Annotated in this window: 205 protein-coding genes and 1 tRNA gene (2 of these 206 cut by a window edge); 104 read left to right on the plus strand and 102 right to left on the minus strand. The window is 63.4% G+C overall.

The window, feature by feature from the left end:
• The 3 genes from NKI21_RS00805 to NKI21_RS00815 all read right to left on the minus strand — a co-directional run.
• Window positions 1–684 carry the 5' portion of an ABC transporter permease subunit gene (locus tag NKI21_RS00805; protein ID WP_224618710.1) on the minus strand. The gene continues 171 nt to the left of window position 1, outside the view, so only the first 684 of its 855 coding nucleotides appear in the window; it begins with the start codon at window positions 682–684; its stop codon lies off the left edge, out of view.
• Between the two features lie 70 nt (window positions 685–754).
• Entirely contained in the window at window positions 755–1,762 is a 1,008-nt protein-coding gene (locus NKI21_RS00810; RefSeq protein ID WP_023811485.1) for an ABC transporter permease subunit, read from the minus strand.
• A gap of 50 nt (window positions 1,763–1,812) precedes the next feature.
• On the minus strand, window positions 1,813–3,405 hold the full coding sequence (locus NKI21_RS00815) for an ABC transporter substrate-binding protein (RefSeq protein WP_023811486.1): 1,593 nt from the start codon (window positions 3,403–3,405) through the stop codon (window positions 1,813–1,815).
• 454 nt (window positions 3,406–3,859) lie between these two features.
• On the opposite strand from NKI21_RS00815, the gene NKI21_RS00820 reads away from it, so the two are divergent.
• Entirely contained in the window at window positions 3,860–5,866 is a 2,007-nt protein-coding gene (locus tag NKI21_RS00820; protein WP_352439698.1) for a long-chain fatty acid--CoA ligase, read from the plus strand.
• Entirely contained in the window at window positions 5,863–6,591 is a 729-nt protein-coding gene (locus NKI21_RS00825; protein ID WP_352439699.1) for a class I SAM-dependent methyltransferase, read from the plus strand. The genes NKI21_RS00820 and NKI21_RS00825 overlap by 4 nt, the downstream gene beginning before the upstream one ends.
• A 26-nt stretch (window positions 6,592–6,617) precedes the next feature.
• On the opposite strand, the gene NKI21_RS00830 is transcribed toward NKI21_RS00825, so the two are convergent.
• Both NKI21_RS00830 and pgi read right to left on the minus strand, forming a co-directional pair.
• Window positions 6,618–7,340: an HAD family hydrolase gene (locus NKI21_RS00830; protein ID WP_128304850.1), complete on the minus strand. Its 723-nt coding sequence runs from the start codon at window positions 7,338–7,340 to the stop codon at window positions 6,618–6,620.
• Between the two features lie 5 nt (window positions 7,341–7,345).
• Window positions 7,346–8,995: a glucose-6-phosphate isomerase gene (gene pgi / locus NKI21_RS00835; RefSeq protein ID WP_502895826.1), complete on the minus strand. Its 1,650-nt coding sequence runs from the start codon at window positions 8,993–8,995 to the stop codon at window positions 7,346–7,348.
• A 270-nt stretch (window positions 8,996–9,265) separates the two neighbouring features.
• Here pgi and pdxR point away from each other — a divergent pair, with 270 nt between their 5' ends.
• The 3 genes from pdxR (at window position 9,266) to NKI21_RS00850 (ending at window position 13,832) form a co-directional block, all read left to right on the plus strand.
• Window positions 9,266–10,759 (plus strand): MocR-like pyridoxine biosynthesis transcription factor PdxR, encoded by a 1,494-nt coding sequence (gene pdxR, locus NKI21_RS00840; RefSeq protein ID WP_352439701.1) that lies wholly within the window; start codon window positions 9,266–9,268, stop codon window positions 10,757–10,759.
• 189 nt (window positions 10,760–10,948) lie between these two features.
• Window positions 10,949–12,538, plus strand: coding sequence for a trimethylamine methyltransferase family protein (locus NKI21_RS00845; RefSeq protein ID WP_352439702.1), 1,590 nt, complete (start codon window positions 10,949–10,951; stop codon window positions 12,536–12,538).
• 64 nt (window positions 12,539–12,602) lie between these two features.
• The gene (locus NKI21_RS00850; RefSeq protein WP_023811492.1) at window positions 12,603–13,832 is read left to right on the plus strand and encodes an aromatic ring-hydroxylating oxygenase subunit alpha; all 1,230 of its coding nucleotides are present in this window, start codon (window positions 12,603–12,605) and stop codon (window positions 13,830–13,832) included.
• Between the two features lie 46 nt (window positions 13,833–13,878).
• Here the strand turns inward: NKI21_RS00850 and NKI21_RS00855 are convergent, their stop codons facing one another.
• The 4 genes from NKI21_RS00855 to NKI21_RS00870 all read right to left on the minus strand — a co-directional run bounded on the left by NKI21_RS00855 (window position 13,879) and on the right by NKI21_RS00870 (window position 18,600).
• The gene (locus tag NKI21_RS00855; protein WP_023811493.1) at window positions 13,879–14,277 is read right to left on the minus strand and encodes a hypothetical protein; all 399 of its coding nucleotides are present in this window, start codon (window positions 14,275–14,277) and stop codon (window positions 13,879–13,881) included.
• Window positions 14,278–14,340: 63 nt separating this feature from the next.
• Window positions 14,341–15,729 carry a chromate efflux transporter gene (gene chrA / locus NKI21_RS00860; RefSeq protein ID WP_352439703.1) on the minus strand — a complete coding sequence of 463 codons (1,389 nt, stop codon included), beginning with the start codon at window positions 15,727–15,729 and terminating at the stop codon, window positions 14,341–14,343.
• Entirely contained in the window at window positions 15,726–16,544 is an 819-nt protein-coding gene (locus NKI21_RS00865; RefSeq protein ID WP_127290063.1) for a chromate resistance protein ChrB domain-containing protein, read from the minus strand. Before NKI21_RS00865 ends, chrA begins: the two co-directional genes overlap by 4 nt.
• A 250-nt stretch (window positions 16,545–16,794) precedes the next feature.
• Entirely contained in the window at window positions 16,795–18,600 is a 1,806-nt protein-coding gene (locus NKI21_RS00870) for an IlvD/Edd family dehydratase (protein ID WP_023811496.1), read from the minus strand.
• A gap of 146 nt (window positions 18,601–18,746) precedes the next feature.
• Between NKI21_RS00870 and NKI21_RS00875 the strand changes: the two genes are divergently transcribed.
• Window positions 18,747–19,196, plus strand: a complete 450-nt coding sequence (locus tag NKI21_RS00875; protein WP_023811497.1) for an SRPBCC family protein — start codon at window positions 18,747–18,749, stop codon at window positions 19,194–19,196.
• 15 nt (window positions 19,197–19,211) lie between these two features.
• Here NKI21_RS00875 and NKI21_RS00880 read toward each other — a convergent pair whose 3' ends face one another.
• The gene (locus NKI21_RS00880; protein ID WP_352439705.1) at window positions 19,212–20,393 is read right to left on the minus strand and encodes an Mrp/NBP35 family ATP-binding protein; all 1,182 of its coding nucleotides are present in this window, start codon (window positions 20,391–20,393) and stop codon (window positions 19,212–19,214) included.
• Window positions 20,394–20,662: 269 nt separating this feature from the next.
• Here NKI21_RS00880 and NKI21_RS00885 point away from each other — a divergent pair, with 269 nt between their 5' ends.
• Window positions 20,663–21,040 (plus strand): VOC family protein, encoded by a 378-nt coding sequence (locus NKI21_RS00885; protein WP_352439706.1) that lies wholly within the window; start codon window positions 20,663–20,665, stop codon window positions 21,038–21,040.
• 3 nt (window positions 21,041–21,043) lie between these two features.
• Here the strand turns inward: NKI21_RS00885 and NKI21_RS00890 are convergent, their stop codons facing one another.
• Together NKI21_RS00890 and NKI21_RS00895 are read right to left on the minus strand one after the other, a co-directional pair.
• On the minus strand, window positions 21,044–22,048 hold the full coding sequence (locus NKI21_RS00890; protein WP_352439799.1) for an inorganic phosphate transporter: 1,005 nt from the start codon (window positions 22,046–22,048) through the stop codon (window positions 21,044–21,046).
• 3 nt (window positions 22,049–22,051) lie between these two features.
• A complete protein-coding gene (locus NKI21_RS00895) occupies window positions 22,052–22,693 on the minus strand; it encodes a DUF47 family protein (protein ID WP_352439707.1) in 642 nt (213 codons plus the stop codon).
• A gap of 151 nt (window positions 22,694–22,844) precedes the next feature.
• Between NKI21_RS00895 and NKI21_RS00900 the strand changes: the two genes are divergently transcribed.
• From NKI21_RS00900 to NKI21_RS00945, 10 genes are all read left to right on the plus strand, one after another.
• Complete coding sequence (locus NKI21_RS00900; RefSeq protein ID WP_352439708.1) at window positions 22,845–23,759, plus strand: LysR family transcriptional regulator; 915 nt, start codon at window positions 22,845–22,847, stop codon at window positions 23,757–23,759.
• Between the two features lie 176 nt (window positions 23,760–23,935).
• Window positions 23,936–24,415 (plus strand): formate dehydrogenase subunit gamma, encoded by a 480-nt coding sequence (locus tag NKI21_RS00905; protein WP_352439709.1) that lies wholly within the window; start codon window positions 23,936–23,938, stop codon window positions 24,413–24,415.
• Window positions 24,412–25,968, plus strand: coding sequence for a formate dehydrogenase beta subunit (locus NKI21_RS00910; protein ID WP_352751783.1), 1,557 nt, complete (start codon window positions 24,412–24,414; stop codon window positions 25,966–25,968). The genes NKI21_RS00905 and NKI21_RS00910 overlap by 4 nt, the downstream gene beginning before the upstream one ends.
• 10 nt (window positions 25,969–25,978) lie before the next feature.
• Entirely contained in the window at window positions 25,979–28,891 is a 2,913-nt protein-coding gene (fdhF, locus tag NKI21_RS00915; protein ID WP_352439711.1) for a formate dehydrogenase subunit alpha, read from the plus strand.
• Window positions 28,892–28,893: 2 nt separating this feature from the next.
• A complete protein-coding gene (gene fdhD, locus NKI21_RS00920; protein WP_352439712.1) occupies window positions 28,894–29,724 on the plus strand; it encodes a formate dehydrogenase accessory sulfurtransferase FdhD in 831 nt (276 codons plus the stop codon).
• Window positions 29,714–30,025 (plus strand): formate dehydrogenase subunit delta, encoded by a 312-nt coding sequence (locus NKI21_RS00925; RefSeq protein ID WP_023811684.1) that lies wholly within the window; start codon window positions 29,714–29,716, stop codon window positions 30,023–30,025. The genes fdhD and NKI21_RS00925 overlap by 11 nt, the downstream gene beginning before the upstream one ends.
• Window positions 30,026–30,136: 111 nt before the next feature.
• Window positions 30,137–31,690 (plus strand): alpha/beta fold hydrolase, encoded by a 1,554-nt coding sequence (locus tag NKI21_RS00930; protein WP_352439713.1) that lies wholly within the window; start codon window positions 30,137–30,139, stop codon window positions 31,688–31,690.
• Window positions 31,691–31,800: 110 nt separating this feature from the next.
• Window positions 31,801–32,280 (plus strand): carboxymuconolactone decarboxylase family protein, encoded by a 480-nt coding sequence (locus tag NKI21_RS00935; RefSeq protein ID WP_352439714.1) that lies wholly within the window; start codon window positions 31,801–31,803, stop codon window positions 32,278–32,280.
• A 77-nt stretch (window positions 32,281–32,357) separates the two neighbouring features.
• Window positions 32,358–32,720, plus strand: coding sequence for a nuclear transport factor 2 family protein (locus NKI21_RS00940; RefSeq protein WP_127290047.1), 363 nt, complete (start codon window positions 32,358–32,360; stop codon window positions 32,718–32,720).
• Window positions 32,721–32,774: 54 nt separating this feature from the next.
• The gene (locus NKI21_RS00945; RefSeq protein ID WP_352439715.1) at window positions 32,775–33,089 is read left to right on the plus strand and encodes a hypothetical protein; all 315 of its coding nucleotides are present in this window, start codon (window positions 32,775–32,777) and stop codon (window positions 33,087–33,089) included.
• Window positions 33,090–33,212: 123 nt separating this feature from the next.
• Here NKI21_RS00945 and NKI21_RS00950 read toward each other — a convergent pair whose 3' ends face one another.
• The 6 genes from NKI21_RS00950 to NKI21_RS00975 form a co-directional block, all read right to left on the minus strand.
• Entirely contained in the window at window positions 33,213–34,640 is a 1,428-nt protein-coding gene (locus NKI21_RS00950) for a gamma-aminobutyraldehyde dehydrogenase (RefSeq protein WP_352439716.1), read from the minus strand.
• Window positions 34,641–34,743: 103 nt separating this feature from the next.
• Window positions 34,744–35,559, minus strand: a complete 816-nt coding sequence (locus NKI21_RS00955; protein WP_023811678.1) for an ABC transporter permease — start codon at window positions 35,557–35,559, stop codon at window positions 34,744–34,746.
• Entirely contained in the window at window positions 35,549–36,514 is a 966-nt protein-coding gene (locus NKI21_RS00960; protein ID WP_023811677.1) for an ABC transporter permease, read from the minus strand. The genes NKI21_RS00955 and NKI21_RS00960 overlap by 11 nt, the downstream gene beginning before the upstream one ends.
• 223 nt (window positions 36,515–36,737) lie before the next feature.
• Window positions 36,738–37,748, minus strand: a complete 1,011-nt coding sequence (locus NKI21_RS00965) for an ABC transporter ATP-binding protein (protein WP_352439717.1) — start codon at window positions 37,746–37,748, stop codon at window positions 36,738–36,740.
• Window positions 37,749–37,920: 172 nt separating this feature from the next.
• Window positions 37,921–39,075, minus strand: coding sequence for an ABC transporter substrate-binding protein (locus tag NKI21_RS00970; protein WP_023811674.1), 1,155 nt, complete (start codon window positions 39,073–39,075; stop codon window positions 37,921–37,923).
• Window positions 39,076–39,293: 218 nt separating this feature from the next.
• On the minus strand, window positions 39,294–40,205 hold the full coding sequence (locus NKI21_RS00975) for a LysR family transcriptional regulator (RefSeq protein ID WP_023811673.1): 912 nt from the start codon (window positions 40,203–40,205) through the stop codon (window positions 39,294–39,296).
• Window positions 40,206–40,292: 87 nt separating this feature from the next.
• Here NKI21_RS00975 and NKI21_RS00980 point away from each other — a divergent pair, with 87 nt between their 5' ends.
• Both NKI21_RS00980 and NKI21_RS00985 read left to right on the plus strand, forming a co-directional pair.
• Window positions 40,293–40,742: an RrF2 family transcriptional regulator gene (locus NKI21_RS00980; RefSeq protein ID WP_023811672.1), complete on the plus strand. Its 450-nt coding sequence runs from the start codon at window positions 40,293–40,295 to the stop codon at window positions 40,740–40,742.
• Complete coding sequence (locus NKI21_RS00985; RefSeq protein ID WP_352864169.1) at window positions 40,732–41,631, plus strand: NAD(P)/FAD-dependent oxidoreductase; 900 nt, start codon at window positions 40,732–40,734, stop codon at window positions 41,629–41,631. The genes NKI21_RS00980 and NKI21_RS00985 overlap by 11 nt, the downstream gene beginning before the upstream one ends.
• Here the strand turns inward: NKI21_RS00985 and NKI21_RS00990 are convergent.
• Entirely contained in the window at window positions 41,628–42,404 is a 777-nt protein-coding gene (locus NKI21_RS00990; RefSeq protein WP_023811670.1) for a DeoR/GlpR family DNA-binding transcription regulator, read from the minus strand. The two genes, NKI21_RS00985 and NKI21_RS00990, sit on opposite strands and share 4 nt — an antisense overlap.
• Window positions 42,405–42,802: 398 nt before the next feature.
• On the opposite strand from NKI21_RS00990, the gene NKI21_RS00995 reads away from it, so the two are divergent.
• Window positions 42,803–43,690: a phosphotransferase family protein gene (locus NKI21_RS00995; protein WP_023811669.1), complete on the plus strand. Its 888-nt coding sequence runs from the start codon at window positions 42,803–42,805 to the stop codon at window positions 43,688–43,690.
• On the plus strand, window positions 43,687–46,140 hold the full coding sequence (locus tag NKI21_RS01000) for a GcvT family protein (RefSeq protein ID WP_128304830.1): 2,454 nt from the start codon (window positions 43,687–43,689) through the stop codon (window positions 46,138–46,140). Before NKI21_RS00995 ends, NKI21_RS01000 begins: the two co-directional genes overlap by 4 nt.
• Window position 46,141: 1 nt before the next feature.
• Here the strand turns inward: NKI21_RS01000 and NKI21_RS01005 are convergent, their stop codons facing one another.
• On the minus strand, window positions 46,142–46,774 hold the full coding sequence (locus NKI21_RS01005; RefSeq protein WP_164893001.1) for a class I SAM-dependent DNA methyltransferase: 633 nt from the start codon (window positions 46,772–46,774) through the stop codon (window positions 46,142–46,144).
• A gap of 101 nt (window positions 46,775–46,875) precedes the next feature.
• Between NKI21_RS01005 and NKI21_RS01010 the strand changes: the two genes are divergently transcribed.
• Window positions 46,876–47,778 carry a phosphotransferase family protein gene (locus NKI21_RS01010; protein WP_023811666.1) on the plus strand — a complete coding sequence of 301 codons (903 nt, stop codon included), beginning with the start codon at window positions 46,876–46,878 and terminating at the stop codon, window positions 47,776–47,778.
• A 5-nt stretch (window positions 47,779–47,783) separates the two neighbouring features.
• Here the strand turns inward: NKI21_RS01010 and NKI21_RS01015 are convergent, their stop codons facing one another.
• Together NKI21_RS01015 and NKI21_RS01020 are read right to left on the minus strand one after the other, a co-directional pair.
• A complete protein-coding gene (locus NKI21_RS01015) occupies window positions 47,784–48,707 on the minus strand; it encodes a DMT family transporter (RefSeq protein WP_023811665.1) in 924 nt (307 codons plus the stop codon).
• A gap of 106 nt (window positions 48,708–48,813) precedes the next feature.
• Window positions 48,814–50,094, minus strand: coding sequence for an amidohydrolase family protein (locus tag NKI21_RS01020; protein WP_352439719.1), 1,281 nt, complete (start codon window positions 50,092–50,094; stop codon window positions 48,814–48,816).
• A 169-nt stretch (window positions 50,095–50,263) separates the two neighbouring features.
• Between NKI21_RS01020 and NKI21_RS01025 the strand changes: the two genes are divergently transcribed.
• The gene (locus NKI21_RS01025; RefSeq protein ID WP_352439720.1) at window positions 50,264–52,018 is read left to right on the plus strand and encodes an ABC transporter ATP-binding protein; all 1,755 of its coding nucleotides are present in this window, start codon (window positions 50,264–50,266) and stop codon (window positions 52,016–52,018) included.
• A gap of 159 nt (window positions 52,019–52,177) precedes the next feature.
• On the opposite strand, the gene ilvD is transcribed toward NKI21_RS01025, so the two are convergent.
• The gene (ilvD, locus tag NKI21_RS01030; protein ID WP_023811662.1) at window positions 52,178–54,022 is read right to left on the minus strand and encodes a dihydroxy-acid dehydratase; all 1,845 of its coding nucleotides are present in this window, start codon (window positions 54,020–54,022) and stop codon (window positions 52,178–52,180) included.
• A gap of 197 nt (window positions 54,023–54,219) precedes the next feature.
• Here ilvD and NKI21_RS01035 point away from each other — a divergent pair, with 197 nt between their 5' ends.
• The 3 genes from NKI21_RS01035 to NKI21_RS01045 all read left to right on the plus strand — a co-directional run bounded on the left by NKI21_RS01035 (window position 54,220) and on the right by NKI21_RS01045 (window position 55,668).
• Window positions 54,220–54,564, plus strand: a complete 345-nt coding sequence (locus tag NKI21_RS01035) for an ArsR/SmtB family transcription factor (protein ID WP_023811661.1) — start codon at window positions 54,220–54,222, stop codon at window positions 54,562–54,564.
• 72 nt (window positions 54,565–54,636) lie between these two features.
• The gene (locus tag NKI21_RS01040) at window positions 54,637–55,164 is read left to right on the plus strand and encodes an SRPBCC family protein (protein WP_245273228.1); all 528 of its coding nucleotides are present in this window, start codon (window positions 54,637–54,639) and stop codon (window positions 55,162–55,164) included.
• Between the two features lie 33 nt (window positions 55,165–55,197).
• Entirely contained in the window at window positions 55,198–55,668 is a 471-nt protein-coding gene (locus NKI21_RS01045) for a VOC family protein (protein ID WP_023811659.1), read from the plus strand.
• A gap of 83 nt (window positions 55,669–55,751) precedes the next feature.
• Here NKI21_RS01045 and NKI21_RS01050 read toward each other — a convergent pair whose 3' ends face one another.
• Complete coding sequence (locus NKI21_RS01050; RefSeq protein ID WP_023811658.1) at window positions 55,752–57,344, minus strand: peptide chain release factor 3; 1,593 nt, start codon at window positions 57,342–57,344, stop codon at window positions 55,752–55,754.
• 236 nt (window positions 57,345–57,580) lie between these two features.
• On the opposite strand from NKI21_RS01050, the gene NKI21_RS01055 reads away from it, so the two are divergent.
• Window positions 57,581–58,654 (plus strand): NAD(P)/FAD-dependent oxidoreductase, encoded by a 1,074-nt coding sequence (locus tag NKI21_RS01055; protein ID WP_128304827.1) that lies wholly within the window; start codon window positions 57,581–57,583, stop codon window positions 58,652–58,654.
• Here NKI21_RS01055 and NKI21_RS01060 read toward each other — a convergent pair.
• The 3 genes from NKI21_RS01060 to NKI21_RS01070 form a co-directional block, all read right to left on the minus strand.
• Window positions 58,648–60,021, minus strand: coding sequence for an amidase (locus NKI21_RS01060; RefSeq protein WP_023811656.1), 1,374 nt, complete (start codon window positions 60,019–60,021; stop codon window positions 58,648–58,650). The two genes, NKI21_RS01055 and NKI21_RS01060, sit on opposite strands and share 7 nt — an antisense overlap.
• A gap of 327 nt (window positions 60,022–60,348) precedes the next feature.
• The gene (locus NKI21_RS01065) at window positions 60,349–61,149 is read right to left on the minus strand and encodes a class II glutamine amidotransferase (protein WP_023811655.1); all 801 of its coding nucleotides are present in this window, start codon (window positions 61,147–61,149) and stop codon (window positions 60,349–60,351) included.
• A 15-nt stretch (window positions 61,150–61,164) separates the two neighbouring features.
• A complete protein-coding gene (locus NKI21_RS01070) occupies window positions 61,165–61,413 on the minus strand; it encodes a DUF6356 family protein (RefSeq protein ID WP_023811654.1) in 249 nt (82 codons plus the stop codon).
• Window positions 61,414–61,527: 114 nt separating this feature from the next.
• Here NKI21_RS01070 and NKI21_RS01075 point away from each other — a divergent pair, with 114 nt between their 5' ends.
• From NKI21_RS01075 to NKI21_RS01100, 6 genes are all read left to right on the plus strand, one after another.
• A complete protein-coding gene (locus tag NKI21_RS01075) occupies window positions 61,528–61,998 on the plus strand; it encodes an Lrp/AsnC family transcriptional regulator (protein ID WP_023811653.1) in 471 nt (156 codons plus the stop codon).
• A gap of 301 nt (window positions 61,999–62,299) precedes the next feature.
• A complete protein-coding gene (dut, locus tag NKI21_RS01080; RefSeq protein ID WP_128304825.1) occupies window positions 62,300–62,785 on the plus strand; it encodes a dUTP diphosphatase in 486 nt (161 codons plus the stop codon).
• Window positions 62,785–63,447: an HAD family hydrolase gene (locus tag NKI21_RS01085; RefSeq protein ID WP_128304824.1), complete on the plus strand. Its 663-nt coding sequence runs from the start codon at window positions 62,785–62,787 to the stop codon at window positions 63,445–63,447. Before dut ends, NKI21_RS01085 begins: the two co-directional genes overlap by 1 nt.
• A 72-nt stretch (window positions 63,448–63,519) precedes the next feature.
• Window positions 63,520–64,374 carry a hypothetical protein gene (locus NKI21_RS01090; RefSeq protein ID WP_352439725.1) on the plus strand — a complete coding sequence of 285 codons (855 nt, stop codon included), beginning with the start codon at window positions 63,520–63,522 and terminating at the stop codon, window positions 64,372–64,374.
• A 77-nt stretch (window positions 64,375–64,451) separates the two neighbouring features.
• Window positions 64,452–65,255: an isocitrate lyase/PEP mutase family protein gene (locus NKI21_RS01095; protein WP_352439726.1), complete on the plus strand. Its 804-nt coding sequence runs from the start codon at window positions 64,452–64,454 to the stop codon at window positions 65,253–65,255.
• A gap of 14 nt (window positions 65,256–65,269) precedes the next feature.
• The gene (locus NKI21_RS01100; protein WP_352439727.1) at window positions 65,270–66,268 is read left to right on the plus strand and encodes a proline racemase family protein; all 999 of its coding nucleotides are present in this window, start codon (window positions 65,270–65,272) and stop codon (window positions 66,266–66,268) included.
• A 9-nt stretch (window positions 66,269–66,277) separates the two neighbouring features.
• Here the strand turns inward: NKI21_RS01100 and NKI21_RS01105 are convergent, their stop codons facing one another.
• Complete coding sequence (locus NKI21_RS01105; RefSeq protein WP_352439728.1) at window positions 66,278–66,988, minus strand: sulfate transporter family protein; 711 nt, start codon at window positions 66,986–66,988, stop codon at window positions 66,278–66,280.
• An 89-nt stretch (window positions 66,989–67,077) separates the two neighbouring features.
• Window positions 67,078–68,010 carry a DMT family transporter gene (locus NKI21_RS01110; protein WP_352439729.1) on the minus strand — a complete coding sequence of 311 codons (933 nt, stop codon included), beginning with the start codon at window positions 68,008–68,010 and terminating at the stop codon, window positions 67,078–67,080.
• 228 nt (window positions 68,011–68,238) lie between these two features.
• On the opposite strand from NKI21_RS01110, the gene NKI21_RS01115 reads away from it, so the two are divergent.
• Window positions 68,239–69,231 carry an adenosine kinase gene (locus NKI21_RS01115; RefSeq protein ID WP_027039710.1) on the plus strand — a complete coding sequence of 331 codons (993 nt, stop codon included), beginning with the start codon at window positions 68,239–68,241 and terminating at the stop codon, window positions 69,229–69,231.
• Window positions 69,232–69,721: 490 nt separating this feature from the next.
• On the plus strand, window positions 69,722–70,423 hold the full coding sequence (locus NKI21_RS01120; RefSeq protein WP_352439730.1) for an antitoxin Xre/MbcA/ParS-like domain-containing protein: 702 nt from the start codon (window positions 69,722–69,724) through the stop codon (window positions 70,421–70,423).
• A gap of 33 nt (window positions 70,424–70,456) precedes the next feature.
• Here the strand turns inward: NKI21_RS01120 and NKI21_RS01125 are convergent, their stop codons facing one another.
• Window positions 70,457–72,736, minus strand: a complete 2,280-nt coding sequence (locus NKI21_RS01125) for an NADP-dependent malic enzyme (protein ID WP_352439731.1) — start codon at window positions 72,734–72,736, stop codon at window positions 70,457–70,459.
• 213 nt (window positions 72,737–72,949) lie between these two features.
• On the opposite strand from NKI21_RS01125, the gene mutS reads away from it, so the two are divergent.
• The gene (gene mutS / locus NKI21_RS01130; protein WP_352439732.1) at window positions 72,950–75,679 is read left to right on the plus strand and encodes a DNA mismatch repair protein MutS; all 2,730 of its coding nucleotides are present in this window, start codon (window positions 72,950–72,952) and stop codon (window positions 75,677–75,679) included.
• Here mutS and NKI21_RS01135 read toward each other — a convergent pair whose 3' ends face one another.
• The 3 genes from NKI21_RS01135 to NKI21_RS01145 all read right to left on the minus strand — a co-directional run bounded on the left by NKI21_RS01135 (window position 75,680) and on the right by NKI21_RS01145 (window position 79,549).
• Window positions 75,680–76,525 carry an aldo/keto reductase gene (locus tag NKI21_RS01135; protein ID WP_352864181.1) on the minus strand — a complete coding sequence of 282 codons (846 nt, stop codon included), beginning with the start codon at window positions 76,523–76,525 and terminating at the stop codon, window positions 75,680–75,682. It lies immediately after the preceding gene.
• 84 nt (window positions 76,526–76,609) lie between these two features.
• Window positions 76,610–77,002, minus strand: coding sequence for a CopM family metallochaperone (gene copM / locus NKI21_RS01140; protein ID WP_352439733.1), 393 nt, complete (start codon window positions 77,000–77,002; stop codon window positions 76,610–76,612).
• 42 nt (window positions 77,003–77,044) lie between these two features.
• Window positions 77,045–79,549: a heavy metal translocating P-type ATPase gene (locus tag NKI21_RS01145; protein ID WP_352439734.1), complete on the minus strand. Its 2,505-nt coding sequence runs from the start codon at window positions 79,547–79,549 to the stop codon at window positions 77,045–77,047.
• A gap of 187 nt (window positions 79,550–79,736) precedes the next feature.
• On the opposite strand from NKI21_RS01145, the gene NKI21_RS01150 reads away from it, so the two are divergent.
• The 3 genes from NKI21_RS01150 to murJ all read left to right on the plus strand — a co-directional run bounded on the left by NKI21_RS01150 (window position 79,737) and on the right by murJ (window position 85,080).
• Complete coding sequence (locus tag NKI21_RS01150; protein WP_352439800.1) at window positions 79,737–80,555, plus strand: glycosyltransferase family 25 protein; 819 nt, start codon at window positions 79,737–79,739, stop codon at window positions 80,553–80,555.
• A gap of 78 nt (window positions 80,556–80,633) precedes the next feature.
• On the plus strand, window positions 80,634–83,435 hold the full coding sequence (locus NKI21_RS01155; protein WP_127289968.1) for a [protein-PII] uridylyltransferase: 2,802 nt from the start codon (window positions 80,634–80,636) through the stop codon (window positions 83,433–83,435).
• Window positions 83,436–83,481: 46 nt separating this feature from the next.
• Window positions 83,482–85,080, plus strand: a complete 1,599-nt coding sequence (gene murJ / locus NKI21_RS01160; RefSeq protein ID WP_023811635.1) for a murein biosynthesis integral membrane protein MurJ — start codon at window positions 83,482–83,484, stop codon at window positions 85,078–85,080.
• Between the two features lie 61 nt (window positions 85,081–85,141).
• On the opposite strand, the gene NKI21_RS01165 is transcribed toward murJ, so the two are convergent.
• Window positions 85,142–85,339 (minus strand): hypothetical protein, encoded by a 198-nt coding sequence (locus tag NKI21_RS01165; protein WP_050592693.1) that lies wholly within the window; start codon window positions 85,337–85,339, stop codon window positions 85,142–85,144.
• Window positions 85,340–85,885: 546 nt separating this feature from the next.
• Between NKI21_RS01165 and trpS the strand changes: the two genes are divergently transcribed.
• The 3 genes from trpS (at window position 85,886) to NKI21_RS01180 (ending at window position 88,264) form a co-directional block, all read left to right on the plus strand.
• Window positions 85,886–86,953, plus strand: a complete 1,068-nt coding sequence (trpS, locus tag NKI21_RS01170; RefSeq protein ID WP_352439735.1) for a tryptophan--tRNA ligase — start codon at window positions 85,886–85,888, stop codon at window positions 86,951–86,953.
• Window positions 86,954–87,046: 93 nt separating this feature from the next.
• On the plus strand, window positions 87,047–87,538 hold the full coding sequence (locus NKI21_RS01175) for a universal stress protein (RefSeq protein WP_013528063.1): 492 nt from the start codon (window positions 87,047–87,049) through the stop codon (window positions 87,536–87,538).
• A gap of 156 nt (window positions 87,539–87,694) precedes the next feature.
• Window positions 87,695–88,264, plus strand: coding sequence for a NifU family protein (locus tag NKI21_RS01180; protein WP_023811631.1), 570 nt, complete (start codon window positions 87,695–87,697; stop codon window positions 88,262–88,264).
• Window positions 88,265–88,377: 113 nt separating this feature from the next.
• Here NKI21_RS01180 and NKI21_RS01185 read toward each other — a convergent pair whose 3' ends face one another.
• Window positions 88,378–88,995, minus strand: a complete 618-nt coding sequence (locus NKI21_RS01185; RefSeq protein ID WP_352439736.1) for a L,D-transpeptidase — start codon at window positions 88,993–88,995, stop codon at window positions 88,378–88,380.
• Between the two features lie 227 nt (window positions 88,996–89,222).
• Between NKI21_RS01185 and cueR the strand changes: the two genes are divergently transcribed.
• Both cueR and NKI21_RS01195 read left to right on the plus strand, forming a co-directional pair.
• Entirely contained in the window at window positions 89,223–89,645 is a 423-nt protein-coding gene (gene cueR / locus NKI21_RS01190) for a Cu(I)-responsive transcriptional regulator (protein WP_352439737.1), read from the plus strand.
• A 58-nt stretch (window positions 89,646–89,703) separates the two neighbouring features.
• Window positions 89,704–90,135: an OsmC family protein gene (locus NKI21_RS01195; protein WP_352439738.1), complete on the plus strand. Its 432-nt coding sequence runs from the start codon at window positions 89,704–89,706 to the stop codon at window positions 90,133–90,135.
• A gap of 146 nt (window positions 90,136–90,281) precedes the next feature.
• Here the strand turns inward: NKI21_RS01195 and NKI21_RS01200 are convergent, their stop codons facing one another.
• Window positions 90,282–90,500: a hypothetical protein gene (locus NKI21_RS01200; protein WP_352439739.1), complete on the minus strand. Its 219-nt coding sequence runs from the start codon at window positions 90,498–90,500 to the stop codon at window positions 90,282–90,284.
• A gap of 586 nt (window positions 90,501–91,086) precedes the next feature.
• Here NKI21_RS01200 and NKI21_RS01205 point away from each other — a divergent pair.
• From NKI21_RS01205 to NKI21_RS01215, 3 genes are all read left to right on the plus strand, one after another.
• The gene (locus tag NKI21_RS01205) at window positions 91,087–91,419 is read left to right on the plus strand and encodes an SMR family transporter (protein ID WP_352864190.1); all 333 of its coding nucleotides are present in this window, start codon (window positions 91,087–91,089) and stop codon (window positions 91,417–91,419) included.
• Between the two features lie 326 nt (window positions 91,420–91,745).
• Entirely contained in the window at window positions 91,746–91,934 is a 189-nt protein-coding gene (locus NKI21_RS01210) for a hypothetical protein (protein ID WP_127289952.1), read from the plus strand.
• A 93-nt stretch (window positions 91,935–92,027) separates the two neighbouring features.
• A complete protein-coding gene (locus tag NKI21_RS01215) occupies window positions 92,028–92,528 on the plus strand; it encodes an MmcB family DNA repair protein (RefSeq protein ID WP_023811626.1) in 501 nt (166 codons plus the stop codon).
• A gap of 16 nt (window positions 92,529–92,544) precedes the next feature.
• Here NKI21_RS01215 and nhaA read toward each other — a convergent pair whose 3' ends face one another.
• The 5 genes from nhaA to NKI21_RS01240 form a co-directional block, all read right to left on the minus strand.
• Window positions 92,545–93,753 (minus strand): Na+/H+ antiporter NhaA, encoded by a 1,209-nt coding sequence (nhaA, locus tag NKI21_RS01220; protein ID WP_023811625.1) that lies wholly within the window; start codon window positions 93,751–93,753, stop codon window positions 92,545–92,547.
• A 63-nt stretch (window positions 93,754–93,816) separates the two neighbouring features.
• The gene (locus NKI21_RS01225; RefSeq protein ID WP_013528072.1) at window positions 93,817–94,380 is read right to left on the minus strand and encodes an ActR/PrrA/RegA family redox response regulator transcription factor; all 564 of its coding nucleotides are present in this window, start codon (window positions 94,378–94,380) and stop codon (window positions 93,817–93,819) included.
• 85 nt (window positions 94,381–94,465) lie between these two features.
• Window positions 94,466–95,797 (minus strand): ActS/PrrB/RegB family redox-sensitive histidine kinase, encoded by a 1,332-nt coding sequence (locus NKI21_RS01230; protein WP_352439741.1) that lies wholly within the window; start codon window positions 95,795–95,797, stop codon window positions 94,466–94,468.
• A 26-nt stretch (window positions 95,798–95,823) separates the two neighbouring features.
• The gene (hrpB, locus tag NKI21_RS01235; RefSeq protein ID WP_352439742.1) at window positions 95,824–98,409 is read right to left on the minus strand and encodes an ATP-dependent helicase HrpB; all 2,586 of its coding nucleotides are present in this window, start codon (window positions 98,407–98,409) and stop codon (window positions 95,824–95,826) included.
• Window positions 98,410–98,456: 47 nt separating this feature from the next.
• A complete protein-coding gene (locus NKI21_RS01240) occupies window positions 98,457–99,347 on the minus strand; it encodes a DMT family transporter (RefSeq protein WP_023811623.1) in 891 nt (296 codons plus the stop codon).
• Between the two features lie 28 nt (window positions 99,348–99,375).
• On the opposite strand from NKI21_RS01240, the gene NKI21_RS01245 reads away from it, so the two are divergent.
• From NKI21_RS01245 to NKI21_RS01315, 15 genes are all read left to right on the plus strand, one after another.
• Entirely contained in the window at window positions 99,376–100,065 is a 690-nt protein-coding gene (locus NKI21_RS01245; protein ID WP_023811622.1) for a PIG-L deacetylase family protein, read from the plus strand.
• A gap of 277 nt (window positions 100,066–100,342) precedes the next feature.
• Window positions 100,343–101,674 carry an ABC transporter substrate-binding protein gene (locus NKI21_RS01250; protein ID WP_023811621.1) on the plus strand — a complete coding sequence of 444 codons (1,332 nt, stop codon included), beginning with the start codon at window positions 100,343–100,345 and terminating at the stop codon, window positions 101,672–101,674.
• A gap of 112 nt (window positions 101,675–101,786) precedes the next feature.
• Window positions 101,787–102,734: a carbohydrate ABC transporter permease gene (locus tag NKI21_RS01255; RefSeq protein ID WP_023811620.1), complete on the plus strand. Its 948-nt coding sequence runs from the start codon at window positions 101,787–101,789 to the stop codon at window positions 102,732–102,734.
• Window positions 102,731–103,681: a carbohydrate ABC transporter permease gene (locus NKI21_RS01260; RefSeq protein WP_352439743.1), complete on the plus strand. Its 951-nt coding sequence runs from the start codon at window positions 102,731–102,733 to the stop codon at window positions 103,679–103,681. Before NKI21_RS01255 ends, NKI21_RS01260 begins: the two co-directional genes overlap by 4 nt.
• Window positions 103,678–103,884 (plus strand): hypothetical protein, encoded by a 207-nt coding sequence (locus NKI21_RS01265; protein ID WP_352439744.1) that lies wholly within the window; start codon window positions 103,678–103,680, stop codon window positions 103,882–103,884. Before NKI21_RS01260 ends, NKI21_RS01265 begins: the two co-directional genes overlap by 4 nt.
• A gap of 2 nt (window positions 103,885–103,886) precedes the next feature.
• On the plus strand, window positions 103,887–104,999 hold the full coding sequence (locus tag NKI21_RS01270; RefSeq protein ID WP_023811617.1) for an ABC transporter ATP-binding protein: 1,113 nt from the start codon (window positions 103,887–103,889) through the stop codon (window positions 104,997–104,999).
• A complete protein-coding gene (locus NKI21_RS01275) occupies window positions 104,992–106,005 on the plus strand; it encodes an ABC transporter ATP-binding protein (RefSeq protein WP_023811616.1) in 1,014 nt (337 codons plus the stop codon). Before NKI21_RS01270 ends, NKI21_RS01275 begins: the two co-directional genes overlap by 8 nt.
• A gap of 55 nt (window positions 106,006–106,060) precedes the next feature.
• Window positions 106,061–107,704, plus strand: coding sequence for a dihydroxyacetone kinase subunit DhaK (locus NKI21_RS01280; RefSeq protein WP_023811615.1), 1,644 nt, complete (start codon window positions 106,061–106,063; stop codon window positions 107,702–107,704).
• Between the two features lie 48 nt (window positions 107,705–107,752).
• Window positions 107,753–108,355, plus strand: coding sequence for a dihydroxyacetone kinase subunit DhaL (dhaL, locus tag NKI21_RS01285; RefSeq protein WP_023811614.1), 603 nt, complete (start codon window positions 107,753–107,755; stop codon window positions 108,353–108,355).
• On the plus strand, window positions 108,352–108,741 hold the full coding sequence (gene dhaM / locus NKI21_RS01290) for a dihydroxyacetone kinase phosphoryl donor subunit DhaM (protein WP_013528085.1): 390 nt from the start codon (window positions 108,352–108,354) through the stop codon (window positions 108,739–108,741). The genes dhaL and dhaM overlap by 4 nt, the downstream gene beginning before the upstream one ends.
• Window positions 108,742–108,762: 21 nt before the next feature.
• The gene (locus tag NKI21_RS01295) at window positions 108,763–109,065 is read left to right on the plus strand and encodes an HPr family phosphocarrier protein (protein WP_023811613.1); all 303 of its coding nucleotides are present in this window, start codon (window positions 108,763–108,765) and stop codon (window positions 109,063–109,065) included.
• A complete protein-coding gene (gene ptsP, locus NKI21_RS01300; protein WP_128302875.1) occupies window positions 109,049–110,635 on the plus strand; it encodes a phosphoenolpyruvate--protein phosphotransferase in 1,587 nt (528 codons plus the stop codon). Before NKI21_RS01295 ends, ptsP begins: the two co-directional genes overlap by 17 nt.
• Window positions 110,636–110,646: 11 nt before the next feature.
• Window positions 110,647–111,069, plus strand: a complete 423-nt coding sequence (locus tag NKI21_RS01305; RefSeq protein ID WP_128302874.1) for a hypothetical protein — start codon at window positions 110,647–110,649, stop codon at window positions 111,067–111,069.
• 89 nt (window positions 111,070–111,158) lie between these two features.
• Window positions 111,159–112,145, plus strand: a complete 987-nt coding sequence (gene dhaK / locus NKI21_RS01310) for a dihydroxyacetone kinase subunit DhaK (protein ID WP_128302873.1) — start codon at window positions 111,159–111,161, stop codon at window positions 112,143–112,145.
• 63 nt (window positions 112,146–112,208) lie between these two features.
• Window positions 112,209–113,228, plus strand: coding sequence for a nucleotidyltransferase family protein (locus tag NKI21_RS01315; RefSeq protein WP_023811609.1), 1,020 nt, complete (start codon window positions 112,209–112,211; stop codon window positions 113,226–113,228).
• Between the two features lie 7 nt (window positions 113,229–113,235).
• Here the strand turns inward: NKI21_RS01315 and NKI21_RS01320 are convergent, their stop codons facing one another.
• The 4 genes from NKI21_RS01320 to NKI21_RS01335 all read right to left on the minus strand — a co-directional run bounded on the left by NKI21_RS01320 (window position 113,236) and on the right by NKI21_RS01335 (window position 116,156).
• Window positions 113,236–114,213: a phosphoenolpyruvate carboxykinase (ATP) gene (locus NKI21_RS01320; RefSeq protein ID WP_023811608.1), complete on the minus strand. Its 978-nt coding sequence runs from the start codon at window positions 114,211–114,213 to the stop codon at window positions 113,236–113,238.
• The gene (locus NKI21_RS01325; RefSeq protein WP_023811607.1) at window positions 114,210–114,644 is read right to left on the minus strand and encodes a lasso peptide biosynthesis B2 protein; all 435 of its coding nucleotides are present in this window, start codon (window positions 114,642–114,644) and stop codon (window positions 114,210–114,212) included. Before NKI21_RS01325 ends, NKI21_RS01320 begins: the two co-directional genes overlap by 4 nt.
• The gene (locus tag NKI21_RS01330) at window positions 114,644–114,928 is read right to left on the minus strand and encodes a PqqD family protein (protein WP_013528093.1); all 285 of its coding nucleotides are present in this window, start codon (window positions 114,926–114,928) and stop codon (window positions 114,644–114,646) included. The genes NKI21_RS01325 and NKI21_RS01330 overlap by 1 nt, the downstream gene beginning before the upstream one ends.
• A 445-nt stretch (window positions 114,929–115,373) precedes the next feature.
• Window positions 115,374–116,156 carry a DUF2259 domain-containing protein gene (locus tag NKI21_RS01335; RefSeq protein WP_031213397.1) on the minus strand — a complete coding sequence of 261 codons (783 nt, stop codon included), beginning with the start codon at window positions 116,154–116,156 and terminating at the stop codon, window positions 115,374–115,376.
• Between the two features lie 209 nt (window positions 116,157–116,365).
• On the opposite strand from NKI21_RS01335, the gene NKI21_RS01340 reads away from it, so the two are divergent.
• From NKI21_RS01340 to NKI21_RS01350, 3 genes are all read left to right on the plus strand, one after another.
• A complete protein-coding gene (locus NKI21_RS01340; protein ID WP_352439747.1) occupies window positions 116,366–118,273 on the plus strand; it encodes a propionyl-CoA synthetase in 1,908 nt (635 codons plus the stop codon).
• Window positions 118,274–118,388: 115 nt separating this feature from the next.
• Window positions 118,389–119,471, plus strand: a complete 1,083-nt coding sequence (locus NKI21_RS01345; protein WP_023811604.1) for an acyltransferase family protein — start codon at window positions 118,389–118,391, stop codon at window positions 119,469–119,471.
• Window positions 119,472–119,707: 236 nt separating this feature from the next.
• Window positions 119,708–120,466, plus strand: a complete 759-nt coding sequence (locus NKI21_RS01350) for a metallophosphoesterase family protein (protein WP_023811603.1) — start codon at window positions 119,708–119,710, stop codon at window positions 120,464–120,466.
• Window positions 120,467–120,540: 74 nt separating this feature from the next.
• Here the strand turns inward: NKI21_RS01350 and NKI21_RS01355 are convergent, their stop codons facing one another.
• The 6 genes from NKI21_RS01355 to NKI21_RS01380 form a co-directional block, all read right to left on the minus strand.
• Window positions 120,541–122,928, minus strand: a complete 2,388-nt coding sequence (locus NKI21_RS01355; protein ID WP_352439750.1) for a polysaccharide biosynthesis tyrosine autokinase — start codon at window positions 122,926–122,928, stop codon at window positions 120,541–120,543.
• Window positions 122,929–123,153: 225 nt separating this feature from the next.
• Window positions 123,154–124,050 (minus strand): UTP--glucose-1-phosphate uridylyltransferase, encoded by an 897-nt coding sequence (locus NKI21_RS01360; RefSeq protein WP_013528099.1) that lies wholly within the window; start codon window positions 124,048–124,050, stop codon window positions 123,154–123,156.
• Between the two features lie 74 nt (window positions 124,051–124,124).
• Window positions 124,125–125,093 carry a glycosyltransferase family 2 protein gene (locus NKI21_RS01365; protein ID WP_352439751.1) on the minus strand — a complete coding sequence of 323 codons (969 nt, stop codon included), beginning with the start codon at window positions 125,091–125,093 and terminating at the stop codon, window positions 124,125–124,127.
• Window positions 125,083–126,033: a glycosyltransferase family 2 protein gene (locus NKI21_RS01370; RefSeq protein WP_023811600.1), complete on the minus strand. Its 951-nt coding sequence runs from the start codon at window positions 126,031–126,033 to the stop codon at window positions 125,083–125,085. Before NKI21_RS01370 ends, NKI21_RS01365 begins: the two co-directional genes overlap by 11 nt.
• Window positions 126,033–127,028: a glycosyltransferase family 2 protein gene (locus NKI21_RS01375; RefSeq protein ID WP_352439752.1), complete on the minus strand. Its 996-nt coding sequence runs from the start codon at window positions 127,026–127,028 to the stop codon at window positions 126,033–126,035. Before NKI21_RS01375 ends, NKI21_RS01370 begins: the two co-directional genes overlap by 1 nt.
• A gap of 55 nt (window positions 127,029–127,083) precedes the next feature.
• Window positions 127,084–128,256: a glycosyltransferase gene (locus tag NKI21_RS01380; protein WP_352439753.1), complete on the minus strand. Its 1,173-nt coding sequence runs from the start codon at window positions 128,254–128,256 to the stop codon at window positions 127,084–127,086.
• Between the two features lie 184 nt (window positions 128,257–128,440).
• Here NKI21_RS01380 and NKI21_RS01385 point away from each other — a divergent pair, with 184 nt between their 5' ends.
• Both NKI21_RS01385 and NKI21_RS01390 read left to right on the plus strand, forming a co-directional pair.
• Window positions 128,441–129,937, plus strand: a complete 1,497-nt coding sequence (locus NKI21_RS01385; protein WP_023811597.1) for a lipopolysaccharide biosynthesis protein — start codon at window positions 128,441–128,443, stop codon at window positions 129,935–129,937.
• A 52-nt stretch (window positions 129,938–129,989) separates the two neighbouring features.
• Window positions 129,990–131,012 carry a phosphoribosyltransferase gene (locus NKI21_RS01390; RefSeq protein ID WP_352439754.1) on the plus strand — a complete coding sequence of 341 codons (1,023 nt, stop codon included), beginning with the start codon at window positions 129,990–129,992 and terminating at the stop codon, window positions 131,010–131,012.
• Between the two features lie 142 nt (window positions 131,013–131,154).
• On the opposite strand, the gene NKI21_RS01395 is transcribed toward NKI21_RS01390, so the two are convergent.
• The 8 genes from NKI21_RS01395 to NKI21_RS01430 all read right to left on the minus strand — a co-directional run bounded on the left by NKI21_RS01395 (window position 131,155) and on the right by NKI21_RS01430 (window position 139,638).
• Entirely contained in the window at window positions 131,155–132,234 is a 1,080-nt protein-coding gene (locus NKI21_RS01395; RefSeq protein WP_023811595.1) for a glycosyltransferase, read from the minus strand.
• A 75-nt stretch (window positions 132,235–132,309) separates the two neighbouring features.
• Window positions 132,310–132,759, minus strand: a complete 450-nt coding sequence (locus NKI21_RS01400; RefSeq protein WP_023811594.1) for a hypothetical protein — start codon at window positions 132,757–132,759, stop codon at window positions 132,310–132,312.
• Between the two features lie 13 nt (window positions 132,760–132,772).
• The gene (locus tag NKI21_RS01405) at window positions 132,773–134,215 is read right to left on the minus strand and encodes a GMC oxidoreductase (RefSeq protein WP_352439755.1); all 1,443 of its coding nucleotides are present in this window, start codon (window positions 134,213–134,215) and stop codon (window positions 132,773–132,775) included.
• A 92-nt stretch (window positions 134,216–134,307) separates the two neighbouring features.
• A complete protein-coding gene (locus NKI21_RS01410; protein ID WP_352439756.1) occupies window positions 134,308–135,639 on the minus strand; it encodes a UDP-glucose dehydrogenase family protein in 1,332 nt (443 codons plus the stop codon).
• A gap of 67 nt (window positions 135,640–135,706) precedes the next feature.
• Entirely contained in the window at window positions 135,707–136,564 is an 858-nt protein-coding gene (exoK, locus tag NKI21_RS01415) for an endo-1,3-1,4-beta-glycanase ExoK (RefSeq protein WP_352439757.1), read from the minus strand.
• A 148-nt stretch (window positions 136,565–136,712) separates the two neighbouring features.
• The gene (locus tag NKI21_RS01420) at window positions 136,713–137,108 is read right to left on the minus strand and encodes a single stranded DNA-binding domain-containing protein (RefSeq protein ID WP_023811590.1); all 396 of its coding nucleotides are present in this window, start codon (window positions 137,106–137,108) and stop codon (window positions 136,713–136,715) included.
• A 281-nt stretch (window positions 137,109–137,389) separates the two neighbouring features.
• Window positions 137,390–138,412 carry a glycosyltransferase family 2 protein gene (locus tag NKI21_RS01425; protein ID WP_023811589.1) on the minus strand — a complete coding sequence of 341 codons (1,023 nt, stop codon included), beginning with the start codon at window positions 138,410–138,412 and terminating at the stop codon, window positions 137,390–137,392.
• A 95-nt stretch (window positions 138,413–138,507) separates the two neighbouring features.
• On the minus strand, window positions 138,508–139,638 hold the full coding sequence (locus NKI21_RS01430) for a nucleotidyltransferase family protein (protein WP_352439758.1): 1,131 nt from the start codon (window positions 139,636–139,638) through the stop codon (window positions 138,508–138,510).
• A 512-nt stretch (window positions 139,639–140,150) separates the two neighbouring features.
• On the opposite strand from NKI21_RS01430, the gene NKI21_RS01435 reads away from it, so the two are divergent.
• The 6 genes from NKI21_RS01435 to NKI21_RS01460 all read left to right on the plus strand — a co-directional run bounded on the left by NKI21_RS01435 (window position 140,151) and on the right by NKI21_RS01460 (window position 146,054).
• The gene (locus NKI21_RS01435) at window positions 140,151–140,303 is read left to right on the plus strand and encodes a lasso peptide (protein ID WP_013891488.1); all 153 of its coding nucleotides are present in this window, start codon (window positions 140,151–140,153) and stop codon (window positions 140,301–140,303) included.
• 137 nt (window positions 140,304–140,440) lie between these two features.
• On the plus strand, window positions 140,441–140,740 hold the full coding sequence (locus NKI21_RS01440; protein ID WP_352439759.1) for a PqqD family protein: 300 nt from the start codon (window positions 140,441–140,443) through the stop codon (window positions 140,738–140,740).
• A complete protein-coding gene (locus NKI21_RS01445; protein ID WP_352864204.1) occupies window positions 140,724–141,302 on the plus strand; it encodes a lasso peptide biosynthesis B2 protein in 579 nt (192 codons plus the stop codon). Before NKI21_RS01440 ends, NKI21_RS01445 begins: the two co-directional genes overlap by 17 nt.
• Window positions 141,299–143,221, plus strand: coding sequence for a lasso peptide isopeptide bond-forming cyclase (locus tag NKI21_RS01450; protein ID WP_352439761.1), 1,923 nt, complete (start codon window positions 141,299–141,301; stop codon window positions 143,219–143,221). The genes NKI21_RS01445 and NKI21_RS01450 overlap by 4 nt, the downstream gene beginning before the upstream one ends.
• Complete coding sequence (locus NKI21_RS01455; protein WP_352439762.1) at window positions 143,218–144,204, plus strand: phosphoenolpyruvate carboxykinase (ATP); 987 nt, start codon at window positions 143,218–143,220, stop codon at window positions 144,202–144,204. Before NKI21_RS01450 ends, NKI21_RS01455 begins: the two co-directional genes overlap by 4 nt.
• Window positions 144,205–144,212: 8 nt before the next feature.
• Window positions 144,213–146,054 (plus strand): ABC transporter ATP-binding protein, encoded by a 1,842-nt coding sequence (locus tag NKI21_RS01460; RefSeq protein WP_352439763.1) that lies wholly within the window; start codon window positions 144,213–144,215, stop codon window positions 146,052–146,054.
• Between the two features lie 97 nt (window positions 146,055–146,151).
• Here the strand turns inward: NKI21_RS01460 and NKI21_RS01465 are convergent, their stop codons facing one another.
• Window positions 146,152–146,427, minus strand: a complete 276-nt coding sequence (locus NKI21_RS01465; RefSeq protein WP_023811582.1) for an exopolysaccharide production repressor protein — start codon at window positions 146,425–146,427, stop codon at window positions 146,152–146,154.
• Window positions 146,428–147,028: 601 nt separating this feature from the next.
• On the opposite strand from NKI21_RS01465, the gene NKI21_RS01470 reads away from it, so the two are divergent.
• Together NKI21_RS01470 and NKI21_RS01475 are read left to right on the plus strand one after the other, a co-directional pair.
• Window positions 147,029–147,706 (plus strand): sugar transferase, encoded by a 678-nt coding sequence (locus NKI21_RS01470; protein WP_023811581.1) that lies wholly within the window; start codon window positions 147,029–147,031, stop codon window positions 147,704–147,706.
• A 100-nt stretch (window positions 147,707–147,806) separates the two neighbouring features.
• Window positions 147,807–149,072 carry a polysaccharide biosynthesis/export family protein gene (locus NKI21_RS01475; protein ID WP_164892842.1) on the plus strand — a complete coding sequence of 422 codons (1,266 nt, stop codon included), beginning with the start codon at window positions 147,807–147,809 and terminating at the stop codon, window positions 149,070–149,072.
• 355 nt (window positions 149,073–149,427) lie between these two features.
• Here the strand turns inward: NKI21_RS01475 and NKI21_RS01480 are convergent, their stop codons facing one another.
• The 5 genes from NKI21_RS01480 to NKI21_RS01500 form a co-directional block, all read right to left on the minus strand.
• Window positions 149,428–150,741, minus strand: a complete 1,314-nt coding sequence (locus NKI21_RS01480; RefSeq protein ID WP_127289871.1) for an O-antigen ligase family protein — start codon at window positions 150,739–150,741, stop codon at window positions 149,428–149,430.
• Between the two features lie 201 nt (window positions 150,742–150,942).
• A complete protein-coding gene (locus NKI21_RS01485; protein ID WP_352439764.1) occupies window positions 150,943–151,770 on the minus strand; it encodes an SDR family NAD(P)-dependent oxidoreductase in 828 nt (275 codons plus the stop codon).
• Window positions 151,771–151,858: 88 nt separating this feature from the next.
• On the minus strand, window positions 151,859–152,353 hold the full coding sequence (locus NKI21_RS01490) for an acetone carboxylase subunit gamma (RefSeq protein WP_352439765.1): 495 nt from the start codon (window positions 152,351–152,353) through the stop codon (window positions 151,859–151,861).
• Entirely contained in the window at window positions 152,350–154,554 is a 2,205-nt protein-coding gene (locus tag NKI21_RS01495) for a hydantoinase B/oxoprolinase family protein (protein WP_352439766.1), read from the minus strand. Before NKI21_RS01495 ends, NKI21_RS01490 begins: the two co-directional genes overlap by 4 nt.
• Window positions 154,555–154,567: 13 nt before the next feature.
• Entirely contained in the window at window positions 154,568–156,727 is a 2,160-nt protein-coding gene (locus tag NKI21_RS01500) for a hydantoinase/oxoprolinase family protein (RefSeq protein WP_128302851.1), read from the minus strand.
• Window positions 156,728–156,839: 112 nt separating this feature from the next.
• Between NKI21_RS01500 and NKI21_RS01505 the strand changes: the two genes are divergently transcribed.
• Window positions 156,840–157,616 (plus strand): helix-turn-helix transcriptional regulator, encoded by a 777-nt coding sequence (locus NKI21_RS01505; protein ID WP_352864209.1) that lies wholly within the window; start codon window positions 156,840–156,842, stop codon window positions 157,614–157,616.
• 49 nt (window positions 157,617–157,665) lie between these two features.
• On the opposite strand, the gene NKI21_RS01510 is transcribed toward NKI21_RS01505, so the two are convergent.
• Entirely contained in the window at window positions 157,666–157,941 is a 276-nt protein-coding gene (locus NKI21_RS01510) for a type II toxin-antitoxin system RelE/ParE family toxin (protein WP_352439767.1), read from the minus strand.
• Window positions 157,942–157,961: 20 nt separating this feature from the next.
• Window positions 157,962–158,243: a type II toxin-antitoxin system ParD family antitoxin gene (locus NKI21_RS01515; RefSeq protein WP_023811572.1), complete on the minus strand. Its 282-nt coding sequence runs from the start codon at window positions 158,241–158,243 to the stop codon at window positions 157,962–157,964.
• A gap of 279 nt (window positions 158,244–158,522) precedes the next feature.
• On the opposite strand from NKI21_RS01515, the gene NKI21_RS01520 reads away from it, so the two are divergent.
• From NKI21_RS01520 to NKI21_RS01530, 3 genes are all read left to right on the plus strand, one after another.
• Window positions 158,523–160,697 (plus strand): alpha-ketoacid dehydrogenase subunit alpha/beta, encoded by a 2,175-nt coding sequence (locus NKI21_RS01520; RefSeq protein WP_352439768.1) that lies wholly within the window; start codon window positions 158,523–158,525, stop codon window positions 160,695–160,697.
• A gap of 48 nt (window positions 160,698–160,745) precedes the next feature.
• The gene (locus tag NKI21_RS01525) at window positions 160,746–162,344 is read left to right on the plus strand and encodes an ABC transporter substrate-binding protein (protein ID WP_352864214.1); all 1,599 of its coding nucleotides are present in this window, start codon (window positions 160,746–160,748) and stop codon (window positions 162,342–162,344) included.
• A gap of 118 nt (window positions 162,345–162,462) precedes the next feature.
• Window positions 162,463–163,692, plus strand: coding sequence for an aminotransferase class III-fold pyridoxal phosphate-dependent enzyme (locus NKI21_RS01530; RefSeq protein ID WP_352439769.1), 1,230 nt, complete (start codon window positions 162,463–162,465; stop codon window positions 163,690–163,692).
• A gap of 33 nt (window positions 163,693–163,725) precedes the next feature.
• Here the strand turns inward: NKI21_RS01530 and NKI21_RS01535 are convergent, their stop codons facing one another.
• Window positions 163,726–164,463: a GntR family transcriptional regulator gene (locus tag NKI21_RS01535; protein ID WP_023811567.1), complete on the minus strand. Its 738-nt coding sequence runs from the start codon at window positions 164,461–164,463 to the stop codon at window positions 163,726–163,728.
• 146 nt (window positions 164,464–164,609) lie between these two features.
• Between NKI21_RS01535 and otnK the strand changes: the two genes are divergently transcribed.
• Window positions 164,610–165,983 (plus strand): 3-oxo-tetronate kinase, encoded by a 1,374-nt coding sequence (otnK, locus tag NKI21_RS01540; protein WP_352864219.1) that lies wholly within the window; start codon window positions 164,610–164,612, stop codon window positions 165,981–165,983.
• Window positions 165,983–166,621: a class II aldolase/adducin family protein gene (locus tag NKI21_RS01545; RefSeq protein WP_023811565.1), complete on the plus strand. Its 639-nt coding sequence runs from the start codon at window positions 165,983–165,985 to the stop codon at window positions 166,619–166,621. The genes otnK and NKI21_RS01545 overlap by 1 nt, the downstream gene beginning before the upstream one ends.
• 143 nt (window positions 166,622–166,764) lie before the next feature.
• Here the strand turns inward: NKI21_RS01545 and NKI21_RS01550 are convergent, their stop codons facing one another.
• Genes NKI21_RS01550 through NKI21_RS01570 form a run of 5 tightly spaced genes read right to left on the minus strand, consistent with a single transcriptional unit; the run spans window position 166,765 to window position 172,037 of the window.
• On the minus strand, window positions 166,765–168,036 hold the full coding sequence (locus NKI21_RS01550; RefSeq protein WP_023811564.1) for a CaiB/BaiF CoA transferase family protein: 1,272 nt from the start codon (window positions 168,034–168,036) through the stop codon (window positions 166,765–166,767).
• Window positions 168,037–168,073: 37 nt separating this feature from the next.
• Complete coding sequence (locus NKI21_RS01555; RefSeq protein ID WP_352439770.1) at window positions 168,074–169,105, minus strand: ABC transporter ATP-binding protein; 1,032 nt, start codon at window positions 169,103–169,105, stop codon at window positions 168,074–168,076.
• The gene (locus NKI21_RS01560) at window positions 169,102–170,178 is read right to left on the minus strand and encodes an ABC transporter ATP-binding protein (protein WP_023811562.1); all 1,077 of its coding nucleotides are present in this window, start codon (window positions 170,176–170,178) and stop codon (window positions 169,102–169,104) included. The genes NKI21_RS01555 and NKI21_RS01560 overlap by 4 nt, the downstream gene beginning before the upstream one ends.
• A 3-nt stretch (window positions 170,179–170,181) precedes the next feature.
• Entirely contained in the window at window positions 170,182–171,024 is an 843-nt protein-coding gene (locus NKI21_RS01565) for an ABC transporter permease (RefSeq protein ID WP_081734862.1), read from the minus strand.
• Complete coding sequence (locus NKI21_RS01570) at window positions 171,024–172,037, minus strand: ABC transporter permease (protein WP_023811560.1); 1,014 nt, start codon at window positions 172,035–172,037, stop codon at window positions 171,024–171,026. The genes NKI21_RS01565 and NKI21_RS01570 overlap by 1 nt, the downstream gene beginning before the upstream one ends.
• Before the next feature lie 184 nt (window positions 172,038–172,221).
• Between NKI21_RS01570 and NKI21_RS01575 the strand changes: the two genes are divergently transcribed.
• From NKI21_RS01575 to NKI21_RS01595, 5 genes are all read left to right on the plus strand, one after another.
• Window positions 172,222–173,031: an IclR family transcriptional regulator gene (locus NKI21_RS01575; RefSeq protein ID WP_023811559.1), complete on the plus strand. Its 810-nt coding sequence runs from the start codon at window positions 172,222–172,224 to the stop codon at window positions 173,029–173,031.
• 134 nt (window positions 173,032–173,165) lie between these two features.
• Window positions 173,166–173,918, plus strand: coding sequence for an SDR family NAD(P)-dependent oxidoreductase (locus tag NKI21_RS01580; RefSeq protein ID WP_352551182.1), 753 nt, complete (start codon window positions 173,166–173,168; stop codon window positions 173,916–173,918).
• Window positions 173,919–174,130: 212 nt separating this feature from the next.
• Window positions 174,131–175,480 carry a glucoamylase family protein gene (locus tag NKI21_RS01585; protein ID WP_023811557.1) on the plus strand — a complete coding sequence of 450 codons (1,350 nt, stop codon included), beginning with the start codon at window positions 174,131–174,133 and terminating at the stop codon, window positions 175,478–175,480.
• On the plus strand, window positions 175,470–177,002 hold the full coding sequence (locus tag NKI21_RS01590) for a mercuric reductase (RefSeq protein ID WP_023811556.1): 1,533 nt from the start codon (window positions 175,470–175,472) through the stop codon (window positions 177,000–177,002). Before NKI21_RS01585 ends, NKI21_RS01590 begins: the two co-directional genes overlap by 11 nt.
• A gap of 165 nt (window positions 177,003–177,167) precedes the next feature.
• Entirely contained in the window at window positions 177,168–178,397 is a 1,230-nt protein-coding gene (locus NKI21_RS01595) for a glycosyltransferase family 4 protein (protein WP_023811555.1), read from the plus strand.
• A gap of 100 nt (window positions 178,398–178,497) precedes the next feature.
• Here the strand turns inward: NKI21_RS01595 and NKI21_RS01600 are convergent, their stop codons facing one another.
• The 3 genes from NKI21_RS01600 to NKI21_RS01610 all read right to left on the minus strand — a co-directional run bounded on the left by NKI21_RS01600 (window position 178,498) and on the right by NKI21_RS01610 (window position 181,814).
• A complete protein-coding gene (locus tag NKI21_RS01600; RefSeq protein WP_352439775.1) occupies window positions 178,498–179,472 on the minus strand; it encodes a hypothetical protein in 975 nt (324 codons plus the stop codon).
• A gap of 235 nt (window positions 179,473–179,707) precedes the next feature.
• Window positions 179,708–180,283: a DUF1349 domain-containing protein gene (locus NKI21_RS01605; protein WP_352719537.1), complete on the minus strand. Its 576-nt coding sequence runs from the start codon at window positions 180,281–180,283 to the stop codon at window positions 179,708–179,710.
• Between the two features lie 91 nt (window positions 180,284–180,374).
• Window positions 180,375–181,814, minus strand: a complete 1,440-nt coding sequence (locus NKI21_RS01610) for an aldehyde dehydrogenase family protein (RefSeq protein WP_023811552.1) — start codon at window positions 181,812–181,814, stop codon at window positions 180,375–180,377.
• Window positions 181,815–182,079: 265 nt separating this feature from the next.
• On the opposite strand from NKI21_RS01610, the gene NKI21_RS01615 reads away from it, so the two are divergent.
• From NKI21_RS01615 to NKI21_RS01640, 6 genes are all read left to right on the plus strand, one after another.
• Window positions 182,080–182,739, plus strand: coding sequence for a TetR/AcrR family transcriptional regulator (locus NKI21_RS01615; protein WP_164779967.1), 660 nt, complete (start codon window positions 182,080–182,082; stop codon window positions 182,737–182,739).
• Window positions 182,740–182,953: 214 nt separating this feature from the next.
• Window positions 182,954–185,365 (plus strand): GcvT family protein, encoded by a 2,412-nt coding sequence (locus NKI21_RS01620; RefSeq protein ID WP_352439776.1) that lies wholly within the window; start codon window positions 182,954–182,956, stop codon window positions 185,363–185,365.
• Window positions 185,366–185,447: 82 nt separating this feature from the next.
• A complete protein-coding gene (locus tag NKI21_RS01625; RefSeq protein WP_352439777.1) occupies window positions 185,448–186,701 on the plus strand; it encodes a sarcosine oxidase subunit beta in 1,254 nt (417 codons plus the stop codon).
• An 8-nt stretch (window positions 186,702–186,709) separates the two neighbouring features.
• Window positions 186,710–186,976: a sarcosine oxidase subunit delta gene (locus NKI21_RS01630; protein WP_023811548.1), complete on the plus strand. Its 267-nt coding sequence runs from the start codon at window positions 186,710–186,712 to the stop codon at window positions 186,974–186,976.
• A complete protein-coding gene (locus NKI21_RS01635; RefSeq protein ID WP_352439778.1) occupies window positions 186,973–189,858 on the plus strand; it encodes a sarcosine oxidase subunit alpha family protein in 2,886 nt (961 codons plus the stop codon). Before NKI21_RS01630 ends, NKI21_RS01635 begins: the two co-directional genes overlap by 4 nt.
• On the plus strand, window positions 189,851–190,390 hold the full coding sequence (locus NKI21_RS01640; RefSeq protein ID WP_352612460.1) for a hypothetical protein: 540 nt from the start codon (window positions 189,851–189,853) through the stop codon (window positions 190,388–190,390). Before NKI21_RS01635 ends, NKI21_RS01640 begins: the two co-directional genes overlap by 8 nt.
• A gap of 20 nt (window positions 190,391–190,410) precedes the next feature.
• Here NKI21_RS01640 and NKI21_RS01645 read toward each other — a convergent pair whose 3' ends face one another.
• From NKI21_RS01645 to NKI21_RS01715, 15 genes are all read right to left on the minus strand, one after another.
• Window positions 190,411–190,896, minus strand: coding sequence for a hypothetical protein (locus NKI21_RS01645; RefSeq protein ID WP_352611571.1), 486 nt, complete (start codon window positions 190,894–190,896; stop codon window positions 190,411–190,413).
• A gap of 116 nt (window positions 190,897–191,012) precedes the next feature.
• Complete coding sequence (gene msuE, locus NKI21_RS01650; protein ID WP_352611572.1) at window positions 191,013–191,573, minus strand: FMN reductase; 561 nt, start codon at window positions 191,571–191,573, stop codon at window positions 191,013–191,015.
• Between the two features lie 72 nt (window positions 191,574–191,645).
• Entirely contained in the window at window positions 191,646–192,893 is a 1,248-nt protein-coding gene (locus NKI21_RS01655; protein ID WP_023811543.1) for an SfnB family sulfur acquisition oxidoreductase, read from the minus strand.
• Between the two features lie 24 nt (window positions 192,894–192,917).
• Window positions 192,918–193,724, minus strand: a complete 807-nt coding sequence (locus NKI21_RS01660; protein ID WP_352611573.1) for an ABC transporter ATP-binding protein — start codon at window positions 193,722–193,724, stop codon at window positions 192,918–192,920.
• 81 nt (window positions 193,725–193,805) lie between these two features.
• Window positions 193,806–195,143 (minus strand): ABC transporter substrate-binding protein, encoded by a 1,338-nt coding sequence (locus NKI21_RS01665; protein ID WP_352629842.1) that lies wholly within the window; start codon window positions 195,141–195,143, stop codon window positions 193,806–193,808.
• Window positions 195,144–195,209: 66 nt separating this feature from the next.
• The gene (locus NKI21_RS01670; RefSeq protein WP_352439782.1) at window positions 195,210–196,250 is read right to left on the minus strand and encodes a branched-chain amino acid ABC transporter permease; all 1,041 of its coding nucleotides are present in this window, start codon (window positions 196,248–196,250) and stop codon (window positions 195,210–195,212) included.
• A gap of 3 nt (window positions 196,251–196,253) precedes the next feature.
• On the minus strand, window positions 196,254–197,153 hold the full coding sequence (locus NKI21_RS01675; RefSeq protein WP_352439783.1) for a branched-chain amino acid ABC transporter permease: 900 nt from the start codon (window positions 197,151–197,153) through the stop codon (window positions 196,254–196,256).
• Window positions 197,150–198,082, minus strand: a complete 933-nt coding sequence (locus NKI21_RS01680) for an ABC transporter ATP-binding protein (RefSeq protein WP_352611575.1) — start codon at window positions 198,080–198,082, stop codon at window positions 197,150–197,152. The genes NKI21_RS01675 and NKI21_RS01680 overlap by 4 nt, the downstream gene beginning before the upstream one ends.
• Before the next feature lie 114 nt (window positions 198,083–198,196).
• Complete coding sequence (gene sfnG / locus NKI21_RS01685; protein ID WP_352629847.1) at window positions 198,197–199,300, minus strand: dimethylsulfone monooxygenase SfnG; 1,104 nt, start codon at window positions 199,298–199,300, stop codon at window positions 198,197–198,199.
• Between the two features lie 165 nt (window positions 199,301–199,465).
• Window positions 199,466–200,926: an FAD/NAD(P)-binding protein gene (locus NKI21_RS01690; protein WP_352611577.1), complete on the minus strand. Its 1,461-nt coding sequence runs from the start codon at window positions 200,924–200,926 to the stop codon at window positions 199,466–199,468.
• On the minus strand, window positions 200,923–202,095 hold the full coding sequence (gene ssuD / locus NKI21_RS01695) for an FMNH2-dependent alkanesulfonate monooxygenase (protein WP_352864240.1): 1,173 nt from the start codon (window positions 202,093–202,095) through the stop codon (window positions 200,923–200,925). Before ssuD ends, NKI21_RS01690 begins: the two co-directional genes overlap by 4 nt.
• A gap of 235 nt (window positions 202,096–202,330) precedes the next feature.
• A complete protein-coding gene (locus NKI21_RS01700) occupies window positions 202,331–203,269 on the minus strand; it encodes a sugar ABC transporter substrate-binding protein (protein WP_352673274.1) in 939 nt (312 codons plus the stop codon).
• Between the two features lie 14 nt (window positions 203,270–203,283).
• The gene (locus NKI21_RS01705) at window positions 203,284–204,279 is read right to left on the minus strand and encodes an ABC transporter permease (RefSeq protein ID WP_127322263.1); all 996 of its coding nucleotides are present in this window, start codon (window positions 204,277–204,279) and stop codon (window positions 203,284–203,286) included.
• The gene (locus NKI21_RS01710; protein ID WP_245486056.1) at window positions 204,279–205,277 is read right to left on the minus strand and encodes an ABC transporter permease; all 999 of its coding nucleotides are present in this window, start codon (window positions 205,275–205,277) and stop codon (window positions 204,279–204,281) included. The genes NKI21_RS01705 and NKI21_RS01710 overlap by 1 nt, the downstream gene beginning before the upstream one ends.
• The gene (locus NKI21_RS01715; protein WP_128302818.1) at window positions 205,274–206,776 is read right to left on the minus strand and encodes a sugar ABC transporter ATP-binding protein; all 1,503 of its coding nucleotides are present in this window, start codon (window positions 206,774–206,776) and stop codon (window positions 205,274–205,276) included. Before NKI21_RS01715 ends, NKI21_RS01710 begins: the two co-directional genes overlap by 4 nt.
• A 338-nt stretch (window positions 206,777–207,114) precedes the next feature.
• Here NKI21_RS01715 and NKI21_RS01720 point away from each other — a divergent pair, with 338 nt between their 5' ends.
• From NKI21_RS01720 to NKI21_RS01735, 4 genes are all read left to right on the plus strand, one after another.
• Window positions 207,115–207,789 carry a GntR family transcriptional regulator gene (locus tag NKI21_RS01720; protein WP_128302817.1) on the plus strand — a complete coding sequence of 225 codons (675 nt, stop codon included), beginning with the start codon at window positions 207,115–207,117 and terminating at the stop codon, window positions 207,787–207,789.
• Window positions 207,790–207,808: 19 nt separating this feature from the next.
• A complete protein-coding gene (locus NKI21_RS01725; RefSeq protein ID WP_128302816.1) occupies window positions 207,809–208,138 on the plus strand; it encodes an L-rhamnose mutarotase in 330 nt (109 codons plus the stop codon).
• Window positions 208,139–208,369: 231 nt separating this feature from the next.
• A complete protein-coding gene (locus NKI21_RS01730) occupies window positions 208,370–209,881 on the plus strand; it encodes a UxaA family hydrolase (protein WP_128302815.1) in 1,512 nt (503 codons plus the stop codon).
• 68 nt (window positions 209,882–209,949) lie between these two features.
• The gene (locus tag NKI21_RS01735; RefSeq protein ID WP_128302814.1) at window positions 209,950–210,696 is read left to right on the plus strand and encodes an SDR family NAD(P)-dependent oxidoreductase; all 747 of its coding nucleotides are present in this window, start codon (window positions 209,950–209,952) and stop codon (window positions 210,694–210,696) included.
• A 14-nt stretch (window positions 210,697–210,710) separates the two neighbouring features.
• Here the strand turns inward: NKI21_RS01735 and NKI21_RS01740 are convergent, their stop codons facing one another.
• The 6 genes from NKI21_RS01740 to NKI21_RS01765 form a co-directional block, all read right to left on the minus strand.
• A complete protein-coding gene (locus NKI21_RS01740) occupies window positions 210,711–211,616 on the minus strand; it encodes a dihydrodipicolinate synthase family protein (RefSeq protein WP_128302813.1) in 906 nt (301 codons plus the stop codon).
• A gap of 7 nt (window positions 211,617–211,623) precedes the next feature.
• Window positions 211,624–213,336: an L-arabinonate dehydratase gene (gene araD, locus NKI21_RS01745; RefSeq protein WP_128302812.1), complete on the minus strand. Its 1,713-nt coding sequence runs from the start codon at window positions 213,334–213,336 to the stop codon at window positions 211,624–211,626.
• Window positions 213,337–213,350: 14 nt separating this feature from the next.
• Entirely contained in the window at window positions 213,351–214,130 is a 780-nt protein-coding gene (locus NKI21_RS01750; protein WP_352864247.1) for an SDR family oxidoreductase, read from the minus strand.
• 15 nt (window positions 214,131–214,145) lie between these two features.
• Window positions 214,146–215,096, minus strand: a complete 951-nt coding sequence (araH, locus tag NKI21_RS01755) for an L-arabinose ABC transporter permease AraH (RefSeq protein WP_023811524.1) — start codon at window positions 215,094–215,096, stop codon at window positions 214,146–214,148.
• A gap of 10 nt (window positions 215,097–215,106) precedes the next feature.
• A complete protein-coding gene (gene araG, locus NKI21_RS01760) occupies window positions 215,107–216,618 on the minus strand; it encodes an L-arabinose ABC transporter ATP-binding protein AraG (protein ID WP_352864250.1) in 1,512 nt (503 codons plus the stop codon).
• A gap of 70 nt (window positions 216,619–216,688) precedes the next feature.
• Complete coding sequence (locus NKI21_RS01765; protein WP_352864253.1) at window positions 216,689–217,678, minus strand: arabinose ABC transporter substrate-binding protein; 990 nt, start codon at window positions 217,676–217,678, stop codon at window positions 216,689–216,691.
• A 257-nt stretch (window positions 217,679–217,935) separates the two neighbouring features.
• Between NKI21_RS01765 and NKI21_RS01770 the strand changes: the two genes are divergently transcribed.
• Both NKI21_RS01770 and dgoD read left to right on the plus strand, forming a co-directional pair.
• The gene (locus NKI21_RS01770) at window positions 217,936–218,625 is read left to right on the plus strand and encodes a FadR/GntR family transcriptional regulator (protein WP_352864277.1); all 690 of its coding nucleotides are present in this window, start codon (window positions 217,936–217,938) and stop codon (window positions 218,623–218,625) included.
• A gap of 8 nt (window positions 218,626–218,633) precedes the next feature.
• Window positions 218,634–219,782 carry a galactonate dehydratase gene (dgoD, locus tag NKI21_RS01775; protein WP_127413362.1) on the plus strand — a complete coding sequence of 383 codons (1,149 nt, stop codon included), beginning with the start codon at window positions 218,634–218,636 and terminating at the stop codon, window positions 219,780–219,782.
• A 192-nt stretch (window positions 219,783–219,974) separates the two neighbouring features.
• Here dgoD and NKI21_RS01780 read toward each other — a convergent pair.
• Together NKI21_RS01780 and NKI21_RS01785 are read right to left on the minus strand one after the other, a co-directional pair.
• A tRNA-Ala gene (locus tag NKI21_RS01780) sits at window positions 219,975–220,050 on the minus strand.
• 172 nt (window positions 220,051–220,222) lie between these two features.
• Complete coding sequence (locus tag NKI21_RS01785; protein ID WP_023811519.1) at window positions 220,223–220,612, minus strand: TIGR02300 family protein; 390 nt, start codon at window positions 220,610–220,612, stop codon at window positions 220,223–220,225.
• Window positions 220,613–220,818: 206 nt separating this feature from the next.
• Between NKI21_RS01785 and aroA the strand changes: the two genes are divergently transcribed.
• The 3 genes from aroA (at window position 220,819) to rpsA (ending at window position 224,989) form a co-directional block, all read left to right on the plus strand.
• Window positions 220,819–222,177 carry a 3-phosphoshikimate 1-carboxyvinyltransferase gene (aroA, locus tag NKI21_RS01790; RefSeq protein WP_352439794.1) on the plus strand — a complete coding sequence of 453 codons (1,359 nt, stop codon included), beginning with the start codon at window positions 220,819–220,821 and terminating at the stop codon, window positions 222,175–222,177.
• 254 nt (window positions 222,178–222,431) lie between these two features.
• Window positions 222,432–223,082: a (d)CMP kinase gene (cmk, locus tag NKI21_RS01795; protein ID WP_352864258.1), complete on the plus strand. Its 651-nt coding sequence runs from the start codon at window positions 222,432–222,434 to the stop codon at window positions 223,080–223,082.
• Window positions 223,083–223,291: 209 nt separating this feature from the next.
• Window positions 223,292–224,989 carry a 30S ribosomal protein S1 gene (rpsA, locus tag NKI21_RS01800; protein WP_023811516.1) on the plus strand — a complete coding sequence of 566 codons (1,698 nt, stop codon included), beginning with the start codon at window positions 223,292–223,294 and terminating at the stop codon, window positions 224,987–224,989.
• 113 nt (window positions 224,990–225,102) lie between these two features.
• Here rpsA and NKI21_RS01805 read toward each other — a convergent pair whose 3' ends face one another.
• The 3 genes from NKI21_RS01805 to NKI21_RS01815 form a co-directional block, all read right to left on the minus strand.
• Window positions 225,103–225,810 carry an SDR family NAD(P)-dependent oxidoreductase gene (locus NKI21_RS01805; protein ID WP_352797480.1) on the minus strand — a complete coding sequence of 236 codons (708 nt, stop codon included), beginning with the start codon at window positions 225,808–225,810 and terminating at the stop codon, window positions 225,103–225,105.
• A 186-nt stretch (window positions 225,811–225,996) separates the two neighbouring features.
• On the minus strand, window positions 225,997–227,598 hold the full coding sequence (locus NKI21_RS01810; RefSeq protein WP_352751704.1) for a 5-guanidino-2-oxopentanoate decarboxylase: 1,602 nt from the start codon (window positions 227,596–227,598) through the stop codon (window positions 225,997–225,999).
• Window positions 227,595–228,443 carry a dimethylarginine dimethylaminohydrolase family protein gene (locus NKI21_RS01815; RefSeq protein WP_352864261.1) on the minus strand — a complete coding sequence of 283 codons (849 nt, stop codon included), beginning with the start codon at window positions 228,441–228,443 and terminating at the stop codon, window positions 227,595–227,597. Before NKI21_RS01815 ends, NKI21_RS01810 begins: the two co-directional genes overlap by 4 nt.
• A 244-nt stretch (window positions 228,444–228,687) precedes the next feature.
• Between NKI21_RS01815 and NKI21_RS01820 the strand changes: the two genes are divergently transcribed.
• The 3 genes from NKI21_RS01820 to NKI21_RS01830 form a co-directional block, all read left to right on the plus strand.
• On the plus strand, window positions 228,688–229,503 hold the full coding sequence (locus tag NKI21_RS01820) for an ABC transporter ATP-binding protein (protein ID WP_023811512.1): 816 nt from the start codon (window positions 228,688–228,690) through the stop codon (window positions 229,501–229,503).
• Window positions 229,504–229,557: 54 nt separating this feature from the next.
• Window positions 229,558–230,358, plus strand: coding sequence for a transporter substrate-binding domain-containing protein (locus NKI21_RS01825; RefSeq protein ID WP_023811511.1), 801 nt, complete (start codon window positions 229,558–229,560; stop codon window positions 230,356–230,358).
• 202 nt (window positions 230,359–230,560) lie between these two features.
• Window positions 230,561–230,686 carry the 5' portion of an ABC transporter permease subunit gene (locus NKI21_RS01830; protein ID WP_032909264.1) on the plus strand. 540 nt of this gene lie beyond the right edge of the window, so 126 of the gene's 666 nt are visible here — the first part of the coding sequence; its start codon is at window positions 230,561–230,563; its stop codon lies off the right edge, out of view.

A 230,686-nucleotide genomic window follows, 5' to 3' on the forward strand; every position in this document is an offset into this window, starting at 1 on the left:
CTGCGCGCCCATGCCGAGGAAGCCAAGGGCCGCCGCCTCGAGGATGGCGTTGGAGAAGGACAGCGTCGCCTGCACGATCAACGGCGCGATGCAGTTGGGCAGGATGGTGACCAGCATCAGCCTGAGATGACTGGCGCCGGCGACCTTGGCGGAGACGACATATTCGCGGGTCTTCTCGGCCATCACGGCGGCGCGGGTGAGCCGGGCGAAATGCGGCTGCAGCACGAAGGCGATGGCGATCATGGCGTTGACGAGGCCGGGGCCAAGCACCGCGACCAGCACCAGGGCCAATAGCAGCGACGGGAAGGCCAGGATGATGTCCATGATGCGCATGATCAGCGTGTCGACCCAGCCGCGGCAGTAGCCGGCGAGTAGGCCGAGAATGACGCCTGAAATCAGCGCTGACGTGACGACGACGAAGCCGATGGCGAGCGAGAACCGCGAGCCGTAGATCAGGCGCGACAGCATATCGCGGCCGACAGCGTCGGTGCCGAGCAGGAACTGCGCGTTGCCGCCCTCCTGCCAGGCCGGCGGCGTCAGGAAGAAGTCGCGGAACTGATCGTCCGGCGAATGCGGCGCCAGCAGCGGCGCGAAGATGGCGATCAGGATCAGCAGCGCAAAGACGAAGAGCCCGATCACCGCGCCCTTGTTGACGGAGAAGTAGTGCCAGAACTCGCCGAACATCTGCAGCCTGGCATCCTGCGGCTTGACGACGGTCGCGGCTTCGATGGTGGCTGGGCCTTCATTGCTCATGTCAGTTGGCCCGGATGCGTGGGTTGATGACGGCGTAGAGCACGTCGACGATGAGGTTGACCGACATGACGATCAGCGCGATCAAAAGCAAGCCGCCCTGCACGGTGAAATAGTCGCGCTTGGAGATGGCGTCGATCATCCATTTGCCGATGCCGGGCCAGGAGAAGATGCTCTCGGTCAGGATGGCGCCGGTCAAAAGCGTGCCGACCTGCAGACCGATGGTGGTGACGACCGGGATCAGCGCGTTGCGGAAGGCATGCAGGCCGATGACGCGGCGCGGCGCCAGGCCCTTGGCGCGCGCGGTGCGGACATAGTCCTCACCCAGCACTTCGAGCATCGCCGAGCGTGTCTGCCTGGCGATGACTGCGAGCGGGATAGTGCCGAGCACGATGGTCGGCAAGATCAGGTGCGACAGCGCCGAGCGGAATGCGCCCTTCTGCCCCGAGATCAGCGAATCGATGGTCATGAAGCCGGTCACCGGCTTGAAGAAATAGAGAAGGTCGATGCGGCCGGAAACCGGCGTCCAGTGCAGCGTGCCGGAGAAGACGATGATCAGCAGCAGGCCCCACCAGAAGATCGGCATGGAATAGCCCGCCAGCGCCGTGCCCATCGTCAGCTGATCGAACCAGGAGCCGCGGCGGATGGCGGCGAAGATGCCGGCGGCGACACCCAGGACAACGGCAAAGATCATGGCGAAGATGGCGAGTTCGACCGTTGCCGGGAAGCGCACCAGGAAATCCTTGAGCACCGGCGTCTTGGTTGAAAACGAGGTGCCGAAATCGCCGCTCAGGACATTCGTCAGATAGGTCAGGTATTGTTGCCAAATCGGCAGATCGAAACCGAACTGGTGCATCAGCGCCGTGTGGCGTTCGGGCGACAGGCCGCGTTCGCCCGCAAGCACCAGCACCGGATCACCGGGCAGGATGCGCACGAAGCCAAAGGCGAGGATGGTTATCCCGATGAAGGTCGGGATGATGAGGGCGAGCTTGCCGAGGATATAACGCAGCATGGCGGGCGAGTGGGGGCGTCACCACATGGTGGCGCCCCCGTTTCGCAACCTTATTCGGCGATATCGACGCCGTCGAAGCGGTGGATACCGAGCGGATCCATCGCAAAGCCGGTGACGGTCTTCTGCATCGGCATGAACACCTTGGAGTGAGCGAGCGTCGCCCAGGGTGCCTGTTCCTTGAAGATGACCTGTGCCTGTTCATAGAGCTTGGTGCGCTCGGCCTGGTCCGAAACGGTCTTAGCCTTGTTGATGAGCGCATCGAAGTCCTTGTTGCACCATTCCGCGCGGTTGTTCGAACCGACGGAAGCGCAGCTCAGGAGCACGCCGAGGAAGTTGTCCGGATCGCCATTGTCGCCGGTCCAGCCGACGATGACGGCGCCGTCGTGATCGACCGCGGAAGCGCGCTTAAGGTATTCACCCCAATCGTAGCTGACGATCTCGACGGTGACGCCGACCTTGGCGAAGTCCGCCTGGATCAGCTCGGCGGTGCGACGCGCATTCGGCATGTAGGGGCGCGACACCGGCATGGCCCAGACGTTCATCTTGAGGTCCTTGACGCCGGCTTCTTCAAGCAGCTTCTTGGCTGCATCCGGATCGTAAGGATCGTCCTTCACTTCCTTGTTGTAGGACCACATGGTCGGCGGGATCGGATTGATCGCCACCTGGCCGGCGCCCTGGAAGACGGCATCGATGATGGCCTTCTTGTTGATGGCCATGTTGAGCGCCTTGCGAACGCGCACGTCGTCGAACGGCTTCTGCTGGGTGTTGTACATCAGCGCGCCGACATTGAGGCCTTCCTGCTCCTCGACCTTCAGGTTCGCATCGGCCTGCAGGCCGGCGATGTCGGCCGGTGCCGGGTACGACATGATGTTGCATTCGCCGGCCTTGAGCTTCTGCGCGCGCACCGCCGGATCGGTGGTGATGGCGAAGACCAGATCGTCGATCTTCTGCTTGCCGCCCCAATAGTCCGGGTTGGCCTTGTAGCGGATGGCGGCGTCGGTCTGATAGTCGACGAAGATGAACGGGCCGGTGCCGATCGGCTTCTGGTTGAACAGCTCAGGCGTCTTGTCGGCCTGCAGCTTGTCGGCATATTCCTTGGAGACGACCGAGGCGAAATCCATGCCCAGCGTCGGAATGAAGGTGATCGCCGGCTCCTTGAGGGTGAACTTCACCGTCAGGTCATCGACCTTCTCGACCTTGGTAATGTTGTCGCCGAACTGGTCATTGTAATACTGGTAGGCAATGCCCGGAATGTACTGGAACCAGGGGCCGTTCTTGTCGACCTGGCGTTCGAACGAGAACACCACGTCGTCGGCGTTGAAGTCGCGCGTCGGGGTGAAATAGTCGGTTGCGGCGAACTTGACGCCCTTGCGCAGCTTGAAGACATATTCCTTGCCATCGTCGGAGATCGTCCAGCTCTCGGCCAGGCCCGGCGAGGTCGTCGTCTTGCCGTGATCGAATTCGACAAGGCGGTTGAAGACGGTGCGCGATGACGCGTCGAACGTCTGGCCTGCGGTATACGGCGCCGGATCGAAACCTTCCGGCGAAGCTTCCGCGCAGTAGACCAGAGTTTTCGCATTGGCCATGCCGCTCAGGACGCTTGCAGCCAGCAACGCGGCTGCAAAAGTCAGCTTCTTATTCATTGAGCACTCCCTGATGTTCTTCCAAGCCCCTCTATCAGGCTCGCGAAGCGCGCATATAAGCACCGTTTTTCCGGCTTTGGAACACCCCGTTTGCTTACCCCGCGGGAAGCAGGAAAAAAATCCGCTATTTTGCCAAATTGCAGAAAAAATTAGCAGTTTTTTCCATTCACGAGATTATTAACAACCGAATTTTTTTATTGATCGCCAAGCTGACGATATAAATGTTCCCGGCGCTTCCGAGCGGCCGAGGGATACGCCAGGACACCGCCTGGGAGCGCTGGCGGCGGCAAAGACTTTCGACGGCAAATCTTTCGCCATGTTGCCGCAAGGGCAAGACTTGCACGGTCACCAACGGAGGCAATACATAGGGTGTAGCGGCCGCAGCGGAGGGCGTCCTTGTCAATTCAGGGGCGAGCGCGGCGCGGATGAACAAGACTTGTCCAGGGAGGAACGGTTGGCAAAAGCATCAAGGACGACGGCGCCGGTGAAAGCGGGAGCCAAGGCGCCGTCGAAAGCAGCCGGTACTGCCAAGCCGAAAGCACCCGTTTCCAAAGCCGCCACGCCGAAGGCGGCCGCGGCGCCCGTAAGGGCAAGCACAAGGCCAGTGGTGAAAGCCCCGGCCAAGGCTGCGGCCGGAAAGACGGCGTCGGGAAATAAAGCGGGGGCGGCAAAGCCCGCTGCCAGGCCGGCATCGAAAGCCGCCGCGGCGATGAAGACCCCACCGGCGGCAAGGCCGGCCGACGCCACCGCCAACCGATTGCCGAAAACGCTGACGGCGCTGGCCGCCGGCTTGCCGGAAAAGCCGTGGCTCAAGAGCTATCCGAAAAACGTGCAGGCCGAGATCGGCGCCCTGCCCTACAGCTCGATCGGCGATTTCCTCGTCGCCGCCTGCAAGCAGTTTTCCGCGCAGCCGGCCTTCACCTGCATGGACAAGTCCATCAGCTACACCGATGTCGAGCGGCTGTCGGCGGCCTTCGGCGCCTACCTGCAATCGAAAGGCCTGCGGAAAGGCGCGCGCGTCGCGCTGATGATGCCGAACGTGCTGCAATATCCGGTGGCGATGATGGCGATCTTGCGAGCGGGTTATGTGGTGGTGAACATCAATCCGCTCTACACGCCGCGCGAGCTCGAACACCAGTTGAAGGATTCCGGTGCGCAAGCCATCGTCATCCTGGAGAACTTCGCCAACACCTTGCAGGCGGTGATCGCCAGGACCACGGTCAAGCATGTGGTGGTCGCCGCGATGGGCGACATGCTTGGCGGCCTGAAGGGCACGATCGTCAATTTCGTCGTGCGCCGCGTGAAGAAGATGGTGCCGGCATGGTCCTTGCCCGGCCATGTCAAGTTCAATGCCGCCATGAAGGCCGGCGCCGGCATGGGCTTCAAGCCGGCCAAGGTGGAAGCCGACGATGTCGCCTTCCTGCAATATACGGGCGGCACCACGGGCGTGTCGAAGGGCGCCACACTGCTGCACAGAAACGTGCTCGCCAACGTTGCGCAGAACGCGCAGTGGATGGAGGATGCCTACACGATCAAGCCGAAACCGGCGCACCCCAACTTCATCTGCGCGCTGCCGCTCTATCATATTTTCGCGCTGACCGTGAACGCGCTGATGGGCATGCAGCAAGGCGCCCGCAATGTGCTCATTCCCAACCCGCGCGACATTCCCGGCTTCGTCAAGGAATTGCAGAAATATCCGGTGCACATCTTTCCCGGCCTCAACACGCTTTTCAACGCGCTGCTCAACAATGAGGATTTCCGCAAGCTCGACTTCAAGCCGCTGGTGCTGACGCTGGGCGGCGGCATGGCGGTGCAGAAGGGCGTCGCCGAACGCTGGAAGACGCTGACCGGTTGTTCGGTCACCGAAGGCTACGGCCTCTCGGAAACCTCGCCGGTGGCCACCGCCAACAAGTTCACCGCCGGCGACTTCACCGGCACCATCGGCTTGCCGCTGCCCTCGACCGAGATCGCCATCCGCGACGACGACGGCAACAATTTGCCGCTCGGCGAGGTCGGCGAGGTCTGCATCCGAGGACCGCAAGTGATGGCGGGCTACTGGAACCGGCCCGATGAGACCGCCAAGGTGATGACCAAGGATGGCTACTTCAAATCCGGCGACATGGGCTTCATGGACGAGCGCGGCTACACCAAGATCGTCGACCGCAAGAAGGACATGATCCTGGTTTCGGGCTTCAATGTCTATCCGAACGAGCTCGAGGAAGTCGTGGCGATGCATCCGGGCGTGCTCGAAGTGGCGGCGGTCGGCGTGCCGGACGAGCATTCGGGCGAGGTGCCGAAACTGTTCGTGGTCAAGAAGGATCCGGCGCTGACCGCGGAGACGCTCACCGCCTTCTGCCGCGAGAACCTGACCGGCTACAAGCGGCCCAAATACATAGAATTCAGGACCGAGTTGCCGAAGACGCCGGTCGGCAAGATCCTGCGGCGAGCACTGCGCGAATGATTGCAGCCGGCGGCGCGGATGCCGTAAATGCACCTTGCCGTCCTGACCCGGCAGAATTCATCAGAACGAACATGCGCCTCGCCCCGGTGCCGTCGGTGCCTGAGATCCAGCTTTATACACCGCATCCGGCCAGTGGCCTGAGACGGCTCATAGATCCGCACCAAAGCGCTGGCGACGATGACGACACGATCGAGGCGGACAACGATGGACCCGAGCCGCAGCCGCCTTACTGGGCTTATGTGTGGGCCGGCGGCGCGGTGATTGCGCGCCACATACTGGATCATCCGCAAACGGTAGCCGGCCGCCGCGTGCTCGACCTCGGCGCCGGTTCGGGTCTTGTCGGCATTGCCGCCGCCAAGGCTGGGGCACGCGAAGTCATCGCCGCAGAGATCGACCGCAACGGCGTTGCCGCGCTCGCTCTAAACGCGGCGGCCAACGGTGTCGCCATCACCGTGATCGGAGACGACATCACCAGGGGTCCGCCGCCGGCCGTCGACCTCGTGCTTGCAGGCGATGTCTTCTACAGCCAAGGCGTCGCCGACCGCGTCATGCCTTTTTTCGAACGCTGCCTGAATGCCGGCATCGAGGTCCTGGTCGGCGATCCTAACCGCGCCTATCTGCCACGATCACGGCTGCGCCTGCTCGCCGAACATAAGGTGCCGGATTTCGGCCAGGCGAAAGACAGCGCGCTGCAGCCAAGCGGCGTCTTTCGCTTCGAAGGCTGACGAGGCGGCCGCGTCTACCGACGGGATCAGATCGTCTCCTTGACCCGCGCCGAGAGAAAATCCGGCAGATCGGCAACGGAATCCAGGATGGCGTCGGCAATGCCGGCCAGCGATTCGCGGGTTCCGGTGCCGGAGAGCACGCCGACCGCCAGCCCGCAGCCGCCGGCACGCGCCATTTCGAGGTCGTGGCGGTTGTCGCCGACCATGGCGATTTCCGCCGGCCTGAGGCCGGTGAGATCGCTGAAGGCCAGGATCGTGTCGGGCGCCGGCTTCGGATTGGCCACCGCGTCGTAGCCATAGGCCGCGTCGAACAATTGGGCGACGCCGAGCGTGACAAGCGTCTTTTCCGCGCCGCTGGTCGAATCGTTGGTGGCGACGCCAAGCCGGTAGGACTTCCTGTGCAGTGCCGTCAGCGTGTCGACGATGCCCGGCAGCGCCACGGCCATCGCCGAGCCTTGCACCGAGGTGATCTCGTTGAAGCGGGCGACCGCCAGCATCTGATCCTCGTTGGAGAGGCGCGGAAACCACAATTCGACGACGTCGAGATTGGTGCCGGAGGCAAATATCGAGTCAGGCTTAAAGCGCTTGTTGGCGAAATCGAAGCCGGCGGCGGCCAGCAGCCTGTCGGCTTTCCAGCGATCGCCTTCGGACGCATCCATGGCCATGAAGTCGGCAACGCCGAGCCAGGTGGCGTTGAAGTCGACAAGCGTGCCGTCCTTGTCGAACAATATTCCCTTGATGTCTGCCAAGCTTTTCACTCCGAGCCACGCAAATGGTGGATGAATCCCACAAGGCCTGCGGTCGATGCGTCCCGCTTGGCGGCACTTTCCTTGCCCTCTACGACAGGCAGAAGGCCGGTGGCCAGTTCCTTGCCGAGTTCGACGCCCCACTGGTCGAAGGAGTTGATGTTGAACAGCGTGCCCTCGACGAAGACGCGGTGCTCGTAGAGCGCGATCAGCCGGCCGAAGGTGCGCGGGTCGAGTTTGCGGTAAAGGATGGTCACCGAGGGGCGATTGCCGGAGAAGACGCGGTGCGGGGCTATCTTGTCGACCTCGGCCGGCTTCATGCCCTTGGCCAGCATCTGGGCGCGGGCTTCGTCCAGCGTGCGGCCCTTCATCAGCGCTTCCGACTGCGCCAGGCAGTTGGCGAGCAGCAGATCGTGCTGGTGCTTGAGATCGGGCTCGTGGCCGACGGCCGCGGCGAGGAACTCGACCGGGATGAAATCGGTGCCCTGGTGCAGCAGCTGGAAGAAGGCATGCTGGCCGTTGGTGCCGGGTTCGCCCCAGACAAGCGGTCCGGTCGGCGTCGTTGCCGCCGTGCCTTCGAGGGTGACGCTCTTGCCGTTCGATTCCATGTCGAGCTGCTGCAGATAGGCGGGCAATCTGGACAGGCGCTGGTCGTAAGGGATGACGGCGCGCGCCGGGTAACCGCAGATGACGCGATGCCACCAGCCGACCAGCCCCAGCAGCGCCGGCAGGTTCTCCTGCACCGGTGCGGTACGGAAATGCTCGTCCATCTCATGCGCGCCATCGAGGAAGGCGCGAAAATTCCGCGGGCCGACAGCGATCATCACCGGCAGGCCGATGGCGCCCCAGAGCGAATAGCGGCCGCCGACCCAATCCCAGAAGCCGAAGACGCGATCGGGCGCGATGCCGAACTTGGCGACCAGATCGAGCGCAGTGGACACGGCGGCGAAGTGCTTGCCGACCGCTTCCTTGCCGAGCGCCTTCTGCACCCAGTCGCGCGCCGTCTGCGCATTGGTCATCGTCTCGACGGTGGTGAAGGTCTTGGAAGCGATGATGAAAAGCGTGGTCTCGGCGGACAGCCCCTTCAGCGTGTCGTGGATATGGGCGCCGTCGATGTTGGAAACGTAATGCGCGCGCGGCCCGTCATGATAGGGCGCCAGCGCCAGCGTCGCCATGGCCGGGCCGAGATCGGAACCGCCGATGCCGATGTTGACGATGTCGGTGATCTTCTTGCCGGTGGCGCCGGCCGCCTTGCCGGAGCGCACGGCATCGGCAAAGGCGCCCATGGCGTCGAGCACGGCGATGACGTCAGCCTTGACATCCTGGCCATCGACGGTGACGCCCTTGCCGGTCAGGTTGCGCAGCGCCGTGTGCAGCACGGCACGGTCCTCGGTGACGTTGATCTTCTTGCCGGCGAACATGGCGGCGCGACGAGCTTCGAGATCGGCGGCCAGGGCGAGCTTTTCCAGCAGTTCCATGGCGGTCGCATCGACCGCGCATTTCGACCAGTCGAGCAGCAGATCGCCATCGGTGGCGGAGAATTCCACGAACCGCTTGGGATCGGCGGCGAAGGCCTGGCGCATGCTGGCGGGCGCTGCAGCGCGGTGATCGCGCAAGGCGGCGAGCTGTTTTTGAAAGGACGATTGATCCACTGCCAAACTCCGAGACCTCGAGCCATCATTACGGACCGGATGTTTCCGGCGCGTGTCGTCGCGACAATCTATCGGGCCGAACTCCACCCGTTTCAATGCGCAGCGATGACGCACAGAGTCACGCAACTATGCCGCGGCGCAGCATCAAAATGGCGTGAAGGATCACTGGCATAAATCCCAACGATCAGAAAAATTGATTGGCGCAACCCCTTGTGCCACGGTTACGTTCGGCTGGTCCAGCCAAGCGAAAAAGGCTGGCCATCGAGGAAATCTCCCATGCCACAGCGAAACGACACGGCGATATGGTCCGGCCTGTTCCGGATTTCGGCTGAATCCGGCCAAACCCTGCAAGCGCAGATCCGCCAAGCCATCGTGGCCGCCATTCTGGACCGCCAGATCGCCGCTTCGATGCCGCTTCCTTCCTGCCGGATCCTGGCCGAAAAACTTGGCGTGGCGCGCGGAACCGTGGTGCTGGCGTTCCAGCAGCTCGTCGACCAGGGTTTCCTGGTGGCGCGCGAGCGGCGTGGACATTTCGTCAATCCCGATGTGCTGGCGACACCGGCCAAGCCGCACCAGAAGGCGCCCGACCAGGCCAACGAGATCGACTGGAAGGCACGCCGCAAGATCTTCGCCAGCGACATGCCGCCGCCGGCCAAGCACGAGAACTGGATCAAGTCGTCCTACCCCTTCGTCTACGGCCAGTTCGATCCGGCGCTGTTCCCTACCGCCGAATGGCGCGAGTGCAACCGCATGGCGCTGGCGGTGTTGGAAATCCGCAACTGGGCGTCCGACATGGTCGACCGTGACGATCCGCTGCTGATCGAGCAGATCCAGGCGCGGCTCCTGCCCCGGCGCGGCATCTTCGCCAATCCCGACGAGATCATCGTCACGTTGGGCGCCCAGAACGCGCTCTACATGCTGGCGACGCTGCTGATGTCCAAAGGCTCCAAGGTGGCGATGGAGGACCCCGGCTACCCCGACGCCCGCTCGATCTTCCGCCTTGCGGGCGCGGAGATACAGCCGGTGCCGGTCGACCAGTCCGGCATCGTAACCGCTTCTATTCCCAATGATTCCGGCTTCGTCTTCGTCACGCCCAGCCATCATTGCCCGACCATGGTGCCGTTGTCGGCTGAGCGGCGGCAGGATCTTCTGGCGCGAGCCAACCGCTACAACCAGATCATCATCGAGGATGGCTATGACAGCCAGCTTCTCGACGAGGCACCGCAGCAAGCGCTGAAGAGCCTCGATCGCTCCGGCCGCGTGGTCTATGTCGGCTCGATGTCCAAGACGCTGGCTCCCGGCCTGCGGCTCGGCTACATCGTGGCGTCCGCGGGACTGGTCGCGGAACTCAGGGCGCTGCGCCGCTTCATGCTGCGTCATCCGCCGGCGAACAACCAGCGCGCCGTCGCGCTGTTCCTGTCGCTCGGCCACCACGAGGCGCTGGTGCGGCGGCTGTCGTCGGCCTTCGACGAACGGCGCAAGCGGCTGGTCCATGCGATTTCCGCCTTCCTGCCGGAATGGCGCTCGACCGATTCGGCCGGCGGCACGTCGCTGTGGCTCGAAGGGCCGCGCGGCACCGATTCGCGCGGGCTGGCCGAGGCAGCGGCCTCGCGCAGCGTCATCATCGAGCCAGGCGACCGTTTCTTCGATCGCACTGAAAAGCCTTCGCGTTTCATGCGGCTGGGCATCTCGTCGATCGCACTGCAGCACATCGAGCCAGGCATTCGCGAACTGGCCACGGCCGCCGGACGCAGACCCGCAGCCGCCTGATCCATCGTTGATCTCTCGTGACCGGAGCCGCTCGCAGCGGCTCCGGTATTTTAGTTCTGGCACATGGAACTGGGCCAGCTGGCCCATAGGATGGGCCAGTGCCGGCGGCATAGTCGGCGTCAGGGGAAGAAGCAGGCCGATGGTGGACCAACCGCCACGAGTTCCTGCCGACGAAGGTGGAGTGCTTCCATGCCAGTGGCTGTCGAACAGCAGGACACGCCGGCGAACCGTCGTCCACAACGCTCCGGTCTTCGCGAAACAGGACATGCCATGCGATCATCTCCCCTAGTGGAGGATACCAGACCACAGCACAAGGCCATCGAGGGCGGCGGCTACGGGCCGCTGCGCGGGGATGACCGCGAGCGTATCCACGAAGGCGTGCTGACGCTTCTGGAGACAGTGGGTTTCGCCAACGCCATTCCTTCCTGCATAAAGGTACTGACCAAGGTGGGGGCGGTCCATGGCGACGATGGCCGGGTCCGCTTTCCGCGCGCGCTCGTGCTCGACACCATCAAGCGGGCGGCACGACATTTCACACTTCATGGCCAGGCCCCCAGGCACGACATGGTGGTCCAGGGCAAGCGCGTGCACTACGGCACGGCAGGCATCGCCGTGCACCTGGTGGATATCGAAAAGCGCGAGTACCGCGAGTCCAAGCTGCAGGATATTTATGATGCCGCCCGCATCGTCGATGGGCTGGACAACATCCATTTCTTCCAGCGGCCGATGGTGGCGCGCGACATCGCCGATCCGCTCGAGATGGATTTCAACACGCTTTATGCCTGTGTGATGGGAACATCGAAGCACGTCGGAACATCCTTCACCGTGCGTGAGAACGTGAAGCCTGCGCTTGAAATGCTGTACGCCATCGCCGGCGGCGAGGAGAATTTCCGCGCCCGGCCATTCGTTTCCAACTCCAACTCATTCGTCGTGCCGCCGATGAAATTCGCCGAGGATGCCTGCGGCGTGCTTGAGGCCTGCGTTGAAGGCGGCATCCCGATCCTGCTGCTGTCGACCGGCCAGTCCGGCACCACGGCACCCGCGGCGATGGCCGGCGCCGTCGTGCAGGCGGTGGCCGAAGTGCTGGCCGGCCTGGTCTATGTCAACGCGCTCAAGCCCGGCCATCCGGCGATCTTCGGCGCCTGGCCGTTCATGTCGGACCTGCGCACCGGCGCCATGGCGGGCGGGTCGGCCGAGCAGTCGGTGGCAACGGCGGCCTGTGCCCAGATGGCGCAATTCTACGACCTGCCCGGCGGCTCCGCCGCCGGCATGACTGATTCGAAATTGCCCGATATTCAGTCCGGCTACGAAAAAGGCATCACCAATGTGATGGCCGGCCTCTCCGGCCTCAACCTCGTCTACGAGGCGGCCGGCATGCATGCCTCGCTGCTCGGCTTCTGCCTGGAGAGCCTGGTCATCGACAACGACATGCTCGGTCATTGCCTGGGCTGCGCGCGTGGCATCGACGTGACCGACGAGGCCCTGTCGATCGACAGCATCGCCGAGGTCTGCCTCAAGGGTCCGGGCCACTATCTCGACAACGAACAAACGCTCAAGCTGATGCAGACCGAGCACTTCTATCCCGCCCTCGGCGATCGTTCCTCGCCGAAGGAATGGAACGAAAAGGGCCGGCCTGATATATTGCTGCGTGCGATCACCGAGAAGAAACGCATTCTTGCCGAACGATTTCCGCGCCATGTGCCAAAACAGGTCGACGACAGATTGCGTGCCCGTTTCGGCAACCTGATCCACCTGCCGCGCACGCAAATGGGCGGCTGACCGGAGACGAGTTCGTGCAGCCATGCAGCCACCACCCAGGATCAACCATCGGGCAGAACGACAAATGAGTGTGCATCCTATCCAGCAAGCCCACACAGACGGCGACGCGATCGATCGGCTGGTGGCATCTCATCGGCCAGGTCACGGCCTGGTGCGTGCCTTCTATCATGACCAGGCAATCTTCGAGCGCGACATGGAACGTGTCTTTCGCCGCCACTGGCACTGCCTGGCCCATGCCAGCGTCATCGCGAACCCGGGCGATTTCGAGTTGTTCAAACTGGGCGACGAGGCGGTCATCCTGACACGCGGCATGGATGGCACCGTGCATGCCATGCTCAATGTCTGCCGCCACCGCGGCGCCGAGGTCTGCACCAAGGAAAAGGGCAACGCGAAGATGTTCGTGTGCCCCTACCACGCCTGGAGCTATTCCAATGACGGCTCATTGCGCGCTGCCCGCCTGATGCCGAAGGATTTCGACCGCTCGGCGCACGGGCTGAAGAAGCTTCATGTCCGCGTCGCCTCCGGGCTGGTCTTCATTTCCTTCGCCGAGACGCCGCTCGATTTCGATCCGATCGAACAGTCGCTGCGCACGAGTTGCGGCCAATATGGCTGGGGCGACGCCAAGGTGGCGTATCGTCAGTCCTATCCGCTCGACGCCAACTGGAAGCTCGCCGTCGAGAACTATGTCGAATGCTACCATTGCGGACCGGCGCATCCGGAATATTCGCAGACGCATGCGCTGGAAAAACCGGCCGAGATGATCGAGCAGCTCAATGCGGCGATGGAGCAGCGCACCTGCGCGCTCGGCATCGAGATCGGCAGCGCCAACCGCTGGCAGAACTCGGCGGCCGGTCAGGAAGCAATCGACACCTTCCGCTACGCGCTCTATGACGGCGTTTCGAGCGGCAGCCAGGACGGCTCTCCGGTGGCCCCGCTGATGGGCCGCTTCACCGACTATGACGGTGGCGTCACTTCCATCCATCTCGGCGGCACGACCTTTCTCGTCTGCTATCCCGATCACGGCATGATCTACCGATTCATCCCGAAAACGGCTGGTACATGCGAGATGGAACTGATCTGGCTGGTGCGCGGCGACGCGGTCGAGGGTCAGGATTACGATCTGGAGAAGCTGACCTGGCTATGGAAGGTCACCACCGACGAAGACAAGAAGATCATCGAGCACACCGCGCGCGGCGTGCGCTCGCACTATTTCGTGCCCGGACCTATCGCGCCGATGGAATACAACGAACTGCGCTACATCGGCTGGTATCTCGAGGAGATCAGCCGGGCCTGAACGGTTCGGCTGCCTTAGGAGGATCAGGCAGATCTTGCCTTTCGCGTCATTCCGCGCTGAGCCCGTATCGGTCGACGACTTCGGGGTTGATGAGCTTGGCATGCAGTGTCATCAGCACGATCTGCGCGTCGAGGCTGTCGCCGGTTTCAAGCGCCGCCTCGATGCGGCGCTCGGCTTCCAGCGTCCGCTGATGGCCATTGGCTTGCTCGAAGGTTTCGGGACCCGCGATGCAATAGCTGCATAATTGTGCCACCGACGCATAGGTACCCCGTGGCGGCTCGTCGGGCCAGCGATCCTTCATGAGATTGACCAGGGTAAGCTTCACGCCCTCCGGCACAAGGGCTGGATGCAGATCCGCGCCGCGCAATGCATCGTCGAGCTGCCTCAAGTCGCCCGAGCGGCCGAACATTCCGAGGAAGCCGAGGGAAGAGCGCCGTCCGGCCATGATGTTTCCTTCCGTTCCAGCCCACTTAGGTGGTGGGCAAGCGAATTACAAAGGCGGTGCTATCTAACCAGCCGCCGCCAGCAAGACCCCTGCAAGGGCGGATAGCGCGAGTGTCGGCAGCATGCCGATCTTCAGCTTCAGGATGGCGATCATGGCGGCACCCGAAAGCAAGGCCGCACGCCAGTCGATCGACGAAAGCACCGGCACATTCATGCCAAGACCCGTCGCATGCACCTCACGGAAGATGACGTGCAAGCCAAACCATAGGGCCAGATTCATAATCACCCCGACAATTGCGGCGGTGATCGCGCCCAGTGCGGCCGACAGTGCCTTGTTGCCGCGCAACGCCTCGATGTAGGGCGCCCCGAGGAATATCCAGAAAAAGCAGGGCGTGAACGTCACCCACAGGGTGAGCAACGCCCCCAGCGATCCGGCAAGCAACGGGTCCAGCGAGCCGGAGTGGCGGAACGCGGCGATGAAGCCGACGAACTGCAGCACCAGGATGAGCGGCCCCGGCGTCGTTTCGGCAAGCCCAAGGCCATCAACCATTTCACCAGGGGCCAGCCAGCCGAAGGACTGGACGGCTGCCTGCGCGACATAGGCAAGCACCGCATAGGCGCCACCGAAGGTGACGACAGCCATGAGACTGAAGAACCGGCCTATCTCGGTCCAGACGCTTGCAGAGCCGGTGAACCACCAGATCAAAAGAACAGGCCCGAGCCAGAGCGGCAGCCAGATGGCGACGGTGCGCGGCGCATGCCATTTGGTCGGTTTGACATGGGCGAGTTCGCCGCGTTCGAACATCAGGTCGACCGCTCCCTTGAAGTCGGCAACATCGTCCTTGCCATGGGCCGAGCCGGAAAACAGGCCGGGAGCAATGCGATCCCCCAGCCATCCCGTCAGGCCGGCGAACAAGACGATGAGCGGAAACGGCACATTCAACGCATAGATGGCGATGAACGCCGCGACCGCGATCGACACCATGACCCGGTTCTTGAGGGCGCGCCGTCCGATCCGGATCACCGCCTCGATGACGATGGCAAGCACCGCCGCCTTCACCCCGAAAAACAGCGCCGCGACGAGTGGCATGTCGCCGTAGAGCATGTAAAGGCTGCTCAAGACGAGCATGACCAGCGCGCCCGGCACGACGAACAGGATGCCGGCGACAAGGCCGCCGATCGTCCTGTGCAGCAGCCAGCCGACATAGATGGCGAGTTGCTGGGCTTCCGGGCCAGGCAGCAACATGCAGTAGTTCAACGCATGCAGGAAGCGCTGTTCACCGATCCAGCGCCGGTCCTCGACCAGCTCCTTGTGCATCAGCGCGATCTGCCCGGCAGGTCCGCCGAAGCTGAGCAATCCGATCCTCGCCCAGACCTTCGTGGCTTCCGCGAAGGTCGGCGCAGCCGGCGGCTCGACGGCCACCGCCTTGTTGTCGGGGACAAGAATGGTCATGACGGCTTACCCGCAGCGGGCCAGTTGTGCGTTTCTTCGGTGGCGTCGCGACACCAGCGGAAGAACGCGTCGTAGAGCAGCATGCCTGCTTCCAGTTGTTCCAGATCGTCGCGGTACATACGCGACAGACCCAGCGAGGCAGCCAGAAAACCGGCCGCCTGGGGCACCAAGTCGAGGCTTGCGGTGTCGGCCGCGCGCACGATTACGGCGAGGCGATCGAGCGCCTCGGATTCCAACCCGAACTCCTCGATCATCGTGTCGAAGGTGCAGCGTTCGCCACGATGGCTCCAGAACACATTGTCGATGTCGAACGGCACGGCCTGAAAGCGGTCGGCAACAGCCAATACTTCAGCGGGCTCGACAAACAGGAACACCGCGTCGGGGTCGAGGAAACGCCGGATCAGCCATGGGCAAGCGATGCGGTCGACCTTCGGGCGCGATCGCGTCACCCAGACGGTGGCGCCCTTTTCATTGCGCGGCGGCATTTTGGCGGTGCGGACCAGAAGTCCCCCGGCATCGCGCCAGGCCTCAAACCCGCTTTCAAGGGATTCGGCTGATATCCCCTCATGGCGCAGCCATGCAACGACGCCTTGCGAGAGCTTTTGCCCCTTCTGGCATACGACGGCCACCGGCTTGCCGGCGAATGCGGCCGCCCAGGTCGAAACGGTTTTGAAATCGCGCCGGCACGAAGCCGGCAACAGGCGCGGGTCGGCGTCGAAATCGTCATCGATGCGAACATCGATAATGACAGGCGCGCCCGGCAGACCGATGAGCCGGGACAGTTGCGATACAGTGATAGCGGTTGTTGACGGCATGGCGTCCACCTCCTGGAAGAGAAGCTTGGACGCGAACGTTGGGCTGACGCCTCACGGGGTCGTCGCGATGCACCCCTTGTCATGATGGTGGATTTGTTGGGCGCGCTTGTCAAGGACGGTGACCGTTCTCGACCTACCCGGCAACACGCTGACCGGAAAACCGACGGCGGCTTGATTTGATCAAGCCGCCATCCGTCGATCCAGAATCAATGATTGTCCCCGGAGCAATCAGTGATTGTCCCCGGAGCAATCAGTGATTGTCTCTGGGGACACCGCTGGTGTGCGCGACATCCTGGTATTTCACCGCCGGCTTCAGCACCATTCCCTCCGAGAACTGCGCGACCATGCCGCGCTGGATCTCCTGCCAGGGCGTCTGGTGCTTGGGATAGTGGAAGCCGCCATTGTTCTGCAACTCGGCGCGGCGCCGGGTGATCTCGTCGTCGGTGACGAGGATGTCGGCCGTGCCCTTGCGCAAGTCGATGCGGACCCGGTCGCCCGTCTTGAGCAGCGCCAGTCCGCCGCCGATCGCGGCTTCCGGCGAGGCGTTGAGGATCGACGGCGAACCCGACGTGCCCGACTGGCGGCCGTCACCGATGCAAGCGAGCGCGTGGATGCCCTTCTTGATGAGATAGGCCGGCGGCTGCATGTTGACGACCTCGGCACCGCCGGGATAGCCGACCGGGCCGGCGCCGCGCATGAACAGGATGGTGTGTTCGTCGATGCCTTGCGCCGGGTCGTCGATGCGGGCGTGGTAATCCTCCGGCCCATCGAAAACCATGGCGTTGCCTTCGAAAGCCTCGGGATCCTTGGGGTTGGAGAGATAGCGTTCGCGGAATTCCGGCGAGATGCCGCTGGTCTTCATGATCGCCGAATCGAACAGATTGCCCCGAAGATTGATGAAGCCGGCATTGGCCTTCAGCGGCTTGGCGACAGAGCGGATGACGTCGGGATTTTCGTTGGCGACGCCCTCGCTATTCTCACCGATCGACTTGCCGTTGACGGTGCGCGCGCCGGGATGCGGCAACAGCCCGCCCTTCATCAGTTCGGCGATGACCGCCGGCACGCCGCCGGCATGGTGGTAGTCCTCGCCAAGGTATTCGCCCGTCGGCTGCAAATTGACCAGTAGCGGCACATTGAGGCCGACCGTCTGCCAGTCGTCATTGTCGAGCTTGACTCCGAGGTGGCGCGCGATGGCGTTGAGATGGATCGGCGCGTTGGTCGAGCCGCCAATGGCCGAATTGACGACGATAGCGTTCTCGAAAGCTTCTCTCGTCATGATGTCGGACGGCTTCAGATCCTCATGCACCATCTCGACGATGCGCTTTCCGGTCTCATAGGAAATCTGGCCGCGCTCGCGGTAGGGCGCGGGAATCGCGGCCGAGCCCGGCAACTGCATGCCAAGCGCTTCGGCCAGCGAGTTCATCGTGGTGGCGGTGCCCATGGTGTTGCAATAACCGGTGGACGGCGCCGACGAGGCGACGATGTCCATGAACTCGTCATAATCGATCTCGCCGGCCGACAGGCGCTGGCGCGATTCCCAGACGATGGTGCCGGAGCCGGTGCGCTTGCCCTTGTGCCAGCCATTGAGCATCGGCCCGACCGACAGCGCGATCGCCGGGATGTTGACGGTGGCCGCCGCCATCAGCAGCGCCGGCGTCGTCTTGTCGCAACCGATGGTGAGCACGACGCCATCGAGCGGATAGCCGTAGAGCACTTCGACAAGGCTGAGATAGGCAAGGTTGCGGTCAAGTGCCGCGGTGGGGCGCTTGCCGGTCTCCTGGATCGGATGGCAGGGGAATTCGAAAGGAATGCCGCCCATCGAGACGATGCCTTCGCGCACACGCTTGGCGAGTTCGATATGGTGACGGTTGCAAGGCGACAGATCCGAGCCGGTCTGTGCGATGCCGATCAGCGGCTTGCCGGACATCAGTTCGGCGCGCGTCAGGCCGTAATTGAGATAGCGCTCGAGATAGAGCGCCGTCATGCCCGGATTGTCGGGATTGTCGAACCACTCCTGCGAGCGAAATTTTTTCTTGTGGGTGGGGGCGCCTGCCATCATGGTCTCCGTATTTGTAAGACAAATCGATATGGCAACGCGCGGGAGCAGGCAAGAGGGCGTGCGGTCGCAACCGGACTTTGGTGCGATAGACACGCACCAAGCCGTGCGTTACGGGTTCCGACAGTCTTGTCCGGGAGGTTTTCATGGCTTTGGTGATCGAAGGCGAGGAGCGCATTGCCGCACCGCTGCAAAAAGTGTGGGAAGCGCTGAACGATCCCGAGGTCTTGAAGGCGACCATTCCCGGCTGCCAGAGCCTGGAGATGAAGTCGCCGACCGAGATGGCGGCAACCGTGGTGGTGAAGATCGGACCGATCAAGGCGACATTCAACGGCGAAGTGACGCTGAAGAACCTGAAGCCGCCGCACTCCTACACCATCCAGGGCGAAGGCAAGGGCGGCATTGCCGGCTTCGCCAAGGGTGGCGCCGACGTGACGCTGACGGCAGATGGACCTGACGCCACGGTATTGAACTACGCGGCCAAGGCCGATGTCGGCGGCAAGATCGCCCAGCTCGGCAGCCGCCTGATCGAATCGACCTCGAAGAAACTGGCCGGACAGTTTTTTTCGTCGTTCGGCGAAAAGGTCGGCGGCTGAGCCCTCAAGCGGGCATCACTCGAACACAATACTCGGCACCGCCGCTGCCGCCGCGCCACGCTCTTCATTGACCCGGTCCCAGACCTTCGAAGCGATGTCGCGATAGATTTTCGCCTCGGCGCCGTCGGGCTTCGAGACGACAACCGGCGTGCCGGCATCCGAGCTTTCGCGAATGCCCATCTCGAGCGGCACTTCGCCAAGGAAGGTGACGCCGAGACGCTCGGCCTCGCGGCGCGCGCCGCCATGACCGAAGATATCGTAGCGCTTGCCGGTGTCCGGGGCGATGAAATAGCTCATGTTCTCGACGATGCCGAGCAACGGCACGTCGACCTTCTTGAACATGTTGAGGCCTTTTCGCGCGTCGATCAGGGCCAGATCCTGGGGCGTCGAGACGATGACAGCGCCGGCCAGCGGCACCTGCTGGGCCATGGTCAGTTGCGCGTCGCCGGTACCGGGCGGCATGTCGACGACGAGCACGTCGAGACGGCCCCATTCGACCTCGCGCAGCATCTGCGTCAGCGCCGACATCACCATCGGGCCGCGCCAGATCATCGGCGTTTCCTCGTCGACGAGGAAACCCATCGACATCACCTTCAGGCCGTAATTCTCCATCGGTTTCAAGATCTTGCCGTCGACGGTCTGCGGCCGTCCGTGGATGTTGAGCAGCCTGGGCATGGACGGTCCGTAGATGTCGGCATCCAGCACGCCGACGCGCAGGCCGTTGGCGGCGAGGCCGAGCGCGATATTGACGGCAGTGGTCGACTTGCCGACGCCGCCCTTGCCGGACGCAACCGCGATGATTGCCTCGATACCGGGCACGCCACGCTTGCCCGAACTGTGCGAGGCGGGCGCGTGCGGAGCCGCACGCGGCGCGGCGGCAGCGGGCGCAGCCGGCGGAACGGGCCTCGGTGCGGGGCGCGACGGAACCGGCGCCTCCATGCCGCCGCCCTTCTTTTCGGCCGTCAGCGCGACGACCGCGCCGGCGATCCCGGGGATTGCCTTGACGACACGCTCGGCGGCGGCGCGCAGCGGCTCCATTTCCTGGGCACGAGCGGCGGGAACGGTAATCGAGAAGAAGACCTTCCCGTCGGCGATGAAAATCTCCGAAACCATGCCGAGGTCGACGATGTTGCCGGTGAAATCCGGCCCGTTGACCGTCTTCAGACGCTCGGTGACAATTTCCTTGGTGACGGACATGGCAGTTTTTCCTTACGCAGCTTGCGCCTGAGATGCAGCTTGCACCTGAGATAATGCAGTTTCCGGACAGAACCAAGCCGTGGAGCAATGGCTGTCTTGGCGTGCCTGAAAAAGCGGCGGGTCCTGTCGGATTTCATCCGCTCCAAACGTCTTCCAGATAATCGAGCGCCGATGCGGCCAACAATCAGGTCAAGCGACAGTCGTCAAACGATCGCGGCGACCTATTTCGGTGACCAGCACGCGACCGACAATCAGAGAAGGAGGCGATCATGCTCGCAAACAGCAACGCAACGGCAAATCTGGCGGTAAGCGACCTGGCAAAGGCCAAGGCTTTCTACGAGGGAACGCTTGGCCTGCAACAGGTGCACGATGAGGGCGGCGAACTGATCGTCTACAAAAGTGGCGATACCACCCTCAACGTCTATCATTCCCAATTTGCCGGAACCAACAAGGCGACAGCGGTGACCTGGATGGTTGGCGACGAGATCGGCAACATCGTCAAGGAGCTGAAGTCGAAGGGCGTCGCCTTCGAGCACTATCAGATGCCGGGCTTGACGCTGGAGGGCGATATCCACGTCGGTTACGGAATGAAGGTCGCCTGGTTCAAGGATCCAGACGGCAACATCCTGAACCTTGTGGACAGGTAGATGTCACCTCGCCAGGCCAACCGCGAGGTAGGTGAGCGCCGAAATCAAAGCGGTGGCCGGCAAGGTGACGATCCAGGCAATGACGATGTTGCCGGCAATGCCCCAGCGCACGGCCGAGACGCGGCGGGCGGCGCCGACGCCGATGATGGCGCCGGTGATGGTGTGCGTGGTCGATACGGGAACGCCGAGCCAGGTCGCGGCAAACAGCGTGATCGCCCCACCGGTCTCGGCGCAAAAGCCCTGCATCGGGTTCAGCCGGGTGATCTTCGAGCCCATGGTGTGGACGATGCGCCAGCCGCCGAACAACGTACCGAGCGCCAGCGCCGTCTGACAGGTGAGCACGACCCACAGCGGCACGTAGAATTCTTCGCCGAGCATGCCTTGCGAATAGAGCAGCACGGCGATGATGCCCATGGTTTTCTGGGCGTCGTTGCCGCCGTGCCCGAGCGAATAGAGCGAGGCGGAAAAGAACTGCATGACGCGAAAGGTGCTGTCGACCGCAAACGGCGTCTGGCGCACGAAGAGCCAGGAAACGGCAAGGATCAGGACAAGAGCCAGGACAAAGCCGGTCGCCGGCGACACGACGATTGCCGCAACCGTCTTGCCAAGCCCTGTCCAGACGATGGCGCCCACGCCTGCCTTTGCCACACCGGCGCCGACCAGGCCGCCGATCAGCGCGTGCGAGCTGCTCGAAGGGATGCCGGCGATCCAGGTGACGATGTTCCAGACGATGGCGCCGACGAGGGCTGCAAAGATCACCGCCGGGGTGACGATGCTGACGTCGACGATACCCTTGCCCACTGTCTCGGCGACGTGGAGGCCGAAGAACATGAAGGCGATGAAGTTGAAGAAAGCCGCCCACAATACCGCGTATTGTGGCCGCAGCACGCGGGTGGAAACGATGGTGGCGATGGAATTGGCGGCATCGTGCAGGCCATTGAGAAAGTCGAAGAACAGCGCAACGCCGACGAGGCCGACCAGTACCGGAAAGGCGATGGTTGCTTCCATCACCTAGACATTCTCAATGACGATGCCGCTGATCTCGTTGGCGACGTCCTCGAAGCGGTCGACCACCTTTTCCAGTTGGCCATAAATCTCTGAGCCGATCATGTAGGCCATCGGATCGCTGCTGCCGTGCTTCCTGAAGAGATCCTTCAGCCCTTGCTCGTGCAGGTCGTCGGCCCGGCTTTCGACGCGCATGACCTCCTCGGCGATGGCGTTGAGGCGCACAGTATGCGTCGCGACCTTGTTGAGCAGCGGGATCGCCTCAGCCACAAGCTTGGCGGCGGCGACGATGACGCCACCCATTTCCTGCATCAGCGGATCGAACTCCTTGCGCTCGAACAGCTTCACCGTCTTGACCGTCTTGTGCATCATGTCGATGGCATCATCCATCGACTGGATCAGGTCCTTGATGTCGCCGCGATCGAAAGGCGTGATGAAGGAGCGCCGCACCGCCAGCAGGACTTCCGCGGTGATGTGGTCGGCCTCATCTTCGAGATCGATGATTTTCTGGCACCAGAGGTCGATATCCCTGCCCTGGAGAAGCTGCTCCAGCGCCTCGGCGCCGCCGACCACGGTGCGCGAATGTCGTTCGAACAGTTCGAAGAAGCGATCTTCGCGCGGCAAAAGCTTGCGGAACCAGCCCAGCATGGTCGATCTCCCAGTTTCATCCACATAGCGCCGCATTGCGCCGCGGGAAACAGGTAGCCGGCTTAAAGGTGTGGATGCCGGGCATTTGTGCGTGGTGCTTGCGGTAGAGCACAATTTCCCCGACCTTGCAGCGAACGGCCGGAAAGATCGCATGATCGACAAGCTGGAATTCTTCATCGCGCTCGCCAGGGAGGAGCATTTCGGCCGGGCGGCGGAGGTATGCGGCGTCACCCAACCGACGCTCTCGGCCGGCATCAAGCAGTTGGAAGGCCAGCTTGGCGTCATGCTGGTTCTGCGCGGCTCACGCTTCCAGGGGCTGACGCCGGAGGGAAAACAGGTGCTGGTGTGGGCACGCCGCATCGTCGGCGACACCAGAACCATGCGCGAGGAAATGCGCGCAGCGCGCCACGGACTTTCGGGCCGTATCCGCATCGCCGCCATCCCGACGGCGCTCGCCATGCTGCCGCGGCTGACGACGCCGTTTCGCGAAAAGCATCCCGGCGTCACCTTTTCGGTGCTGTCGCGGACCTCGATCGAGGTGCTGTCGCTGCTCGGCAATTTCGACATCGATGCCGGGATCACCTATCTCGACAACGAGCCGCTGGGGCGGGTGACCAGCGTGCCGCTCTATGACGAGCGCTACCAACTGATCACCGCGATGGGGAATCCCTATTCCGACCGCGACAAAGTGACATGGGCGGAGCTCTCGAGCCTGCCGCTGTGTCTGTTGACGCCGGACATGCAGAACCGCCGCATCATCGATCAGCATCTGGCCGAAGCCGGCGTGCAGGTGCGACCGACGCTGGAATCCAATTCGATGATCGTGCTGTTTTCGCACATCCGCACCGGCAAATGGTCGTCGATCATGCCGCTCAACCTTGCGGAAACATTCGGCTTTGCCGAGCCGATCCGGGCCATTCCGATCATCGAGCCAGATGCCAGCCACACGGTCGGCCTGGTGGCGACACCGCGCGAACCGCACACACCTTTGGTCTCGGCGCTGCTGGACGAGGCAATGGCGCTGGCGGACGATTTCCATGCCAACCGTTCCGCTAGACAGGGTTAGTCAAACGGAACGATAGAAAATTTCTATCGTACAACGAAACCGCTTTATTGATTTCAGAGGTTTTCTCTGATTTCTTAAGCACTTAGCGATAAAGCGGCACGCGCATGTCGTTGTTCCAAAACAGCTTGATGCTTTTGGCCGATATGCATGGGTCGCTACTATAGGGAGGGCGCTGCATGACAATGCAGCCTGCAAGTACCGAGATTACGTCGCGCACGGCCGCGATCATCCAGGAGATGAAGGGCCTCGAAGGCCCATTGCTGCCGATCCTTCACGGCATCCAGGAAGAGTTCGGCCATGTGCCCAAGGATGCGCTGCCGGTCATCGCCGAGGCGCTGAACATTTCCAGGGCCGAGGTGTACGGCGTCGTCAGCTTTTATCACGATTACCGCAGCCACCCGGCAGGCCGCCATGTGCTGAAGCTCTGCCAGGCGGAATCCTGCCAGTCGATGGGTTCGGACGCCATCGCCGCCAAGCTGAAGCAATTGCTGGGCATCGGCTTCCATGAGACGACCCGCGACGGTTCGGTGACGCTGGAGCCGGTCTATTGTCTGGGCCTGTGCGCCTGTTCGCCCGCCGCAATGCTGGATGGCGAGGTGATCGGGCGGCTCGATGACGAGAAGCTCGACGAGATCGTTGCAGAGGTGCGCTCATGATCCCGCGTATCTACATTCCAGGCGATTCCGGTGCGCTGGCGCTGGGCGCCGAAAAGGTCGCCAAGGCGATCGCCGGCGAACTCGCCGAGCGCGGCATCGAAGCCAAGATCGTGCGTAACGGTTCGCGCGGCGCCTATTTCCTCGAGCCTATGGTCGAAGTCGCGACAGCCAATGGCCGCGTCGCCTATGGGCCGGTCAAACCATCCGACGTCAAAGGCCTGTTCGACGGCGGCTTTCTCACCGGCGGCCACCACAAACGCTGGCTGGGCACGCCGGACAAGATCCCCTTCCTGGCCAAGCAGACGCGGCTGACCTTCGCGCGCTGCGGCGTCACGGATCCGCTTTCGCTCGAATCCTACAAGAAGCATGGCGGGTTGAACGGACTGACGAACGCGCTGGCGCTGACGCCTGCCGCCATCGTCGCCCAGGTTACCGAGTCGGGCCTGCGCGGGCGCGGCGGCGCCGGCTTCCCGACCGGCATCAAGTGGAAAACGGTGCTCGATGCCGCAGGCGACCGCAAATACATCGTCTGCAACGCCGACGAAGGCGATTCGGGCACCTTCGCCGATCGCATGATCATGGAGGGCGATCCCTTCGTGCTGATCGAAGGCATGACGATCGCCGGTATAGCCACGGGCGCGACGAAGGGCTTCGTCTATGTCCGCTCGGAATATCCGCATGCGGTGGCGATGATGAACAAGGCCGTCGAGATCGCCCGCAAGGCTGGCGTTCTTGGCGCCAGCGTGCTGGGCTCACCCTACGCTTTCGACATGGAGATCCGGGTCGGCGCCGGCGCCTATGTCTGCGGCGAGGAGACGGCGCTGCTCGATTCGCTCGAGGGCAAGCGCGGCATGGTTCGGGCAAAGCCACCGCTGCCGGCTCACAAAGGGCTGTTCGGCAAGCCGACGGTGATCAACAACGTCATCTCGCTGGCCTCGGTGCCTGTCATCATGGACAAGGGTGCGGCCTACTACAAGGATTTCGGCATGGGCCGCTCGCGCGGCACGATCCCGATCCAGATCGCCGGCAACGTCAAATATGCCGGTCTGTTCGAAGCCGCTTTCGGCATGACGCTGGGCGAGATCGTCGACGAGATCGGCGGCGGCACGGCCACGGGGCGCCCCGTCAAGGCCGTGCAGGTCGGCGGGCCGCTCGGCGCCTATTTCCCGCGCGCGCTGTTCGACACGCCATTCGATTATGAAGCCTTCGCCGCCAAGGACGGGCTGATCGGCCATGCCGGCATCGTGGTGTTCGACGACACCGCCGACATGCTGAAACAGGCGCGCTTCGCCATGGAGTTCTGCGCCATCGAAAGCTGTGGCAAATGCACGCCCTGCCGCATCGGCTCGACGCGCGGGGTTGAGACCATCGACAGAATAGTTGCGGGCATTGAGCCGGAGAAGAACCTCGCTCTGGTCACCGATCTCTGCAACACGATGAAGTTTGGTTCGCTCTGCGCGCTGGGCGGCTTCACGCCCTATCCCGTGATGAGCTCGATCACCCATTTCCCCGACGACTTCAAGCCAGCGCCCGTGCGCGTGGCTGCCGAATAGGAGCTGGCAGATGAACATCAAGGCCGACTTCCCCTCCCTCGTCGAAGAGATCGACTACGGAACCCCCCAATCGAAGGCGCAGAAGCAGGTCACGCTGAACGTCGACGGGCGCAGCATCACCGTGCCGGAAGGCACCTCGATCATGCGTGCGGCCATGGAGGGCGGGGTCGAGATCCCGAAGCTTTGCGCCACCGACATGCTGGACTCCTTCGGGTCGTGCCGTGTCTGCCTTGTCGAGATCGAAGGACGTGGCGGCACGCCGGCGTCCTGCACGACGCCCGTCGGCGAAGGCATGATCGTGCGCACGCAGACCGAGCGGCTCGACGCCATTCGCCGAGGCGTCATGGAACTCTACGTCTCCGACCATCCGACCGGCTGGAACGAACAGGCCGGAACCGGCGCCAGCGAGTTCGATGCAGTGGCGAAGTCGATCGGCCTGATCGAGAACCGCTACGGCATCGAAGGTCGCAACCACGTCAAGCCGGAAGGTGGCGTGGCGCCCGGCCATGGCTCGCTGGCGGTCGACTACATCGCCCGCGACGAGTCCAACCCCTATTTCACCTATGATGCCTCGCAATGCATCGTCTGCTCGCGCTGCGTGCGGGCCTGCGAAGAGGTGCAGGGCACCTTCGCGCTGACCATCGAGGGACGAGGCTTCGAATCCCGGGTTTCGGCGGGGATGCACGAGGCGTTCATCGATTCGGAATGCGTGTCCTGCGGCGCCTGCGTCCAGGCCTGTCCAACCGATGCGCTGCGTGAGAAGACGGTGCTTGCCAAGGGCCTGCCGGAGCGCTCCGCCGTCACCACCTGTGCCTATTGCGGCGTCGGCTGCTCATTCAAGGCCGAGGTGAAGGGTGACGAAGTCGTTCGCATGATGCCCTATAAGGAGGGCAAGGCGAACCACGGCCATTCCTGCGTCAAGGGCCGTTTCGCCTATGGCTATGCCACCCACAAGGACCGCGTCCTGTCGCCGATGATCCGGGAAAAGGTCACCGACCCGTGGCGCGAGGTGAGTTGGGAAGAGGCGATCGCCCATACGGCCAAGGAATTCCGCCGCATCCAGTACCAGTATGGACGCACCTCGATCGGCGGCATAACCTCCTCGCGCTGCACCAATGAGGAAACTTACCTAGTCCAGAAGATGGTGCGGCAAGGTTTCCGCAACAACAATGTCGACACCTGCGCACGAGTCTGCCATTCGCCGACGGGCTACGGGCTCGGCCAGACCTATGGCACCTCGGCCGGCACGCAGGATTTCGATTCCGTCGACTTCACCGACGTCGCCGTCATCATCGGCGCCAACCCGGCTTCCGCTCACCCGGTGTTCGCCTCGCGGCTGAAGAAGCGGCTGCGCCAGGGCGCCAAGCTGATCGTGCTCGATCCGCGCCGCACCGAGATGGTCAAGTCGGCCCATATCGAAGCGGATTACCACCTGCCGCTGAAGCCCGGCACCAATGTGGCCGTGCTGACGGCGCTGGCGCATGTGATCGTCACCGAGGGCCTGTTCGACGAAGCCTTCATCCGCGAACGCTGCGACTGGACGGAGTTCCAGGATTGGGCATCGTTCGTCGCCTTGCCGGAAAACAGCCCCGAAACCGTCGGCAAATTGTCCGGCGTCGATCCCGAACTGATCCGGGGGGCCGCCCGCCTCTACGCCACCGGCGGCAACGGTGCGATCTATTACGGCCTCGGCGTGACGGAACACAGCCAGGGTTCGACCACTGTGATGGCAATCGCCAATCTCGCCATGGCCACCGGCAATATCGGCCGGCCCGGCGTCGGCGTGAACCCGCTGCGCGGCCAGAACAACGTGCAGGGCTCCTGCGACATGGGCTCCTTCCCGCACGAACTGCCCGGCTACCGCCACATCTCCGGCGAAGCCGTGCGCGATATCTATGAGACCTTGTGGGGCGTGAAGCTGGACGACGAACCCGGCCTGCGCATCCCCAACATGCTGGACGCCGCCGTCGACGGCAGCTTCAAGGGCATCTACATCCAGGGCGAAGACATTCTGCAGTCCGATCCCGACACCAAGCATGTCGCCGCCGGCCTTGCCGCGATGGAATGCGTCGTCGTGCACGACCTGTTCCTCAACGAGACCGCAAACTATGCGCATGTCTTCCTGCCGGGCTCGACTTTCCTGGAGAAGGACGGCACCTTCACCAACGCCGAGCGCCGCATCAATATGGTGCGCAAGGTTCTTGAGCCGAAGGCGCGCTACGCCGATTGGGAGGCGACGCAGGAGCTTGCCCGCGCGATCGGGCTGGACTGGAACTATCAGCATCCCTCGGAGATCATGGACGAGATCGCGATGACGACGCCGAGCTTTGCCGGCGTCTCCTTCGAGTTGCTCGACCGCGTAGGATCCGTGCAATGGCCCTGCAACGAGAAGGCGCCGCTCGGCACCCCGATCATGCACATCGATGCGTTCGTGCGCGGCAAGGGCAAGTTCATCCGGACCGAATATGTGGCGACGGACGAAAGGACGGGGCCGCGCTTCCCGCTGCTGCTCACCACCGGCCGCATCCTGTCGCAGTACAATGTCGGCGCGCAGACCAGGCGCACCGACAACAGCATGTGGCACTCGGAGGACCGGCTAGAGATCCACCCGCACGATGCCGAGAACCGCGGCTTGCGCGACGGCGACTGGGTCCGGCTGACGAGCCGCTCGGGCGAAACGACGCTGCGCGCGCTGATCACCGACCGGGTGTCGCCCGGTGTGGTCTACACGACGTTCCATCATCCGGACACGCAGGCCAACGTCATCACCACCGACTTCTCCGACTGGGCGACGAACTGTCCGGAATACAAGGTGACGGCGGTGCAGGTCGGCGCCTCCAACGGACCGTCGGAATGGCAGCGCGACTATGACGAGCAGGCCAAGCAGAGCCGGCGCATCGCGTCTTTGCAGGCGGCGGAGTAGTCTTGAGCGCGCGCCGCAAAGCCACGACGCAGGTATCGCGGCTGGCGCACCGCGCGGTTGGGACGACGGCTGCCGACCGGATGGTGCCGGAAGAGACGCCGGTGGCGTTCTCCTTCGCCGGCACCACCCATGCGGTGATGATGGCAAGCCCGGCCGATTTCGAGGATTTCGCGCTTGGCTTCTCGCTGACCGAGGGCATTGTTGCTGCGCCGGAGGAGATCGAAGCCATCGAGGTCGAGGATCATGGCGCCGGCATCGATATCCAGATCCGGCTGAAGGATCGAGCCAATACACGTTTCGAGGCGCGACGTAGACGACTGGCTGGCCCGGTCGGCTGCGGGCTCTGCGGCATCGAGTCGATTGAGGAGGCGATGCGCTCGGTCGACGCGGTTGGTGCTTCAAAGCTTACGCTTGATGCCGACGACATTGTCCGTTCGGTCAAGCTTCTGTCGAAAGTGCAGCCGCTGCATACCGAGACCGGAGCCGTGCACGCCGCCGGCTTCTATGTACCTGGCAAGGGCATCGTCATGGCGCGCGAAGATGTCGGCCGTCACAATGCGCTCGACAAGCTGGCCGGCGCGCTGGCCAAAGCCGGCATCGATGGCGCATCCGGTGCTGTCGTGGTGACATCCAGGGTTTCGGTTGAAATGGTGCAGAAGACGGCTTCTATCGGCTCGGCCTTCATCATCGCCGTCTCGGCGCCGACCGCACTTGCCATCCGCACGGCGCAAGAGGCTGGCATGACGCTGGTGGCGCTGGTTCGCGGCGAGGATTTTGATATTTTCACCCACCCCGACCGGGTGGTTTGCGGAGTTGCCCAGCATGTCGCATGACGAAGAACACATTATGAGCACCGCCGAGAAGCTGGTGCGCATGGCAAACCAGATCGCCGATTTCTTCCATTCCAAGCCGCGCGAGGAAGGCATTGCCGGCGTCGCCGAGCACATCAACAAGTTCTGGGAGCCGAGGATGCGGCGGCAGTTCTTCGAAATGCTGGACGACGGCACCGGGAACTTCAACGAGTTGGTGGTGGCCGCCTCCGCCAGGATCAGGCGGCCGATCACGCCGGCTGCGGCCGACCTCAAACTCGGACTCGAGCCCTCCCCTGCCGACGTCGCCGCCTCGCAGGAATAGTCGCCAAGCCGCGCCTGCTTATATTCGCCATCGCTAAAGTTTAGCTGCCGCAATCTGCGCTGTTCTGCTATGGTTTGACGACCAGAATCGTCAGGCCGGGGTGGAAATCTCGTGAGGCCGATCGAGACGCGATACGCCCGTAGCGGCGATGTGCGGATCGCCTATCAGGTGGTCGGGCAGGGATCGTTCGATCTCGTCTTCGTGCCGGGCTTCATTTCGAACCTCGACCTGCACTGGGAAGACGAGGGCTATACCAGGCTCTTGAAGCGGCTTTCGGCATTCTCGCGGCTGATCCTGTTCGACAAACGCGGCACCGGCCTGTCCGACCGCGTCGACGCGCATAACCTGCCCAGTCTCGAAACGCGGATGGACGATGTGCGCGCGGTTATGGACGCCGCCGGCAGCGGCCGTGCAGCGCTGCTCGGCTCCTCCGAAGGCGCGCCGATGGCGATGCTGTTCGCCGCCACCTATCCGGAGCGGACGCGAGCCCTGGCGCTCTATGGCGGCTATGCGCATTTCCACAAATGGGTGATGTCGCGCGAACGCCTCGACGCTTTCATCGAGATGGCGGAGACAGCCTGGGGCACCGGCGCCACGCTGCCCCATTTCGCGCCGAGCCGGGTCGACGACGCGCATTTCGCCCAGTGGTGGGCACGTTTCGACCGATTATCGGCGAGCCCGACGGCGGCGGCGGCGCTGGCGCGCATGAACGCCGACGTCGACATCCGCCATATCCTGAGCGTGATCAGCGCGCCGACGCTTGTGATACATCGCCGCAACGATGCGCGGGTCGATCCCGATGCCAGCCGCTTCCTTGCACAGAAGATCCCCGGTGCCCGGCTCGTCGAGATTCCCGGACGCGACCATCCGATCTGGACCGGCGATGTCGAAGGGGTGGCCGACCTGATAGAGGAATTCCTGACCGGCGAGCGCGCCGTGGGCGAAGTGGACCGCGTGCTGGCGGCAGTTCTGGTGACACGTATCTACGACACGGCTCGGCTCGGCGACCGCATGTGGAGCGAACGCAGCCAGCGCTTCCAGGAAACCTGGCGGCTGCTGGTCGGGCGCCATGGCGGGCGTTCGGCGGGCCTGCATGGCGAGTTGATGATTTCGCGCTTCGACGGCCCGGCACGCGCCATACGCTGCGCGGCGGCGCTGCGCGAGGCGGCGCAGGAAATCGGCGTGGCAAGCGCGCAAGGGGCGCATGTCGGCGAGATCGAAGTGCGCGGTCCGCCCGTCGGGATGACGGCGCGGGTGGCGATGCAACTGGCCGCCCATGCCGGGCGCGGCGACATTATCGCGTCGCGTCTGATCGCCGACCTGGCGGCTGGGTCGGGCCTGCATTTCACCGACGCCGGGCGCGTCAGCGTCGACGAGTTGGAGGAGCCGCTGGCGCTGGTCCATGCGACGTCCGAACAACATCTGGAACCCGCCGGCCGGCCCAAACCCAAGGCTGCCGAGCCGGCCGCATTGACGGCGCGCGAAAGCCAGGTGGTGAGCCTCGTCGCCGATGGCAAGAGCAATGCCGCGATCGCCGCCGAATTGAGGCTGAGCGAACATACGGTCAAGCGCCATGTCGCCAACATACTGCTCAAGCTGGACCTGCCGTCGCGGGCGGCGGCGGCGGCGTTCTCAGTCAGGCACCCTGGCCCGCACGGGCCATGAGAGCCATGGCGCTTTCGGGGGAAGCGGCCAAAGGCGGGTAAGCGGTATCAGTGTTCTCCATGCAGGCCAGGCGGATGTCGCCGGAAAAGGTGCTGCGAACGGAGGAGGAAATGCTGAAGTCGAACCGGACACTCAAATTGCTTGTGATCGCTGCAAGCGTGGGCGCGCTGTTCGCCATCGCTCCGGCAAAGGCCGAGGACGCGTCCGCGGCGGCGACCTACAAGGACATTGAGGCGACGCTCGGCTCGGTGCCGGACATGTTCAAGACGTTGCCGGATGTGGCCGTCGCCGGCGCCTGGGCCGAGATCAAGGGCGTGCAGCTCAACCCGAAGACGGCGCTTGACGGCAAGACCAAGGAACTGCTGGGCCTCGCCGTCGCGGCGCAGATCCCGTGCCAGTATTGCATCTATTTCCACACCGAGGCGGCCAGGCTCAACGGCGCCAGCGACGAGGAGATCAAGGAGGCGGTGGCGATGTCCGCGATCGTGCGCCACTGGTCGACGATGCTCAACGGCAGCCAGGTCGATCTGACGACCTTCAAGAAGCAGGCCGACGACGTGTTCGCGGCCGTCAAGGCGAAGTCGCAGTAAAAACCACTGCCTGGCGACAAGCGCCGGGCAGCACTTCGACCATCAACCGCCCGGAAGACGGGCCAATGGAGGATGAAATGCTGACCAAGACCCAAACAGTGGATGGCGCGGCGATCAAGAAGGCCATCGAGACCCGTGACGGCAAGATGCTGTCGAGCTTCTATGCCGATGACGCGCTGGTGCGGGTGATCGACCGCAACAACCCGCCGAGCAAGCCGCGTGAAATCCGCGGGCGCGCCGCGATCACCACATTCTGGGACGACATCTGCAGCCGGGCGATGACCCACAAGGTCGACACCACCATCGCCGACGGCGACAGCCTCGCCTTCACCCAGGCCTGCGCCTATCCGGACGGAACCAAGGTGTTCTGCGCGGCGATGCTGGAGCTGAAGAACGGGCGGATCGCAAGGCAGACCGTCGTGCAGGCCTGGGACGAGTAGGCAACAGCCGGTGGATCAACCGCGGCCTGGGCCGCAAACCTGGAGGAGAAGACGATGTTCAGCGCCAGATGGCAGATCGACGCCAAGTTCGGACACAAGCAGACCGTGCTCGACCTGTTGAAGAAATGGGAACGCGAGATCGGCTCGCAGGTCGGCCTCGCCGAGCTGGAGTTCCAGATCATGACCGGTTCTATCGGCGCGCGGGAGACGACGGTCGAGTCCCATCACCAGGTCGAAAGCCTGGCCCAGTTGGAGGCGTTCTTCGCCAAGATCGGCAAGATCGACGCGCACGCGAAATGGGGCAAGGAGATCGAGCCCTATGTCGTGTCGGGCACCAGCCTATGGAATATTTATCGCGTTGTGGAGTAGCGACTCTTCTCCCCGTGAACGGGGAGAAGAGAAAATAGCCACGCCCGGCCCTTCGCAGGCGCAGGGCGTTCGAAGCTCGAAAAGCCAAGCAATTGGCTTTTCGTTTGCTACGCGGACCACTTCTCAACCATGCGCCACCATCACATGCCGCACGGCGGTGTAGTCCTCCAGCGCATAGAGCGACATGTCCTTGCCGTAGCCGGACTGCTTCAGCCCGCCATGCGGCATCTCGTTGGTCAGCATGAAGTGGGTGTTGATCCATGTGCAGCCATATTGCAGGCGGGCGGCCGTCGCCATGGCGCGCGAGACATCCTTGGTCCATACCGAGGACGCCAGGCCGTAGTCGCTGTCATTGGCCCAGTTCACCGCCTCGTCGACCTCCGAAAAACGAGTAACCGAGACGACCGGGCCGAACACTTCGCGGCGCACGATTTCGTCTTCCTGCAGCGCGCCGGCAACGACTGTCGGCTGGTAGTAGAAGCCGGAACCCTCGCCCGGCTTGCCGCCGGTGGTGATCTCGATGTGGTTCAGTTCCGAGGCGCGCTCGACGAAGCTGGAGACGCGGTCGCGCTGGCGGCGGGAGATGAGTGGGCCGATCTCGTTTTCGGTGTCGTCGGGACGATTGTACTTGATGGTCGAGACGGCCGAGGAGAGATCGGCGACGAGTTTGTCATAGATCTTCCTGCCGGCGTAGATACGGCAGGCGGCGGTGCAGTCCTGGCCGGCATTGTAATAGCCGAAGGCGCGCAGGCCGTTGACCACGGCGCCAAGATCGGCGTCGTCGAAGACGATGACCGGCGCCTTGCCGCCGAGCTCGAGATGCGTGCGCTTGACCGACTTGGCGGCCGCCTGCAGCACTTTCTTGCCGGTGGCGACATCGCCGGTGATCGAGATCATGTTGACCTTGGGATGGTTGATCAGCGTGTTGCCGACGCTGTCGCCGCGGCCGAGCACGACATTGACCACGCCTTCCGGCAGGATTTCCGCAAGGATTTTTGCCAGCTTCAGCGCCGTCAGCGGTGTCTGCTCGGAAGGCTTGAAGACGACGGTGTTGCCGCCGGCGATTGCCGGCGCCAACTTCCAGGCCATCATCATCAGCGGATAGTTCCACGGCGCGATGGAAGCGACGATGCCGATGGCGTCGCGGCGGACCATCGAAGTATGGCCGGGAATGTATTCGCCGGCGACGACGCCGGGCATCGAACGGACGGCACCGGCGAAGAAGCGGTAGCAGTCGACGATGGCCGGGATTTCATCATTGAGCACGGCGTTGATCGGCTTGCCGCAATTGAGCGCCTCGAGCGTGGCGAATTCCTTGGCATCGGCCTCGATGCGGTCGGCGATCTTCAGCAAATAGCCGGAGCGCTGCGCCGGCGTGGTGCGCGACCACAAGACGAACGCTTGTTCGGCGGCAGTGATCGCCGCCTCAATCTGTGCCTGGCTGGCCTCGGGCAGGCTGAGGATGGTCGCCCCGGTCTTTGGATTGAGGATCGGTTCCTCGGTCTCGGTGCCCTTCTCGAATCTCGAGCCGATCAGCATCTGGGTGTCCATAAGGTTTCTCCTTAACAGGAGCGAGTAGCGAGTAGCGAATAGCGAGTAGGGTTTGACTGTCGATCTTCCCTATTCGCTATTCGTCACTCCCTATTCGCTGATTTCATTTTCCACTGCCCGCAATCTGGTCGCCGTCGCGGGTGAGGTAATAGGCGGCAAGGATGGGCAGCAGCGTCACCAGCACCACGACCATGGCGACGACATTGGTCACCGGGCGCTGGCGCGGACGGATCAGCTCTTCCAGCATCCAGATCGGCAATGTCTGCTGCTGGCCGGCGGTGAAGGTGGTGACGATGACCTCGTCGAAGGACAGCGCGAAGGCCAGCATGCCGCCGGCAAGCAGCGCCGTGGCAATGTTGGGCAGCACGACATGTCGGAAGGTCTGAAAACCGTCGGCGCCGAGATCCATCGACGCCTCGATCATCGATCCGGAGGTGCGGCGAAAGCGGGCGACGGCATTGTTGTAGACGACGACGACGCAGAAGGTGGCGTGGCCGAGCACGATCGTCCAGAACGAGAACGGAATGTCGGCGAGCGAAAAGGCCGAGCGCAGCGCGATGCCGGTGATGATGCCGGGCAGCGCGATCGGCAGGATGACCAGCAGCGAGATGGTTTCGCGGCCGAAGAATTTTGTCCGCGAAACCGCCGCCGAACAGAGCGTGCCGAGGACGAGCGCGATCGCCGTCGAGATCGCGGCAACCCTGACCGACAGCGACAATGCCTGCCAGACATCCGGCCGGTTCCAGGTGACGGCGAACCATTGCGTCGTCAGGCCGGGGGGTGGCCAGACAAAGCTCTTCTCCTCGGTGGTGAAGGCATAGACGAAGATCAGCAGGATCGGCAGATGCAGGAACAGCAGGCCGCAGGCGGCGGCGATCTTCAGGCCGAGCGGCGCCGACTGGGAACCATCAGAGCGCATCGAAGGCCCCCATGCGCTTGGCGCCCCAGAGGTAGAAGCCCATGATGACGATCGGCACCACGGTGAAGGCGGCGGCGAGCGGGATGTTGCCGGCCGTGCCTTGCTGCGAATAGACCGCCTGGCCGATGAACAGCCGCGAGGTACCGATGATCTGCGGGATGATGTAGTCGCCCAGCGTAAGCGAGAAGGTGAAGATCGAACCGGCGACGATGCCCGGCAGCGCCAGCGGGAACAGCACGTTGCGGAAGGTCTGTCCCGGAGAGGCGCCGAGATCAGACGAGGCCTCGACGAGATTGCCGGGCACGCGCTCGAGCGCCGCCTGTACCGGCAGGATCATGAACGGTAACCAGACATAGACGAAGACGATGAAGGTGCCGGTGAACGATACCGACAGCGAATTGCCGCCGACGATCGGCAGCGACAGCCAGGCGTCGAGCACCCACAACAAATGCAGCTTGGCGAGGAGCCAGGTGAGGATGCCTTCCTTGGCCAGGATGAGCTTCCAGGCGTAGATCTTGACCAGATAGCTCGACCACAGCGGCAGCATGATGCCGAGATAGAACAAGGCCTTCCAGCGACCGCGCGCATAGCGCGCCGCGTAGTAGGCGATGGGGAAAGCGATGACGGCCGAGGCCAGCGTGACCAGAGCCGCCATCGTCACCGTGCGCAGGATGATATCGAGATTGGCGGCCTGGAACAGGTCACCATAGGTCTTGAGCGTGAACTCACGGTTGATGAGACCGGAAAACTCGTCGATGGAGAAAAAGCTCTGCGCCAGGAGCGCAAACAGCGAGCCGATATAGACGATGCCCAGCCAAAGCACCGGCGGCAGCAGCATGAGCAACAGCAGGACCTTCGGCTTGCGCCAGAAAAGGTCCGACAGCGCGCCACGCAGGCCGCCGCTGCCCGGCAGGATGGCGGGCGCGGGATTGGAGCTGAGCGCGGCGGTCGTCATGATGGAGCTCTGTACTCATGGAGGATGTATGAGAGGCCGAGATCCTTCACACCCCCCTCTGTCCTGCCGGACATCTCCCCCGCAAGGGGGGAGATCAGCAGCTTGTCCGCCTCACCGGCTCTGCAGCGTTGGAAGCTGGCGAAGCCAGTGGTAACAGCCAATCTCCCCCCTTGCGGGGGAGATGTCCGGCAGGACAGAGGGGGGTGCAATGCGCAAACCTTCATCATGCCGGCTCGTCCATCAGATGCAGGTGCTCGCGGTTAAAAGTCAGCACGACCGCCTCGCCTTCCCCAGGCAAGGCCGTGCCGGCCGGCACGATGGCGTGCAGTCGAAGGCCGTCGGCGTCGAGCGCCAGTTTTGTCGTGGCGCCGAGATAGTTGGTCGAGACGAGGCGGGCGGACACGCCTTCACCACTTGTGCCCCCGCTGGCCGCGCGGCCGACGCGAATGGATTCAGGGCGGAGACTCCCCCAGCGATGCTGGCCGGAATAACGCTGGACGAAATCCGGTGGCAGTACATTCGATGAGCCGACAAAATCGGCAACAAAACGCGTCTTCGGCCGCTGGTAGATATCCTCCGGCGTGCCGATCTGCATGATCTTGCCGTCGTTGAAAACGGCGACGCGGTCGGCCATCGACAGTGCTTCGCCCTGGTCGTGGGTGACGAAGACGAAGGTGATGCCGAGCGCCTTCTGCAGCGACTTCAGCTCCTCCTGCATGTTCTCGCGCAATTTGAGGTCGAGCGCGCCGAGCGGCTCGTCGAGCAGCAGCACCTTTGGCTGGTTGACCAGCGCACGGGCGAGCGCGACGCGCTGGCGCTGGCCGCCGGAAAGCTGGCCGGGGCGGCGGGCGCCATAGCCGGGCAGCCGCACCAGTGACAGCGCCTCTTCCGCCGCCTTGTGCCGCTGAGCCTTGCCGACGCCCTTGACCATCAGCCCGTAGGCGACGTTGTCGAGCACGTTCAGATGCGGGAACAGCGCATAGTCCTGAAACACGGTGTTGACGTTGCGGCGATAGGGCGGAACGCCCTCGGCGCGTTCGCCGAAGATCGAGATCGAGCCCGATGTCGGCTGCTCGAAGCCGGCGATGAGGCGCAGGCAAGTGGTCTTGCCGGAACCGGACGGCCCGAGCATGGCGAAGAATTCCCCCGGCGCGATATCGAGATCGACCGCGTCGACGGCGCGCACGCTGCCGAAATGGCGCGAGGCTTTCTGGAAGGAGACGGCGGAGGTCATGGGCTGTCAGTCCGTTGCCGGTTTGGTGTGCTGATGTCGCGCGACGTCCTACCTCCCCCCTTATGGAGAGGTCGCGGCGAAGCCGCGGGTGGGGGTGCCTCGAAAAACGCCGAGCCGACCCCACCCCGACGCTATGCGTCGACCCTCCCCACGAGAGGGAGGGTAAGAAAAATCACCGCCCGCCGATGACGCCGATATAGTCCGACACCCAGCGGTAGTAGGGCACGCACTGGTCGTTCTGGGTGGTGCATTTCGACACCGGCGTCTTCCAGAACTTGATCTTGTCGAAATTCTCGTAGCCGTTGGTCTTGCAGCCTTCGTCGGTCAAAAGCTCGTTGCCCTTGCAGGCGGCGGGCACGACGGGCAGCGAACCGAACCAGGCCGAGACATCGCCCTGCACCTTGGGCGACAGCGAATGTTCCATCCACATATAGGCGCAGTTTGGGTTGGCCGAATCGGCTTCCATCATCGTGGTGTCGGCCCAACCGGTGGCGCCCTCCTCCGGGATGGTGGACGCGACCGGCTTCTTGGCGGCGACCAGCGTGTTGACCTGATACGGCCACGAGCCGGAAGCGACGACGCCTTCGTTCTGGAAATCGTCGACCTGAATGGCGGCGTCGTGCCAATAGCGGCCGACCAGCGTGCGCTGGACGCGCAGCAATTCCAGCGCAGCCTTGTACTGATCCTCGTTCAGTTCGTAGGGGTCCTTGATGCCGAGTTCCGGCTTGTGGAACATCAGATAGTTGGCGGCATCCGCGATGTGGATCGGCCCGTCATAGGCTTGGACGCGGCCCTTGTTGGACTTGCCGTCAGGCAGCTTCATTTCCTCGAAGACGATGTTCCAGCTCTTGGGAGCCTCCTTGAACACGTCGGTGTTGTACATGAGGACGTTCGGGCCCCACTGGTAAGGAACGCCGTAATGGGCGCCGCCGACGGTGAACCACGGCGCGTCCTTGAGGCGCTCGTCGACCGTCTTCCAGCTCGGGATGAGATCGGTGTTGATCGGCTGCACGCGCTTGCCGGCAACGAGGCGCAGCGAGGCATCGCCTGAAGCGGTGACGAGGTCGAAGCCGCCCTCATTCATCAGCGAGACCATTTCATCGGAGGTGTTGGCGGTCTTGACGTTGACCTTGCAGCCGGTCTCCTTCTCGAAGGAGGTCACCCAGTCATAACCCTTGTCGGTTTCGCCGCGCTCGATATAGCCTGGCCAGGCAACGATGTTGACCTGACCTTCGCCCTTGCCAAGTTCCTTGACCTGGGCGACGGCCTGACCGGAAAAGGTCAGCGCAACCGTCAGAGCAGTGCATGACTTCAGGAATGAATTCATTGTCGATCTCCCATTTAGGCGCCTGACCCTGAAAGCCGGTTTCGGTCTTCGCTAGGGGTCACGCGCGGACTGAAAACTGTCAGTTCGTCCATTGGGCTTGATGCCGCTCTGATGGCGGCTTTGGTCCCTAACCGAAAGTGCTTCGAAAATTCCGGTTTCGCAAATTCATTTATCAGAAGGGCGATATCGGTTTTTCCGATAGGTGGGCAGCCGATCTCTCAGGGACGCTGGCGGACCGTCCGTTGCGACTGGGCAAGGCCGATGAAATCGCGCGCCGCCTGCGGCAGACCGGAGCCGCGCCGCCAGACCATGCCGACCTGGACCACCGGCAAGGAGCCGGAAATATCGCGCGATTCGATGCGGTCGCCTTCCAGCGACCAGGGCCGGTAGACGAGGTCGGGCAGCAGCGCCACACCGGCGCCGGTGGCGACCAGACTGCGCACGGCCTCCACGGAACGGGTGCGGAAGGCGACATGCGGCTTGGCGCCGATCGCCGTCAGCAGCTTGCCGGTATTCTCCTCGATCTCGTCGACGGTCAGCATGATCAGCGTTTCGGAGGCAATGTCGCCAATGCCGATGATGTCGGCGCCGACGAGCGGATGACCGAGCGGCAGCCACAGCCGATAGGCCGAGACTTCGAGGATTTCCGACTGCAACGCGGTGCGGTCGCGCAAATTGGAGGTGACCATGACGGCAATGTCGAGCTTGCCGCCGATCAGGAGGTGTTCGAGATAATCGCCATTGTCCTCGATGGCAGAGACCTCGACGCCGGGATAGGCGCGGCGGTAGCGGGCGAGCAGATCCGACAGCACATAGCCGGCGACCAGCGAGGTGACGCCGAGCTGCAGCCGGCCGGCCGCCACCGTCTGCTCGCCCGAGAAAGAGCGGCGCGCGTCGGAAACGTCCGCGAGAATCTTCGTCGCGTGGCGCAGGAACTGGTGGCCCTTGTGGGTGATGTTGAGGCCACGCGGATGGCGTTCGAACAGTTCGACGCCGAGATCGCTTTCGAGCTCCTTGATCGCTTCGGTGACCGACGATTGCGAGATTGACAGGTTCTGCGCGGCGCCCGAGACCGTGCCTTGCTCGGCGACGGCGATGAAGAACTGCAACTGGCGGATGGTGAAAGCCATGGCCGGACTAAACACGGCGGACGCGATGCTGGGAAGTGGCAACCGGCGACACTTGACGGCTTCGCCAATCGTAACTAACTAAGTTACATGAAGCGCAACAGCCGACTGTCCTCGACCTTGCACATTCTCGTCCACATGGCCGAGAAGCCCGAACAGGCGCTGACCTCCGAGCAGCTTGCCACCTTCATCCACACCAATCCGGTTGTGGTCCGTCGCACCATCGCAGGCTTGCGCGATGCCGGCATCGTCACCTCGTCGCGCGGGCACGGTGGCGGCTGGCTGCTCGGGCGGGCGCCCGAGAAAATATCCTTGGCCGAGATCAGCGTCGCCCTTGGCGAGACGCTGCTGCCGTTCAGCACCGAGCCGGAAAGCCCCGGCTGCCTCGTCGAGCAGGCGGTGATCGCCGTGCTCGACGATTTTCGCATCGCCGCCGAAAAGCTGCTGGCGGAGAAACTGAGCCGCATCACGCTGGCCGACCTGACCGCCGATTTCCGCCGCCGTTTTGACCTCATTGGAGTCTCCAGCCATGCAGTATGATCTTGCCGTCGTCGGCGGCAGCTTTGCCGGCCTGTCCGCCGCCATCCAGGTGGCGCGCGCAGGACGCAAGGTGCTGGTGATCGACGCCGGCCAGCCGCGCAACCGCTTTGCCGAGCATTCGCACGGCTTCCTCGGACATGACGGGCGCGCGCCCGGCGCAATCCTGGATGACGCAAGGCGGCAGCTGCTGGCCTATCCGACAGCCAGGGTTGTCGACAGGCGTGCGGACAAGGCCGTTGCTGCTGACAGCAGCGATTTCGAAATCGCCACCGACAGCGGCGAGACATTCGGCGCCACACGGCTGGTGCTGGCCACCGGGGTGCGGGATATCCTGCCGGAGGTTGCCGGTCTTGCCGAGCTCTGGGGCAGAAAAGTGCTGCACTGCCCCTATTGCCACGGCTACGAGGTTTCCGGCGGGCCGCTCGGCGTGCTCGCAACCGGCCCGATGTCCCTGCATCAGGCGCAATTGATCGCCGATTGGGGCGATGTCACGCTGTTCGGCAACGGCCTGTTCGAGCCTGACACAGAGCAGATGCGCGCGCTGGAGAGCCGAAAGGTGCGGTTTGAGCCCACCAGCGTTGCCGAGCTGCGGGAAGACGGCTCCGGCGGGTTGATCGTCCACCTCGACGATAGCCGAAAGGCCGGCGTCAGGGCGATGTTCACCGCGCCGCGCAACACCATGGCCAGCCCGCTGGCCGAACAGCTCGGCTGCGGCTTCACCCAAGGCCTTCTCGGTCCGGTAATCACCGTCGATGACAGGCAGCAGACGACCGTGCCCGGCGTCTACGCCGCCGGCGACGCGGCACGCTCGATGCACAACATCGCCTTTGCGGTATCGGCTGGCACCTTTGCGGGCGTCTGCGCCCACCAGTCGCTGGTGTTTGGCTAAAACCCGGCTTCCTCGTCGGCGATGCTAAGCCGCGCGCCGGCCTGCGCAAGGGCGGCGGCCAGGTCGTGCGGCGGCGAGCGGTCGGTGGCGAGTTCGGAAAAGCTGTCGAAGCCGCAGACCTGGACCAGACCAAGACGGCCGAATTTCGAGTGATCGGTGATGACCAGGGACCGCTGGCCGCGCGACAGCACCATGCGGGCGAACTCGGCCTCATCCAGATCAAAATCCATGACGCCCATCACCGCGTCGACGCCGCCGGTGGAAATGATGGCGTGGCTGACCGAAAAACGACTGACAAAATCGATTGCCGAGGCGCCGAAAGCAGCGCCGGAATCGCTGCGCAGCTCGCCGCCCGCCATATAGACCTTGTTGCCGTTGATGGTGGCCAAGGTGCGGGCAATATCCGAGGAATTGGTGACGACCGTCAGGCGCCGGTGGCCAAGCAGTTCACGCGCAAGGAATGAGGTCGTCGTGCCGGTGTCGAGCATGATCGATTCGCCGTCGCGTATGGTGGCGGCGACCATGCGGGCAATGACGCGCTTGGCGTCGGCGTTCTCACGCATACGCCGCTCGAACGGCGCTTCGCCGATCATCGACGGCAGGCCGATGGCGCCATGCATCTTGAGGACAGAGCCATCACCAGTCAGTGGCTTGACGTCGCGGCGCACCGTCTCCAGCGACACGCCCAGCCGGTCGGCCAGACTGGCGATGGTGACGGTGCCCTCTTCCTGCACGAGACGCAGGATCTCGCCGTGTCGTTTGGACTGGGCCATCTGGTTTCCCGAACTGATGCTCTTGACCGATTTTAAGGTAATTCACATGCTTTTAAAGGAACTACCTTATGCTTTCGGGCAAAATACCCAAAAAAGGTCACACCTTTTTATTGACAAGCGGGCAGCCCTGGCGTGAAATCAAAGACATTAACGGGCTTCAGATCTGCGACTGGGGCAGAGCCGCAACTCAGTGATCAGGCTGTTTGGAGTGCCTGTTCAAGGAATTTTCAGATCCGCGGGGGCGGATGCCGGGCTCAAAAACCTGGCCAAGGGGCTCGTCGGTGCGGTGCGGGATACCGATCCTGGCGTCCCGCACCGACGAGATTATTTACGTTTCTCCCGCCATCGTTGCGCTGTTCACGGCGCCTTGTCGAAGCCCAGCAAACCAGGGATGTTCCGTGACCGCCGAAGATCGCATCCGCGCCCTGCCCTGCTGGACCGGTGGCATCGAGATCGCACCGCTGCCCGGCGGCCTGAGCAACGCGAATTATGTGGTCACGGACGCGGCCGGACGACATGTCGTGCGCTTCGGCAAGGACTATCCGTTCCACCATGTCTTTCGCGAGCGCGAGGTTATGACCGCGCGGGCGGCGCATGCCGCCGGTTTCGCGCCAGCCGTCCGCCATGCCGAACCGGGCATACTGGTAACGGAATTTCTCGGTGCGAAAACCTATCTGGCGGAAGACGTGCGCGCCAATCTCGGCCGCGTCGCGGCTCTGATGCGCGCCTTCCACCGGGAAATGCCCAATCACGTCTCCGGCGCCGGCTTCATGTTTTGGGTGTTCCATGTCATTCGCGACTATGCGCGCACGCTTGAAGAAGGCGGCAGCCGCAAGCGCAGCGACTTGCCGCATCTGCTGACGCTGGCCGACGAACTGGAGCGCGCGCAGAAGCTGCTGCCGATCGTTTTTGGCCACAATGATCTGCTGCCGGCCAACATTCTCGATGACGGCAACAGGCTGTGGCTGATCGACTTCGAATATGCCGGTTTCAACACGGCGATGTTCGACCTCGCAGGCGCCGCCTCCAACGCCGGCATGAGCGACGAGGAATCCTTCGCCTTCCTGACAGCCTACTTCATGAAGGAGCCGGACGATGCGATCCGCCGTTCGCACGCGGCCATGCAATGCGCCTCGCTGCTGCGCGAGGCGATGTGGAGCATGGTCTCCGAGCTCTATCTCGACGCGCCAGGCATCGACTACGTCGCCTACACCGAGGAAAACCTCGTCCGGCTCGACGCGGCACTGGAAAACTACCGGACAAAATACGGGATACAGAAATCATGACATTGCCGAGCCAGGCCGCCATCGTCGTCATCGGCGGCGGCATCATCGGCTGTTCGACGGCCTATCATCTGGCGCGCGACCATAAGGCTGACGTGGTGCTGCTGGAGCAGGGCAAGCTGACCTCGGGTTCGACCTGGCATGCCGCCGGCCTTGTCGGGCAATTGCGCTCGTCGGCGTCTATCACCCGCGTGCTGAAATACTCCGTCGACCTCTACAAGGGACTGGAGGCCGAGACCGGTCTCGCCACCGGCTGGAAGATGACCGGCTGCCTCAGGCTCGCCACCAATGCCGACCGCTGGACGGAGTACAAAAGGCTGGCGACAACAGCAAAAAGCTTCGGCATGGACATGCAATTGCTGTCGCCGGACGAGGTGAAAAGAATGTGGCCGCTGCTGGAGACCGGCGATCTCGTCGGCGCCTCCTGGCTGCCGACCGATGGCCAGGCGAGCCCCTCCGACATCACGCAGTCGCTGGCCAAGGGCGCGCGCATGCATGGCGCCAAACTGTTCGAGGATGTCCGTGTCACCGGCTTCGAAATGAAGGACGGCCGCATCACGGCGGTGAAGACCAGCAAGGGCGACATCGCCTGCGACAAGGTGGTCAACTGTGCGGGCCAATGGGCGCGGCAAGTGGGGGCCATGGCCGGCATCAACGTGCCGCTTCAGCCGGTGAAGCACCAGTACATCATCACCGAGAAGATCGACGGTCTGGCGACCGACGCGCCGACCATCCGCGACCCTGACCGACGCACCTATTTCAAGGAGGAAGTCGGCGGGCTGGTGATGGGCGGCTATGAGCCGAACCCGCAGGCCTGGGCGACTGGTCTCCCCGGCGGCGACGTACCCAATGATTGGGAGTTCAGGCTGTTCGACGACGACTACGACCATTTCGAGCAGCACATGAGCCAAGCGATCGCGCGCGTGCCGGCGCTGGAAACCGTCGGCGTCAAGCAGATGATCAACGGGCCGGAGAGTTTTACGCCGGACGGCAATTTCATTCTCGGCACAGCGCCCGAATGTGCCAACATGTTCGTCGGCGCCGGCTTCAACGCCTTCGGCATCGCCTCGGGCGGCGGCGCCGGCTGGGTGCTGGCGCAGTGGGTGGTCGACGGCGAAGCGCCGCTCGACCTTTGGGTGGTCGACATCAGGCGCTTTTCCAACCTGCACCGCGACCGTCAGTGGGTCCGCGACCGCACGCTGGAGGCCTATGGCAAGCACTATACGATCGGCTTCCCGCATGAGGAGTACGCCAGCGGGAGGCCCCGTATCCTCTCGCCGCTCTACGACAGGCTGAAACAGCATAATGCTGTGTTCGGCTCGAAGCTCGGCTGGGAGCGGCCGAACTGGTTCGCGCCCGAAGGCGTCGAGCCGCAGGACATCTATTCGATGGGCCAGCAGAACTGGTTCGCGGCGGTCGGCGACGAACACCGTCATGTGCGCGAAAAGGTTGGCATATTCGATCAATCCTCCTTCGCCAAATACGAGTTGAGCGGGCCCGATGCGCTGAAGGCGCTGGACTGGATCTGCGCCAACGACGTCAGCAAACCGGTCGGCCGGCTGACCTACACGCAGCTTCTCAACACGCGCGGCGGTATCGAGGCTGATCTCACTGTGGCGAGGCTGGCCGAGGAGAAATTCTACATCGTCACCGGCACAGGTTTCCGCACGCATGATTTCTCATGGATCAGCGATCATATCGGCGAAGGGCTCGACGCCAGGCTTGTCGACGTCACCGAGGATTTCGGCACGCTGTCGCTGATGGGTCCTCGGGCGCGCGACGTGCTCTCGGCGGCGACCGGAACCGACGTGTCGAATGCCGGCTTCCCGTTCGGCCATGTGCATGAGATTGCCATCGCCGGCCACACGGTTCGGGCGCTGCGCGTCACCTATGTCGGCGAACTCGGCTGGGAACTGCATGTGCCGATCGCGGCCACCGGCGAAGTCTTCGACGCGCTGCTGGCGGCAGGCGAGAAGCATGACATCCGCCCGGTCGGCTATCGGGCGCTGGAATCGCTAAGGCTGGAAAAAGGCTATCGCGCCTGGGGCTCCGACATCACCCCCAACGACACGCCGCAGGAAGCCGGGCTCGGTTGGGCGGTCAAGCTGCGCAAGAACACCGATTTCGTTGGACGGCGCGCGCTGGAGAAGACCAGCGGCGCGGCACTGAAGAAACGCTTTGCCGGCTTCACGGTCGACGACCCCGAGATCGTGCTGCTCGGTCGCGAAACCATACTGCGCAATGGCGATCCGGTCGGTTATCTCAGCAGCGGTGGTTATGGCTACACGCTGGGCAAGACCATCGGCTACGGCTATGTGCGCAACGCCGACGGGGTGAGCGACGATTTTCTGGTCTCGGGCGACTATGAACTGGTGGTTGCGATGGAGAGGACACCGGCCAAGATCCATCTCGAGCCGATGTACGACCCGGCAGGCGCCAGGGTCAAAGCGTAGGTCAGGTCACGCGCAGTGCGAGACCGCGGCTGGGCACGGTGTCGGCTTCGCCCGGCATGGAGACGTAAGGGCGCGTTTCCTCGACGCGGGTGACGAGGCCTTGCGCCTCGATCTCGCCGACACGCGTGGCAAAGCCGGCATCCCACAGCGTGTTCTTGACCGTCAGCACGATCACGCCGCCCGGGCGGCAGATGCGGATTAGCTCGTCCAGCCCCTCGACGCCGACATGGCCCGAGGTGAAGACGCCGGCCGAGATGATCCCGGCATAGGCATCATCGGCAAAGGGCAGATGACCGCCGAGCGCCAGGCAATGGAGCGCGGAATAGACGCCCTTGCGGGCCGCCTGATCCAGCATGCCTTGTGAAATATCGAGTGCCTCGACTTGCGGGTAACCAGCAATATCAAGCCATTCGCCGATGAGCCCGGTGCCGGCCCCGGCATCGAGCAGCGGTGCTGAACCGCGCGGCAGATGGCGGGCCAGCAAGGCAAGGCAGATCGTCGGATGGCGATAGCCGGCGGCCGACATGTCGGCGTCATAGGTTTCCGACCAGCGATCATAGAGTGCGGCCACCTCTTCGGGCCGCTTTGCCGCGTAGGCCGCGCCGAGCGCGCCATGATGTTTGCTGTCCGCCACTTTTATCCAGTCCGCCAATTTTTGATCTCGCAGTGATGATAGCCAAAGCGCGAAAATTGTGGAACCGTCGCTGCGACAAATAACGGCGTGGGGGCGCAGGCATGGTGACTGACGAGGCGCGTGCGGCACTGGACGCCATTCCCATGCTGGCCGGCTACAGCGGGCCGCTGGAACGGCTGGGCGGCCTCACCAACCTCGTCTTCAAGGCCGGCGACTTCTGCCTGCGCATTCCCGGCAAGGGCACCGAGGAATACATCAACCGGGCCAACGAAGCAGTGGCTGCACGCGAAGCGGCAAAGGCAGGGGTCAGTCCCGAGGTGCTGCATGTCGACCCCGGCACCGGGGTGATGGTGACACGCTACATCGCCGGCGCCGAAACGATGTCGCCGGAGAAATTCCGGACACGTCCGGGCAGTCCGGCCCGCGCCGGCGAGGCCTTTCGCAAGCTGCACGATTCAGGCGCGGTGTTTCCCTTCCGCTTCGAATTGTTCGCGATGATCGACGATTACCTCAAGGTGCTGTCCACCAAGGAGGTCGCCCTGCCCGCCGGTTATCATGACGTGGTGCGCGACGCCGAGAGCGTGCGCTCGGCGCTGGCCGCCTATCCGCTGCCGCTCGTTGCCTGCCACTGCGATCCGCTGTGCGAGAACTTTCTCGATACCGGCGAGCGGATGTGGATCGTCGACTGGGAGTATTCGGGCATGAATGACCCACTCTGGGACCTTGGCGACCTCAGCGTGGAAGGCAAATTCGACACGGGGCAGGATGAGGAGATGATGCGCGCCTATTTCGGCGGCGAGGCCAAGCCGGCGGAGCGCGGCCGCATCGTCATCTACAAGGCGATGTGCGACCTGTTGTGGACGCTGTGGGGGCTGATCCAGCTCGCCAACAACAATCCGGTCGATGATTTTCGCGCCTATGCCGACGGTCGGTTCGCGCGCTGCAAGGCGCTGATGGAGACGACGGAGTTTTCACGGCACCTGGCGGCGATACGTCAGGGCTGAGCCTACTAATTCACGCCCTTCGGCACGTTTTCGGGCGGCACCGCAGTCTCGACCACTTTCTGGCGGTGGAAGATGAACAGGCCGGCCAGAACGACGATGCCCGAGCCGATCAGTATGCGCGGGCCTGGCACGTCGCCGAAGAATGCCAGTCCGAACACCACCGCCCACAGCAGCAGCGTGTAGTGCAGCGGCGCCAATGTCGAAGCCGGCGCCAGCTTGAGCGCCCTGGTGATCATCAGATGCGCGCCGCAGGAGACGATGCCGAGCAGCAGCATGGCGCCGAGATCGAGCGCCGACGGCGTCTGCCAGGCGCCGATGGTCAGCACACCCCCGACCAGCAGCGTGCCGATAGTCTGCCATGTCACCAGATTGGTGTCGCTGGTGCCGCGCAGCCGGCGGTTGAGGATGATGGCGAAGGCGAAGGAGATGCTGCCCACCAGCGCAAAGCCCGACGACAGCGAGAACGCCGCCGAGGACGGTTTCAGCATGATCAAAACGCCGCAGAAGCCGAGCAGGATCGCCATCCAGCGGCGCCAACCGACCTTTTCGCCAAGCAAGAGGTGCGAGAGCGCCGCAACGTAGATCGGCCCGGCCATGTAGAAACTCATGACATCGGCAAGCGGCAGATAGACCACGGCGGCATAAAAGAGCGCGGTGTCGAGCGTGGTCATGACAACGCGCAGCAGCTGCAGCTCCAAGCGCTCCATGCGAAACAGCTTGGCCGTGCCTTGATGGGCAATCATCGGGCCAAGCACGAAAAAGGCGCCGATGGAGCGGATCAGCACCACCTGACCGACGGAGAAGCTGGCGACCAGCCACTTGCCCATGGCGTCGTTCAGCGCAAACAGGAAGTCGCCGGCCAGCATCAGCAGAATGCCGGCCAGAAGCACATTCCTGATCGTCGAATTCTGCGCCACGGGCTGCGTCATGCCGATCCCGATTCCTCCCTGGTAAGCCGCGTCGTAGACGGAAGCGGCGGCTTTGACGAGGAGAATTCGGGCAATGGGTAAGACCAGCGCCAGGAATCGGCTGTATCTAGCTGGATATGTGCCGCCGGTTCACCATTCCCGGCCTTCCGTCGATGGACAGCCTGGTTTCCTGCTTCGTCCGCTCCGCCACCACCTTGCCCCTGGCGATGACGCACAGGCGCTCGGCGCGCAAGCGCAGGGCTTCGACCGGATTGCCGGCATCGAGGACGACAAGGCTGGCGCGCTTGCCGACCGCCAGGCCGAGATGATCGAGGCCCATGATCGCGGCATTGACGTTGGTGACCATGTCGAAGCAGCGCGCCATCTCGGCCGGGCTCGACATCTGAGCAACGTGCAGACCCATGAAGGCGACATCGAGCATGTCGGCGGTGCCAAGCGAATACCAGGGATCGAGCACGCAATCCTGGCCCCAGCCGACGCGAATGCCGAGCGCCAGCATCTCCTTGACCCGAGTCAGGCCGCGGCGCTTCGGGAAGGTGTCGTGGCGGCCCTGCAGCATGATGTTGATCAGCGGATTGGGAATGACCGAGACGCCGGCCTCGGCGATCAGCGGCAGCAGCTTCGAGACGTAGTAATTGTCCATCGAATGCATCGATGTGAGATGCGAGCCGGCCACCCTGTTTTGCAGACCAAGGCGCTGCGTCTCATAGGCAAGCTGTTCGATGTGACGCGACAGCGGGTCGTCGGTCTCGTCGCAATGCAGGTCGACCATCAGGCCGCGTTTGGCCGCGATCTCGCACAGCTCCGTTACCGAACGCGTGCCGTCGGCCATGGTGCGCTCGAAATGGGGGATGCCGCCGACAATGTCGACGCCCATGTCCAATGCGCGGATGGTGTTCTCACGTGCCGTCGGCGAGCGGTAGAACCCGTCCTGCGGGAAGGCGACCAGTTGCAGGTCGATATAGGGGGCGACCGTCTTCTTGACCTCGAGCAGCGCCTCGACCGCCAGCAGCCTGTCATCGCAGACATCGACATGGGTGCGGATTGCGAGCAGGCCCATCGACACCGCCCAGTCGCAATAGGCCAATGCGCGATCACGCACCGCCTCATGCGTCAAAAGCGGCTTCAACTCGCCCCATAGCGAAATGCCTTCGAGCAGCGTACCCGACGCGTTGATGCGCGGAATGCCGTATGAGAGCGTCGCGTCCATGTGGAAATGCGGATCGACGAAGGGCGGCGAGACCAGATTGCCACGGGCGTCGATCTCGGTTCGCGCGGAACCCTGCATAACGGGCTCGATCGCTGCGATCGTCTCACCGCTGATGCCTATGTCGGCAACCCTGCCATCAGGCAGCGTGCCGCCGCGAACGATAAGGTCGAAATCCATCTGTCGTCATCCCGTCAAAAGAATCATCTGATATAGCCGAGGCTGAAAATCGCATCCCGTCGATGCCGCTTGCAACAGCGGTTTGTCCGCAGCGGCCGCGGATGGTTCCATCCGGCCGCAACTCCCTCTATAAGCCGCCTTCGTTGTCCCGGTTTCAAGGATCCGCCGTTTGTTTCGTTTCTTCCGCTCGACGGAAAACCAGCGCCTCGTTGCGAGGTTGATCCGGGAATCCTTTTACCAGCACAGGTTTGGCTACGGCGCCGCGATCTTGTCGATGCTTGTGGTGGCCGCCACGACCGGCGCCAGCGCCTGGATTCTCAAAGAGATCACCGACGAATTCGTGGTCTTCAAGCGGATTGACCGCGTCAACCTGATTGCGGCGGGGGTCGCCACGATCTTCATTCTCAAGGGTCTCGCCAACTTCATCCAGGCTTATTTCATGAGCCGGGTCGGCAACGCCATTATCGCCGATCGCCAGCGCAAGATCTACGACCGCATCCTGGCGCAAGGCATCGAATTCTACCATTCGACCTCGTCGTCCGACCTGATCACACGCATGACCAACAATGCGCAGGCTGCGCGCAACGTGCTCGACCTCGTTGTCACGTCCTATGTGCGCGACCTGTTGTCGCTGGTTGTCCTGGTAGGAGTCATGGTCTGGCAGCAGCCAGCCTTGTCCATAATCTGCTTTGTCGTCGGCCCCTTGGCTATCTACGGGGTCAACCGCATCCTCAAACGTGTTCGCAAGTTCGCCGCGATGGAGTTTCGCTCGGTCGGCCAGATCGTGCAGGTGATGCAGGAAACGGCAATCGGCGTGCGCGTCGTCAAATCCTTCAACCTCGAAGGCGCAATGCGCAACCGCATGTACAAGGCCGTGTCGGACGTCGAGAACCGGGCCAACAACATCGCGACGCTGGAGGCTGCGACAAGCCCGGTGATGGAGACGCTGGCCGGACTGGCAATTGCCGGGGCCATCTTCGTCAGCGGCTTCCTGGTCTTGCAAGGCGGCCAGATGCCTGGAAACATCATGGCCTTCATCGGGGCGCTCCTGTTCGCCTATGAGCCGGCAAAGCGCCTTGCGCGCGTGCGCATATCGCTGGAAAGCGGCATTGTCGGCGTGCGCATGATGTTCGAGCTCGCCGACCAGCCGCTGACTCTGGTCGAGAAGCCGGACGCGAAGCCGCTTCTGGCCGGACCGGGCGAGATCCGGTTCGACGCCGTCGACTTCGCTTATCAGAACGGGCCGCCGGTGCTGGACAGGTTCGATCTGACGCTTGCGCCCGGCAAGATGACGGCGCTGGTCGGGCCTTCCGGCGGCGGCAAGTCGACGATTCTAAACCTGATCATGCGCATGTACGACCCGAAGAGCGGCAAGGTGCTGTTCGATGGTCAGGATATTTCCCATGCGACGCTCGCATCGCTGCGGGAAAAGATCGCCTATGTCAGCCAGGACACGTTCCTGTTTGCCGGCACCATCATGCACAACATCCGGCTTGGGCGCGAGGGTGCGACCGACGAAGAGGTGATCGCCGCCGCCAAGGCGGCCAACGCCCATGACTTCATCAGCGCGCAGGCGAAAGGCTACGAGACGGATGTCGGCGAGAATGGCGGCCTGCTGTCGGGCGGCCAACGCCAACGGATCTCGATCGCACGCGCCATGCTGCGCAATGCCGAGATCCTGCTTCTGGACGAAGCGACCAGCGCGCTCGATGCCGAATCGGAAGCACTGTTCCGAGACGCGCTGCAGCAATTGACGGAAGGCCGCACGACGGTCGTTATCGCGCACCGTCTGTCAACCGTGCACCAGGCAGACACGATCGTGGTGCTCGAAGCCGGCAAGGTGGTGGAAAGCGGCCCGCACAAGACCTTGCTCAAGCAGGGCGGGCTTTACCAGAAGCTTTATGAGTATCAGTTGATGCCGTGATGGTGTTCCGGATGTTGGAGCCAGCCCCCCTTATCCGGCCCTTCGGGCCACCTTCTCCCCGAGGGGAGAAGAGATCGTCAGCGCCGGCGCCAGCCTCTTCTCCCCTGCGGGGAGAAGGTGGCCGCGTAGCGGCCGGATGAGGGGGCCTGGGCGCGAACCTTATTCCGGCACAAACCTGACCGCGCCCTTGGCCGCGCTGGTCGCCATCGCGGCATAGGCGCGCAAGGCGGTCGTCACCTTGCGCTTGCGCTTTTCCTCGGGCTTCCAGGCCAGGGCGCCCCTGGCCTCCATAGCAGCACGGCGCGCTGCCAGTTCGGCATCGTCGACAGCCAGGCGGATGCTGCGGTTGGGGATGTCGATCTCGATCGTATCGCCCTCCTGCACGAGCCCGATCAGCCCGCCTTCGGCGGCTTCCGGCGATGCGTGGCCGATCGACAGGCCCGAGGTGCCGCCGGAGAAGCGGCCGTCGGTGACCAGAGCGCAGGCCTTGCCGAGCCCTTTCGACTTCAGATAGCTGGTTGGATAAAGCATTTCCTGCATGCCTGGGCCGCCGCGCGGCCCTTCATAGCGGATGACGACCACATCGCCGGCCTTGATCTCGTTCGACAGGATCGCCTTGACGCTGGAATCCTGGCTTTCGAACACGCGGGCCGGGCCGGTGAACTTCAGGATCGATTCATCGACGCCGGCCGTCTTCACGATGCAGCCGTCGAGCGCCAGATTGCCTTTCAGCACGGCGAGGCCGCCATCCTTGGAAAAGGGATGTTCGGTCGAGCGGATGACGCCTTTCTCGCGGTCGAGATCGAGTTCGTCCCAGCGGCGGTCCTGGCTGAAAGCGACCTGTGTCGGCACGCCACCAGGGGCGGCGAGGAAGAAATCGCGCACACTCTGGCTGGTCGTGCGAGAAATATCCCAATGGTCGAGCGCTTCGCCCAGGGTTCGCGTGTGCACCGTCGGCAGGTCGCGGTTGAGCAGGCCGGCATTGTCGAGCTGGCCGAGGATGGCCATGATGCCGCCGGCGCGGTGCACGTCTTCCATGTGCACGTCGGACTTGGCCGGAGCAACCTTGCACAGCACCGGCACCTTGCGCGACAGCGCGTCGATGTCGTCCTGATCGAAATCGATTTCGCCCTCATGCGCGGCGGCGAGAATGTGCAGCACGGTGTTGGTCGAGCCGCCCATGGCGATGTCGAGCGTCATAGCGTTCTCGAACGCACCTTTGGAGGCGATGTTGCGTGGCAGCGCGGTTTCGTCGTCCTGCTCGTAATAGCGCTGGGCGAGATCGACGATCAGGTGGCCGGCCTCGACGAACAGCCGCTTGCGGTCGGCATGCGTGGCCAGCGTCGAGCCGTTGCCGGGCAATGAAAGGCCAAGCGCCTCGGTCAGGCAATTCATCGAATTGGCGGTGAACATGCCCGAGCAGGAGCCGCAGGTCGGGCAGGCCGAGCGCTCGATGACCTTGACGTCCTCGTCGGAAATTCTGTCGTCGGCGGCCGCCACCATGGCATCGACCAGGTCGAGAGCCTGCGTCTTGCCGGCGAGCACCACCTTGCCGGCTTCCATCGGGCCGCCGGAAACGAAGACGGTAGGGATGTTGAGGCGCAACGATGCCATCAGCATGCCGGGCGTGATCTTGTCGCAATTGGAGATGCAGACCATGGCGTCGGCACAGTGAGCGTTGACCATGTATTCGACGGAATCGGCGATCAGCTCGCGCGACGGCAGCGAATAGAGCATGCCGTCATGGCCCATGGCGATGCCGTCGTCGACGGCGATGGTGTTGAATTCCTTGGCGACGCCGCCGGCCTTCTCGATCTCGCGCGCGACCAACTGGCCGAGATCCTTGAGATGGACATGGCCCGGCACGAACTGGGTGAAGGAGTTGACCACCGCGATGATCGGCTTGCCGAAATCCGAGTCCTTCATGCCGGTGGCGCGCCAGAGGCCGCGAGCGCCGGCCATGTTGCGGCCATGGGTGGTGGTGCGGGAGCGATAGGCAGGCATGTTTTTTCCTTGGTGGCTGGCCACAGCCAGGCATGGCGCGGCGGAGCTGAATTCGGACCGCAGGCGTTATAGACGCGCAAGCCCGGTCTGGCCACAATTTTGCAATGCGCCAGAACGCAAGGCGCAACTTGGTTGACGAGGATCATTCATCTGTATATAGCCAAATGGGTATATACCTTATTGGCTATGGATGACAGATGAACCAGCTGGACGCTATCTTTGCCGCGCTCGCCGATCCAACACGGCGCGCCATCCTTGCGCGGCTCATCCAGGGCGAAGCTTCGGTCATGGAGCTCGCCGAACCCTTCGCGATGAGCCAACCGTCTATTTCCAAGCATCTCAAGGTGCTGGAAAACGCTGGGCTGATCTCTCGTGGCCGCGACGCGCAGCGCCGGCCATGCCGGCTGGAAGCCGAGCCGCTAGCCGAGGCCAATGACTGGCTGGAGCGTTATCGCAAAATCTGGGAAGGCAATTTCCAGCGCCTCGACGCCCTGTTGGGCGCCATGCAAGCCGAAAAAGCTCCCGGCGAGGCAGACCAATAGCCGGAAAAAATCGGGACCTGTGTCGGATCGCCGGCCGGCCGGCCGTCCTTGGACAACATAAGGAGGATCATCGTGAGCACCACAATTCTTCCCGGCTCAACCGTCGCCACCTTGACAGTGACCACGCCCAGCGACCGTGAGATCCAGATCACCCGCCTCTTCGCGGCGCCACGGCCGATGGTCTTCGACTGCTGGACGGTGCCGGAGCTGCTGAAGGGCTGGCTGCACGGCCCGGACGGCTGGCGTCTGACGGTCTGCGAGATCGACCTCAGAGTCGGCGGCGCGACGCGTTATGTCTGGCAGCACCGCGACGGTCGCAGTATGGGTATGAGCGGCGCCTATCGCGAAATCGTACGGCCGAGCCGGATCGTCGCAACCGAACTGTTCGACGAGGACTGGACCGGTGGCGAAACGATCGGAACGGTGACCTTTACCGATCAGACCGGCAAAACCCTTTTAACGCAGACGGTGCTCTACGCTTCGCAAACAGCCCGTGACGGCGCTCTCGGCACCGGCATGACCAGCGGCATGGCCAACAGCTACGCCCAGCTCGACGCCTATCTTTTTTCACTCCAGGACGCCGCTAAGGGCGCCGCCTGACCCTTCCCCAAAGAAATGCCAAGGAGACAGACAATGCAAAAGATCACCACCTCCCTGTGGTTCGACGGCCAGGCCGAAGAGGCCATGAACCACTACGTATCGATCTTCAAGAATTCCAAGGTGTTGAGCGTCACGCGCTGGCCACAGGGCCACGCCCAGGAAGGCAAGGTGTTGGTGGCCTCATTCGAACTCGACGGCGTGCAGTTCCAGGCGCTCAATGGCGGCCCCCAATACAAATTCACAGAGGCCATGTCGCTGTCGATCGACTGCAAGACGCAGGCTGAAGTCGACCATTTCTGGAGCAAACTCACCGAAGGCGGTGGCGAACCCGGCCGTTGCAGCTGGCTGAAGGACAGATTCGGCGTTTCCTGGCAGGTCGTGCCGGAGCAATTGCCCAGGCTGCTCGGGGATGCGGACCGGGCGAAGGCCGGCCGGGTGATGTCGGCGATGATGCAGATGGGCAAGATCGACATCGCCAAGATCGAAGAAGCGGCCAAAGGCTGAGCGAAACCTTCAACGCTGGCGCCGCCCTCATCCGCCCTTCGGGCATCTTCTCCCCGTAAACGGGGAGAAGGAAAAAGCGCGACTTACGCCGCCTTGTCGCGGACCTGATAATCCTTGATCGTGGCAAACTTGATCGCCTTCCAGCGTTCCGCTTCGTAGTTCAGCGAAAAGGCGTGCTGGGCCAGGAACACCGGATCGTTGTCGAGGTCGCGGGCGATGTCGCCGCGATGCGCCTCGATGAAGCGCAGGACCTCGGCCTTGTCGTCGGCCGAGATCCAGCGGCAGACCGAAAACCGCGACATCTCGAATTCGACCGGCAGCGTGTATTCGAAGTTCAGCCGCTCCTTCAACACGTCGAGCTGCAGGGCGCCGACGACGCCGACGATGGCAGGCGAGCCGTCCTCCGGCGAAAACAGCTGCACGACGCCCTCTTCGGCCATCTGGTGCAGCGCTTCCTTGAGTTTTTTCGCTTTCATCGCGTCGCCGAGGCGAACGCGGCGCAGGATTTCCGGTGCGAAATTCGGCACGCCGCGGAACAGGATTTCCTCGCCCTCGGTCAGCGTATCGCCAATACGCAGCGTGCCGTGGTTGGGAATGCCGACGACATCGCCGGCGAACGCCTCGTCGGCGGTGACGCGGGTGCGGGCAAAGAAGAATTGCGGCGCCGACAGCGACATAGGCTTTCCCGTACGCACCAGCTTGGCCTTCATGCCGCGCTCGAGCTTGCCCGAACAGACGCGGACGAAGGCAATGCGGTCGCGGTGGTTGGGATCCATGTTGGCCTGGATCTTGAAGACGAAGGACGTCATCTTCTCCTCGGTTGCCTCGACCTTGCGGGTGTCGGCCTCCTGCGCGCGCGGCGGCGGTCCAAAAGCGCCAAGCGCCTCGATCAGGTCGCGCACGCCATAATTGCGCAGCGCCGAGCCGAAATAGACCGGCGTCAGATGGCCCTCTCGGAAGGCTTCTATATCAAGGGGTCTGCACGCTTCCCGCGCGAGCTCCAGTTCCTCGATGAAGGCTTCGCGTTCGTTTTCTGGCAAAAGGCCAGCAACGCGGTTGGAATCGGGACCATTAACCGGCGTGCGTTCTTTCTCCGCGTCGCCCCTGCGCACGGCATTCAGCGCCAGATGATAGGTGCCGGCAAAATTCTTGCCGCGGCCGATCGGCCAGGTGACGGGGGCAGTATCCAGCGCCAGCTTCTGCTCGATCTCGTCCAAAATCTCGAACGGATCGCGGCTTTCGCGGTCCATCTTGTTGATGAAGGTGATGATCGGAATGTCGCGCAGCCGGCAGACTTCGAACAGCTTCAGTGTGCGCGGCTCGATGCCCTTGGCGGCATCGATGACCATGACCGCCGAGTCGACCGCCGACAGCGTGCGGTAGGTGTCGTCGGCGAAATCCTCGTGGCCGGGCGTGTCGAGCAGGTTGAAGACATTGTCTTCATACTCGAAGGTCATCACCGAGGTGACGACCGAGATGCCGCGCTCACGCTCGATCTTCATCCAGTCGGAGCGGGTCTGGATCTTGTCCTTCTTGGCTTTGACCTCGCCGGCAAGCTGGATAGCGCCGCCGAACAGCAGCAGCTTTTCGGTGAGCGTCGTCTTGCCGGCGTCCGGGTGCGCGATGATCGCGAAGGTGCGGCGGCGCGCCACTTCTTCTTCTATTGCTTCGGGCATTCTCTGGGATTTCCGTGTGACAGGCCGGGCTTCTAGCAGCGCAGTGCCGGGCTGTCGACCGGTCCGGCGGCTCGGAAGCTGCTGATCGCCGCCTCACCGTCAGAGCATACAGCTCAGCCGTGCTGTGGCTCCGGCCAGTGCATTGCCGCATATTTTGCGCTGCGCAATGTTGGCAAGCGGCTGCCGGGATGGCACTGGACGAACATCCCTCCGGATGGCGAGGCAGAGGAGCAAGCATGACTGCGGCGAAACAAGTGATCGTCATCGGCGCCGGCATCATCGGCGCCTCCATCGCCTGGCATCTGAGCAAGGCGGGAGCACAGGTCACGGTCATTTCCGACAGCCCCGTCGGTGGAATCGCCACCCCAAACTCGTTTGCCTGGATCAATGCCAGCTGGGGCAATCCGGAGCCCTATTTCCGGCTGCGCACCCGCGCGATGGCCGAATGGTCGCGGCTGGCGCAGGACCTACCCGGCCTGCCGCTCAGCTGGTGCGGTGGCCTGTGCTGGGATCTGTCGGCCACCGACATGGAAATCTACGCCACGGAGCATTCCGCCTGGGGCTACGGCATCGAACGCGTCGACCGCGCCGGTGCCGCGCGCATCGAGCCCAATCTCGCCGAGCTTCCCGACTTTGCCCTGCATGTGGCTGAGGAAGGTGTCGCAGAGCCCGTGGCCGCCGCCCATGCCCTATTGGCAGACGCGAAGCGACATGGCGCGAAGACCATCTCCAGCACGGTGACGGCCCTGGTCCAGACCGGCGGCAGGATCACCGGTGTCGACACTTCGCACGGATTGATTGCATCAGACGAGGTGGTGGTCGCGGCCGGCGTCGGCTCGCCGGAGATCGCCGCGACCGCCGGGATCAACCTGCCGATCGAAACGCCGCCCGGCCTGATCGTCCACTCACGGCCTTACAAAAAGCTGCTCAACGGTCTGGTTCTGGCCGAGCGGCTGCACATGCGCCAGACGGCGGAAGGCCGCATCATCGCCGGCTCGGATTTTGGCGGCGCCGATCCGGGTATGAATGCCGAAGCCACCGCCCACGCGCTGTTTGCGGCCATGAAGGCCATGCTGCGCGACAGCGACGGGTTGGAACTCGATTTCCACACGGTCGGCTACCGGCCGACGCCGATCGACGGCTTTCCGATCATCGGCCGCGCGGTGGGCATGGACGGTGTCTATGTCGCGGTCATGCATTCCGGCATCACGCTGGCGCCGGCCGTCGGCCTGTTCGCCACAAGGGAAATCCTCGACGGCGAGCGCGACCCCTTACTTGCCCCTTATGGATTGTCGCGCTTCGCTCAATAGGCGGGCGGACGGCGAAAGCCGCCGGTGAGTGGTTCGATTGCCTTGGCGATGCCGAGCAGCCGTGACTCCGACCAGCGTTTGCCGACCAGTTGCAGGCCGATCGGCAGGCCGGTGCTGTCCAGTCCGCACGGCATGGAAAGCGCTGGATGGCCGCTGTAGTTGAACACGGCGCCATAGGCCGGCAGCATCCAGTAGCTCTGCTCCTTGCCGTCGACCTTGATCGGCGTGCCCGGCTCGCAATGCGGGAAGGCGGTGGTCATGGCGACCGGGCAGATCAACGCGTCGTAGGCCTCGAAAAACCGGTCCCAGGCGAGAATGGATTTGTCGCGGCGGGCGAGTGCCTCGAACCAGCGCGAGACCGGTGTCGGTTCCTCCGGCGGCTCAGGCTGAGCGGCCTCCAGCATCATGCCGATCAGCGCGCCGCCCTGCTCCAGATCGTCATGCAGGTCGAGTTTCGGCAGTTTTGCTTCTTCGACGACCGCTCCTGCGGATTGTAACTGCCTTGCGAGACTTTCGACCGCGGCGCTGACGTCGCCCGCCACTGGAAACCCGGGAAAGAACGGCGCGAAGGCAATGCGCAATGTCTTGAGGTCGAGGCTTGGCATATCCTCGACCGGCACCGGCGCAAGATCGGTGTCGCTTCCATTAGGACCGGCAATGATTTGATAGATCAGCGCCAAATCTTCCACACTGCGCGCCAGCGGCCCAAGGCAGGACATCAGCCGCACGCTGCGCGCAGTACCGCCGGGATCGGGAAAGACGCCGGCCAGCGAGACGCGGTGCTCCGTCGGCTTCAGGCCATAGACACCGCAGAAACTGGCCGGCAGCCGGATTGAGTCCTGCATGTCGGTGCCGACATCGAACGGCGTCATCCCCGAGCAAAGTGCAGCCGCCGCGCCGCCGCTGGAACCGCCCGCCGTGCGCTGGAGATTCCAGGGATTGCTGGTGCGACCAAACAGCGGATTGTTCGACTGCCAGTCCGAAAGCATGGTCGCGACATTGGTCTTGGCCATCAGCACGCCGCCAGCCGCACGCAAGCGGGCGACGACCGGACTGTCCTGTTTGGCGACATAGTCGGCAAAAGGCGGAAAGCCGACCGTGGTCTTCATGCCGGATGTATCGTGCATGTCCTTCAGCGTGAACGGTACGCCGTGCAGCGGGCCGAGGGCCTCGCCGCGCGCCTGGGCCGCGTCGGCCTTCTTGGCGCACTCGCGAGCCCCTTCCCTGTCGAGCGAGATGACGGCGTTGACCGCATCGTTGTGCGCATCGATCTGCGCCAGATGCGCGTCGAGTGCCTCGACGGCGGAGATCTTCCGCGCGGCGATGGCAGTGGCCAGCTCGATGGTTGAGGAAAAGACGAGGTCCATTGACAATGCTCCGGCTTGGCCGCGTTCGCCTGATCGGATGGCGGACAGCGGCGCTGCTTCAAATGGAGTTGAGCATTCGAGGATTGTCTGCGTTTGATCGAAATTGTGCAGACTGGACTGTCCAAGTCTGCACTCTACGGCGCCCCCTCTGTCCTGCCGGACATCTCCCCCCACAGGTGGGGAGATTGGATGTCACGACAGCTTTCGCCAATCTCGGACGTTGCAAGGAATAGCGCGGCAGTCGCAGGTGCCAATCTCCCCCCGTGTGGGGGAGATGTCCGGCAGGACAGAGGGGGGCTGTCCCGCGGCGTTGCCGCACTTTTGCAACTAGACGGCCAGTGCCAGCCTGGCCGATGCGGGTGCGAAAGGGCGAATGACCATGCCATCGCCAGTGATCGTCACAAAACTCGACGGCGGGATCGCCTGCCAGTCGCCGCCCTCGCGGTCGAAGGGCTCGGAAACGATGCAGCGGCCGCCGCCCTTGCGCAGGACAGACGTGTAGAGCGTCGGTGCGTGAGCGTCGGTGGCGTAGCGCACCGCATGCAGCGCCTGCCCGTCGGAGAAGGCGGCGGTGAGTTTCAGCGCCGGTTCGAGGCCGGCGCGGCGCGAGGCTTCGAGCACGCGGCTGGTGGCGCGGGAGACGGCGCCTTGCGGATCGCCGGTCAATCCCTCGTCGATCATCAGCAGGAAAAACAATTCGGAATCGGTGGTGCCTTCGCGCTGGTCGAAGACAGCGTCGGACAGCGAATTCTCCAGCGCGCGGCGGATTTTTTCGAAGCCGCCGATCTGGCCGTTGTGCATGAACGACCAAGAGCTGGAGATGAACGGATGGCAATTCATGCGGCTGGTGGCGCCGCCGGTGGACGCCCGCACATGGGCGAGGAACAGGCCGGATTTGATCTGCCGGCACAGGCTCTTCAGATTGGGATCCGACCATGCCGGCAGGATGTCTCGGTAGAGACCCGGCTCCGGGCGGTCGCCATACCAGGCAAGGCCAAAACCGTCACCATTGGTCGGCGATTTCGCTTCCTGGGCGCAATGGCTCTGGGCGATCAGCGAGTGACAGGGCGCGGTGAGCATGTCTTCGAGAAAGACTGCTTCACCGAGATAGGCCGCCCACCGGCACATCGCTTCTGTCGCCCTCTAGGCGCGATCCATAAGAGCCGCAGGCTCCTTGATCGCGTGTGTGCCTCTGTTGTGCGTCCGCTCGTAAAGCTCACGAACGATTCGGCTGGCGGTAGTCTCAAACAGAAATGGCAAGAAAGCGTGAACGAGCGCGGCGCCAGCCGCCATCAGCAGCCGCGACGAGAACCAGCCGGCAAAGGCCATATGAGTGAAATAGGTTTCGCCGACCTTGGCCGGATGAGAGGTGAAAATCCTTGCGACCGACATGCTGGTCCCCTTCAGCGCTTGAAGTTCCTGATATGAGTATCCTGACACGCTTCGCCGGTTCATCGGTCTCAAAATATCCTTGTATTTGACCCGTTGATGGGACAAACATCCCACATGGCGTTGGAAATCGACGAAATCGACCGGAAATTGCTTGCCGAATTGCAACGCGACGGCACGCTGTCGGTCGACCAGCTGTCGGAACGGGTGGCGCTGTCGCGCAATGCCTGCTGGCGCCGGGTGAAGCGGCTGGAGGAGGATGGCGTCATCACCGGCCGCGTGGCGCTGGTCGATGCCGAAAAGCTCGGACTTGGCCTTTCCGTCTTCATCCTGATCCGCACGTCCAACCACGACCCGGAGTGGCTGCAGAAATTCCGCGCGGCAGTGACCGGCTTTCCCGAGATCACCGGCGTCTACCGCATGTCGGGCGACCTCGACTATGTCTTGCGCGCCCGCGTCGCCGACGTGAAGGCCTATGACCGGCTCTACCAGCGGCTGATCGCCAAGGTGGCGCTGTCGGATGTGTCCGCGTCCTTCGTGATGGAGGAGATCAAGGAGACCACCGTCGTTCCGATGGAACTGAGGTAGATTAGCTGAAGCCTCCCAACTTCGTCATCCACGGGCGGAGCAGGAGCGAAGCTCCGTCGCGAAGACCCGAGGATCCATGCCGTGACCTTGGCCGAGGAGTGCAGCGGAGCAGAATTCTGCACCGCAGCAACGCTTTAAAGTCGCGGCATGGATCCTATGTTCTGCGCTGCGTCGCTTCGCTCCTTGCTTCGCCCGTGGATGACGAAGCGTTGGGTGGTCACAGTGCCGCCCAAAAGAAAGCCGTTGATAGAATTACAGTCGAGTTGACCGAATCGCCGTTCGCGCCGATAGGATCGATTTTATGCGCGCAGCCCTTCAAACTCCCTCCGTCATCGGTCCGACCGTCGGCTTCGTCAGGTTGCCGCATGCTGAAGGACTTCCCCTTCCTGCTTATGAAAGCACCGGTGCTGCCGGCATGGATCTGCGCGCCGCCGTGCCCGACGACCGGCCGCTGCTGATCCTGCCTGGCAAGCGTACTTTGGTGCCGACCGGGCTGATCCTGGAAATTCCGGAAGGCATGGAGGGCCAGGTGCGGCCGCGCTCCGGACTTGCTTTCAAGCACGGCCTGACTGTCCTCAACACGCCCGGCACCATCGACAGCGATTATCGCGGCGAGGTGAAGGTGCTGCTGATCAATCTCGGCGACGAGGACTTCGCGGTGACGCGCGGCATGCGCATCGCCCAGATCGTTTTTGCCGCGGTGACGCAAGCCGCCGTGGAAGAGCGCAACCTAGCTGGCGGCACGGCGCGCGGCGCGGGCGGGTTCGGGTCGACCGGCACCGCCTGATGCCTGAACTGCCTAAACTTGTCATCTTCGACTGCGACGGGATCCTGGTCGACACCGAGAACCTCGCCAATCGGCGCCTCGCCGAATGGCTGACCGCTGCCGGCTATCCGACAAGCTTCGAATATTGCCGCAAGAATTTCTCCGGCCGCAGCATGGCGTCGGTGCAGAAAGAGATCGAAGCAGAGACCAGCGTCAGGCTCGGCGTCGATTTCGTCGATCGCTGGAACGCCGGCCTGCCGGATCTGTTTGCCCACGGCGTCGAAGCGATCCCCTACGTCCGCGAGTTCGTCGAAGCCGTGCGTTCAGCCGGTATCGCCTATTGCGTCGCCACCTCGGCCCGAGTGTCGAAGATGCACATCACGCTCGGCCAGACCGGGCTGTTGCCGCTGTTCGAACACGCGATGTTTTCCTCGACCATGGTCAGCCGTGGCAAGCCGTTCCCGGACCTGTTCCTGCATGCGGTCAAGACCATGGGCTTCGCGCCCGCCGACTGCATCGTCATCGAGGACAGCGTCGCCGGCACGCAGGCCGGGATCGCCGCCGGCATGCGGGTGTTTTCCTATCATGCCGATCCCTATTCCGACCGCGCTGGCCTGATCCAGGCCGGCGGCATCCTGTTCGACGACATGCGCGAGCTGGCCGGGCTGGTGCCGATCCACTAAGCTGATCTGCAGCCCGCGGCTGTACGCCTCGATCGTCCGTGCTAGCTTGGCCCCGCCAATTCGAGGCCACGCATGAAACCCGCCCTGTTCCGCTTCTTCCTTACCTTGACGCTGCTGCCGTTTTTGTGGACTGCGGCCGGCGCGCAAGCCGTCGGCTTCCCGGAACTCGGCAGTGCTTTGCCCGGCCGCACGGATGCCACCTATCTCGACCTCGCGAGGATGGTCATTCCAGATCTCGCCGCGGACCAGGACGGCTTCTACAGGGGCGGGTTACCGATCGAGATGCGACATATCGAGCGACCGGACGGCGGCGGTTCGCCGCCCGAAACTTCGGGCTTTTCCAATGCCGCGGTGCTTGCGATCAAGGCCGGCGGCAAGGACCGGCTGGCCATGCTGTTCGACCTCGGTGACTCTCCCGACAGCGCCGAAGGCTATGCGGTGCTGGCGCTCTACGACGTCACGGCCAAGCCAAAATTGCTCGACGCCGTCAATGTCGCGCTCGACCGCGGCACCTACTTCCGCGAACCGGGCAAGCTTTCGGTCAGCGCCAACGATGACGTCCTGATCACCATGAGCGCGCATTTCAACTCGAGCCAGAACTATGTGATCACGCCGCTGATCATGGTCCGCGACGACAAATTCGAACTGATCGACATGATCTATACGTTCGACGAAAACCTGTGCGCCTACAGCCGCAAGCAGGATGTAGCTTTTCAGGCCATCGCGGAGGGGAAGTCCTATGCTGCCATCAAAGTGACGGTGACCGATGCCACGGTGCTCAACGGCGAAAGCTGCGACGACACTCCGCCCCGACCAGAGTCCCACGCGATTTCCGTCATCTATCACTGGGACAAGAAGACATCGCGCTACATCAAGGATTCCGACACGCTGGACAAATTGGCAGGAGAGAACGCCAAACGCTTCTGAACCAACCGCATTCGTTTGCCCGGCCAAATGGGGCAGGATAAAATCCACTTAGCCACACCGCATATGGGGGTACTACCATGGACAAGGGCAAGATCTTCCGCGACCTGCATGCCTCGACCTTCGTCATGCCCAATCCCTGGGATATCGGCACGACGAAGCTGCTCGGCTCGTTCGGCTTCACGGCGCTGGCGACAACCAGCGCCGGCTTTGCCTTTTCGCGCGGCTTGCCGGACGGCGCGGTGACCTTCGACCAGATGATCCACCATTGCCGCGAGGTGTCGGGGGCGACCAGCCTGCCGGTCTCGGCCGACCTCGAGAAAGGCAAGGGCGACAGCGCCGAGCAGGCCGCCGAAACCATCTTCGCGGCCGAAGCGGCCGGTCTTGCCGGCTGCTCGATCGAAGACCACACCGGCGACCCCGACAAGCCAATCTATGATTTCGCGCACGCTGTCGAGCGCGTTGCGGCGGCGGTGGAGGCGGCGCGGGCGCTGAAGCGCGATTTCGTCTTCACGGCGCGGGCCGAGAATTTCCTGTGGGGCAAGTCCGACCTCGACGATACCATCAAGCGGCTGCAGGCGTTCGAGAAGGCCGGCGCCGACGTGCTCTATGCGCCAGGCATCGGCGACGTCGAGATGATCCGCACGCTCTGCTCGGCGGTCAGCAAGCCGGTCAATGTCATGGCAAAGCCTGGCTTCACCATCGCCGACCTCGCCATGGCCGGCGTCAAGCGCATCTCGCTCGGGCCGTGGCTGACCAATTTCGCCTATGGCATGCTGGAAACGGCGGCACGCGAGATCCAGCAGGACGGCACCTTCGGCTTCACCCGCGCCGCCATGCCGTTCGGCAAATTGCAGGCCCTCTTCGGCAAGTCTTCAGCTTGAACGGGGCCCATCGCATGACGCTGACCGTCGTCGACATGCATACAGGCGGCGAGCCGCTCAGGATCGTCACCGGCGGCTATCCCGGTATTCCCAAGGGCACGATCCTAGAAAAGCGCGCCTATGTGCGCGACCATCTCGATCATCTCAGGAAAATCCTGATGTTCGAGCCGCGCGGCCATTACGACATGTATGGCGCCTTGCTGGTCGAGCCGGACCTGCCCGGCGCCGACCTCGCCGTGCTGTTCATGCACAATGAGGGTTACTCGACGATGTGCGGCCACGCCATCGTCGCGCTCGGCCGCTACGCCGTAGATGAGGGATTGGTGGCGAAACAGGAACCAATCACGACAGTCAATATCGAGGCGCCGTGCGGGCTGGTCGTCGCCTCGGTCGAGGTCAGGGACGGCAAGGCCGGTGCGGTGTCGTTCGAAAGCGTGCCGGCCTTCCTGTTCGCCGGCGGGCAGACGATAGAGCTGGCGGGTCATGGCACGATCGGCTTCGACGTCGCCTATGGCGGCGCCTTCTACGCGCTGGCCGATTGTCACCAATTCGGGCTTGAATTCGGCAGAAGCCGGGTGCGCGATTTCGTCGATGCGGCAACCGCGCTGACGGACAGGCTCAAGGCCGAATTGCCGCTGTCGCATCCCGACCATGCCGACCTTGCCTTCCTCTACGGCACCATCCTGACCGATGGCCGCGACGCGTTTTCCAGCGAGGTGACTAAGAACATCTGCGTCTTCGCCGAGGCCGAGGTCGACCGCTCGCCGACCGGCTCCGGCGTGACCGCGCGGTTGGCGGCCATGCATGCCAAGGGCGAGATCGCGATCGGGCAGACACGCATGTTCGAGAGCATCGCCGGCTCGCGTTTTTCCGGGTCCGTGGTGCGGACGGCGAAGGCTGGCCCGCACGAGGCGATCATCGCCCGCGTCGGCGGCCGCGCCTACTATTCCGGGCGGGCCGAGTTCATTGTCGAGGCCGACGACGAACTGGGACGCGGTTTCCTGTTGCGCTGACGAAAATGCTCAGCCGCGTGAGGAGCGAGCCACTTCCCGCACCGAAATCGCCTTGTGCAGATGCACCATCATGGCGGCGGCGAAGAGCGGCGTCACCAGATTGAGCAGCGGCACGGCGAGGAAGGCAGCGATGAGCAGGCCGGCGAGAAACACCGTGCCGGCATAGTGTCTGCGCAAGGCTCTGGCCTCTTCTTCGTCGCGAAAGCGCATGGCAGCGAATTCGAAGAACTCGCGCCCGAGCAGATAGCCGTTGACGATGAAGAAGGCGGCGATGTTGACGCCCGGCACCAAGAGAAGCAGCAGGGCGACGATGTTGCCAAGAATGACGACGCCGAGAAATCGCATCGATAGCACCAGCGAGCGCAGCGCTGGCATGGCGCGGCCGGATGGATCGCCGGGATAGTCGGTGCGCTCGACCACCTCGGCGATATCGTCGAGGAACAGGCCGGCGACAACAGCCGTTACCGGCGCGATGAGCAACGCCATACCGAAGGCAAGCGCTATTGCCGCGATGATGCCGCCCAGCCAGCCGGCCCAGGACGGCATGCCGGGCAACAGCGTCTGCAACCATGGCAGGGCCAGCCACTCGACAAGGCTGGTCAGACCGAACCACAGCGCCACCAGCGCCAGCAGGGTCAAGCCCAGCGTCTTGAGGAACACGGCACGAAACGGAGGCGAGAGCAGCTCAAGGGCCGCAGTGCGGGCAGCGTCGAAAATCACCGTGCTTCAACCAAGGGTTAGCGGATACCGCCGAAAGACGGACGCCCCCGAGATAAGCAGTGCAGGTCGCCAGCACAAGCGGCGGGCGCCTACCGCGCAAGCGCCGGCCTGCGAACCGGGATGGCCATGGCAGCGACCCCAGCCACGACAAACGCCATGCCCAGCCATGCCGTCGAACCAAGGCTTTCACCGAGGAAGACGGCGCCGATGCCGACGCCGATCGGCACGCGCAGATAGGCCTGCGAAGTGGTGCCGACCGAGCCCAGCGTGTGGATGAGGCGGAAATAGATGACGAAAGCCAGTGCGGTCGAAAACACCGACAGGCCGAGCAAGGCCAGGATCGATGCGGTCGACGGCGCCAGCGTCCACGGCTGGTCGAACACAAGACTGAGCGGCACCAGGATGATTGCGCCGCACAGCATCGATCCGGCGGCCGGCAGCATCGGGTCGAGGCCCTTGAAGCCACGGCCGAAAATGGCCGCACCGGCATAGCAGATTGTCGCTGCGACGATGGCAAGCTGCGCCCACAATTGGTGACCGATGCCATCAAGCGCCTGGGTTCCGATGATCAGGCATATTCCAGCTATACCGGCGCCGACGCCAATCAGCTTGCGCACCGTGACCGGCTCATGGCGGGTGATGAGCGCGGTGAACAGGAAGGTGAAGATCGGTGAGGTCGCGTTCAGGATGGTGGCGAGGCCTGCATCGACCGAGCGCTCGGCGGCGGCGATCAGGGTGAATGGTATGACGCTGTTGAGGCATGCCTGGAAGGCAAAGCGGCGCCAGCTTGCCGCATCGCCCGGCATGGCGAGCCCGCGCCAGCGGATGATGGCGAACAGGATACCGCCGGCGATCAGGGTGCGGGCGGCTATGAAGGTGACCGGCGGGATGGTTTCGACGCCGATCTTGATGAAGGTGTAGGAGGCGCCCCAGAGCACTGCCAGCACGACGAGCAGTGTCAGGTCGGTGGTCATGTCGTTCTTTGCAGGCTCGTTCTTTGTCGAGATCTTCTTTGTAGACATGGGGCTGGCTCGCCTTCGAAACGGGATCGGCTGAACCAGGCTTGTAGGCGGTGCGGCGACGAAATGCTTCGGCCACGGTCGAATTGTCATAGCGCCTCCCGGCTGATGCGCCTTTTGCCTGTTCCGCCAAAGTTGCGTCTCACGCCCTAGGCAAACCGGTTTCAAATCGCTAGACCCGCGCCGGACCGGCGTGGCAAGAAGCCGGCTCGGGTTTTGGCGGAGATTTTGATGCCGGATTATGACGTGCTTTGCATCGGCAATGCCATTGTCGACATCATCGCCCAGTGCGACGAGGAATTCCTCGAGACCAACGGCATCATCAAGGGCGCGATGAACCTCATCGACACACAACGCGCCGAACTGCTCTACAGCCGCATGGGTCCGGCGATCGAGGCGTCCGGCGGCAGTGCCGGCAACACGGCGGCCGGTGTCGCCAGCTTCGGCGGCCGCGCCGCCTTCTTCGGCAAGGTCTCCAACGATGCGCTCGGCGAAATCTACGCCCACGACATCCATGCGCAGGGCGTCGCCTTCGACACCACGCCGCTCAAGGGTGAGCCGCCGACGGCGCGCTCGATGATCTTCGTCACGCCCGACGGCGAGCGCTCGATGAACACCTATCTCGGCGCCTGCGTCGAGCTTGGCCCTGAGGATGTCGAAGCCGACAAGGCGTCTGGCGCCAAGGTCACCTATTTCGAAGGGTATCTGTGGGACCCGCCGCGCGCCAAGGAGGCAATCCGCCAGACGGCGAAGCTGGCGCACGCGGCAGGCCGCGAAGTCTCCATGACACTGTCGGATTCGTTTTGCGTCGACCGCTACCGCGACGAATTCCTCGACCTGATGCGCTCGGGCACGGTCGATATCGTCTTTGCCAACAGCCACGAGATCAAGTCGCTCTACCAGACGTCGTCGTTCGACGAGGCGCTGGCCCAGATCCGCAAGGATTGCCGGATCGCCGCCGTCACCCGCTCGGAAAAAGGCTCGGTGATCGTACGCGGCGACGAAACCGTGGTGATCAAGGCGACCGCCATCAAGGAACTGGTCGACACGACCGGCGCCGGCGATCTCTATGCCGCGGGCTTCCTGCATGGCTACACGCAAGGCCGCGACCTGCAGACCTGCGGCGACCTTGGCTCACTGGCGGCCGGACTGGTGATCCAGCAGATCGGCCCCAGGCCACGGCAGAATCTGCGCCGAGAGGCTGAGCAGGCGGGGTTGCTTTAGCAGCCATCAAGCTGCCGATCTCCCCCCTCGTGGGGGAGATGGCCGGCAGGCCAGAGGGGGGCACCGTCCCGCCAGCATCTTCAAGGCTTTACACTGCCGCCGACCCCGAAATAGACGGCATGAATTCCTGGATTCTTGCGCGACGTTGACGTCGTCAGAAGGACCTGGAGCGCGGGCGCAAAACATCGTTCCGTAGCGATCCTTCGCGCGCCCCTCTGCCCTGCCGGGCATCTCCCCCACGAGGGGGGAGATCGGCAGCTTGGCCGTCCGCTTCTCACCGTCGCGCGGCTGTCATACATCGCACCTACACGCAATCTGGGCGTCCCGCGACTGACATTTCGGTGCGCCCTCAGTCAGTTGGGGTGTCAAGAAATGCTAGACAGCATGCTGTCGGGCGGCCGGATTCATTGCCGCCGCGATTTCCGCTTTCCGCTCTAGAGATTCAACAATCGGCCGCAGCTGAGGGGAGCGCGGCCCGGAAGACAGATGCATGAACAGATTTCAGATCCAGGCCCTCAGGCAGGACGACTTCGCGGAGATGGTCGCGGAGGAGGTCGAACGCGCGCTTGCCCACTATGATGAGGCCATCAACAAGCCAACCATGGTCTCGGTCGGCAAGATCGCCGGCAGCATAGCGTCCGCTGTCACCTTGCTGTCACCGAAGCACCAGCGCGCCATCGACGCCATCCATGCCGACCTGCCCGGCCTGGCCTCGAAATTCGTGCGCGCGCTGGCGGCGGAAGCCGCGCGCCGCAGCGAAGCCGGTATTGCCGGCGTGATCAATCCGCCGATGACCCCGTTGGCCGATGTCGAGCCTCCTTCGCTGCCAAAGTCGGACGATCTCGAATCGATGCTGATCGAGGACTGGGCGGGCCGCGTCGCCGGCTCGACCTATCTGGAGGAGCATTTGCGCATCGCCCGCTCGACCCTGCACCGTTGGCAGAGACGGGGTGAGGTCATCGCCTTGCGCAAGGGCGGCCGCAAACATGTCTTCCCGCTGGCGCAGTTCGTCGACGGACGGCCGGTTGCAGGCATTCGCGACGTGCTGTCGCTGATCACCAATCCAAGGCTCGCATGGCTGTGGCTGACGCGGCCCTCGGCGCAGCTCGACGGCCGCATTCCCGTCGACCTGCTTCGGCAGGATCAGGTCGACGAGGTCGTTGAGGCCGCGCGCGTATTCGCGCCGCGCTGAACGCCTCGCGACCTCACCGCTCAGGCTCGCCCCTCAAGTCCCCGCCGTATACGCCGCGATCGCCGCCATGTTGACGATGTCGCTGTCCTTGGCGTTGAGCGACACGATCTGAACCGGCTTGTTCAGGCCGACCAGCAGAGGACCGATGACCGTGGAGCCGCCGAGTTCCTGCAGCATCTTGGTCGAGATCGAGGCCGAGTGGAACGCCGGCATGATCAACACATTGGCCGGGCCGGTCAGCCTTATGAACGGATATTGCGCCATGGCGCGGGCGTTGAGGGCGACGTCGGCGGCCATTTCGCCGTCATACTCGAAGTCGACGCGGCGCTTGTCGAGGATGCGCACGGCTTCCTGGACGCGTTCGGAGCGCTCGCCCTGCGGATGGCCGAAGGTGGAATAGGCGAGCATGGCAAGGCGTGGCTCATAGCCCATGCGGCGGGCAAAGCCTGCGGCCTCCTCGGCGATGTCGGCGATCTGCTCGGCATTGGGCATATCGTGCACGGCGGTGTCGGCGACGAGCACGGTCTTGCCCCGCGCCAGCACGATCGAGACGCCGATGACGCGGTGGCCGGGCTTGGCGTCGATGACGCGGCGGATGTCGTCGAGTGCGGTGGAATAGTTGCGGGTCACACCGGTGACGATGCCGTCGGCGTCACCCAGCGCCACCATGCAGGCGGCAAAATGGTTGCGGTCGTTGTTGATCAGGCGCTGGCAGTCGCGGAACAGGAAGCCTTTGCGCTGCATGCGCTCGTAGAGATAGTCGGTGTAGATGCCGTTGCGGCGCGACAGCCTGGCATTGATGATCTCGATGCCTTGCTTGTTGAGGTCGATGCCGGCGTGCTTGGCGTTTTCCTTGATGACGTCGTCGCGTCCGAGCAGGATGGCGGTGCCGAGCCGCTGGTTCACATAGGAGACGGCGGCACGCATGACCTGCTCCTCCTCGCCCTCAGCGAAGACGATGCGCTTGGGCTGGCGGCGCACGCGGTCGTAGATGCGCTGCAGGGTCGAGGCGATCGGGTCGCGGCGGGCCGACAGCTCCTGCGCATAACGGTCGAGATCGAGGATCGGCTTGCGGGCGACGCCTGAGTCCATCGCCGCCTTGGCGACTGCAATCGGGATGGCCGAGATCAGGCGCGGGTCGAACGGCACCGGGATGATGTAGTTGGGGCCGAATTTCGGCCGGTTGCCCTGATAGGCGGCGGCGACGTCGTCGGGCACGTCCTGGCGCGCCAGTGCCGCCAGCGCCTGGGCGGCGGCGATCTTCATGTCGTCATTGATGGTGGTTGCCCTGACATCCAGCGCGCCGCGGAAAATGTAGGGGAAGCCGAGCACGTTGTTGACCTGGTTCGGATAGTCCGAACGCCCGGTGGCCATGATGGCGTCGGTGCGGATCTCGGCCACTTCCTCCGGCGTGATTTCCGGATCGGGATTGGCCATGGCGAAGATGATCGGGTTCTTGGCCATCGACTGCACCATGGCGGTGGTCAGCGCGCCCTTGGCGGAGAGGCCGAGGAAGACGTCGGCGCCATCGAGTGCCTCGGCGAGGCTGCGCGCCTCGGTCTTGACCGCATGCGCCGACTTCCACTGGTTCATGCCTTCGGTGCGGCCCTGGAACACCACACCCTTGGTGTCGCACAGAGTGATGTTTTCGGGGGCAAAACCCATCGCCTTCATCAGCTCGATACAGGCGATGCCGGCTGCACCGGCGCCGTTGCAGACCATTTTCGTGGTCTTCATGTCGCGCCCGGTGATCTCCAGCGCGTTGATCAGGCCGGCGGCCGAGATGATGGCGGTGCCGTGCTGGTCGTCATGGAAGACCGGAATGTCCATCAACTCGCGCAGGCGCTGCTCGATGATGAAGCATTCCGGCGCCTTGATGTCCTCGAGGTTGATGCCGCCGAAAGAGGGCCCGAGGAACCGCACGCAGTTGATGAACTCGTCGGCGTCCTCGGTGTCGACCTCGAGGTCGATGGAATCGACATCGGCGAAGCGCTTGAACAGCACCGCCTTGCCCTCCATCACCGGCTTGGAGGCCAGCGCGCCGAGATTGCCTAGACCGAGGATGGCCGTGCCGTTGGAGATGACAGCGACCATGTTGCCGCGCGTCGTGTAGTCGAAGGCGCGCGAGGGGTCTTCGGCGATGGCCAGAACCGGAACCGCGACACCAGGCGAATAGGCGAGGCTGAGGTCGCGTTGCGTCGCCATCGGCTTGGTGGCGACGACCTCCAGCTTGCCCGGCCGACCCATGGCGTGGAATTCGAGCGCTTCCTGCGCACTGACGGACGGACCGCTGTTCTCGGTTTTCCTGGCCATGATGTTCTTGATTTCCTCGCCGGTGCAGCACCTCCTTGAAGCGGGTGCTTTGTTTCGGTCCGAATTAAGACCACGCGCCGCCGCGTGTAAACCGCCAGTGCGCCGGAATCGCCGTCCGCATCGGCAATTGCGGACAAGCTGCCGTCCCGTCGTCCCCTGTTTTTCGAAGCGCCGGCATTAAACCGCACCATCACATCTGCTAGCTTGCCGCGTATGAACATGCATAGCCCGAACGAGCCAGACGCCCCCGAGGCGATGACGCCGGTGCCGACCGCCCACGCCGGCGCCACGCCGATGATCGAGCAATTCATCGAGATCAAGGCGGCGAACCCCGATTCGCTGCTGTTCTATCGCATGGGCGATTTCTACGAGCTGTTCTTCGACGATGCCGAGAAGGCGAGCCGGGCGTTGGGCATCGTGCTGACCAAACGCGGCAAGTATCAAGGGCTCGACATTCCGATGTGCGGCGTGCCGGTGCATGCCGCCGACGATTATCTGCAAAAGCTGATCGGCCAGGGTTTCCGCGTTGCCGTCTGCGAACAGATCGAGGATCCGGCCGAGGCCAAGAAACGCGGCGGCAAATCGGTGGTGCGCCGCGACGTGGTGCGGCTGGTGACACCAGGCACCATCACCGAGGACAAATTGCTGGCCCCCTCGGAATCGAGCTTCCTGATGGCGCTGGGGCGGGTGAAGGGTGGAGCGGACCAATCCTTTGCGCTGGCCTGGATCGACATCTCGACCGGCGCCTTTCGCGTCACCGACACCACCGCCGACCGGCTGCTGGCCGACATCTTCCGTGTCGATCCGCGCGAGCTGATCGTCGCCGAGCCGGTGTTCCATGATCCGGAGCTGAAGCCGGTGTTCGACGTGCTTGGCCGCGTCGCCAGCCCGCAGCCGCCGTCGCTGTTTGATTCGACCTCGGCCACGGGACGCATCGCCCGCTTCTTCGATGTGGCGACACCGGATAGTTTTGGCGCCTTTTCGCGCGCCGAACTGTCGGCGATCTCCGGCGCCATCGCCTATGTCGAGAAGACGCAGAAGGCGGAGCGCCCGCCGCTATCGCGGCCCGAGCGCGAAGAGCAAGGCTCGACCCTGTTCATCGATCCGGCCACGCGCGGCAATCTGGAACTCTTACGCACTCTGTCGGGTAGCCGCGAAGGCTCGCTGTTCAAGGCGATCGACCGCACGGTGACGGGCGGCGGCGCAAGGCTGCTCGCCGACCGGCTGATGGCGCCACTGACCGACCCGGTGGCGATCGGCGGCAGGCTGGACTCGGTTTCGTTCTTCCGTGCCGAAACGCGGCTGTGCCAGGCGGTACGGTCGAGCCTGAAGAGCGTCGCCGACATGCCGCGCGCGCTGTCCAGGCTGGCGCTCAACCGGGGCGGCCCGCGCGACCTTGGCGCGCTGCGCGCCGGTTTCGAGGCTGCCGGCGCGATCGCCGAGATCTTTGCCGCGACCGCCCTGCCCAGGGAATTGACGGCGGCACTCGCTGCCATCCACGCGCTGCCCCAGGCGCTGGCCCAGCACCTGACACAGGCGCTTGGCGACGAACTGCCGCTGCTCAAGCGTGACGGCGGCTTCGTTCGCGGCGGCTATCACCCCGATCTCGACGAGATGCGGGCGCTGCGCGATGAGTCGCGCAAAGTGATCGCCGGGCTGGAGCGCTCGCTGATCGACGAGACCGGCATCCGCTCGCTGAAGATCCGCCACAACAATGTGCTTGGCTACTACATCGAGGTGACCGCCAATCACCACGCGATCATGACCGGCAGCGACGGCGCCAAGGCGCGCTTCATCCACCGCCAGACCATGGCCAACGCCATGCGCTTCACGACGACCGAGCTTGCCGAACTCGAGACCAAGATCGCCAACGCCGCCGACCGGGCGCTCAGCATTGAGCTGGCCGCCTTCGAGGCGCTGACGACGGAAGCGGTTGGCGAAGCCGAAAAGATCCGCGCCGGCGCCGATGCGCTGGCCGTGCTCGACGTGTCGGCGGCGCTCGCGCTTTTGTCGGAAAGCGAAGCCTGGTGCCGGCCGGTGGTGGATTCCAGCCTTGCCTTCGAGATTGCGGGCGGCCGGCATCCGGTGGTCGAGCAGGCTTTACGCCGCTCGGGCGAAGGGCCGTTCGTCGCCAATGATTGCGATTTGTCACCGGAGGGCAGCGCCAAGAATGGCGCGATCTGGCTTCTGACCGGCCCCAACATGGGCGGCAAGTCGACATTCCTGCGGCAGAACGCACTGATCGCCATCCTCGCCCAGACCGGCTCGTTCGTGCCGGCGACATCGGCCCATATCGGCGTCGTCGACCGGCTGTTCTCGCGGGTCGGCGCCTCGGACGATCTGGCGCGCGGCCGCTCGACCTTCATGGTCGAGATGGTCGAGACGGCGGCGATCCTCAACCAGGCCGGCGAACGCGCGCTGGTGATCCTCGACGAGATCGGCCGCGGCACCGCCACTTTCGACGGCCTGTCGATCGCCTGGGCGGCGGTCGAATACCTGCACGAGAAGAACCGCTGCCGGGCGATCTTCGCTACTCACTTTCACGAAATGACGTCGCTGGCCGGCAAGCTGGCGCGGCTCTCCAACGTCACCATGCGGGTCAAGGAATGGGAAAACGACGTCGTCTTCCTGCACGAGGTCGGCAAGGGTGCCGCCGACCGCTCCTACGGCGTGCAGGTGGCGCGGCTGGCCGGCCTGCCGGAGGCGGTGGTCGACCGGGCTAAGGAAGTGCTGCATCAGCTCGAAGAAGGCGAAGTCTCCGGCAAGACCAACCGGCTGGTGGATGACCTGCCGCTGTTTTCGGTGGCGGTGAAGCGCGAAGCGCCAAAGCCGGCGAAAAACGATGCGCTCGGCGACGCGCTCGGCGCGATCAATCCCGACGAGATGACGCCGCGCGAGGCGCTGGAAGCGCTCTACCGGCTAAAAGGGTTGGCGGGGACGTAGTCAGATCATCTCCAACCCGCGCTTGCGCGTCGGTGGCGGAAAGCCACGGTCGAGATCGGCGATGTCCTGCGGCGTAAGCTTGATGTCGAGCGCCGCGACGTTCTGGCGGACATGCTCTTGGCTGCTGGCCTTCGGGATGGCGATGACGCCCTCCTGATGCATCACCCAGGCCAGGGCGATCTGTGCCGCCGTGGCCTTGTGGCGGGCGGCAATGGCTTCCAGCCTGGCATTGCGCGCCAGCGCGCCCTGCTCGACCGGCGAATAAGCCATTAGCGGAATGCCGCGCTGCCGGCTCCACCGCGCCAGGTCGAATTCGAGGCCGCGCCGGACCAGATTGTAGAGCACCTGGTTGGTCTGGACATTGCCGCCATCCGACAAGCCGATCAGCTCTTCCATCTCGTCGGTGTCGAAATTGCTGACGCCCCAGTGACGGATCTTGCCCGCCTTTTTCAGGGCCTCGAAGGCCGCGACCGTTTCCGCCAGCGGCACGCTGCCCGGCCAATGCAGCAGATAGAGATCGATGCGGTCAGTGCGCAGGCGCTTCAGGCTGTTTTCGCAGGCGCGCTGCACGCCCGCGCGCGAAGCGTTCGATGGCAGAACTTTCGAGACCAGAAAGGTCTCGTCACGGCGCCCGGCAATAGCCTCTGCCACCACCTCCTCGGCGCCGCCGCTGGCATACATTTCGGCAGTGTCGATCAGTGTGATGCCGAGGTCGAGGCCGAGCTTGAGGGCATTCACCTCATCGGCACGGCGACTGATATCCTCGCCCATCTTCCATGTGCCCTGGCCAAGCACCTGAACGGCTTCGCCTGAGGGCAGTTTGGTGGTTCTGATGGTCGGCGGCATGGCGGGCTCCATTTGGGCCGATCGCATCACGGGCTGGACGAGAAATCCAGAGGCGTTCTCGCCGAGCTGGCGATGGCTGAAGACTTACTTCACCGGATGGGCGGCGAGCCAGGCCTGCATCTGCTTGATCTCGGCTTCCTGCGCGGCGATGACGCCTTCGGCCAGCTTGCGGATTTCCGGATCCTTGCCGTTGGCAAGCTCGACCTTGGCCATGTCGATGGCACCCTGATGGTGCGGGATCATGCCCTTGACGAAATCGACATCGGCATTGCCGGTATATTCAGATGCCATCATGTCGGCATGCATCTTGTCCATCGCTGCCTTGTAGCCCTCGGTCGAGGGGCTGGTCGCGTCCGTCGCCATGGCGCCCATGTCGTGTTTCATCTCCTCACTTTGCGCCGGAACACTTTCGAGGAAGACGGCAACCAGCATTCCGGCCGCCATCAGCAGCAGCACGAGTTTTTTGGCGAAGGTCATTCATGGTCTCCTGTTGGGTGGTTTCGTATTTGGGGGCTTGGATCAGAGTTTCAATGTTCTCAGCCGCAATGCGTTTGCGATCACCGACACCGAAGACAGGCTCATCGCCGCCGCCGCCAGCATCGGCGACAGAAGCGTGCCGGTGAGCGGATAGAGCACGCCGGCGGCGACCGGCACGCCAAGCACATTGTAGAGGAAGGCGAAGAACAGGTTCTGGCGGATGTTGCGGATCGTCGCCTGGGCCAGCGTGCGGGCGCGCACGATACCGTTGAGGTCGCCCTTGACCAGAGTGATACCGGCGCTTTCGACGGCGACATCGGCGCCGGTGCCCATGGCGATGCCGACATCGGCGGCGGCAAGGGCCGGTGCGTCATTGACGCCGTCGCCGGCCATGGCAACGCCGGCGCCCTTTGCGCGCAGTTCCTCGACAAGGGCTGCCTTCTGTTCCGGCAGCAGGCCGGCGCGGACCTCGTCGATGCCGAGGCTTCTGGCGATCGCGTTGGCCGTGCGTTCATTGTCGCCGGTTGCCATGATGATCCGCAAGCCGCTTTCATGCAGCGCCTTGATCGCCTCGGCCGTCGTTGCCTTGATAGGGTCGGCGACGGCGACGATGCCGGCCAGTTTTTTGTCGACAGCGACGAACATCGCCGTCTTGCCTTCGAGTTGCAACGCCTCGGCCTTGGCCGAGATGGATGCGATGTCGACGCCAAGGTCGGCCATCATCGCGGTATTGCCGAGCGCGACCGTCTTTCCCGAGACCGAACCGGACACGCCCTTGCCGGTGACGGCCTCGAAGGCGCTGGCCTCGGCAACTGTCACGCCGCGCGTAGCGGCGCCGTCGACGATGGCTTCAGCCAGCGGATGCTCCGACCCCTTCTCCAGACCGGCGGCAAGCGCCAGCAATTCCTCCTCGGAAAAACCGTTTGCCGCAACGACATCGGTCAGCTTCGGCCGGCCTTCGGTCAGCGTCCCCGTCTTGTCGACGATCAGCGTGTCGACGGAAGCGAAGCGTTCGAGTGCTGCGGCCTCCTTGATCAGCACACCGGCATGCGCTCCGCGCCCGGTGGCGGTCATGATCGACATCGGCGTGGCAAGGCCGAGCGCACAGGGGCAAGCGATAATCAGCACCGACACCGCCGAGACGATGGCAAAGATCAGGCTGGGCTCGGGTCCAAACACGGCCCAGGCGGTGAAAGCGACAATCGCGACAAGGACGACGGCCGGGACAAAGTAGAAAGAAACGCGATCGGCCAACCCTTGAATCGGGGCGCGCGAGCGCTGCGCCTTGGCGACGAGCTCGACGATGCGCGCCAGCGTCGTCTCGGCGCCAACCTTCTCAGCGCGCATGATCAGCGCACCATTCTTGTTGAGCGTGCCGCCGGTCAGCGCATCGCCCTCGACCTTCTCGACCGGCAACGGCTCGCCCGTGATCATCGATTCGTCGATCGAGGACCGCCCTTCCAGCACCGTGCCATCGACCGGCACGGCGTCACCGGGGCGTATGCGCAGGCGATCGCCGGCCTTGACGGCGTCGAGGGGCACGTCGTTTTCGGAACCATCGGCGGCAATCAGCCGCGCGGTCTTCGGCGCCAGATCGAGCAAGGCGCGGATCGCCGAACCGGTCTTTTCACGGGCGCGCAGCTCCAGCACCTGACCAAGGAAGACCAGCGCAACGATGACGGCGGCAGCCTCGAAATAGACGGGCACCGCACCGCCATGGCCGCGGAACTGATGCGGGAAAATGTCCGGAAACAGCGTGGCGACGACGCTGTAGAGATAGGCAGCGCCAACGCCGAGCGAGATCAGCGTCCACATGTTGGGGCTGCGGTTGACCAGCGAGTCCCAGCCGCGGTGGAAGAAGGGAAAGGCGGCCCAAAGCACCACCGGACTTGCCAGGACCAGTTCGATCCAGACCTTTGTCCGGTCCTCGACCAGGCCTTCAAACATCAAGCCGATCATGGGCGCCATTGCGATGATCAGAAGGGGGACCGAAAGGACAGCGCTCACCCAAAACCGCCTGGTGAAATCGACCAGCTCGGGATTTGGCCCTTCATCGCCCGTCGGCACGCCCATCGGCTCCAGCGCCATGCCACAGATCGGGCAGGATCCTGGCTTGTCGCGGATGATTTCGGGATGCATCGGGCAGGTGTATTGCGTGCCTTTGGGCATCGGCTGCGGTGCCGGCCTGTCGCCGAGATATTTTTGCGGCTCCGCCTCGAATTTCGCTTGGCAGGCGGCCGAGCAGAAGTAAAAGCCCTGGCCTTCGTGGCGGGCAAAGTGCCTGGCTGTCGCGCGATCGACGCTCATACCGCAGACCGGATCGGTGGCCGTCAGGAATTTTTCCGGCTCGGCGACGAATTTCGTGCGGCAGCCCTGGCTGCAGAAATGATAGGGATGGCCATCATGCTCGGTCGTCGGCTTGCCGGCGACCGGATCGACAGTCATGCCGCAGACCGGATCGCGGACGACGCTCTTCGTGGTGGGCACGGCGCCTTTTGTCGAGCAGCAGCTACTATGCGCGTGATGATCGTGATCGGAATGCGTCATTCGAAAATGCCTTGATTTATCGGCGTGTGACGTGGAGATAGGGCTTCCAGTAACTGGAAGGTCAAGGGCTGTTTCGACTTTTCTTCTCCGGTCCACGGCGCGTCCATCCTCCCCCAGAAAAAGTCTCACGCGGCAACACCACGCCTGCTAGAGAGCGAGCGTCCCGGGGGTGAGATTTTCTTTGGCAATGAAGCGTCTGGTCATCAATCTCGATCGGTCTCCCGATCGCCTTGCCCGTGTGACGGCGGAGTTTGCCCGCATCGGCGTCCCGTTCGAACGCGTTCAGGCCATCGACGCACGGGATCGGCCGGACCTGGACCAGCTGCCGCAAAATGTCGGATATCGGAACAGGCTGCCATTGACTGACGGCGAGATCGCCTGCCTGCTCAGTCACCGGGCCTGCTGGGCCGCCATAGCGCAAGGCGACGCTCGCTACGGGGCAATCTTCGAGGACGACATCGTCTTTGCCGCGAAAGCCGGCGCATTGCTTCGCGACATCAACTGGATTCCAGCCGATGCCGAAGTCGTCAAGCTCGAAAGCTATTTTTGCAAGACCGTGATCCGACGCAAGCGCATTGACATCGGTCACGGCTTTTCCACATCCAAACTCGACGCTGGACATATAGGAACCGCCGGCTACATCATCTCCAGGCAAACCGCGCTCGACCTGATCAAGGCCACCGAGGAGATCGGCATCGCTGTCGACGACCTTGTCTTCAACCCCGAGTTTTCGGTTTTGCGAGGCGAGACAATCTATCAGCTTGTTCCTGCGCTCTGCGCGCAAGATCAGTTCCTTGGCGACAGGGCGCTCCAATTGCCAAGCCTGCTCAGGGAAAAGCGGGATATCCAGTGCGCCGCCGGGACCGGGAAACGCAGAAAGACAGCCATAGCGAAGGTCAAAGCCGAGGCTCGGCGGATAGGCAAGCGCATTGTCGATTTCTGTCGACTGAAGCGGAGAATGGTTATTCCATTTACTTATCCGAGCCAAAGCTCAACCGGGTCTTGAACCGGCTTTCAACGCCCCATACCCAGCGCCACGAAAACGCGCTATAGACGCCGCCGAACGGCAAGGCCGACTGGATATATGGCAAGAATCTCCCTGAAGCTCGACGAATTGATCGACGGCGAAGCCTTGCGCCGCGAGATGACCGCGCTGACCGCGGCCACGGCGGATGATGGCTCAGGGCAGGCCGCGCGCAATGGCGTGCTCCAACTGCTCAAGGGACGACTGGCGGAAGGGCGCGCCATTGCCGAACGAATGCTGATGGACGATGGCGGCGGCAGCGCCTGCGCGGCGCGGCTGTCGCATCTCATGGACGAGATCATCCGGGCGCTTTACGATTTCGCCGTCACCCATGTCTACCGGGTCAAGAACCCGTCCTCGGCGGAGCGCATGGCCGTCGTCGCTGTCGGCGGCTACGGCCGTGGAACGCTGGCGCCCGGATCCGACATCGACCTTCTGTTCCTGCTGCCCTACAAGCAGACGCCGTGGGGCGAACAGACAGTCGAATACATGCTCTACATGCTGTGGGACCTGGGGCTGAAGGTCGGCCACGCCACCCGTAACATCGACGAATGCCTGCGCCTGTCGCGCACCGATGTCACCATTCGCACCTCGATCCTCGAAGCACGTTTCCTGTGGGGCGAGGAAAAGCTCTATGATGAACTGATGCTGCGGTTCGATCATGAGGTGGTGCGCACGACCGGCCCCGAATATGTCCAGGCCAAGCTTGCCGAACGCGATGACCGCCATGCCAAGGCCGGCGAAAGCCGCTATCTGGTCGAGCCCAACGTCAAGGACGGCAAGGGCGGCCTGCGCGACCTGCAGACGCTGTTCTGGATCGGCAAATATTTCTATCGGGTGCGTACCGGCGAGGAACTGGTCGACAAGGGCGTCTTCACCGAGGGCGAATACCGCGAGTTCCAGAAGGCGGAGGATTTCCTGTGGGCGGTACGCTGCCACATGCATTTCCTCACCGGCAAGGCCGAAGAGCGGTTGCATTTCGACATCCAGCGCGAGATCGCCGAACGGCTCGGCTACACCACACACCCCGGCCTGTCGGCGGTCGAGCGCTTCATGAAGCACTACTTCCTCGTTGCCAAGGACGTCGGCGACCTGACCCGCATCTTCTGCGCGGCGCTCGAGGAGGAGCAGGCCAAGCACGTTCCTGGCTTCAACCGCATCTTCCTGACTTTCTCCAGGCGCAAACGCAAGCTGGCCGGCACCTCCGATTTCATTGTCGACAACCACCGCATCAACATCGCCGACGACCAGGTGTTCGAGCGCGATCCGGTCAATCTGCTCAGGCTGTTCTGGTTCGCCGACAAGCACGGTCTGGAATTCCACCCTGACGCGCTCAAGCTGCTGACCCGTTCGCTCGGCCTGGTCAACAAGTCGCTGCGGCGCGACGAGGAGGCCAACCGGCTGTTCCTCGACATATTGACCTCGGATCGCAATGCCGAACTCAATCTGCGTCGCATGAACGAAGCCGGACTGCTCGGCAGGCTGATCCCGGATTTCGGCAAGATCGTCGCCATGATGCAGTTCTCGATGTACCACCATTATACGGTGGACGAGCACCTGATCCGCTGCATCGGCGTGCTGGCCGAGATCGAGCGCGGCGACGGCGAAAAGGTCCACCCCCTCTCGCACACGCTGATGCCGGGCCTGAAGAAGAGCCGCGAGGCGCTCTATGTCGCCGTATTGCTGCACGACATTGCCAAGGGCAGGCCGGAGGACCATTCCGAGGCGGGGGCCAGGATCGCCCGTCGCATCTGCCCGCATATGGGGCTGTCGCCTGCCGATACCGAAACCGTGGCCTGGCTGGTCGAGAACCACCTCGTGATGTCGATGACGGCGCAGACCCGCGACCTCAACGACCGCAAGACCATCGAGGATTTTGCCGCGATCGTGCAGTCGGTCGAGCGGCTGAAGCTGCTTTTGATCCTCACCGTCTGCGACATCAGGGGCGTCGGACCCGGTGTCTGGAACGGCTGGAAGGGCCAGCTGCTGCGCACGCTCTACTACGAGACCGAATTGCTGCTGACCGGCGGGTTTTCGGAAGTGTCGCGCGCGCAGCGCACGGCGGCGGCGCGCGAGCGCCTGGCCGAGGCGCTTGCCGACTGGCCGGACAAGGCCCGCAAGCGCTATGTCGGCCAACACTACGAGAATTACCTTTTGACCGTCGATCTCGCAGACCAGTTGCGCCATGCCGAGTTCATCCGCGAAGCGGACGTGTCAGGCAACAAGCTTGCCACCATGGTCAAGACCCACCAGTTCGAGGCGGTGACCGAAATCACCGTGCTGGCGCAGGACCACCCCCGCCTGCTCTCTGTCATCGCCGGGGCTTGCGCCGGAGCCGGCGGCAACATTGTCGACGCGCAGATCTTCACGACGTCGGATGGCCGCGCGCTCGACACGATCCTGATCAGCAGAGAATTCGATCGCGACGAGGACGAGCGCCGGCGCGCCGAACGTGTCGGCCGGCTGATCGAGGACGTGCTGTCGGGCAAGAGCTGGCTGCCGGAAATGATCGAGAAGCGCACCAAGCCGCGGCGCGGCTCCAAGGTGTTCAAGATCCCACCGCGTGCCGAAATCCGCAACACGCTGTCGAACCGTTTTTCGGTCATCGAGGTCGAGGGCCTCGACCGGCCGGGACTGCTGTCGGAGATCACCGGAACGCTTTCCGACCTGTCGCTCGACATCGCATCGGCCCACATCACCACCTTCGGCGAAAAGGTCATCGACACTTTCTATGTCACCGATCTCACTGGCCAGAAGATAGATAGCCCGGCTCGCATCGCCACCATCCGCAATCGGCTGATGGCAACGCTCGAAGGCATCGTGCCCGAACGCGGCGGCAAGCCCAGGGCGGCGGCCGAGTGACAACGACCATCACTTTGTCCCAATTGCGCAGGCAGTTCCCAAAAGCATGAGCCTCGTCAAGAAATTCGCAACGGTCGCTTCCGGCACGCTGATGAGCCGCGCGCTCGGTTTCGGCCGCGAGATGCTGATGGCTGCTGCACTCGGTACCGGACCGGTTGCCGATGCCTTCAACGCTGCTTTCCAGTTTCCCAACACCTTTCGCCGGCTGTTTGCCGAGGGGGCCTTCAACGCCGCCTTCGTGCCGCTGTTCGCCAAGGAGATCGAGACCCACGGTACCGAAGGCGCCAAGCGCTTTTCCGAGGAAGTGTTCGGCGTGCTGTTCACGGCGCTGCTGGCGCTGACGATCATCATGGAACTGTCGATGCCGCTGATCGTGCGCTATCTGGTGGCGCCGGGTTTTGCCGGCACGCCGGGGAAGTTCGACACCACGGTGACGCTGGCGACGATCATGTTTCCCTATCTGATCTGCATGTCGCTGGGCGCGATGATGGCGGGCATGCTGAATTCGCTGCGCCGCTATTTCGCCGCCGCGGTGGCACCGGTGTTCCTCAACATCATCCTGATCGGCGTGCTCGCCTATGCCTGGTACAAGGGCTCGGATGCCCTGACAGTCGGCTACGGGCTGTCCTGGGGCGTGCTTGCCGCCGGACTGGTGCAGTTGGCGATCGTCTGGGTGGCGGTGCGCCATGCCGGCATCTCGATCGGCTTTCGCCGTCCCAAAATGACGCCCGCGGTCAAGCGGCTGCTGATCCTGGCGCTGCCGGCGGCCATCACCGGCGGCATCACCCAGATCAACCAACTGATCGGTACGGCGATCGCCTCGGCGCAGAACAGCGCGGTGTCCTCGCTCGCCTACGCCGACCGCATCTACCAGTTGCCGCTCGGCGTGGTCGGCGTTGCGGTGGCGATCGTGCTGTTGCCCGAACTGTCGCGGGCGCTGAAGTCGGGCAATCTGATCGAGGCGGCCAATCTGCAGAACCGCTCGGTCGAGTTCACGCTGTTCCTGACCTTGCCGGCAGCCGCGGCACTCTGGGTGATGTCGGAACCGATCGTGCGGCTGGTCTATGAGCGCGGCGCGTTCGCCGCCAACGGATCGACGCCGACGGTGGCGGCGATCCTGGCCATCTTCGGCCTCGGCCTGCCGGCCTTCGTGCTGATCAAGGCGTTCACCCCAGGCTATTTCGCCCGTGAGGATACGCGCACGCCGATGATCTTTGCCGCCATCTCGGTGGCGGTGAACGTCACCACGGCGCTGACGCTGTTTCCACGGATGGGGGCGCCCGGCATTGCGGTGGCCTCGGCCGTCGCCGGCTGGGTCAACGCGGTGATGCTGCTCGGCGTCTTGATCCGGCGCGGCCATTGGGGCCGCGACGTACCGCTGATGAAGCGCATTCCACGTCTGGTGCTGTCCGCCGTGGTGATGGGCGCTGCGCTCTATTTTGCCGAACACTGGTTCGCCATCAGGCTTGGGCCGGGCTCGCCGCTGGTGGTCAAGGCGGCGACGCTGCTGTCGCTGGTTGCCGGTGGGGCGCTGCTTTATTTCATCACCGCGTTTGCCACCGGCGGCGCCGATTTCGGGATGATCCGGCGCAATGTCGGACGGAAAGGATCGCCGCCGACTAGGGAACAGTCTCCAGATCCGTGAGCCGGAATTTATTGCAATGTCCCACCCCTCATTGCGACGATAGCGGCTGCTTCGACAAACATTAGTCTTCTCCAGACAATTCGTCGTAGACGGAGGGTGGCAAGGTGTTGCGCGCCTGCCCCCTCAGTTCAATTCCGAGTTCGGCCCGAAGCCGTGCCGCGGTCTCCAGCGGCGTCTCGCGGCTGCGCCTGCGCTGCAGTGCCTCTTGCATACCGACCACGCCGGCGGGGCGCTTCTGACCTTCAGATCCGGTGGGCATTCAAGGCGTCTCCTCCAAGGTCGCTATGTAATGCACCCGGCTGCCGCTCGCGTACATGATGAAGTGCTTGTTGCCAAAGCGGGCGTTTTTGACAGTGAGCGACGTAGTGAAGCGCGGAGCGTTTCGTGGCAATGGGGTCGTGGCGACGGGTGGCAGATGGCTCGCGGCTAGCCGCGATAGAAGCACGACTAATTGCCCTTCGGCCAGCGACTTCTCTGGGATGGAATCCTCCCATTGATCGGGCGCCCCGTGGCGTACAATCTTCCAAACTCGCGCCAAGTCTCCGGCCCCTGCTTTCCGCGAACCATATAGGTGCTTTTGCATATTTCAAATTTCAAACTGAGACACTCCCGGTTTCTTGTCCCTGTTCCTTGTAGTCTGCTCCAAGGCCCAATGGCCTCTTGATCCTCTCACCGCTCTCGTCCATAAGCGCGCCGTCGCAAGACTTTCGCCGCGCGCGGTTTCCAGCCGCGTGATTGGCTCCGAAAAGTCTGCAACTTTTCGGAATCACGCTTATACGGCCCTCCACAAGCCATGAGGACAATCATGACCGCCTTCAAGCCACTCGTCTTTTCCGGTGTCCAGCCGACCGGCAATCTGCACCTCGGCAACTATCTCGGCGCCATCAAGAAATTCGTCGCCCTGCAGGACACCTCCGATTGCATCTATTGCGTCGTCGACCTGCATTCGCTGACAGCTCAACTCGTTCATGAAGACCTAGCCGACCAGACGCGGTCGATCACCGCTGCGTTCCTGGCCTCGGGCATCGACCCGAAGAAGCACATCGTCTTCAATCAGTCGCGGGTCATGCAGCATGCGGAGCTCGCCTGGATCTTCAATTGCGTGGCGCGCATCGGCTGGATGAACCGCATGACGCAGTTCAAGGACAAGGCCGGCAAGGACCGCGAGAACGCGTCGCTCGGCCTGCTAGCCTATCCTTCGCTGATGGCTGCCGACATCCTGCTCTACCGTGCCACCCACGTGCCGGTGGGCGAGGACCAAAAGCAGCATCTGGAACTCACACGCGACATCGCGCAGAAATTCAACAACGACTTCTCCGACCGCATCGCGGCCCTTGGCATCGGCGTCGAGATGCAGGTCGGCGAAGAGACCGTGAACGGCTATTTCCCGCTGACCGAGCCGGTCATCGGTGGGCCGGCGGCGCGCATCATGTCGCTGCGCGACGGCTCCAAGAAAATGTCCAAATCGGACCCGTCGGATTTGTCGCGCATCAACCTGACCGACGATGCCGATGACATCTCGAAGAAGATCCGCAAGGCCAAAACCGACCCGGACGCGTTGCCGAGCGAGCTGGACGGCCTGGCCGGCCGGCCCGAGGCGGAGAACCTGGTCGGCATCTATGCGGGTCTCGCCGAGATGTCGAAGGCGGATGTACTCAAGGAATTCGCCGGCCAGCAGTTTTCCGTGTTCAAGCCGGCCTTGGCCGATCTTGCAGTGGAAAAACTGGCGCCGATCGCCAGCGAGATGCGCCGCATTTCGGATGACCGCGCCTATGTCGACGCGGTGCTCAAGGATGGCGGCGAGCGCGCCGGCGTGCTGGCCGAAGCGACGATGAAGACGGTGCGCGACATTATCGGCCTGCTGCAGGGCTGATCGCGACATCGGGTGCACTGGCACAAGGCCGGCGGCTTGCCGCCGGTCCCCCGCAGTGGCAGATTGCGGCCGCACGACACCGAGTAGATAGACATGGTCTCCAAACGCCTCAGCCGCGAAGCCGGCCATCGCAGGAAATTCCTGACGATCATCGACGACACGCCGGAATGCGAGCGCGCCGTCGCCTATGCCTCGAAACGGGCGCAGAGCACCAGCGGCACGCTGGTGCTGCTCTATGTCATCGTGCCGGACGATTTCCAGCATTGGCTGGGTGTCGAGAAGATCATGCGCGAGGAAGCCAACGCCACGGCGCGCGCCGCACTCGACAGCTATGCCAACAAGGTGCGCCAGAAGCTCGGCATCGAGCCCGAGATGGTGGTGCGCGAAGGCAAGCCGACGGAAGAGATCCACAAATTGATCGAGGAAGACCAGGACATCGCCATCCTGGTGCTGGCCGCCGGTGCGGGCAAGGAAGGCCCGGGGCCGCTGGTCGGCGCCGTGGCCGGCAAGGGTGCCGCCTTCCCGATCCCGGTGACTGTCGTGCCGCAGAACCTGTCGGACGAGGAAATAGACAGCCTGGCCTGAGATTTTGCTCTTCAGGTGATGCCGCTCCGATTTTGGGCGCGAAAAAACATTCCGCCAGCCAGCCGTTCCGGCGATGCGTTTCGCTTGAATGTCCATCCAATTGAGCCTATTTAGAATTGTTCCAAACTAGATGCCCAAACGGGCACGGAGACGGCCATGTTCATCCAGACCGAATCGACGCCAAATCCGGCGACGCTGAAATTCCTGCCCGGCAAGGAAGTGCTTCTGGAAGGCACCGCCGATTTCCGCGATGCCGACAGCGCCGCCGTCGCCTCGCCGCTGGCCGGCCGGCTGTTCGAAATTCCTGGCGTCACCGGCGTTTTCTTCGGCTATGACTTCATCACCGTGACCAAGGATGGCCCCGACTGGCAGCATCTGAAGCCGGCGATCCTCGGCGCCATCATGGAGCATTTCATGTCCGGCGCGCCCGTCATGGCCAAGGCCGGCCCGGCCGCCGAGACCAGCCAGACCGGTGAGTTCTACGACAAGGCCGACGAGGAGTTGGTCATCACCATCAAGGAACTGCTCGATACACGGGTGCGCCCCGCGGTCGCCCAGGATGGCGGCGACATCACCTTCCGCGGCTTCGAGAACGGCACGGTGTTCCTGCACATGAAGGGCGCCTGCGCCGGCTGCCCGTCCTCGACGGCGACGCTGAAGCACGGCATCCAGAACCTTCTGCGCCATTTCGTGCCGGAAGTGCAGCAGGTCGAGCAGGTCTCGTAGAGACCTCCTTCTCGACGCATTAGAGGCAAACAACAAAAAACCGGGCCGAATTGCCCGGTTTTCTGCTTGGGACGTCCGTTGTTGCCTAGACGGTCCGCGTACGAAAACTGCCTCTAGAGAACGATGACCTTGGCGCCGACCGAGGCGCGGTCATAGAGGTCGATAATGTCCTGATTCATTAGGCGGATGCAGCCAGACGACATCGCCTTGCCGATCGAATTCCATTCCGGGCTGCCATGCAGGCGATAGCCCGAATCGCCGCCCTTGTTGAACAGGTACATGGCGCGCGCGCCGAGCGGGTTCTTCAGGCCCGGCTCCATGCCGCCGGCAAACTTTTCCAATTCCGGCTGGCGCTGGATCATCTGCCTCGGCGGTGTCCAGGTCGGCCATTCGCGCTTGAGCGCAATGTGGGCGGTGCCATGCCACTCGAAGCCCTCGCGGCCGACGCCGATGCCGTAGCGAATGGCCCTGCCGTCGCCCTCGATGAAGTAGAGGAACTTGTTCTGCGTATCGACTATGATCGTGCCCGGCTTTTCCGGGCTGTCGTAGTTCACTTCCTGCCGATGGTACTTCATCGGCACTTTCTCGATCGGGATGCGCGGCAGCTGATAACCGGCGTCGGTGACCGCGCCGTAATCGTTGGAGAATATCTGCGAGCCGATGGTGCTGCAACCGGCGATAGCAGTGGAGAACGCCAGTGCGGCGATGATTGCAAACGACTTCATGCGCATTAGGTGATCCGGTGCCCCGCCCAAATTCGGCGGCACGAGTCGGCCGCTCTCTCATCGTCATTCATGCTGGCATTTGCTTTGCTTGCCAAGCGCGCGATGCCTATATGCCTGCCTTGACGTACCGGTAAGCGTATCACTATGGCATTTTGGCAACAGGACTCACAGGATTGTGAAGCAAATTCAAGGGGGCCTGCTCCATGGGCTCCTGGAAATCGAGGAGAACCGTCATGAATGTCGGTGACGCCGCCCACCGCTCCGGCCTGCCGGCCAAGACTATCCGCTACTATGAAGAGATCGGCCTGATCGCCCCGGCGCGGGCCGCCAACGGCTACCGCGATTATTCCGGAGACGACATCCATCGGCTAGCCTTCCTGCGCCGCGCGCGCAATCTCGGCTTTTCCATCGACGATTGCCGCCAGTTGATGGCGCTTTACCAGGATCGCAGCCGCGCCAGCCACAACGTGCGCGAAATCGCCGCCGCCCATGTCACGGCGATCGAGGAGAAAGTGCGCGAGTTGCAGTCGATGCGCTCGACGCTGCAGAAACTGATCCATGCCTGTCACGGCGACGAAAGGCCGGATTGTCCGATCCTTGATGACATGGCGGGAGCGGCGTTGCTCAGCGACAGGGGCACCTCTGCGCCTGCATAATGACCCTACGTCGACGAGGCCCGACGCCTGGTCGACTCCTGCCGGGAGGACGTCCACAATGGTCTCGATGACCGTCGAACTGCGCAATGTTGGGGACACGCAGGCGGCCATGGGCTGGGCCGGCGGCCACACGATCATCGTCGACCGGCCCGAAGGCAAGGCCGGCGGCATGGGCCTGGGCTTCAATGGCGGCCAGCTGCTCGCCCTGGCGATCGGCGGCTGCTTCTGCAACGACCTTCGCTACGTTGCCGAGGAAATGGGCATAACGCTCAACAAGATCGCCGTGACCGTGACGCTGAATCTCGAAGGCAAGCCTTTGCTCGCGACTTCGTCAACCATGACGGTTTCCTGCACGACGCTGGACGGCTCCGACCCGGCGGAGATCATCACAAGGGCCGCGGCGATTTCCACGGTCAGCAACTCCCTGCGCCAGAGCGTGCCGGTGAGCATCGAAACGGACGCAACGGCGACCGGCTTGTCGAAGGATTGATCCCCGGGAACAGGCGCATTTGGCCGCGTGGATTGTCAGAGATCGCTAAATAGGCCCACCGCCGGCACGGCAGAGCGATTGACCCAATTTTCTTCGGCATCTGGGCGCGTCAATCTGACGCGCTATGTCTTCCCTTGTTGCAATGATCAACGATGGAGATTGGCATGGATCGGCGATTGTTTCTGACTGGAATGCTTGGGCTGGCAGGGGCTGCGACCGTCGTCGCAATCGCGCGTCCTGCCACCGCCTTGGCCGGCATCCCGAATACGGGGCCGGGCATTCTCGATGAGCTCGACAAACCGTCCGACGACATTCTCGACCCGGATGGTCCCGATGTTCAGGACGGCGTCGAGTTCGTGCGGCACCGCAGGTGGCACCGCCGCCGTCGTCGACGGGGGTGGAGGCGGGTTTGCCGTCGCTATTGGCGCCACGGTTCCTGGCGCCGCAGGTGTTTCCGCAGATCCTTCTGGATCCACTTCTGACGAGACCTGCAACGCGAAGGTCCCGGAGTCCGCCGGCGCCTTCGCTATCGCTGCAGGCTTGAACCCAATCGGTAAAAAAGGCCCGCCGCCCCTCGGCAGCGGGCAGGTCCTGGAGTGCCGGGGGATCAACCCGGCATGGGATCAACGAGCGGGTCACCGGTTGGTTGCAGGGATCGGCCCGGTAGCCTTCCTTTGGGTGGACCGCCACCGGGCCTGACCGGAGCGGGGTGTATTGGGGGAGCCCCGGCTGCTTCCAAAATATCACCTTTCACTTATATTATCTCTAGCTAATTAACAGGAGCGACGCAGCCCGGAGTGTAGCTGGGTGGGCCTCATCGGACAGGCGCGCGCCCTTGCAATCGACGAGACCCTGCGCCGCTCGCGGCGAGGCACGATCACGGGAAAGTGAACGTGACGCCATCGTAGCGTTCTGATCATTAGATGCCTCCCGCCACTGGAGGTTCATCGAATGCCAGCTTATGCCATTCTTGCCCTGGCTATTGTCGGTGAGGTCATCGCGACCAGCGCGATGAAGGCCTCGGAAGGCATCACCAGGCTTGGCCCGTCGATGTTGGTGCTGCTCGGTTACGCCACGGCGTTTTTCTTTCTGTCCCAGGTGCTGGACCGCATACCGGTCGGCGTTGCCTATGCAGTATGGGCGGGCGGCGGCATTGTTCTGGTCGCGCTGGTCGCTTGGATTGTCTACGGGCAACGGCCCGACGTGAAAGGTTTTGTCGGCATGGGCCTGATCTTGGCTGGAGTGCTGGTTTTAAACCTGCTGTCCAAAACGGGCGTTCATTGAGGTCCGACAACTACACGATCGCCTACATAAAGGCGGTTATATATTTGACAGGCCTAACGCCAAAATGGCCGGCGCAGGTTGCCGGATGAATGATGATCCGCGCCGGCCACTGCGGCTTCTTTGAGGGGTTGCCGCCTGCCGGGAGCTAGAGCGCGCGAATTGGCCGGCAATTGAGGCCCAGCCGCTTGGTTAAAAACGTACAGTGAATCCTTATTGAAGCCACCTCACAGCGTATTAAAATCCCAAGGTCACCGGCTACGGGTTAACGGCGCACCGGTGATTGAGAGTAACGCTAAGCTCCCGCCCTTATGGATGGGAGGTTGGCCATGTCTCAGTTCGATAGCTCGGTATCGGCTTTTGACTGCGATATTTTGCGCAGCGCGTTCATAAAAATCGTCATCCAGAAGAACATTCCAGAGGACAAATGGCGGGCCGAGGCCGAGCTTTTGATCCGGGAGTATACGGATAGCGACGACATTGAGCCCGGTTTAGCGGAATGGATCGCGCGGAAGTAGCCCGCGATGAAAGAGTGGAAGCCCGACGATTACCTGAAAGCGCCCACATAAAACAGGTTCAAACCGTGAACAGAATCTGGCATGGTGCCTGGCATGCCGATCATCTCCCCCATCCCCATCAATCCTCTCATCGACGGCCGCCAGTCCGAACGCGCCATGCTGGTGCGGCGCGGCGTACAGCGGCTGCTCATGGATATGGGCGCACATGTGTTGCCCGAGCTGTCGCTGGCCACGGGCCGCCGCGCCGACCTCGTCGCGCTGACCCGGCAGGGCGATATCTGGATAATCGAGATCAAATCCTCGATCGAGGATTTCAGGGTCGACCGCAAATGGCCCGACTACCGGCTGCATTCCGACCGCTTCTTCTTCGCCACCCATCCCGGCGTGCCCTCGGAAATCTTTCCGCAGGAATGCGGCTTCATCCTTTCCGACGGCTATGGCGCCGAGATCCTGCGCGATGCGCCCGAGCACCGCATGGCAGCGGCAACGCGCAAGGCGCTGATGCTGCGGGTCGCGCGGGCCGGCGCTTCGCGGCTGCTGGCGGCAGAGCTTGCCGGCGTGTCGGTGCCGGCGCTGGAGGGTGAGAGCGAGTAACGGCCCGTCCTTCAGTCTATGACCGGCTCTGCTCTTCATCGTCCTCCACGCCACCCTTGGCGGGCGCCATGAGCAGCACGGCAGCACCCAGAATGGCGGCGATGAAGGAGCCGGCGAGGATGCCGACCTTGACCGCGTCCTGCAGCGCCACGTCGCCGGCGAAGGCGAGCAGGCCGATGAACAGGCTCATGGTGAAGCCGATGCCGCACAGCAGCGATATGCCGATCATGTGCGTCCAGCCGGCATTGGCGGGCAGGTCGGCAAGACCGAGCCGGATCGCAAGTGCCGAGGAGCCGAACACGCCGACCAGCTTGCCAACCACCAGGCCGGCGGCGACACCCAGCGTCAACGGCTCGATCAGCGCACTGACGCTGAGGCCGGCCAGCGAAACGCCGGCATTGGCAAAGCCGAAGATCGGGATGACGACGAAGGCCACAATCTTGTGCAGGCCGTGCTCGAGCCGGTGCAGCGGCGAATGGTCGAGATCGTGGCCGATGCCGGCGGAGCGCTCAAGCGGGATGGTCAGCGCCAGCGCCACGCCGGCGAGCGTGGCATGGACGCCGGATTTCAGCACCAGCATCCACAAGATGACGCCGAGCACGAGATAGGGAACCAGCGTCATCACCCGCATGCGGTTGAGCACGACAAGCGCGGCAATGACGGCGAAGGCAGCACCCAGATAAGCCAGCGACAGGCCGCTGGTGTAGAAGATGGCGATGATGATGACGGCACCGAGGTCGTCGATGATCGCCAGTGCTGTGAGGAACACCTTCAGCGAAGCCGGCACGCGGCTGCCGAGCAGCGACAGCACGCCGAGCGCGAAAGCGATGTCGGTGGCGGTCGGGATCGCCCAGCCGGACAGGGCGGCCGCATTGTCGCGGTTGACGGCCACATAGACGAGTGCGGGAACCACCATGCCGCCGGCGGCTGCAATGCCGGGCAGCACGCGCCGGGGCCAGGTGGAGAGCTGGCCGTCCAGCATCTCGCGCTTGATCTCCAGTCCGACGAGCAGGAAGAACACCGCCATCAGCCCATCATTGACCCAATGCGAGACGCTGAGCGGGCCGAGATAGGCGTGGAGCGCGGAGAAATAGGTTTCGGCGAGCGGCGAATTGGCGACGATCAGGGCCAGTGCCGCCGCCACCATCAGGATGATGCCGCCAGCCGCTTCACTATCGAGGAATTCGCGGAAGACGGAAACCGGCCGATGCTTCAAGTCCTGCATGTCGCCTCCGTCATGCCGTCTGTTTTGGCGGGCTTCGATCCCGCAAGATGGCAAACGGCGGCCTTAACGCGGCGCCCGCTTGGCCAGTATGCGCTGCAAGGTGCGTCGGTGCATGTTGAGCCGGCGCGCTGTCTCGGAGACGTTGCGCTCGCACATCTCATAGACGCGCTGGATATGCTCCCATCGAACGCGGTCGGCTGACATCGGGTTTTCCGGCGGCGCCGCGCGCTCGCCGGCGGTGCGGGTGAGTGCCGCGAAGATATCATCGGCGTCGGCGGGCTTGGAGAGATAATCGACCGCACCGAGCTTCACCGCGGTCACCGCGGTGGCGATGTTGCCGTAGCCGGTCAGGATGATGGTGCGGGAATCCTCGCGCTTTTCGCGGATGGCCGCGACCACGTCGAGGCCGTTGCCGTCGCCAAGCCGCATGTCGACCACGGCGTAGGCGGGTGGATTGGCGCGCGCTTTGGCAACCGCCTCCTCGACGCTCTCGGCCGTCTCGACCACGAAGCCCCTGGCTTCCATGGCGCGGGCCAGACGCGTGAGGAACGGCTTGTCGTCATCGACGACAAGCAGCGAGGTGTCCTCGCCTTCAACCATTGCGCCAATATTCTCGTCGCCTGTCATAGTCTCAAAATTCCTGCTGCCTTAATTTTACGCAAATATAGTTCCTGAGCCTCCTTGTCCAATTTTTAGAGGTCCTTCAAGGCTCTCAGGCGGTGTCGAACATGCTGGCCGAAGTGATTTCCGGATTGAGGAACACACCACGAGGCCACGATATCTGTACCATGGCGCCCTCGCCCAGGCCGCTCGAATTGCGGAAATCGAGCACGGCACCAGAGCGTTCGAGCAGGGTCTTGGCGATGAACAGGCCGAGGCCCAGACCGCCGCCGGCTTCATTGCCCTGGCGCGTCGACATATAGGGCTCGCCGATGCGGTCGATGATCTCGGCCGGAAAGCCGGGCCCGTCATCGATGATCGAGAAGGTGACGGTGGCCTCGTCCCAGCTCCAGCGCACGGTGACGCTCTTGCGGGCGAAATCGACGGCGTTCTCGACCAGATTGCCGAGGCCGTAGATGACGCCAGGATTGCGGCGCCCGACCGGCTCGGGGCCGATGCGTTCGCCGGGCCGAAGTTTGATCGAGATGCCGAAGTCGCGGTGCGGGGCGGTGACTTCCTCGACCAGTGAGGTCAATGGCAGCCGCGAAAGATGCGCTTCACCCTCGGACGACAGGCTGGTCAGCCGCTTGAGAATCTCGCGGCAACGCTCGCTCTGCGAACGCAACAGCGTCACGTCTTCCCCGTATTTCGGATCCTTGCCGAGCGCCTTTTCCATCTCCTTGGCGACAAGCGCGATGGTGGCGAGCGGCGTGCCGAGCTCGTGCGCGGCCGCGGCGGCCAGCCCGTCGAGTGCCGAAAGGTGCTGCTCGCGCTGCAGCACCAGCTCGGTTGCGGCGAGCGCATTGGCCAGAAGCCGGGCTTCGGCGGCCACCCGGAAGGCGTATATGGCGGTGAAGGCGATCGAGGACAGCACCGCCATCCACATGCCGGCGACATAGAGAAAAGGCATCGCCAGCGGCGCGTCCTCATGCCAGGGCAGCGGCAGACGGACAAAGACCAGAAAGGTCGCCGCCGACATGACCAGCCCGCCGAGGATGGCGGTCAGGCGCAGGGGCAGCGATGTCGCCGAAATGACGACAGGCACGGTCATCAGCAGCGAGAACGGATTGGTGAGGCCGCCGGTCATGTAGAGCAGGCCGGCAAGCTGCAGGCTGTCGAAGATGAGGATGCCGAAGGCCGCAAGCGGCGTGAGCCGGTGCGCCGCCGGAAAGCGAAAGGCGAGAAACAGGTTCATCCAGGCCGAACAGGCGATCAGGGCAAAGCAGAGGCTGACCGGCAGCGGAAACTTCAGCCCATAGGCGACGACGAGCACCGTCAGGCTCTGCCCGACAATGGCAAGCCAGCGCAACCGGATCAGCGTGTTGAGGCGCAGTCTCTGGCTCTGCTGGAAATCGGGCGAACGCAAAACGTTGATCATGGCCATGAATTACAGCCGTAGGACCAGGAACGCTAGGTCCCGCGCGGTTTGGCGCGGGCGGTGGCGGCGGCGAGCAGCGGGTTTTCCGGCCAGACATGCTTGGGATAGCGGCCGCGCATGTCGGCGCGCACATCGGCCCAGGAGCCGCGCCAGAAGCCGGGCAGGTCGCGCGTCGTCTGGATTGGCCGGTGCGCCGGCGACAGGAGTTCGAGCGTCAGCGGCACGGCGCCATTGGCGATCGAAGGATGGCGGTCGAGGCCGAACAGCTCCTGCACGCGAACCGCCAGCACCGGCCATTCGCCGTCATAGCGGATCGGCACATGGCTGCCCGACGGGGCATCGAAATGGGTCGGCGCCAGCGTATCGATCCTGCGCTGCAGATCATGCGGCACGAGGCTGGTCAGTCCGGCCGAGACAACGCCCGCATCGATGGCGGCAAACGATGCCGCGCCGGCGAGGTAAGGCAGCAGCCAGTCGTCGAGGCGCTCGATGAGGGCGGCATCCGCCATGTCGGGCCAGGGCGCGCCAAGGCCGCGATGCAGCCAGCCAAGCCGCTGGCGCAGCGTTTGCGCCTCCTTGCTCCAATTCAGCAGCGACAGCCCGTGCTGGCGCACCGCATCGAGGACGGCGCGATCAGCGTCAGCACCGATTGGCGGCGGCAGCATGCGCTCGGCAAGCGTGATGGCGCCAAGGCGCACTGTTTCGCGGACGCGCACGGCGCGCTTGTCGCGGTCGAAGCTCGTTTCACGGCGGACCTCGATCCTGTCCGCCAGCGCAGCGCGGACATCGTCCTCGCCGATCGCCGCCGCCGCCGTGATGCGCGCATTCTGTGCCTTGCCCTGCAAGTCGGCGACGACCAAAAACGGCTCGCCCGCCAGCGGATCGGCGGCGTCGAGCACGGCGCCAGAGCCGTTGGCCAGCACGAAACGGCCACGCTCGCCACGCGCCTTCGCCACCCGATCCGGCCAGGCGTGAACGAGCAGGGAACCGGCTGACTTACCCTCCCCCTTGTGGAGAGGGTCGGCGAGCGCGCCTTGCGCAGCAAGGCGAGGGAGACGGGGTGGGGGTGCAGCGCTCGGCCTACCCCCACCCCGCTCCGCTTCGCGGATCGACCCTCCCCACAAGGGGGAGGGTGAAGAGGTGCCGGCCTGCCGCGCCAGCCGTTCGGCGAGCTGCTTGGCGGCGGTAGCGCGCGGAGATCTTTCCCCACGAAAGCGCATCAGCCGTCGCTCCAGATCGGCGCCGTCGCCACCAAGACCGCGTTCGGTGAGCAGCACCGCAAGCATCGCCGCCTCGAAGGCATGGCCGCTGCCGGCTGCCTCGGCAACCATGTGCGCCAACCGCACCGGCAGAGCGAGCTTGCGCATCGCTGCACCCGCCTCCGTCAGGCGGCCCGTCTCGTCGATGGCATCCAGCGCGCGCAGCAGTGCCCTTGCCTCACTAAGGGCCGGAACAGGCGGCGGATCGAGAAAGGCGAGCCCTGCCGGATCGGCAACGCCAAAGGCAGCGCAATCGAGCAGCAGTCCGGACAGATCGGCCTCGAGGATTTCCGGCGGCGTGAAAGTGGGAAGTGCAGCCGTCTGCTCGGCCCGCCACAGCCGGATGGCGACGCCAGCCTGCGTGCGCCCGGCACGGCCGGCGCGCTGGTCGGCGGAAGCCTTGCTGACACGCACGGTTTCCAGCCGGGTGAGGCCGCTGGCCGGCTCATAGCGCGGCAGGCGCGACAGGCCGGAATCGATGACGACGCGCACACCGTCGATGGTGATCGAGGTTTCGGCGATCGAGGTGGCCAGCACCACCTTGCGGCGGCCTGAAGGCGCCGGCTTGATCGCGGCGTCCTGCGCCTTGCCGTCGAGCATGCCGTAGAGCGGCACGATGTCGGTTTCAGTGCCGACCTTGCCGGCCAGCCGCTCGGCGGTTCGCTCGATCTCGCGTTGGCCGGGCAGGAAGGCAAGCACGCTGCCGATCTCGTCGGCAAGGGCTGTGCGGATCGCCTTGGCCATCGCGTCCTCGATGGCAATGCCGGTAGGGCGCTCGTCGTAGCGGATGTCGACAGGAAAGGCGCGCCCCTCGCTCTCGATCACCGGCGCACCCGACAGCAGTTTCGCGACCCGCGCGCCGTCGAGCGTTGCCGACATCACAGCCAAGCGCAGGTCCGGCCGCAGCGCACCCTGCACGTCGAGCGCCAGTGCGAGCCCAAAATCGCCATCGAGCGAACGCTCGTGGAATTCGTCGAAAATGACAGCCGAAACGCCGGGCAATTCGGGATCGTCGAGGATCATGCGCGCCAGCACGCCTTCGGTGACGACTACGATCCTGGTCTTTGCCGAAATGCGGTTTTCCATGCGCATGGCATAGCCGACGGTGGCGCCAGGTTCCTCACCAAGCAATTCAGCCATCCGGCGGGCGGCGGCGCGGGCGGCGAGGCGGCGCGGTTCAAGCAGGATGATCTTGCCGGCGCCGAGCCAAGGCGCGTCAAGCAGCGCCAGCGGCACCAGCGTCGTCTTGCCGGCGCCCGGCGGCGCCACCAGCACGGCGCTGTTGCCATGGCCGAGCGCTTCCCTCAGCGCCGGCAGCACGGCAGATACAGGAAGCTCCGGCAGGGGTTTTGTGGTCATGGCGCCCGCATATCAGCGGTTGTGGCCACGGCGCAACCAGAGACGGTTCAAAGCCGGGTGCGCGAAAACGGGTTCCAGCGCACGGTGCCCAGCCGCGCTTCCTCCCGCACCATGGTCAACAGGCCGGCGCCGCCAACGACCGCCAGACCAACCAGCGACAGCCCGTCCGGATATTCCTGGAAGAACAACGCGCCGAGGACCACCGCCCAGGCGATCTGCGAATAATGCGTCGGCGCAACGCGGTTGGCGGGCGCGTATTTCATGGCCAGCAGTTGAAGGAATTGTCCACCTGCGGTGAAGGCTCCGGCCATTGCCAGCCACAGCAACTGCTTTCCGCTGGGAACAGTGAAGGCGGTGGCGGCGGCACCGATGCCGTTGAACAGCAGGCCGCAACCGACCAGCACGCCGAGCATGGTGGTGCGCTTTTCCTGCTGCGCCAGCGAGCGCATCAGGATGACGCTGATGGCGGCGAGGAAGGCAACGCCGAAGGCGGCAAGATGGCCGAGATTGAGCTCGCGAAAGCCAGGCCGCACCACCAGCATGACACCGGCAAAACCGGCGACCACCGCCAGCCAGCGCCAGGGGCCGACCTTCTCCTTGAGGATCACCGTGGAGAGGATGGTGACGCAGAGCGGCGCCAGGAAGATCAGCGCATAGGACTCGGCCAGCGGAATGGTGGTGAAGGCGTAGACGCTGAGCACGCCGGAAGCGATACCCGCCCAGGCGCGCGCCTGCACCGCCCATGGCCTTTTGGTGCGCCAGAAATCGCGCCAGCGTTCGCCCGCAGGTCGCGTGAAGAATAGGAAGAAGCCCGCGAACAAGGTTATGAAAAAGCCGATCTCGAAGATCGTGAGCTGACCGCCCAGGCTTTTGACAACGGCATCGCTGCCCGAATAGCTTGCGTAGGCGATCAGGGCGAGCAGGATTCCGTTCGTCACGTTGTTCCAGTTCCGGGGAGAGAGTGATTTGAAAATCCTAGCGCTCGGTGCGCATCCGGACGACATCGAGATCTTCATGTTCGGTACGATGGCCGCCTATGCCGCGCAAGGCGCAGAGCTCACTTTTGCCATGGCCACGGATGGTGCCAGGGGCGGCACGAGTGATCCCGCTGTTCTCGCTCGTGTCCGTCGCGATGAAGCAACGGCCGCGGCTGCGCTGGTAGGCGCAATGCCACGCTTCCTCGACTTCCCGGACGGCGAGTTGGTGGCCGATGCAGCGCTGATCGGAGCTCTGAAAGCACTGATTGGTCAAACCGGCCCGGATCTGGTGATCACGCATGCGCCCAACGACTATCACGCCGACCATCGCGCGCTGTCGGACGGCGTGCGCATCGCGGCGTCTTTCGCCGTCCCGGTGCTGCATGCCGACACGATGGGCGGCACCGGTTTTTCGCCGACGCACTACGTCGACATTTCCGGGTATGCCGACGTCAAAGCTGAGGCGATCCGAATGCATCAGTCGCAGGATCCCGACCGCTTCGTCGACATCGCGCGGACACAGAACGCCTTTCGCGCCGGCCAGTGCAACAGCGCGCAAGGCTCATCGGCCGAAGCGTTCCGTTTCGAACCGTCGTTCCCGTTCGCCGATATCCGCGCGCTGCTGCCACCGGCGCCGCCAATCCGCAAGGTGATGGTGAGCACCAGAAGGGTGGATTGAAAACCGAGGCTGCCCCACGTCCTGGTCAGAATCGGCCTGAAGAGCTTCGGTAGGCCGACCAGCGACCCGCGCTTTTCCCAAGGTTTTCAGACATCGCCATAAGCATGCTGCGGCGCAGCAACGAATTCGCTTGCCTTGTTTAGTAAAAATTGCATCACTAAACAAATTACTAAACATCCGCAGCGTGACCGCGCCGCCATGTTTGGGCCCCTGAGGAGAGGGGTTGAGGGCTTTTTGAAACCGTCATCCGGGCGCGTTTCGCAAATGGGAGGAAGTCATGAAATCGAGCTTGAAACTGGCGTTGGGACTGACCTCGGCGATCACAGCGTCGACAGCCGTCTCGAATGTCGCGCACGCTGAAGACCTGACGCTGTGCTGGGCCGCCTGGGACCCGGCCAACGCGCTTGTCGAACTGTCCAAGGATTTTACCAAGGAAACCGGCATCGGCATGAAATTCGAGTTCGTGCCGTGGACCAATTATGCAGACCGTTTCCTCAACGAGCTGAATTCGCACGGCAAATTGTGCGACCTGATCATCGGCGACAGCCAGTGGATCGGCGGTTCGGCCGAGAACGGCCACTATGTCAAGCTGAACGACTTCTTCGACAAGGAGAAGATCAGCATGGACGACTTCGTGCCGGCAACCGTCGTCGGCTATTCGGAATGGCCGAAGAACACGCCGAACTACTGGGCGCTGCCAGCCATGGGCGACGTCGTCGGCTGGACCTATCGCAAGGACTGGTTCTCCAAGCCGGAGCTGCAGAAGGAATTCAAGGAGAAGTACGGCTGGGATCTCGGTCCGCCGACCACCTTCGACCAGTTGAAGCAGGTCGCCGAGTTCTTCCAGAAGCGCGAGATCGACGGCAAGACCGTCTACGGCGCCTCGATCTATACCGAGCGCGGCTCGGAAGGCATCACCATGGGCGCCATGGACGTGCTCTACAGCTATGGCTTCCAGTACGAAAACCCCAAGAAGCCCTACGAAATGGAAGGCTTCGTCAACTCCGACAAGTCGGTGAAGGGCCTGGAGTTCTACAAGGCGCTCTATGATTGCTGCACGCCGCCTGGTGCCTCGAACAGCTATATGGGCGAAGGCGTCGATGCCTTCAAATCCGGCCAGGTGGCGATGCACATGAACTTCGCCTTCACATGGCCGGGCCTGCAGAAGGACGAGAATGTCGGCGGCGACAAGATCGGCTACTTCGTCAACCCGAAGGGTCCCGACGGTGAGCAGTTCGCCCAGCTCGGCGGCCAGGGCATCTCGGTAGTGTCCTATTCCGACAAGCAGGAGGCGGCGCTGAAATACATCAAGTGGTTCGCCAACAAGGACGTGCAGGCCAAATGGTGGTCCCTCGGCGGCTATTCCTGCCTCAACGCGGTGGTCAAGGATCCGAAGTTCCCGGCCAGCCAGCCCTACGCGCAGACCTTCCTCGACTCGATGGCCATCGTGAAGGACTTCTGGGCCGAGCCGAGCTACGCACCGCTGCTGCAGGCTTCGCAGAAACGCTTCCATGACTATGTCGTGGCCGGCCAGGGCTCGGCCAAGGATGCGCTCGACGGCCTGGTCAAGGACTGGACGCAGGTCTTCCAGGACGACGGCAAGATGTAACCCCGGCTCCTCCCGAGCTAGGGCCCTTGCGTCCCGTGCCGCCCTTGGCACGGGACGCAGTTCAGATAAATTCCATGACAGAGACGACCAAGTGACCGAAGCAGGACTCACCATGCTCAATCGGACTGCGGAGAACGTTGCCCGGGCGACCCCGGAACCGTTGGCCGGCAAGGTCCGGGGCATCAGCGACAAGGGCCTCGCCTGGCTGTTCATCTCGCCGACAATCCTGTTGCTGCTGGCCATCAACATCTTTCCGCTGTTCTGGGCGATCTATCTGTCGTTCACCAACTACCGGGCCAACCGGCCGAACGAGGTGGTGAAGAATCTCGGCTTCGCCAACTACCAGCGCATCCTCGGCGACAAGGATATCTGGATCGCCATGCAGACGACGGCGCATTTCGTGTTCTGGACCATCCTGTTGCAGACGCTGATCGGCTTCACGCTGGCCTGGCTGATCGACAGGAAGTTTCGCGGCCATGCCTTCTGGACGACGCTGATCCTGGTGCCGATGATGCTGTCGCCGGCGGTGGTCGGCAATTTCTGGCGCTTCCTCTACGAGCCGCAGATCGGCCTGTTCGCCTACGCCATCTCCTTCGTCACGAGGATCCCGCCAACCGATATCCAGATGCTCTCCAACGTGTCGCTGGCGCCGTGGTCGATCATCATCGTCGACACGTGGATGTGGACGCCCTACGTGATGCTGATCTGCCTCGCCGGCTTACGCTCGATCCCCGAATACATCTACGAGGCGGCCGAGGTCGACCGCGCCTCCAACTGGCGGCAGTTCTGGTCGATCACGCTGCCGATGGCGCTGCCCTTCATCATGCTGGCGGTGCTGTTTCGCGGCATCGAGAACTTCAAGATGTTCGACATGGTCAACCTCTTGACCGGCGGTGGGCCGGGCTCGACCACCGAGGTCGCCTCGATCACGCTGAAGCGGCAGGCTTTTGAGAGCTGGCGCACCGGCTACTCCTCGGCCTTCGCCATCATCCTGTTCGTCGCGGTGTTCGGGCTGGCCAACATCTACGTCAAGGCGCTCAACAAGGTGAAGCAGAGATGAGCCTGACCACTGCCCACTCGGTCGTCGCACCGTCCACGAATTCGAAGCGCATCGCCGGCACGATCATCGTGCTCTACGCGCTGATCTCGATCGTGCCGCTGCTGTGGATCTTCGCCACCAGCTTCAAGACGCCGCCGGATTCGATCGCCTATCCGCCCAAGATCCTGTTCCAGCCCAGCCTCGAAGGCTACTGCAATCTGTTCACGACGCGGACGCGGCAGACGCCGGAATACATCAACTCGCTGGGTCCCGCGACGGGCTTCTGCGACGAGACCGCGCGCAAGCGCAACATGGTGATCGCCGGCCCGTCCAACTTCCTGCCGCGCTTCGTCAATTCGCTGATCATCGCCTTCGGTTCGACCTTCTGCGCCGTGTTCCTCGGCACGCTGTCTGCCTATGGCTTCTCGCGCTTCAAGGTGCCGCTCGCCGACGACCTTTTGTTCTTCATCCTGTCGACGCGCTTCATGCCGCCGATCGCTGTCGCCATTCCGATCTACCTGATGTACCGCGAGCTTGGCTTGTCGGACACGGCGCTCGGCATGATCCTGCTCTACACGGCAGTCAATGTGTCGCTGGCTGTATGGCTGCTGAAAGGCTTCATCGATGAGATCCCGCGCGAATATGAGGAGGCGGCGATGATCGACGGCTATACGCGGCTGCAGGCCTTCTGGCGCACAGTGCTGCCGCAGGCGACGACCGGCATTGCCGCGACCGCCATCTTCTGCCTGATCTTCGCCTGGAACGAGTATGCGTTCGCGGCACTCCTGACTTCCGGCACCGCGCAGACTGCGCCGCCCTTCATCCCAACCATCATCGGCGAAGGCGGCCAGGACTGGCCGGCGGTAGCGGCCGGCACGACGATCTTCCTGGTGCCGATCCTGGTCTTCACCATCCTGCTTCGCAAACAATTGCTGCGCGGCATCACCTTCGGCGCGGTGCGCAAATGAGCCTGACCAAGCCTGATAAACGCAAATCGCGCTGGCCGGTCTGGGCACGGCGCGGGCTGATGGAAAACATCGCGACGGCGCTGATCGCCATCGGCTTCCTGATGCTATTCCAGCCCTTCGTGCTGTCGCTCTACACCTACTCCTTCATCACCATGCTCGCCGGCACCGTGATGTTCATCATCGTCTCGAAATTCCCGGAATAATCATGGCCGAAATCCGCGTCCAGCACCTGAGAAAGGCCTTCGGCGATTTCGTCGCCGTGCAGGATTCCAACTTCGTTGTCGAGGATGGCGAGTTCTTCGTCATGCTCGGCCCGTCCGGCTGCGGCAAGACGACGACCTTGCGCATGATCGCGGGACTCGAATTGCCGACCGGCGGCCAGATCCTGCTCGGCGGCGACGACGTCACCATGCTGCGGGCCCGCGAGCGCGACATCGCCTTCGTCTTTCAGCTCTTCGCGCTCTATCCGCACATGAATGTGCGCAAGAACATCGGCTTCCCGCTCCTGGCGCAAGGCATGCCTTCGGCCGAAATCCGCACCCGTGTCGAGGAGACGGCGAAGCTGCTGCGCATCGACCATCTGCTCAACAAATCCGTCTCCGGCCTGGCCGGCGGCGACCGCCAGCGCGTCGCGCTCGGCCGCGCCATCGTGCGGCGGCCAAAATGCTTCCTGATGGATGAGCCGCTCGGCACGCTCGACACCGAATTCCGCGATCTGATGGTCCGCGAGCTGCGCGAGCTGCACAACCGCATCCACGCCACGACGGTCTATGTCACGCACGACCAGATGGAAGCGATGTCGATGGCCGACAAGATCGCGGTGATGAACCATGGTGTCATCGAACAATTCGGAAGCCCACGCGAAATCTACGACCGCCCGGCGACCATGTTCGTCGCCGACTTCATCGGCTCGCCGCCGATGAACTTTCTGGGATTTGGCGGCGGACTCGCCAAGGGCGCCAGGGAGATCATCGTGCAAGGTGCAAAGGTGGCGGTGCCGGAGGTGCGCGAGGACATCGCACCGAGCGACATGGCGCTCGGCATCCGCCCGGAGCACATACGCTTCGACGACGCCTCCAAGCTGCGTGGCGCCATCTATGGCACCGAATATCTCGGCACCACGCAGATCGTCGCGGTGGAGACGGCGGACGGCATCATCAAGGCGCGCGTGCCGGCTGAAATCCGGCTCTCGACCGGCGATCATGTCGGCCTGACGCTGAGCAGCGCGCGGCTGTCGCTGTTCGAGAAGGGGTCCGGCCGCGCGGTGAGAACCGCGATCCACGATGTCGCCTCGGAGCGGAGGGCCCAGCATGGCTGAGGTGCACATCAAGAACGTGACCAAGAGTTTCGGCGACCATGTCGCCGTCGACGGCCTCGACCTGCACATAGCAGATGGTGAATTCGTCGTGCTGCTCGGGCCGACCGGGGCCGGCAAGACAACGACGCTGCGGCTCATCGCCGGGTTGGAACGGCCGGATACCGGCACGATCGAGATCGGCGGACACAATGCCACGACACTGTCGCCGGCGGAGCGCGACACGGCTTTTGTGTTCCAACAATATTCGCTCTATCCGCATCTGTCGGTGTTCGACAATCTCGCCTTCCCGCTGCGCTCACCGGCCCGAAAGATGCCGGAAGAGCAGATCCGCCGCCGGGTCGAGGAGGTGGCCAGGATGGTGCGCATCCATCACAAGCTCGCCAATCGCTCGACCAAGCTTTCGGGCGGCGAAATGCAGCGCGTTGCCATCGGCCGGGCGCTGGTGCGCAAGCCCTCGATCTACCTGATGGACGAGCCGCTGTCGTCGCTCGATGCCAAGCTGCGCGGCGATCTCAGGCTCGAGCTGAAGCGCATCCAGACCGAACTCGGCGCCACCATGCTTTATGTCACGCATGATCAGATCGAGGCGATGACCATGGCCGACCGTATCGGCATCCTTGCCGATGGCGTGCTGGTGCAGATCGGTTCGCCGCGCACCATCTATTCCGAGCCGGCAAACCTGCATGTCGCGGCAAGGCTCGGCCAGCCGGCGATCAATCTTCTGCCAACCGGACTGCTGCCTGACGGCGGCGCACCGGCCGGGACCAAGACGATCGGCGCGCGCACCGAACATCTTTCGATCGCGAAGGCCGCGAATGGTCACGCCGACGGCGTTGTCGACTGGGTGGAGCATCTCGGTGATCAGAACCATTTGCATGTGACGGTAGGGACCAAGAAACTGGTGACGCTGACCGATCCCGACACGGATCTGGCGCAGGGCGACAGAGTGGTGATCCGCTACCGGGCGCCGCTGTATTTCGACGCCGATGGACAGCGATTGATGTGAGCGGTTTTCGGTGATTCAGCACCGGTTTTGACTTTGCCAGTACGGGACGAATTCGATGAAGCACTTTTTCAATCGCAGGGAAACGATCGTCACCGAGGCGCTCGACGGCCTGTTACGGACCATTGGCTCCGGCGATCTCGCGCGCCTCGACGGCTATCCCGAGATCAAGGTCATCCTGCGCACCGACTGGGACAGGACGAAAGTCAGCGTCGTCTCCGGCGGCGGGGCCGGGCACGAACCGTCCCATGCCGGCTTCGTCGGCAAGGGCATGCTGACGGCGGCGGTTTCGGGCGAGATCTTTGCCTCGCCAAGCGTCGAGGCGGTGCTGGCAGCGATTCGCGCGGTCACCGGTTCGGCCGGCTGCCTGCTGATCGTCAAGAACTACACCGGCGACCGTCTCAATTTCGGCCTCGCGGCAGAGAAGGCGCGCGCCGAGGGTTTTGCCGTCGAGATGGTGATCGTCGCCGACGACATCGCGCTGCCCGACATTGCCCAGCCGCGCGGCGTTGCCGGCACCTTGTTCGTCCACAAGATATCAGGCCACCTGTCGGAGACCGGGCACGATCTTGCCGATATAGCGGCTGTCGCGCGAGCGGCAGCGAAGGACGTTGTTTCGCTCGGCATGTCGCTGTCGTCCTGCTCGATTCCCGGCCAGCCGCACGAAGACAGGTTCGGCGAGAACGATGGCGAGCTCGGCCTCGGCATCCATGGCGAGCCGGGCGTCGAGCGGATTGCGGTGCAGAGCGCCGACAGGCTGGTGGCGATCATGGCGGCGCGCCTAGCGGCACGGCTTGATCCCAAGGCCGGCCACGCCTTGCTGATCAATAATCTCGGTTCGGTGCCGCCGCTCGAAATGTCCGTTATCGCCAACGCAGTGCTTGCCTCGCCGCTGGCCAAAACCATCAAGCTGGCGATCGGCCCGGGCCCGCTGATGACGGCGCTCAACATGAACGGCTTCTCGCTGTCGCTGATCCGGCTCGACCCCGCGCGCGAGACGGCCTTGCAGGCGCCGGTCGGTCCGCACGCCTGGATGCCGGCAAAGCCGGTTGTGCCGCCTGCCGTGGTGCCGATGGCGAAAGCGGCCGGACAGAGCGCGGCACGCAAGCCCAGCCAGGATGCACGGACCCGCTCTCTTCTCGTCACCATCTGCGAACGACTGATCGCGCTGGAAACCACGTTGAACGGGCTCGACGCCAAGGCGGGCGACGGCGACACGGGCTCGACGGTGGCGACCGGCGCGCGCAGCATCCTCGAGCGGCTTGATGCGCTGCCGCTTGCCGAGCCGGCGGCGACCCTTGGCGCGATGGGCGACATTCTGAGCGCCTCGATGGGCGGCTCCAGCGGCGTGCTGCTGTCGATCTTCTTCACGGCGGCGGCGCAGGCTCTGGATAGCGGCGCGAGCTTGGCCAAGGCGCTGCTTGCCGGCCTTGAGCGGATGACCTTTTATGGCGGCGCAAGGATGGGGGATCGTACAATGGTCGATGCCCTGGAGCCTGCCCTCAGAGCGCTCGATGCCAAGAGCCTGGACGAAGCGGCTATCGCGGCTCGCCATGGTGCCGAGGCCACCGCTGCCATGGACAGGGCAAAATCCGGGCGGTCCGCCTATGTCGGCAGCAAGCTGCAAGGCGTGGCCGACCCCGGCGCCTATGCAGTGGCCGAGGTTTTCGCGGCGGCGGCCGCGCTCCACGAAGCGGCCTGATTCATGCTCCAGTTGTCGAATGAGCGTTCTTTCGATACTGCGGGTGACATGGCGGCATTGAACCTTGCCCGGCTGATCGCGGCCGCTGCGGATACCATTGCCGCTCACGCCGAGGAGTTGACGGCGCTCGACCAGGCGATCGGCGACGGCGACCACGGGCTGAACATGAAGCGCGGCTTCGAGGCCGTGCGCGCCGAAGCCGAAGCATTTTCGGCCAAACCGCTGCCCGATGCCCTGAAGGCGATCGGCACCAAGCTGGTGATGACGGTCGGCGGCGCCTCCGGCCCGCTATTCGGCACCCTGTTCCTGGCGCTCGGCAAGGAGATTTCAGCGGCGCCTAATCGCGCCAATCTGACGGCAGCGTTCGGCAAGGCAATCGAAGCGGTGGCCGCGCGGGGCAAATCGCAGATCGGACAAAAAACCCTGCTCGACGTGCTGCAGCCGGTGCATGACGCGCTGCTGCAGGGAAAGACAGCTCTTGAAATCGCCGATATCGCCGACGCGGCGGCCGAGGCGACCGTGCCTATGAAAGCCTTGCGTGGCCGCGCCTCGTTCCTTGGCGACCGCTCGATCGGCCACATGGATGCCGGTGCACGTTCGACCGCGCTTCTGGTGCGCACGATCGTCGAAACGTTGGAAGGTCAGCCATGAGCAATGTCGGCATCGTCATCGTTTCGCATTCGCCGCTGGTTGCCGAGGGCACGGCCGACATGGTGCGCCAGATGGTGGGCGACGAAGTGCCGCTTGCATGGTGCGGCGGAAACGGCCATGGCGGGCTCGGCACCAATGTCGAGGCGATCATGGGCGCCATCGACAAGGCCTGGTCGGAAGCCGGTGTCGCCATTCTGGTCGATCTCGGCGGTGCCGAGACCAACTCGGAAATGGCGGTGGAGATGATCGGCGAGCCACGCTCGCACAAGATCATCGTCTGCAACGCGCCGATCGTCGAAGGCGCGGTGATGGCGGCGACCGAGGCCTCAGGCGGCGCCTCGCTCAGGGAAGTGGTGGCGACGGCGCACGAATTGTCGCCGTCGTGAGTGAACGGGAAGCTTGAAGACATGTCCGCATCCGCCGAAGCGACCGTTGTCGTCACCCACGAGGTGGGCCTGCACGCGCGTCCTTCGGTGAAGTTCACCAAGCTGGCCAAGACTTTCGCCGCCGAGGTGGAAATAGCGCTGGCCGCCAACGGGCCATGGTTCGACGCCAAGAGCATCGTCAAGGTGATGGCGGCCAAGGCGCCGAAAGGCACGCTGCTGCATATCAGGGCCAGCGGCGACGGCGCCGATGATGCCGTCGATGCGCTGGTCGAGCTGGTGCGCCGCGATTTCGACGAAGGCACGGACCATGTCCGAACCGCTTAGGCTGCAAGGCATTTCGGCCTCGGCCGGCTATGCCGAAGGGCCGCTGTTCGATCTCGACCAGACTGTCGGCTCCTATGTCGGCAAAGAAACGGCCGACGACGAGAAGGCGGCGCTCGAAACCGCAATCGCCATCGCGGCGGGCCGCCTCACCGCATTGATAGACGCGGCTGAAGGCGACGCCGCCGACATCCTCGAGTTCCAGATCGCCATGCTGGAAGATGATGCGCTGAGCAGCCCGGCCTTTGCCGCTATCCACGCCGGCCAGCCGGCCGATCAGGCATGGCGGCAGGCGCTCGACGCCGAAATCGCCGGCTACGATGCTTCCGACCAGGATTACTTTCGCGCACGTGCCGCCGACATACGCGACATCAGGGATCAGGTGCTGCGGGCACTGACCGAGGCTGGTGACGTCCAGGTTCCAGCCGGCGCCATTCTCTGCGGCGAGGACATCGCGCCGACGCGCTTTCTCGAATCCGACTGGAGCAGCGGCGGCGGCATCGCGCTGAAGGCGGGCAGCACAGCCAGCCACGTCGCCATGCTGGCGCGCTCGCGCGGCGTGCCCATGATAGTCGGGCTTGGTGCTTTGCCGGCTCACTTTGCCGGCATTGCACTGCTCGATGCCGAACATGGCGGCATCGTGCTGTTGCCGTCCAAGGCTGAAATCGACGCCTTCCGCCAATTGTCTTCGTCGTTCACGGTGCGCCGCGACCAAGCCGGGACTTTCCTGGCGCGGCCGGCGGCGACCAGGACCGGCACGCCGGTACGCGTGCAGGTCAACATCGCCGACCCGTCCGAAGTCGACGGCATCGACATCGCCACCTGCGACGGTGTCGGCCTGATGCGCACCGAATTCCTGTTCGGCAAGTCGCTGCCGGATGAGGAGACGCAGTATCGCGCCTACCGCAAGGTGCTGGAGTGGGCCGGCGACAAGCCGGTGACGATCCGCACCGTCGATGCCGGCGGCGACAAGCCGGTGCCAGGCTTCACGGTCGACGAGAGCAATCCGTTCCTCGGCCAACGCGGAATCAGGCTGTCGCTGGCAAGACCGGAGGTGTTTCGTGTACAGATCCGTGCGCTGCTGCGCGCCGCCGTGCATGGCAGTCTGAAAGTGATGTTCCCGATGATCGCCATTGTTGAGGAATACAGGCAGGCAGCGGCGATGTTCGCCGAGGAGCAGGCGGTGCTTGCCACGCGCGGCATCGCGCACAAGATGCCGCCGCTTGGCATCATGGTCGAGGTGCCTTCGGTGGCGATCGTGCCGGAAGCCTTTACTGATGCCGCCTTCTTCTCGATCGGCTCCAATGACCTCACCCAGTATGTCATGGCGGCTGCCCGCGATAACGCTGCCGTGGCGCATCTCAATTCGGTCCGTCATCCAGCCGTGCTGCGGCTGATCGCTGCCGTGACCGCGTTTGGCGAACGAGAAAAAATACCGGTCAGCCTGTGCGGCGATGCCGGCGGCGATCCCGCCTCGATACCGTCACTGCTCGAGGCCGGCCTGCGCGATCTTTCCGTCGCTCCGGCGCAACTCGCCATGGCCAAGGCAGCCATCGCGGACGTTTCTGTCTAGGCGCGGCTGGCATGGTCGACATCAAACCCGAACCTGGCTCCGAGGAGGCGATCCGCGCCTACAAGACGATCCTGTCGCACGTCATCGACCAGCGCCCATCCGGCATGCGCCAGCGCCTTGCCGATGCGCTCGGCAAGCACCGCAGCTTCGTCACGCAGATTTCCAGCCCGGCCTATTCGATCCCGATTCCGTCAAAACATTTGCCGGCTATATTTTCGGTGTGCCATTTCAGCCCGGCCGAGCGTGACCAGTTTCTCGCCGCCTACCATCAGGCGCATCCGGGAAAAATGTCGATCGCATCAGGCATGCGCAAGACGCGGCATGTCTCGCTGATCGTGCCGGATTTCGGCGACGACAAGCAGAACGCCGCGCTCGACAAAGCGGTAAACGACTTCATCCAGAAGATCACCAGCATCACTGGCAAGGGTAGCTGATCGAACGCTTTGTTTTACGCAATTCCGGAAAAAACGCGACACACTTTTCCTGGAATTGTTTGGAAGGCCTATTTCCGGAGGAGACGATCGTGAAGAAGTTCATGAACTCGGTGGACACGGTGCTGACCGAGAGCCTCGACGGATTCGTGGCCGCCCATGCCGACATCCTGGTGCTTGGCGACGCGCACAAATTCATCCGGCGCAAGACCTTGCGGCCGGGCAAGGTGGCGCTGATCTCGGGCGGCGGCTCCGGCCACGAGCCGCTGCATGGCGGCTTTGTCGGTCACGGCATGCTGGACGCCGCCTGCCCCGGCCAGGTGTTCACCTCGCCGACACCGGACCAGATGCTGGCGGCGGCGCAAGCCGTCGACACCGGCGCCGGCTGCCTGTTCATCGTCAAGAACTATGAGGGCGACGTGATGAACTTCGACATGGCGGCCGAGATGTCGGAAGGCGTCCAGCAGATCGTGACCAATGACGATGTCGCCGTCGAGAATTCTTCTTATACGACGGGCCGGCGTGGCGTCGCCGGCACGCTGGTGGTGGAAAAGATCGTCGGCGCGGCGGCCGAACATGGCCTGGCGCTGGCGCCGTTGAAGGCGCTGGGCGACCGCGTCAACACGGCAACCCGCTCGATGGGCGTGGCGCTGACCAGTTGCACGGTGCCGGCGGCGGGCAAGCCGACTTTCGGCATCGGCGACGGCGAGATGGAATTCGGCGTCGGCATCCATGGCGAGCCCGGTCGCCGGCGCGACACGTTGAAAAGCGCCGATGCGATCGCGCAGGAGATTTGTGCCGCGATCCTGGGCGATCTCGGCGACAAGGCGAAAGGCCCGGCGCTGCTGTTCGTCAACGGCTTCGGCGGCACGCCGCTGATGGAACTCTATCTGATGTACAACAGCGCACGGCTGATCTTCGAGAAGCGTGGCGTGACGGTGGCCCGTTCGCTGGTCGGCTGCTACGTCACTTCGCTCGACATGGCCGGCTGCTCGATCACGCTGACCATGCTCGACGACGAGACGACCGGATTTTGGGATGCGCCGGTACACACGGCAGCGCTGCGCTGGGGTATGTAAAGCTGGCTTCCACCCTGCTTTTCTGCAACATCTTTCCCTTCAATCGCAACATTGTCCGGGTTGATGCTGCCACCGCTTACCCCTGCCGAAGAAAAGCTGCTGCTGCGCTACGCAGATCCGGAAGCGCCGACTGTCGACGTCGATAATTTGTCGGCAAAGACGCTGATGTCGCTGCTCGACAACGCCGAATTCCATGGCGTCCTGCCGATCATGCTGCGCAAGCTCAGCGGCGACGCGCAACTGCCATCGGATCAGGAGTTGGGAGACAAACTGGAGGACCTGCGCCAGAAAGCGACGATCGCCACCGGCCAGTCGATGCTGTTGAAGTATCATGGCGACCGCATCATGAAGGGACTGGCGGCGGACAATATTCCGGCGCGGATCGTCAAGGGGCCGGCCTTCGCGCGAAAGCTCTACCGCAACGTCGCCGACAGGCCGTTCACCGATATCGACATCCTCGTCGAACCCGCCAATCTGGCCAGGGCAAACCGGGTGATCGCGGCATGCGGCTTCGAGCTTGGCAGCAACGAGGCCGAATCCTACGAATTGCAGGAATTCAAATGGCTCGAAAAGGAGAATTCCAGCCTGCTGGTCGAACTGCATGGCGACCTCGTGCATGACACCGGCATGCGGCGGCGCCTGTCGCTGGGTTTCCCAGAATTGCGCGCCATTGACGGCGACGCGACCGACACGCCGGCGGCTCTTCTGACGATCGCCATCGTTCACGCCGCCGGCGGCCACAAATTCCACCGGCTGCAGCTTTGCGTCGACGTGCTGCAAGGGGTGCGGGCGCTGCAGTCGCCGGAAGCGGAAACATGCCTGTTCGATGCTGCCCGCATGACCGGCATCGAACTCGAACTGGCTGTTGTGCTCGATGTGACGGGCCAATTGTTCAAGGAGAGCCGAGCGCTTGAACTCGCCGCCCGGATCAAGCCCGATCTCTCGATACGGCTGGCCAAGCGGTTGATCACCACGAATACGCTGCTCGGCGTCAATTCCAGGGACAGACTGGGCTCGCGCCTGCGCCGCGACGCCTTCCGGTGGATCCAGAGATTGGCCAAGGCCAGGCCGCAAGTAGCCTGACTTGACGTCAATCCAGGGTGGCGCTGATCAGCGCCGCAGCGTCAGCCGGGCGCGCGCCCACCTCCAGCCGGAAGGTCGGCACCGCATTGACCAGCCCGCCGATGGTCGCCAGCCGGCGCTTCTGCATGGGCAGCAGCCCGGTCATGCCCGTGCGGACATTGTCCACTGCCAGCGCCACCATTGCGTCGGTCCCGGCCATGGCGACGAGCCGGGTCTGGCTGTCGGCGGAACGCGCCAGGTGCAGGAGGGCCGCCACCGGCCGGGCGGTCGCGTTTTCGACCCGAACGATCCCACTCAGCCTTTCAAGCGGGACGGGCTGTTCGCTGTTGCGATCCCACGTCTGGCCAAGGCATCGCGCCACCTGCGGGATCATTTCGGCAGTCTTCTGGTGGATTTTTACGGCGCGCGGCAAGCCCCAGGCGACGACCTTGCCAGAAGCGACATTCAGGATCATGGCGTCGTCGGAGCAGAGGCCAAAGCCCTGTGTTGCCAGCGCGAGCGACGTCGTGGTCTTGCCGGTGCCGCTCGGAGCATGGATCAGCACCACCGCATCGCTGTCCGGCAACGTCAAGCCGGCAGTGTGCAGCATATGCTGGCCACCGGCGTCGAGCGCGGCGTCGAGCACCAGCATTGCCGGTGTCCACGCGGCTTTCGCGCCAGGGCGGATCCGGAGTTCGGCCCAGCCCGCCACGCCATTGATGGCAACGGTCTGACGCTCGGGAAAGACCAGATGGATGATACCACCATCCTCGATCATCCGGCAGTGACCATCCTCCGGCACCTCGCCATCGAAGACGAGGGATCCGTTGGGTGCCTCGTCCAAGGTGACTGTCTCGGCGATCTCGAGACGAAAGTCCGGCTCGACGGGTTCCGCGATACGCAGGCTGCCCAGCATCCGGTCGAAATCCTGCCACAGCTCGGGGCGCTCGGCCGATATGCCAAGGATCAGGCCGTTGAGGCCATAGCAGGCTGAAGGTCTGGTCAAGCGGGGCGCGCCTTTACGGCATCGGCATGATGACGATAGATTTCGACCATGCCGGGAAGCTTGTCGCTGACCACCGGCCTGCCATCGAGGCAGACCCAGCAATGCGCTGCCAGGCGCTGCGCTTGCATCGACTGCGGATCGACGCCGAAGCGCAGGTCCGGATCGAAACCGGCTAGGCGCAGGAAACGATGACCTAGCAGACCCTCCCTCAGGCACCTGCGGTCACGCATCAGCCAGGGATGGCGGACGGCGCGGTTGACACTCGCGACGATGTAGGCGGACGGCAGACCGCGATAGGGCGTCGACGAGGCGAGCGGCGCCCATTTGAGCACCTCCTCGAAGCTCCGGTTGGTGACAAGGACCGGCATCAGCCGCGCGCTTGCCCAGAGATGGCAGCGAAACAGAGCGCGCAGGAGCGGGCCGTCAGCCATCAAGCACCTGGCGCGGCGAGGATACCTTCAGAGATCAGATCCGTGGCCAGTGCCGCCATGTCCTGATCGAGCGTCCCCTTGTCAACCTCGAACTCCTCGCAAAGCAGGTCGACGATCTGGTCGAGGTTGCGCGCGCCGTCCACCTTGTCGAGAAAGGCTTCGGTCGTGCCGTTGCATGTATAAAGCTGGCCGCTGCGCGCCAAAAGCACGACTGCGCCATCGCCCACATGCTGCACGGAGGCATCCTCGGCTAGCCGCAGAACGGTTCCAGAGACTATTTCCACCACGCCCCTCCAAGCCACGCTCATCCCGGAAATCAGATAGCGCGGAGGTGGAGCGCTGTCTATCAGCCGATCATGGGAGCCCAGTGCACCGGACCAACGGCTTTGCTGACAGATTCTCCGCCCCAGTCGCGTTAGAACCTGCTCGGTTGCGTCTTCCCGGCCGCATTCGTCCCAGAAATAGTCATCGGTGAAATGTGACAAGCAGCGGGCCGGCCGGCAGCGGACGTTGCATTTCTTCCCCTAAGTAAGATAAAACCTGTCCGGGTATTGGGGAGATAGCGTATGCGTTACAATTGGGAGCGAGCTCCGACGAGCTTCGAACGTCACAGAAAAGCGCTGGCTACAGCCATTTTGATCGCTGGCGGCATTGGCTTCATGCTTGTGGCCCTGCCGATCTAGAAACAACCTTCAGACACAGCGGCTGCCGGCGCCTGGGCGCAACCTCTCAGCGTGGCTGCCCGGTCACCGCGAGGAAGCGACGATCGCGCCCCTCGAAACCCTGGCTGAAACGCTGGACCAGCACGACGATCACCGCCGGCTTGCCGGCCGGGGTGAATTGGTAGGATTCCGACAGGCTGTAGGAGGTCGGGCAGTTTCTTGAGCCCGGCACGGTCTTGTCCTCGTGCAGGATCTTGATCGGCTTGCCATCCTGGCCTTGGAGCGTCAGCCGGAAGCCGAGCGCCTTGCCTGCCTTCTCACCTTGAAGTGGCTTTTCCCCTTGAAGTGCCTGGTCGCCTTGCTGCGTCGCATCGAAACTCGCCGAACAATCGGTCGCGCTGGCCGCCAGGATTTCGTCGAGCTGGATGGTCGAAATGCCTGTTTCGCCATGGAGCGGCGCCAGCCATTTCCGCGACACCTGTTCGAGGCGGGAGATGTCGTTGTAGGCAACCATTTCGCCCGGGAAGGTAAACTTGTCGGAAGCGGCCTGCTCGGCCACAGATGTGATCGCATATTGGGCGAGAACGGGCGCTGCCTGAGCGGCGGCCTGCGCCCTCGCCTGCTCCAGGGTCAGTGTCGCTTCCTCCGTCTCGTCGACGACGAGGATCGGCTTGCCGCCAACCACCTGATCCGTACGGGTATCGATGATATCGATCTGCGACCAGCCGGAGTCCGAGACACCGGCGTCGAGCGTTCCATATTGCTCGAAGGCGAAATAAGCGCCATCCGGCGAAAAGCCGATGATGTGCCGTGCCGCGGCATCGCCGGCTTCAGCGGTTCCGGTGGACATAGCAAGTAGGGCGCCCGTGACCGATGATTGCGCAAAGCGCCCGATGAACCGCACAGCAGCAAACATCACCAACCCCAATCCTGTCTCGCAATTCATAGCTGCTTGCCCCCAAGCGCCAGGTCGATGCCGTCGCCACAATGGCGTGGATTTGCGGCCAAGGTTAGAGCGCGCTATCTGGAAGGAAGAAAACATTTCCCGGGGAGGTACGGATGGCTTCACGCTATCACGAGGTCTATGAAGGCTGGAAGCGCGACCCGGAGCGCTTCTGGGCGGACGCGGCTAGCGGCATCGACTGGTATTCGCCCTGGGACAAGGTGTTCGACGCCGCGGCCGGCGTCTATGGCCGCTGGTTCACCGGCGCCACCTGCAACACCTGCTACAACGCCATCGACCGCCATGTCGCGGGCGGGCGCGCCGATCAGATCGCGCTGATCCATGACAGCGCCATCACAGGAATGGTCAGGAAGTTCACCTATGCCGAGCTGAAGCGCGAGGTGGTTGCACTCACCTCTGTGCTGAAGAATCGCGGCATCGGCAAGGGCGACCGCGTCATCATCTACATGCCGATGGTGGCCGAGGCGGCCATCGCCATGCTCGCCTGCGCCCGCATCGGCGCGGTGCATTCGGTGGTCTTCGGCGGCTTTGCCTCGCATGAGCTTGCCACCCGCATCGACGATGCCAGGCCGAAGCTGATCATTTCGGCATCCTGCGGCCTGGAGCCGGGCCGCGTCGTTGCCTACAAGCCGTTGCTCGACAAGGCGATAGAGATCTCCCGCCATAAGCCGGACGCCTGCCTGATCCTGCAGCGCGACCAGTTGCGCTGCGAGATGAAGGAGCATTTCGACATCGACTATGCCGATGCGGTCGCCCGCGAACGGGCAGCGGGCGCCAATGTCGATTGCGTGCCGGTGCTGGCCACCGATCCGCTCTACATCATCTACACATCGGGCACGACCGGCCAGCCCAAGGGCATCGTTCGTGACAATGGCGGCCACATGGTCGCGCTGAAATGGACGATGGAAAACGAGTTCGGCGTCAAGCCGGGCGAGGTGTTCTGGGCGGCGTCCGATGTCGGCTGGGTGGTCGGCCATTCCTACATCGTCTATGGACCGCTGCTGCATGGCTGCACCAGCATCCTGTTCGAGGGCAAGCCTGTCGGCACGCCCGATGCCGGCACCTACTGGCGGGTGATAGCGGAGCATGGCGTGGTCGCGCTGTTCACCGCGCCGACCGCATTCCGCGCCATCAAGGGGCAGGACCCGAAGGGCGAGTTCATTGCCAAACACGACCTCTCGAAATTCCGCACGCTGTTTCTTGCCGGCGAGCGCGCCGACCCGGAAACCATCAAATGGGCGGAGCAGAAGCTAGGCGTGCCTGTGGTCGACCATTGGTGGCAAACCGAGACCGGCTCGCCGATGACGATCAATCCCGCCGGCCTTGGCCTGCTGCCGGTGAAATACGGCTCGCCCGGCGTGCCGATGCCCGGCTACGACATCCGCGTGCTCGACGATGCTGGCCATCAGGTGCCTCGCGGCACACTGGGCAATGTGGTGGTCAAACTGCCGCTGCCGGCCGGCTGCCTGCCGACGCTGTGGCATGCCGACGCACGGTTCCGCCAAGCCTATCTCGACGAGTTCCCCGGCTTCTACAAGACGGCGGATGCCGGTATGGTCGACGACGACGGCTATCTCTACGTCATGGCCCGCACCGACGACATCATCAATGTCGCCGGCCACCGGCTTTCGACCGGCGCCATGGAAGAGGTGCTTTCGGCCCATCCCGATGTCGCCGAATGCGCGGTCATCGGCATTGCCGACGCCATGAAGGGCCAGGTTCCGCTGGGCTTCGTGGTGTTGAACGCAGGTGTAACCCGCGATGTCGGCTCCATCGAGAACGAGGTGGTCGGCCTGGTGCGCGAACGCATCGGCCCGGTAGCCGCCTTCAAGACGGTGGTGACGATCAAGCGCCTGCCCAAGACGCGTTCGGGCAAGATCCTGCGCGGCACCATGCAGAAGATCGCCGACAAGGAAGAATGGACCATGCCGGCGACGATCGACGATCCGATCATCATCGAGGAGATCACCAAGGCCCTGAAGGACCGTGGGATCGGCCTTTGAGCGGCTGAAGGCTTTGGCTTGTCGAGGCCGCTTTTCGGATCGACGAGCAATCTTTTATTGTGCAACGCAGCAATGCGCCCTACAGTGCTTGCGGGGGGCCATCGACACAGGTCGCATGGCTCAAAAGAAGATTACATTTGGCGGCGTCGACATCCTGCGCTTTCTCGCCGCCCTCATGGTCATGGTTTACCACTATGGCTTCTGGGTGTGGGCGTATCCGGACGGTGTTTCGGCGCGCGCGACGGGCGGCGTTCCCCCGCAGCCGGCAATAGGCGCCTGGGTCGAATCCGGCTGGGTCGGCGTCCAGATCTTCTTCGTCATCAGCGGTTTCGTCATCGCCTTCAGCGCCGAAAGGTCGACACCCCTACAGTTTTTCGAAGCAAGGGTGAAACGGCTGGCGCCGGCGGTTTGGATCTGCGCACCGGTCACGGCGGTGGTGCTGCTGCTTGTCGGCCTCAGTTGGCCGACCGATGCCGTTATCAGGCTCCTACGCACCGGCCTGTTCGTTCCGTACGCGCCTTGGGTGGACAGCGTCTACTGGACGCTGGGCATCGAGATCGCCTTCTATGCTATCGTCTGGATCTTACTCAGCCTTGGCCGCTTCCATCTGATGGAGATTGTGGCCGTCGCCATCGGCTTGGTCAGCACGCTGTTTTGGTGCCTGTATTACCCGCTCGGCTGGGCCGATCTTGCCGAAACACGCACGCTCGCCCTGCTTCTGGTGCATCACGGCGTTTTCTTCGCCACCGGCGTCATGCTGTGGCTGATGCGCTTCAAGGCGGTGACAGGCGCCCGACTTGCCTTCTGCGCCCTGTTCCTGGCCGGTGGTGTGCTGCAGATCGCCAGTTCGGTCGACGTTCATATCCTGAAGGTCGGGCGGGATATGCCGTTCGCGCCGCCGATCCTCATCTTCCTCATCGGCATCGCGCTGATGGCATGGTCGCTGCGGCTCGACCTTTCCTGGAGCGGCTGGCGCCGGATCGGCCTGATGACCTATCCGCTCTACCTGCTGCACGATGTCGTCGGCGCGGCCCTGCTCGGCATCCTGGTCCGCGCCGGTCTGCCACATCTGTTCTCGATGGCGGTCGTCGGCGCGACGATGATCGCGGCAAGCTGGCTGGTGGCGATCGAGGCCGAACCACGCATCCGGCTGCTGCTCGACCACACCGTTTTCCGTTATCGGCTCAAGGCAGCCTGACGACGATCCGGCATTACCGGCCCAACGGCCGACGTAAAGCATGTCGCGCCTGAGCGGATTCAGGCTTTGTTTCCACACAGGCCGTTCTTCCAAAACCGAGCTCATTTTTGGGCGACATGCATTGGCGGTCCCAACCCGGCGTGGTTGCATTTTCCACGATTGCGGAATTCTCCGTTTTGGTCAAGATATCAGGCGCTTATGCCTTCCGCATGAGAGTTCGCCTCGAGACGCCGCACGTGACCCTGTTCCAGCGAAAACCCCGCATCGCGGCGCGTCCGCGCCTGGATATCGACATGCAGGATGCCGTTGTCTACGCGATCGGCGACGTGCATGGCTGCTACAAGGAACTCCGCGCCCTGGAGCAGAACATCCTGCTCGATTCGCTGCGCTTCCAGAGCCGCAAGATCATCGTCATGCTTGGCGACTACATCGACCGGGGGCTCCAGTCGGCGCGGGTGCTCGATCACCTTCTGGCGCCGGCGCCGAAAGGGTTTCAGCGCATTTGTCTTGCGGGCAACCACGAAGTGGCCATGCTGAACTATCTCGACGGACATTTGTCGCGCGAGCCCTGGCTGGCGACGGGCGGCCTGCAAACCCTGTTTTCCTACGGCATCGATCCGGCGCGCCTCACCAGCCTCTACGGGAGCAGCGCGCAGATCGACAGGCGCATAAGGGAGATCATTCCAGAGGATCACGTCAGCTTCCTACGCGGGCTGCCGATCATGGTCCGTTCGCGGAAGTTCGTGTTTGTCCACGCCGGCATCAGGCCCGGCGTCGACCTTGCGGCGCAAACCGACCACGACCTAATTACCATCCGTTCGGACTTCTTCGAGGCAACACACCTGCTCGACCGCTGGGTGGTGCACGGGCATACGCCGGTGGATGTCCCGAAGCTCGAAGGGCGCCGGCTCGGCATCGACACAGCCGCCTTCCAGAGCGGACGCCTGACCGCCGTCAGGATCGCCGACAAGCAAGGCAGGCTGATCTTCTCCTGACGCATCGATGTTCAGGTGTGCTGACCTGAAGATCGATACACCTCAAAGTGGCCCCACGCGCGCAATGACCGATGTCAGACCGGCGCCTTGCCGCGCACTTCCGACTTTTCCAGATAGTAGCTCGAATATTTATCGAAGAACTTTTCCGAGCCACCGAACGATCCGTATTTGGCCAGTTTCTTCAAATCGACCTTGTTCAGCACCGCGCCGACGATCTTGTTGGCGACATAGGGTTCGGATTCCAGCATCGACCTGACCATCGCGCGAGGCGTGCGCCCCCACTCGGTGACCAGGACAAACCCGTCGACCAAGGGGGCGAAGGCCTTGGCGTCGACCACCGGTCCGAGCGGCGGCAGATCGACGACGATGTATTCGAACGTCTCCTTGGCGTTCTCGATGAAGCGCCGCATGCCGGCCGAGGAGAGAAGTTCGCTGGTATGCGAGAAGTGACCGCGCAGCACCGCCGGGATGATCGCCAGCTTCGTCTGCCTGTCGATCTTGCCGACAGACTGCCAAGTCTGGCCGCTGACAACCGCTTCCATCAAACCCTGCTCGGCTTCCATGCCAAGGCCCCGGCTGAGGCCGGGATTGCGCAAGTCGCCGTCGATCAGCAGCGTCTTGGCGCCATTGGCGGCAAGCAAGCCCGCGAGATTTGCCGCGACCGTCGACTTGCCCTCGCCGGGAAGCACCGAGATAATGCCGATGACGCGGCTGCCTTGCCCTTCCATCACGACGTCGAAGGCGATCTTGGCGCTGCGCAGCGTTTCGGAGAACATCGAGGCTGGAGAATCGATGCTGACCCGCATGCGCGCCCGCCTTTCGGCCGCCGACAGCGATTGAGTGGTCTTAGCGTCCACCTGGATATCGCCCGGCTTTTCTTCCTTGCCGAGCTTGCCGCCGATCGTCGGCAGATAGCCGAGGAATTTCAGGTTGACGCGGTCGCGCACGTCCTCGCCGGTCCTGAAGAAGCGTTCATTGAACTCGTTCAGCCCACCAAAGCCGGCGCCCATCAGCAGGCCAAGCACCAGCGAAAGTCCGAGCACGACGATGGTGCGCGGGCTTGACGCGGCAAACGGCATCGAGGCGTCCGAGATGATGCGGATTTTGCCGACCGGGAAGGATTGCTGCTGCGCGGCTTCCTCGTAACGACCCAGGAATGTTTGATAGAGCGTGGTGAGCGCCGTCGCCTGCTGATCGAGTTCACGCAGCTTGACTTGCGTCTGGTTGTCGACGGAACTCTTGCCTTGCGCGGCCGCGACGTTGGCCCTGAGCGCGGTCTCGCGTGCCTGCGCCACCTCATATTCGTTGCGATAGCTTTCGGTCAGCTGCTTCAGCTCGCCGAAAATCTGCGTCGATATGTCGGCCTTCTCCTTGGAGAGAGCCACCGCCTGCGGGTGCTCGGGGCCGAAATTCGCCTCGACGTCCTGCAGCCGCTTGGCCACTGTGAGGTAGCGGGTCTTGAGCGCCGATATGACCGAACTGCTTGGCTGGTCGCTCGATATGGCGGCATCTTTGAAGGCGTTTTCGGAGCCGCTGTCGACAATGGCCTTGTACTGCTGGTAGCGGGCGCTGGCGCGTGCGGTGTCGGCCTGCGCCACGATAAGCTGGGCGTTGAGGTCGGAAAGCTGCTTGTCGCTCATCAGCTGGCCATCGCTGTTGGCGGCCAGCCCATGTTCGGCCCTGAATTTCTCAACCGCGAGCGAAGCTGCCTGCGAACTCTGGCGCAGCTCCGTCAACCGGCCCTGCAGCCACACCGCAGCCCGCTCGGTGGCATCGAAGCTCGCATCGAGCTGATCGGCGAGATAGGCATCGGCATAGGCCTTGGTGATGGCGTTTGCCAAGGCCGGATCCGTCGCCTGATAGCCGAGCGCGATGACGTAGCTTCGGCCGACGCGTTCCGCCCGGATCTCGTTCTGCAGCTTGAGGATAGCGTAGTCGCGGCGCGACGTGGCGATCAGCGCATCGCGGGCGGCGGGGTCGAGCTTGCTGAAGTCGGCGCCACCCGGAAGGGAAGGGCTGGGGCGGACATACTGGATCACGCTGCGGATGAGGCCTATGCCTTGGGCAAGCGCCGACTGGGGCGGATTCATGAACGTGTCGTTCTGGTCGAGCTTCAGCTTGTCGACGACCACGGCGGCAAGCCGCGTCGAGGTCAGGATCTCGATCTGGCTCAGGATGGCGGAATCGGTCTGCATGGTTGTCGACGCCGCCGAGATATCGTCGACAATCTTGTTCAAGCCTTCGTCGATCAGCACGCTCGCGACCGACTGATATTTGGGCGGCGTTGTCTGCAAATAGAACAGGCCCAGGAAGAGACCGATGACGGCACACACGGCAACCACCTTGGCCTGCCGTGCGGCCATGCCAAGCAGCCGCTCGATATCGATGAAGTCTTCGCCGTCTCCTGCGTCCGAATTCGGCAATGGCATCCTCTTGTCGAGAGGAAAATTGGCATAATTCATCTTCGGTCCAATTCTAGAGCCGGTCCGTCGCAATGGGCTCTATCTCACTGTTTCAACATGATCTTTTCCGGAAACCGGGACCCACTTTCCGGGATCATGCCTTGGCTTGCAGGCGCCTCGAAGATCGGGAGCATCGCCAGAAGCGAAGCAAGCGTCGTGCCAGACGGCGAGAACCTGCCGGCCCCTCTTCGCCAGCCATCGGACCATGCTCCCGAAAGATGGGCATTATGCGGCTTCTTCCTGGCGTTCATGCGACCGGACGAACTCCTGAAGCATCTCGAAAACCGGACCCTTCATGTCATCGCGCGCCAGCGCGAAGGCGATGTTGGCCTGGATGAACCCTTCCTTGGAACCACAGTCGAACATGCGGCCGAGGAAAGGCTGGGCGAAGAACGGCTGATCCTTCGACAGACGAACCATGGCATCCGTCAACTGGATCTCGTTGCCGGCGCCGCGCTGCTGATTGCCCAGAAGAGCGAAAATCTCGGGCTGCAGGATGTAGCGGCCGTTGATGTAGAAGTTCGACGGCGCATTGGCCGGCGCCGGCTTCTCGACCATGGCCGTCACCTCGAAACCGCCACCGATCTCGGCGCCACGGCCAACGATGCCGTATTTGTTGGTCTCGCTCGGTTCGCAACGCTCGACGGCGATCACGTTGCCGCCCGTGCGCTCATAAAGCTCGACGGTTTCGGCTAGGCATCCGCGCCCGCCGAAGGACACCATGTCCGGCAGCAGCAAGGCAAAGGGCTCGTTGCCGATAACCTCGCGCGCGCACCAGACGGCATGGCCGAGGCCTTGCGGCGATTGCTGGCGGATGAAGCTGGTGGCACCGGCCACAGGCAGCATGCTTTCGAGCGCCTCCAGCTGGGTCTTCTTGCCGGTCTGCTCCAGGGTGCCGATCAATTCCGGATGCAGGTCGAAATAGTCCTCGATCACCGCCTTGTTGCGACCGGTCACGAAGACGATGTGCTCGATGCCCGCTTCGAAGGCCTCGTCCACCGCATATTGCACGACAGGCCTGTCGACCACGGGAAGCATTTCCTTCGGCATCGACTTGGTCGCCGGCAGGAACCGTGTTCCAAGCCCCGCCACCGGTATCACGGCCTTCCTGATTTTCTTCATCGCAAATTCCTTCTGAGGAGATCGACTTCAGTCCATTCACAGGCCACGAAAAATCCCTCCATGTGCCTGCATCTTCACCTCCCCGCCCCAACGGCAAATTGTGCCGCCATTCTTCGCAACCGCACGGCGATCGGCATGCCCATATGCCTGACCGCCGCCGGGTCGCTGAGCGCTGTCCGGATCGCCTTGAGCGGGGACCGCGCCTTGATGTGCTGTACCAGTGACAGAAACGATGCCGCCTTGCGCAGGCTGCGGCCGCGCCGGGCAAACGCGGCTTGCGCAGCCTCATCCATCGCATGGGTTTGAGCGAACTCGGCATCTGCCTGGCTCATCGCTTCGACGTGGTGAAGCTCGAGCACGCGCGAGATGGAGCCGCTGCGGATATGATAGGCATAGCCGATATCAGGCTCGACCACGCATTTGCCACCCCTGGCCAGGGCTTCGGCAAATAGGACGTAGTCTTCGCCGATCCTCAGCTTTTCGTCGTAGCGAAGCCGGTTTTCGTTCAGGAACTCGCGCTGGAAGATCGGCTTGAGATAGCCGAGGTTGAACTTGGATTCGAAGACAACGTTGCCGGCGATGTAGGTGGCCAGCGAAATCTCGCGCAAGCCTTCCAGATACTGCCGCGGAAACATCGCGTCCTCGATGACGCCATCTTCGCGAACGACCTGCAGATTGTCGACGGCGATCTGGGCATCCGCGCTTTCGGCACGAGCGATCATGGCCGCGAGCCGGCCGGGAAAGACCGCGTCGTCGGAATCGAGAACCGCGATCCATCTGCCTTGGGCGGCGTCGAGGCCGGCATTCCTGGCGCCGCCGGGGCCGCGGTTGCTGGCCAGGGCGACGACACGGACGATATCCCCTGGATAGGCCCGCGCCACGTCGAGCGTAGCATCGCGCGACTTGTCGTCGACGACGATGATTTCGACGCTGACACCCTTCTGGGCGATGGCGCTGGCAATCGCCCGATCAAGGGTCGCCTCGGCGTTGTAGGCGGCAATGACGAAGGAAACATCGGGGACAGAGCTGACGTCAGACTGCACGCTTGCCTCCCTCCTGTGGCGACGGCTGGCCATAGAGGCGGATTTCGCGGATGCCGACGAGGCCGCTGACGACACCGACATGCATAATGCCGCGCAGCACGCTGCGGTTCCTGCGGACCGGACTGACGACGACCGGAAGTGCCGAGGCGAAGCAATAGATGGCCTTTGCCGAGGCCAGGCCGACCTGCTTGACCAGGCCGATGCCGCTGGCGCTGCTGCCCAGGAGATGGCCATGCGTCTGGCCGACGCGGAAGCGGCGGCGGCCGAGCCAGTCGAATGCCGCCCTGGAGCGCGGCACCACTTCGTCGACCCAGGCCTCGGGCGAGAACGCGATGCGGCCGCCCGCCTTGTGCATCTGATCGAAGAATTCGGTGTCCTCGCCGCCGGTCTGGCCACGCGCCAGGCTGAAGCGGCGGCCGCGCAGGCTATCCGAGCCCATCCGCAGCAGAACATTGCAGGTGTAGCCGGTGCGGATCTCGCCGCGCACCCAGACGGGCAAGGTCGAATGGAAATCGCCGCGCCGCATCCAGTCCGGCGCATCTGGGCGATAGCGCGCCCTGACCGGGCCGAGCACGACGGCGACACCGCTTTGCTGCGCCATCACGACCAGTTCGGCGAGCCATTGATGCGTGGCCGTCTCGTCGTCATCGATGAAGGCGACGAAATCCGCTGTGCTCGCATCGAGGCAGGCATTGCGGGCGATCGAGATGTTGCGCGCCGGGGCATGCCGATAGTGGATCGGCACCGTCAATTCCCGCGACAGCGCCGCCACCAGATCACGGGCCGTCGGGGTGTCGTCATTGTCGGCGACGATAATGCGGATATCGAATCCCGCCGGCATCTCCATGGCGTCGAGCGAGCGCAGCGTGTCAGCCAGCTCCGGCCGGCGGAACGTGCAGACGCCGATGTCGATGCTGCGGTTCTTTGCCGACACCGCCATCAGGCCACTCCGCGTCGCGAGCCGAGACCGAGAAGCTGCAGCCAGAAGCCAACCGACCAGCCAAGATGCATGACCATGGCCGAGACACCGGCCAGCGCAACGTCAGCCTTGCGCTGGCGGATAGCCGCCACCAGTCCGTAGCCCAGGCACACCGACACCCACAGCAACAAAGGCACTGCCGCAATCCAATGCACGAAGGAGAAGGCCGCAAGAAGAACCACCGGGAAGACCGCCAGCGGCAGCATCTGCCGGATCTTTGGGATGACGCGGTGCTTCAGCACATTCTTGGCACGCCCGCGACCGTAGCCGAGATACTGGAAATAGAGGCCTGAGAGCGAGGCGCGCGGATAGTAGACCATCTGCGTCTTGCCACTCATCCAGATCTTGTAGCCGGCCTTGCGCAGGCGGTAATCGAGCTCGGCGTCCTCGTTGTGGCTGAACGTTTCGTCGTAGCCGCCGACGGCGCCGAACGCCGATATCCGCATCAGTGCATGATGGCCGTGATCGATCCACTGTCCCTGCGAAAGATGCCGATGCTTCGAGCCGCCGGTGCCGAGCTTGGAGTTCTGCGCCGCGGCGGCCGCCTTCTGCACGGCGCCGCTGCCGCTGGTCAGCATCGAAACGACGACCGAATCCGCTGATGTAGCCAGGGCTTCCTCGACCAGTCGGTCGCAATAATCGTCGGGATAACCGCCATGTGCATCGATGCGGATGAGATAGTCGGCACCATCGCCGAAGGTACCGACGGCGAGATTGATCGCCGCGCTTTGGATGCGCCGCTTGTTGTGGAGCAGGATAACCCGCGGGTCCCTGGCAATGACGTCCTCGACGATGGAAAGCGTGCCGTCGGTGCTGCCGCCGTCGGCGACGATGATCCGGGCGCCAAGCCGGGCGGCCGCGGGCCGCAGTTGATCGAGCAGCGCACCGATATGGGCGGCTTCATTCAGGCACGGAATAACGATCAGGTTGGATGAGGGTCTTTCGGTTTGCGTCATCAACCCCTGTCCATCTTGCCTCTGTCCATCTTGCCTCTGTCCATCCTTGGCCATCCTATGCCAATGCCTCGGCGGCAAAGGAGCCGGGCACGGCCGTCAGGCTGCGCAGCCGCTCGACAAGCGCCCGGCAATCGCTGCGATCGTAGCTCCAGGTCCTCGGATTGCGAGCCAGAACGCGCTCCTTCAGCCTGGCGAAGCGATGCTCTTCCATCTTGCCGAGCACGGCTTCGAGCGCTTCGGGCGACGCCTGCGGCAACAGCACGCCGATATCCTGCTGTTTGAGGAACCGCCCGGTCTCGGTGTTGCCCATCGAGATCGGCACCGCTCCGAAACGGCAGCCTTCGTAGAGCCGGTTGGGCAGAAGCCATTCGGAGTTCTGCCCCGCTTCGAAGAAATCGATCGCCCAGGAAAAATGGACATCGTTGTAGATCGCCGCCATGTCTTCCGGATTGCGGTAGGGCCCGAGAAACGACAGCCACGGCTCGGCTTCGACAAAGCCGTGAAAGTCACGGAATTCCGACAAAGCCGGACGTCCGCGCAGCACGATTTCAAAGCGGCCCTCCATGCGGCGGGAGAAATCGGCCAGCAGCTCGAGCGAGCGGCGGCAGCGCAGCGCACCGAACCAGCCGATCCGCCATGGCGGACCGGCCGGGCTCTCTTCAGCCTCCGGAGCGCCGGGCAAGATCGTCGCGGCCTCGAAATATTTGTTTTCGACCAGCTCGATGGGTGCCGCGACCTGGCCGAACGGCTTGAAATAATTGGCGATAAAGGCAGGAGAACTGGTCACCAGCAGCTTCACATCCCTGGCCAGAAAGCGTTCGGTGGCGCGCAGCGCCTTGCCCAGGACATCGTTGCGCAGCACAAGCCGATGAATGTCGAGGCACTCGTATACGATCGGGACCGATGCACCGAAGGCTGACCTGGCGCGGCGGGCAAGCGCCAGCATTTCCAGGTTGCGCGCGATGATGAGATCCGGTTTTGGCATGCCGCCAAGCTTCGAGCCTATCGAAACGGCTGCTTTGGCGACGGCCGCGAGGCGTTGGCCGAATCGCCCGTCACGCGTCGCGCCGAGGTCGATCGGCCGCAGTCCCTCGATATCCGCAATCGGATTCGCGGTGCGACGGAAGCCGGCCAAAGTGACCTGGGCCCCACCTGCCCTGAGCATCGTGATCCGCCGGCGCACCGCCGGGTCGGAAACGTCGTGCACAAGGTACAAGACATGCAGCATAAAAACTCGACCGCTGTTGGCCCACCCGAGGGAATGCTAGTACAGCTCTTGCTGCATCGCAACATTTTTGCTGCACGCATCGACGTTTTCTGTTGCACTGCAAAATTATTGCCGTAGTTTGTAGTCGGCGGCGGTCGTGGATTTCGGGCTCGGAAATCCACGTAAAAAATCAGGAATCCTGAATTTGGAAGCCAATGCATTCGATCCGCCAGAAGGCTCCTTGCGCAAATCGGTTGGGCGCGGCGCGGTTGTCACGGCCATGGCGCAATCGGTGCGGGTCGCGACACAGATCCTGTCCGTCATCGTGCTGTCGCGGTTATTGTCGCCACAGGATTTCGGTGTCGTGGCGATGTGCGCGCCGGTGCTTGCCTTTATCGCCCTGTTCCAGGATTTCGGCCTGACCCAGGCGACGATCCAGAAATCAGGCATCCGGCATGAGGAGGTGAACTACCTCTTCTGGATCAATGTCGCCGTCAGCGCTATCCTGGCTTGCGTGCTTGCGGGTGCGGCGCCGCTGGTTGCTGCCTTCTACGGCGAGCCGCGCGTGACGGGCCTGGTGGCTGCGTTCGGGCTGCAGATCATGGCCTATGGGCTGGGCGCCCAGCATCTGGCGCTCTTAACACGCCGCATGCAGTTCGGCCGGCTGGCCGTCATCGACGTCGCCAGCGCCATTGCCGGGCTTGCGGTGTCGATCGCCTGGACCTTTATCGATCGCTCCTATTGGGCCCTGTTTGCCGGTACGCTGACCGGTGCCGTGTTGCCGACGCTCTGCTATTGGGCGAGCTCGCGCTGGCGTCCGGGCCTGCCGCGCAAGGTCGCCGGCATCGGCGAGCTGATCAATTTCGGCGCCGGCATCACCGGCTTCAACTTCGCCAATTTCTTTGCCCGCAACCTCGACAATGTGCTGATCGGCAAATATTGGGGCGAGGCGCAACTCGGCCTCTATGACCGCGCCTACAAGCTGCTTCTGTTTCCGTTGAGCCAGATCACCAACCCGCTGTCGAAGGTGATGGTTCCGGCGCTTTCCAGGCTTAAGGACGAGCCGGATCGCTACCGCAGCGCCTATCTGCGCGTCATGCCGCTGATCCTTCTGGTGGCGCTTCCCGGCGTCGCCTTCGCCACCGCGATGTCGGATGTGCTGATCCCCTTCGTGCTCGGCGAGCAATGGCGCGCAAGCGCCTCGATTTTCCTGGCGCTCGGCTTTGCCGGGCTGCTGCAGCCGCTCAACAATCCGGCCGGGTGGCTTTTCGTCAGCCAGGGCCGCTCCGGCGATTTCATGCGCTGGGGCATCATAACGGCCGTGACGTCGGTGCTGGCTTTCATGCTCGGCCTGCCCTATGGCGCGCTGGGCGTGGCGATCGCCTATGCGATCAGCGAATATCTGCGGACGCCGTTCCTGTGGCTTTATGTCGGCAGGAGCGGGCCGCTGCAGGCGCACCATGTGCTTCGCGCGGCAACGCCGTTCGTGCTTGGCGCCCATCTGGCGCTGGCCGTGATCTGGTTCATCAAGCCCCTGCTGCCCCAGCAGCATGTCGTCGCCCTGGCCAGCGGCGCCGTGCTCTCCTACCTCATCACCATCGTCATCGCACTGGCATTCGCCTCCGGCCGCGAAGCCTTGCGCGAGGCCCTCAAGATGCTGCCGGCAAGGCTGCCTGCGGCGGCGGCGCGCGAAGCGCAATAATTTGGGCGTCTTCGACTGCTACGGACATCTCCTCCAGGACCAGGTCTGAACCATGCACTACCGATCGATCTCCGATATGAACGACGCCATCGTCAGGGGCCTGCACCGGCTGCCGCGCGATATCGACCTCGTGGTCGGTGTGCCGAGAAGCGGCGTTTTGGCAGCGACGCTGGTCAGCCTTGCCGCGAACATCCCGATGACCGATCTCGACAGCTTCCTGGAAGGGCGGATCTATACGTCTGGCGTCACCAAGCGCCGTGCCGCTCTCGACCGCAAGGTTTCCGAGATGCGCAAGGTGCTGGTGATCGACGACAGCGTCGCCGGCGGCAACGCCATGCGCGACGCACGCGCCCGCATCCAGGCTTCGGGCATCGAGGCGGAGTTCACCTTTGCCGCCGTGTTCGGCCTTGAGCCCCAGCACCAGGAAACCGACCTCGTCTTCGAAGTCGTGCCGCATCCGCGCATGTTCCAGTGGAACTTCATGCATCATAAATTCCTGGCGCAATGCTGCGTCGATATTGACGGCGTGCTGTGCCTCGATCCGACAGAGGCGGAAAACGACGACGGCCCGGCCTATGAGAAATTCCTCAGCGAAGCGCGGCCGCTCCATGTCGCGACCCACAGGATCGGCTGGCTGGTCACCAGCCGGCTGGAGAAATACCGCGCGCTCACCGAGGCATGGCTCGCCAAGCATGAGATCAAATACGACCAGTTGATCATGCTCGATCTGCCGAGCAAGGCGGAACGGCAACGGCTCGGCGCGCATGGCAGTTTCAAGGCCGACTTCTACCGCAAGTCCGATGCCATCCTGTTCATCGAGAGCGAGCACGAACAGGCGCTGAGGATCACCGAACTGTCAGGCAAGCCGGTGCTGTGCGTCGAAACGCATATGGTCAGCTTTCCCAACACGCTGTCGCTGCCGGCACTTGGTCAGGCGGCCAGGAACCTGCCGGCAAGGCTGCGGCAGATCAAGTCGCAAGAGGGCCGCAAGAGCGCTGCCAAGACCATTGCCCGCGCCCTGCTTGGCGCCCGCGGCTACGAGACGCTGAAAAGCCGGGTCAAACGCCCGGCCTGACCTGCTCAGGCGGCGCCGTTAGGGCAATTCCAGGAAAAGTGTGAACGGTTTTCCCGGGAAAAGCGCATAGCGCTTTCCCTTGGGAATTGATCAAAACAAAGAGTTAGAGGAGTTCGCCGTTTCCGTGACACGGCGAACTCCTCTAGGCCGCCTGTCGCGCGCGTTGCTGCATCGCCCTGTCCAGTATCGAGAAGAAGGTGATGAACTGGCGATCGGGATCGAGTTCCGGGCGCCCGGCGAAGCTGCGGGCGAGGCTTGAAAGCCGGTCATATTCCTGGTTGTCGTTCCACAGCCGCCTGACGGCCGCGACCCAATCGGCCAGCGGAGCATCGTAATCCAGCACCACGCCACCGGAGCCGACAGCCTCGGGCAGACCGCCGCGCCGCGAGCCGACAACCGGGATTCCGCTGCAATGGGCCTCCGAAGCGACGCGGCCCCACGCCTCTTCCCACTTGCTGGGAGCAAGCAGGATCTTCGTGCGGCCATAGACCGTCTTCATGTCGCTGGTGCGGCTCTCCAGGACGACATTGCCCAAGGGAGCGATCGTCTGTTCGATCCGCGCCCGGTGATCGTCGTCGAGCTTCCAGCTTTCGACGAACAGGAAGGGGATTTCGCGGCAGGCGCCGGCGATCCGCACCGCGAGTTCAAACCCCTTTTCCTCATAAGGGTTGATCAGCGTGACGAACTGGCCCGTCGTTGGCGTCGAGTAGTGCGCCGGGTTGATGGTGGGCGGGATTACCACCGCCTCGATGCCGAACTCCTGTCTGTAGGTACGTGCGGTGAAGTCCGAATTGGCGATGTAAAGCGCTGAATGCAATTCGCGCAGATCGCCGCCCAATTCATGGAACTCGACATTGCGGAGATAAACGACCAGAGGCACGCCCTCCGCCTGCAGCGCCTTGCCGATCGGAACCGATTTGTGACACTGGACCACGGCGACATCGGGTTTCAGCCTGTCGACGGCATAGCCCGCCGCTTCCCAGGGAAACCAGGCCCGCACCACCGGATAGCCGGGATAGCTGTCGACAACCGCCGGCTGCCGCAACAGCTTCATCTTGGCGCGCGCCTTGAAGCCGAAGACACCGTCACCGAACAGGGCGGCGAGCACAGCGGCTTCATGACCGTGCTCGATCAGCTGTTCGGCCAGATGATGCGTGCTCGACTGAACGCCGCCACTGAACTCGGGCGGGTAGCCGTTGCCGCCTGCAAAGAGAACTTTCATGATCGGGCTCCTTGTCGCATCTCGTATTCCTTGCTCGGAGACAACAGGCAAAGTCCGCCGCCTCTCTTTTCGACGTCAGGCAAGTTTCGGCGGCTCCAGATTGGCGAAGGGATTGGTACAGGATTGCCAGCCGGTAAATCGGATCGGGTCGTTGGGCGAACTGCGCCAGGCGTAGTCCGTCAGCATATGGAATTCGGCGACGACCCAGCGGTCGAAATGCAGCAGATCTTCCCGCTTCCGCTGGGGCAGCAAGCGGCGCGCGGCCCCCAGTTTGAGCTCCTCCACCAAGGTGACGGCGTCACTCAGTTTTTCGCTCGGAAAGTTCCATGGATTCCTGTCGCGGAACGCCAGCACGAACTGCTGCAGATGCTCTATGCGGATGTTCAACTTGCCAAGGTATTTTTCCAGCGTGACGCGCACCAGATCCTCGTCCGAGAACGAGGAAACGGCGGCGTAGGCGACCCCTGTCGAAACCACTCCGCCAGCCATGACGGCCAGGGCCGAGCGTCTGGAAATCTCGATCATGCGATACCTCCTTTCACGCGATCCGGCTCGCCGCCCGCAAGGACAGCGCTGCCGCGGTCAGGCTCGGGTTGGCGCAGGAGCAGCTCGGATAGGTGCTGGTGCCGACGACGACCAGATTTCTGAGCTGGTGGTGGATCATGCCGCTGTCGATGACCGAATCGGCTGGGCCCGTACCCATCCTCAGCGTGCCCTGGACGTGCGATTCGGTCGGCCGGATGCCGCGATCGAAGAGCTTTTCGACCGGCAGCGGCGCCAGAAGGCCAGGCAATTTCTCCAGAGCGCGCGCCATGCCCTTCACCGCATAGTCCGATGGCGCCTTGAAGCTGACGAAGGCATTCTCATCCTCGTCCAGCGTGACGAAGTTCTCGGGATCGAGCAAGTCCTCGGTGACCACGACAAGCGGCAGCGCCTGGCGTAGCCGCCCTTTTTCGGCACGCAGTCCGTGCTGCCAGCGGTTCTCGAAATAGACCAGTGCCGCCGCATGCTCCGATCGGTGAGGACCATCATAGAGGCCGAAATTCAGGCCTGTTGTGATGGTGCTGCCGTCGAAATTGTCGACGCCGTCGAGATAGACCTCGAAATTCCAGCCGTAGGATTCGTGCAGGCCGCTGCCGACAAATTCGCCGCCCAGGCCGGATCGCAGCATGATCGCCGCGCTCTGGATGGCATTGGCGCCGAGAATGAAGAGATCGCCGCTGACCTGGTATTCCTTGCCGTCATGGCTGAACGTGACCGAACGGACAGCGCCGCCGACGTGATCGAGCCGGCGCACTTCCGCACCGAGGCAGACCGAAACGTCGGGATGCTCGAAGACGTGCATCAAGCCGTTGTTGACGGTGAATTTGGCGTCGACCGGACACAGCCAGCAACGCAGATTGGCACAGCACGAGGTGCGTTGCGATGTCGGCAGCCGCGCCCGCGCGGTTGGCATGACGAAGTGCTGGCCGGGCTGCGCCGCCTTCATCATCCTGTCCGGTGTCGACATGCGATGCGGCGGTTGCGGAAACGGCTTCGAGCGGGGCAGCATCGCCGCCATGTCGGGATCGCCGGAGATCGACATGATGTCTTCCGCGTCGCAATAGAACGGCTCGACGTCGTCATAGCTGATCGGCCAGTCATTGCCGATGCCGTAGGTGCTTTTCAGCCGGAAATCATTGGGATGAAATCTTGGCGTCTGCGCGAACCAGCAGTTCGTCCCGCCACCCAGTCCGATCGTGTAGTTCCACGGCTTGTTGGAATTGGTCTTGTAGGTCGTCTCGTCTTCGATGTCGGTGTTGACGTTCTGCTCGAGCTGCCATTCATGGGTGTTGTGGCGTCCCCACTCCAGCACCAGAATGCGCGCCTTTCGGCGCTTGGCGAACTCATGCAGGAAGAAGGCCGAACCGAAGCCGGAGCCGATCGCAACGAGATCGAAATGGTCCTTGGTGATTTGCCCCGGCTTTACGTCCAGCACCATCGGCTACAACTCCACACAGAAATACGCGCTCAGTCCCAGCGCCCGCAGGCCATGTGCGGACCGGTCTTGCATCCGTCTGCCAGGACCTGGTCTCATGCCGCCATTCTGCCGATCGAGTGATATTCGATGCCGTGGCGGGCGATGACCTTGGGGTCATAGAGGTTGCGGCCGTCGAAGATGACCGGCGTAATCAGCGCATCCTTTACCGCATCGAAGGAGGGCGCACGGAAGCTCTTCCATTCCGTGGCGATCAGCAGCGCATCGGCGCCGCGCAGCGCCGCCTCCTTGGTGCCGCACAGAAGCAGGTCGTCGCGCAGCCCGTAGATGGACTGGCATTCCTGCATCGCCTCGGGATCATAGGCCTGCACATTGGCGCCGGCCTTCCAGAGCGCTTCCATCAGGACGCGCGCCGGCGCCTCACGCATGTCGTCGGTGTTGGGCTTGAAGGCCAGGCCCCAGAGCGCAAAGGTCTTGCCTTTGAGGTTGCCCTTGAAATAGCGGTCCACCTTGTCGAAGAGAACCGATTTCTGTGCGTTGTTGCGCTCCTCGACGGCGCGCAGCAGCTTGGCGTCGAACTTGACGCCTTCGGCGGTCTTGATCAGCGCCCGCACGTCCTTGGGGAAGCACGAGCCGCCATAACCCAGACCCGGATAGATGAAATGGTAGCCGATGCGGGGATCGCTGCCGATGCCCTTGCGGACCTCCTCGATGTCGGCGCCGAGCTGTTCGGCCAAATTGGCCATCTCGTTCATGAAGCTGATCTTGGTCGCCAGCATGCAGTTGGCGGCATATTTGGTGAATTCGGCGCTGCGCACGTCCATCACGATCATCTTCTCGTGGTTGCGGTTGAACGGCGCGTAGAGTTCGCGCATCACAGCCTCGGTGTCCTCGCTGTCGGTGCCGACGATGATGCGGTCCGGCTTCATGCAGTCGGCGACCGCGGACCCCTCCTTGAGGAACTCGGGATTCGAAGCGACATCGAAAGCCAGGTCCTCGCGGCCTCTTTTCTTCAACGTGTCGGCGATCCTAGCTTTCACCTTTTCGCAGGTGCCGACCGGCACCGTAGACTTGCCGACGACGATCTTGGGTTTGTCCATTTCGCGGCCGATGGTCTCGGCGACGGCCAGCACATATTTGAGGTCGGCCGAGCCGTCCTCGCCCGGCGGCGTGCCGACCGCGATCATCTGGATCTCGCCATGCCTGACCGCGGCGGCGGCATCGGTGGTGAACTTGATGCGGCCGGCAGCATGGTTTTCCTTAACGAGGTTTTCCAAACCGGGTTCGAAAATGGGAACCAGGCCCTGGTTGAGCCGCTCGACCTTGGCGGCGTCGATGTCGACGCACACGACCTGGTGCCCGACTTCGGCAAGGACCGCAGCCTGCACGAGGCCGACATAGCCAATTCCAAACACCGTCAAATTCATTCGGTTTCATTCCCATGCAAGGCAGCGGACCGTTTTCGGTCCCGCCGGTTCAAATCGACTTTCCCAACTACTTTACACTGCATGCCAGCGATTCCGGAAATTGACAGGGTTCGCCGAGCGCCGTGAAGGCAACCCGCTCGATCTGCAGGGAAAGCTTGCGGCCCGGATCCGCGAACGCTCCCATCCAACCCTTCATCGTATCGCTGCCCCAAAAGCTGAAGAATATCTTCTGTGCATGGCTGGGCAGCTTCGCCGGGTCGGTAATCGTGTTTACCAGCTGGCCGTTGACGTACCATCGCAAGCTGTCCTTCTGCCAGACGAAGGCGTAGTCGTTGAAGGCGTTCTCCGTGCCGCCCGGCACGTCGACGAGCTTCTCGTTCTTGCCCTTGCCCGCGATATAGGCATTGACCTGCACCTTGGAGGTGTCCTTGGTCAGGACCTCGAAGTCGATCTCGTCCCAGGGCTGCTTGTCGCTGGGACCGATATAGGTGAAGAACGCCGCGTTGAGGCCGGAGCCGGTATCGGTCTTCAGCCGTGCCTCATAGGTGCCGTAGCCGAAGCGCTGCTTGGTCTGGATCTCGCCGCAGACGTAGTCGCGATCCTTCAGCGTCTGCTTTTCGAAGCCGAGCGACAGCACATTATTCGACAGTTCGACCATGCCTTTCGACCAGGTGCAATTCTGATGGCTGCCGTTGTTCCAGCCGTCGGAAACATACCAGCGCGCACGATCGAAGCTTTTGAAATCATCGACGAAGGACGGCGATGTCGGAATGTCCTGGGCGTAGGAAGGGGTTGCCAGGAAACCAGCGAGAGCAGCCAGCAGCAAGGCACCGAGCGACCCCAGCCGCCGCCGGGCGGCTTGCCCGGCCCGATATGAGAGAGACGGTGCGTCAATTGCTGTCGTAGGTTTCGGATTCGAATTCATACCAAACTCACCTTTGCGCTGTGTGTCCCCAACCCAAAGTCGACGTTCGAACCGCTCCTGAACGGGCCAACCTTGACCTCCCTTGTGACCCTCTCGATTGCTTCCCGCCCTGCATCAAATCTGTTGCAACAGTTCCGAGCCTTCACGTTCAACCTCTGCCTGCGCCTGCCGGCCAGGCGAATTCCGCCGAGGTGGCCGAATCGGCATTCTCGTCGAAGACCATATCCAGCGAATGACGGAGCTCTTTCATCATGCCGTCCTGGCGCGACAGCGCCGCGATGCGGCGTTCGCAATTCAGGATCGACTGTGTCAGTGCGCTGACTTCCGAAGACCGCTTGTCGGAAGCTGAGCCGTTTTCCATGGCTTCGACCAGGAAGGCGGCGTTGGTCGACGTTGTCCGGTAGCGATTCTCAAGCCCGGTTCTCTCGGCCTCGATCTCGGCCGCAATCTGCTCGAACAGCTTTGCCAGACGATCAAGACGTGAAACATCGGCCTGCCGGTCGCGGGCCGGATCCCTTGATCTGAAACCGAATATCGAGGCCATGGACTCAGTTCCTGTCATCGCCGGCTTGTGGGCCGGGCTTCTGGCCGATCCCCGCAGCCGGGGCTCAAAAACTCGTGTTGCGTTGTCCTGCTCCGGAGAGACATCAGACCAATCCGATCGGGGGCCAGTTCGGCTGGTCGTCCACTATGCTGCACCGCAACATAGACTGCCATCGTCGGAGCCGCGAGGCAACCACCCAATTCGTAAACTCATAAATCCGGCCGAAATGGTTTCCGTGATGACGTGCCGCGAGGACAAATTGCAAGCACCGGGGTCCGCTCTCAGCGTTCCTTGCCCATGCTGGTTCCGGCCATCAGAAAACGCCGCGGCGGGACATGTTTTTGGCTGGACATAAGGCCGACGCGACGAAACAGCGCCTCGAGCTTGTCGGAAGCCACGCCCTGGACGATGGGGACGAGGTTGGACAGGCTGGCGAAAGCGTAAGCCGCAGCCGATGCCAGCCCCCGCTCAGCCTTGACGTCAAGGAAATTGCGCAGCCGATATTTGTCGCGCACGTGCCGTTCATGCCGCCTTAGCACCGCCTTCGAGCCTTCTGGCAGACTGTCTATCGCCAGCAGCGCCAGATCCGCATCGGCCAAACGCTTCAGGTCCTGGGTCTTGTGGCGGCCGCTCAGAGAATCGGCGCGGACGACGGCGCCGTAGCCGCAGGAGCGAATGACCTTGAACCGTGCCCCGCATGCGACCGCGCGGGCGTAGAGTTCATAGTCCTCGCCCAGCCGCAGGCTCTCGTCGTAGCTCAACCCGTGGCGGTCGAGGAAGGCACGGCTGATCACCGGCTTCAAAAAGCCCAGTTCGCCCCTCTGCACGCGGCGCCTGGAGATGTTGCCTTCGACGAAGCGCTCGAAATCGAGGAATTCCGGATCGGCGGCAAATTGCGGCGCGACGATTTTCGTCGCGTCGCCCGTCGCATCATCCCTGATCAGCATGATGTTGTCGGCTGCGAAATCCCAATCGGCGCCGGCAAACAGGTTGCGAAACCGGCCTTCGAGGAAGAAATCGTCGGCATCAAGAATGCTGATGAACGGCGATTTCGAGCCGGCGATGGCTGCGTTGCGGGCAAAGGAGGGGCCGCGATTGACATCGAGGCGCATCACGGAGAGCCGCCCGCTGCCATCATCGGCGGATCGTGCGACATCGGCGGTGTGGTCGGTGGAGGCATCATCGACAACGACGACCTCCGCCACTTCCGGTTCGCGCAACGCGGATGCGATGGCGACGGCGATTGTCGCTGCGGCGTTTTTTGCCGCGATGATCACGCAGACCTCGGATTTCGTCATCGACATGGATTTGCCTCTCGTACAGGTAATATCGATTTGCCCTCGCCCCGTACTCCTTCGATGCCCTACAGAATTGCCATCAGCACCCGATTTGCCTTCATTCAGCGACTCCCCGGCCGCTCGAAGATACGGCGGCTGATATCGGCGGACGCCGCCCAGCCGGCTTCGGCCAGATAGCGGACCGGCGCGCGGCCGCACAGTTCCCACAGCACCGTTCGCCGCTGTGGCCACCGGAGCGACGGCAGCCACGGCGCGATGACCATGCTGAGCAGATCCTCATTGCCGATGCGCGACAGGATCCTGGTCGCGCGCTGCGACAGCAGCGTGCCAGCACCGCCGAGTAGCACATCGGCGGCGCGCAGGCCAAGCAGCAGCGTGTCGTCCAAACCTTGCACGGTTGCGGCATCGAGCAAACGCTGCTGATCCGCCTCGTCGAGCCGGCCGGCGCTGGCGCCGATATCACAGACGTAACCCGCGCAGGGTTCCCGGTTGAAAAGTGCCTTGGCAACGCTGATGCAGGACAAAAGCAAAGTATCGGCAACCGAGGTGAACGGCACCGTCGCGCCGGCGATTTCGACCTGTCGTTTGCGCCGCAGGAACCCGTCCGCGTCGCGCGGGCTTGGCGAGCCGGGCTGCTGGAGGCGGTAGTGGAGATCTACCGTGGACGACCTCGGCCCGTCGTCCCGGGTCATGTGCTGTTCGCCGAGGAAGCGGAGCCACCAGACGGAGTTCGACTTGCCTGATACCTCATAACCGATCTTGCGAAGGGCATCACGCGCCCTGACAAATCCGAGCGGCGAAACCAGAATGTCGACATCGCCGGACGGCTTCATGAAGTGGTCGTCGTAGAGAAGCTGCTGCTGGAACGGACCCTTCAGAAAAACAAAATCGATCTCGCTGGCGCGCAGCACATCATGGACCGCCATGGAATCCATGATGCAGGACGCGTTCATCGAAACCGTTCTCCTGCGGTAGGTGTCGAGCCATCGGAAAAGCTCAGGCGGCCTCTCAAGCGCGGGTGCGCGCGAAAGGGCCTTGAGGACAAAGGTGGCGACCTTGTTCAGCCTGGCGATGTCGGCAATTTTGGCACCGTCCAGATCACGCATCGAAATGTCGCCCGCGCCCGCGCGCAGCCCGGCGAAATACAATCGCAGGCAGGCCTGCACATAGGCCACCTCGTCGGCAGAGCCGGCGGCGCGCAATCGTTCGTATGAGCCGTCAGGCAAGGCCATTTAGCGCACAATCTCCAAAGAAAGCGGTTTGCGCGAACACTTATGCTGCATGTGCGAAGCAAACATCACCAAAAACCTCGGTGCCGTAAAGCCTTTCCTTTTGCAGTGCGAATTTTTGCAACCGAAGCGCCTATCGAGATCGCGTCGGAAAGAAGTGAGAACCGCGGCTGAAATATCCTTGTCAGGTTTTAGCCGATCCCCGGGCGAATTTTCCAAACAGAAGATTCTTTCCATTAGCGAGGCCTAAAAATAGGCACAAAGCAAACGACTTATGCAAGCAAAATCATGTGCTTAAAGAATCAGCGCGGGCGCTGCCATCGTGCCCAAGGAATCGGCTAAAAAGTGACAAGTTTTAGGCATGGCCGCTCATGTCCTGACGCCAGCAACGTAATTGATTAACGGAAGGTAAAACAGTCTTGACTCATAAATGCTGCCGTGCAGCTATTGCATTGCAGCATAAAAGTGCTGACGGCACTCGACAGGCCGTTTCCAGTCCTAAATCGGAGAGTAAAATGGAACAGAATGTTGAAAAGCATGAATACGAGACACCAAGCCTGACGGTTCATGGTTCGATTGAGACCATCACCCAGGGTGGCGGCGGCAACACGGCGATCGACGCATCGTTCCCCGCGCACACGCCGATCGGCGACCTGACGTTCTCCTGAGACTTATAGCCGTTTCCAGAGTGACATTTTTGGACTCTGGATTCAAAAACAGACGTAAGAGGGGTCGGGGGGCCAGCCTCCCGACTTCTCCTGCGCCAACCGGAGATGTCGAAGCGTTTTGTCAGTGAGGTGCGGGGATGAACCATGATCTGGCCGACCACGATAGCGTGAGTGCGACCAAGGATGCCGTGGCTTGCGAGTTCGGCGATGGCTTGGCGCTGCTCAATCTCAAATCCAATGTCTACTACAGCCTGAATGGCGTCGGCGCCTTCATCTGGGACTTGATCCAGGAGCCCCGGTCGATCGGGGACATCCGCAGCGCCGTGCTTGCGCGCTATAATGTCGACCCGGTGCGCTGCCAGGCCGATGTCGACGCATTGCTGAAGGGCCTGGCCGAAAATGGGCTTGCGAGACGGCATCATGAGGCACTTGTCTAAGCCGACCCAGCACAAGGCGCTGGTTTGGCAGGCCATAGTTTCGCGGGCCCTGGTTTCGCGGGCCCTGGTTTCGCGGGCCACGGCTTTACGGCAGGAACCCGCGAGGGAAACAGGCCTCAAGCAGTCGAAGCGCGGCGGAAGCCGGCACGGGCTGGTCAGGATTTTCTCCCTGAGCGGCTCGGAAATGATCTTCCTTGGCCATTGCCTGCTTGTGGTGGCGACAGTTCGGCTGGGGCTGACCCTGCTGTCCTACAATCGTGTACGCAGCCTGGTGACGCGGCTCGACGCGCGGCAGTGCGCCTCGATGGGCGAACTGCGGCGTGTCGCCTGGGGTGTTGCCGCCGCGGCCCGTTCCGTCCCTTACGCTACGTGCCTGACCCAGGCGCTCTCCGGCCAGTATATTCTCGCCCGCCAAGGCAATGAATCGACGATACGCATCGGCATCGAACGTGGTACGGGCGAGCAGTTGAAAGCACATGCCTGGCTGGTCAGCGACAACCATATCGTGCTTGGCGGATCGATCGACGGCTTCGCCCATCTCGTCGACCACGGCAGCCGATGAGCGGCGTCGCCGGAATCCTGCTGCGCGGAGCACACGCACCGGCGGTCGCGGCGGCAGACATTCAGCAAATGCTGGCGCGCATGCGCCATCGCGGTCCCGACGGCGGTTCATGGTGGCTGGACACCAGCATCGCCCTTGGCCACGCCTGGCTCAACACATCGGATGAGGTCGGTCCAGGCCCTTTGACGATGGCTGGCGGCCGGCTCGCCATCACCGCCGATTGCCGGCTGGACAACCGTGACGAGTTGCTGGCCAGGCTCGGTATCCGCGACCAGTCGGTGGCCGACGCGATCGTGCTGATGCGGGCCTATCTGCGTTGGGGCGAAGCCTGTCCGGAGCATCTGCAAGGCGATTTCGCGTTCGCCATCTGGGATGACGAGCGGCAATCGCTGTTTTGCGCGCGAGATCATTTTGGCGTCAAGCCGTTCTACTACCACGCGGCGGACCGGCGTTTTGCCTTTGCGTCCGAGATCGGGCCGATCCTGGGCGTCGAAGGTATCCGCGCGCGTGTCAGCGAGCGCCAGATCTCCGGTTTCCTGGCCGGGCTTCCCGACGACCCGCAGTCGACCCCCTACAGCGATATATTCAGCCTGCCGGCCCGCCACAGCCTGACCGTTACCGCGCAACAGGTGATGTTGCGTCGATACTGGCAGATCGAGCCGTCGGCGCGGCCCTTGCGGTCGGATGCATCGGAGGAATTCGCCCATCTGTTCTCGCAATCGGTGCGCAGCCGCATGCGAGGGACCTCGGCAGTCGGCGCAATGCTGAGCGGCGGCCTCGATTCCTCATCTATCGCCTGTGTCGCCGGCCTGCAGAATGCCGCTGCGCGCAGGCCGAAGCTGCCGACCTTCTCGCTGATTTTCGAGAGGGGCTCGCCGATGGACGAGCGGCCCTTCATCGATGCCGTTCTCGACCAGCAGAAGGTCGACGCGACGCTGATCCCGGTCGGCAACTATGCCCCATTCGCCGAATTCGAACGCGTGCTGGAAGAACAGGAAGGAACGTTCCTGGCGCCGGGCCTGACGCTCACCCGCGGTATCTACCGGACTGCCGGCGCCAAGGGCATCAAGGTGCTGCTGGACGGCCATGGCGGCGACGAGGTCGTTTCCCAAGGCCATGGTCACCTGCACGAGCTTGCGAATGGCGGCCGATGGATGGATCTGTGGCGCGAGGTCCGCAGCGCCTCCAATACCTATGGCGACAGCACGCTTGGCCTTTATCTCCAGTTCCTGACCCTCTACGGGCCGGCCTGGCGCATCGCCAAGCTGAGGCATCTGGCCAACCGTGCCCTGAACAGGATCCGCAAGCCCGCGCACGCGCAGCGCGCACGAAGCTGGCGCGACCTGATCAATCCGGACCTTGCCAAGCGCACCGAGCTTGTCGACCGGTTTCACCGGGCCGGCTATATGCCGCCCGGCGTTCAGGCCAGCGACGCCTTGAGCCATCGCTGGATCCTGTCGAACGGCTATGTCCCGCATGCCTTCGAGGTTCTCGACAAGGCCGCCGCCAATTTCGGCGTCGAGCCGCGATACCCATTCTGGGACAAGCCGCTGGTCGAGTTCTGCCTGGCATTGCCGGGCGAGGAGAAGCTGAGCCACGGCTTTGGTCGCTATGTGCTGCGTCGCGCCATGCAAGGCGTATTGCCGGAGGCGGTGCAGTGGCGGCGCGACAAGATCGACTTCACCGCCAATCTCGTCAACGGCATGCTGCGCAACCATCGCGACCTCCTGGAACAGCTGCTGGTCTCGGATGCGAACCGCATCGCGCCTTATGTCAATCTGCCGCAAGTGAGTGCTGCCTATGCGCGACTGCTGCGCCAGCCCGATCAGGCAGCCCCCCTGGATGTCCAGTATGTCTGGCGCTCGGCCTCGCTGTCGCTCTGGCTGCGGCAACTCCAGCACGGCGGGAGCCCCACGTGATGCCGCGCAACGAGCCGCTCGCTCTATACAATGATGATGCCTTTTCACATGGCCGGGCCATGCGAGAACGCCGCTTCTACCGCGCCTATGGTCTGACCATCGCGTCGGAGGTGATGTTGCCCGAACTGCAGCCGGCGCCGCCGGGGGCGGCGGATCTCGTGATCGCTGTCGGCGCGATCGACCTGCCAAAGCCGGCGCCCGAAGCCGCGACCGATTTTCGCTTCGAGCCGGACCGGCAATATCTGGCTTGGCATGCTGTCGGTGCGTTCCTGATCAGCGATGACTGCCGCATCGACATAGAACCGGCACCCGGCGTCGACGATGCGCTGCTCGCGTTTCCGCTGCTCGGTCCGGTCATGGCGCTGCTCTTGCACCGGCGCGGCCTGCTTGTCCTGCATGCCAGTGCCATCGCCGCAGCCGGCACGAGCGCCATCTTCATGGGTGACAAGGGAGCCGGCAAGTCGACGACGGCAAGCGCGATGATCCGGGCCGGGCATCGACTGCTTACCGATGACGTGGTGGCGCTGGACCTTGCCAATCCGAGTGAGCCAATGACCGTTCCGGGCTTTCCGCAGATCAAGCTGGCGGCCGACGCCGCTGCGGCGATCTCGCTCGGGGGAGCGGAAGTGCGGCCGCAAGTGCATCCGGCGATCGACAAAATGCAGCATCGCCTGAACGGTGACTTTTCAGGCGACAAGGTGCCGGCGACCAGGATCTATGTCCTCGAGCGCGGCGAAAGGGCTGACATCACGCCCTTGCCCGCCATTGCCGCCCTGCCGGCCATCATCAAATTCTCCTATGTGACGCGCTTCGGCCGTGCGGCGCTGCCCGACGACTTCGCGGCGGCGCATCTTCAGCAATGTTCATGGATTGCTAACCATATCGGCGTGTACCGGCTGGAAGTCCCGACGGGCCTGGACAGGATCGGCGAAGCCGTGGAGCTGATCGAAAAGGATCTGTCGGCTGGCAGCCGGCGGCCGTGAGCACAACCATGTCGAAGCCAATCCTTCGCCTGTCGCTGTTTCGAGAAATTGCCGCATTCGGCGCCGCCATTGCCCGGATCGGCGGCCGGCGAACATGGACGGCGCTGTTCTTCCTCATCCTCGGCAGCCTGACCGAGGGCATCTCCATCCTGCTGCTCATCCCGCTGCTGCATCTGGTCGGACGCGCCGACCAGGATTTCGCTGTTCGGCTGCCCAACAATGATTTCGTGCGCTGGCTGGTGCCTGACGGCACGCTGCAGCTGACGACCGTGCTTTGCGCGCTGGTCGGGCTTGTTGCAGCGCAGGCGGCGTTCAATCGCTTCAAGTCGGTCTACATGGCCAAATTGCTGTTCGATTTCGTCAACCGCGTTCGCATGAACCTGTTCGAAAGCATCGGCAAGGCGCGCTGGGGCGTTTTTACCCACATGCGCAGTTCCGATCTCGATCATGCCCTGACCGGCGACATCGACCGCGTCCAGGGCGCGGCGTTCTCACTGCTGATGCTGGTGCAGATCGCCGTTCTTCTGGCTGGCTATCTCCTGGTTTCCATGTTCATCTCGCCGGTCATGACGCTATTTGCCGTCGTCATCGGCATGCTGATGTTCGTGGCGCTGCGGCCCTTCCGGGCACGGGCCACTGCCTTCGGCCGTGTGCTGACCGCCAATCGCCAGGATCAGTACCGGACGGTCTCGGAATTTCTCGGCGGCATCAAGGTGGCCAAGAGCCTGAATGTCGAGGACAGCTATTTCGCGCAGCTGCGGTCGACGCTTGAAAGGATGAAGGCCGACAACATCGACTATGTGCGCAACAGCACCATCGGCACCGCGGTATTCCAGGTGGCGAGCGTGGTGGGCCTGAGCCTGTTCATCTATGTGGCTTTGGTCCGCTTCAACCTGTCGCTGGCCGAGATCGTCGTCCTGCTCCTGGTCTTCATGCGCATCGCGCCGCGCTTCATGGACATGCAGACGCAAGCCCAGCAAGTGCTGATCAACCTGCCCGCCTTTACGGCAATGCGCAGCCTGCAGGCACGTTTCGACGCCGAACGCGAACCAGGCCATACCGAGTTCGCCGACGCCGGGACACTCTCCCTCAATACGGGATTGAATATTCGCGGTGTCTCCTTCGCCTACGGAGATGCTGGCGCCAAGATGGTGGTGAGCGGCATCACCTTCGGCCTGCCGGCCGGCAAGGTCACCGCCCTGATCGGCCCGTCCGGATCGGGCAAGAGCACGATCGCCGATATGCTGCTTGGCCTGCTGGAGCCTACCACCGGCATGATGCTTGTCGACGGCGTCGAGATCGATGCCAGCAATCGCCGTCGCTGGCGCGACCAGGTGGCCTATGTGCCGCAGGACGTGTTCCTCCTGCACGACACGATCGCGGCGAACCTGCGCCTTGCCGCGCCACGGGCCAGCGATGGCGACCTGTGGGCCGCGCTGCATCAGGCGCACGCCGGCGAGTTTGTCGAACGGCTCGACCTCAGGCTCGAGACGGTGGTCGGCGATCGCGGCGTGCGGCTTTCGGGCGGCGAACGCCAGCGCATCGCGCTCGCACGCGCGCTGCTGCGCAAGCCGTCGCTGCTCATCCTGGACGAGGCGACCAGCGCGCTCGACTGGCAGAACCAGTCGCTGATCGTCAGGTCGATCGACGGATTGCGCGGCACGATGACGATCCTGACCATCGCGCACCGGCCGTCGATGATCGCCTTCGCCGACTGGGTGGTGGCGATGGAAAACGGCCGTATCGTCGAGGTCGGCCAATATCAGCGGCTGAAGGAAAAAACCGGCAGCCGGTTGTCGAGGATGCTGTCGGGGGAACAGTCAGAGAGCGAACCCGCCGATGTCGCGTGAGCCGGCGACCAAGACGCGCCGAAACGGATTCACGCGGCGCCTGGTCTCTTGTTTCGAAGCATGCCTCCAAACCGGGGGCAGGTTTGAGCAATCTGCATCAATGCAGGCCGCGCCTGGCACCGCCCAGCTTCTCGCTTTCGGCGACCTCTGGTGCGTTCAGTTTGCGCTCGGCGTCACGGGCTATGTCGGCAGGCGTCGGAGCGCTCCTGGCGATCATGGTGTAGATGAGCACGAAATAGCCGGCCTGAATGATCACGGCGCAGATGATGACGCGCACCAATATCGTGCCTATCGACGCACCGCCCAGCCAGGACCAGCCGACGACGATCGCCAGAGCGAAAATCATCCCGAGGATGAATTTTGGAAGTGCCATGCCCAACAGCCCATAAACCGGCTCGGGTATTTATCACGATTGCCCCACCCGAGCGCCGTCCCTTGTCATGCAGGCTTGTTAAGGTCGCCCACTCTCGACCGGTTGCTTCCGGCCTTTTCCACCTGTCGTCACCGTGACAGGTATAATTTGCAATTCTATTAAGGCGAGCAATAGGCGGCAAGGGCAACTTCGGATATTTTTGATCGAGCTTTTGCGATCGACTCTGCCATGCTGCAATGCACGCGACGGGAGCTAAGCCGATCTGCTCTCCTCGGCATTTTCAGTAAGATAGACAATATTAAGTAGTATTTTATACGGTTTTCACCATGCATTAGGGCAGGATAAAGCACTAGTTTGCAGCTTGCCTTGACAGATAGGTAGGTCTGCCTAAAAACGGCCCCACAAAGGCCCCTATTTTTTCGGCCGTGCCCATTTATTGTCACAAATGTGCTAAATACGCCGAAATTTGTGCATGACAAGCTTATTATTTAGTCAATTCATGACGTGACTATTTCAATGGGGTGGTAAATTGTGTGTTGCGCTGCAACATTTTTTTGGTATCGTGCGCTGAACCATTCGTTCAACGCATGGAGTTTACGGCATGAGGGACGTTGCCAAGTCGGCCACGGCGAGCTTTTCGCAGGCTGACATCGATTTTCCGCCACCGATCGGCGGCTTGCTCAAACGCAGCTTCGATATCGCCGGTTCACTGATTGGATTGATCGCACTCAGCCCGCTGTTTGTCATGATAGCGCTGCTGGTCAAGTTTTCCGACGGCGGCTCGATTTTCTACGGTCACAGGCGAATTGGACGCGGCGGGCGGATTTTTCCTTGCCTGAAGTTCCGCACCATGGTTCCGGACGGCGACAGGGTATTGGCAACCTATCTCGCCACCAACCCGGACGCCAACGCGGAATGGATCGCCACCCGCAAGCTGAAGAACGATCCGCGCGTTACCCGTGTCGGAGCAGTGCTGAGGAAACTCAGCCTCGACGAGCTGCCGCAGATCATCAACATCCTGCAGGGCGACATGAGCCTTGTCGGCCCTCGTCCGGTCGTGCGCGACGAGCTGGAGATCTATGGCACGTCCGCCGTCTATTACCTGAAATCCCGCCCGGGCCTGACTGGCCTGTGGCAAGTCAGCGGCCGCAACGATGTGTCCTATGACAGCCGCGTCGCCTTCGATCGCCACTATGTCGAGAACTGGTCGCTGTTCGAGGACGTTCGCATCATCATCAAGACCGTCCCGGCCGTCTGGATGTCGCGCGGTTCTTACTGACCGGCCGGTGGCCAATGCCAGACATTGGCATCGGCCATTCGACGCAAGCTCATCGGGCGATGGGGCTATAGCGGATCGGAACGTTGAGTTGAAAACAGATTTGTTCGAAGCCTTTCGCAGCGGCCCGGATTCCGGCCGGCTGCGGCGGGCGCGTTTGCTGGCCACATGCCTTGCCATGGCGCTCGTCGTCCCGCATATCGCCGCCGCCGGCGACTATCGCCTCGGCTCGCAAGACAAGCTCACCATCCGCGTCGCCGAATGGCAGACCGTCGAAGGCACATTTCGTGACTGGTCGGCGGTGAATGGCGAGTACACGGTCGGTCCATCCGGTACGCTGTCGGTGCCGTTCGCCGGCGAGTTGCCGGCATCCGGCAAGACCACGTCCGAAATCGCGGCGGCGATCGGCGAGGCTTTGCAGAAAAAGCTCGCTTTGTCAGACCGACCGGAAGCCTCGGTCGAGATGGCGCAGTTCAGGCCATTCTACATTTCGGGCGAAGTCCAGAACCCAGGTCAATTTCCTTATGTCCCAGACCTGACGGTGTTGAAGGCGATCAGCGTCGCGGGCGGCATCAGGCGCAACGCCGATTACGGCCCCCAGCTCGGCAAGGACCTTGTCACCGCCAAGGGCATGTTCGACATCTCCGACGACCAGCGCATTCGACTGATCGTCAGGCGCGCCCGCATCGATGCGGACATGGCCGGCAAGGCGAGTTTCGACGTGCCGAAGGAAGTCGAGGGCGATCCAAGGCTGCCAGCCATCGTCGCGGACGAGATGACGATCCTGACGGCCGACCAAAAGGCGTTGAAGCTGAAACTCGAGGCGCTCGACGATCTGAAAGGTGTCTTAGAGTCCGAGATCGAATCGCTGCAGAAGAAGATCGTCAATCAGCAGCAGCAGGTCGACCTGGCGCAGCAGCAACTCGCCAGTATCGGTCCGCTGGCGCAAAAGGGCCTGATCGCCAATGCCCGTCTGCTGGATTCGCGCCAGTCCGTGGCCGACCTGCAGGGCAAGATCCTGGACTACGAAACCGCCATCCTCACCGCCAAGCAGGCGATCAGCAAGGCGAAGCAGGATGCTATCGATGCCCAGAACACCTTGAGTTCAAGTCTCGCCACTGACCGGCAGCAGACCGAAGCCGACCTGAACGAGGCCGCGTTGAAGGTGAACATGCAGAAAGGCCTGATAGCCCAGGCCAGCGATCCCGCGATGGCGGCCGCTATAACAAACGATCAGCAACCTACCCTGCTCTATTCACTGGTGCGCAATCTCGATGGCAAGACCACCGAGATAGCCGCCAAGGAAGAAACCCCGGTGCTGCCTGGCGATGTGATCAAGGTCAAGCTGGCGCCGCTGGCCAGCCAGTAGACTTGCTAAGCGCTGAGCGGTTCATCATTTACAGAAATGCAGAACCGCTTCATACGCTCGTCGCCTTCTGTGAGCGGATGGTCCGCGGATATTCCCATTTGCACGTTCTGAGATTGGTTTTCGCGGCGCCGTAACTGGAAGTGCCGGCCGGACGCGCTGGCGCTTCTGGAGCACGGCTTTTGGACAGTAACAGCTGCGCGCCGGACGTCCTGGTCGCTCGGCGCACGCGAGTCTGACAATCCAGCGTTTCAGTCTATTTCGCGGAGGCATGGATTTCCCGCCTCGCGCCCGGCCTGCTTGAGCCTTCGATCAGGGGAATTTGTATTGACGCGACTTCAGGTCCCGAGACGATAGCTCACGCCTGATCGGCGACCGCCGGACGGCCGGCATGCCGAGGCCAGTCAGCCTCGCCCCCGGCCGCGTCAGCCGGCTCGGGACGCGGCGACCGCCGCCTGCGGGTAACGGGCAGCCGCGCCAGCTTGAAGAAGCTGAAATACATCAGGAAAGAACCCATGATGTAGGGGTTGAGAATCTCGACCTCGACGAAGGAGCGGATCAGCAGCAGCACCATCACGCCGAAAAGGATCACCGAGTCCGCCTGCCATGCCTTGAAGATCACCGCCGAGACGTGGCCGTAGAGCGTGCGCAGCATGATCAGCGACACCAGCGTCGCTCCGACGAAGCCGAGTTCGACGAGGGCCTCGATGTAGGTGTTGTGGAAGTGAAAGCCGGTGCGGGTGGTGATGTAGAATTCGTTCCACAGCCGCTCGGCTTCAGCGAAGCCCTGCACCCAATAGGCGGCATAGCCGACGCCGAGAATCGGCGATTTCTGCACCGTGTTCCAGCCTTGCTCCCAAAGATAGGTTCGCCCGGTGAGCGTCGAATCCTTGCCGAAGAGGCCGAGGACGAAGTCCATCAGCCCGAGATTCAAGGCGACGAAGGCCGTCACGACCAGCAGGCCGGCGCCGATCAGGAAGATGACCCGGCGATAGCGGCGTGACAGAAGTTTGCTCATCGCAAGAAGCGCCACCAGCGCCAGAACCGCGGGTATCGAGGCCATCGAGGTGGCGGAATGCGAGGCGACCAGTACATAGGCCGACAGCAGCACGACGGGCACCGCCAGTATGAAGCTCAGCCGGCCGCGTCTGTAGAACGCAAGGAAGACAACGCAGAAATAGATGCCAAGCGAGCCGACAAAGCCGATCTGATTCTTGGAGGCGAAGGCGCCGACGAAGTTCACGGTGCCGTCGAGGACATCCTCGGAATAATTCCCGACCTTCACAGAATAGAGAAGGACGACGAATATCCCGACCAGCGCCCCTATGGTCAACGTGCGCACGCTGACGGTGCGCGCAGCTATGTAGGCGCAGGCAATATGGGAAAAATACTGGACCGACGTCCTTGCGGTGACGCCGGGAGCCTGCGACCAGAAAACCGAGAAGCAGACATAGGCCGCAAACAGCAGCGGCAGCCAGGCGCTGGACAGATGTCGCAAAAACCGCCGGTAGTCGACCAGGATGAGCGGAAGCCAGACCGCATAGTAGGCCAGGATCAGCACCTGGCCGAAAATGACCGAATAGGAAAACGCCCAGATCGAGACGACTACGGCAAAGGCGCCATAGACCGAATTCTTCTCGGGATCGATCAGCAGGGACTTTGGAATCTTCATCTCAGAGTCTCGCCGACACGACCCAGGGCCGGCAAGCCATGAGCCGGCCGGAATCTTCGCAAATATGGGCGTGCAATAAACGGCGTCTCCATTGTGCAGTGCAATATAACCTATTGCGCCCGGCGCTCAATGGCAAATCCGGTCACCTTGTCTTACAGCGAGGCATCTGCGGAGAGATCAGCTGGTTGCGCGTCCGAGACGCTACCAAAGCGCTCCGCCGGTGATCTGGATGTTCTCCATGGTGATGCCCTTGGCGAGATCCGAGCACAGGAATACCGCCAGAGCCGCAATCTCCTGCGGCTGCAGCATGCGCTGCTGCGGGTTGCCTTTGGCGATCTCGGCCCTCGCTTCCTCAGCGGTGCGCCCCTTGCCTTCGCGCTCGACGACCTGCGCCACATTGCGGCGCATCAGTTCGGTCTCGACCCAGGTCGGGCTGATCATGACACAGGTGACGCCATGCGCTGCCCCTTCCAGCGCCACGCAGCGTGTGAGGCCGAGAAGGCCGGCCTTGGACGCGCAGTAGGCTGGGTTGTCCTTCCAGCCGACCGAGGCGGCGGTTGAGCCGATATTGACGATGCGGCCCCAGCCGCGCTCAATCATGCCCGGCAGCACGGCGCGGGTGGCACGGAAGGCGCCGGTCAGGTTGGTGTCGACGATCTTGTCCCACAGCGCGTCGGAATGGCCGCAGACCGGCTGCTCGGCGGTGGTGCCGGCAGCGTTGACCAGAATGTCGGCCGGCCCGATGGCCGCTTCGGCTTCCGCAACAAAACGGTTGGTGACGTCGCTGTCGCGGACGTCGAGATGGGCGGCGTGGACCCTGGTGCCGTGGGCGGCGAGAGCCGTACGCACCCGCTCGATCTCGTCCGCGCCTGGATAGTAGGCGGCATCGGACCTGTCAGAGCTGGCCGGCGCGATGTAGGAGCCGACGGCGACATTGGCGCCGGCTTCAGCCAAAGCCGTGGCAATGGCAAAGCCCATGCCCGAGAACCCACCGGTAACGATGGCGCTACGGCCGGAAAGGTTTGTCATGGCGCACGGTCTCCACTTCGTTCCGGGCAGGCAATCAGGCCTGACCGGATTTGGCAATCACACCGGCGCAGCCTCCATCGCCAGCGTTTCATGTTTGCTGGAGCGGTTTGCCCAGCCATTCGCGATAGAAGCCTTCGAGGTCGGGCTCGAAATCGTGGACTATGGGATAACCAGGTGCCGCCGCTTCCACCTCGTGCAGCGTGCCGCACTGCGGGCAGATGAACTCGCGGATTTCCATCCATTCGGGATCGGGGAGATCACTGTTGGGATAGATTTCGCGCAGCGCCTCCTCGGTGTTGCGCACGTTGATCGCAGCCTTGAGCTTCCAGTTCTTGCGATAGTCGCCGAAGGAGTGGCCGCATTCGCAGCGGGTTATCCGCTCATCGCCGCTCTGGCAGATGAACAGATGGTCCGAGACCGGCAGCAGGATCGGGTCCTTCCAGGCAACGCGATCCTGATAGACGGCAACCATCTTGAAGAAACGGTCATCGTCCTTGTAGGCACTCATGATCCGCCTTGTCTGTGGCCAGGGCAGCTTGCCTGCGGCCAGATCGCCCAGGACTTCCTTGCTGTACGAGGTCATGGTTTTGCTCCCGGCATGAAGATCGATCTGGCATCGACGTTCCAGAACTCGCTGAATTCGCTGGTGAAGCGCGGCGACAGCTTGATCGCGCTGGCGTACATTTTCTTCACCTCGGGGGCGAAATCGGCCTTTTTGACGCGGCCGCGCTCCTTGGCGATCCAATCCGCCACCGGTACTGCTTTCGCCAGACGCTGCTTGCGCATGGCGGCGCGGCGCTCGACCGTGGCGTCGATATCGGCGATGGGATAACCGTCCTCATCGTCCTTCAGCACGATGCCGAACACCTGGTCCGCCGCTTGCCGGGTGAGAAAGCCGTTCTCGACATCCCATGCCGTCTTGATCGGATCGCGCTCCAGAACGTCGCCGTAACCGCCGCCGCCATTGTAGGAATGGCTGAAGATGTCGCCGGACTTGTGCGGCGAGGTGATGTAGGGGCCCTCGACCACGACATGGTCGCCACCGATGTTCCGCTCGTAGTCGGAGACATGCGGATCGATGCCGGGCGCATGCGCCAGCGGTTCGCCTTTTGCCGCGAGTTCGTGAATGTCTGAGTTGCGCACCGCGCGATGCTTCTGGCAGGTCGGCGCCGGATAACCGCCGCACATGCCGCCATTGTCGAACACGCGCGAAGAATGTTCGGAGGTGTGGAGCCGCAGATGCGACGTCTTGTTGATCAGCCAGGTCGAGACGAAGGAACAGCCGCCGCGATATTTGCCGGCACCGCCGGAGTTGGGCACGATCGAGCGGCCGATATAGACCATCGGCATCGACTGTTCCCAGACCTCGATGTTGCCCATGTCGGATTCCGGGTTCCAGCCGACATAGGCGGTGTCGAGACCATCCTTGATGGCGAGCGCGCCGGAGCCGGCGGCGGCGCATTCAAAATGGGCCATGCCGAACGGCGTGCCGTACTGGCTCTCGCCACCCATTTCGATCATAGGACTGTTGACCTGGCCGACGAAGGCTTCCTCGACGAAGCCGCGGGCGATGAAGCCGCGCGACAGCAGGCGCTGGAAGACACCATAGGCCGGCAGCAGCAAGGCCCATGAGGTGGCGGTCGCCACCATTTCGTTGTCGGGGTTGGTCCAGGTGCCGTGCGGCAGTTTCAGTTCGGTTGCCATCCAGGCGCCGTCATTGACCAGCCCTTCGAAATTCATGTGCTGGGTCAGCGTCACGAACATGCCGCCATCCATGCCGGCCGGCGTGCAGTTCATCGAATGGTAGCCCCAGGGCTGCGTGCCCTCGAAGTCCATGGTGATCTTGCCGTCGGTGGTGATCTCCATCTCGATCGGGATATTATAGAGCCAGTCGGGATCGCCGAGCAGCTGGAAGCCGGGCTTTCCCGCCGTGACATGGCCGTAAAAAGTGTGGCCGCGATAGATGCCGGGCACGGTAAGCTGGCGGGTGCGGGCGAGCTGGGCGCGGCGGCCTTCCTCGATGAACTCCTTCGAGACCTTCATCCAGTAGTCTAGGCCGATCTCCGAGATCAGCTGCTTGACGCTTTCGCGCATGTCGATGCAGGAGGCGACCTTGGCCTTTTCGTCCAGCACCCAGTAGATCGGCATGCGCAGATTGCGTTCGCAGCGGATCACGTAGTCGCGGCGGATCTCGTCATTCTCGCCGATCTTCTCGGCGCAGACGAACAGACCCTCGGTGAAGCGCTCCTGCGCCAGACACACGTCGCCGCCCGGCGTGATGCCGCCGGCTTCCAGCTCGTGGCAGACAGCGCCGGCCCAGCCGACCAGCGTGCCTTCATGGAAGATCGGCACGACGTCCATGACGTCGGGCACCTGCACGGTGCCTATAAAGGCATCGTTGTTGGCGAAGATGTCGCCTTCGCGGATGCGAGGGTTGTCCTCGTAGCCGTTTTTGATCATCCATTTGATGAAGCGGCTCATCGTATGGACATGCACCATGATGCCGTTGGAGAGCGCAATGGCGTCGCCCTCGGGCGTGTAGATGGCGACCACCATTTCGCCGACCTCTCGCACGCCGGGCGAAGCCGAGATGCGGCGGGCCATTTCGCGTGCCGAGACGCAATAGGCGCGCAGCTTGGTGTGCAGCGTCTCGAATTTCAGCGGATCCTGGTTGCGCAGCGTGAGTTCGGTGATGCCGTCATAGCAACCGGTCTCCTCCATCAGCCGCTCGGAATCGAGCAATCTTTCGCGAAGGCGCAGGGCCGAGGCAGGTTTGTCCAACATGGCGGTCGCCCTCTCAAGCGTGGGTGTAGTGCAGCAGCGTCCATTCATCGACATGGACGCGGTCCTGCGGATGAACGACGAGCGTGGTGGCGGGATGTTCGATGATGGCCGGGCCGATGACTTCATGGCCGGGCTGCAAAAGGTCCATCTCGTAGAGATTGGCCTTGTGCCAGCGCCCACCGATATACGCCTCGCGCACACCCTTGTGGGCGGAAGCAGGATTGGAAGCGCCGAGGGGTCGCTTGAGCAGCACCGGCTTGACCTTGTCAGCGGTGGCGATCAGCCCGAGTTCGGTGATGGTGAAGCCGGCTTCGCCATAGCGCGACACGCGGTGGTTGACCTTGGCATAGACGGCTTCGAATTCATCGATCACCTTGCGCATGTCGTCGGCCGAATCGACCTTGGCAAGCGGCGCCATGACCTCGACGTCCTCGAGCTGGCCGGTGTAGCGCATCATCAGGAACGGCACGGTCCTGATCTTCTCCCTGGCATGGCCGTCGGCGATCATCTCGTCGACCGCGGCCCTGGTCAGGTCGTCCCAGACAGTGGTGACCTTGGCGCCGAAGGCGGCCAGCGTAGCCTCGTCGGCACGTGACGGGATGTCGTGCTGGGTGGAGACGGAATGACGCCGCATGAAATCGGCCGTGGTGCAGCCGAAGGCGGAGAAGGCGGCCGCAAACTGGAAGGTGATGATGTCCTTGAAGCCGATGCCCCTGGAGCAGCCGGCCAGATGCAACGGGCCGGAGCCGCCATAGGACAGCAGTGTGAATTCCGAGGGGTGGATGCCTTGCCCGGAAATGACCCGGCGCAGCGCGTTGTTGGCATCGGACTCCAGCATGTCGATCATGCCTTCGGCGGCTTCCTCCAGCCCGACGCCAAGGATGTCGGAGCATTTCTCCTGGAAGGCGCGGCGGGCCTTTTCGACCTGCAGCACGACCTTCCCGCCCAGGAAATAGTGTGGGTTGAGGCGGCCGAGAATGGCGTCGCAGTCGGCGATGGTCGGCTCGGTGCCGCCCCTGGCGAAGCAGATCGGACCCGGATCGGCGCCCGCACTTTCAGGCCCGAGCGAAACTTTCTTGGTCAGCGGGTCGACCTTGAGGATCATGCCGGCGCCGGCGCCGATCGTGTCGAGATGCAACGTCGGCACGTTGAGCTTGAAACGGTCCATCAGCGGCTCGTTCTCGATCCGGGTCTGGCCGCGCGTGATGACGCCCATGTCGAAGGAGGTGCCGCCCATATCCGAGCAGATCAGTGAGTCGTTGCCGATCAGCTTGCCGACATAGGCAGCGCCCAGAATGCCGCCGATCGGGCCGGAGATCATGGTTTCATGCAGGCGCGGATGGTTGATCGAGGTCAGGCCGCCGAAGGAGAGCAGCGTCTGCACGCCATACTTGAAGCCGTATTTCTTCGAGACGTCCTCGATACCCCTAAGTTGCTTGCGGCCACGCGAAGTCGCGTAGGCCTCGATCAGCACCGAGTTCAGCCGTGACTGCTCACGGATGACCGGACGAACCTCGTGGCTGGTGTAGACGATGATGTCAGCGCCGGCCTCCTCCACCTCTTCGCGGCAAATCTCGGCGATGCGCTTCTCGTGCACGGGATTGACGTGCGAGAAGATGGTCATGATGCAGATCGCTTCGACCTTGTCGGCGATCAGTTTTTTGGCGGCGATGGAGACCTCGTGTTCGTAGAGCGGCAGCACGATGTCGCCGAACTGGTCGATGCGCTCGGTGACGCCATGCGTGCGGCGGCGCGGCACCAGCGGATCGGGATGATGATGGGTGACCGCATGCAGCCGGTCGGCATAGGAATAGTCGGCCCAGGCCTGCAGTCCGCGGCCCATCAGGATCATGTCCTCGAGGCCCTTGGTGGTGATCAGGCCGAGCCGGCGGCCGGTGCGCGACAACAGCGTGTTGAGCATGCCGGTGCCGGAATAGAGCACGACATTGACGCCGGAAAACAGTGATTCCAGCGAGATGCCCCAGGCATCCGCCGCGTCCTCAGCAGACGCGAGGAAGCCCTCGGCTTCGTTCTTCGGCGTGGTCGCCGACTTGCCGATCTTGAAGTGGCCGTCCTGATCGACAAGGATCGTGTCGGTCATGGTGCCGCCGGCGTCGATGCCGATGACAATTGGATTGCCGACGATGGGGGCGGTGAGATTGGGTTGGGTCACGGTCGCCTCGGGATCTGGTCTAGGTTGACGCCAGGCTAGATTCGACAGGCGGCTTCGCGCCATATGCCTAAAGACACAATGACGGCTGGGCTGACATCGCCGAGAAAAGGGCATGCGCATGGACAATATCTGGGCGCCGCTCGCCAAAGCGATCGCCGCCACCGGCACCGACAGGCATGTCGACTGCCTGATCGACCTGATCGGCGCCGACATCGAGCACGACCTCGTCACGGTGACGCGCTATTCGGCGACGCAGACGCCGGAATTCGTCAAGCACCGGCGCTTCTCGGATGAAATGATCCGGCGCTATCTCGACAACTACTACGTCTTCGACCCGTTCTATGCCTCGTGGCGGCGCGAACGCCGGCTGGGCATCATGCCGCTGAAGCGGCTCGCCGACGACGAAGCCAAGCGCGGCCAGTACATTGCCGGCTTCCTGGCGCAGTCGGACATCTGCGACGAGGTCGGCATCATGCTGGCCGATGGCGGTGACTGGAGCCTCGGCATCTTCCTCGATCGCTCGACCGCTTCTTTCAAGGACAGCGAAATCTCGCTGCTGGACGAGCGGCTGCCGGTGTTCGAGGCGCTGCATGCGCTCGACATCAAGGCGCGCGGAACCGAATTCTCCCGCACATCGGCACCGACCAGCCCCGGCGCCTCGCCCCGGCAGGAGCCGACCATTCCGGCCAGCCTGTGGCCGGAGCTGTCGCTGCGCGAGCGGGAGCTGGTCCAGTTGATCCTCGCCGGCCACCCGACGGCGAACATCGCCGAGCGCCTCGGCATCACCGTCGGCACGGTCAAGAACCACCGCCGGCGTATCTACGAGAAGCTCGACATCACCACCGAGCGGGAATTGTTTTTGCAGTTCTTCCAGCATCTGGTCGACTGACAGCCGGGGTTCGGACAGCTAGGCGGTTTACGCTTTTTCCCGTTGCAGGTTAGAGCTCATCCTCCCAATTGGCGCCGCCATAGAACACACGGAAAATCACCACTTGGTCGGATTCCACTGTAAAGGTCACCGTTACACGGCGCTCAAAACCGACAACCCGAAGCCCCGGCCGCAGATCGTCACGGCGTGTTCCGCGCTCCGAGGCGTAGTCGAGACCCTGGCAGTAGGCTTCGATACGCTCGATATAGCGTATGGCCGTGACGTTGCCGGCGGCGATCTCGATGGTGTCGTATATCCATCTTAAGTCCGTTAGGGCTTCCGGCAACAGAACAATATGCCGGCGCTTCACACATCCCTCTTAAAGCGGGCGGCGTGGTGAGCGCGGATGTCGTCAAAAGCCTGGTTGGCTGGGATAACTCGGGAAGGGTCTGCCTTCCATCTGTCATAGGTCGGCACGACTTCCTCGCGCAGCCAACGCTCTACGGCCGCGTCGCGCTCTTGCAGGGCACGAAGCCCGGCGCGGATCACTTCACTGCTGGTCGCATAGGTTCCTGATTCAACGAGACGGTCGATGAAAGCAGCCTGCTCTGTTGGCAGGCTGAAGGTGCGCTTTTCGGTGGCAGCCATGATTTCTCCTATAATGTCGGTGTGATTATATCATACCAATATCGAATAGCGTTAGAAAATCTGTCGGGCGAAGAACCGACATGGGGCCTGCTAGCAGTCTCAAAATTCCTCTTGCGGAACCGCGCCGTCCCGGCTTAGTCTCTGCCTCGTCACAAAAATGAAATTTAATTCCATTTGTGTGCAAACCTTCTAGCCAGCATCGTGCCCCAGGAAAAATGAACGGCCTAATCGACTGAGAAAATATTTGATATATCATCTACCAGAACGGAAATAGCTGACATGGTCCAGCAGACATCGATCCAGCCATCGGCGCCCTGGTTGCGGCTAGAGGTTGACGATTCGGACTGGAACGACGCCGAGGTTTCGGGCCTGGTGCGCTGGTACCACCAGATGCTGCTCATCCGCCGTTTCGAGGGAAAAGTGCTCGATCTCGCCAATGCGGGGCTGGTGCATGGTCCGGCGCATGCCAGCATCGGCCAGGAGGCGACGGCGGTCGGCGCCATGTCCGTGCTCGGCACGGGTGACCGCATCAACGGCACCCACCGCGCCCATCACCAGGTGCTGGCCAAGCTTGTCAACGCGCAGACGCCCGGCGGATTCGACCCGCTGCATGACGCTTTCAACCCGGACATGCAGGGCTCGGTGCGCGGCCTGATGGCCGAGATCATGGGCCTCAAGTCAGGCTATTGCGGCGGCCGTGGCGGCTCGATGCATATGCGCGACGATAGCTCAGGGATTCCTGGCACCAGCGCCATCATCGGTGGCAACCTGCCGCATGCGGCAGGCTACGCGCTGGCCGACAAGCTGCTCGGAACCGGCAACATCTCGGTCGCCTTCTTCGGCGACGGTACGATGATGGCAGGGCCGGCCTACGAGGCAATGAACATTGCCGCGCTCTACCGGCTGCCGGTGATCTTTTTCGCCGAAAACAATCTCTATGCCGTCTCGACGCACATCAATGAGCAGACGCGCGAGACGCGGCTGGCCTCGCGCGGACCTATGCTCGGCTTTCGCGGCATCGAATGCGACGGCATGGATGTGGTGGCGGTCCATCACGCCATGCGCGAGGCGCGCCGGACGATCGAGGAAGACGGCGGCCCGGTGCTGGTCGAGGCGCTCTGCTACCGCTTCCTGCATCAGAGCGGCGCCCGCCCGGGCAGCGAATTCGGCTACCGCACGCGGGCCGAAGAGGACGCCTGGAAAGCGCGCGACCCGCTTGCCACCATGGCGGCTCGCCTGAAGACGATGGGCATCCTGAACGATTCGGACCTCGGCACACTCGACCAGCGCGTCATGGAGGTGGTCAACACCGCTGCCGATTCGCTGACCGAAATGAGCGGCAACGCGCTGCGCATTCCTGATCATCTGTGGCCGGACCCAAGCGACGTCGACAACCAGATCCGCGGCGATCTTTCCGAACTGAAGAGCGAGCGCTTCCTCGAGATCGAGGACGTGCCGCCGGCCGAGACCAAGCCGGTCAAATTCATGGTTGCCGCGTCCGAGGTCATCGCTCGCGCCATGGAGCAGGATCCGCGCATCATCATCATGGGCGAGGATGTGCACCGTCTGCGCGGCGGCGTTTCGGGCGCCACAAAGGGCGCGCTGGAGCGCTGGCCGGAGCGTGTGCTGGCGATGCCGATCGCCGAGAATGGTTTTGTCGGGGTGGCGCTGGGTGCAGCGCTTTGCGGCCTGCGGCCGATCGTCGAGATCATGTTCGGCGACTTCTGCCTGGTTGCCGCCGATCAGTTGTTCAACGCGGTCAGCAAGGTGCGGCACATGTTCGGCGGCGGCTTTCCGGTGCCAATCGTGGTCAGGGTGCGCGTCTCGCCGCACACCGGCTACGGCTCGCAGCATTCGGGCGATCCGTCCGGCCTGTTCGCCCTGTTTCCCGGCTGGCGCATCGTCGCGCCGACGACGCCCTTCGACTATATCGGCCTGATGAATTCAGCGCTGAAATGCGACGATCCGGTCGTCGTCATCGAGCATGTCGAACTGTTCCCGAGCGAAGGCCCTGTGCCTGCGGACGACCGCGACTATTGCGTGCGGCTCGGCAAGGCGAAGATAGTCAGGCCGGGCAGCGCCTGCACACTGCTCACCAGCGCCAGCATGGTTGCTGTCGCCAGACAGGTGGTCGAGGAGACCGGCGCCGATGCCGAGATCATCGACCTGCGCAGCCTCGACCCGACCGGGCTCGACTGGCCGCTGGTGGAAGCCTCGATCCGCAAGACCAACCGAGTGGCCGTCATCGAGCAGGTGCAGCGTGGGCTATCGCTTGGCGGACGACTGACACAGGAGATTCAGGATCGCGTGTTCGATTATCTCGATCACGAGATCCTGCATGTGACGGGAAGCCTTTCTGCTCCCGTCGTATCGGCCCCGCTCAACCGCGCCGCACTGGGCGGCGCTGAAAAGCTCAAGGCCGCGCTTCAATCCCTCACTGGCGTGGGCGGATAGAGCGAACGCATTGCCACAAAGATCCGACAAGAAAATGGGAGAACTGACATGACCATCCTACCGAGAAGCAAGACCAGAGCGACGATTCTGGCAGCCGTGCTGCTGGCCACCAGCGCCTTCTGGGCACCGGCCACCTTCGCGCAGGACAGCAAGCCGCTGGTCATCGCACGCAACATCGACCTCAACTCGCTCGACCCGCACCGCGCCTTCTGCGACACCTGCCAGATCTACAATTCCAGCGTCTATGAATCCCTGCTGACGCTCGACAAGGACAACAAGCTGATCCCACTGCTCGCCTCGAAGTGGGAAGGCAATGCCGACCAGAGCAGCTTCACCTTCACACTCGACCCGGCCGCCAAATTCTCGGACGGTTCGCCGGTTGAAGCCAAGGACGTCAAATGGTCCTGGGAGCGGCTGAAGAACCTCAAGGGCAGCGCCTCGTTCCTGATGGACAATGTCGCCTCGATCGAGACCCCGGACGCGCATACGGTGGTCGTCAAGATGGTCGCGCCGAGCTCCGAATTCCTCAACATCGCGGCGGCGCCCTACGCAGCGGTCGTCAACAGCAAGGTTGCTTCCGAAGCCGGCGCCAAGGCCGATGCGGAAGCCTCGACGACAGACAATGCCGAGGCCTGGTTCCTGGCGCATTCGGCCGGCAGCGCGCCGTTCGTGCTGAAATCCTATGAGCCCAATTCGGAGCTGCGGCTGGCACGCAACGACAAATACTGGCGCACGGCGCCGGCGCTGAGCGAAGTCGTCATCCGCCAGACCAAGGATGCGGTGGCGCAGGCGCAGATGCTGCAGAGCGGCACCGCCGACATCGCCATGCAGATCGACCCGGATACGGCCAAGACGATGACCGGCAGCGACGTGAAGATCGAGACCGTGCCGTCCTACAACTTCATCTATGTGGCGCTGTCGCCCGGCGCCAAGGCCAACAAGGTGCCACTGACGCCCGAAGTGCGCGAGGCCATCTCGCTCGGCCTCGACCGTCCGAGCATCCTGGATTTCACCATCGGCTCCGAAGGCCAGTTGATCAGCGCGCCGATCCCGCTCGGCTTCCCCGGCGGCTCGGGCTTCGAGGCGCAGCCCTATGACGTCGCCAAGGCAAAGGAACTTCTGGCCAAGGCCGGCCATGCCGACGGCTTCGAGATGGAAGCGGCGTTTCCCGGCATGAACGTCTACGGCGTCGATCTCTCGCTGTTGATGCAGAAGGTCCAGCAGGATCTGGCCAAGATCAACATCAAGCTCGATCTGCAGCCGATCCCCTTCGCCAACTGGCGCGAACGCGTCAATGGCGACGGCATCCCGATGACGGCGGTGTTCTACGCGCCGGACTATTACGGCACGTCGCAATACATCGATTATTTCGCCATGACCAAGGGCAGCCCGTGGGCGCGCCGCGCCGGCGCGGAGCGCGACCCGTCGGTACTCAATCCGAAGGAAGCGGATATCTACAAGGCAGCCCTTGCGGCAAGCGGCGACGAGGCCGCCAAGCTGTGGCATCAGGCCGGCGAGGAGATGATCAAGGACAGGATCATCCTGCCGTTGATCAGCCCGAACCTGATCCTGGCCTACAAGTCGGACGTCAAGGGCGTGCGTTACAGCGCCTGCTGCAACTTGCCGCTGGCGGAACTCAGCCACTGAGCGAAAAGATGCGGGAGGCGGCCAGCCGTCTCCCGCTTCTTCATTCTGGACGATCAGCAATCTTGTTCTTCCAGCACCAAAACCAATATATGATATATCAACGCGTGGAGACCTCGTTATGCCTTCCCTGATCAACTCCAAGGACCAGCTGCTGCGCGAGCGTGCGGCCTCGGTCATTCCGGGCGGCATGTGGGGACACATGGCCACGCGCTATCTCGGCTCCGCCTATCCGCAGTTCTTCGAGCGTGCCGACGGCTGCCGGGTCTGGGACGTCGATGGGCGCGAATACATCGACCTGATGTGCAGTTGGGGTCCCAACATCCTCGGCCACCATCATCAGGCGGTCGAGGCAGCAGCCGAGCGGCAGCGTCGCCTCGGCGACGCTATGAACGGCCCCGGCGAAGTGCTGGTCGAACTGGCGGAGTTGCTGGTCAAGACCGTCGCGCATGCCGACTGGGCGATGCTGCAGAAGAACGGCACCGACGCCACCACGGCCTGCGTGACGATCGCGCGCGCCGGCACCGGCCGACGCAAGGTGCTGGTCGCGCGTGGCTCTTATCACGGCGCCGTGCCGTGGTGCACGCCTTCGCTCGCCGGCGTCACCGCCGAAGACCGCGCCCATCTGATCCATTTCGACTACAATGACGTTGCCAGCCTGGAGGCAGCCGTCGAGCAGGCCGGGGATGATCTTGCGGCGGTCGTAGTGACCGCCTTCCGGCACGACATCGCCCGCGACCAGGAATTGCCGACCGCCGCCTTCGCCAGACGGGCGCGCGAACTCACCACCGCCGCCGATGCGGCGCTGATCGTCGATGATGTCAGGGCCGGGTTCCGCATCGACCTCGCCGGCAGCTGGGAGCCACTCGGCGTACGGCCGGACCTGTCCGCCTTCTCCAAGGCGATCGCCAATGGCTACCCGCTTGCCGCGATCACCGGCACCGACCGGTTCCGCGAGGCCGCGACCAAGGTCTATGTGACGGGTTCGTTCTGGTACGGCGCCGTCGCCATGGCCGCCGCGATCGCCACCATCAACACGCTGCGCGACACCGACGCGATTGCCCGCATGACTGAAGCCGGCGACAGGCTGCGCTCAGGCCTCGATGCGGCTGCCAGGAAGCATGGCCTGTCGCTGCGCCAGACCGGCCCGGTGTCGATGCCGATGGTGCTTTTCGATTGCGATGCCGAGTTCAAGCTGGCCAATGCCTTCTGCTCGGCCGCCTTGCGCGAAGGCGCCTATTTCCATCCCCGGCACAACATGTTCCTGAGCGCCGCGCACACCGCAAAAGACATAGATCTCGCCCTGCAGGCTGCCGATGCGGGCATGGCTGCCGCGGCGCAGGTGGCGTGACCGGCGCCGATGCGGTTCGGAGAAAAAGTTCGTTCAGCCGGCGGCCGACACCAGTCGGCCGTTCTGCGCCGCGCGGCGCAGTTCCTCGGGCGTGACCGCACCGTCGTTCAGCCGCTCGAGCACCTTGACCAACAGGCGGCCGCCTTCGATCATGTCCTGCTGAATGCCCTTGCGCACGCCGTTCTCGTCGCGCGCCCGCAGCGCGTCGAGAATGTCGAGGTGCCTGTGGCGGCCGTCATAGGTCGGCCTGGCGTGCGGGTACTGATAGTTCACCAGCGGCCCGTTGCGCAGCCAGATGCCCTCGATGATGGCCAGCAGCTCCGGCATTTGCGCCGCCTGGTAGATAGAGTGGTGGAATTCCCAATTGTCGCGGACGGCTTCGAACCAATGGCCATTGTCCTCGTTGGCAATCAGCCTGTCATGCACTTCGGCCAGACGGTCGATCTCGCGCGGCTCGATGCGCGTCGTTGCCGCCGCGCCCGCCATGCCTTCGAGATGCAGCCGGATGCTGCGCAGTTCCAGATATTGGGCCAGCGACAGCTGGGCGACGGTGATCGAACGACCGGCCTCCATCTCCAGGCCTTTTTCGCGCACCAGCTGCATCAGCGCCTCGCGCACCGGCGTTTCGGAAACCTGAAGGCTGGCGGCGAGGTCGCGGATCTTGAAGCGATGGCCCGGCCAGAAACGGCCTTCCATCATGGCGCGGCGAAGCTCCTCGTAGACGCGCGTCGTCAGATTGTCGCGCGCGATCGGCGCGATAGAAGCAGTCACATCCGCTCTCCGTTCTTGCAACAGCGCAGGCGTCGCCTGCGTCGCGTGGGCTGTGTATATGATACCACGAATGGCCTGACCACCGACATGAGACAGGCAACTGTGAGACGGGCAGCCATGGTGCAGACGGATATGAGACGGGGCGCATGACCGCGACGCCTTCACTCCTGTTTGGCGCCATAGCCGACGATCTGACCGGCGGCACCGAGCTGGCGTCGATGCTGGTGGCGCGCGGCATTCCAACGGGATGCACGGTCGGACTGAGTGCGCCGATCCCACCAGGCAATCTTGCCCATGTGATCCTGCTCAAGACACGCGTCATCGCGGCCAGCGATGCGGTGCGCCAGGTTCTGGAGGCGGCGGACCGGTTGCTTGAAGCTGGTGCCCGGCAGATCTTCTTCAAATATTGCGCCACTTTCGATTCGACACCTGCCGGCAACATCGGTCCTTGCGCCGAGGCGCTGCTCGAGCGGCTTGGCGGCGGCGTCACGCTGTTCACCCCGGCCCTGTGTGAGACCGGCCGCACCGTCTATCAGGGACACATGTTCGGCGGCGCCCAGTTGCTGGGTGAATCGCCCAAGCGCTTCGATCCGCTGACGCCGATGACCGATTCCAATCTGGTTCGCGTGCTGCAGGCGCAGAGCAAAGGCAAGGTCGGGCTGGTGCCCTATCTCGTCGTCGATGCCGGGTCGGAGGCCATCCGCAACGCCATACGAGAGCACAGCGCGGGCGGCGAGATACTGCTGATCACCGATACGATCCGCGAGCGCGACCTGGTTGCGATCGCGGAAGCGACCTTCGACCTGCCGCTGATGACCGGCAATTCCTCGGTCGCCGCGCATCTGCCGCCGGCCTGGCTCACGCATGGGCTGCTGAATTCAGGCGATCTCGTTGCCGACAGCCTGCCGGCCGTCGAAGGGCCGGCAGCGGTGCTGGCCGGCAGCGTCGCCGACCGCACCATCGAACAGCTCGAGCGTTTTGCGCGCAACAATCCACTGCTGACGATCGACCTTGCCAGCGCCTTTGCCGGCGCCGATATCATGGCCGAAGCGCGTGCCTTTGCCGAGCGGCATTTGCCCGGTGCGATGATCGCCATTGCCACGACCGCGCCGCAAGCGACGGTCGAAGCGCTGCAGCAGGCGCACGGCCGCGATGTGGTGGCAGCAAGGGCGGAAGAGATCCTGGCCGGGATTGCACAGATTCTGGTGCGTGAACTCGGCGTCCGCCGGCTCGTCGTCGCCGGCGGCGAGACAGCCGGTTCGGTGGTCAAGGCGCTCGGCATCGACCGGATCGCCATGGGCGCCTATGAGGGCCCGGGACTGTCGCGCGCCATCGCCCACCTCCCCGACCTGCCATCCGATCCGCTGGCGCTGATACTGAAATCGGGAAAGCTCGGCGGCCCGGATATTTTCGCCGACGTCCTGCAAGACATGACACGGGCGACCACCGTCGCGCCGGCGATCGACACATGGCCACCGGCAAAACCTGTCATGTGGCCAACCACAGGAAAAGCATCGTGATGGACACCGAGACTGCACGCGCCAGCCTGATCACCGCGACGCAGACGCTGGACGCTAGTGGGATGAATGTCGGCACCACCGGAAACATCAGCGTGCGCACGACAGCCGGCATGCTGATCACGCCGACGGGAATAGCCACGAGCGCCTTGCGGCCGGAGCAGATGGTGGCGATGCAGCTCGATGGAGCCTGGGACGGTGCGTTCAGGCCATCGAGCGAATGGGAAATGCACGCCGAGATCTACAAGGCCTTTCCCGAGGCCGGCGCCGTCGTCCATGCCCATCCCGACCATTGCGTGGCGCTATCGTGCCTGCGCGAGGGACTGCCGCTGTTCCATTACATGGTCGCGGGTTTCGGTGGCGATGATGTGCGCTGTTCGGACTATGCGCTGTTCGCGTCAAGCGACCTGGCCAAGGTTGCCGTCGTCGCGCTCAAGGACAGGTCGGCCTGCCTGCTCGCCAATCATGGCATGATCGCTTTCGGCGGCGATCTCGACATGGCGCTCATCCGCACCATCAAGCTCGAGACCTTGGCTCGGCAATACCTTTTGGCGCGCAGCGCCGGCACACCGGTGCTCATCGAGGGCAGCGAGATACCCGCCATTCGCGGGCGCTACAAGAATTACGGTCAGCAGAAATAACCGGCCGAGCAATTCCAGGAAAAGTGGGAAGCGCTTTCCCTTGGGAATAGCGCCAAAACAAGGAACGGCTCTTCGCGCTCTTGAAGTAGAGAACCACTCAGTCGACCGCAAATGCGACGAGGGCTGTCACGCTCCGTGAAAGATCAGGCGGGGATCGGTTCGGCGGCAGGCGCATAGACGCTGACAGCCCCAGTGCCGACCAACTGGTCGATGGTCTCGGCGCTGTAGCCGAGCACGTCGGCCAGCACGGCAGCTGTGTCCTGGCCCAGCATCGGTGGCGCGGTGAAGTCGGCGGTCAACTGCGCGGCAAGTCCCTGCGCCGGACGCACCATGGCGACGGAACCGAGATGCGGATGCGGCAAGGTCTGAACGAGGCCGCGCTCGCGCACATTGGGACTGTCGAAGACTTCCGGTATCGATTTTACGGTGCCGGCCGGCACGCTGGCGGCGGCGCAAGCCGACATCCAGTGGTCTCGCGTTTTGGTCCTGAAGGCAGCCGCCAGCTGCGGAATCAGCGCCTCGCGGTGGGTGGCGCGCGCGCCTGCCTTGATGAAGCGCGCATCCCCAGCCAAATGTGGCAAGTCCACGACCTGCTCGCACAGGGCTGCGAACTGACGATCGTTGCCGACGGCCAGCGCGAAGCCGCCGTCGGAGGCTTCGAATATCTGATAGGGAACGACCGTCGGATGGGCATTGCCGTATCGGGCAACCTCTCGACCGGTGTTGAGGTAACCGCTGCCGACATTGATCAGCAGGCTGAGCGCGCAGTCGATCAGCGACAGGTCGAGGAACTGGCCCTTGCCGGTCGTCGCGCGCTCGTAAAGCGCTGCCAGGATCGACTGCGTGGCGACCATGCCGCAGACGATGTCGGTGATGGCGACGCCGACACGCATCGGCTCGCCATTGCTCTCGCCAGTGATGGCCATCAGGCCGCTTTCGGCCTGCATGACGAAATCATAGCCGGGCCGTCCGGCATCGGGCCCGGTCTGGCCGTAGCCGGAAATCGAGCAATAGATCAGCCGCGGGTTTGACGCGCTGAGTTCCTTGAAACCGACACCGAGGCGATCGGCGGTGCCGGCGCGGAAATTCTCGACGACGATGTCGGCCTTCGCTGCCAACTCGCGCACGATGGCCAGCCCCTGCGGGCTTTTCATGTCGAGCGCGATGCTCTGCTTGCCCCGATTGGCGCAGAGATAATAGGTTGAGACACCCTTGTAGCTCGGCACCGACCACGCCCTGGTGTCGTCGCCACCATCGATATTCTCGATCTTCCAGACTTCGGCGCCGAGATCGGCCAAGCTCATCGTCGCCCACGGACCGGCCAGCACGCGCGAAAGATCGAGAACCTTGATGCCTTCGAGCGGCAGGCGCGCGCGGCCAGCCGTGGCGGCATTTTCGGAATGGTCCTCAGTCACGATCAAAATTCCTTCGCGGATGAATTCGGCGGGCCTGTCAGACAGCCCTGAAAGTGTTGACCGGCTCCGGAAAATGACAGGCGACGCGATGCGAACCACCAGCCGGATCGAGCGGTGGTTCGACGGCAGCGCAAATCGCCTGCGCCTTGAAGCAGCGCGTGCGGAAGCGGCAGCCGGATGGTGGGTTGAGCGGGCTCGGCACGTCACCGGTCAGTACGATGCGCTCGCGCTTGCGCTCCTTCTCGGGGTTGGCGAGCGGCACCGCCGACAGCAGCGCCTGGGTATAGGGGTGCAGCGCCCTGGAGTAGAGTTCGGCCGCGGGTGCGATCTCGACGATCTTGCCGAGATACATCACCGCGACCTGGTGCGAGATGTGGCGCACGACCGAAAGATCATGTGCGATGAACAGATAGGATGTGCCGAAGGACTGCTGAATATCCCTGAGCAAATTGAGCACGCCAGCCTGCACCGAAACGTCGAGCGCCGAAACCGGTTCGTCGAGGATCACCACTTGCGGGTTGAGCGCAAGCGCGCGGGCGATGACCACACGCTGGCGCTGGCCGCCGGACAGTTCGTGCGGATAGCGCTTGCCGTGATCGGGATTGAGCCGGACAAGTTCGAGCAGTTCGGCCACCCGCCCACGGCGATCGGCCGCCGACATGTCGCTCATGCGCAAAGGCTCGGCGATGTTGTCGGCAATGCGCATGCGCGGATGCAGCGACCCGTACGGATCCTGGAAGACCAGCTGGATGTAGCGCCGCATCAGGCGCATGTCTTCGTGGTTGAGGGCGAGCAGGTTCTGGCCACGGAACCAGCTTTCGCCACTGGTCGGCTCGATCAGCCGCATCAGGCAGCGTCCGAGGGTCGACTTGCCGCAACCGGATTCGCCGACGAGGCCCAGCGTTTCGCCCGGCGCCAAGTCAAAGGACACATCGGCCACCGCACGCACATGGGCAACCGCGCGGTCGAAGACGAGGCCGCCGCGAACCGGAAAATCCTTGACAAGATGGCGCACGGAAAGCGCTGCCGCCGGCTTGGTTTCGACTTGAATTTGCTCCACTGCGCTCATGGGGCCATGCTTCCACTGTCCAGTTCTGCCGCCGCAAGCGCAGCACTATGGAAGGGCGGCAAGGTCGTCGCGAAATGGCAGGCCGAGAAGCGGCCGCCTATGTCGTGCAAAGGCGGATCCTCGGTCCGGCAGCGTGCCTCGGCATAGATGCAGCGCGGATGGAAGGCGCAGCCGCCCGGCAAGCGGCCAAGTGCGGGCGGCGAACCGTCGATCGAGAACAGCCGCTCGCGGCTTTCCTCGAGGTTGGGGATCGAGGCAATGAGCCCGCGCGTGTAGGGATGGCGCGGGTCGGCGAACAGCTCGGACACGCCAGCCTGTTCGACGACACGGCCGGAATAGACGACCGCGACGCGGTCGGCATGACCGGCGACGACGCCTAGATCATGGGTGATCAGCACCAGGCCAAGGCCGAGCCGCTCCTGCAGCGAACGCAGCACGGCCAATATCTGCGCCTGCACCGTGACATCGAGCGCCGTGGTCGGTTCGTCGGCGATTAGCAAATCGGGATCGTTGGCGACGGCCATGGCGATGACCGCGCGCTGGCGCATGCCGCCGGAGAATTCATGCGGATACTGGTTCACCCGGCGCTCCGGCTGCGGGATCGCCACCAGATGGAGCAGTTCCACCGCGCGCGCCATGGCCTGCTTGCGGGTGACGCGCTGATGCAGCCTGACCGCCTCGGCGATCTGGGCGCCGACGGTCATCACCGGATTCAACGAGGACAGCGGGTCCTGAAAAATCATGGCTATGCGCGCGCCCCTGATCTTGCGCATTTCGCGTGACGATTTGCCGACCAGTTCGTCGCCGTTGAAGCGGACCGAGCCGGTAACCACGGCGTTCTTCGAGGTCAGGCCGAGCGCGGCGAGCATGCCGACCGACTTGCCCGAACCGGACTCGCCGACAATGCCGACCACCTCGCCCTTGGCGACGTCGAGGTCGATGCCTCGCACCGCTTCAAACTGGTCGCCGGCCCGCCGGAACCCGACGCGCAGGCCACGAATCGAGAGCAGCGGCTCCTGCTCACCTGCCTTGTCGACGGCGCCGGAGCGCGCTGAAGATATCTGTGCGCTCATCGCCTAGTCCGACCTTGGATCGAGAATGTCGCGCAAGCCGTCGCCGATGAAGTTGAAGCCGAGCACGATGGTGAGGATGGCGACGCCGGGACCGAAGGCGATCCACCATTGATAGAAATGGACGGCGCCATCGGAGATCATCGAGCCCCATTCAGGCGTCGGCGGCGTGGCGCCGAGACCGATGAAGCTGAGCGACGCGGCAAGCAGCACGACCTGGCCCAAATCCATGGTCGCGCTGATCAGCACCGGAGTCCAGCAAAGCGGCAATATGTGCGTGAACAGCACGCGCCGCGGCCTGGCGCCGGCGGCGATTGCCGCCTCGACATGCTCGCGCTCCTTCACCTCCAGCACCTGCGCCCGCATCAGCCGGGCGTAGACCGGCCACCAGACCAGCACCATGGCGATGGCGGCATTGCCGAGGCCCGGCCCGAGCGACGCCGCGACGGCCATGGCGAGCAGCATCGGCGGGAACGACAAGGTCACGTCGACCAGCCGCATGATCGCCGCGCCGGTGAGGCCGCCGACGAAGCCGGAAATGGCGCCGAGCAGCGAGCCGATCACCACAGCCGAGACGACGACCAGGACCGCGATCGGCAACGAATGTGCGGCCCCGTGCAGAGTGCGGGCCAGCACATCGCGGCCGAGCGCATCGGTGCCCAGCCAATGCGCCCAGTTCGGCGGCTGCAGCCGGCGTGCGACCATTTCGAGCGGATCGAACTGCACGACCAGATTGGCGAAGACGGTCATGAACAGCCAGAACAGGATGACGATCGTGCCGATGACCAAAGGCGCGGTCAGCCATTCGGGAACAGCGGTGGAACGGGATCTGGTTTCGACCGCCGACATCAGCTCAATCTCACGCGCGGATTGGCCACGACATAGAGTATGTCGGTGATGAGATTGGTGACCAGGAAGGCGAGGCCGCCGACGATGGTAACGCCGATGATTGCCGGGAAGTCGAGCGCGCGCGCCGCCTCGACGGCATAGGAACCCATGCCCGGCCAGGAAAAGATGGTCTCGGTCAGCACCGCGCCGGTGATCAGATAGGCGAAGGAGTAGCCGATGACGGTCAAGGTCGGCACCATGGTGTTGCGCAGCGCGTGGACAATGACGACGCGGAATTCGCTGGCCCCCTTGGCGCGCGCGGTGAGCACGAACTCGCGGCTCATCACATCCAGCATGTTGGCGCGCACCAGCCGCGATATGGTGCCGGAAACCGTCCAGCCGAGCACGAAGGCCGGCAGAAGCAGGTGCCAGAGCGCATCCTTAAACACCGTCCAGTCGCCGGCCAGCAACGAGTCGATGGTCAGGAAACCGGTGATACCGGGCGGTAATGCCAGGCGGGCATCGACCCTGCCCGGCCCCGGCAGCCAGTTCAGCATGACGGAGAAGATGAACAACAGGCCGAGCCCCGACCAGAACACCGGCAGCGAAGAGCCGAACAAGGCGAACAGCCGCGCGCCATGGTCAATCAGGCTGTTGCGGAAATAGGCGGCCAGCACACCAAGCACAATGCCGAGCGTGGTGCCGAAGATCATCGCAGCGAAAACCAGTTCGAGCGTTGCCGGCAAGCGGTAGAGAATGTCGGTGCCGACATTGCGCTTGGTGATGAACGAGGTGCCAAGATCGCCGCTCAGCAGATTCCCAAGATATATCATATAGCGTTCCGGCAAAGGACGATCGAGACCCCAGCGCGCCTTGGCGGCGGCCACCACTTCGGGGTTGCTCATCTGCTGTTCGGCGACAATCGCGGTCAGCGGATCGCCCTTGGTCACCGTGGTGATCAGGAAGGCAATGGTGACGATGCCGAGCACCAGAAACGGCATGGCGATAAGCCGGCGCAAAATATAGCGAGACACGTGGCTACCTTCACAAGGAGGGGCTTCGTAAGATGGCACAGGGCGCTTGGAGATGCCATCGAGGGAAGCATATTGACAGTGGGGGAAAGCGCCTGTCAATATAAATGGAATTTAATTTCATTTTTGATACAACGCCGGCGACACCGGCCCGACAGGCGGACGACGACGCCAGAAAGACCTCAGCGTGCGCAAGCGAGCCACCAGGGACGAGACGGAGCTTGAAGTCGAAGGCGCGCAGCTTTCGTCGTCGCTGGTGCGCGGGCTCGGCATCCTGCGCGCTTTCCGCCCGGGCGATGCCTCACTCGGCAATCAGGACATCATTGCCCGCACCGGCCTGCCCAAGGCCACGGTTTCCCGCATCACCTATACGCTAAGCGCGCTCGGCTATCTCCTCTACGACAAGGACCTTGGCCGCTACAGCCTGGGACCAGCCACCGTGGCGCTGGGTTATTCGGCACTGAGTTCCAGTGCGGTTGTCCACGTCGCCCGGCCGCTGATGCAGCCGCTGGCCGATTTGACGGGGGCGGCGGTGGCGCTCGGCACCCGCGACAGCCTCAACATGGTCTATCTCGCCAACTGCCGGTCGGAGAGCCTTGTCACGCTGCGCCTCAACCCGGGCTCCTATCTGCCGATCTGGAAGACATCGATGGGGCTGGCCTATGCGGCGGCACTTTCATCCGAGGAGCGTGCCAGCCTTGTGGGGGCTTTGCAGGAGGCCGAGCCGGACAGGGCGGCGATGATCGCGGCGGCGATCGACGATGCGATCGCCCAGTATGCCGACAAGGGCTATGTGACGTCGTTCGGCGCCTGGCACAGCTACATCCATGCAGTCGGCGTGCCGTTCCGTCCGAGTGACGGCTCGCCGCTGGTTGCCATCACCTGCGGCGGCATCGGCGAGATCATCACGGAAGAGCGCGCGCATGCCGAGATCGGACCGGCGCTGGTGGCGATGGTGAAGGCGCTGGGCAGAGAGCTCGAGGGGAGTCCCGGGTAACGGGATTGGCCCAGACGATCGGACTCGCATGCCGGCTTGAACTTGCCTGATCGTGACCGCACAGTCGCCGTCGATGGTATGGCGGTCGCGCGTGGTTGGCGTCCATCGGGTTCAGGTGACGGGGGGAGAATCAGATGCCGATGAATTTTGCAGGACGGTTCAGCGGTCGAGCGGCGGTGATCACCGGCGGCGCATCGGGCATCGGTCTGGCAGTGGCTCAGAGGATTGTCGAAGAGGGCGGACGGGTTTCAGTCTGGGATCGCGATCCTGCTCAGATCGAACAGGCCAGGACTACCCTTCCCGGCCTCCACGGTGTTGCCATTGACGTCGCCAATGCGGCCGGCGTGGAACGCGCCAAACAGTCGGCGATCGAAGCGCTTGGCGGTGTCGACATCCTGGTCACCAGTGCGGCGATCACCGGACCCAACATGACGACCTGGAATTACTCGGTCGAAGATTGGCAGAAGGTCATCGACATCAACATCAATGGCGTCTTCTATTGCAACAAGGCGCTTGTCCCGCACATGCTCGAGCGCAACTATGGCCGCATCGTCAACATCGCTTCGATCGCCGGCAAGGAAGGCAATCCCAACGCTTCGGCCTACAGCACCTCGAAGGCCGCGGTGATCGGCCTGACCAAGTCGCTCGGCAAGGAGTTGGCCAAGACCAAGGTGACGGTCAATTGCGTCACACCGGCGGCCGTGCGCACCGCGATCTTCAGGCAGATGAGCCAGGAGCACATCGACTTCATGCTGTCCAAGATACCGATGGCGCGCTTCGGCGAGGTCGACGAGGTGGCGGCGCTGATCTGCTGGATCGCCTCGGAAGAGTGTTCGTTCACGACCGCCGCCGTATTCGACGTTTCCGGCGGCCGCGCCACCTACTGAGGCAGGACGCATCTCAATTCCGCGTGACGACGCAACGAACTGGAGCGTAGGGGCGTATAGTCCCAGACGTCGAATCGACGTTGACGCAACAAAGCTATGCGGGAAAGCTATGACGCGGCATGACAGTTCAGCATGCGTGATGACCTGCCGGCGCGGGGCAACTGGTTGGCGGTTGACGGACGCTGCAGCCATCCGACGGGAGCTTGCTTCTTTTGCTTAGGGCCGAGCCTTGCGCGCTGTCCGACGACGAGCTTCTGGACCGCTATCAGCGCGCCGCCTTCGACTATTTCCTCGAGAACGTGAACCCCGAAAACGGATTGGTCGCCGACACCTCGCGGCCGAATTCGCCGGCCAGCATCGCTGTCGTCGGCTTCGCGCTGTCCAGCTATCCGGTCGGCGTCGAGCGCGGCTGGATGGCGCGCGATGCCGCCGCGAAGCTGACGCTGGCCGCGTTGCGTTTCTTCTCGGCCGGCTCGCAAGGCAATGGCGAGGAGGTCACCGGCCACAAGGGTTTCTACTACCATTTCCTCGACATGCGGACCGGCCTGCGCGTCTGGCGCTGCGAACTGTCGATGGTGGATACGGCATTGCTGATATCGGGCATGCTGGTGGCGGGCGCCTATTTCTCCGGTGATGATGACGAGGAAGCCGAAATCCGCCAACTGGCCGAGGCGCTCTACCGGCGCGTCGACTGGCGGTGGGCACAAGGCTCAAGCCCGACCTTGCGACAAGGCTGGAAGCCGAGGAGCGGCTTTCTCCACTATGGCTGGGAGGGCTACAACGAAGCCACGATCCTCTACGTCCTGTCGATGGCCTCGCCCGACAGCCCGACCTCGGACAACAGCTACGAGGGCTGGACGGCGACCTATCAGTGGGAGAACATTTACGGCTACGACGTGCTGTATGGCGGTCCGCTGTTCATGCACCAGTTCTCGCATGCCTGGATCGATTTCGCCGGCATCCGCGACGCCTTCATGCGCGAGAAGAACTCGGACTATTTCGAAAACAGCCGCCGCTCGACCTATCTGCATCGCGACTATGCACGCCACAACCCTTACGGCTATGGCGGCTACGACGAGAACCTTTGGGGTCTTTCGGCGGGCGACGGGCCAGGCGGTTTTCGCACCAGCGTGGAGCGACAGCGCCGGCGGTTTTCCGGCTATGCCGCGCGCGGCGCGCCGTTCGGGCCCGATGACGGGACGATCGCGCCTTGGTCCTATCCGGCATCACTGCCTTTCGCCCCGGAGATCTGCCTGGCGGCGTTGCGCCATCTCGGTGATCGCTACCCCGAGGTGATCGACAATTTCCGACTGCCGAGCGGTTTCAATCCGACATTGGCGAACCGACGTAAATTCGGGAGGCACGGCTGGGTGTCGGAAGGCCACTATGGGCTGGATCAAGGCATCGTGGTGATGATGATCGAGAACCATCGGTCAGGGTTGATCTGGAGACTGATGCGGTCAAATCAACACATCCGCAACGGCTTGCGCAAGGCCGGATTCAATGGCGGCTGGCTGTCTCAGCCGGCAAGCCCGGCGTCGGGTGGCGGCGATGTCGCGTGACCGGACCAGGGCTGCCGCCTTTCCTGTCGATCACAACGACATTGAGCTGATCAAGGGCGCCCATCCGCCGCACCGGAAGAACCCGCAGCCGGACGGTCCCTACAACCTCGTCGTCATCGGTGCCGGACCGGCTGGACTGACCGCCGCCTACGAAGCGGCCGGCCTCGGCGCAAAGGTCGCGCTCATCGAGCGCAACCTGATCGGCGGAACTTGCGTCAATGTCGGCTGCATCCCGTCGAAGTCGATCATCCGCACCGCAAGGCTTTATGCCGACATGCGCGACGCCGAGAATTTCGGCGGCGACATGCCGGACCGTCTTCACGTCAACTTTCAGCGCGCCATGACGCGGATGCGGCAGATCCGGCAGCGGATCAGCCGCGCCGATGCCGCCGATAGCCTGATTGCCGAAGGCATCGACCTTTATTTCGGTGAAGCGCGGTTTTCCGGAAGGGACGCTGTCACGGTCGCCGGACAAACCTTGCGTTTCAGAAAGGCGCTGATCGCGACAGGCGCGCGCCCGAGGCTGCCGACGATCTCGGGGCTTGCCGACGCCGGCTATCTCAGCAACGAGACCATGTTCGATCTCACGGAGTGCCCGAAGCGGCTTCTGGTCATCGGCGGCGGACCACTCGGTTGCGAAGCGGCGCAGGCCTTCTGCCTGCTGGGCGCGAAGGTCATCCAGGCGCAGCGCGAACCGATGTTCCTGCCCGGTGAGGAACGCGATGCCGCCCAAATTCTTTCGGACGCGCTGGCGCGCGAAGGTGTCGAGGTTCGCCTCAACACCGAGGTGGTGGCGGTACGAACGGAAGGCGGCAAGAAGCTCGCCGACCTGGTGTGCGACGACATCACGACAACGATTTCCGTCGACGAGATCATCACCGGCATCGGCCGATCGCCCAATGTCGACGGTCTCGACCTGGAGAACGCCGGGGTGGCATATGATGCCGACGGCATCAAGGTGGACGATTATCTCCGAACCGCCAATCCACGCATCTATGCGGCGGGCGACGTCTGCCTCGCCTACAAATTCACCCATACCGCCGAGGCGACAGCCCGCATGGTCGTGCGCAATGCCCTGTTTCTCGGACGCAGGAAACTGAGCGAACTGGTCATTCCGTGGTGCACCTATACCGATCCGGAGATCGCCCATGTCGGCCTCTATCCGGCGGAGGCGCGCCAGAGCGGCATTCCGGTCAAGACCTATACGGTGCTGATGCACGATGTCGCCCGTGCGGTGATGGACGGCGAGGAGGAGGGTTTTGTCAAAATCCACGTCAGGGAGGGGTCCGACCGCATCCTGGGCGCCACGGTCGTCGCCAGCCATGCCGGCGAGATGATCAATGCGGTGTCGCTGGCGATCAAATCGGGCATGAGATTGCGGGCGCTGGCCGACGTCATCCATCCATTCCCGACGCAGGCGCAAGGCATCAAGATGGCCGGTGACGCCTATCGGCGGACAAGGCTCACCTCATCATGGAAGCATCTGGCGGGCCGCTGGTTGGCGTGGTCCAGGCGATGGTGACATTCGGCAGGGCGCGCAGCTGGTGCATCTGACATTCAGCGACGATGCGGCGCTTGACGAAAGCGGCGTTCGGCTGAACAAGTCGAAGCCGATTGTTGTGGTTTTGGGGCCGTCGCGCATGTCGTCTGGAATGAAGCCTCCGGCGCAAAGCCCAGAGCGTCCGCTTTGAAACCCGCGGACGCACAACCGCTCGACGCTGCCTCCGCGGCGAAAGCCGGGCGACGTGTGCTGGTTGTGTCCCACGATCCGGCCTTTCCGCCGATCTCCGGCGCGGATTTGCGGAACTACCGCAATGCTGAGTCTGCTGCGCAATTCGGCCCGGTCTGCCTGGTGTCTGTGCTGCCGCAGGCGACGGAAACAACCGATCCGTCGATCCGCACCGAAGCCTTGTCGATCAAGGGAGAGGCCCGCTCCGCTTCGATCGGGTGGTGGCGCATAAGGGCGGAGCGTCGCATCTCGCGCGTCGCCTTGACGCGGCTGGAGGCACTGGTTCGGGACTTCCGCCCCGATACGGTGCTGATCGAGGGCATCGGCCTGTTCAAGCTGCTGCGGCCTTTGCGGGCATTGACGAAACATCTCATCCTCGACATGCACAACGTCGAGTCCGACTTGGCGGGGCAGTTGCGGCACGTCGATGTGAAGCGGCCTGCGGTGGCGACGATCAGCGCGGGCATCAGGCGTCTCGAGAGAAAAGCGATTGCCCTTGTCGACCGGGTCTGGGTCTGCTCGAGCCAGGATCGAGAGCGGTTGATGGCGCTTTCCCGGCATAAGTTGCCGATCGATGTCGTTCCAAACGGAATTCCGCACGCCGGGCACAGCCCCGAAACGCTGCCCGCCGAGCCCGGATCCGGCGAAAGCTTTCCGGTGATCCTGTTCGTCGGCCATCTCGGCTATCCGCCAAACGTCGACGCCGTCCAGAGATTAGCCGGCTCCATACTTACGCGCATCCGACTGGCCTTGCCGACCGCGACATTGATTCTCGCTGGGCGCAACCCGACAACGGCCGTGCAAGCGCTGGCAGGATTGCGGGGCGTGGAGCTTGTCGAAGACCCCGAAGACATGGCGCCGCTTCTTTCGAGAGCGCATCTCACCATCATCCCGCTTGCGGCAGGCGGCGGCACCCGCATCAAGATTTTGGAGGCGATGGCGTGGGGCGTGCCGGTGATCGCCACGCCTCTGGCGGCCGAGGGCCTGGATCTGGTCGACGGGGAGGAGCTGCTGCTGTCGGATACCGATGAAGGGCTTGCCGGAATGGCTGTCGGACTCTGCCTGGATGCCGACCGCAGGGCACGGCAGCGCATCCGCGCGCATCAAGCGGTTTGGGCAAGGTTCGGCCCAGAAGCCATCCGCAATGCTGTCCGCGGCGGGCTGGGGCTGGACGAGGCTGGCACATGATCCGTCCCTCCACCAGATATGGAGGAGCCACATCGTTCCACATCGCTTGCAGGAGCCCCGCTTCGCACCACGTCCAGCCGGAATTTCGTGGTCTGCCCTATCAGGATGCGTGCTGAAGCTCTTGCCGAATGGGGCCGAGATAGGTTTGCGGATGCAAGCGTCCCCAAACATGGCCCCGGTCGGTCAGATGCGCGACCTGCTCTATCCAGCGTCTCGGCGCATCGGGGTCCCTCACCTCATGCCAGTCGTCGACGATAATGACAGGCAGGCCCTGGTAGAGCGGGTCGAGCGGCGAGGTCCTGGTGACGACGATGCAGCCGAGATAAAACAGCTCCCATGTCCTATGGCAGTCCAGGCCATTGCCTTCGGTGGACAGCACGAGCGGGTATTGCGAGTATAGTTGCCAGATCGAGCGCTGGGAGACCCGTTTCGTCAGGAAATCGACATGCGGACATCCGCCCAGGGCATCAAGCAGTTCCCGGCGCTGCCTCGAGCCATTGCTGATGCTGAAATCAGAGAACAGCCTGGGCGGGCGGCGGTCCACATGATCCTGCCGGGCGCGTATGATTTCCAGTTGCTTCACAAGCCCTGCCGGCGTGGCAAGGGACCGAGGCGTGTGAAGATCGAGCCCGATCGGGAAAGGCTTCACTCTGGGGTGAGTGCCGTCACAATTCTGGCTGTACCAAGAGACCAGGAAAGGGTTGGCGAGAAGTTGGTCGACGGTGTCCTTCGCCAGATCCGACGGCACCGAAGCATCTCCGTCGGTCGTCAGCAGCGTGAACGGTGCCGTGATCGTCGGCAGCACGATCCTGACGAACGTGTCGAGGTCGCAGGTTTGCGCATCCCTGGACAAGGTGCTCAGGCGCAGCCAGACGATGCCATGCGCGCCGCTGTAATGTTGGCGGAAAAATGCCTCGCTCTGCGTCGATGCAGTTGGCGCGTTGCGATACCAGCGCGGCCCGGCGAAATCGCAGAAATGCCCGATGCCCTGCGACCACAGCACGGGCGGAACGTCAAGAAACCTTAGCGCCCTGGAATAGACGACTCTTTTGACAGCCCTTCGAAACCTGCCCATCGGCAACTCCTAGCGCGGATGCCAATAGCGTTGCAACGTACTGCCTGGCATATTCGCCTTGAGCCGAACCCGGGCTAAAAATTTCGAGCCGTCTGGCGGCGTCGCAACTGGCTGACGATCTCGCCGGCTGCAGTGCCGCGACCAACTCCCGGCACGGACAGAGGCACGCGGCGGTCTACAGACTTGATCGCGGCAAAGGTCGAAGTGCTTGCGGTTCAGCGCAAGACCGCACATCTCAATCGTGCAATTCCCGCGATATCGGCGGACCGAGGGAGAAATCGGAGAACGTTACCTCAAAGCCCTCGCGTTGCGGCGAACAGCACATCATGCCGATATCGACCGTCTTCGAGGTCGGGAAATAGGCAAGCCGCACAGGCTTCCAGTGGCCGTCGGAAGCATCGAGGTACTGGACGCGGATCGCCTCGGCGTGACGGGTGAACCGGATCCTGACGCCGTTCGGATCGGCATGAATGGCGACCAGCGACCAGTCTGACGTGTCGTTGGTGACGACAACGGAGAAATAGGCAAGGCCGTCGGTGTACTCGATACCGGCCTTGATCCAGTGCGTTTCGCTGAGCCGGACCATCAGCCCGGCCTGATCATAGAGGACTTCGTAGTCGCCTTTGACCGTGACTTCGGCGCTGAAATCGCCTTCGACCGGCCGGTGCAGGAAGTGGCCGTTGTCGCGCCAGAAACCGTAGAAGGTCTCGCGCCAGAAATCGGTCTCCTTACCGGTGCGCACACGAACGCTGTCGCCGTCGATAGAATGGTGCGGCGGCGGGTTAAGCCAGATCAGATCTTGCACTGTCATCCTTTCGCGCCGTCCAATCCAGATGTGCATGGCGGTGTTGCCGGCATGATCGGCAGTGACCGATCAGTCAGGCTGATCGGTCGACGGCCGATCAGCCTGCGAACGTATAGGCCGTCTTCACCGTGGTGTAGAACTCCGCCGCATAGTGGCCCTGCTCGCGCGGCCCATAGCTCGAACCCTTGCGGCCGCCGAAGGGAACATGGAAATCGACACCCGCCGTCGGCAGGTTGACCATCACCATTCCGGCCTCCGAATTGCGCTTGAAGTGCGTGGCATGCTTGAGGCTCGAGGTGCAGATGCCGGAGGTCAAGCCGAAGGGCGTGTCGTTGGCGACGGAAAGCGCCTCGTCATAGTCCTTGACGCGAATGACGCTGGCGACAGGTCCGAAAATCTCCTCGCGCGAACTGCGCATGGCATTGGTGGCCTCGGTCAGCAATGCCGGCTGCAGATAGAAGCCTGGCGTCTTGCGGTCGAGCCGCTCGCCGCCGAAGGCGAGCGTGGCACCTTCCCTGACGCCGATGGCGATATAGTCCTCGTCCTGCTTCAGCTGCGTCGCGTCGACGACAGGACCGATCTGGGTCTGCGCGTCGAGCGCATCGCCGATGACCAGTTTGCTCATGCGATCCTTGAGGGCATCGACGAAACGGTCATGGATGGCCTCAGTCACGATCAGCCTGGACGACGCGGTGCAGCGCTGGCCGGTCGAGAAGAAGGCGCCATTGAGCGCGCAATCGACGGCGATCGCAAGATCGGCATCGTCGAGCACGACCAGTGGGTTCTTGCCGCCCATTTCAAGCTGGAACTTGCGCATGTGTTCGATGCTTGCCGCGGCAACGCGCTTGCCGGTACCGACCGAGCCGGTGAAGCTGATGGCGTTGACGTCGGGACTGTCGAGCATCGCCTGACCGACCACCGAACCCTTGCCCATGACGAGATTGAGCACGCCCTTTGGCAGGCCGGCGCGATGCAGGATGTCGACAATGGTCCAGGCGCTCTCGGGAACCAGCTCCGCCGGCTTGAAGACGACGGTGTTGCCGTGTGTCAGCGCCGGAGCGATCTTCCAGGCCGGAATGGCGATCGGAAAATTCCACGGCGTGATGATGCCGACCACGCCGACCGCCTCGCGCGTCATCTCGACGCCGACGCCCGGCCGCACGCTCGGCACGACCTCTCCGGTCAAACGCAACGTTTCGCCGGCAAAGAAATCGAAAATCTGGGCGGCGCGAATGGTCTCGCCGATGCCTTCGGCCAGCGTCTTGCCTTCCTCACGCGCGAGGTTGCGGCCAATCTCGTCCTTGCGCGCCAAAATCTCGTCGGAGGCCTTTTTCAGCACCGCGTGACGCGCCAGCGGACCGGAGCGGGACCAAGCCGGGAACGCTGCCTTGGCCGCGGCGATCGCCTGCTTGGCCTGTTCGACACCCGCCGAGGCATAATCGCCGACGATGTCACCGGTATCCGAGGGGTTGATGTTGCGCGAACCGGCGTCGCCGACCCACTCGCCATCGATGAGGTTCTTTCGAAACAGCGTCATATCGTATGTTCCTGCTTGTTGGCCGCGCGGGCATCTGTCTGAACTGGTATTTGCCAGACAATTGCCTCGCGGGAAAGCAAACAGTGAACCAGCAGCCGCGACAAAAATCCCCGCTTGCGCCGCGCGGATGGCGGGCGACGACAATGCCCCATCGAGCCTCGATGCAGCCAACAGCCACGATGCGTTCGGCTTGGGGCCGATTTGGTCTGTACACAAATGTCCATAGCCTTGATTTGCCTGAGGCAGCGTGTCATGCGTCGTGTCGATGGCAGCTCTCGAAACGACGATTCAGCGCGCCGGCGCCACCGGCAATATCAAGGCCACTCGCGAAGACTGGCTGAAGCTTGCGCTTGAAACGTTGATCTCTGACGGTGTCGAACGCGTCCGCGTGCTGACGCTTGGACAGAAGCTCGATGTGTCGCGTTCCAGCTTCTACTGGTATTTCAAGAGCCGACAGGATCTGCTCGATCAATTGCTGGATTACTGGCGGCAGACCAACACCAGGTTCATCGTCGAACGGGCCAGGCGGCCTTCCGCGACCGTCATCCGCGGGGTGATGAGCATTTTCGAATGCTGGGTGGACGAAAAACTGTTCGATCCGCAGCTGGATTTCGCGATCAGGGCCTGGGCCCGCCGCTCGCCCGCCATCAGGCGCGCGCTCGACGAGGCCGACGAGGAGCGCGTCAACGCCATCCGCGACATGTTCATGCGCCACGGCTATGAGGAAGAAGACGCGTTCGTGCGAGCCCGCGTGCTGTACTTCATGCAGATCGGCTATTACTCGCTTGAGCTCAACGAGCCGATGAGCAGCCGCCTGCCTCACGTCGCCGGTTATCTGCGCAGCTTCACCGGCCAGGAGCCTCCGGCGGAGGATGTCGAAGACTTCTCGCGCTATGTCGAGAAAACGCTTTCGCGCAACCGATAGTACGGCCCGTTCGGCCCCCGCGGCTGGCGACTTCGCGGGCGCGCATCGGCCCAAATAGCAAGCACGTTTGCTGCCGACAGCAGCGGAGGCGCCCCTCTGCCGCATCGGCGCAAAGCGACATCATGGACCGTTCATTCCGTCCTCCGCCAAGCTCTAGACACATATGTACAATACCGATAGGGTACGCCACACTGACTGGGTGGAGTGCGACAGGATGAAATCCCAATACAGGGCGATCGTCATCGGCGGCGGCGTGGTTGGAGCCTCGGTGCTCTATCACCTGGCGAAGTTCGGCTGGAGCGACGTCGCGCTTATCGAACGCGAGGTACTGACAGCGGGATCGAGCTGGCATGCGGCCGGCGGATTCCATGCGCTGAACGCCGATCCCAACATCGCCGCCCTGCAGGCCTATACGATCGACCTGCTCTCCGAGGTCGAGAAGGAATCGGGCCAGAGCATCGGCATGCACATGACCGGCGGCATCTCGGTCGCCTCGGCGCCCGAGCGCTGGGAATGGCTCAAGGCCTCCTACCGCATCTTCCAGACCATGGGCATCGACGATGTCCACCTGGTCGGTGTCGATGAGATCAAGCAGCGCTGCCCGATCCTCAACACCGACGGCATGCTGGGAGGCCTCTTTGCCGCGCGCGAGGGCCATATCGATCCCTCAGGCGTCGTGCACGCCTATGCCAAGGCAGCCAGGCTGCGCGGCGCCGACATCATCGAGCACAACCGGGTGCTGGAACTGAACCGCCGCGCCGATGGCGGTTGGGACGTGGTCACCGAGAAGGGCACGGTGATTGCCGAGCACGTCGTCAATGCCGGCGGACTGTGGGCCAAGCAGGTCGGCAGGATGGCCGGCATCGACCTGCCGGTATCGCCGATGGAACACCATTATCTCGTCACCGAGGCATTGCCCGAAATCCAGGCGCTGGACATGGAATTGCCGCTGATCGTCGATCTCGAAGGCTTCACCTACATGCGCCAGGAGCAGAAAGGCCTTCTGCTTGGGATCTATGAGGTCAACCACAAACACTGGAACATGGACGGGGCGCCCTGGGACTACGGCATCGAACTGATCCAGGAAAATACCGACCGCATCGCCGACGAGCTGGCGCTCGGCTTCAGCCGTTATCCCTGCCTGGAGACAGCCGGCATCAAGCGCTGGGTAAACGGCGCCTTCACCTTCTCACCGGACGGCAATCCGCTGGTCGGCCCGGTGCGCGGCGTGCCCAATTACTGGGTGGCGTGCGGCGTCATGGCCGGTTTCCTGCAAGGCGGCGGCGTCGGCAAGTCGCTGGCCGAATGGATGATCCATGGCGAGCCGGAAGCCGACGTCTACGGCATGGACATCGCCCGCTATGGCGACTTCGCCTCCAACCGCGAATACATCAGGCAGACCACCGGGCAGTTCTATTCGCGCCGCTTCGTCATGAGCTATCCCAACGAACAGCTGCCGGCGGGACGGCCCTTGAAGACAGCCGGCGCGCATGACGCGATGGATGCCGCCGGCGCGCGCTGGGGCAATTCATGGGGCATGGAAGTGCCGCTCTATTTCGCGCCGCAAGGCTTCGTCGAGACACCGACGCTGAAGCGCTCCAACGCCTTCGACATTGTCGCACAGGAATGCCGCAAAGTGCGCGAAGGTGTCGGCCTGCTCGATATATCAGCTTTCTCGCGCTACGAGATCACCGGTCCGCGGGCCGAGGCTTGGCTGGACCGGCTGCTTGCCTGTGCGCTGCCCAGGCCGGGACGCGCCAAGCTCGCGCCGATGCTGGGCGAAAACGGCAAACTCAAGGGCGACCTCACCGTCTTCAACTGGGGCGATGGCTCCTGGTGGATCATGGGATCCTACTATCTGCGCCAGTGGCATATGCGCTGGTTCGAGCAGCATATGAGCGAAGGCGTCACCGTCCGCGACATTTCGGACGCCATTGTTGGTTTCTCGCTCGCCGGACCCAATGCGCGAATGCTGCTCGAGCGGCTGACACACCAGGATGTCTCGCACGAGGCTTTCGGCTTCCTCGCCTGCAAGACATTGGATGTCGGCCTGGTGCGGGCCAAGGTCGGTCGGCTGTCGGTCATCGGCGAGCTCGGCTACGAGATCCATTGCCAGGCCAATGAGCACGCGGGCCTGCGCCGTGCGCTGCTTGCCGCAGGCAGCGATCTGGGCGTCACCGAATACGGCTTCGGCGCGGTCAATTCGCTGCGCCTCGAAAAGAGCTTTGGCATCTGGTCGCGCGAGTTCACGCAGGACTATACGCCTGATGAGACCGGGATGGACCGCTGGATCGCCTTCGACAAGGGCGATTTCATCGGGCGGGAGGCGGCCCTGAAAGAGCAGAAGGCTTCATCGAGGCGCACGCTGGTGACGCTCGAAATCGACGCGGCGGATGCCGATGCCAGTGGCTACGAGCCGGTCTGGAACAGAGGCAGGCTTGCCGGCTTCGTCACCTCCGGCGGCTATGGCCATACGGTCGGCAAGAGCCTCGCCATGGCGCTGGTCGAGCGCGAGGCGGCCGAGATCGATACGCAGTTGACAACCCACATCGTCGGCGTCGAAAGAGGTGCGCGCGTCATCGCTTCGTCGCCATACGATCCACTGGGCAAGGCGATGCGGGCATGACCGATCGAACCGGCGGCATCCGTGCAAAAGACCATGCAATGATCCACGTTCCCTTCAGAAAATCAGATCTGTCCGGCACGCCATGACCAGACGCTATTCCGCATTGTCGCTGTTCAAGGAGGGCCTGGCCGGCCAGACCGGCTGGAAGCCGGCCTGGCGCTCGCCCGAGCCGAAGCCAGCCTACGACGCGATCGTCATCGGCGGCGGCGGCCATGGGCTGGCGACGGCCTATTACCTGGCAAAGAACCACAACATCACCAGGGTCGCTGTGCTGGAAAAGGGCTGGATCGGCGGCGGCAACACCGGCCGCAACACCACCGTGGTGCGCTCCAACTACTATTACCCGGAAAGCGTTGAGCTCTACGGGCTGGCGCACCGCCTTTACGAAGGGCTGGGCAAGGACCTGAACTACAATGTCATGCTGTCGCAGCGCGGCATGGTCAATCTGTGCCACTCGACCGCGGAGATGGAGATCGGGGCGCGCACCGTCAACGCTATGCAGATCAACGGTATCGATGCCGAATTGTTTTCTCCCGAGGATGTGCGCCGGGTGGCGCCGATCTACAATTTTTCGCCGGACGCGCGCTTTCCGGTGTTCGGCGGCATCTGGCAAGGCAAGGCCGGCACGGCGCGCCATGACGCCGTCGCCTGGGGCTACGCGCGGGCGGCGAGCCGGCTCGGCGTCGATATCATCCAGAACTGCGAGATCACTGATTTCATCATCGAAGGCGGCCGCTGTCGCGGCGTCCAGACTTCGCGTGGCGCGATCCGTGCCGACCGCATCGGCATGGCGGTAGCCGGGCATTCTTCGGTGCTGGCGGCAAAGGCCGGCTTCCGGCTGCCGATCAATTCCTATGCGCTGCAAGCCTGCGTGTCCGAGCCGGTCAAGCCGATCCTCGACACGGTGGTGCTGTCGCCCGGCTGCGGCGTCTATGTCAGCCAGTCGGACAAGGGCGAGATCGTCATCGGCGGCGGCCTTGACCGCATCCCTTCCTATGCGCAGCGCGGCAATCTGCCGACGCTGGAGGAGGTGATTGCCGGTCTTTTGGAAATGTTCCCGATCTTCGGCCAGCTCAAGCTGATGCGGCAATGGGCCGGGATCGTCGATGTCGTGCCGGACTCCTCGCCGATCATAGGCGAATCACCGCTGCCCGGCCTGTTCCTCAATTGCGGCTGGGGCACGGGCGGCTTCAAGGCTATCCCCGCCGGCGGCACGCTGCTGGCGCAGTTGCTGGCGACCGGCAAGCACAACGACATCAGCCGCCCCTTCGACCTCGATCGCTTCGCCAGCGGGCGGCTGATCGACGAAGCGGCCGGCTCCGGCATCGCGCATTAGAGGCAATCATGCAGTTGTTCCCTTGCCCATTTTGCGGCCCGCGTGACGAGACCGAATTCCACTATGGCGGCGATGCCGGCAACATCAGGCCTGACGGTGCCGACGTGCCGATCGATCGCTGGGCTGAGTACCTCTATCTGCGCGGCAATCCGAAAGGCACGGCGCGCGAGATCTGGGTTCACATGATTTGCGGCGAGTTCTTCGTCATGGGGCGGGACACCATCACCCACAAGGTGCTGTCTTCGGCCGCTCTCGACGGGGAGCATGCCGCGTGACCGCCTCGCGTCTTGCCGCCGGCGGCAGCGCCATCGACCGCTCGCGCCCGATCCGCTTCAGCTTCGACGGCGCCACCGTGCATGGCTTTGCCGGCGACACCATCGCCTCGGCGCTGCTGGCCGGCGACGTCGCGGTCGTCGGCCGCAGCTTCAAATATCACCGGCCGCGCGGCATCTGGGGTGCCGGCGTCGAGGAGCCGAACGCGCTGGTCGATCTCGGCGGCAGCGTGCCAGCGAAGCCCAACACGCGCGCCACGACCGAGCCGGCGCGCGACGGGCTGGTGGCGAAAAGCGTCAACGCCACGCCCAGCGCGCTGGCCGACCGCAACGCCTTTCTCGACCGTTTCGCGCGCTTCATACCGGCGGCGTTCTACTACAAGACTTTCATGTGGCCGGACTGGCACAGGTTCGAGCCGCGCATCCGCGCCATGGCGGGATTGGGCACAGTCGACGCCGACTGGATCTCGCCGGGCACGGCGGACCAGATCAACCATCATTGCGATGTGCTGGTTGTAGGCGCGGGACCCGCAGGGCTGGCGGCGGCAAGGCTGGCGTCTGGTGCTGGCCTGACCGTCACACTGGTCGACGACCAGCATAGCCCCGGCGGATCGCTCGGCCATCGTGCCGCGGAGATCGACGGCAAGCCGGCGGCCGTATGGGTCAAGGAGACGATTGCCGAGCTTGCCGCTGGCGGTCACCTCATCCTGCCTTCGACCATCGCCTTCGGCATTTACGACCACAATCTGGTCGGGCTGAACCAGCGTCATCTCGACGGCCGGCCGGATACGCTGTGGCGGGTCAGGCCGCGCCAGATCGTGCTGGCGGCCGGCGCCATCGAGCGGCCGCTGCCCTTCGCCAACAACGACCTGCCGGGCATCCTATCGGCGGATGCGGCGCTCGCCTATCTCCGGCGCCACGCTGTGCTGGTCGGCCGCCGCATCGTCGTCGCCACCAGCAATGACAGCGCCTATGAGGTGGCGGGGGCGCTTGCCGAGGCCGGCGCCGAAGTCAGGCTTGTCGACATCCGGCGCGACGGCACGCCTGCCGCGCCGGCCAATGTCCGGCTGGCCAAAGGGCGTTCTCTCATATCCGCCAGCGGCAGGCTGCGCGTCGACGGCGTAACGCTCGACGACGGCACGAGGTTCGATGCCGATTGCGTCCTGATCTCGGGCGGCTGGACGCCGACCATCCATCTCTTCGGCCAAGCCAAGGGCAAGCTCGCCTGGAGCGAGGCGCGCGCGGCCTTTCTGCCGGGCGATCCGGTTGATAACATCGCGGTGGCAGGTGCGGCTGCCGGCGCGGTTTCCTTGTCGGAGGTGTTTGCTGGTGCCAGCACCGCCGTTGCATCGCTCGGCCAGACGAAGGCTCCCCTACCGCGGAGCACCGGACCGGAGGCGACGGACGGCATAGTCGCCGCATGGCCGATGCCGGGCTCGAAGGGACGCATCTGGATCGACTATCAAAACGACGTGACCGTGAAGGACGTCGAGTTGGCAGCGCGCGAAAACTTCGTCTCGGTCGAACATCTGAAGCGCTACACCACGCTCGGCATGGCGACCGACCAGGGCAAGACCTCCAACCTGCCCGGCCTGGCGCTGATGGCCGGTATCACCGGGCGTACGGTGCCGGAGGTCGGCACCACCACCTATCGTCCGCCATTCACCCCGGTGCCGCTGGCAAGCTTTGCCGGCACGCGCGTCGGCGAATTGATGGCACCGGTGCGCCGGCTGCCGCTCGAAAATGTCCACCGCGCCAATGGCGCCGTCTTTCAGGAATATGGCGGCTGGCTGCGCCCGGCCCACTATGGTGGCTACGCAGATGCGGAGCGTTCGATCGCGGACGAGGCACGGCGCGCCCGTCAATCCGTGGCGCTGTTCGATGGTTCGACGCTCGGCAAGATCGAGGTGATCGGGCCGCAGGCGGCGGCATTCGTGGATTTTCTGTACTACAACACCATGTCGACGCTGAAGCCCGGCCGCTGCCGCTACGGCTTCATGCTGTCGGAGAACGGCGTGGTCTTCGACGACGGCGTTCTGGTGCGGCTGGACGAGCATCGCTTCGTCGTCTCGGGCTCGTCCTCGCATGTCGCTGCCGTGCACGCCCGGCTGGAGGAATGGCGTCAGGACCGTTTTGGGCGTAGCGCGGTCTATATTCACAACGCCACATCGGACATGGCAACGTTGACAGTTTCAGGACCGAACGCCCGAAAACTGCTCGGAGCGCTGGATCTCGGTCTTTCGCTCGGCGATGCCGACCTGCCGCATATGGCAATCGGTCATGGCACCTATGCCGGCGACGAAGTCCGCATCGCCCGAGTCAGCTTCACCGGGGATCGGAGCTACGAGATCTCGATCCGGGCGGATCGCGCCGAGCCGCTATGGGCGCATCTGCGCCAAGCCGGCCAGGCGCTCGAGGCCGTCGTCATCGGACTCGAGGCGCTGATGATCCTGCGGGCAGAGAAAGGCTTTATCGTCATTGGCAAGGACACTGACGGCACCACGTTGCCGCATGATCTCGGCGTCGACGGTCCGCGCGCCAAGCGCCAGACCGAGTTCGTCGGCCGCCGCTCGCTGTTCACAGAGGAGGCTTCGCGCGGAAACCGCATGCAGCTTGTCGGGCTAGCGGTGCCGCAAGGCGAAGCGCCGCTGCCTACCGGAGCGCACGGCATCAAACGGATCGACGGCAGATTGCGCAGCCAGGGCTTTGTCACCTCGAGCTACCACAGCCCAACGCTCGGCCGCCCGGTTGCGCTTGGGCTGATCGAGCGCGGCGCGACGCGGCACGGCGAGACGATCGACATCCAGCACCTCGGCAAGATCAGCAAGGCGACGATTACCGCCCCTTGCGCCTTCGACCCGGCAGGAGACCGGCTGCATGCGTGATCTCGCGGAAAAATGGTCCGTTGCACCGGACTGGCAGGGCGCGGTTATCGCCACGCCGGGCCTTGCGATACGAGCAGCCCTCGGCCTCAACCAGTTGCTGGTCAGCGGCAACCTCGACGCGTGGGCACGGGCTTCCGGTGTCGACGGAACTGGCGTAGGCGCTTTTGGCCCCGCACAAGGCGACCGCTATGCGGCGCGGCTGGCGCGCGACCGGTTGCTCGTCGTGTCGAACAGCCCCTTCGTCATCGCCACGGGCTGGCATGCAGACGGGTTCGCGGTGACGGCGATCAGCGCCGGCTTACAGGTGTTCGAAATCGAAGGAACGGCCCTCGACGCCTTTATCGCACGGGGGACGACGCTCGATCCTAGCCAGCCAAGTGCCAGTGCAGCGCTTTCCTTCGCCGGCATCAGCGCCGTCGTCTATTGCCATGACGGCAAGCTGCGCATCCATGTCGATCGCGGTCTTGCCGCCTATCTCTGGGCATGGATGGAAATTGCCGTCGGCAACATCGCCGCCGGATCAGCCGATTAGCCGGCGGCAGTGCGATCCGGTCAGAGCGTGAACGACCAGAACAGGCAGGCCAGCGTCGCGGCGGCAAAGACCACGAAGAACAGGCTGCGCAGCAGCACGTTGCGGCGCAGCTCGTTCATGACGAAGTGACAACCGACGATCGCCGCCGCAAACAGGAACCGCCAGTTCAGCAATGCCCACACGGCGCTGCCCTGCCCGAACGCCCATCTGGCGACAAGACAGCCGACGATGGTCGCAAACAGGGCGATCACGGTCCAGAAGAGGGCGTCGGCGGCATGGGTCAGGACGATGCCGGCCGCCCTGATCGGCAGGATCATCATCAGCATTGCGCTGAAGAAATAGACAGCGGCAATCGGGATGAACACGCCGGCGTCGGCGATGCTGTCAAGGCGCCTGACGCCGATGGCACCATAGGGATAGCCGTGCCTGGCGACAGCCAGGCTCAACGCCATGAGCAAGGCGGTCAGCACGGCGACCAATGCGAAGGATGTGAGGGCTTTGCTCATGACGTTCCTGTCCCAGACGAATCAGACAGGAACGTTTTTAGCGGGCAGTCGTAAATTGCGTAAGCGAGATCAATCACTACGCGAATTTCGATTGCGGCGTAATCCGCCGACGGCGTCTATTCGGCGGCGATCCTGCCTGCCGAGCGGTTGGCCAGCACGAAGCCGACCTCGTCGACCGCCTGCGCGGCACGCTTAAGGATCGCCTCGGAGTGTAGCACGCCGTCGGTGAAATCCTTGTCGGTGGCGTAGACGGCGGTGGGCAGCGCAAAGGCCTCGAAGAAGCCGAACAGCGGCCGCAGCTGATGTTCGACAATCAAGGCGTGGCGCTCGCCACCGCCGGTCGCCGTCAACACGATGGGCTTCCCCCGCAGCGCTGCCGGATCGATCAGGTCGAAGAAGTGCTTGAACAGGCCGGTATAGCTGCCCTTGTAGGTCGGCGAGCCGACGACGAGCACGTCGGCGGCGAGGATTTCCTCCAGGATCACGCGCGCCTGGCCGTCGAGATCGCGGGCCCATTTCGCCGTTCCCAGCGACGGACCGAGGTCCTCGATATCATAGGTGCTCGCCGACAGGCTGTGGCTGGCGGCGATGTCCCTGGTGACCAGATCGACGAAGGCGCGCGTCTTTGACGGCCGGGTGATGTTGCCGGAAAAGCCGACGACTGTTGGATTTGACATGACAGTGAACCTCTTGGGGTATAGTGGCCGAAAAATTTTGCTGTGGCGAGCCTCTCGCCCGCCGGTGAGAAATCAGCTCCAGGCGTGCAGCGGCGGGTTTTCGCCGTTGAGGAAATATTTGCCGAGGATCGAATATTTCCAGCGCACCGGATCGTGCAGCGTGTGCGTGCGCGCGTTGCGCCAATGCCGGTCGAGATTGTGTTCGGCCAGCGTTGAGCGGGTCCCCGCAAGTTCGAACAGCTTGTTGGTGGCGGCAATGGCGATCTCGGTCGACAGGATTTTTGCCTCGGCGGTGACGATCTGGGCGTGCGCCACCGTGTCGGCGGTCGGCTCGATCACCGCCCGGTCGATTGCCAGGCCGGCCTTTTCCAGCAGCGCCTGCGCCGCGTGCAGGCGCAGCGTCAGGTCGCCGATGGCCTGGATGGTGTAGGGATCGTCCCAGGCATTGTCGACGCCACTGTCGATCCAGGCTCGGCTCTTGGTCCTGACGAAATTGACCGTCTCGTCGATCGCTGCCTGGGCGATGCCGGTGTCGACCGCCACTTGGATGATCTGGAAGATGGCGCCGTCGGCGGTTGGCCTGTCAAAACCCTTGTAGCCTGGCACCAGATGCGTCTTCGGCACCTTGACGTTGTCGATGATGACGGTGCCGGACAGCGTCGTGCGCTGGCCGAAGCTCGACCAATCGTCGATGACGGTCAGGCCGGGCGCGCCGCGGTCGGCGATCGCATACCAGGCACGGCCTTGGTCATCGAGCGCGACGATCGGCACGAGATGAGCGAGCAGCGCGCCGGACGAATAGAATTTGCGGCCATTGACGACGACATGGTCGCCGGCATCGGTGAAGCGGGTTTCGAAATCGGCGGCGCGTTTGGAGCCGAACTCGGAAAAGGCGTTGCCGAACCGCGTGCCTTTCAACGCTTCGGCAAACAGCAGCTTCTGCTGGTCCGCGTCGGACACGGTGCGGATGGCGGCGACCACGCCGAGATGGTTCTGGGCAATCTGGCCGATCGAGGAATCGGCCGCCGAGATGATCTCGATCACCTTCGCCAGCGTCGCATAGGACAATTCCGGCCCGCCGAATGCCTTGGGCACGTTGATCGACCACAGGCCGCTTTGCGAAAAGGCATCGAGTTCGGCAACCGGCCAGATCCGCTCGCGGTCGCGCCTTGAGGAGTCCTTGACGAATTCGGCGGCGAGCGCGTGGGCGATAGCAATCGCCTCGGCGGCGTCCTTGATGATGTGCGCCGGCGCGGTCGGTCTTGCGACTGCCGGCACGGCGGCGGAAGCCTGGTCGGTCTTGACGGTCGAAACGGTCATTTCACTGCTCCTTGGGATTTCATTTCAGGCAACGGCATGGAGATGGGCTGGTTTGACGGCGGGCGAAGGCTGTTGCCCGGCGGTCGATTGACCGAGGTAGAAGGCCCTGATGTCCTCGCGCTGGCGAAGCTCGGCGGCCGCACCAGTGAGAACGGAGACGCCGTTTTCGAGCACAGTGGCGTGGTCGGCATAACGGAGCGCCACCGCCGAATTCTGCTCGGCGACCAGGATCGACAGGCCGGTCTCGCGGTTCAGCTTTCTGAGCGTCTGGAAGATGTCCTGGACGATGAGCGGGGCGAGACCCATCGACGGTTCGTCGAGGACCAGCAGGCGCGGCCGCGACATCAGCGCCCGGCCGATGGCGGTCATCTGCTGTTCGCCGCCAGAAGTCAGGCCGGACGATGTCCGGCGCTTTTCCCTGAGCCTCGGGAAATAGCCGTAGATCCGCTCGAGATCTTCGTTGATCTCGGCGCGGCGGCCACTGCGGCCAATGCCGCCGGCAACCAGATTTTCCTCGACGGTGAGGCTCTTGAAGCAATGCCGGCCTTCCAGCACCTGGACCAGGCCGGCGCGCACGAGATCGCCCGGCTTGCGGCGCGAGACATCCGAGCCTTCATAGCGGATGGTGCCTGCATTGACCTGGCCACGCTCGGCCGGCAGCAAATTGGAGACGGCCTTGAGCGTCGTGGTCTTGCCGGCGCCATTGGCGCCAAGCAATGCCAGGATCTGGCCGCGCCGAAGTTCGAAGCTGACGCCGTGCAGCGCCGTGATGGCGTGGTTGTAGGTGGCATGAACCGTATCCACGGCAAGAATGACGTCATCGTCCGGCATGGGGCTCTCATTTTGTGGTTCGATGAACCGAACAGGCCGGGCGCTGCGGAACCCTATCCGCTGCGCCCGGCTCTGCCCTGATCAGTTGGTGGTCACTGCGTTGGCATCATCCGCGGTGCGCAGCTTGATGCCCTTCTCGGCGGCGTAGGCCTCGGCGGACTTCTCGATGATTGGCCGCAGCAGCGCCCAGTCCGGCGCGATCCAGTCGGAGACGACGTTCCACTTCTTGCCGTCCCACTGCTGGAAGGTCACGTAGCCCTCGCCTTCGTGATTGTCCCAGCTGACATTGATCGAGTGGAACAGGTCCTTGGCGCCAAGCGCCTCGACTTTGGCCGGATCAAGCTTGAGGTGCTCGAAGCCCCAGCGGACCTCGTCGCCGGTCAGCGTGCGGTGGCCGAACTTCTCCTGCGCGACGCGGATCGCCTCGACATTGAGGATGCCGTTGACGATGCCGAGATTGTGGTAGACCGAGCCGATACGCGCCTTGTCTTCGAGGTTACCCTTGCCGGCGCCGTAGACCGTCTTCACGATCTCCTGAACCACCGGGTAGGAGTTGCCGGAAGCCTGGGTGGTGATGGCGGTGTAACCCTTGGCGGCGTCGCCGGCCGGGATGACATCCTCTTCCGAGTTCGACCAGACATTGCCGACGATGTGATCGACGGGAAAGCCGACCTTGACCGCCGTTTTCAACGCCACCGGGTTCATCACGCCCCACCCGCGCAGGACGACGAAGTCCGGCTTGGCGCGGCGGATCGTCAGCCACTGCGACTGCTGCTCGTTACCGGGATGCGGCACCTCGATCTGCTGCACGGTGAAGCCGTATTTCTGCGCCAGCAATTCATAGATCGGGATGGTTTCCTTGCCGTAAGGCGAGCCGTGATAGAGCACGACGATCTTCTTGCCCTTCAGTCTGTCGATGCCGCCTTCCTTGGAGGCGATGTAGTTCACGATGCCTGATGTCTCGCTGTAAGGATTGAGCAGCAGCGGGAAGACGTAGGGGAAAACGCGTCCATCTGTGGAATCGGTGCGGCCGTGGTTGACGGTGATCAGCGGCACCTTGTCGGCGGTGATGCGGTCGATCATGGCGTAGGCGATGCCGACCGAGAGCGGGTTCCAGGCGGCGGCACCGGCATGGCTCTTCTGCCGCTCGTAGCATTCGACGCCGCGCTCGACCTCGTACTGGGTCTCGCATTCGTCCCAGGTCAGCTTGACGCCGTTGACGCCGCCGTCGCGGATGTTGATGAGGTTGAGATAATCGATGAAGCCGCCGAAGAAGCCGGTGCCGCCGGCCGCATACGGCCCGACACGATAGCTCTGCAGCGGGAAATACTGTTCGTCGGCGTGCGCGGCGGGCAAGGCCACCGACACGATCATCGCCGCGGACAGCGCCGCCGCCTTGATTGTGTTCAGGAAATTCATGGTTGAGGTACTCCCGGTATGGGCCGTCTTGGGTTCGGCCTCTGGTTCATTTTCGGATGCGTCAGCTCAAGTCGACTGCCAGGCGGACAGGAGCCGTCTTCGGACCCTGTCCCACAGCGCCACCAGCCCGTCGGGTTCAAGGATCAGAAACAGGATGATGAGCGCGCCCAGCACGATGCGCTGGCTCATGTCGAGCACGCCCGAATCGAAAAGATCGCCAAGCAGGAAGCCGCCGAGGCGCGAAAGAGCGAGCGGGAAGACCACGATGAGGGCGGCGCCGAAAAATGCGCCGCGGATCGAAGCCAGGCCACCGATGATGATGATGAACAGTATCTGGAACGACCGGTCGAGGTCGAAGCCATCCGGCTCGACGGTCCGCAGATACGCGAAGGCCCAGATGACGCCGGCGACGCCGATGATGAAGGACGAGATGGCGAAGGCCAGCAGCTTGGTCTTCAGCACCGGGATGCCGATGATGCGGGCAGCGGTTTCATTGTCGCGGATGGCGATGAAGTTGCGCCCGGTCTGCGACGAGACCAGCCGATGGGCGAGGAAGGTCAGCACGGTGACGATGGTTAGCGCGAAGAGATAGCGGCCGATGGCGCCGTCGAGCGCGAAGCCTGAAATCGACAATCTCGGCGCGTCGATGACGCCGGAAGCCGAGTTGTTGGAGAACCAGCTGAACTTGGTCAGCGCCCATTGCACGAAGAACTGCGCGGCGAGCGTCGAAACCGCGAGGTAGAAGCCTTTGAGCCGCAGGCTAGGCAGGCCGAAGACGATGCCGATCGCGGCGGCGACGATGCCGGCCAGGAAAATGCTGCCGATCAGCGGCAGGCCTTCGACGCGCAGGTTGAAATTATAGGCGGCGAAGGCGCCCGCCGCCATGAAGGCAGCACTACCCAGCGAAACCTGGCCGGCATAGCCGGTCAGGATGTTCAAGCCCACGCCGGCGAGGCTGAGCGCCAGGAACGGCAGCAGGATGGCCTCGAACAGATAGCTCGAGCCGATCAGCGGCACGACGCCATAGGCGAAGGCGAGCAGCAACACGGGCACGACCCATTTCGGCAGCACCGGCGCGGACGAGAAATCGCTTGTTATGGCCGTCATGGCTCAGATCCTCTCGACGAGCTTCTGGCCGAACAGGCCGGAAGGACGGATCAGCAGGAAGACCAGCGCGACGACATAGGCGAACCAGCTCTCGATGCCGCCGCCGAAATAGTCGCCGATATAGACCTCGGCGAGCTTCTCGCTGGCGCCGATCAGCAACCCGCCGACGATGGCACCGAGGATGGAATCGAAGCCGCCGAGCACCAGCACCGGCAGCGCCTTGAGCACCACCAGCGACAGCGAGAACTGCACACCGAGGCGCGCACCCCAGAGCAATCCCGCCACCAGTGCGACAAGACCGGCAGCAGCCCAGACGGTGGCCCAGATCAGCGGCAGCCTGAGACCGACCGCGAGGGCCGCGAACTGATCGTCGGCGACGGCGCGAAAGGAGAGGCCGATGCGGGTGTAGCGGAAAAACAGCGACAGCAAGAGGACCATGCCGGCGGCAACCACTGCGGCAAAAATGTCGAACTGGCTGATCAGCACGCCGCCGATTTCCAGCGGCACGTCCTCGATGCCGAGATCGAGGCCGTGGACCTGCGTGCCCCAGATCAGCTGGGCGGCGCCCTCGATGATGTAGGACAGGCCGAGCGTCGCCATGAACAGTGTGATCGGCGGCTTGTTGGTCAGCGGCCGCAGCACCGTGCGCTCGATGGCGACACCCATGGCGACCATGATGGCGAAAGTGATCACCAGCGCCAGCGCGAACGGGATGCCGCGCTCGATAAGGCTGACGAAGGTGAGTGCCGCGAACAACAGCATCGCGCCTTGCGCGAAATTGAGCACGCCCGAGGTCTTGTAGATCAGCACGAAGCCGATCGCGACCAGCGAGTACATGACGCCGGAGAGCAGGCCGCCGACGAGCACTTCGATGAAGAACTGGTAGTCAAAATCGGCGATCATATGCCTGCCCCGTCCTCATTGTCCGAGGCGACGCCGAGGTAGGCATCGATGACGCGCTGGTCGTTCCTGACCTCGTCTGGCGTGGCGTCGGCGATCTTGCGGCCGTAGTCGAGAACGGCAATGCGGTCGGACAGGCCCATGACGACGCCGACATCGTGCTCGATCAACACCACGGTGGTGGCGAAACGATCGCGCGCGGCACGGACGAAAGCCGCCATCTCGCTCTTTTCGCTCGCGGTCATGCCGGCCATCGGCTCGTCGAGCAAAAGCAGGCGCGGCTGGGCGACCAGTGCGCGGGCCAGTTCGACACGCTTCTGCAGTCCGTAAGGCAAGGTGCCGACAAGACGGTCGCGAATGGCGGTGAGGTCGAGAAATTCGAGGATCTGTTCCGCGCGGCTGCGTGTTTCGCGCTGCTCGCCGCGCGAGCGGCCGATGCCGAGCACCTGGCCGGCAAAGTTGGAGCGAACCTTGTAGGCGAGGCCGGAAGCGACATTGTCGAGGACGCTGAGACCCTTGAACAGTGCAAGGTTCTGGAAGGTTCTGGCGACACCGAGGTGAGCCAACTGCTGCGTCGGCACCTGGGCATAGAAGGTGCCGTCGAGCCGGACGTGGCCGCGATCCGGCCGATAGACGCCGCTGATGACGTTGATCAGCGAGCTTTTGCCGGCGCCGTTCGGGCCGATGATGGCGCGAATTTCGCCTGGGTGAACCGACAGGTCGATATCGGCCAGTGCGACGACGCCGCCGAACGACAGGCCGATGCCCTGGAGCGAAAGCAGCGGAGCGGCGACACCAGTAACGGAGCCGATCGCCTCGCTGCCGGCTTCGGACTGCTGCTCCCGCGGGCTTGACGGCAGGCCGCGCGCAAAGACTTCCGGCGCATAGACCGAAGCGTCCATCACTCCGAGAGTATAACTGGGCAACGGCATTCCAATCGTCCTTGATTAGGCGCGCAAAACCTCATTGCCGCTCGACGGATCGAGCGCGCCGGCAACCTTCATGCGTGTGCTGGCCGGACCGTGGCGGGCCAGGCTGCGGGATGGCTACTCCGCCGCCAGCGACGCCGCCGCCTCGGCGTTTTCCAGTTCGCGGACCAGCGGGATGACATGCTTGCCGAAATACTCGACCTCTTCCTGGAAGTGCAGGAAGCCGAGCAGGATGAGATCGGCGCCGGCGCGCTTCAGGTCGACGATGCGCTCGGCGACTTGCCTTGGCGTGCCGATCAGGTTCGAGCGGAAGCCGTCATTGTACTGGACCAGATCGTCGAAGGAGGATTTCGCCCAATTGCCCTCGCCTTCCGGCGAAGCCTTGCCGGCATTTTTCACCTCATGGCCAAAGGCGTTGACCGCCTCGGGGTTGGCCTTGGCAATGATTTCGGCGAGCACCGCCCTGGCCTCATCCTCTGTCTCGCGGACGACCGCGAAGGCGTTGACGCCAACCTTGACGGAATGGTTATTGGCCTTCGCCTTGGTCCTGAGGTCGTCGACCTGCTTGGCGATCTCGGCCGGCGTGTTGCCATTGGTGAAGTACCAGTCCGAGACCCGCGATGCCATGTCGCGCGCGGCGCGCGACGAGCCGCCCTGGAAGATTTCGGGCAGCGGCTGCGGCGGTTTCGGCTTCAGCGAATATTCGTTGAAGCGGTAGAAATCGCCACGGAAGGTGAAGCTGTCCTCGGTCCATATTCCGCGCAGCGCACGAATGAATTCCTCCGAGCGGCGATAGCGCTCGTCATGGTCGAGCCAATGCTCGCCGATGGCATGGAACTCGCCACGGAACCAGCCGGAGACGAGGTTGATCGCGACGCGGCCATTGGTGAGATAGCTGATGGTGGCGATCTGCTTGGCCGCCAGCGCCGGGTTCCACGGTCCGGGCAGGATCGCCGCGATGACCTTGAGCGTTGTGGTCGCCGCCAGCAGATCATGGCTGAACGCCACCGATTCATGCTGCTCGTCGGCGCCGTAGCCGGCGGTGAAGCGGATCTGGCTGAGTGCGTAATCAAAGCCGGACTTCTCGGCGATCTGCGCCAGCTTGCGATTGTACTCGGCCGAATGGTTGGTGCGCTGCTCGATGTTGGAGATCACAAGGCCGCCCGAAACATTCGGCACCCAGTAAGCAAACTTGATCGAGTCGGTCTCTGCGTGTGCCATGAACTGTCTCCCATTCAGGCCATCTCGTTGATCGATCCGACCGCAGCCGGTTTCGTCGGTATTTATTATGTTTATAGAATCTATATACAAAGAAGGATTTTCCGTTTTTGAGCCCCTCTTGGGACGGAAATACCAATTTTGCTCGGCCAACCCGGTTTGCCGGTGTCAGCTCATGACCGGACCCTGCGCGGCATTGGCGCCGATGGCCTGCGCTGACGGCAGCGTTACCAGCAGCTTGGCAATTTCAACCGCGACCGCCTGGGCATGGCGAGCGACTTCCGGCAGACCCATGAGCTCGCCGAAAGTCCCTCGTGCCAGCGGGCCGGCGACCAGGAGTGTCGCGACCGCCTCACCGTCCCGGCCGATCGCGCGGCTGTCGAGACCTGTCTCGATGCCAAGCCCATATTGGTCCGTCCTGATCAAGCCGGTTTCCGCCAGCGAGCTCAGCGCCGGGTTCAGCTGCAGCGCCTGCCCATGAGCCGGACCGGTGGTGTTGATGACGGCAGCGAAGCGCGCCGCCTCGATCCGGGTCTGCCCGCGCCGTTGAAAGCTGACAGCCAGGCTGCCGTCCTCATCGTTCGACGCGACAAGCCTGGCGGCAATGGTGTCGACTGTACCGGCGGCATGGCGCCGGTCGAGCACGGCGGCGACCTGCGGGGCGATCCTGAAACGATGCACGTCCCAGAACACGCGCAGCTGGCGGACCAGCCTTGCCCGCTCCGGCGGGGCAAGTGCGGCCCACAGCACCGGCCCCTGCAGGCGCAACTGGTCGAAGACCGACTGCCAGTTGACATTGGCCGCTCTTGCCGCTGCCAGCGTCGCGCGAATGGTCCTGAGCAGGCCGAGCGCCGTCGTCGCCGGCGCGGATGCAAAATCGCCAAAAGGCTCGCCCCTGACATCGGGGTGTCCGCGCGAGCGTAAGCCGCGGCGCGACAGCGTGAGGATGCGGCCACGATGGCCACGACGGTCAAGTTCGGCGACCATGTCGGCCGAAGTCAGCCCGGAGCCGACGATCAGCACCGAGGCGTCCGGCCCGATCCCGGCAAGCGCCGCGGCTGCGTATGGGTCGGCGATGAAACCCGGCGCTTCCGTCAGGTGGATCAACGCGGCTGGAATTGCAGGCTGCGGATGCGTTGCTGCTAGAACGACGATGTCGGAGGCGACCGGTCCGGCAGAGGTGTGCACGGTCCAGCCCGCGCCACTGGCATCGCGTGTCACGCGTGTGGCGGAACCTTCAACATGATGGACAAGGCCGGAATTGAGATGCTGCGCCAGATGCTCGGCAACATAGCGACCGAACACGCGCCGGCGCGGAAAAGCGTCGCCGTTCATCCAGATCGCATCCGGGTCGTGTTCGAGTTCTCCGCTGCCAGTCAACCAGCGTGCAAAATGCTGCGGGTCGTCGGGAGCCATGCTCATCCTGACCGCGGGAACATTGACCCGATGAGAGGGTTCCTCGCTGGAATAGGCAAGGCCACCGCCAATCCAGGGTCGCGGCTCGATCACGGAAATGGAAATGCGCTCCGGTCGAGGCATTTGCGCCAGGTGCCACGCCACCGCCGCACCGGAAAAGCCGCCGCCAATAATGGCGACGCGCAACCGCGAGGACGCAGGAAGCAAGTTCACGAGGCGCTGGCGAGCGACTTCGGCCGGTGGTCGCCGGCGATGGTTTCGCCGAACGGACCGGTGTTTACGGACGAGCCGGCTGCCTTGACCGGATGGTCGGTCGGCAGTTTCGGCAGCACCAGCTCGCCGAAGCGATAGGCTTCTTCGAGATGTGGATAGCCGGAAAGGATGAAGGTATCGATGCCGAGGCGCCGGTACTCGTCGATGCGCTCGGCGATCGTGTCGGGATCGCCGACAAGTGCGGTACCTGCGCCGCCGCGCACCAGGCCGACGCCGGCCCAGAGGTTGGGGGCGATCTCGAGCTTGGCGCGATTGCCGCCATGCAATGCGCTCATCCGCGCCTGGCCGACCGAATCCATGCGGGCAAAGACCTTCTGCGCCGAGGCGATCGTCGCGTCGTCGAGCCGGCTTATCAGCCTGTCGGCAGCGGCCCAGGCCTCCTCGGTGGTTTCGCGGGCGATGACATGCAGCCTAATGCCGAAGGAGAGCTTGCGGCCAGCCTTCTGCGCCAGTTCACGCATGCCGTCCAGCTTGCGCTCGACATCGGCTGGCGGCTCTCCCCAGGTCAAATATTTGTCGATCTCCTGCGCCGCCACCACGGACCCAGCGTCGGACGAGCCCCCGAAATACAATGGCGGATATGGCGTCTGCACCGGCGGAAACAGCAGCCGGCCGTCCTCGATGTGGAAATGCTTGCCCTCGTGCCCCACCGTCTCGCCGCTCAGCACCCGCTTGTAGATCTGCAAGAACTCCTGCGTCACCTCATAGCGTTCGGCATGCGACAGGAAGATGCCGTCGCCCTTGTTCTCCAGCGGATCGCCGCCGGTGACGACGTTGATCAGCAGGCGGCCATTGGAGATGCGATCCAGCGTCGCAGTCATGCGCGCGGCCAGCGTCGGCGACTGCAAACCGGGCCGCACGGCGACAAGGAAACGCAAGCGCTCGGTAATCGGCACAAGAGCCGATGCGATCACCCAGGAATCCTCGCACGAGCGGCCGGTCGGCAACAGCACGCCATAGTAGCCGAGCGTGTCGGCCGCCTTCGCCACTTGCGTCAGATACGGCAGATCGACCGATCTGCCGCCCTCGGCTGTGCCGAGATAGCGGCTGTCGCCATGCGTCGGCAGAAACCAGAGCACCTTGATGCGGTCTGGCACGATCCGGCTCATGGCCTTTCTCCCGCTGCCTGGCGACTGGATATGTCTGCTTTGGTCGAGGGCGAGCGTAAGAGAGTGGGCATGGCGTGGTCCTGTCCGGGTGGAAACCAGATCGCCAGTGCAGATTGCTTATTCCACAAACTCTGTAGAGTTAGTTTATTCCAATTCTGTCGCCGCTATTAGAATTTCTCTCTCCAACGCGTCGGCGGTGAGGCCGACCCGAGTGCACCGGGCCGGCCTTCCTGAATCAGAACGCGGGTTCGACCGCGTTGACATTGTCCTTGGTGACGACGGTCAGCGGAATGGGCAGCCGGTCCTTGACCTGCTTGCCGTCGATGATTTCGGCCATCGTGTTGATCGCCAGGCGGCCATCCTCGACGGGCGACTGGACGATGGTCGAGTACATCTCACTGGTGCGGATCGATTCGAACGCGTCTTTCTGGCCGTTGATGCCGACGATCGGCGGTGCGGCCTTGGAGGGGTTCGCCTCCTTCCATGCGTCGATGAAGCCGCGGGCCATCGTGTCGTCATTGGCGTAGACACCGCTGATCTGGTCGCCGAAGCGTGTGATCAGATCGCGGCTGACCACCAGCGCCTTTTGCTGGTCGAAGTCGGCATTGACCGTGTCGAGCACCTTGATGTCGGCATTGGTTTCCTTGAGACGGTCGGTGAAGCCGCTGACACGTCCGATCGTGGTGCCGTTGCCGGCCTGGCCGGCGATGATGACGACGGAGCCCTTGCCGCCGAGCGCCTTGCTCAGCGAGTCCGCCGCCAGCTTGCCTTCCTCGTAGACATCAGGCCCGGTGAACGACTTGATGAACGGCTTGGCATCGTCGCTCATCGGCGAATTGATGAGGATCGCCGGAATGTTCGCCTGCTGTGCGCGCGCCAGCCCCGGTATGTATGCCTGCGGGTCGAGCGGCCACAGGATGATGCCGTCGACCTTGCGCGCAACGCAGGTGTTGAGCTGCTCGGTGCCTTTCTGGACGTCGAAATCCTGGCTGAGGCTCAGGATCTCGATGCCGAGTTCCGCGGCGCGCGCCTGAAGCGCCTTGTTGGCCGGCGTCGCGTAGGCATGCGAATCCGCTGCCGTCACGTAGCAGACCGTCTTGGCGCTGGCCCAACCCGTCGATGCCAGCACAGCCGCCATAGCGGCGACGTGAAGCATGCTTTTCTTGCCAATCATGTGTTTCCTCCCAATCATGTGGTTCCTCCTTGAGTGATTGGATTGTCGCGAACGAGCGCCGGGCGCGTGCCCGGAGCCCTCCCCTTGGTGGTAACGGCCCGATCGAGCACGACGAGCAGGATCAGGATAAGCCCGGACACGACCTGCTGGACGTATGCGGGAACGGACTGGAACTCCATCGCGATGGTCAGCGAGCCGATTGTCAGCACGCCGCCGAGCGTGCCGAGCGCGGATCCCCTGCCGCCTTCGAGACGAGTTCCGCCGACAACGACCGCGGCAATGACGGCGACCGTCAATTCCGAGCCGAAGACGGGTGAGCCGGTGTTGGTGACGAGGCTCTGGAGAACCCCCGCCAGGCCGGCAAGCGTGCCGGCAAAGACAAAGCCGAGAAAGACGATACGGTCCGAGGCGATACCGCTTTCCTTGGCAGCCGCCGGGTTGGATCCCACCGCAAAGACGTTACGCCCAGGTATGGTGCGCGTCAGCCAGAAATGCAGCAGCACGATCAGGGCGATGAACAGCGCGCTGCGGAGGGTGAAGACATCGAGATAGATCTTGGCCAGCGCCAGGGAAAGCATGATGTCGGTTCCGGTCACCGGCTGGCTGTTGGTGATCCAGTGCGCGAGCGAGCGGAAGATGAGCATCGTCGCGAGCGTCAGCACGAGCGAATTCACCTTCAGGCCGACGACCAGCATGCCGTTGACGGCGCCTGCCAGGGTACCGACCAGGATGCCGACGATCGCGGCAGGGAGGATGCCGATCTCTCGCTGCAGGATGACCGATACGATGCCGGCCAGGGCAAACACCGCGCCACCGGAGAGGTCGATCTGGCCCGATATCAAAAGCACCGTCAGGCCGATCGCGATCAGGCCGATCGTCGCCGCCCGGTCGAGGCCGAGGCCGAGGGTCGATGCCGAGAGGTAGCCGGGGACCACCAGCGCGGAAATGACGAGCGTCAGACCGAGAATGACGATGACGCGATACTGCGAGACAAGCGAAAGAAAACGCATCACGACACGCCCCGCTTGCGCAGCGCCGCATCCATGCCGACGGCGCCGACGATCAGGATGCCGAGCACGAAACCCTGGATCGGCGTGCGCACACCGTCGAGCACCATGACGTTGGTCAGCAGTTGCACGAAGATGAGGCCGGCAATGGCCCGTGGCACCGATCCGAAGCCGCCGACGATCGACACGCCGCCGACCACCACCGCCGTGATGGCACTGAATTCGTAGCCGCCGCCGATGAGCGGCCGCGCGCTCTGCAGCGTCAGCCCGAGCAGGCCGCCGCTGATGCCGGAAGCGAGTGCTGTGATCACGAAGGCGCCAGCCTTCACGGCCTGCACCGGAACCGCACTTGCCTCGGCGGCGCTGTAATTGCCGCCGGTGGCAAGCGTCCATCTGCCCCAGAAGGAGCGGGACAGGACGAAATGGCCGACAAGAGCAATGACCAGGAAGATCAGCACCACGACCGGAATGCCGAACAGCCGGCCCTTGGCGAGTTCGGCGGAGGCGGGATTGCTGCCATAGACGATGACCCCGCCGACAGCCGCCTGGACGATGCCCAGTCCGATCGTGCCAATGCCGAGCGTGGCAATGATTGGATTGATGCCGACATATCCGACCAGGACCCCGTTGAGCAGGCCTATGAGGCCCGCGAGACCAACCGCCAGCACGAAGGCCGGCAGCGGTCCGATCATCGGCTGCAGCCCGAGCGACAGGATGGCGCCGCAGGCGATGGTGGCCGGCACCGACAGGTCGGCCAGGCTGCCGACCACGAGCACGAAGGTCATGCCGACGACGACGATGCCGACGATGGACATCGAGGTCAGGACGTTGAGCAAATTGCCTGATGTGAAGAAGGCGGGGCTGACGAAGGAGCCGTAGAGCATCACGGCGAGGATAGCGAAGGCCAGCCCCGCCTTCGACAGGACATCGACAAGCCTGCTGCCACGCGTAAAGCGGTCGTTGCGGTTCACGCCGCCGATCTCCATGGCAGCTTCGGTCACGCCGTCTCCTCCCCCGTGGCTAGCGCCATGATGCGCTCCTCGCTCAATTCGCTGCGCAGGAGAGGCTCGGAGGCATAGCCATCGCGCATCACCACCACGCGGTCGCAGACGCCGAGGATTTCGGGCAGCTCCGACGAGATCATCACGACCGCCATGCCGCCGGCGACGAGTTGGCCGATGATGTGGTGGATCTCGGCCTTGGCGCCGACGTCGACGCCCCGCGTCGGCTCGTCGAGGATCAAGGCCGAAGGTTTGGCGGCAAGCCATTTGGCGATGACCGCCTTCTGCTGGTTACCGCCCGACAGAAGGCTGATGCGCCGTTCGCCGTCGGGCGGTGAAATCGAAAACTGCTTGACCGAGTCCGCGGCAAGCGAGTGATCGGCGCTGCGGCTGATGCGCCCGAAACGGCTCAGGCGGCGCAGTATGGGCAGGCTGATGTTTTCCCGGATCGACATTCCAGGCACGACGCCGTCGCCCTTGCGATCTTCCGGAACATAGGCAATGCCTGCCCTGACCGCCTGGGATGGCGAGTTGATCGAGACCTCGCGTCCGTTGACGCTGACCGAGCCCTCGACAAGCCGCGACAGGCCGAAGATTGCGCGGGCGACCTCGGTGCGGCCAGCGCCCACCAGCCCCGTCAAGCCCAGTATCTCGCCGGCGCGTACATCGAAGCTGACATTGCGGAAGCGCGTGCCGTCGCTGATGCGTTCGACGCGCAGCACCGACTTGCCGATCTCGGCCGGGCTTTTCGGGAAGACATTGCTGACTTCGCGACCGACCATCAGCCTGATCATGTGAGCGGCATTTATGCCTTCGATCGGACGCGTCTCGATCATTGAGCCGTCGCGCAGCACAGTCACCTCGTCGGCGATTTCGAGCACCTCCTTCAGTCGGTGGCTGATGTAGATGATGGCGATGCCGTCATCGCGCATCTTGCGCAGGATCCGGAACAACGCCGCCGTCTCATGCTCGCTGAGGCTGGATGTCGGTTCGTCCAGGACGATGATCCTGGGCTGCGCCGCGTAGGCCTTGGCGATCTCGACGAGCTGCTGCTGGCTGATCGACAGGTTGCCGAGCCGTTCACGCGGGTTGATGGCCGCTCCGAGCTCATCGAGGACGGCGGTCGCAGCCCGGATCATCTCGCCCTTGCGCAGAAAGATCCACTTGCCCGGCATGCGGCCGAGATAGACGTTTTCGGCGACGCTCAGGTCGGCGACCAGATTGATTTCCTGATGCACCATGCGGATGCCGAGCGCCTGGGCGTCGGCGGGCCGGCGCATGCGCACCTCGGCGCCGCCGACCCTGATTGTGCCGCTGCTGGGTGCGTAGGACCCGTTGAGCACTTTCATGAGCGTCGATTTGCCGGCGCCGTTCTCACCCACGACCGCATGAACCGTGCCGAATTTCACGGCGAAATTGACGTTGGACAGAGCCTTCACGCCCGGGAACGTCTTGCTGATGCCTCGCATGTCCAGGGCGCAATCGGCGGCGACAGTCATATCTGGCTAGGTTCCTCCTGGCGGGTGGCCGATCATCCTTGGTATCGGCCGTCGATATGTTAGTATAATAGTCGCTTCAAACGCAATTCGACCCTCTTCGAACTGGCTTGAACGTCCGCGCTTTTGAACACGCGGCTCAGTCCAGGCTCTCGGTTGCGGATTGAATTTCTCGCCGCGGACGATGACTATTGCACTAATATAACAGTTCTGGCAAGCTGGATTCCGGCGGTCGTTATGGACATCAGGTGTCAACCGACCTCACCCTTGCATTGGGTGCATTCTAATTGACATTCTAATATAATCTGACCATTTCTGGTGAACGAAGACACGGATTTGCAATGGACCTGGATCCTTCGACGCTCAATCGGGCTCTTCCGCTCCGCGATCAGATCTATCACAAGATCCGCAACCTGATCGTCGTCGGGCAGTTGAAGCCGGGGGAGGTCATCAACGAGGTCGCCATCGCGGAGGCCCTGGGTGTGTCGCGCACCCCCGTTCGTGAAGCGGTCAAGCGCATCAGCGACGAGGGTCTGGTCAAGATCCTGGCGCAAACGGGCACCTATGTCGCTCCGATCAGCCGGGCCGACCTGGAAGAAGCCTATGTCATCCGGCGGGCACTGGAGATGGAGAGCGCCCGACGCGCGGCCGCCAAGTTCACACCGGCCGCCAGCGAATTGCTGGAAGACAACATGGCGGCGCACCGCCTCGCCATATCGCGAGGCAGATATGCCACCGCGATACAGCTCGACGATGTCTTTCACCGCACCATCGCCGAGATCTGCGGCCTGCCGATGATCTGGAGAGCCGTCGACATCTCAAAGGCACAGATGGATCGCGGCCGCTATCTCGCCATCCCCAAGCCGGGCTATGGCGAACAGACGATCGAGCAGCACGAGGCCATTTTCGACGCGCTGAAGCGCCACGACGCCGAGGGGGCGGCAAGGGCCATGGAACATCATCTCGAGACGTCGTTCCGCAACACGCTCGAAGTCGCCGCCGACCTTCTCGACTGAAACACCGCGAGCCACCGGCATGCAAAGAATGGGACTTTGTATCGGCGTGAAAGCCGAGGCGATCGCGGACTACAAGCGCGTCCACGCCGCCGTCTGGCCGGAAGTGCTCGACGTCATCAGTCGCGCCGACATCCGCAACTATTCGATCTTCCTGCGCGAACCGGAGAACCTTCTGTTCGCCTGCTGGGAGTATCACGGCAGCGACTTCGCCAGGGATGCGGCGCGGATGAGCGAGTCGCCGGCCATGCGCAAATGGTGGGAACTGTGCGACCCCATGCAGACGCCACTGCCGACGCGCGCCGACGGCGAATGGTGGGCGGCCATGGAAGCGGTCTTCCATCTCGATTGACCGTGTCCCGCGTGCGGCGGTCCGTTGTTTCATCCAGCCGTTTGCCGCCCTCAAACTGCGCCGCAAGGCGCACTCATTGCACGCTCACCTAACCGATCCGCCACTACGCCCCTGCAATCCAAGCCTTTCGCAACCGCACCTTGACCACTGACATTCTATTATATTAGTATTCCAAATCACTTTTGCCTCTCGGCGCTCCTTGTCGGGGGGAGCTTTTTCAGAGTTTGGGTCATGGCACGGTTCATCAAGCTGTCGGATATCGACAACATTCTTCTGGCGGTCGATCCGTTGAAAATCGGCGACAAAGCCGGGGACGTGGCGGCCAGGGCACGCATACCGCGCGGGCACAAAATGGCCTTGCGCGACATCGGCTCGGACGAGCCGATCGTGAAATACGGCCAGACCATCGGGTTTGCGCGGGAACCCATCGTCGCCGGCGACTGGGTTCACGAGCACAATGTGTATCTGCGCAATTTCGAACGCGACTACGTCTTCGGCACCAATACCAGGCAAACCGAGGTCGTTGCCGAGGCCGAGCGCGCTACTTTCATGGGTTACCGCCGGCCGAGCGGCAAGGTGGGCACGCGCAACTTCATTGCCGTCCTGACCTCGGTGAACTGCTCTGCCAGCGTCGCCCGGTTCATCGTCGACGAGGTCAACCGGTCTGGCATCCTGCGCGACTATCCCAATGTCGACGGCATCATCGCACTCGTCCACGGCACTGGCTGCGGCATCGACACCAAGGGCCCCGCTTACGACCTGTTGAAACGGACGCAATGGGGCTTTGCCACCAACCCCAATGTCGGCGGCGTGCTGATGGTCGGACTCGGCTGCGAAGCGTTCCAGATCCCACGCTGGATGCAGTCGTACAACATCGAGGAGAGCACGATTTTCCGCACGATGACCATCCAGGAAACCGGCGGCACGCGAAAGACAGTCGAGGCCGGCGTCAAGGCGATCGTCGACATGCTGCCTACGGTGAACGCCGCCGAAAGGACTCCGCAGCCGGCCTCCGAACTGGTGCTTGCGCTGCAATGCGGCGGATCGGACGGCTATTCCGGCATCAGCGCCAATCCGGCACTGGGTGCTGCGGTGGACCTGCTTGTCGGGCAAGGCGGCACGGCCGTGCTCTCGGAGACGCCCGAGATCTATGGCGCCGAACATCTTCTCGCCTTGCGCGCCGAGAGCCGCGCGGTGGGTGAAAAGCTGATCGAGCGCATCCGCTGGTGGGAGGATTATACCGCCAGGCACGACATGGAGATGAACAACAACCCTTCGCCCGGCAACAAGCTGGGTGGGCTGACGACCATCCTGGAGAAATCGCTCGGCGCCTCCGCCAAGGGCGGCACCACCAATCTGCGCGCGGTGCTGGAATATGCCGAGCCGATCAACGAGCGCGGCCTCGTCTTCATGGATACGCCTGGCTACGATCCGGTCTCGGCCACCGGGCAGGTCGCCGGCGGAGCCAACATATTGTGCTTCACCACCGGCCGCGGTTCGGCCTTCGGCTGCAAGCCGACGCCCTCGATCAAGCTCGCCTCCAACAGCTTCATCTTCGAGCAGATGCGCGAGGACATGGACATCAATTGCGGAGACATACTGGACGGCGTCTCGCTGGCCGAGAAGGGCGAGGAGATCTTCGCCGAGATCCTGCGCGTCGCTTCCGGCGGGCGCACCAGGTCGGAAGCGCTCGGCTATGGCGACAACGAGTTCGTGCCATGGAGCCTCGGCGCGACGATGTAGCGATATCGCCCGCCTGCACAGGCCGGCCTTTATCCCGGAAGTAGCTCAAACGGAAAGAACCGCTCGACATGAACAGGATTGATCTTGACGGCCAGCACGCTGTGGTCACCGGCGGCGCCCAAGGCCTCGGCTTTGCGATGGCCAGACGCTTCGTCGCCTCCGGCGCGACGGTAACCTTGTGGGATCTCGATGAGGCTCGCCTCGAAACCGCCAAGAAGGAACTCGGCAACGCCGCCACGACAGAGATCGTGGACGTCGCCGATTGGGTGTCGGTGGACGCGGCGCGCGCCAGGACCGAAGAGCTGGCCGGCAACATTTCCATTCTGGTCAATTCCGCCGGAATCGCCGGCCCGGCCGTCCCGCTCGACGTCTACGACATCGAGACGTGGAAAAAGGTCATCGACGTCAACGTCAACGGTACGTTCTACGTCAATCGCGCCGTGGTTCCCGGGATGAAGGAGCGCAATTACGGGCGGATCGTCAACATCGCTTCGGTCGCCGGCAAGGAGGGCAACCCCAACGCCTCCGCCTATTCAGCCTCGAAGGCGGCGGTCATCGGCTTGACCAAGTCGCTCGGCAAAGAACTGGCGCAGTACGACATCGCCGTGAACTGCATCTCGCCGGCCACGGCACAGACGCGCATCCTTGAACAACTGACGCCGGAGCATATCGAATATATGCGCTCGCGCATTCCGCGCGGCCGCCTGTTGGAGGTCGATGAGGCCGCTGCCATGGTCGCCTGGCTCGTCTCCAAGGAGAACAGTTTTACAACCGCCTCCACGTTCGACCTGTCGGGTGGGCGGACGACCTATTGAAAGGCAGTTGACGTTCAGCCAGGCAACCGACCGAGACCAATCGCAAAGCGCTCCACCATCGCGAGGCCAGGCTCGCTGGGCCGCATCGCCGGAGCCCGGGCGTGTATCGGGATGCCTGCGCGGGCGCCGAACAGCCGCTTGCCATAGCAGATCAAGTTTTCGATGCCTTGCATGACGAAGACCGCTGCCGGCAACATTCTTGCATATTCAGCCTCGGCCGTGGCTTCGCCTCCGGCGCGGAACGCATGATAGGCGCGCACGGCATAGTCGGCGCAATCCGGCGCCAGGATCATGCCGCGGCAACCGATGCGGAAATTGTCGATCAGTTCCAGGCCGCCACGCCCGTTGAAAACCGGTATCCGGCCATCGGTGCGCTCGATCAGCCCGGCGATGTCGGTAACCGGACCCTCGCCCTTGATCAGCCTAACGTTGGGATACAGCGTGACGAGGTCGCGGATTTCGTCTGATGAAAGGCCGCGCCCGAAAAACGCCGGCGCGTTCTGGATCGCCACCGGCAGATCGGTCGCCTCGGCAACGCGGCCGAAGAACTTGATGTATTCCGGCGCACCATAGGACCCAACCGGCGGCGGCTGCAGGATCACCCAATCCGCTCCCACGCTTTCAGCATGGCGAACCTGTGCGACCTGCTCGGCCACCGAAGCGCCGAAGATGGTGAAAGCGAGTGGCACTTTTCCGTCGGTGTCTTCCGCCGTCCAGTCCATGATCGTCCGGCGCTCGGCCTCGGACAGCTTGGCGACTTCCGTCGCCAAGCCGAGCGCCGCCATGCCGTGCACGCCGCTCGCCAGGCAGATCTCGACCTGCCTGCGCATCGCCGCGCGGTCGAGTTTTTCGTTCTCATCAAAGAGCGCGTAGAGAATGGCGTGAATGCCGTGGAAATCATAAGGTTTGAATTTTGTCACGCGGACCTCAATGGCTTTCGCGTTGAATGGCGTGGCCACGGCATCCGACGAGAAAATCGAGGTCGGCGCCGCGATCCGCCTGCAGCACATGGTCGACGTAAAGACCCTGATAGCCGCCGCGCATAGCCGGCTGCGGCGGAGCCCAGGATGTCCGCCGCTTTGCGAGTTCCTGTTCTGACACGTCGAGATGCAGCTTCCTTGCTTCGACATCGAGCTCGATCATGTCGCCGCTCCTCACCAGCGCCAGCGGGCCGCCGACAGCGGCTTCGGGTGCGGCATGCAGCACGACGGTGCCGAAGGCGGTGCCCGACATGCGGGCATCGGAGATACGGATCATGTCGCGGACGCCTTGCTTCAACAGCTTCTGAGGCAGCGCCATGTTGCCGACCTCGGCCATTCCCGGATAGCCCTTGGGGCCGCAATTCTTCAGCACCATGATCGAGCCCTCGTCGATGTCCAGCAAGGGATCGTCGATGCGCGCCTTGTAGTCGTCAATGTCCTCGAAGACGACGGCGCGGCCGCGATGCTTCATGAGAGCTGGCGACGCGGCTGACGGTTTGATGATGGCGCCGTCGGGCGCCAGATTGCCGCGCAGCACCGCGATGCCGCCGTGCGATGTCAGCGCCTTGTCGCGCGGGCGGATCACCTCCGGATTGTAGTTTTGGGCGTCAGTGATGTTCTCGCGCACGCTCTTGCCGGTGACGGTCAGCGCATCGAGATCGAGCATGTCGGCGATCTCTTTCATGACGGCCGGAATACCGCCGGCGTAGCAGAAATCCTCCATCAGGAAACGGCCTGACGGCATCAGGTCGAGGATGGTCGGCACGTCGCGGCCATATCGATCCCAATCATCCAGGGTCAGCTCGGTGCCGACGCGGCCGGCGATGGCCAGGAGATGCACGACCGCATTGGTGGAGCCGCCGATCGCGCCATTGACGCGGATGGCGTTGGCGAAAGCTTTTCTCGTGAGGATAGCCGACGGGCGCAGATCCTCATTGACCATCACGACGATGCGCCGCCCCGTCATGCGGGCGATGCGGCTGCGGCGCGCGTCGACCGCCGGATAGGCAGCGTTACCGGGCAGCGCCAGGCCGAGCGACTCGACCATGGAAGCCATGGTCGAGGCCGTGCCCATGGTCATGCAGTGACCGGGCGAGCGCGACATGGCGCTCTCGGCATTGGCGAAATCCTGCTCGCTCATCACACCGGCGCGAACGTCTTCCGAAAATTTCCACACATCGGTGCCGGAACCGATTTCGTGGCCCTGGAAGCGGCCATTAAGCATCGGCCCGCCGGAGATGGCGATCGACGGCAGGTCGCAGGAGGCCGCGCCCATGACCAGCGACGGTGTGGTCTTGTCACAGCCGGCCATCAGCACGACGCCGTCCATCGGGTTGCCGCGGATCGCCTCCTCGACATCCATCGAGGCGAGGTTGCGAAACAGCATCGCCGTCGGCCGCAGATTGGACTCGCCGCAAGAGAAGACCGGGAATTCGAGCGGCAGGCCGCCGGCTTCCAGCACGCCGGCCTTGATGTGCTCGATCAGAGCACGGAAATGCACGTGGCAAGGCGTGAATTCGGAGAATGTGTTGCAGATGCCGATCACCGGACGGCCGTCGAAGGCATCGTCGGGCAGGCCGTTGTTCTTCATCCAGCTGCGGTGGATGAAGGCATCCTTGCCCAGCCCGCCGAACCAATGCTGCGATCGTCTCTTGGTCATGGTCTTTCCGGCGTTCAGGCGGGATGCTGCAGCTGGCTCAGCCCGCCATCGACGACGAGCGTCGCCGCGTTCATGAACGGGCATTCGTCGGAGATCATGAACACCGCAGCCCGCGCGATCTCGCGCGCCGTGGCGATGCGGCCGCCGGGATGCAGCGCCATGGTGTTGGCGCGTGCTGCGGCCGGATCGGCAAAGCTGTTCCAGTAGTCGATCGCCTTCTGCGTCTCGACATAGCCCGGCGCCAGCGCGTTCACGCGCACGCCTTGCGCCGCATATTCGAGCGCCAGCGATTTGGTCAGGCCGAGCAGCGCGTGCTTGGCGACGGGATAGGGGAAGGTGTGCGGAATGATGGTGAAGCTGTGCGTCGAGGCGATGTTGAGGATGGCGCCGCCGCCGCTTGTAATCATGCCCGGCAGCACAGCCTTGCTGCAATTCCAGGCGCCCTTGACGTTGACGTCGAAATTGCGGTTCCACTCTTCCTCGGTCGCCTTGAGCGGCGTCGAGAACACATTGACCCCGGCATTGTTGATCAGCGCGTTGATGTGGCCGATTTCGTCGGTCGCTTGGCCGACGGCAGTGGCAATCGCGGCTCCGTCGCTGATGTCGGCTGCCGCATGCCCGACATGGCCGTGCGGCGCGGCAAGGCCGGCGACGGCCTTGTCCAGCAGTGCGCCGTCGCGGTCGACGAGGAACAGTCTTGCACCTTCGGCAAGGCAGGCCTCGGCGATGGCCAGCCCGATGCTTTGCGCGGCGCCGGTCAGGAAGATGCGTTTGCCGGAAAGGCGCTCAGCCATTTTTGTCCCTCCAGCTTAGCGCCGGCCCAGTGCCGACGAGCGCAGATTGTCGAGCAGCACGGCCAGCAGCAGGATCACGCCACGTACGATGTACTGGTAGAAGGCCGGGATGTTGAGCAGGTTCATGGCGTTTTCGGCGATGCCCATGATCAGCACGCCGACGATGACGCCCGACATGGTGGCGCGGCCGCCGGCAAGCGAAACACCGCCGAGCACGCAGGCCGAGATGACCGAGAGTTCGAGCCCGACCGCCGCGTTGGGCTGGCCGGAGGTGATGCGCGACGCCAGCAGGATGCCGGCGATGCCGCAGACGACGCCCTGCAGCGCAAAAATCCAGATGCGCGTCCGGTCGACATTGACGCCGGCAAGACGCGAGGCCTCCGGATTGCCGCCGATGGCCAGCGTGTTCTTGCCGAAGACGGTGCGGTTGAGGACGAAGCCGAAGATGCAAAACAGGATAGCGAGCACCCAGACCGGCGTCGGTATGCCGAGCAGTTTCGAGAGCGCCAGCTGATAGAAATCCGAGCTGTTGATGCCGACGGCACGGCCGTCGGACGCGATCAGCGCAAAGCCGCGCACGATCTGCATGGTGGCCAGCGTCGTGATCAGCGCGTTGATGCGGAATTTGGCGATGACGACGCCGTTGATGAAGCCGACGAAAGCGCCGCAGGCGATTGCCGCCAGCAGGCCAAGCAGGATCGAGCCGGTGTAATTCGACGCCATCACAGCGACCATGCCGGCAAAGGCGACGATCGAACCGACCGACAGGTCGAAGTCGCGCGCGGCGAGGCAGAACATCATGGTGCAGGCGACGATGCCGACGGTGACCACCGACTGCAGCAGGCCGAGCATGTTGCGGTCCGTAAGGAAGTTCGGCACCAGAGCCGACACCAGCGCGAAGGCGACGACGAAGATGACGACGAGGCCCTGTTCGCCGAGCAGGATTTTTTTCAACTGGTCGGTCATGCCAAAGTCCTCAGGATGCGATCGCGTCGGGAGTTTTCTGATCGGGGAGAGCGGCGGCCAGGATCGCCCTTTCGGCGAACTGGTCGCGGGTGAGTTCAGCGCTGACGCGGCCACCGCACATCACCAGAATACGGTCGCAGATGCCCATCACTTCCGGCAGTTCGGACGAGACCACGACGATCGCCATGCCGTCCTGCGCAAGCTGGTAGAGCAATTCGTAGATTTCCGATTTGGCCCCTACGTCGATACCGCGCGTCGGTTCGTCGACAATGAGAACCCGCACCCCTTGTTCGGACAGCCAGCGGCCAAGGATGACCTTCTGCTGGTTGCCGCCGGAGAGATTGATGATGTCCTGCTTGCGCGACGGCGTGCGCACCTTGAGCTTCTTGATGAAGGTTTCGGCGGTGGCGATCTCGCTGGCGCGGTTGAGCACGCCGAAGCGCGTGTGATGGCGCCGCGACGAGATGTTGATGTTCTCCTCGACCGAGCGGCCCTGGATGATGCCGTCATGCTTGCGATCCTCCGAGCACAGCACGATGCCGGCCCGGATCGTGCCACGCGGATCGGCGGCACGGACCAGCTTGCCGTCGACGGTGATGCTGCCGCCCGAGCGCGGATCGGCGCCACAGACCAGCCGCATCAGTTCCGAGCGCCCGGCGCCGATCAGGCCGAAGAAGCCGACGATCTCGCCTGCCCTCGCCTCGAAACTGGCCGGCGTCTTCAGTTTGGGGCCGCTGAGAGCGTCGACCTTCAGGCGGACATCGCCCGTTTTTCGTGCGCGAAAACCCCAGATATCCGAAATCTCGCGGCCGACCATCTCGGCGACGACCTGGTCGCGGGTGACGCCTTTCAGCGACGCATGGTGCGCCGCGAGCTTGCCGTCGCGCAGCACGGTCAGGCTGTCGCAGAGCCGGAACACTTCGTCGAGCCTGTGCGAGACGTAGATGATGACCTTGCCCTCGCCGCGCAGGCGGTCGATCAGAGCAAACAGGATTTCGCTTTCGCGCGAGGACAGCGACGAGGTCGGCTCGTCCAGCGCGATGACGCGTGCGTCGAGCATGATCGCCTTGGCGATCTCGACCATCTGGCGTTCGCCGATGGACAGCGTCTTGACCTTGCGGCGCATGTCGATGTCGATGCCGGCCGATTTCAGCTTGGCGCCGACATCATCCAGCATCCGGCGGCCGGCGATGATGCCAGCGTTGGCGGGGAAACGCCCGAGGCTGAGGTTTTCGGCAACGGTGAGTTCCGGAACCAGCTGCAGTTCCTGGTGGATGACGATGACGCCATTGTCGAAAGCATCCCGGGTCGAGGCATAGGCCTGAACCTTGCCGTCGATACGGATCTCGCCCTCATCGGCATGCTGGTCGCCGGACAGGATCTTGATCAGGGTGGATTTGCCGGCGCCGTTCTCGCCCATCAGGCCATGCACGGCGCCTTTGTCGACACCGAACGAGACGTCCGACAGCGCCTTGACGCCCGGATAGGTCTTGGTGACGTGCGAGAAGTCAAGAAAGGACACGGGCAGCGATCCTCGTATGGAATGGCAAACAGGCGGCGGGATGAGCCGCCGCCTGTTTGTACAGGGAGGATTATTCGATGCCGAGGCCCTGGCGGACCTTCTGGTAGTCGTCGCGCTTGGCGAGTGCACCCGAGGTCAGGATCAGCTTCTCCGGTTCCTTGTTGTTGGCGACCCAGTCATACATGTTGAGCGCCGTCTCGTAGCCATGGCGCTTCGGCGAGATGATCACCGTGCCGACAAAGCCGGTGGCGGTCGGCTTCTTGAACTCGTTGATCGCCGAATCCGCGCCGCCAATGCCGACGCCGATCACGCTATCAGCGGGGATGCCGACGCTTTCGGAAGCACGCACCGCACCCAGCACCGCCTCGTCGTTGAGGCCGAAAGAAACCCACTTCTTGATGTCGGCATGGGCGTTGAGCACGACAGTCGCGGCGTTGAGAGCAGCTTCCGTGTCGGTCTTGGCCTGCGGCGCGTCGAAGATGTTCTCGGCCTTGAAGCCGTTCGCCTTGAGCACCGAGATGGCGCCTTCGACGCGATCGACCGCGGTTGGCAACTGGTCGTAGGAGACGCGGATGGCGCCGACCTCGTCGGCCTTCCAGCCGCGCGCCTTCATTTCGTCGACGATCGCCTGGCCGACGGCCTCGCCGATCTTGGTTGCCGAAATGCCCATGTGCGGCACCTCTTCCAGCGCCTTGCCGTCAGCGCCGACCAGACGGTCGTCGACAGTCATCAGCTTGAGGTTATTGGCGGCCGCCTTGGCGACGATGCCAGGTCCGAGTTTCACGTCGGGTGTGCAGACGATAAAGGCCTGGGCGCCCTGGGCGCCGAGATTGTCGATGGCCGACATCAGCTTCTCACCGTCCTCGGCGCCGATCTTGACCAGGGTGAAACCCTTTTCCTTGGCGGCCTGGTCGGCGAACTTCCATTCGTCCTGGAACCACGGCTCCTCGGGCTGTTTGACGATGAAACCGATCTTGGTGTCCTGAGCATATGCAGCGATGGTCGAGACGGACAGCACGGCAAGCGCGCCCGCAGCGAGCGCGGTCTTCAAAAGTCGCATGATTTCCTCCCAGCGATAGGCCGGGCGCTCAGCCCGGATGCTGGAGTCTCTATTCGTTTTTATCATACTCGTCAATTGATCTGGTATGATAATTAATGTACATGCTCTGACCAGTGATCGCTGGCGCAATTGATCCGCATCCGTTAAGGCCGGACCGGTTGTGCGAAACCAGCGGTTCGCCGCCTTGGAGGAGGGCTGAGGTGACCGGGACTTTGAAGAAACCGCAAGGCGACACAGCCACTCGCCGCCCGCGCGTCATGCCCGATGTGACCAAGGCAATGGCCTCAGACATCTTTTCCGGGCGCTACCCGGCCGGATCCTCCTTGCCGACCGAAAACGAACTCGGCGTCGAATATGGTGTCAGCCGCACTGTCATCCGCGAGGCCCTGAAAGTGTTGGCGGCAAAGGGGCTGGTGCTGTCGCGGCCGCGCGTCGGCACGATCGTCTGCAACGAGGACGACTGGAACATCATCGACCCACAGGTGCTGGCCTGGCACGCGCCGCATGCATTGGACGACAAGCTTTTCGACGCCATTCTCGAGACTCGCCGCGCCATCGAGCCGCTGGTCGCGGAACTGGCCGCCACGCGCGCGACACTGCAGGAGATCGCCGATCTGGAAGCCGCCTGGCGCGGCATGGCCAGCGCCGGCGAGGATCTCGCCGCCTTCTCGCGCAGCGACATCGCCTTCCACCAGATCGTCTATACAGCGAGCCACAACCCGATCTTTCGCCAGATCGGCAATCTGATCGACACCGGGCTGAAATTCTCGCTGGAGGCGACGGCGGTGATTTCGCTCGACCGGCGCATGGAGGCCGTGGCGGCGCACCGCGAGGTGGTCGAGGCGCTGCGCATGCGCGACGCGGAGGCGGCGCGCGGGGCGGCAAATCGAATCCTCGACCTTGCGGCGCGCGACCTCGTCAGCGCCAAGAAACTCAAGAGCAACTGAGACGGCGCATGAAAATCATCTCGCTCACCACCTACATCGTTCCGCCGCGCTGGCTGTTCCTGAAGATCGAAACCGATGCCGGCGTCACCGGCTGGGGCGAGCCGGTCGTCGAAGGCAGGGCGCTGACCGTCGAGGCAGCGGTCAAGGAGCTTGGCGATTATCTCATCGGCAAGGACCCGCGCCTGATCGAGGACCACTGGACGGTGATGCATCGCGGCGGCTTCTACCGCGGTGGGCCGATCCTGATGAGCGCCATTGCGGGCATCGACCAGGCGCTGTGGGATATCAAGGGCAAGGCGCTCGGCGTGCCTGTGCATGAATTGCTCGGCGGCAAGCTGCGCGACACGATCAAGGTCTATTCCTGGATCGGCGGCGACCGGCCGGCAGAAGTCGCGGCGGGTGCCCGGGAAATGGTTGCGCGCGGTTTCCTGGCGTTGAAGATGAACGGCACCGAGGAGTTGCAGATCGTCGACAGCCACGACAAGATCGACGCCGCTGTCGAACGCGTCGCCATGGTGCGCGAGGCCGTCGGACCCAACATCGGCATCGCCGTCGATTTTCACGGCCGCGTCCACCGGCCGATGGCGCGCGCCCTGGTCAAGGAGCTCGAGCCCTACAGGCTGATGTTCATCGAGGAGCCGGTGCTCAGCGAAAACCGCGAGGCGCTGAAGGAGATCGCCGCGCTCGGCTCGACGCCGATCGCGCTCGGCGAGCGGCTCTACAGCCGCTGGGACTTCAAATCCGTGTTCGAGGAAGGCGTCGTCGACATCATCCAGCCTGATCTGTCGCATGCCGGTGGCATCACCGAATGCCGCAAGATCGCGGCGATGGCGGAAGCCTATGATGTGGCCGTGGCGCCGCACTGCCCGCTCGGGCCGATCGCGCTTGCCGCGTGCCTGCAGCTCGACGCGGTCAGCTACAACTGCTTCATCCAGGAGCAGAGCCTCGGCATCCACTACAACGCCGCCAACGACCTGCTCGACTATGCCGCCAACAAGGATGTCTTCCGCTACGAGGATGGTTATGTCGCCATTCCCGACGGCCCGGGCCTGGGTGTCGAGATCGACGAGGAGTATGTCAAGGAACGCGCTAGGGAAGGCCACCGCTGGCGCAACCCTGTCTGGCGCCACAAAGACGGCTCCTTCGCCGAGTGGTGATCGGGCCGGCTTCCAGTCTCTAAGCGCTCCATGAACAGTGAAGACTTTGTCCGGCGAACAGTTGCTCTCGAGAAATGGCTGGTTCGTTCCGTTTGATGGGGGCGCTTTCAGCGGCGTTGCCTGAACTGACCATCAAACGCAGATGACCGCAGTACCACACATTCATCGGCTGCGAATTGCAGAGGGACTGTTTGGTGGAGCCAATCGGGATCGAACCGACGACCTCTTGAATGCCATTCAAGCGCTCTCCCAACTGAGCTATGGCCCCACTTCCGGCAGTCAACCGGCGCCGTTTCCGGCGAAGAGATCCGGCGCGGGTTGGAGACCGCGCCGTTAGTGCAGGCGGCTTCTAACCCCGCCCTTCTCAGATATCAAGCCTTCAAGAGCCGCTTTTTCTTCGCAGGCTACGAAAGCCTGCAAACGCCCGCTTTCAAGGCCGATCAGACCTCGTCGTCGTCGTCGCCGACGCCGATCATGTCGGCAACGTCGTCATCTTCTTCCTCTTCGTCGGCGAGGAAGGTGTCATCCTCGTCGTCGCCGAGGTCGACGTCATCCTCGTCGTCGCCGAGATCCGGCAGGTCGTCGCCCTTGGCGTCCTCGTCGGCCTCTTCAAGCGAGACGACCTCGACGCCCTCTTCTTCCTCGGCGTCCACTTCCTTCTCGGCCACTTCCTCTTCCTCCTCGAGGGCGGCAATCTTGCCTTCCTCGAAATAGGAACGCGGATAGGTCTTGCCGGTGTAGGGCGAGACGATCGGGTCCTTGTTCAGGTCGTAGAATTTTCGGCCCGTCTCCGGGTCGATACGTTTTGTGCCAAGTTCGGTTTTTGCCACGGCAAGCCTCGTCAATAAAAGAGTGGTCCCCTTAACCACAGTTTGAAGCGCTGTCAAAGCGAAAAGCCGGCGTCACAAAACCATACGTTGAAAGGCGTCGCGTCAGTGACGACCATGGGGGATGACCATTTCGGCCCGCCGTGATACGAGACCGCCGCAACAAATGAAAAGCGCCGGCCTGCCGGCATTCCGTCCAGGGAAATTCCATGTCTCACGCCGCCGCGCCCAAGCCGGCCACCGCCCGCCAATCCCCAGCCCTTTCCGGCATCGCGCGCGTGCCGGGCGACAAGTCGATCTCGCACCGCTCCTTCATGTTCGGCGGCCTCGCCTCCGGGGAGACCCGCATCACCGGCCTGCTCGAAGGCGAGGACGTGATGCGCACAGGTGCTGCCATGAAGGCAATGGGCGCGCATATCGAGAAGAACGGCGACGAGTGGGTGATCCGCGGCACCGGCAATGGCGCACTGCTGCAGCCGGAAGGCCCGCTCGATTTCGGCAATGCCGGCACCGGCTCGCGGCTCACCATGGGCCTTGTCGGCACCTATGACATGGAAACGACCTTCATCGGCGATGCCTCGCTGTCGGGCCGGCCGATGGGCCGCGTGCTGGAACCCTTGCGCCAGATGGGCGTGCAGGTGTTGAAGGCGACGCCGGGCGACCGCATGCCGATTACGCTGCATGGGCCAAAGCATGCCGCCCCGATCACCTATCGTGTGCCGATGGCCTCGGCGCAGGTAAAGTCGGCGGTGCTGCTCGCCGGCCTCAACACGCCCGGCATTACCACGGTGATCGAGCCGGTAATGACACGCGACCACACGGAAAAGATGCTGAAGGGTTTTGGCGCCAATCTGTCGGTCGAAACCGACGAACGCGGCGTGCGCCACATCTTCATCGAAGGCCAGGGCAGACTGACCGGCCAGACCATCGCGGTGCCGGGTGACCCCTCCTCAGCCGGCTTCCCGCTGGTGGCCGCGCTGATCGTGCCGGGATCGGACATTGTGATCGAAAACGTGCTGATGAACCCGACCCGCACCGGCCTGCTTTTGACGCTCCAGGAAATGGGCGGCAAGATCGACATTTTGAACCCGCGCAACGCCGGTGGCGAAGATGTCGCCGATTTGCGCGTGCGCTACTCCGAGTTGAAGGGCGTCACCGTGCCGCCCGAGCGGGCGCCGTCGATGATCGACGAGTACCCCGTGCTTGCGGTCGCTGCCAGCTTCGCCGAGGGCGAAACGCTGATGCAGGGACTGGAAGAGCTGCGCGTCAAGGAATCCGACCGGCTGTCGGCCGTCGCCAACGGGCTGAAGCTCAACGGCGTCGACTGCACCGAGGGCGAGGCCTCGCTCGCCGTGCGCGGAAAACCGGGCGGCAAGGGGCTGGGTGGCCATCCGAACGGCCAGGACACGACCGTGCAGACCCATCTCGACCACCGCATCGCCATGAGTTTCTTGGTCATGGGGCTGGCGACGGAAAAGCCGGTGACGATCGATGACGCCGCGATGATTGCGACGAGCTTTCCGGAGTTCATGGGGCTGATGACGGGGCTGGGCGCGGAGATCGGCTAGTCGATGGCTTGGGACCAGATTGCAACGCTGGCGGGACAGCACCCCCCTCTGTCCTGCCGGACATCTCCCCCGCAAGGGGGGAGATTGGCGGCTTTGGCGCTCCATTCAATCCTGCAATATTGGCGATTGGCTAAGTCAGCGGTGATGGCTGATCTCCCCCCTTGCGGGGGAGATGTCCGGCAGGACAGAGGGGGGTGTGAAGAATCTCGGCGCCCGTCTTCTTCATCGCACCTGTCAATCGCGGCGGCCCGCCAATGACTCACACCTTCACCATCGCTATCGACGGCCCGGCCGGCGCCGGCAAGGGCACACTCGCCCGCCGGCTCGCCGACCACTACCGGCTGAACCTGCTCGACACCGGTCTCACCTATCGCGCCGTCGCCTATGCGCTGCTCCAGCACGCGCTGCCGCTCGACAATGTCTCGGCGGCTGAAACCGCTGCCCGCCAGGTCGATCTGGCAAAGCTCGACCGGACGGTCTTGTCGGCGCATGCGGTCGGCGAGGCTGCCTCCAAGGTCGCGGTGTACCCGACGGTGCGGCGTATCCTCGTCGAAAAGCAGCGCGACTTCGCCAAGACGCCGCCGGGCGCGGTGCTCGATGGGCGCGACATCGGCACCGTCGTGTGCCCCGACGCCGACATCAAACTCTATGTGACAGCGAGCGCGGAGGTGCGGGCACAGCGCCGGCTGTCGGAGATCGAAAGCATCGGCGGCACCGCTGATTTCACCGAAATCCTCGCCGATATCGTGCGCCGCGACGAGCGCGACATGGGTCGAGCGGACTCACCGTTGAAGCCGGCGGCCGACGCGCACTTGCTTGATACCAGCGAAATGGCTATAGAAGCCGCGTTTCTTGCAGCCATGGCGATCATAGACGACGTGCTGGCCAAAAGAGACAACGCCTGATCCGGGTTTTCCCTCGTATTTCCGTTGTCGGAGGCGAAGAAAATACCCATATCGGGCACGAACCAGCCTGCCAGCATTCTTCATGCGCCGGAATTGCCGTTTAAAGAGCGGCCCAGGGTTTTTGTAGCCCGGAACGCCGGTAGGCCAAACGCAACGCTAACCCACGGCGCCCGTCCCGCTTTTAGATGCGGGGCACTCCAGGAGAAACAATGTCAGCTGCAAATCCCACTCGCGACGATTTCGCGAGCCTGCTCGAAGAATCTTTTACCGCCGGCCATTCCGGCGAAGGTCAGGTCGTCAAGGGCATCATCACCGCCATTGAAAAAGACATGGCTATCATCGACGTCGGCCTCAAGGTCGAAGGCCGCGTGCCGCTGAAGGAATTCGGCGTCAAGGGCAAGGACACCACCCTCAAGGTCGGTGACACCGTCGAAGTCTATGTCGAGCGCATCGAAAACGCGCTTGGCGAAGCGATGCTTTCACGTGAAAAGGCCCGCCGCGAAGAGAGCTGGGTCCGCCTGGAAGAGAAGTTCACCAAGGGTGAGCGCGTCGAAGGCGTCATCTTCAACCAGGTCAAGGGCGGCTTCACCGTCGACCTCGACGGCGCCGTGGCCTTCCTGCCGCGCAGCCAGGTCGATATCCGCCCGATCCGCGACGTCTCCCCGCTGATGCACAACCCGCAGCCGTTCGAGATCCTCAAGATGGATCGCCGCCGCGGCAACATCGTGGTGTCGCGCCGTACCGTGCTTGAGGAGAGCCGCGCCGAACAGCGTTCGGAAATCGTGCAGAACCTCGAAGAAGGCCAGGTTGTCGAAGGCGTCGTCAAGAACATCACCGATTATGGTGCGTTCGTCGACCTCGGCGGCATCGACGGCCTGCTGCATGTCACCGACATGGCATGGCGCCGCGTCAACCATCCGACCGAAATCCTCAACATCGGTCAGACGGTCAAGGTGCAGATCATCCGCATCAACCAGGAAACCCACCGCATCTCGCTCGGCATGAAGCAGCTCGAGAGCGATCCGTGGTCCGAGATCGGCACCAAGTTCCCGATCGGCAAGAAGATCAAGGGTACCGTCACCAACATCACCGACTACGGCGCGTTCGTCGAACTGGAGCCGGGCATCGAGGGTCTCATCCACGTTTCGGAAATGTCGTGGACGAAGAAGAACGTGCATCCCGGCAAGATCCTGTCGACGACCCAGGAAGTCGACGTGGTGGTGCTCGAGGTCGATCCGGCCAAGCGCCGCATCTCGCTCGGCCTCAAGCAGACGCTCGAGAATCCGTGGCAGGCTTTCGCCTCGAGCCATCCGGTCGGCAGCCAGGTCGAGGGCGAGGTCAAGAACAAGACCGAGTTCGGCCTGTTCATCGGCCTCGAAGGCGACGTGGACGGCATGGTGCACCTTTCCGACCTCGACTGGACCCGTCCGGGCGAGCAGGTCATCGAAGAGTACAATCGCGGCGACATGGTCAAGGCGCAGGTGCTCGACGTCGACATCGACAAGGAGCGCATCTCGCTCGGCATCAAGCAGCTGGCCAAGGATACGGTCGGCGAAGCGGCGACTTCAGGCGAACTGCGCAAGAACGCGGTCGTCACCTGTGAAGTCATCGGCGTCAAGGATGGCGGTCTGGAAGTGCGGCTGGTCGACAGCGGCATCGAAACCTTCATCAAGCGCTCCGATCTGAGCCGTGACCGCGACGAGCAGCGCCCCGAGCGCTTCACCGTCGGCCAGAAGGTCGACGCGCGCGTCATCGCCTTCGACAAGAAGACCCGCAAGCTGCAGGTCTCGATCAAGGCGCTGGAAATCGCCGAAGAGAAGGAAGCGGTCGCTCAGTACGGCTCGACCGACTCCGGCGCTTCGCTGGGCGACATCCTGGGTGCCGCGCTGAAGAAGCAGGGCAGCTAAGCCCTTCGCACCGCGAAGCCCTTCGAAGCGAAGTTTTCGCACAGGCTCGAAAACAAAACCCCGCCGGAGCGATCCGGCGGGGTTTTTCTTTGACCGAGGTAAAGGTTGGAAGGTTACGCCCTGCCGTAAAGCGGCACCAGCGTACCACTCATCGCCTGGTTGGCCGGCGAGGCAAGGTAGGCGATGGCCTCGGCGGCGGCTTCGAGGCTGACCCATCTGGTGACGTCGGCATCCGGCATGTCGGCACGGTTGGCCGGCGTATCGAGCGTCGACGGCGCCACCGCATTGACCAGGATACCCCTGTGCTTCAGCTCTTCGGCCACCGCCACCGTCATGGCTGCCACTGCCGCCTTGCTGGCGGCGTAAGCGACCATGCCGGCGCCGCGCCGCGGGTCGAGCCCGGCGCGCGCCGTGACGTTGACGATGCGGCCCGCCGTGTCCGACGACAGCATCGAGCGGATCGCGGCGCGGCAGCACAGGAAGGCGGTGCGCGCATTGGTGTCCATCATCTCGGCAAAGGACGCCGACTCGATCTTTTCAACAGGTGCCGAGGTGAAGCCGCCGGCCAGATGGATCGAGCCCCAAAGGCCTGGAACCTGGCTGTAGAACGCTTCGACCTTGGCAGGGTCCGAGAGATCGACGTTGTGCACCAGCTGGACACGGTCATGCGTGGTAAAGGGGAAATGCGTGGGGGCGGCAGCATGGGCGTTGGGCACATGGCAGATCGCGCCGTCACTCAGCAGTTTGCCGACAACCGCACCGCCGAGCGCACCGGTTCCACCGGTCACGACGATATGCTTGCCTTCAAGTGTTTCCGTCATCTTGGACGCTCCTGTCATTTTTTTGTCGTTAGGTCGTTTCTGTGCCGCCGACGCGAAGCGTCGCGCCTTTTGCGCCATCACTCAATTGACATCTCGACATGGCAGTTGTCGCGTCTTTGCATGCGTCCGCCCACCGGCCGGCCGTGGTTCAGGGCCGTCGAGACGGGAAATACGTAGCACCGTCCTTCAGTCAACCGTGATTTCGATGACGCGCGGCAGTCCGGTGGCCCGGGCGCGCTTCAACGCGTCCGCGAGAGCGTCGATATCGGCAAGCCGTTCGGCGCCGATGCCATAGGCCTCGGCCAGCTTGCAGAAATCGGGCGGCGCCGGCGATACGCCGACGGGCTCGACACCGACATCGAGCATGGAGGTTTCGATCTCGCGGTAGCCTCTGTTATTCCAGACGATGAAGATGACCGGCGCCCGCGCATCGAGCGCGGCGCCCAACTCCGGCAGCGTGAACTGGAAGCCGCCGTCGCCGGTCAGGCAGACAACCGGCGCATCGGGTATCGCAAGGGCCGCGCCAATCGCCGCCGGCGGGCCATAGCCGAGCGCGCCGAAGCCGGTGGCGGCATTGAACCAGCCGCCTGGGCGGTCGTGGTCGTAATAGAGGTTGGCCGCATAGATCGGCTGCGTCGAATCGCCGACGATGAGCGCGCCCGGCAAGGTGTCGCGGATCATCTCGACGGCACGCACTTGCGCCTGCAGGGTCGGATTGAGCTCGGCAAAGGCTGCTTTTCGTGTAGCAGCGGCGCGCGACGGACCGCCCTCGCTTGCCCGGACATGGCCCGTTTCCAGAAGCAGCGCTTCGAGCGCCTCGGCGCAATCGGCCTGGATCGAAACGGTTGCCGGGCGGCGGGCAATCTGGTCCGCGCCGATATCGATGCGGATCAGATTGGCGGGCAGGACGAAGCCGCCATCGCTGTAGCCGTCATAGTCGGTCGGGCCGAATTCGGTGCCGGCGGCAATGACCAGATCGGCTTCGGCCATCAGCGCCCGTACTGTCTTCAGGCTGGGACTGGCCGGCACGCAAAGCGGATGACCATGCAGCAGGCCGCGCGCATTGGTGGTCTGGACGACCGGCGCTCCCAGCCGCTCGGCCAGACGCCGCAATGGCGCCCCGGCGCGTTTGGCGCCGCCGCCGACCAGGATCAGCGGGCGGCGCGCGGCAGCGATGAGTTTGGCCGCGCTGGCAATTGCGGCACCTTCCGGCGCGGGTGGCGTCACATTGCTCAGCATGGCAGCGATGCCATCCGCCGGCTTGACCATGACGTCGGTCGGGATCTCGATATGCACCGGGCCGGGCCGGGCCAATGAAAACAGGGCGAAGGCCTGCGCCAGAGCAGCGGGCAATTCGCTGGCCTCGGTGACGCGCTTCGAAAACAGCGCCACCTTCTCCATCATGCCGCGCTGATCCGGCAGTTCATGCAGATGGCCGAGGCCCTTGCCCAGCGTCGGCATGGCGTTGACGCCGGATATGACCAGCATCGGCACCGAATCAGCGCGTGCCTGCCCCATGGCGGTGATGGTGTTGGTCAGCCCCGGTCCGGTGATGACGAAGGCGACGCCCGGCCTGCCGCTGGCGCGCGCATAGCCATCGGCCATGAAGCCGGCGCCCTGTTCGTGACGCGGCGTGACGTGGCGGATCTTCGAGCGCGCCAGCCCGCGGTAGAGCTCGACCGTGTGGACGCCCGGAATCCCGAACACCGTGTCGACGCCATGCGCTTCGAGCAGCGAAATCAACGCCTCCCCGACCGTCGTCCCAGTGGTGGCCCCAGTGGCGATCATTGGCGCAGCACCGGGCGCGTCAGGCAGGTCGGACCGCCCTCGCAGGCGATGCAGAGCGCATCCGCATCGAAGGTGGCGACCGTGCAGCCGGCCGCTTCCATGGCGGCCGCCGTCCTGGGAAAGCCGGCAACGGCAATGATCTGGCGCGGCGCGGTCGGCAGCACATTGAGACTGAGCCCGCTGGAGGCGAAGAACTCGTCGGCATCGCCCTCGACCAGCTTGATGCCGCGCGCCCGCAGCATCTGGTAGAAGGCGGCCGGCAGCAAGGGCGCATAGACCAGCGCCAGATCGTCGGCGAGCGGGCTGATCACCGACATCAGATGCAGGCAGGCTTCCTCGCCGTGCCAGAGCGGCAGATCGAAACCGAAGACCGAAATGCCCTTAGGCGAGAGCAGGTTCGAAAGCTGCTGGATGCCGTCCTGGTTGGTGCGTACGCCACGACCGACGGCCAGCGTGGTTGCGTCGACCCAGACACAGTCGCCGCCTTCCACCTGGCCCGGATCGTCGATCCGGCCGAGAATGGGGATCCCCATGCGCTTGTAAGCTGCCTCGTGCAGACCGGGCTCGGCACGGCGCAGCGCCTTGCCCATCGAAAGGATAATCGCGCCATGATCGGTCATCAGCGACGGATCATGGGTGAAGACGGAATCGGCCAGCCCGTCATCGGCGTCCGTCAGCCATTCGATCTCGGCGCCGGAAGCCGCGACCATGCTGGTCAACTGCTCATGCTGGGCCGCCGCCTTCTGCGGATCGAACCCCGGACCATAGCGCCATTCCTGTGCCCTGGCATGACGCATGGCGCTCGTGGCGGACCGCATCAACACGCGTTTCAGGGGTCCGGCCATGGACTGCGACCCGTATGATTTGCCCACTAAATTCTCCCTGAACGTCGGTTGGCGCCACTAACCACTACAGCAAGCTGTGATCAATAGTCCAAAAACCATGGTTGACGGAGGCAAGCGGAACGGTCCATCCTGAGCATGGGAACTCTGTCCAGTGACGGGTAATGGGTAAAAGATACCAGCAGCGACGAGCTCGAACGCTCCGCGGAGCGTGGAAGGAATGACGGCCATAAGCGCCGCATCCGGGATGACAGCGCAAAGCGCCGCACCCGCATTGAAACATACGGCGCAGGACGGCGCCGCCGAAGCCATCCATGTCGAGAACCTGCACAAGAGATTCGGTGAGCTGCATGTGCTGAAGGGCGTCTCGCTGTCGGCGCGCGACGGCGAGGTCATCGCCATCATCGGCGGCTCGGGCTCAGGCAAATCGACCCTGCTGCGCTGCATCAACTGCCTGGAAAACCCCACCAGCGGCATCATCCGCGTCAATGGCGAGGAGATCAAGCTCAAGGCCGACAGCCATGGCCACACGGTCCCGGCCGACCGCAAGCAGATCGAGCGCATCCGCTCCAAGCTCGGCATGGTGTTCCAGAACTTCAACCTGTGGAGCCACATGACGCTGATCGAAAACGTCATCGAGGTTCCCGTACATGTGCTTGGCATCAAGCGCGATGTGGCGATCGGCGAGGCCGAGAAACTGCTCGCCCGTGTCGGTCTGGCCGAAAAGCGCGACGTCTATCCGGCCTATCTGTCGGGCGGCCAGCAGCAGCGCGCGGCGATCGCCCGGGCGCTGGCCATCAATCCGCGCGTCATGCTGTTCGACGAGCCCACCTCCGCACTCGATCCCGAGCTGGTCGGTGAGGTGCTGAAGGTGATCGGCGACCTGGCGCGCGAAGGCCGCACCATGGTGCTGGTCACCCACGAGATGAAGTTCGCCCGCGAGGTCGCGACGCATGTCGTCTATCTCTACAATGGATTGGTCGAGGAAGAAGGCCCGCCGGAGCAGATCTTCGGCGCGCCCAAATCCGAAAGGCTGAAGCAGTTCATCCGCAACATCGGCTAGGACAGGCCGGGACGGAAGAAAACCGGGAACCAACAACAAACTGGGAGTCGTGACATGAAGACTGTTCTGAAAACATTCGCCGCAGCGCTGCTGCTCGGCGTCGCCGCCATGGGCGTGGCCAAGGCCGATCCGGTCAAGATCGGCGTCGCCGCCGAGCCTTATCCGCCCTTCACCTCGCCCGATGCTTCGGGCAAGTGGGTCGGTTGGGAGATCGACTTCATCGATGCCGTCTGCGCCGAGGAGAAGCTCGATTGCGTCATTACCCCGGTCGCCTGGGACGGCATCATCCCGGCACTGACGACCAAGAAGATCGACCTCATCGTCTCCTCGATGTCGATCACCGCCGAACGCGCGAAGACGATCGATTTCTCGGACAAGTACTATAACACGCCGACCGCGATCATCGGCCCCAAGGACCAGAAATTCGGCTCCGCCCCGGACGACCTCAAGGGCAAGATCGTCGGCGTGCAGGTTTCGACGGTGCACGCTGTCTACGCCAAGAAGCACTTTGGCAGCACAGCCTCGGAGATCAAGGAATACCAGACCCAGGACGAGGCCAACAACGATCTGGCCGCCGGCCGCCTCGATGCGGTTCAGGCCGATTCCATCGCGCTTGGCGAGTTCCTGAAATCCGACCAGGGCAAGGCCTGCTGCGACTTGAAGGGGATGGTCGCTCCTGACGACGAAGTGCTCGGACCGGGCGTCGGCGCCGGCGTGCGCAAGGAAGACACCGAACTGAAGGGCAAAATCAACGCCGGCATCAAGGCGATCCGCGCCAACGGCAAATATGACGAGATCTCGAAGAAATACTTCGATTTCGACATTTACGGCGGTGGCGGCGCACAGTCGAACTGACGATCCTCGTATGAGCGGTGGGGCATGGCGCCAGCGCCATGCCCCCTGCTCGATCTTTCCCAGGCATGTTTGCCGCCGACGCAGCCGTCGGCGGTTGGCCAGCACTTCGGGGGCGACGCTGATCGACGCACTTCTTTCGGCCTCCGCGGCCGGCATCACCGAGCTTCTCTCGCCCTACCCGCCAGGCTGGGGCGGGGCTCTTTTGGTTGGGCTGCTCCATTCGATCGAGATCGCGCTGGGCGCCACGTGCCTCGGCCTTCTGATCGGCACCGGCGGCGCCTATGGCAAACTTTATGGCGGGCCGGTGGTGCGCGATCTCCTGGCGGTC

This window comes from Mesorhizobium sp. M0715 (assembly GCF_040320355.1).
Classification (GTDB): Bacteria; Pseudomonadota; Alphaproteobacteria; order Rhizobiales; family Rhizobiaceae; genus Mesorhizobium.

Bases quoted from the DNA above. Each gene is read 5' to 3' on its own strand.
- NKI21_RS00810 (WP_023811485.1), bottom strand. From the start codon at position 1,762: ATGCTGCGTTATATCCTCGGCAAGCTCGCCCTCATCATCCCGACCTTC.
- NKI21_RS00815 (WP_023811486.1), bottom strand. From the start codon at position 3,405: ATGAATAAGAAGCTGACTTTTGCAGCCGCGTTGCTGGCTGCAAGCGTC.
- NKI21_RS00825 (WP_352439699.1), top strand. From the start codon at position 5,863: ATGATTGCAGCCGGCGGCGCGGATGCCGTAAATGCACCTTGCCGTCCT.
- pdxR (WP_352439701.1), top strand. From the start codon at position 9,266: ATGCCACAGCGAAACGACACGGCGATATGGTCCGGCCTGTTCCGGATT.
- NKI21_RS00845 (WP_352439702.1), top strand. From the start codon at position 10,949: ATGCCAGTGGCTGTCGAACAGCAGGACACGCCGGCGAACCGTCGTCCA.
- NKI21_RS00850 (WP_023811492.1), top strand. From the start codon at position 12,603: ATGAGTGTGCATCCTATCCAGCAAGCCCACACAGACGGCGACGCGATC.
- NKI21_RS00855 (WP_023811493.1), bottom strand. From the start codon at position 14,277: ATGGCCGGACGGCGCTCTTCCCTCGGCTTCCTCGGAATGTTCGGCCGC.
- chrA (WP_352439703.1), bottom strand. From the start codon at position 15,729: ATGACCATTCTTGTCCCCGACAACAAGGCGGTGGCCGTCGAGCCGCCG.
- NKI21_RS00865 (WP_127290063.1), bottom strand. From the start codon at position 16,544: ATGCCGTCAACAACCGCTATCACTGTATCGCAACTGTCCCGGCTCATC.
- NKI21_RS00870 (WP_023811496.1), bottom strand. From the start codon at position 18,600: ATGGCAGGCGCCCCCACCCACAAGAAAAAATTTCGCTCGCAGGAGTGG.
- NKI21_RS00875 (WP_023811497.1), top strand. From the start codon at position 18,747: ATGGCTTTGGTGATCGAAGGCGAGGAGCGCATTGCCGCACCGCTGCAA.
- NKI21_RS00880 (WP_352439705.1), bottom strand. From the start codon at position 20,393: ATGTCCGTCACCAAGGAAATTGTCACCGAGCGTCTGAAGACGGTCAAC.
- NKI21_RS00885 (WP_352439706.1), top strand. From the start codon at position 20,663: ATGCTCGCAAACAGCAACGCAACGGCAAATCTGGCGGTAAGCGACCTG.
- NKI21_RS00890 (WP_352439799.1), bottom strand. From the start codon at position 22,048: ATGGAAGCAACCATCGCCTTTCCGGTACTGGTCGGCCTCGTCGGCGTT.
- NKI21_RS00895 (WP_352439707.1), bottom strand. From the start codon at position 22,693: ATGCTGGGCTGGTTCCGCAAGCTTTTGCCGCGCGAAGATCGCTTCTTC.
- NKI21_RS00900 (WP_352439708.1), top strand. From the start codon at position 22,845: ATGATCGACAAGCTGGAATTCTTCATCGCGCTCGCCAGGGAGGAGCAT.
- NKI21_RS00905 (WP_352439709.1), top strand. From the start codon at position 23,936: ATGACAATGCAGCCTGCAAGTACCGAGATTACGTCGCGCACGGCCGCG.
- NKI21_RS00910 (WP_352751783.1), top strand. From the start codon at position 24,412: ATGATCCCGCGTATCTACATTCCAGGCGATTCCGGTGCGCTGGCGCTG.
- fdhF (WP_352439711.1), top strand. From the start codon at position 25,979: ATGAACATCAAGGCCGACTTCCCCTCCCTCGTCGAAGAGATCGACTAC.
- NKI21_RS00925 (WP_023811684.1), top strand. From the start codon at position 29,714: ATGTCGCATGACGAAGAACACATTATGAGCACCGCCGAGAAGCTGGTG.
- NKI21_RS00935 (WP_352439714.1), top strand. From the start codon at position 31,801: ATGCTGAAGTCGAACCGGACACTCAAATTGCTTGTGATCGCTGCAAGC.
- NKI21_RS00940 (WP_127290047.1), top strand. From the start codon at position 32,358: ATGCTGACCAAGACCCAAACAGTGGATGGCGCGGCGATCAAGAAGGCC.
- NKI21_RS00945 (WP_352439715.1), top strand. From the start codon at position 32,775: ATGTTCAGCGCCAGATGGCAGATCGACGCCAAGTTCGGACACAAGCAG.
- NKI21_RS00950 (WP_352439716.1), bottom strand. From the start codon at position 34,640: ATGGACACCCAGATGCTGATCGGCTCGAGATTCGAGAAGGGCACCGAG.
- NKI21_RS00955 (WP_023811678.1), bottom strand. From the start codon at position 35,559: ATGCGCTCTGATGGTTCCCAGTCGGCGCCGCTCGGCCTGAAGATCGCC.
- NKI21_RS00960 (WP_023811677.1), bottom strand. From the start codon at position 36,514: ATGACGACCGCCGCGCTCAGCTCCAATCCCGCGCCCGCCATCCTGCCG.
- NKI21_RS00965 (WP_352439717.1), bottom strand. From the start codon at position 37,748: ATGACCTCCGCCGTCTCCTTCCAGAAAGCCTCGCGCCATTTCGGCAGC.
- NKI21_RS00970 (WP_023811674.1), bottom strand. From the start codon at position 39,075: ATGAATTCATTCCTGAAGTCATGCACTGCTCTGACGGTTGCGCTGACC.
- NKI21_RS00975 (WP_023811673.1), bottom strand. From the start codon at position 40,205: ATGGCTTTCACCATCCGCCAGTTGCAGTTCTTCATCGCCGTCGCCGAG.
- NKI21_RS00980 (WP_023811672.1), top strand. From the start codon at position 40,293: ATGAAGCGCAACAGCCGACTGTCCTCGACCTTGCACATTCTCGTCCAC.
- NKI21_RS00985 (WP_352864169.1), top strand. From the start codon at position 40,732: ATGCAGTATGATCTTGCCGTCGTCGGCGGCAGCTTTGCCGGCCTGTCC.
- NKI21_RS00990 (WP_023811670.1), bottom strand. From the start codon at position 42,404: ATGGCCCAGTCCAAACGACACGGCGAGATCCTGCGTCTCGTGCAGGAA.
- NKI21_RS01000 (WP_128304830.1), top strand. From the start codon at position 43,687: ATGACATTGCCGAGCCAGGCCGCCATCGTCGTCATCGGCGGCGGCATC.
- NKI21_RS01010 (WP_023811666.1), top strand. From the start codon at position 46,876: ATGGTGACTGACGAGGCGCGTGCGGCACTGGACGCCATTCCCATGCTG.
- NKI21_RS01015 (WP_023811665.1), bottom strand. From the start codon at position 48,707: ATGACGCAGCCCGTGGCGCAGAATTCGACGATCAGGAATGTGCTTCTG.
- NKI21_RS01020 (WP_352439719.1), bottom strand. From the start codon at position 50,094: ATGGATTTCGACCTTATCGTTCGCGGCGGCACGCTGCCTGATGGCAGG.
- ilvD (WP_023811662.1), bottom strand. From the start codon at position 54,022: ATGCCTGCCTATCGCTCCCGCACCACCACCCATGGCCGCAACATGGCC.
- NKI21_RS01035 (WP_023811661.1), top strand. From the start codon at position 54,220: ATGAACCAGCTGGACGCTATCTTTGCCGCGCTCGCCGATCCAACACGG.
- NKI21_RS01045 (WP_023811659.1), top strand. From the start codon at position 55,198: ATGCAAAAGATCACCACCTCCCTGTGGTTCGACGGCCAGGCCGAAGAG.
- NKI21_RS01050 (WP_023811658.1), bottom strand. From the start codon at position 57,344: ATGCCCGAAGCAATAGAAGAAGAAGTGGCGCGCCGCCGCACCTTCGCG.
- NKI21_RS01055 (WP_128304827.1), top strand. From the start codon at position 57,581: ATGACTGCGGCGAAACAAGTGATCGTCATCGGCGCCGGCATCATCGGC.
- NKI21_RS01060 (WP_023811656.1), bottom strand. From the start codon at position 60,021: ATGGACCTCGTCTTTTCCTCAACCATCGAGCTGGCCACTGCCATCGCC.
- NKI21_RS01065 (WP_023811655.1), bottom strand. From the start codon at position 61,149: ATGTGCCGGTGGGCGGCCTATCTCGGTGAAGCAGTCTTTCTCGAAGAC.
- NKI21_RS01070 (WP_023811654.1), bottom strand. From the start codon at position 61,413: ATGTCGGTCGCAAGGATTTTCACCTCTCATCCGGCCAAGGTCGGCGAA.
- NKI21_RS01075 (WP_023811653.1), top strand. From the start codon at position 61,528: ATGGCGTTGGAAATCGACGAAATCGACCGGAAATTGCTTGCCGAATTG.
- dut (WP_128304825.1), top strand. From the start codon at position 62,300: ATGCGCGCAGCCCTTCAAACTCCCTCCGTCATCGGTCCGACCGTCGGC.
- NKI21_RS01085 (WP_128304824.1), top strand. From the start codon at position 62,785: ATGCCTGAACTGCCTAAACTTGTCATCTTCGACTGCGACGGGATCCTG.
- NKI21_RS01090 (WP_352439725.1), top strand. From the start codon at position 63,520: ATGAAACCCGCCCTGTTCCGCTTCTTCCTTACCTTGACGCTGCTGCCG.
- NKI21_RS01095 (WP_352439726.1), top strand. From the start codon at position 64,452: ATGGACAAGGGCAAGATCTTCCGCGACCTGCATGCCTCGACCTTCGTC.
- NKI21_RS01100 (WP_352439727.1), top strand. From the start codon at position 65,270: ATGACGCTGACCGTCGTCGACATGCATACAGGCGGCGAGCCGCTCAGG.
- NKI21_RS01110 (WP_352439729.1), bottom strand. From the start codon at position 68,010: ATGTCTACAAAGAAGATCTCGACAAAGAACGAGCCTGCAAAGAACGAC.
- NKI21_RS01115 (WP_027039710.1), top strand. From the start codon at position 68,239: ATGCCGGATTATGACGTGCTTTGCATCGGCAATGCCATTGTCGACATC.
- NKI21_RS01120 (WP_352439730.1), top strand. From the start codon at position 69,722: ATGAACAGATTTCAGATCCAGGCCCTCAGGCAGGACGACTTCGCGGAG.
- NKI21_RS01125 (WP_352439731.1), bottom strand. From the start codon at position 72,736: ATGGCCAGGAAAACCGAGAACAGCGGTCCGTCCGTCAGTGCGCAGGAA.
- mutS (WP_352439732.1), top strand. From the start codon at position 72,950: ATGAACATGCATAGCCCGAACGAGCCAGACGCCCCCGAGGCGATGACG.
- NKI21_RS01135 (WP_352864181.1), bottom strand. From the start codon at position 76,525: ATGCCGCCGACCATCAGAACCACCAAACTGCCCTCAGGCGAAGCCGTT.
- copM (WP_352439733.1), bottom strand. From the start codon at position 77,002: ATGACCTTCGCCAAAAAACTCGTGCTGCTGCTGATGGCGGCCGGAATG.
- NKI21_RS01145 (WP_352439734.1), bottom strand. From the start codon at position 79,549: ATGACGCATTCCGATCACGATCATCACGCGCATAGTAGCTGCTGCTCG.
- NKI21_RS01150 (WP_352439800.1), top strand. From the start codon at position 79,737: ATGAAGCGTCTGGTCATCAATCTCGATCGGTCTCCCGATCGCCTTGCC.
- NKI21_RS01155 (WP_127289968.1), top strand. From the start codon at position 80,634: ATGGCAAGAATCTCCCTGAAGCTCGACGAATTGATCGACGGCGAAGCC.
- murJ (WP_023811635.1), top strand. From the start codon at position 83,482: ATGAGCCTCGTCAAGAAATTCGCAACGGTCGCTTCCGGCACGCTGATG.
- NKI21_RS01165 (WP_050592693.1), bottom strand. From the start codon at position 85,339: ATGCCCACCGGATCTGAAGGTCAGAAGCGCCCCGCCGGCGTGGTCGGT.
- trpS (WP_352439735.1), top strand. From the start codon at position 85,886: ATGACCGCCTTCAAGCCACTCGTCTTTTCCGGTGTCCAGCCGACCGGC.
- NKI21_RS01175 (WP_013528063.1), top strand. From the start codon at position 87,047: ATGGTCTCCAAACGCCTCAGCCGCGAAGCCGGCCATCGCAGGAAATTC.
- NKI21_RS01180 (WP_023811631.1), top strand. From the start codon at position 87,695: ATGTTCATCCAGACCGAATCGACGCCAAATCCGGCGACGCTGAAATTC.
- NKI21_RS01185 (WP_352439736.1), bottom strand. From the start codon at position 88,995: ATGCGCATGAAGTCGTTTGCAATCATCGCCGCACTGGCGTTCTCCACT.
- cueR (WP_352439737.1), top strand. From the start codon at position 89,223: ATGAATGTCGGTGACGCCGCCCACCGCTCCGGCCTGCCGGCCAAGACT.
- NKI21_RS01195 (WP_352439738.1), top strand. From the start codon at position 89,704: ATGGTCTCGATGACCGTCGAACTGCGCAATGTTGGGGACACGCAGGCG.
- NKI21_RS01205 (WP_352864190.1), top strand. From the start codon at position 91,087: ATGCCAGCTTATGCCATTCTTGCCCTGGCTATTGTCGGTGAGGTCATC.
- NKI21_RS01210 (WP_127289952.1), top strand. From the start codon at position 91,746: ATGTCTCAGTTCGATAGCTCGGTATCGGCTTTTGACTGCGATATTTTG.
- NKI21_RS01215 (WP_023811626.1), top strand. From the start codon at position 92,028: ATGCCGATCATCTCCCCCATCCCCATCAATCCTCTCATCGACGGCCGC.
- nhaA (WP_023811625.1), bottom strand. From the start codon at position 93,753: ATGCAGGACTTGAAGCATCGGCCGGTTTCCGTCTTCCGCGAATTCCTC.
- NKI21_RS01225 (WP_013528072.1), bottom strand. From the start codon at position 94,380: ATGACAGGCGACGAGAATATTGGCGCAATGGTTGAAGGCGAGGACACC.
- NKI21_RS01230 (WP_352439741.1), bottom strand. From the start codon at position 95,797: ATGGCCATGATCAACGTTTTGCGTTCGCCCGATTTCCAGCAGAGCCAG.
- hrpB (WP_352439742.1), bottom strand. From the start codon at position 98,409: ATGACCACAAAACCCCTGCCGGAGCTTCCTGTATCTGCCGTGCTGCCG.
- NKI21_RS01250 (WP_023811621.1), top strand. From the start codon at position 100,343: ATGAAATCGAGCTTGAAACTGGCGTTGGGACTGACCTCGGCGATCACA.
- NKI21_RS01255 (WP_023811620.1), top strand. From the start codon at position 101,787: ATGCTCAATCGGACTGCGGAGAACGTTGCCCGGGCGACCCCGGAACCG.
- NKI21_RS01260 (WP_352439743.1), top strand. From the start codon at position 102,731: ATGAGCCTGACCACTGCCCACTCGGTCGTCGCACCGTCCACGAATTCG.
- NKI21_RS01265 (WP_352439744.1), top strand. From the start codon at position 103,678: ATGAGCCTGACCAAGCCTGATAAACGCAAATCGCGCTGGCCGGTCTGG.
- NKI21_RS01270 (WP_023811617.1), top strand. From the start codon at position 103,887: ATGGCCGAAATCCGCGTCCAGCACCTGAGAAAGGCCTTCGGCGATTTC.
- NKI21_RS01275 (WP_023811616.1), top strand. From the start codon at position 104,992: ATGGCTGAGGTGCACATCAAGAACGTGACCAAGAGTTTCGGCGACCAT.
- NKI21_RS01280 (WP_023811615.1), top strand. From the start codon at position 106,061: ATGAAGCACTTTTTCAATCGCAGGGAAACGATCGTCACCGAGGCGCTC.
- dhaL (WP_023811614.1), top strand. From the start codon at position 107,753: ATGGCGGCATTGAACCTTGCCCGGCTGATCGCGGCCGCTGCGGATACC.
- dhaM (WP_013528085.1), top strand. From the start codon at position 108,352: ATGAGCAATGTCGGCATCGTCATCGTTTCGCATTCGCCGCTGGTTGCC.
- NKI21_RS01295 (WP_023811613.1), top strand. From the start codon at position 108,763: ATGTCCGCATCCGCCGAAGCGACCGTTGTCGTCACCCACGAGGTGGGC.
- ptsP (WP_128302875.1), top strand. From the start codon at position 109,049: ATGTCCGAACCGCTTAGGCTGCAAGGCATTTCGGCCTCGGCCGGCTAT.
- NKI21_RS01305 (WP_128302874.1), top strand. From the start codon at position 110,647: ATGGTCGACATCAAACCCGAACCTGGCTCCGAGGAGGCGATCCGCGCC.
- NKI21_RS01315 (WP_023811609.1), top strand. From the start codon at position 112,209: ATGCTGCCACCGCTTACCCCTGCCGAAGAAAAGCTGCTGCTGCGCTAC.
- NKI21_RS01325 (WP_023811607.1), bottom strand. From the start codon at position 114,644: ATGGCTGACGGCCCGCTCCTGCGCGCTCTGTTTCGCTGCCATCTCTGG.
- NKI21_RS01335 (WP_031213397.1), bottom strand. From the start codon at position 116,156: ATGTCCACCGGAACCGCTGAAGCCGGCGATGCCGCGGCACGGCACATC.
- NKI21_RS01340 (WP_352439747.1), top strand. From the start codon at position 116,366: ATGGCTTCACGCTATCACGAGGTCTATGAAGGCTGGAAGCGCGACCCG.
- NKI21_RS01345 (WP_023811604.1), top strand. From the start codon at position 118,389: ATGGCTCAAAAGAAGATTACATTTGGCGGCGTCGACATCCTGCGCTTT.
- NKI21_RS01355 (WP_352439750.1), bottom strand. From the start codon at position 122,928: ATGAATTATGCCAATTTTCCTCTCGACAAGAGGATGCCATTGCCGAAT.
- NKI21_RS01360 (WP_013528099.1), bottom strand. From the start codon at position 124,050: ATGAAGAAAATCAGGAAGGCCGTGATACCGGTGGCGGGGCTTGGAACA.
- NKI21_RS01370 (WP_023811600.1), bottom strand. From the start codon at position 126,033: ATGGCGGTGTCGGCAAAGAACCGCAGCATCGACATCGGCGTCTGCACG.
- NKI21_RS01375 (WP_352439752.1), bottom strand. From the start codon at position 127,028: ATGACGCAAACCGAAAGACCCTCATCCAACCTGATCGTTATTCCGTGC.
- NKI21_RS01380 (WP_352439753.1), bottom strand. From the start codon at position 128,256: ATGCTGCATGTCTTGTACCTTGTGCACGACGTTTCCGACCCGGCGGTG.
- NKI21_RS01390 (WP_352439754.1), top strand. From the start codon at position 129,990: ATGCACTACCGATCGATCTCCGATATGAACGACGCCATCGTCAGGGGC.
- NKI21_RS01395 (WP_023811595.1), bottom strand. From the start codon at position 132,234: ATGAAAGTTCTCTTTGCAGGCGGCAACGGCTACCCGCCCGAGTTCAGT.
- NKI21_RS01400 (WP_023811594.1), bottom strand. From the start codon at position 132,759: ATGATCGAGATTTCCAGACGCTCGGCCCTGGCCGTCATGGCTGGCGGA.
- NKI21_RS01405 (WP_352439755.1), bottom strand. From the start codon at position 134,215: ATGGTGCTGGACGTAAAGCCGGGGCAAATCACCAAGGACCATTTCGAT.
- NKI21_RS01410 (WP_352439756.1), bottom strand. From the start codon at position 135,639: ATGAATTTGACGGTGTTTGGAATTGGCTATGTCGGCCTCGTGCAGGCT.
- exoK (WP_352439757.1), bottom strand. From the start codon at position 136,564: ATGAATTCGAATCCGAAACCTACGACAGCAATTGACGCACCGTCTCTC.
- NKI21_RS01420 (WP_023811590.1), bottom strand. From the start codon at position 137,108: ATGGCCTCGATATTCGGTTTCAGATCAAGGGATCCGGCCCGCGACCGG.
- NKI21_RS01425 (WP_023811589.1), bottom strand. From the start codon at position 138,412: ATGTCGATGACGAAATCCGAGGTCTGCGTGATCATCGCGGCAAAAAAC.
- NKI21_RS01430 (WP_352439758.1), bottom strand. From the start codon at position 139,638: ATGGCCTTGCCTGACGGCTCATACGAACGATTGCGCGCCGCCGGCTCT.
- NKI21_RS01435 (WP_013891488.1), top strand. From the start codon at position 140,151: ATGGAACAGAATGTTGAAAAGCATGAATACGAGACACCAAGCCTGACG.
- NKI21_RS01440 (WP_352439759.1), top strand. From the start codon at position 140,441: ATGAACCATGATCTGGCCGACCACGATAGCGTGAGTGCGACCAAGGAT.
- NKI21_RS01445 (WP_352864204.1), top strand. From the start codon at position 140,724: ATGAGGCACTTGTCTAAGCCGACCCAGCACAAGGCGCTGGTTTGGCAG.
- NKI21_RS01450 (WP_352439761.1), top strand. From the start codon at position 141,299: ATGAGCGGCGTCGCCGGAATCCTGCTGCGCGGAGCACACGCACCGGCG.
- NKI21_RS01460 (WP_352439763.1), top strand. From the start codon at position 144,213: ATGTCGAAGCCAATCCTTCGCCTGTCGCTGTTTCGAGAAATTGCCGCA.
- NKI21_RS01465 (WP_023811582.1), bottom strand. From the start codon at position 146,427: ATGGCACTTCCAAAATTCATCCTCGGGATGATTTTCGCTCTGGCGATC.
- NKI21_RS01470 (WP_023811581.1), top strand. From the start codon at position 147,029: ATGAGGGACGTTGCCAAGTCGGCCACGGCGAGCTTTTCGCAGGCTGAC.
- NKI21_RS01480 (WP_127289871.1), bottom strand. From the start codon at position 150,741: ATGAAGATTCCAAAGTCCCTGCTGATCGATCCCGAGAAGAATTCGGTC.
- NKI21_RS01485 (WP_352439764.1), bottom strand. From the start codon at position 151,770: ATGACAAACCTTTCCGGCCGTAGCGCCATCGTTACCGGTGGGTTCTCG.
- NKI21_RS01490 (WP_352439765.1), bottom strand. From the start codon at position 152,353: ATGACCTCGTACAGCAAGGAAGTCCTGGGCGATCTGGCCGCAGGCAAG.
- NKI21_RS01495 (WP_352439766.1), bottom strand. From the start codon at position 154,554: ATGTTGGACAAACCTGCCTCGGCCCTGCGCCTTCGCGAAAGATTGCTC.
- NKI21_RS01505 (WP_352864209.1), top strand. From the start codon at position 156,840: ATGCGCATGGACAATATCTGGGCGCCGCTCGCCAAAGCGATCGCCGCC.
- NKI21_RS01515 (WP_023811572.1), bottom strand. From the start codon at position 158,243: ATGGCTGCCACCGAAAAGCGCACCTTCAGCCTGCCAACAGAGCAGGCT.
- NKI21_RS01520 (WP_352439768.1), top strand. From the start codon at position 158,523: ATGGTCCAGCAGACATCGATCCAGCCATCGGCGCCCTGGTTGCGGCTA.
- NKI21_RS01525 (WP_352864214.1), top strand. From the start codon at position 160,746: ATGACCATCCTACCGAGAAGCAAGACCAGAGCGACGATTCTGGCAGCC.
- NKI21_RS01530 (WP_352439769.1), top strand. From the start codon at position 162,463: ATGCCTTCCCTGATCAACTCCAAGGACCAGCTGCTGCGCGAGCGTGCG.
- otnK (WP_352864219.1), top strand. From the start codon at position 164,610: ATGACCGCGACGCCTTCACTCCTGTTTGGCGCCATAGCCGACGATCTG.
- NKI21_RS01545 (WP_023811565.1), top strand. From the start codon at position 165,983: ATGGACACCGAGACTGCACGCGCCAGCCTGATCACCGCGACGCAGACG.
- NKI21_RS01555 (WP_352439770.1), bottom strand. From the start codon at position 169,105: ATGAGCGCAGTGGAGCAAATTCAAGTCGAAACCAAGCCGGCGGCAGCG.
- NKI21_RS01560 (WP_023811562.1), bottom strand. From the start codon at position 170,178: ATGAGCGCACAGATATCTTCAGCGCGCTCCGGCGCCGTCGACAAGGCA.
- NKI21_RS01565 (WP_081734862.1), bottom strand. From the start codon at position 171,024: ATGTCGGCGGTCGAAACCAGATCCCGTTCCACCGCTGTTCCCGAATGG.
- NKI21_RS01580 (WP_352551182.1), top strand. From the start codon at position 173,166: ATGCCGATGAATTTTGCAGGACGGTTCAGCGGTCGAGCGGCGGTGATC.
- NKI21_RS01590 (WP_023811556.1), top strand. From the start codon at position 175,470: ATGTCGCGTGACCGGACCAGGGCTGCCGCCTTTCCTGTCGATCACAAC.
- NKI21_RS01600 (WP_352439775.1), bottom strand. From the start codon at position 179,472: ATGGGCAGGTTTCGAAGGGCTGTCAAAAGAGTCGTCTATTCCAGGGCG.
- NKI21_RS01605 (WP_352719537.1), bottom strand. From the start codon at position 180,283: ATGACAGTGCAAGATCTGATCTGGCTTAACCCGCCGCCGCACCATTCT.
- NKI21_RS01610 (WP_023811552.1), bottom strand. From the start codon at position 181,814: ATGACGCTGTTTCGAAAGAACCTCATCGATGGCGAGTGGGTCGGCGAC.
- NKI21_RS01615 (WP_164779967.1), top strand. From the start codon at position 182,080: ATGGCAGCTCTCGAAACGACGATTCAGCGCGCCGGCGCCACCGGCAAT.
- NKI21_RS01620 (WP_352439776.1), top strand. From the start codon at position 182,954: ATGAAATCCCAATACAGGGCGATCGTCATCGGCGGCGGCGTGGTTGGA.
- NKI21_RS01625 (WP_352439777.1), top strand. From the start codon at position 185,448: ATGACCAGACGCTATTCCGCATTGTCGCTGTTCAAGGAGGGCCTGGCC.
- NKI21_RS01630 (WP_023811548.1), top strand. From the start codon at position 186,710: ATGCAGTTGTTCCCTTGCCCATTTTGCGGCCCGCGTGACGAGACCGAA.
- NKI21_RS01640 (WP_352612460.1), top strand. From the start codon at position 189,851: ATGCGTGATCTCGCGGAAAAATGGTCCGTTGCACCGGACTGGCAGGGC.
- NKI21_RS01645 (WP_352611571.1), bottom strand. From the start codon at position 190,896: ATGAGCAAAGCCCTCACATCCTTCGCATTGGTCGCCGTGCTGACCGCC.
- msuE (WP_352611572.1), bottom strand. From the start codon at position 191,573: ATGTCAAATCCAACAGTCGTCGGCTTTTCCGGCAACATCACCCGGCCG.
- NKI21_RS01655 (WP_023811543.1), bottom strand. From the start codon at position 192,893: ATGACCGTTTCGACCGTCAAGACCGACCAGGCTTCCGCCGCCGTGCCG.
- NKI21_RS01660 (WP_352611573.1), bottom strand. From the start codon at position 193,724: ATGCCGGACGATGACGTCATTCTTGCCGTGGATACGGTTCATGCCACC.
- NKI21_RS01665 (WP_352629842.1), bottom strand. From the start codon at position 195,143: ATGAATTTCCTGAACACAATCAAGGCGGCGGCGCTGTCCGCGGCGATG.
- NKI21_RS01670 (WP_352439782.1), bottom strand. From the start codon at position 196,250: ATGACGGCCATAACAAGCGATTTCTCGTCCGCGCCGGTGCTGCCGAAA.
- NKI21_RS01675 (WP_352439783.1), bottom strand. From the start codon at position 197,153: ATGATCGCCGATTTTGACTACCAGTTCTTCATCGAAGTGCTCGTCGGC.
- NKI21_RS01680 (WP_352611575.1), bottom strand. From the start codon at position 198,082: ATGCCGTTGCCCAGTTATACTCTCGGAGTGATGGACGCTTCGGTCTAT.
- sfnG (WP_352629847.1), bottom strand. From the start codon at position 199,300: ATGGCACACGCAGAGACCGACTCGATCAAGTTTGCTTACTGGGTGCCG.
- ssuD (WP_352864240.1), bottom strand. From the start codon at position 202,095: ATGAGCCGGATCGTGCCAGACCGCATCAAGGTGCTCTGGTTTCTGCCG.
- NKI21_RS01700 (WP_352673274.1), bottom strand. From the start codon at position 203,269: ATGATTGGCAAGAAAAGCATGCTTCACGTCGCCGCTATGGCGGCTGTG.
- NKI21_RS01705 (WP_127322263.1), bottom strand. From the start codon at position 204,279: ATGCGTTTTCTTTCGCTTGTCTCGCAGTATCGCGTCATCGTCATTCTC.
- NKI21_RS01715 (WP_128302818.1), bottom strand. From the start codon at position 206,776: ATGACTGTCGCCGCCGATTGCGCCCTGGACATGCGAGGCATCAGCAAG.
- NKI21_RS01720 (WP_128302817.1), top strand. From the start codon at position 207,115: ATGGACCTGGATCCTTCGACGCTCAATCGGGCTCTTCCGCTCCGCGAT.
- NKI21_RS01725 (WP_128302816.1), top strand. From the start codon at position 207,809: ATGCAAAGAATGGGACTTTGTATCGGCGTGAAAGCCGAGGCGATCGCG.
- NKI21_RS01730 (WP_128302815.1), top strand. From the start codon at position 208,370: ATGGCACGGTTCATCAAGCTGTCGGATATCGACAACATTCTTCTGGCG.
- NKI21_RS01735 (WP_128302814.1), top strand. From the start codon at position 209,950: ATGAACAGGATTGATCTTGACGGCCAGCACGCTGTGGTCACCGGCGGC.
- araD (WP_128302812.1), bottom strand. From the start codon at position 213,336: ATGACCAAGAGACGATCGCAGCATTGGTTCGGCGGGCTGGGCAAGGAT.
- NKI21_RS01750 (WP_352864247.1), bottom strand. From the start codon at position 214,130: ATGGCTGAGCGCCTTTCCGGCAAACGCATCTTCCTGACCGGCGCCGCG.
- araH (WP_023811524.1), bottom strand. From the start codon at position 215,096: ATGACCGACCAGTTGAAAAAAATCCTGCTCGGCGAACAGGGCCTCGTC.
- NKI21_RS01765 (WP_352864253.1), bottom strand. From the start codon at position 217,678: ATGCGACTTTTGAAGACCGCGCTCGCTGCGGGCGCGCTTGCCGTGCTG.
- NKI21_RS01770 (WP_352864277.1), top strand. From the start codon at position 217,936: ATGCCCGATGTGACCAAGGCAATGGCCTCAGACATCTTTTCCGGGCGC.
- dgoD (WP_127413362.1), top strand. From the start codon at position 218,634: ATGAAAATCATCTCGCTCACCACCTACATCGTTCCGCCGCGCTGGCTG.
- aroA (WP_352439794.1), top strand. From the start codon at position 220,819: ATGTCTCACGCCGCCGCGCCCAAGCCGGCCACCGCCCGCCAATCCCCA.
- cmk (WP_352864258.1), top strand. From the start codon at position 222,432: ATGACTCACACCTTCACCATCGCTATCGACGGCCCGGCCGGCGCCGGC.
- rpsA (WP_023811516.1), top strand. From the start codon at position 223,292: ATGTCAGCTGCAAATCCCACTCGCGACGATTTCGCGAGCCTGCTCGAA.
- NKI21_RS01805 (WP_352797480.1), bottom strand. From the start codon at position 225,810: ATGACGGAAACACTTGAAGGCAAGCATATCGTCGTGACCGGTGGAACC.
- NKI21_RS01810 (WP_352751704.1), bottom strand. From the start codon at position 227,598: ATGATCGCCACTGGGGCCACCACTGGGACGACGGTCGGGGAGGCGTTG.
- NKI21_RS01815 (WP_352864261.1), bottom strand. From the start codon at position 228,443: ATGGCCGGACCCCTGAAACGCGTGTTGATGCGGTCCGCCACGAGCGCC.
- NKI21_RS01820 (WP_023811512.1), top strand. From the start codon at position 228,688: ATGACAGCGCAAAGCGCCGCACCCGCATTGAAACATACGGCGCAGGAC.
- NKI21_RS01825 (WP_023811511.1), top strand. From the start codon at position 229,558: ATGAAGACTGTTCTGAAAACATTCGCCGCAGCGCTGCTGCTCGGCGTC.